We start from the raw sequence: 230,686 nt of genomic DNA on the forward strand, positions 1-230,686 counted from the left end.
CGAGTAGATTTCACTTTGCGCGATAGCGACCAAGCAATAGTCTTAACTGAAGTAAATGCCTTGCCTGGCTTTACCAATATTAGTATGTATCCTAAATTATTTGAAGAAGCGGGAATTTCTTATACTGACTTAATTACTAAATTAATTGAAGCTGGTCTAGAATATTACGACCACAAGCAGACTTTATTACATAAAATCGATTAGTCATTTTATGCTGGGGAGAACATGCAATGACAGATAATAAGCATAATTTTGAAGAGCTAACCGCACCGGCTGCTACGGCTAAGCAATTGCAAATCAGTGTCGCAACGCTACGTAAGTATTCACTGATTGTTGAGCGAATTACGGGTAAATCCGATTATTACGTTAGAAATAAGCAAAAGGCACGTTTATATAGTAAGCAAGATGTGCAAGACTTAGATGATTTTCATCAATTGGCCAAGAATAATGGGTTAACATTGGAAGAAGCAGCCCGGCAAATCTTTGCGGTAAGCGATGAACCTAAGACACCAGCGCGTAAGGCTGAAGCTGGTCAAGAAGATTTAGTTTCTTCTCCTGAAATAGTTAAGGTACTTGATACTCTGCAGCAAACAATTAGCCAGCAAAATGCTGCAATTAAAGACTTACAGACGCAGCTTAGTCGGATTGAAGAACAAAATCAGGATTTACTTGCTAAGCAGGAACAATTACCTGAGCCTGACCAAACAGTTGATGACTTTGCTGGATTACCTGATATTTCGGGAATAGTGACTGATGAAGAAGATGCCGTTCCAACGAAAACAGAAGAGCCAGAAGACCGTCCATTAACTATTGAAGAAAAACGGCAACAGGTTAAGCAAGATCAAACTAAGTCGAGTGCGCAATTGCACGAGGAGATCCTGGCTAAAGCCAAAGAAAATGCTGAAAAACAAGAGGCAAATTCCCATCGTACATTATCAGATATGCAATTGGAGCCAAAAAAAGAGCATTGGTGGCAACGATTTATTAATATATAAATGTAGAAACGACTTTTAGTTAAAAAGCCGTTTTTATCATAATTAGCCTCGAAAATAGATCATGATATGGTAAGCGAATATCAAGTTAGGATGAGCAAATTGAAAAAGACTAGGCGGCGCTATTTTTTAGCACTAATGGTGGCAGTAATTGGACTTATTTTAACTGTCTGTACTTATTTAGCCACTGATATTTACAATAAGGATGATGTAGCTGTTATTACCGATCACGCTATCAAGGATACTTTGGTAGAGAAAAGTACAGATGTTTACGGTAATAAAGATGAAACTCGCAAGCAAATTCTGCACCTAAAGGTTTTATCTGGTAAACACAAGGGTGAAAAGTTTACGACGACTAATCTCTATTATCCATCACAATTGGTAACGCAAAGGTATCGCGCGGGGCAGCGAATCTTTGTTAACATCAAGCACCATGATCCTGCTATCCAAAATCCAAAGCGTGATTGGGTCTTAGTCTTGGCTTTAACCGTGACAGTTGCCCTGATGGTAGTGGTAGCGGGTCGGCAGACAATTGGCCTAGTAGTTTCAATGGTACTGAGTTGGTTGATCTTCTATTTAGTCATTATTTTAGACGTGAAGCTGAATGGCACATACATTATTTTATTATTTAGTTTAGCCGATATTGTCTTCTCCTTCTTCAGCTTATTAATCGTGCAAGGATTAAATCGTAAAATGCTGGCAACGTGGTTGGCTACTTTATTAGGGACATTTGTTTCTTTTGCTTTGTGTTATTTAATAATGCAACTGACGGGTGAGTCTGAGATTAAATATGAAATGGGCGATTACGCGACGCAAGACCCACGAGGAATTTTTCTAGCACAAACACTATTAGGAATCTTGGGTGCAGTAATGGATGAAGCAACAGACATAGTTTCCAGTTTATCTGAATTGGTTGAAACCAAAAAAGATTTAACAGCTAGACAGTTGATTCGGAGTGGACGAACAATGGGACAAGAGATTATGGGACCGCTAATTAATGTTTTGGTTTTAATTTTTATGTCAGAAGCACTACCAATGACCATTATTTATTTACGGGATAACAATAGCTTAGGGTCAACTTTTGGCTTTACCTTATCACTGGGGGCGACACAAAGTGTAATTTCCGCAATTGGCATAGTTCTGACTGTTGTCTTTGCAACAGGCTGTAGTCTGCTGTTTTTAGAAGAAAAAAGACGCAAAGTGAGGGATGAAAATTGAGTACGTTAACTGCTTTAGTGATTGTTTTAGCAATTTTAATGACCATAGTTGGCGGAGAAACCGGTATTCGTAGCTTTTTTAGTGTCTTAATCAATACCATGTTACTAATCTTGGTAGCAATTATGATATCTTGGGGGATTAGCATTCCCCTCCTAATTTTGATTTTTGTACCATTAAAATTAGTTACGATTATCTTTTTGGGAACACATGATTATCAAGTTGCTAAGAACTCGTTTTATGTATCGCTAATTGTTTGTTTGCTAGTTAGCGTTGTAATTCTTGGCTGTGAGTGGCTAGCTCAAGCGGCAGGGCTGGGACCAGAAGCCGGTGAAATGTTGGTAGGCTTGTCACAGATGCCGGGATTGAGTTATCCGTTAATTTCCGTAGCCGTAGCAATGTTTTCAGCACTTGGAGCTGTAGCTGAGGCAGCTGTTTCTATAAGTTCAGGTCTATTAGAAATTAAGAAGCATAATCCTCAGATTAGTCAGGACGATTTGTTAGCTAGTGGGAGTAAAATTGGCAATGATGTGTTGGGAACAGCGATGAATACGATACTTTTTGGGATGTTTGGTAGCTTTCTTTCATTATTTCTATGGTACTTTCGGCTGCACTATACTTTTGGTGAAGTGGTAAATGATAAGATGTTCGTTAATGAGGCTTTGGTAGTATTGTATTCGCTGATTGGTGTGTTATTGACAGTTCCGCTATCATCAGCCTTATTGACTAAAACGATGGTAAAACAAGAGGTGAAAAAATGAAAATTGCAGATGTAACTTTGACTAATTTTAATGGACGTAAGTTTAAGATTCATACGTATACTTTGGCTAAAATCGGTGAGTTGCGAACACCTAAACATCCACTCGCAATTGTAATTCCTGGTGGTAGCTTTGATCATTTATCCAAGCGTGAAGGTGAGCCAATTGCCTTAGCTTTTAATAATTGCGGTTTTAATAGTGTCGTCATGGAGTATAACTTGGTGCAAGATGAAGGTGAGATTTATCCTGATGCGGCGCTCGATGTTTTGGCAACTGTGCAATATTATCGTGAACGTGCACAAGAATATCAAATTGATCCAGATAAGATTGTAACGATTGGTTTTTCTGCAGGTGGGCATGTTGCCAGTATTGCTAACTATTTAGCTACTTCGGTAAAATATCAAACGGAATATGATTTTGAGCAAGCTGAGGTTCTGCCAAATAAGACGATCTTAGGTTATCCCTTAATTGATATTGAAAAGATTGGTTTTAAGGTACCTGAAGATGAAGAATCGATGGTGCCAGAAGATCGGTATCTCAAAGATAGTTCGTTAGGAGTTACACGTGAAACACCTGCAACTTTTATCTTTCATGCTTGGGATGACCCGATGGTATTAGTTACCAATACACTAGAATATATTGCTGCGTTGCATGAACATCAAGTACCTTGTGAAGTCCATTTATTTAATCAAGGTGGTCATGGCTTTTCGCTAGCTCGCGGCGATATGGTAACTAGGGGACGCGAATGGCAAGAAAATCCTCATGCGGCACATTGGTTTGAGTTAGCACAAGAATGGCTAGCAAGTGAATGGGGACAATAAATGATGTTTGTTCCCAATTTATGGTTAAGTATTAGTTAAAAAACGATCTATGTGGGTCGTTTTTTTAATTAGCTGTTTGGCAAAAGCAGCTGTTATGGCGTCTAATGAGATAAAAATTAAAAAGCTTGAATTATTTTATGCAAAAGTATTGCATTTATTTTTTAGGGGTATATAATACAGACATTTATATCGAAAGAAGGGACATGATTTTATGAAGTTATTAAAGATTAGAATGTGGATGGCGATTAATGGCTTGTTGACTCTAAGTAGTCTGATCATGTTGTTCTTTGGGTTATGCAGACAAGTTGATAAGTCAGAAGACTTATTTGCACGTGAACAATCGATGACTATGAATAGTAATACCGATCTGGTTATTGCTGGATCGGTTATGTCATTAATTGTTTTTGGAGTAGCCTTTTTTGCTAGTTGGATTAAGACTCGGAAGGCGCAAGCACACGCCATGAGGCACCATGCACATCATGCTTAATTAGTATTTTTTAAATAAATCGCAGAAACACTCTTGGTTAGCCAAGGGTGTTTTTGTATGTTCTTAAGTTTAATTGTAACTATAAGATGTGCAAAAAAGCCCTTTACCTCAGCAACGAATATGATACTATGGTGATTATGTCTAGAAGGAGGATTTATGAAAAATCTAGCAAAAATAAACTATTCTAAATTTATTTTGCCATTAGTGGCAGGATTAGCAATTTGGTTTACCACGGCAATTCGCCCAGCGGGAGTGAGTGTTCAGGCCTGGCAAATGTTAGCCATTTTCGTGGCGACTATTTTAGGCTGTATCACGCAGCCACTACCAATTGCAGGGGTGACGCTGATCGGTTTCACCTTGACTATTTGTCTAGGACTGGTTCCTTTAGCTGATAAAGTAGTCGATGGTAAGGTAATTGCCAAGGGTGCAGTCGATGCTTTTAGTAATTCGTCTGTTTGGCTGATTGCCATGGCTTTTATGATCTCACGTGGGATTGTGAAGACGGGATTAGGCCGTAGAATTGCCTTGTATTTTATTAAGTGGTTTGGTAAAAAATCACTTGGTCTAGGTTATGCCATTGGGGCAATTGATTTGATTATTTCACCCGCTACACCATCAAATGGTGCACGGGCTGGTGGGGTGGTTTACCCATTAATTCAATCACTTGCAGATACGTTTGATTCTAAGCCTAACGATCCATCAAGAAAAAAGATGGGCGCATATTTAACCTTTACGGAATTTCAAGTTAATATTATTACTTCATCGTTATTTATGACGGCCTGTGCACCGAATCTAATTGCGGTAGCGATGGCTGGTAAAGCTGGCGTAACTTTGAGCTGGATGAATTGGCTTTTAGCCAGTATTGTGCCAGCGGCAATTTGTTTAGCAGTAATTCCATTTTTTGTTTATAAAATGTATCCGCCAGAAATTAAGGAAACGCCAAATGCCAAAGAGTGGGCTGATAGCCAATTAGCTGAGATGGGTAAATTTAGTTTGCCAGAAAAAATGATGAGTTTAATCTTCGCGATTACTTTGATTTTATGGATGCTATCGAGTACTTTAAATATTGATGCAACTTTGATTGCCTTTATTTCCGTTTCATTATTGTTATTTACTGGCATTTTGACGCCAAATGATTTGTTGCACGAAACAGGTGCTTGGAACATTTTGATCTGGATGTCTGTCTTAATCTTTATGGCGGAAAAGCTAACCCAATTTGGCTTTATCGGCTGGATTTCCAGCAGTATTTCGGCTGGTTTAAAGGGTGTAAATTGGCTCTTAGTGTTAATTATTTTAGCGTTAGTTCTCTTTTACACACACTATTTATTTGCTAGTGCAACTGCACACAACTCAGCAATGTATCTGCCACTATTAACTGTAGCAATTGCTGCAGGCGCTCCAAAGATGATGGCTGCTCAATTTTTAGCTTTCTTTTCTGCAATCATGGGGTCAACAACTCACTATTCGAGTCCGGCAGCTTCGGTCTTAGCGGCTTCGGGCTATGTTAAACAAAATGAATGGTGGAAGATGAGCTTTGTCTTCGGAATTTTCTATATTCTAGTCTACGGCGTAATTGGCTTAGGCTGGATGAAGATTATTGGTATGTGGTAAATTGTTATAGGGGAAGTTTTAGTTAGTTACTTTAATAAAAAGTGTTAGACACTTAAAAATCCGTTAGAACCGTAATTTTTAACGGATTTTTTGATGCAATTAGTAAATTAGCCTTTGAAAAGTCTCCAATTCAAGAATTAGACTTATTAAAAAAAGCAGATCGTGAGGAATTTATGCGATGAGTGATAGTGTTTGTGAGAACAGTATTATGATTGCTGATCTGGCTTATGACGAAAGACGTGGGCTAGGTTCTAAAATTAGACCAGTATTTGTAGTTAGGTATGGTAATCAAAAAATCACTTATTACAAAATAACAAGTCAATTTTCTCATAAACCCGAATATCTTAAGAGCATGTATTTTGAAATTAAAGATTGGTTATCTGCGGGACTAAGGCAACCGTCATGGATAGATACGGTTGCTTTACGTAGAGTGGAGGAACAGTGCGTATTTGTAAAATTTGTTGGTTATTTGTCAGCTAGAGATGAAGCCAGATTCGTAAAGTTTTTATCTAATCAAAAATCATAAGTACGTTTGGAAATTATATCCAACTAAAAAACAACCTAGCAGATTTGCTAAGTTGTTTTTTTGTATATCTAGGAATGAAAAGTTTAATACCAATGATGTGATTGCCAAAACTTCTTGGCATTTACCCATGAACCATAACGATTCTTGACATATCTGTCTGCCGTTTTGTTCTGATTCTTTTTAGAATAGTCGCCATGAAGGTAACCAATATTTAATTGAAACTTGCCATAACAAGCACCATTACGTGCGTGATAGTTACCACCAGATTCGCGTTGGGCAATCCAGTTCTTGGCGTTGCGTTCACGCTTAGATAACTTAGCAGCTTGAACTGTTTGGGTACTTGGATTATGGTTGGTTACTTCACAGACAGCGATTAAGCTGCAGGCTAACATCAATGCTGAAACAATTTTTAAAATTAGACTTTTACTTTTCCGCAATTTCTTCATTCCTTAAAAACTAGATTTATTACTATTGAATATAGTACGCTTAAAATATTTCATTGTTGTTACAGAAATAACACGCCTGCCTTACATTCAACTTTTCTGCAATTTAGCCGTATTTTTGGTAAAATTTATAATGAATATTAATTTAGGAGGAAATTATGGCTGCCAAACATTTTTATGAAACTTTTCAGCCTGATCATTATGATTTATTCATTGATATAGATCGGGAAAAGAAGACAATTACGGGAACATCAACCATTACTGGTGAAGCGGTTGAAGAAACGATTTTTATTAATCAAAAATTCATGAACATCATTTCAGTTAAGGAGGACGACCGTGAGCTGCCGTTTACTGTTGATGATGATAAAGAGGCGATTGTGATTGATCTTGGCCATAGTGGTCAAGTGACGGTTGCAGTTGCTTATAGCGCCCCACTAACTGATACTATGATGGGGATTTATCCATCTTATTACATGCTTGATGGTGTGAAGAAACAGATTATTGGAACTCAATTTGAAACTACGTCTGCAAGACAAGCTTTTCCTTGTGTTGACGAGCCTGAAGCAAAAGCTACTTTTACTTTGGCGTTGAAATATGATGAGCACCCTGGTGAAGTAACGATCGCCAACATGCCAGAAGCTAAGGTTGAAGATGGCGTACACTACTTTGCAAAGTCAGTTAGAATGTCAACTTATCTAGTTGCCTTTGCCTTTGGTGAATTACAATCTAAGCTAACAGAAACTAAAGATGGTGTGCAAGTTGGCGTTTTTGCGACTAAAGCCCATCAGCCTAAGGAATTAGACTTTGCTTTAGATATTGCTAAACGTTCAATTGAATTTTACGAGGAATTTTACCAAACTAAATATCCATTACCACACTCATGGCAATTAGCTCTGCCAGATTTTTCTGCTGGAGCTATGGAAAATTGGGGTCTAGTTACTTATCGTGAAGCAGCTATTTTACTTGATCCAGATAACGCAACAGTTGCGCAAAAAGGCTACGTTGCTACCGTAATTGCCCATGAATTAGCACATCAATGGTTTGGTGACTTGGTAACGATGAAGTGGTGGGATGATCTGTGGCTTAATGAAAGTTTTGCCAATATGATGATGTACTTATCAATCGATGCTATCGAACCTGATTGGCACGTCTGGGATAATATGTATCAGACGGGTGAGGTTCCAATGGCTTTAAATCGGGATGCAACTGATGGCGTCCAGTCTGTCCATGTTGAAGTTGAACACCCAGCAGATATTGATTCACTGTTTGACAGTGCGATTGTCTATGCCAAAGGTTCTAGGATGCTGGTAATGGTACGCAAACTCTTGGGCGATGATGCACTGCGTGCGGGATTGAAATATTACTTTGAACAACATCAATATGGCAATGCTACTGGCGATGATCTGTGGAATGCATTATCAACAGCGACTGATTTAGATATTGGCGAGATTATGCATACCTGGTTAGATCAACCAGGTTATCCGGTTGTCATTGCTAAGGTGGCTGATAATGGACACTTAATTTTAGAGCAGCAACAATTTTTTGCTGGTGAAGGTGAAGACAAAGGTCGTCTTTGGGCAATCCCGCTAAATGCTAACTTTGAAGCACCAAAGATTATGACTAAAGCAGAAGTTGATTTGGGTAATTATCAAAAATTGCGTGAAAATGCAGGTCATGCATTACGCTTGAATGTTGGTAATAGCTCACACTTTATCGTTAACTATGATGAAACTTTGATGTCAGATATTATGACTGAACTGAATGAGTTAACAGCAGTTGATCAATTGCAACTATTGCAAGATTTAGGGCTGTTAGCAGAAGGCAAGCAGGTTTCTTATGCCGAAATTGTACCGTTATTGCCTAAGTTTGCTAATTCTAAATCAAATATTGTGATTAATTCCTTATTCGATTTAGCTAGAAAATTGCGTAAGTTTGTTACTCCTGCTTCGATTGAAGAAAAGAACTTAAAACAATTCTTTAATCAATTGTCGCACGCGCAAGTTGCACGGTTAGGCTGGGAGGCACAAGCTAATGATTCTATGGAAGATTTGCAAATGCGTCCACTAGAACTTTCGGCAGCTCTTTATGCTGAAAATCAAGCGGTTATTGCAACGGGTCATCAAATCTTCAACGATTACCAGTCTAAGTTAGCTAGTTTAGATGCTGCAATTCGTCCATATGTCTTGATGAATGAAGTTAAGAATTATGCTAGAACAGGCTTAGTTGAGCAGCTAATTAAGGAATATCAGGCAGCAGTTGATCCATATTATAAGGAAGACTTGTTATCAGCAATTACCAGTACCAAGGATGAGCAGGAAATTGATCGAATTATTGCTGATTTTGGAGATGCTGATGTAATTAAGCCGCAAGACTTACGCTCTTGGTATTATAATGTTTTAGCTGAGCCAAAAGGGCAGCAGGCTGCGTGGGATTGGTTACGAGATAAATGGTCTTGGCTAGAACAGACAGTTGGTGGCGATATGTCATTTACTTCGTATATTACAGTCACCGCCAGAGTTTTCCATACACCAGAACGTTTAGCTGAATTCAAGGCCTTCTTTGAACCTAAGATTAATCAACCAGGTTTAGGTCGTGAAATTCAGATGGATACTAGATCAATTGCTACCAAAGTTGATTTAATTGAACATGAAAAAACTGCTGTTAATGAAGCTATTAAAACAAATTTGGCAATCGAAGATTAATTAGTTTAAATTTAAACATATAAAAACACCTCGCTGACTAAACGAGGTGTTTTTGTACTGCTATTAATCGTAAACAATTACAGCTTCATGCTTGATTACATTATGCCAAACAGATTTGATTTCACTAGGTTTGATATTGATGCAGCCGTGTGAGCCACCGCGCAGATATGCTTTCTTGCTCCAGTCAGTGCGCCAACTAGCATCGTGAAGACCACAGCCACTGAGTGTAAACGGCATCCAATATTGCACTTTGGATGAATATTTTGAACCATCATCATTATTACCGCGTAAGGTAGCTGGAGACTGTTTATATTGAATGTACCAGACACCTACAGGCGTGCGGTTTCCTTTGCCGCCATTCTTGGTGCCTGTGACGACATCAGTTAAGTGAACAGCTAGTTTACCCTTGCGGATAATCCATAGTTCTTGTTTTTTAAGTGAAATCACGACGTAATTGTCGCCAATGCCATGATTACTTTTGCCATATCCTAGTCCATAGGTGCTGTATCCTAAACCGTAAATATAGTTTTTACCATCAAGTGTCTTAGTACCGTCTAAAAAAGCTTGTTCGATTGCCGATTGGGCTTTTTTGGTATAAATCCCCCAACCATAGCTTTGATTTTTCACAGTGATTTTGTTGCCATTAACTTTTTTATGGACGGGAACCGTGAATTTATAGCTTTGATGTAAGGTAGAAACACTATTATTCATTTGGTTAAGCTTAGCCGTTAAGTTTTCAACATTAGTAAAGCTGTACTTACCATTTTTAAAGGTCGCTTGATTAATTAACTTTTGTGCTTTTAGTTTAAAAGTTTTACCAGCTATCTGATAATCAATTTCGGCATGACTAACATTCTTGAATTTTTGCTTAGCCTTAGCGAGTGCTTGGAAACGGTAGTTGTAATTACGTTTGTCAGGCATAGCAGTGTGTTGTTTTTTGAAGTATTGCGCGACTGTTTGCTTATCAATTGTATTAATACTTGGATCGCGTTCGATTGAAACTTTACCTTGTTCTAATAAAACTAAGTTATTAGCATGGGCATTGATTTTTTTAGTAGCCTTATTGATAGTTAAATTGCCAACTTTAACCCCATAAATGCTAACATTAGGATTAAAGTGATTAGTAGCAAATTCTCTAGCTTGTTTTTGAGATTCGACATGTTGGTTATATAGCACAACGCCGAAGACAATTAATAAGCTTAAAATAATGCCAGCAGTGATTAAATAGAGATTATTGCGATTATTGTGTTTTTTTAAATCTTTTCTTGATTGCATAATTCACCCACTATAATTAAAGCTTTTTGAAATTATTTGCTGTTTAAGTTTATCATCTATTGTAAGGTTAGTAAAACACCAGTTTTTATTTGGGAGGTTATTATGGAAATGAAGCCATTAGTTTTTGAATTGGCAGTTGCTAAAAATAAGCCACATTCATATCGGAAAACTAAAAACAAGGCAATTTGTCCCTTTTGCCAAGTTGCAGATTTAACAGATATTTATCAGCAAACTGGGGACATGATTTGGTTGCATAATAAATTTCCAACCTTGCGTGATACGGTGCAGACAGTCTTGATTGAAGCGAGTGATCATCATGGGGATATTGTTAATTATTCGGTTGCTTATAATCGCCGATTACTTAGCTTTGCTTTAGATTGCTTTAACAAAATGCAGCAAAGCAAGTTGTTTAAATCAGTTCTTTGGTATAAAAATTACGGGCCACATTCAGGTGGTTCGTTAGTTCATCCCCATATGCAATTAGTCGGTCTTAATAATATTGATGGCTATAGTTATATTAATGAAAAGAACTTTTCTGGGATAACGTTATTCAATGAGGAGGATGTCGAAGTAAATGTTGCAACTCAGCCAGTTCAAGGCTATGAAGAGCTGAATATTAACTTGCTCAATATTGCTGGAGTAAACTTATGGGCTGATTGGATTCAAATAGGAGTTAAATATCTACTGAGCGTTATGAATCAGGGACGAGCTGACTCATATAATCTATTTTTTTATCCACGGGAAATGGGAGGAATTTGTGCTAAGTTAGTTCCTCGCTTTGCGGCGCCACCATATTTTGTAGGTTATAAGTTGTCACAGGTTAATGATGAGGTAACTTTAGCAAATGAAGCAAAGAAACTTAGGGCTTTTTATGAGCAGCAACAGGAGGTAAATAATGAAGAAGACTAACGTAATTTTGACCACTAGTTTACTAGCATGGGCAGGATTACGTGCCAAGACGGGAACTAGCGTTACCAGCACTCTAATTGAGCAAGGATTGCGAGTTATCAAGCCGTTTCCTGCACTGACACCTACAACCTATCAAGCAGCTTTACACAAGTCTAATGAACCATATCATTTGCCAACTTATGCCCAAAAGATGGGTTTTAAACCTTGGAACGAGCGCGGAGATGTTTTTTGTATCACTAAATATGCCAGTAGTAAAAAGATTGTGTTCTTTTTACATGGAGGAGCGTATTGGGAGCAGCCACTATATTTTCATTTTGCCACGCTCAAAAAATTAGCTTGTAAATTGCACGCCCAAGTTGTTCTGCCCATTTACCCTAAAGCACCAAATGCTGACGCAATTGTTGCCAACCAAATGGTGTTAGAGGTTTATCAAGAATTATTTAGAACAGTTGCACCTAGAAATATTTTTGTAATGGGTGATTCTGCAGGTGGAGGATTAGCATTGGCAATGCTTGAGCAGGTCACAAAATTGCAGTTACCACAACCTAAGTTAGCAATTTTATTTTCACCTTGGTTAGACGTTGCAACATCTGATCCGCGAATTTCCGAAATTCAACCAAACGATCATCTTTTGCAGGCAACAGACTTACGATTGCGTGGGCAAATTTATGCAGGTAAGTTGGCTAAAACCAATCCTTTGGTTAGTCCACTTTATGGCAAACTAACCGGCCTAGTGCCTATCTATGTTTTTACAGGAACACACGATATTTTATACTTTGATGCTTTACGACTGGCGCAATTAGCTAAGGTGCAAAAATTGTCGGTAAAAACACTTATTTATCCTAAAATGGATCATGATTTTATTTTGTACCCGATTCCTGAAGCACGCCAGGCTTTAAACCGAGTAGTAAAAATAGTTAATAGCTAGTTGTTTATTAAAATAATATATACGATTTGCTTATTAGACAGTTTAGTCATATAATGACAAATAATTTTAAAGTAAATACCTTGAGGAGATTTAAATGCAGAGAAAGCAAACTAGGAATTTGGCGATTACCGCTATGTTTGTTGCAATATTTTTGTTGCAGACCTTTGTTCCCAATATTGGCTATATTCGAATTTTGCCGACTTTACCTGCCATTACAACCGTGCCACTAACTGTGGCTGTTTATGGTTTATTGATGGGCCCTAAAGCTGGAACACTGTTTGGTCTATTTTGGGGATTATTACGACTGTTTCAGGCTTACACACAACCAGGTGATATTGTCAGTTTAATGCTGTTCCAAAATGTATTTATTTCATTGACTCCAAGTATCTTAGCAGGATTATTTGCTGGCTTAATTGGTAAATTGCTGCATAACAAGAAGCAAGTTGCTCAAGGTTGGGGTTATTTACTTGCTGGGGCAGTTACGTCTTTGACCAATACGGTTGTGGTAATTGTTTTAACGAGTGTGATTTTTATGGGAAATTCAGGTAAACTAGTAGCTAATCTAGGGCAGATGGCTCCCAACACACCACTAATTGTAATTTTAATTGGCGCACTAGGCCTTAATGGCTTAATTGAAGCTGCGTTTACGGCAATTGTAACGCCAATTATTGTGACACCATTACGCCAAGTTATGAAACGGTTGCGCTAGTGAGTTAAGTCATTTTTTAGGAAGGAAAAAACCATGAAATTTAAGAAACCACTATTGATAACTCTAGTCTTCGGTTTATTGCTACTGGTAGGACTATCTCTACCAGTTAAAACGCAAGCCAAAAATACTGATAATCCAACGGTTGCTACGCAATTGCGAACTAGTTGGGATAATTGTTGGGGTCGTAATGATCGTCAACGTGCAGTGCCACGCAATAATGAAAGAAGAATTTATCGGCGTGGTTGCGGCAATCGACAGACAGTTAATTGTGCTGTACAAGATGATGAATAGAACTAATTTATAGTATGTTAAGAGTGGGAAAAATCCGCTCTTTTTTAATGCACTAAATTATATTAAACTAAAGATGACAATAAAAGGGAGTAGTTAACCTAAATTTAGGAGGAAAATGAATGAAAAAGTGTCCTAATTGTGCGACGATAATGCAAGATGATGTTAACTTTTGTACTAATTGTGGGGCTGACTTACGTAATGTTGCCAAAACGGCAGTTAATCGTAAAACTTTCCAGGCAGATGTTAATCAAAGTCAAGCAGATTTTGAAGATGAAAGTGACCAAGAGCCAATTGATCAAATGCAGGGTTATTGGCAGTGGCTGGTGAAGTCTTGGCAACATCCGTTTACCAGACTGCCAAGCGCTAGCTGGTATGGAGCAGTCACTTTGTTAATTGAAGATTTGTTATTGGTATTAGGCTTCTACATTGGTTTAAATAGTTATGGTAGCCAGCAAGCGTTTTTTGTTAACATTCCATTTATTACAGTCTTTGAGGTATTATTTTTTGTAATTTTATTAGAAGCAGCTTTTACTGGGGTGAATTACTTGGTTGATCGCTTTATTTATGGACCCAAAAATAGTTTCCTGACCTTTTTTAATCATGCAGTGCAGTGCTCGAATTTAAATTTGATTTTGATTGCTGCTGTCTTTATCTTTATGATGATGGGAGCAGGTGGTCAGATTTTTGCAGTCATTCTAAGTTTGATTAGTCTTAATCTATTTGTGCTTGCCGTACAAGTAGTATTACTAGGTGATTCTGATCCGATTCGTGACAAGATGTATGGCATAATGCTGGCTTTATTTGCAAGCTTTATGGTTGAAATAGTTTGGCTGATGTTGGCGTATAATACAGTTGTTTTACAATTCATTACTTATTTTAGTCACATGTAGTAACAAGCGAGGTGTAGAAGATGGGGAAAAAGTTTTGTCCGCAATGTGGCAATCAGGTAAATGCTGATGTTAAGTTTTGTCCGCATTGCGGGGCTGATTTAACTAATGTAGCTAGCAAGTCGGCAACTGCTGGTGAGACGAAAAAGGCTGCTTCGCCTAAGCGTCAAGCAGTAGCAAGTAAGCCGCAACCAGTTAAAAAGAAAACTAAATTTATTTTGATTGCAGCGGTTGTCGTATTTGTTTTGTTTGGCGTTTTTTATGCTTGGGGTAGTAATCATTACAGTCGCAGTAATCAAATTGATCAAATCATGGTTAGTTTGAAGAATCCGCAAATGCCATTAGCAAAATACGTAACTACTGATGATTATGCCATGAAGGTAACAGATGAGTCGCTAAAGCCAACCCAAAAATATTATCAAGCACATCAATCTACTGCTAATAATTTGGCGATCGCTCTCAAGTCAGGTACTAGTTTGGATCAAGTAAGTCTTAAACAATCGGGGCGCTATTTGTTGTTTTTCCCGAAATATACGCTGCATCTAAATACTTATACGCCGCAAGTCAAAACAAATCATGCTAATTCAACGGTATTGATTAATGGCCAAGCAGTTGGTCAAGCTAAAGGTGACGGCGAATATTATCAAAAGCTAAAACCACTGTTTCCTGGTAAATATCAATTTGAAGTTAAGTCAAGTGTTGCCAAACGCACTCTAAAGGCGAATGCTAATGTTAATATTTGGTCCAACAAGACAGTGAACTTGAATATTAAAACCGCGACTTTTACTATTAAGAGTCTACCTGGTGCCAAGGTTTATCTCAACGATCATCAGGTTGGTAAATTAGCTAATGGTAGTAAGACCTTTAAGGATTATCCGATAACCAATAATATGGAGGTTTATGTTACTACTAATGTTGGCAACGAGGTTTTGCGCTCAAAGGTGATTACTGATTTGCCTTCGGCAGTTGCTGCGCAAGACGATGATGATTTTAGTGATGATATTGACTTTGATGACGGTAGAATCATCTTGTATCCGCAATGGAAAGGTTTGATTGATAAAGATGAAGCCGAAGACACATTAGAAGCAGCTTTCAATGGTCCCGATAGTAGCAATTTTATTGGTGGATCTGATAATAGTAGTTATCAGGAATTACACAAAATGTTGCGTGGATTCGATCACAATGATTCAACTGATTATTATGATATTGACTGTGATGTGGTGGCAATCAATCCAGCGCCAAATAACTCTAGCAGTGTAACTTATAAAGTTACCTATGATTTTGAAAAGAGCAATGGTGATGAGCATACGCAAGTTATGCTCTATAAGAATGGGCTTTTTCAACTTGATGGCAATGAGCAGAAGATTAAGTCAATCGGTGGTGGAACAATTATCCGAGATACTACGGATGATTCCAATGAATATGACGACGATGATGATTAAATAGTTTTAAAAGATAAATCTTTCTAAAGAAATTGAAGGATTTATCTTTTTTTGTGCAAATATTTGACAAAATTAATACTAGATATTAGTGTGTTAGTAAGTTAATACGCAAATACTTTGAGGAGGATGTATAATGACTGAAATTTTACGAGTAGATCATGCTACTAAAACTTACGGTAAACGTGGGGAAAAACAATATCAAGCTCTAAAGGGCATTAATTTTACCGTTGAACCGGGTGAATTTGTGGCAATTATGGGAGCCTCAGGCTCTGGTAAGACGACCTTGCTTAATATTCTTTCAACTCTTGATAAGCCAACTACGGGACATGTTTTTATTAATCATGAGGATATTAGCACACTGAATGCTAATCAAATGGCAGATTTTAGAAGTAAGCAAATTGGCTTTATTTTTCAAGATTTTAACTTGTTGGAAAACTTGACTAACCGTGAAAATATCGCACTGCCGCTAACATTGCGCGGGCTTTCAGTTAGACGAGTAAATCCATTAGTTGATAAGATTGCACAGCGTTTAGGGATTAAAGAAATTTTGGCTAAATATCCTAGCGAACTGTCAGGCGGACAAAAGCAAAGAGTGGCTTCAGCCAGAGCATTAGTGCATGAACCAACCATTTTACTGGCTGACGAACCAACAGGGGCGTTGGATTCAAAAAGTGCCAGAGAATTATTGGATACAATGGATAATTTAAATCGGAACGATAATGTGACTACTTTAATGGTAACGCATGATCCATTTTCGGCTAGTTTTGCTAATCGAATTCTATTCATTAAGGATGGCAAGATTGGAGAGCAAATGCTTAAAGGGCAGCAGTCACGGCAAGAGTTTTATCACTTGCTGATCGATCACTTAGGTACGGAAGAATAAGGAGCAAAATATGATTTGGAAATTATCTTTAACAGGTATTAAAAGCCGGTTTAGAGACTATGCCGTATTGTTTTCCGGGTTAGTTGTTGCTAGTACCATTTTTTATATGTTTTTAACATTAGCGACTAATCCGTCATTTATGACACATGATGTTAATGCGCCATCGAATTATTTAACTTTTATCTTTGGCTTCGGAATCGTGTTGCTAGTAGTAATTACATTGGTCTATCTCACCTACGCGAATTCATTTTTGCTTAGTATGCGTAAACATGATTATGGGATGTTTATGATGCTAGGGGCTAAGAATTCACGTATTGGTTTATTGATATTTTGTGAAACCCTAGTTACAGGTATTTTAGCCGCACTTTTAGGAATTGGGATCGGCTTTGGGCTGACAGCATTAGTTTCAAAATTGCTGATTAATAATTTAGGATTACAAATTTCTCACTTCCAAGCAATTTTGCCTAGTGCAATTCTTTGGACCTTAGTTTTCTTCATTGTTATTTTCTTTTTTGGGGCATTACATAATAGTCGCAAGTTAACTCACACTAAAGTTATTGACTTGCTACATGAAGATCAACAACCTGTTAAACTAACTAAACGTTCATTCTTACACTCGATTGAGGCAGTGTTAGGAATAGCTTTGCTTGCAGCTGGATATCATATTATGAATATGCCTGCTACGGCAATCTTCTTCATTGTGCCGGCAGCATTAGTCACGATTGTTTTAGGCTCATATTTTACCTTTAACTCATTCTTTGGAGCGGTAGTTGGCTTTTTAATCAATCGTAAAAGCTTTTCATACCATGGCATTAGAATGTTTACCTTGGGACAATTGAAGTTTCGCTTGCGTGATTATACGCGGATCTTAACGGTAATTTCGCTACTCTTTGCTTTAGCATTGGGAGCAATTACGGTTGGCTTGAAGTTTGATTCTTTAAAAGACTTGGCACAGAATAATACTTATTATGATGCAACTATTGTTAGTGATTCTCCTGCAATCAAGCGTGATGTGGCTAAATTAGATATTAAAGATGAGCAGACGTATCATTATAAGGAAACTAGCAAGGAGCTATATTTTAATCGAGCTGAATTTGAAAAACAGCCGCTAAAGCATATGAAGTTTACCTATAAGAACCATGAAGAATCATGGCATCAGGTAACTTTGCCAACCAGTCAATTAGATAAACCAAGAACGGATGCTAATAATACTTTTGGCGGCATGGTTCCTAATGGCTTACCAAAGATCATCCATTTGGTTTCACCACAAAAATTGCAGGAAATTAACGGGCAGAATAAATTCGTTTCATATCTACGAGTTACAGATTTTGGTAAAGATTATCCAACTATTCTGAGTATTGAAAAACGAGAGGCAAAGGAGAATGCGGCTTTCAAAGATATCTTCCAAACTAGTAAGGCAAATAATTATCAAATGATGATTGGTTTAGCCAGTGGTTTTGAATTTATGGGTTTCTTTTTAGGGCTGGCCTTTTTAACCATGCTAGCTTCGACTTTAATGTTTAAAGTTTTGAGTGGTGCAGCAAGTGACAAGGTTCGCTACAAGATGCTTTACAAGATTGGTGCCAGACAACAAGTATTGCGGCGATCAATTAAACAAGAGATTGGGACTTTGTTCCTATTACCTGGAGTTTTGGGGATAATTGATGTGCTATTTGGACTCAGATTATTCAGAACACTTCTGCCCGATCCGTATAGTAATATTTGGGTACCATTTGTGATTTTTATTGTACTGTATTTAGGTTATTATTTAGTAACGGTTAAGCTTTACGAAAATATAGTTTTAAAGCAAGAATAACTTATTAAGCTTTATCAAGATTGATTTCTATTTAGGTAGAATCAGTCTTTTTTTGTTAGTCAAGTTGTGTATTAATTCCCTTTATAGCTTAGTAAGTTTATAATTAATAGGGATAATGAGTTTATTTGTAGTTATCTAATTTAGTTTTAATGTAAGGAGCAAAAATTATGCATAACCGATTGCGTAGAAGCATGTTAAGTGTGATTTTCTTAGGAATAATGGCAGTGCTGATTGGTAGTTTCACTGATCAAGCACAGGCTAAGACTTATGAAATCGGCACAGATGTTACTTATCCACCATTTGAATTTGCTAACGATAATAATCGATATGTTGGCATTGATATTGATATTATTAATGCGGTTGCTAAAGAAGAGGGCTTTAAGGTTAAGACCAAGCAGGTTGGCTTTAATGGTGCAGTTCAATCTGTCCAGTCTGGTCAGTTAGACGGTATTATTGCTGGGATGACAATCACCAAAGAACGGCAAGCAAAGTTTGACTTTGGGACACCATATTTTAAGACTGGTGTGGTGATGGCTGTTGGTAACAATAGCAAGATTCGCGGCTTTAAGGATTTAAAGGGCAAGCGCGTGGCACTCAAGACTGGAACCGCTGCTGCTCAATATGCTAATAGTTTAAAGAAAAAATATGGTTTTAAAACAGTTACGTTTGATGACTCCGATAATATGTATCAGGATGTTGTTACTGGTAATTCTGTGGCCTGTTTTGAAGATCAGCCTGTGATGCAGTATGCCATTAATCAGGGCATGAAATTAAAGATTGTCACTAAAGCTGCAAATACTGGTTGGTATGGTTTTGCAGTTAAAAAGGGTACGAATCAAGAATTGATCCGTAAGTTTAACGCGGGTTTTGCAAAGATCAAAGCCAATGGTACTTATAACAAAATTGTGGGTAAATATCTTGGTACTAAGGTTAATGCAGATGTAAAAGGCAAAACTTTTGTTATTGGAACAGACGTGACTTTTCCACCGTTTGAGTTTGCTAACAGTGATAATAAATACGTCGGTATTGACATTGATATCTTGAAGAATATTGCCCAAGAACAAGGATTTAAGGTTAAGATTAAGCCGTTAGGTTTTAATGGTTCAGTCCAAGCATTAGAGTCGGGACAGATTGATGGCATGATTGCTGGGATGTCGATCACTAAAGAGCGTCGGCAAAAAATTGACTTTTCTAAGCCTTACTTTATGTCTGGTGTGGTCATGGCAACTGCTAATAATGGCAAGATTACTAAGCTGTCTCAACTAAAAGGCAAAAAAGTTGCCATTAAAACAGGGACTGCTGGTGCTCAATATGCAAATAGCATCAAGAAAAAGTATGGCTTTAAGACGACCACTTTTGATGACTCAAACAATATGTATCAAGATGTACTGACTGGCAATTCAGTTGCTTGTTTCGAAGATCAACCAGTGATGCAATATGCTATTAAGAAAGGCACTAAGTTGCAGATTGTCACTAAACCTGCGTTAAGAGCGCCATATGCTTTTGGTGTTAAGAAGGGAACGAACAGCGCATTGTTAGCAGCTTTCAATGCTGGACTTAAAGATTTGAAAGCAAGTGGTACTTATGATGATATTAAGGCTAAATATTTAGGTACTAAGCAGCAAAAAACTACCGGTGGCAATCAAGATACTGAGGATCGCAGCTTTGTTGGTCTGTTGAAGCAGAATAAGTCTGCCTTGGTATCAGGTTTTGGTGAAACAATGTGGCTTACTGTAGTAGCGATTATTTTTGCCACAATTTTTGGTGTACTAGTCGGCTTATTGGGTGTTGTACCAAATAAATTCTGTAATGGGCTTTCGAGCACACTAATCTATATGTTCCGCGGGATGCCATTATTAGTTTTGGCGCTGTTCATCTATACAGGAATTCCAAGTTTAACTGGCCAAAAGATTCCGGCATTTGTAGCAGGTGTCGTCACATTGACGCTTAACGAAGGTGCGTATATTGCTGCCTTTGTTAAAGGTGGAATTGAGGCAGTGGACTCTGGGCAAATGGAAGCTGCACGTTCACTAGGTTTGCCATTTGGTAAGGCCATGCGTAAAGTGATTTTGCCGCAAGGAATTAAAATTATGGTGCCATCCTTTATTAATCAGTTTATTATTACGCTCAAGGATACCTCAATCTTATCAGTAATTGGTATTTTGGAACTAACGCAAACAGGTAAAATTATTATTGCCCGCAATTTGGAAGGCTTCAAGGTTTGGACGATTGTTGCGGTAATTTATCTAGTTGTTATTACGCTACTGACTTGGTTATCAAATTGGGTAGAGAAGAGGACAAAAATATGAGTGCTAAAATAGAAGTAAAGAATTTAGTCAAAAACTTCGGTAGTAATCATGTGTTAAAGAAGATTGATTTAACTGTTGAAGACAACGAAGTTGTAGTAGTCATTGGGCCATCTGGTTCTGGTAAGAGTACATTGTTGCGTGCTTTAAACAAACTGGAAGAACCGACTGCTGGTTCAATAGTAATTGATGGCGTTAACGTGGCTGATCCCAAAGTTGATATTAATCAGGTGCGTGAAAATATTGGGATGGTTTTTCAGCATTTTAATTTATTTAATAACTTATCTGTTGGTGAAAATATTATGTTGGCGCCAGTTGAACTACACAAGTTAGATAAAGCAGCAGCTCGCACGCAGGCCGAAAAATTATTGGCGACAGTTGGTCTGTCTGATAAGATTGATGCCCAAGTTCAATCGTTATCTGGTGGACAGCAACAGCGTGTAGCAATTGCACGAGCCTTGGCGATGAATCCCGATGTGATGTTGTTTGATGAACCAACTTCTGCGCTTGATCCAGAGATGGTTGGCGATGTTTTAGAAGTTATGAAACAACTGGCAAAACAAGGAATGACCATGGTAGTCGTTACTCATGAGATGGGCTTTGCTAAAGAAGTTGCTGATCGAGTAGTGTTTGTGGCAGATGGCAAAATTATGGAGCAGGGAACACCTTCAGAGATCTTTGACCACCCACAAAGTCCGCGGTTGCAGGACTTCTTGAATAAGGTTTTGAATGTGTAATTAAAAATAATTATTAATAATCACAAAGACGAGCTTCAATGTTAGAAGCTCGTCTTTGTTTTGCTTAAAAGTCTAAAAAAGTCTAAAATAAAATATAAAGTCTAAAAAAGTATAAAAGGAGCAGTTATGATAAACCCATTTAATCCTACTTTTGGTGATGTACCGAATATTTTTCTTGATAAAAACAAGCAAGTTAGAGAGTTGGTAAGTTTGATTAAGCAGAGTCAATTTGCTCGTTCGTTTTTTATTACTGGTGTGCGAGGATCTGGTAAAACTGCTTTTTTGACTCAACTGGCAAAAAAATTTCAGCAAGATGATCAATGTTATTATATTGATTTACTTAATCGTGATGGAATTTTAACTAGTTTAGCCCACAAGTTGGATCATCAAGTACATTCACAAACTAATAGGGCATTTAGAAATATTAATAGCTTCTCATTTGGCAGTGTATCTATTAGTCGTGAAGTGGAAATACCAGAAGTTGATGAAATACTAGATGATCTGCTAAAAACAGTTACGCAGCAAGGTAAGTATGTTGTCGTCACTATTGATGAAGTTACTAACTCAAAGGCGATTCAAAACTTTGCCCAAGTTTTTAGCTCGTTAAAAAGAGCAGGTTATCCATTATATGTAATAATGACGGGGTTGCCAGATATAGTCTTAGATATTCAAAATGAATCTAAGTTAACTTTTTTATTAAGATCAGAAAAGTTGGTGATGTCTGAATTAAGAGTAACGGAGATGATTACTACTTACCAAAAGGAGTTAACTTGTTCGCTTGCAGTTGCAGAAAAGATGGCGCAAATAACTAAGGGATATTCTTATGCCTTTCAGTTACTAGGCTGGCTATGCTTTGAGAAGCATAACTCGAATTTTACGGCAGCTGAATTGCGATTGATTATTCCACAATATCAATTACAGTTGTTTGAAAATGCATATCAAAAAATATTTATGGGTTTGTCAGAAAATGATCGCCAGTATTTACTAAGTGTAAACGATCATCAAAAATTTAATGATGTTGTTGCTAAAATGCACAAAAGCAAGGGCTATGTTTCACAATATCGCAGACGTGCATTAGAGCGACAGCTAATTACAGTAGCTGGTCATGGCTATGTTGATTATACTTTACCTTACTTTGGTGAATATTTAAAACAGACACAGAATCCAGATTCTGTTTTCTATTTAGGCTATGATATCGAGTAGAAATGTTCCATGGTAATATTTTATTTCCAGAATTTAGTGTCAATAATAAGGGGAAATTAGACTTTGTTGCCTTTAGTTACTATGTGTTCAAATACTACAAAAGCTGTCATGCAAAGTTAATTTATCTTAAATTCTGGGTTCGTATCAATTTTCAGGCTTACAAAAGCTTAGTCTATTTGTAAGCCTGAAAAGCTAGTTTCTTCCTGGATGCTTTTATGGTCAAAAATCTTTTCACAAACTATATCAATTGAAAAAAGCTCAGGAAAACCTGAGCTTTTAACAGCTGAACTACTTACGCAGTTTGTCAATGATATCTTTGATATCGTCGAGCACATCTTGAGCTTTTGTAAACACAAGATACAGCACAATCAGAGTAGAGTAATTAAATCCTGCACGCTTTTCACCTCCTCACTGGAAGCTGGTCAACTTCCTAAGATGTGCACATTGCGTGCATATTCATTTTACCAAATTTAGTAATCGTGTTATATTTAATCTAAATCAGAGTGATGTGTTCTGCATGTTCACATTACGTGCAAGACAAGTTTGGTCACTTGTTAAGCGTGGGCGGTCTCAGTTGGCCGCTTTTTTATTGCATTTAATTGCGATTGATTCCCAAACTTATTCATAACCTTTGCTTTACTAATTACTGTACTGAAACTTGAAAGCAGTAAAACTAGCCAGATTCCTTATTGAGTCTGGCTTTTTTGGTTCTTAATTATATTTTAGACGCTTCTCTGCAGCTGCTTTTGAATAAATCCTGGCAGTAATTTAATAAAATTATTTATTATCCGCTCGACTTCTGTGGTTATTTCTTCTTTAACTGCTTTTAGGGCACTTAGCAGGTAGACCAATGCTTCTTCAAACGCCAAATCCGGCAACGCATCATTCATCAAATAGAATAAATCCCCAATTGTTCGCTCATCAACTGCTTGTCTCTCTTGCCAAGCCAGCAAGTCATAAGTTAAGGCGGTAATTGCAAAATATCCGCACTGACCATCGTAACTTTGAATTTGTGATTTATCTAAAGCTAGGTATTGCTTAGCTGCTTTAAAGTAGGTTTCTATCTGCCATCTACGACCATAAAGCTGAATGACTTCTTTAGGTTGCAGCTGATATCTGGTGGTAGCCAAGACCAAGTACTTTCCCTTATTACCACGTTTAGTAACATATACTAGTCTGATAGGAAAACTATGTCCTTGATACTCTGCCTCGACTACACAACTATAAAGATAGTCATCTTTGGCTTTCAGCTTTGAGCCAGCTAAGCGTTCATACAAACTTTTTACATCATAAAGGCGACCACGATAGCGGTAGTATACCTTCTTGCTCAACTTAAGCATCGAGACACTGTCTAATCCTAACTGCTTTAACTGCCAGAACATTTTGGGCGAGGCAAACCAGCTGTCAAACAGTACATAGTCTGCTGGTACACCTTCATTGATAGCTTGCTTAAGCAATTCAACCGTGACATCATTCATTTGCCTTTGGGCTTGGTTTCTTCTTCTGCCTGCAATAGAACGATTATCGGTTGTAGTGGCTTTACTGCCAAGCAGATTTTGTTTTTTCTTGGTGGACATCAAAGCAAAATTAACTGGCAAAAAAGTATTGCCGTCACTCCAACCAACGGTCAAGCCACGATAACCATTAATATATTTATGCTCATTATGATCGTAAACTTTGGCAAGTAATTCCGCTTTCTTAGAATAGGAACGTGCTAGCAAAGTATCATCTACAATCAAAGCTAGTCTTCTACGCTTGTCAATTACCGGTTTAAGTACCTTAATTAGTTTGGCAGCAGCTAAGCAAAGCAGTTTTTGCCAATTGATGCGGCCATCATTAAGGATATTTCTGCCAGTCTTAGAGGTAAATTCAGCTGGTTGGTCAAAACGATACAGTGATTTACGGGCAAAACGTGATTGGATTAGCCATTTAACTACCATCAGCAGGCTAACTAAAGAATGACGTCTAAAATTAACCTGTTTACTTAAGTCAGCTAGACCAATTAATTTTGTAAAAGATGAAATTAAGGAAGAAGTGTCCTTTTCTTGATTGAATTGCGGTATACTGTTCATAACGTAAGAACTCCTGTAACTTTAGTTTTGGTTATTTAAAGTATAACGCAGAGAGGGCTTGCGTTTTTATTTTTTAGGCAAAAAAAGCTAGAAATCACGCTCTTTTGAGGTGATTTCTAGCTTTCAAGTTTCAGTTACTGTACTTATTGGTAAGCAATAGGCTTGTTAATATTGTTAGTTGGATAGCTGAATTGCCACTGTTTTCCATAATTCAGTTGACAGACTAAAACTATCTGGTTATAATCTTAAATATTAAATAGTTTTGAGGAGGATATTTTAATGAAAACTAATTATTTTAATAAATCAGTAAACATTATGATAGCTAATATTCAAAACTTGCTAGCCTTGTTGTTGCAATGGAGGACTTGACTTAAGTAATTACTCTTCAGTAATTTTACTAGTTAAGCCCTTGTTTGCGTCTTAATGATTGGGGCTTAACTAAGTGACAAATTAAACCTCATTCATTAAGTTGGATGAGGTTTTTTGATTGGTTTTTGGTAAGTGTCATTTTAATAATAAAGGGGTAAAAATTGTGAAGAAGCTAACTAAAAAAGTGATGAGTGCGGCAGTTGTTACTGCTGCAGCTCTGATGATGACTGCATGTAGTACTAATAAGAATAGCAGCAAAGGTACTCATCAAGATGATAAAACTGTTAAAATCGGAGTCAACATGGAGCTGTCTGGTGGCGCGGCTGGTTATGGAAATGCGCAAAAGCAAGGAATTCAATTAGCTGCCTCTGAGATTAATAAATCAGGTGGAATTAACGTTAATGGCAAGAAGAAAAAGATTAAATTAATCGTTCGTGACAATAAAACCGCGATCTCAACTTCTGCTTCTGTTGCGGCACAGCTAGTAAACAAGGATAAGGTAGCAGCGATTGTTGGGCCAGCTACAACTAATGCTGGTACTGCTGAAATTCCTAATATTACTAAAGCCGCTGTCCCAAGCGTTAGTCCATCAGCAACGGATCCAGATTATACTAAACAGAAGAATGGCAAAGTTCAGCCTTATGTTTTTCGGGCATGTTATCAGAATAACTTCCAAGGTCAAATAGCAGCGAAATTCGCTGAAAACACTTTAAAGGCTAAAAACGTAGCAGTTTTTGCAGATAATTCCAGTGATTACGGTACAGGATTAGCTAAAGCCTTTAAGAAAGAATTTAAGGGTAAGATTGCTGATAGCCAAACGTATTCTGAAGGTGACAAGGACTTTAACGCGGTTCTAACTTCATTTAAATCAAAAAAGGTTGATGCAATTTATGTACCTGGCTATTACACGGAAGTTGGGTTAATTATTAAGCAAGCTCGTCAAAATGGTATTAAAGCACCAATTATTGGTAGTGACGGTATGGCTGATCCAAAATTAGCTGAAATAGCTGGTGCTAAAAATGCCAGCAGCATTTATTACACCACACCATTCTCAATTAAAGTAGCAGAAAAGAATCCAACCGCAGTTAAGTTTATGAATGCATATAAAAAGCGTTACAACGAACAAGCTCCAACCTTTTCAGCCTTAGCTTATGATTCAGTTTATATGATTAAACAAGCAATCGAAGATCAAAAATCAGATGATTCAGTTAAGGTTGCTACAGGATTAAAGCACATTAAGGACTTTGATGGTGTTACTGGTAAGATTACAGTTAACAACTCTCATGACCCAGAAAAGCCGATTGCAATTGAACAAATGACCAATGGTAAAGTGAATAAATACTATAATATTAAATAATTTTAGTAACAAATTTATCGAGGAAAGGGCGATTTAATTTGCAAACAGTTTTTCAACAAGTCATTAATGCATTATCACTAGGATCAATTTATGCTTTGTTAGCGTTAGGCTATAGTATGGTCTATAGCATTATTAACTTAATTAATTTTGCTCATGGTGATGTTTATATGCTTGGCGCCTTTTGCGCATATTATGTGATTAGTTTATGGCATTTTAATTTTATTACAGCACTGCTTTCCGCAATGATTGTTGGAGCTATCGCTGGAGTTTTAATTGAGCATTTTGCTTACAAGCCTCTGCGCAAATCTCCACGGATTGCCGTGTTAATCACCGCGATTGGTGTATCGTTTTTACTCGAAAATGGGATGTCTTATCTAGTTGGCTCTAATGCCCGTAGTTTTCCACAGGTGATCGAACAAGTTAATTACAATGTTTTTGGGGTGTTAATTTCCAATATTCAAATTTTGATTTTGGTAACTGCCGTAATCCTCATGGTTTTATTACAGTTGATTATTCAAAAAACTAAAATGGGTCGTGCGATGCGGGCTGTCTCAGTTGATCAAGAAGCTGCAGAATTAGTTGGGGTTAACGTTAATCACACGATTTCCTTTACCTTTGCATTGGGTTCGGCCTTAGCTGGTGCCGCTGGAATTTTGATTGGCATGTATTACAATTCAATTGATCCATTAATGGGGATGACGCCTGGGATTAAAGCATTTGTCGCTGCGGTTTTAGGCGGAATTGGGTCTGTGCCTGGAGCCTCAATTGGTGGATTCCTAATCGGGATTTTGGAGACGTTCTTCCAATCTATCGGACTTTCAGCTTATAAAGATGCAGTGGTTTATCTGGTATTAATCGTGATTTTGCTCTTTTTACCAGCTGGTATTTTTGGCAAGAATGCTAAGGAAAAGGTTTAGGTGGCAACATGAAAAAGAATTGGAAATATATCTTATCGTGGTTGCTAATTATGGCTGTCGGTTTTGTCTTGATCGATTTATTAATTATGGTTGGAGTAATTGATGCGTTTATTGAGAATATGCTGGTTACAATTGGTATCAATATTATTTTGGCAACTGGACTTAACCTAATTATTGGCTTTAGTGGACAGTTTTCTTTAGGACATGCTGGTTTTATGGCACTTGGTGCCTATGCTACGGCAATTATTACTCAATATGTTAGTACGGAAATGGGCTTCATTGTTTCAGTATTAGTCGGAATTATTATTGCTATAATTGTTGCGGCAATTATTGGAACGGCTACGTTTTTACGCTTAAAAGGAGACTACCTAGCAATCGCCACTCTAGGTGCCGCTGAAATTATTCGTAATGTGATTAATAATCTGAAAATTACAGGTGGTTCAAGTGGGATGTTTAATATTCCACAATTATGTTCATGGCCAACGGTCTACGTGCTGGTTTGTGTAACTACGATTATTCTTATGAATTTCATTAATTCACGTGGTGGTCGCGCAATTAAGGCTGTTCGTGAAGATGAGATTGCAGCAGAAGCAATGGGTATTAACACTACTAAGTGGAAGTTAGCGGCCTTTGTGATTGGTGCAGCAACTGCAGCGATTGCTGGTAGTTTGCATGCTTCTTATTTACAGACAATTGCACCGGGTGATTTTGGAATTATGGAATCAATTTCTATTTTAGTAATTGTAGTTTTAGGTGGAGTCGGCAGCATGACCGGGACCTTTTTAGCAGCCACAGTTCTGGGCGTCTTAGATACTGTCTTGCAGAATTTTGGTGCATTAAGAATGGTGATCTATGCAATTGTCTTAATTTTAATTATGATTTTCAAACCATCAGGCTTGCTAGGAAATTGGGAACTTTCATTAAAGAACTTGCGGCAACATTTTGTTAGAAAAGAAAGGGGCTAAAGGATGAGTCACTTACTACAAGTTGACCATGTCGTGCGAAAATTCGGTGGTTTAATTGCCGTTAACGATGTGTCAATGCACCTTGACCAGTCTGAATTGATTGCATTAATTGGTCCCAATGGAGCTGGTAAGACTACGCTGTTTAACTTACTAACTGGGATGATTCCTGTTTCTAGCGGTCAAATTACGTTATCTAGTGATCAAAAGTATGATTTAACTAAAAAGAATGCAACTCAGATTGCAGATTTAGGATTGTCGCGAACTTTTCAAAATATTCGCTTATTCAAAGATTTGACGGTCATGGACAATGTCTTGACTGCAATGACCAACAAGTATCACGAAGGCTTTTTGACGTCAATTTTGCGGTTGCCTAAGTTTTATCAAACAGAACATGAGATGAAAGTTGCTGCACAAAAATTATTGGCGTTATTTGATTTGACTAAAGATGAACAGACGCTAGCAAAGAATTTGCCTTATGGTACGCAGCGGCGATTAGAAATTGTCCGTGCTTTAGCTACACAACCGAAAATTTTGTTCTTAGATGAGCCAGCAGCAGGGATGAATCCAGAGGAGACAGCAGATTTAACTAATTTGATTAAGGAAGTGCAGAAACAATTCCAAATTACCGTTGTGCTAATTGAACATGACATGTCGCTAGTTATGAACTTGGCGCAGCGCATTTATGTGCTAGATCAAGGACAAATCTTGGCGAGTGGCTCACCTGAAGTCGTCAAAAATGATCCTGCAGTAATTAAGGCATACTTGGGAGAAGGTGACGATTAATGGCGATGTTAGAAGTAAATGATCTTGCGGTTAATTATGGTGTGATTCAAGCCGTTAAAGGTGTTAGTTTTAAGATTAATGAAGGCGAAATTGTTACATTGATTGGCGCCAATGGAGCTGGCAAATCAACCATTGTCAAGACGATCTCGGGTTTGCTAAAGCCTAAGTCTGGTCAAATTATTTATCAAGGTCAGGCAATGCAAAAAAAGACGGCTCCGCAGATTGTGTCAGCAGGCATCTCTCAAGTAGCAGAAGGACGCCATATTTTCGCTGGGATGACTGTCTTGGAGAATTTGCAAATGGGTGCTTTCTTGCGAAGTCGTCATGACGATGTTAGTCAGAGCTATAATGAAATTTTTGAACGATTTCCGATTTTAAAGCAGCGGCAACATCAAGACGCTGCCACCTTATCTGGTGGTGAGCAACAAATGTTAGCAATGGGACGGGCACTCATGGCGCAACCTAAGTTACTGCTGCTTGATGAACCATCAATGGGTTTATCTCCTCTATTTATTCAAGAAATCTTCACTATTATTAAGGAATTAAATCAAAGAGGGACAACCATTTTGCTAATTGAGCAAAATGCTAAACAAGCACTCTCTATCGCTGATCGTGGTTATGTCTTGGCTACCGGACAAGTTCAATTAACTGGGACGGGAACAGAGCTGTTAGCTAATCCTGAAGTCCAACAAGTGTATTTTGGTGGATAGAATAAAAAGTCTGGCAATTAATTATGTTAATTGTCAGACTTTTTGATTGGGGTATTGGATTGTTGCCCGTAGTTAAGCAAGGTGCTACAATAAGATCTGTAAATAAAAAGAAGCCCTATTACCGTAGGACTTCTTGAATAAGCAACCTCGCTTTTAAGAGCGGTGGCTATATTTATAAGATTGCTGAATAGCTATCCCATAACTCTGCCAAAAGTTATATGTGGGGCAGCTATTTTTTTGGTCGTTTTATTATCAACCAAACTGTTAAGACCATATCGCCAATGACTAAGAAAGAGACAAATGAATCGCTTGGATTCAGCTGTACAATTACTATTAGCCAATTGTTGAGTAGTTTTAGCAGTGTCAGTAAAAGATCGAAATCTTTGTTTGACATTTTTATTTAGCAGAAACTGAGTAAGTTTCTGGGCTGTTCCTTCCATTAGACTTCGTGCCATCATAAGCACCGTCCCCTTTCCAAGAAACCAGCCACGCCCTTATAAAACTCCGTTGCTTATCTAAGTGATAATTATAGCATATTGTCCTGCTAGAATTGCTACTGGCTGAGTAAGGTGCTATAATAAAATCTATAAATAAAAGGAAGTCCTACTTGTAATAGGACTTCCTTTGAACAAACAGCACCCGCTTCAAAAGCGGTGGCTGGATTATATAATTGCTAAAAAGCTGCTACATAACTAGCCAAAGTTGATATAGGCGGCTTTTTGAATGCAATTATTTTTGGTGATTGTCGAGATAATCGAGCAAAGCCAAAATAAACATGCCAAAGGCTAACATCAAAGTTAGCGCATCGGTGACATTCAAGACTGTAAGACCCTTCTGAAAACTTTTCGTGCATATGGCACCGTCTCCTTTCCAAGATACAGCCACCGCCCTCAAAACTATTGTTGACTGAGAGTTCTAAATAATTGTACCATAATTCTTATTTGGAATCGTTATTAGTTTGGTTGGTGTAAACCTTGCCCGTATTTAAGTAAGGTGCTACAATAAAATTTATAAATAAAAAGAAGTCCTACTGTAAATAGGACTTCTTGAATAAGCAACCTCGCTTTTAAGAGCGGTGGCTGGAATTATAAGATGTCTAAATAGCTATCCCATAACTCGGTCAAAAGTTATATGTGGGGCGGCTATTTTTTTGGTCTTTTTATCATTAACCAAACTGTTAAGACTATGTCGCCAATGACTAAGAAAGAGACATTTGAATCGTTTGGATTCATTTGTACAATTAATATTAGCCAATTGTTGAGAAGTTCTAGCAGTGTCAGTAAAAGATCGAAATCTTTGTTTGACATTTTTATTTAGCAGAAACTGAGTAAGTTTCTGGGCTGTTCCTTTCATTAGACTTCGTGCCATAAGCACCGTCTCCTTTCCAAGAAACCAGCCACGCCCTTATAAAACTCCGTTGCTTATTCAAATATAATTATAGCATACTAGTTTACTTAAAGTTGATGGCAGTTTAGCGTGACTGCTAGATAGCCATCCATGATTTATGATATACATGGCTTATTGATTGCTAAAGTAGTTTTAATGCAGAATAGAACAGTTTTAATGCAGAATAGAACATTAATAAGGAAAGAAAAGTTATCGAGTGTTCGAGAAGCTACTTGTCAATTTAGTTAATTTTGTTATTATTTTGTAAAATTTATTTTCTAAATAGAATAATAGATGTTATTGTAAGCTAATGAAAGGGCAATTGGTTCTTATTATATAAGGATTAAGCACTATTAATAAAAATTTTCTTGTAATAAGTAAGTGTAAGCGTTTGTTACAAAAGTGTGTAAAATAGTGGTCTACCTTGCAATTTTGCCCAAACCTTAGTACAATATGAAGCGTGGTAAGTAATAGCTATGCTTCAGGCACTTAACCTGTACGCATGCGCATGTTTCAGTTGAGAAAGCTACCTCATAAGAGTTATAAACTTATGATTTCGATTTGAAAGATGTTGTAACAATGTAGGCTCAAAGAGACTGGACCTATAGTCTATTACGATTTTGTATATACACAAGGAGGAAGACCACATGAAGAAAAATTTAAGAATTGTTAGCGCAACTGCAGCTGCTTTATTAGCTGTTGCTCCTGTTGCTGCTTCAACTGTATCTAGCGTTTTTGCTGCTGATAGCACTACACAAGCTCCATCAACACCAACTAATGCTCCAGCTGATTCAGGTATCCCTGTTACTAATGGTACCGTTGGTCAAAATGCTAAAGCTCAAGAAGTTAATGTTAGTGTTAATGTAACTAATGCTTCAAGCCTTAAAGATGGTGATGCTGCTGCATCTGTTCAAGCTAGTTTAAATACTGAACTTGGTACAGGTGTTACAGGTGTTACTGCTAGTGTTGCCGGTGTTGTAAACCCTACAACTAATACTGTAGACAAAGCTTACGTTTACGAAAGTGATGCTAATGGTAAGGTAGCAGCTGATGCTAAGCCAGTTCGTGTTCTTGCTGCAGGTAAGACATATGTTGCAGTTGCTCAACGGGTAACTCTTAGTGGCTTGAATGCAACTACAAAGTACATTTTCAACGGTCAAAAGGGTGACGCTGAAGGTAAGCCATCTGCTACTGGTACTGATGGTGTTTATGGTCAATACGTAGCTCCTCAAAATGTAGCTAGTGCTCCATTTACTGTTCCAGATGCTACTAAGCAAGGAAATCCTTACTTCTACGGTGTTAACGAAAAGAAGGCAGTTTCTGTTGGTGCAGTTAGCTTAAAGACTGATAAGACTGTTATTAATACTGTTTCAGACTTGTCAACTGCGATCAAGAGTGCTTATGATGCAAGAATTGATGCATCTGGTGATAATGCTGCAACTGTTAATTACAAATCAGTTGATGATGCAGTTAAAGATGCTTTGAAGAAGGCTAATGTCACTGTAGATTCTAAAGGTAAGTTTGCAGCTCCTGCAAATGATTTCACTGTTACTGTAACTGCTGTTGCATCTAATGGTAAGACTGCTACTTTGCCAGTACTTGTACGTACTGTTGCTGCTACTACCACAAGCTACCCACAAATTGGTTTAGTTGGTGATACTGATGCTAGTTTAGTTAGTGCTGCTAATACTAATGGTCAAGTATACAAGTCAGGTAATGAAACTGTTGAAGTAACTAGTTCTGACTTTGACTTTAACGCAACTACTGGTAAAGGTTTCAATTATTTACCAGTAAACACTCCAGTTACTGATGCTATTGTTAAGAACATTAAGGATGCATTTGTAACTAAGATTAATGGTAATACAGGTGTTTCAATTGACACTACTGTTGATACCAGCAAGGTAAATACTAAGGTAGCTGGTAAATATCCAGTTGTTGTTAGTGCTACTAACCCTGCAGGTTTAACCACTAAGGTTACTTTCATGTTAACTGTTGGTGCTAAGGATGCTAAATATGCTACTGTTCAATACGAAAAGGGCTTAAGCATTCCTGTATACACTATTAATGGTAACAATGTAACTGCTGAAAATGGTGTAACTATTGCTGATGGTACTCAAGTAGCTTACTATGGTGCTCCTGTAACTGTTGGTGGTAAGAGCTATACTCGTATCAACAAGAAGGATGGTAATGAATTCATCGAAACTCAATACATCGATGGTTCATACAAGCCTCAAGCTCAATCAACTAAGACTGTTATGCACGCATCATTCGTTTATGACAAGAACCATAAACGTGTTGATTCTAAGCGGATCGCAACTTACAAGGACGTAACTGTTTACGGCGAAAAGACTAAGTTGAATGACGGTACTGAAGCTTACATGATCGGCACCAACGAATACATCGATGCTGATAATGTTGATGGTCACAACGTAACTTTGAATCACAATTCATATGTTTACAAGACTAGCAAGAAACGTGCTAACAAGAACAAGCTGATGAAGGGTGAAACTGTATTAGTTTACGGTTCTCCTGTAACTCTTAAGAGTGGTCAGAAGTTCTACAGAATTGGTAACAAGAAGTTCATCAAGGCTGTAAACGCTGATGATCCTAAGAACGCTAAATAGTTAGCTTCTAGCATATATTTCGAAAAAGCGAAGGATTTTCCTTCGCTTTTTTTTGTATATATTTTTGTTGTCCTATGATCAATCGATTTAATTAAGCAAAGGAAAATTTCCTTTGCTTTTTATGTTTTAAATCGCATTTTGGGATCTTTCATTAAATGATAACATATGTTATATTGTTCATAAGATTATAAAACATATGTTATTAAATTCTAAATGGAGGATTTGCATTGAACTTTTATCAAAAACAAAAATTACAAAAAGAATTTACAAAAGGATTTAAAAGTGGCAAATTACGCCGAGCAGCTAAGAGTTTATTAATTAGCGCCTTAGTTGTAGGAAGCTTAGGTACTGCTTTTGCTTCAAACACTCAGTTTGTTCAAGCAGGGACTGAGGCTCCAACTAATGAGCCCAATCAAACACAGGCACAAAAAGCTGATATTAGAGCACGTAAAACAATTGAAGTTACTCAAGGCGAAGAGTTTAATATCAGTGCTAAAGATGCAGTAACATATCCAATTGACGCAGTATCAGCTAAATGGGTTGATACCCCGAAAACTATAGATCTTGGACCGCAATTGGCTTATGTCAAAGTAACTTTTGAAGATGGGTCATCTGTTGTTGTCACTGTTTTGGTTAATGTTGTTAAAAAATCCGAGACGTCAGGAGTAACAGAGGCAGAGCAGTATAATCCAACAGCTAAGTCCACAATTGAAGTTGAACAAGGCAAAGAAATCACTGTTTCAGCTAAAGATGCAATTGAAGAATTTCCGGCAGATGCAACAGCAAAATGGACGCATGACGTCAAGACTGATAAGGCCGGTTATCAGATAGCCAATGTTGAAGTTACTTATAAAGATGGTTCGTCGGATCAAGTACCAGTTTTAGTCAATGTAAAGGAAAAGGCAACTACTCCAGACACTAGTGCACCAACAACGCCTGCAGAGCCAACTACTCCTACAGAAACTCCTGATCCAGTAGATCCTGTGTCAACAGTAATTAAGCCTCAAGGTGTTATTACAGTTAAGCAAGGGCAACCATTTACGGTTAAGGCTGAAGATGCGGTAACCAAGCTTCCTGAAGGAGCAACAGCTAAATGGGTCAATGAAATTAAGACAGACAATGCAGGTCCACAATTAGGTTATGTCGAAGTTACTTTTGCGGATGGCAAGAAGCAGCAAGTACCAGTCATAATTGTAGTTAATGCAGTCAATGATTCCACAGAGTCAACTGTTAAGGGCAAAGATGTTGTCTTGGTTGACCAAAGACAACCATTTGATGTTAAGGCTGAAGATGCAGTTGTTGGTATGCCAAAAGATGCAAGTGCTGAATGGGTTAATGAGATTAAGACGGATGATCCAGGTGCCCAATTAGGCTTGGTCAAAGTAACTTTTGCAGATAAGTCTACAGCAGTAGTACCAGTTTTGATTATTGTTAAAGATGTCAAAATACCACAAAAAGATCAATATCAAATTAAAGCTAAGGGAACGATTGTACTTGAACAAGGGGCTAAATTCAATGTAGCTGCTGGAGATGCAATTACTGCATCTCCTAAGTTGCCAAGTTCTGCAAGAGTAGTTTGGGATGAGGATGATCAGATTGATACTAACTTTGTTGGTGAACAAACTGCACATGTCCAAGTGATCTTCTTAGATGATTCGATTGCAAGTGTCCCAGTTACGGTTGAAGTTAAGGCTAAGCAGGATAAACCAGCCACACCGCCAACAGCCAATAAACCAGCGACTCCAGCACCAACTACCCCTCCTGACAATTCGACTAATAATGTGCCATCAGCTCCTGTTCAAACACCAGCTAATGAAGTGCCGAGTCAACCTGACAAATCAGCTACGGATACTAATCAAAATGTAACCACCAAAACTTTGAAACACAATGCTGCTGTTTATGATGAAAATGGTAATCCGACCGGTGTTCAATCAATTAAGAGGGGTACAACGGTCAAGGTTATCGGCACAAAAACAATTGCTGGCAAGAAATATTACCAACTTGATAATGATCAATATGTTAAAGCAAGCAACTTCAAGGGTACTGAAACCAAGCTAAAGCGCAAATCCTATATTTACAATAAGCATGGTAAACATATTGGTAAAAAGACACTTAAAAAGGGCAAGAAAGTTAAGACTTTTGGTAATAAAAAAATCAAAGGTAAGCTTTACGCCTCGCTTGGCAAAGGTCAATACGTTAAGGTAGCTAATTTGAAATAAAGAAAAATTATCGCATATAAAGTAACACGTTATTAAATTTATTTTTTATTTAATTACTATTACTATTGAAATTACTAATAAGTTATAGCTAAAAAATAACAAAATTTATTTAAATGCTTTCATTAATCAGCAACGTATGTTATATTAATATGCAGGAATACTATAACTAGTGTTATTAATTTATGGTTTAATTACCAAATATAGGTCGGAGGATATAAATGAACTTTTATAGTAAAAGAAAATTAGAAAAAGACGTTGCCAAGGGTCTTAAAACTGGTAAAGTGCGTAAATCAGTACGTAGCTTACTAGTTGGAACTGTTGCAGTTGGTAGTTTGCTAGGTGGTTTGGGCTTAAGCAATGCAGCTAGTGTTGTTAATGCTGCTGAAATCAAGACTTCTGAAGGCAATGAGCTAACTGGTTTTGCAAAGCAAAAACAAGATATAATTGATGTTTTAACAAATTATGCAAAAGATCAAAAAGGCGTCATTAAAGATTCACAGTTAACTGATGCTCAGAAAACTGAAGCAAATAAAGTTATTGATGATGCTGTTACAGAAGGAACGGAGTCTATTAATAAGGTAAAAGAGCTGAAAACTCCCGAAGATGTAGCCGCAGCTAATTTGAATTTACCTGAGGACACAACTGTAGAAGAGGCAAATATTGTGCAATTGGCTAAAGCTGAAACCCCTGCACAAGAAAAAATTGATGCAGTTGTTAATGGTGAAGATTCAGAGTATGTTAAGGCTGAAATTACTAACGCTAAGGCAGCATTAGTTGACGGATTGAATAATTCTCAAAAAGAAAAGTATAAAACTCTAATTGAAAATTTAAATAAAAGTATTGATGATTCGGTTAAGGAGAATCAGCAAGCAGGTGAAAGCGCCTTGCCAACTGATATGCAGGCAGTAATGGTTGCTTATACTATGGCTTTAAATGATTTAAATGTGGCTCTTGACGCTGATCCAGAATCTAGCGTTGGCGATATTAATGTTAAGTATTTAACCTTAGATGGTAAGCCAGCTACTATCAATGGCCAACCTGTTGAAAGTACCCTTTCAGGTAAAGGTCACAAGGATGGTGACAAGATTGGTAACAGCTTTGCTACTAACTATGTTGAGGAACAAGTTGGTAGTAAGTACCGTTTAGCTAAACCAGACGAACTTAATGCTGCTCAAGAACAAGGCTTATTTAATGCTACATTTTCTGCTAAAGATCAAACAGTAGCAGTTTATGTTACTGAAAAAGCCCCGGCTGGTAATATTAAAGTAAACTTTGTTACTCCGGATGGTAAACCAGTAACAGTTGATGGTGCAGCTGTTACCGGTACAATTCCTGCTGCAGATAAGCTTGAGGGCGATAAAGTTGACGATAAATTAATTGACAACTTCATTGATAGTCAAGTTGGTAACAGATATCGTTTAGCTAAAGCTGATGAACTAAAACCAGGTCAAAAGCAAGGTTTAGACAATGCTAAGTATACTGATAAGGAACAAGAAGTAACTGTTTATGTTGTTGAGTCTCCAGCTGCTGATATTAACGTTACTTTCAAGACAACAGATGGCAAGCAACTAGCTATTAATGGAACAGATATCAAGGGTGCCATCAGTGGTAAAGACCATGCTGCAGGTGACAAGATTAATGATTCTGTAGTAACCGCTTTTGTTAACTCACAAACAAATGGACAATATCGTTTAGCAACAGCTGAAGAATTAGGCAAGGATCAAAAGCAAGGTTTGACTGATGCTCAATACACTGATGAAGAGCAAAACGTTACTGTTTATGTAGTTAAGAAGGAATCAACAGATAAGCCAGTAGAAGCAAAACCAGCTGCTAACATTAACGTTACTTTCAAGACAACAGACGGCAAGCAACTAACTATTAATGGAACAGATATCAAGGGTGCCATCAGTGGTAAAGACCATGTTGCAGGTGACAAGATTAATGATTCTGTAGTAACCGCTTTTGTTAACTCACAAACAAATGGACAATATCGTTTAGCAACAGCTGAAGAATTAGGCAAGGATCAAAAACAAGGTTTGACTAATGCTCAATACACTGATGAAGAGCAGAACGTTACTGTTTATGTAGTTAAGAAGGAATCAGCTAATAAGCCTGGTGATACTAATAAACCTAGTGACAACAATAAGCCAACTGATAACAATGGTTCTCAAACCCCAGCTACTCCTGCACCAAGTGCTCCAGCTGCTCCTGCTCAAACCCCAGCAAATAACACACCAGCTAAGCCAGATCAACCAGCAAATAATACTGATGCAAATACTGAAGTTAAGACTCTGAAACATAATGCTGCACTGTATGATGAAAATGGTAACCGCATTGGTAGTGATACTCTAAAGAGAGGTACTGACGTACAAATTACTGGTACTAAGCAAATTGCTGGTAAGAAGTACTACGTAACTGCTGATGGTCAATACGTTAAGGCAAGTAACTTCAAGGGTACTGAAACTAAATTAAAGCACAATGCTTATGTTTACAACAAGAAGGGTAAGCGTGCTAATAAGAAGGTTCTGAAGAAGGGTAAGAAGATTAAGACTTTTGGTAACAAGACTATCAAGGGCAAGAAGTTTGCTTCAATTGGTAATGGTCATTACGTAAAGGTAGCTAACTTAAAATAATTAATCTCTAGTTTAAAAACAACGTTCAGTTTTGGACGTTGTTTTTTTTATGCTTTAATAGCATGTTAAAGGTACAAATATAAAATTTGTTATTATTTTTTAATTTTGTTATAAAACTTAAGCTTTACCGTTTTCATTTTCATAAAAGTCAAGCTATTACATGATTCTTTGTGCTAAAAATTCATTATAAAGGAATATATTTTTAAAATAAGCGTTATGTAATGAAATCATGTTTTAAAAGCTTGTGCTATACTACGCTTAATTAATTTACTATAAGATTTATCAGTTTGATAGTAAATAAATTGATTTTGTGTGTTTTTAGTAATTTAAGATTTTAATGAAGGAAGTATAGAAAGAATGAACTTTAATCGAAAACGGAAGTTGCAAAAAGATGTTGCTAAAGGTATTAAGGGAGGCAGACTGCATAAGTTGGCTAAAAACTTGTTAGTTGGCACTGTTGCAGTCGGCATGTTAGGCAGTAGCACGGTATTCTCAAGTAACATAGTAGCAGCGGCAACAACTAAATCTGCTCAAAAGGCAGCAAAAGCTGATAAAACTGATGAATCTAGCAAACTTTCAAATGAACTTGCTGATGTTTTATCTCAAATGCATGAAGGAGTTAAGCAGGTCTACCAAGGGACAAGTAACTTGCAAGGTAAACTTACTTCTGAGCAATATCAACAAGTAAAGCCTAAGATTGATGATATTCTTGCTAAGGTTCAAGACTTACCAGAGCAATGGGATACTTTTGATGTGATTATGCATTTGGAAGATATTACTGACATTTATAACGATGCAGTAGCTATTTCTAACACTTTTAAAGGTACAGGTGTTAAGACCGAATTAGTCAATATTTTGCATGGTGCTGAAACGATTGATCAAAGTTTGGGTTCCAAGCAAATTACTGAACTAAAAGATATCTACACGGCAATTGAAGGCTTACACGGCTCTGATGCGGAAAATGCTGCTGGCGATCTTGCTCAGAAGTTCCATCCATCGATCGCTGAAATGTACCATGGGCTAAATGACTTGAAGCGAGATTTGACAAGTACCGAGTATCAAACTGTTAAAGATAATATTAAGAATATTTTAGCTAAGTTAAAGAAGTTAGAAGATATAGGAAATGATCCGTCTAAATTATTAAATGAAAATGTTCTTGGTATTTACAATGATGCAGTCGAGCTTGCCGATAAATTAGAAGGAACTGGCGTTAAGACTGACTTAGTAGCTATTTTGCATGGTGCTGAAGATCTCAATGCTAAGATTGGTAATACTGAAATTGGGGAGCTAAAGACTGTTTATGAAGCATTAGAAGCGTTAACTAGTGATTCTGATGCTACTAAGCAGAAGATTGGTAAGCTTGCTCAAAAATTGCGTCCAGGTATGACTGATGTCTACCATGGTTTAGCACAATTAAGAAAAGATTTACCAGCTGATCATGCTATTAAGGATCAAATCAAAGGTATTTTAGCTGATATTAAGGATTTGCCAAAAATTGACAATTGGGATGATATTTCTGATAATGACAAAGCCGCAATTAAAGATATATATAATAAAACCTTAACTGTAACAACTACCTTAGCAGGTACCGGTGTCAAGACTGATCTGGAAACTGTGATGTCTGGTTTAGATAAGATGAATCAGGTTATTACAACTGAAGAAGCTGAAGATCTGAAAGATATTTATCATGCTCTAGAAAAGCCAGTGACTGACAATCCAAGTGACAACAATACCGGTTCAGACACTTCATCTGCACCAAGTCAAACGCCTCAAGCACCAGCTAATACTGAAAAGCCAACAGACAACAATACTGGTGAAGCCGCTCCAGCTGAAACTACCAAGACTTTGAAGCATAATGCCTATGTTTACGACAAGAATGGCAAGCGTGCTAACAAGAAGGTATTGAAGAAGAGTACTGATGTCAAAGTTACTGGCACTAAGACCATCAAAGGCAAGAAATACTATGTAATTGCCGATGGTCAATACGTCAAGGCTGCTAACTTTACAGGCACTGAAACTAAATTAAGGCATAATGCTTATGTTTACAACAAGAATGGTAAACGTGCTAACAAGAAAGTCTTGAAGAAAGGTAAGAAGATTAAGACCTTCAGTACTAAGACGATTAAGGGTAAGAAGTTTGCTTCAATTGGCAAGGGTCATTATGTCAAAGTAGCTAACTTGAAGTAATTAGTTTCCTAATTAAAAACAACGTTCAATTTCGAACGTTGTTTTTTTGTTGTAATTATACAATCCTTCGATTTTCTAACTTTGTTTATGGTACTGCATTTTTCACTATTATGTAGTTACAATGTGTTGCTAAAAGCATGAAATATTGCTAAAATTTGTGTGAGGTGAAAATGATGAATAAAACTTTGCAAGCACGTATGGATAGCCAATTAATGGATAAAGCAGAAGGAATTTTAAAGGACTTGGGTCTTAATCGATCTACAGCCTTAAAGATGTTTTATCAGCAAATTGTATTGAATGATGGGCTTCCATTTGAAGTTAAAAAACCAGACAAGCCTAATAATGCAACCTTACAAGCAATGCATGAGGATTTATCTAAGACTAAAGCCTATAACGATTCTAAAGAGTTATGGGATGAATTAGGAATTTAATTCATGTTTCAGATTAAAGCAACTGGTAAGTTCAAGCGAGATGTCAAAAGATGTAATAAGCAAGGGTTAGAAATGGATTTGCTTAAAAAAGTTGTCCATGAGCTTGAATTAGGACATGAGCTTGACCGTCAATATAAAAACCATGGTTTATCGGGAAACTATGATAATTTTCTTGAATGTCATATAAAACCTGATTGGTTATTAATTTATAGAGTTGAACAAGATACTTTGATACTAATTAGAACAGGTAGCCATGCAGATTTATTTTAAAAGCACTAAAAGACATCCTTGAGGGGGGTGTCTTTTGATTACTGGTTTTTAGAACCTAATTGAGAACAGCTGACATGGAGCATTATTAAGTCTTGAGCAAAATTATTAGCTTTATGAGTAGTTGCTAAAATTTTATTTATCAAATAATAAAATAATTATACGTTAAAGCCTATGCAAGCGATAACATATAAAGTATAATGGGATTTATAAAACTTATTAAAGGAGGACACACAGTTGCCCCAAACTAAACAGACCAGTTGGAATTTACCACAAGATCCTAAATATCATGATTGGTCGAAGGCGCTATTGCAGGCGCAGATCGGGCAAGATCCGCAATTAGATCCTTATCTGGTATGTAACGCTGATTATTTAATTAACTTGGATACTATTGCTATATATGAGTTTCAAAAAGAACCATTACTTGGTAAGTATAAAAGTGTAATCTTGGACGCCAAACAGGGGATTGTCCTTAGCAAACGCAGTACTTGTGCGTTATTTACTGCATATGGTCGGCAATGTTTACTTGGCGGAATTGAATTCCAAAGAGAATTGGCTAGCAAATTGCAGTTGCAATCGCAATGCGTGATTGCGACAGGCAAAGTAGCCTTTTTCTCAATGCATGCCTATACTGCTGGCAATAATGATTGGATTGCCTTGCAGCAGATGCGTGACTTTGACTTAGATGGTCGACTGAGAATTATTTTCAAATCTTTAAAATATAATCAAATTGCTTATACATTTAGCTTTAGCAACTGTAGTCGCTATATTGGCACCAAAGTGTGTGATGGTTTGTACTATAACCACGTTATTTTTGAGCTGGGTAAACGATATTTGGAAGAATTATCTGGGTGGCAGGTTAAAACTGCCGCAAGTGACTCAATGATTGATCAGCAGGCATTCTTTATGCCACATCCTACTTTTGAACATTTGTCATTGCAACAGCTCTCTTCGGATTTGCTCAATAAGCAACATTTGCGTTATGGTCAGCAATTAGCGGCATATTACGAATTAACCTTTGTGATTAAAGATCATCAAACAATTTATGGTTTGAGTAAAAGACGTGATACCTTTTTTTGAGATTTTGTGGAATAAACTTCGTGAATTAATTTTGCGAAGTCTTTTTTTGCACTTTTTTCATCCAGTAAGTAGGCCCCATTAAGCTAGGTGGCACTAAATTTTGTTAGTTTAAATAGTCAGCATGATTCCTCTTATTCATATGATACCGCTTACTAAAAGCTGGTTTTGGATATTTAATGTGACTTGCTAATCTATATTTGCACAAGCGCTTGTGACAAAACTTGAAAATGAGGAAATGTCACACAATGAAGATTAGTAAAGCAGCATTTATCACTGCATGGGAAAACCAAAAATTAGTTAGGGGTGCATTAAAAGCAGTCAATGTCAGATTGGACTATACTAACTATGACGACCTATTGCAAGAAGGAATTTTAGTTTATGCCCAGATGTTAAGTACAAGTTCAAAATCGCGTCAAGAAATTGACCGACTCAGTTTCCGCAAAATCATGTGGCACACGTTGGACTTATTGCGTAAAGATCAATGCATTAGTGAACATCAGGAAGAATTGGTGAGTCAAGAAAATGTGCAGCTAACAAATTGGGATAATCAATTGATATTAGCTGGAGAAGTAGTGTGTATGTCGCAATTAGAACAACTAATATTTTTTGATAACTTATTAGGAACACAAACGGTTACTAGCTTAGCTAAGCAGACTGGTAGAACACGCGTCCAGGTAAGCCGTGTTAAACGAAAATTATTGAATCGACTGCGTCAAGTGCTTACCAAATAAATTACTTTTTGTAATAAAAATCAAAGCAATATTACTTTTTGACTACAATTAATTGGTAGCTATTGTCTAGAGGCGCAATGCTCGATACAATAAAGTTGTCACATAAGGAGGAAATATAATTCATGAAACGAAAACTTATCACTGGGTTAGCAGCAGCTGCATTGGTAGGCACTGTTGTCCCGGTTACCAACAACTTAATCGCTGGAGTTTCTGTTACCGAAAAGGTAGCAGCAGCTAGTGCTAGCGAACAGAATAGTTTTTTAAAGACTGCTGCTAAGCAGGCACAAAAGGTATCAAAAAAGTACGGCTTGTATCCATCAGTAATGATTGCGCAAGCAATTGTTGAATCTGATTGGGGTCAATCAGGTCTGGCTGTTAAGGCTAACAACTTATTTGGGATGAAGGCTGATGACAGTTGGACTGGTGGCGTTTATGCCAGCAAGACTCGTGAAGAGGATAAGAATGGCAAGAGCTATTACGTTACTGCCAATTTTAGAAAATATCCTAATTATCAGGCTTCTTTTGACGATAATGGTAAAAAGCTGCGTAAAGGTGTTTCTTGGCAACCAACGCGTTATAAGGGTGCGTGGTTAGAGAATGCTTCATCTTATAAAGCAGCTACTAAGGCTCTGACTGGAACTTATGCCACGGCTAATAATTACAATACGATTTTAAATAATCGGATCACTACTTCTAACTTAACGCAATATGATCCACAGATTTCTAATGCTAAGAAATCTTATACGGTTAAAAAATCGGGAGCTACTTATGCTTGGCCAACTGATCATTCAGTTTCTACAAAAACTGATTCCGTTAATAAAGGTGATAGTGTTAACGTTACTAAGACCATTACCTTTTATAACGGCAAAAAGCGGATGTACATTTCTGGTAAAGGCTGGGTAAATGATTCGATCCTAAATACTGGTAGTGCCTTGCCACCAGCTTCGCAAGCGCCAAAAGGTGAGAAGAAGGTTAACAAGACTTTGATGCATAATGCCTATGTTTATAATGAACAGGGCGAACGTGTTAAGGGGATGAAGGCACTAAAATCTGGTACGGAAGGTAAAACCGTTGGTACTTATGGTACTAAGATGATTAATGGCAAGAAGTATTACCGCATCGGCGATGACCAATACATTGCCAGTGGTAATATCGATGGCACGATGCGTATTTTGAAGCACAATGCTTATATTTATAACGATTACGGTAATCAGGATAATGCACGAAAAGAGAAGAAGGGTAAGTCAATTGCCACTTATGGTTCAGCAGTTAACATCTATGGCAAAAAGTATTACCGAGTTGGGATTCACCAATACATTAAAAAAGGTAATTTTTAACGAGCAGGTAATTTAGATAAGGAACGAAAATTTAGATGAAGATAAAGAAACTAATAACTACTATTGCTATCGGAGTAGGTTTAGTTGCGCCTATTTTTAATGTAAGTCAAAACGTGCAAGCTGCATCCATCAATTCGATTGCCAAGCAGAATAGCTATGTTGGGGTTGACTACTTATATAAGATACTGAAAACTGAGAACATTAAATACAATAAATTTTATGCTGGCGGCAACAAAATTAAGTATCGTAAGGGTAAGCCAGAAGGAATCGTTATTCATGAAACTGCGACTCCTGGAGCTTCAGCCTATAACGAGGCGATTTATTTTAATCGTGAGTGGAAGAATATGTATGCTTATGTGCACGCTTTTGTTGATCACAAGCAAGTTATCCAAATGATGACTCCTAAGTATGGTGTTTGGGGTGCTGGTGCTAATGCTAACAACCGTTTCTTCCAGATAGAGCTGTGTCAGGAATCAACGCGTAATAAATTTGCTAAAAGCGTCAATAACGATGCCATTTATGCTGCTAAAATCTTACATCGTTACAACTTGAAGCCTAACAATGCTTCTAGTGATGGTAAGGGAACTATCTGGTCGCACCATGCTGTTTCGCGCTTTTTAGGCGGAACAGATCACACTGATCCAGACGGCTACTTTGACAAATGGGGCTATTCAATGAGTAAGTTCTACTCATTGATTAAGTATTACTACAATTTACAAGCCACTGATACCAGCAAAGATGCCCCGGATACAACTGCAGACGATGCTAAGCCTGTAGATACTGATTCTGCGACTACTGCAGTGTCACAAGCTCCGACTGGTAAGCAAACCTTGATGCATGATGCTTATACTTATGATGCTGATGGCCAACGGACTACCGCGGAACTAAAGCCAGCTGGGACTGAGGTGACAGTTGGAGATTCTAAGACGATTAATGGTAAGAAATACCTTCAAATTGGTGACAACGAATATGTGGTCGCAAGTAATATTGTTGGAAAAGTGCGAACTTTAACTCATAATGCTTATGTTTATGATACTGTAGGTGTGCGTGCTGATAATTCTGTATTAAAGAATGGTGAGCAAGTACGGACTTACGGTGGTAAAGTTAACATTGCTGGTACTGATTACTATCCAATTAGTACAACGCATTTTGTTAAAGCAGATAATTTTAACTAATATAAAAAAACTAACTTTCACTGATTAGGTTGAAAGTTAGTTTTTTTGCTTGAATTGCAGTAAATAACGATTGCTTAATGTATCTACATAGGATATACTTCATGTAAAAGGTAGGAGACGAAAATGACTGCAATAATTGGAAAAACCCGGATTGCCCAATGGGGCAATTCCAAGGCTACTAGAATACCTAATAACATAGTTAAACAATTACATCTTAAAGAAAATCAATCACTAACAATTACCCTTAAAGATAATTCGATTGTGTTGACTCCAGAAGAAAAACAACCCAAAAATATTCATGAACTGTTTGCTAATTGGCAAGATGATGGGCAACGAGCAGAAGAATTAGATTGGGGCACATCATCAGGGCATGAACTAGAATGGTAAAACAAGGTGATATTTTTTATGTTGACTTTAAGCCTAGCAAGGGTCACGAGCAGATAAATCGGCGTCCAGCAATTGCTCTCAGTCATGACTTGGTGCAAGCCACTAGTAATATGACAATCGTTGCGCCAATTAGTAGTACGCAACGTAATTTTCCAATGTATCATACTCTAACTAGTTCGCAGAATGTGTATGGTAAAGTATTGTTAGATCAGACTATTGCACTTGATTTGCAAGCGCGTAGCATTACGCAAAATTCGATAGTCGATCGGGTTTCAAAAGCAGAATTAATTGAAATCATCGAGCTGTACAAGTTACTATTTACTGTCGATGAATAAAAAAACTAACTTTCACTGATTAAGGTGGTAAGTTAGTTTTTTTGCTTGAACTTGTCATAAATATTCAATATTAGGCAAATGATAAAGTAGATTACTAAAATGATAAACGTCACGAAAATGGTCTTCATGAACAATGCTAAATCAGTAATAAGTGTCATAATTAAAAAACTGACGTAAATAAAAAAAATAATAGACATTAAGCGATTGAGTTTACGTTCACGGTTGATGAAGTGTGCCCAATTATTATGATCTTTATGATTATTCTGCTTCATATCAGTAGTTACCTCCTAGCGAATGGTATTTATAAATTATATAATAGCGCTTGACATTAAGCAAAAATGAGATAGACTAAGAATAACTTAATTACAGAAAGGAAAAATATTATGATCAACTCATTTAACTTATTAAATGCATCTTGGCAAGGCCAGCATGATTGATCGTAATCGCGTTAGTGGCGGATACGATCTGGCAAACAGTTTGTATCCGTGCTGACTACTTTTTGAATTGACGAAGTTTGCTTGCATGGTAACAACATGCAGCAGGCTTTGATTCTCCCTTGGGCAGACCAGAGTAATTGCTGGTTTGCCTTTTTTGTTGAAAATTTTGCTCAAGATAAACAAGGAGAAACAAATGAAACGAATGATGGCATTGATTGCTGCAATTGTGGCTTTTTTAGGTTTTGACTTAGCCATTGCGCCAGCTCAAAATAATCAGCAAGAAGCAGCTAAGCCCAAAGTAGTACGAGTAGGAATCTTGCAAATGATTACCCACCCAGCGCTAAATTTAATTCATCAAGGAGTCATCGATGGTCTTAAGGAAGGTGGCTATACCCAAGGAAAGAATCTCAAGGTTGAATTCCTGAATGCACAGGGCGATCAAAGTAATCTGAAAACGATGTCGCAACAACTGGCTAATAAAAATGAAATGCTGGTAGGGATCGCTACTCCAGCAGCACAGTCACTAGCCAATAGCGCCAAAAAAGATACCCCCATTATTTTAGCTGGAATTTCTGATCCTGCTACTAGTGGTCTGGTTGAATCAGAACAGCATCCAGGTGCTAACATCACCGGTTCATCTGGTGATAATCCAGTAAATGAACAGTTAGCTTTGATGCGGCAGATTTTGCCACATGCTAAGAAGATTGGCATTATTTATACTTCGTCAGATCATGGTGGACAATCTAGTGCTAGACAATTTTACAAGGTAGTTAAAAAGGCTGGATTGACGCCTAAGATGTATACCATTGCCAATACTAATGATCTCCAGCAGGTTGCCAGCCAAATGGTGACGCAGGTCGATGCGGTTTATGCCGCTAACGATAACAATGTCGCTTCGGCGATGAAGACATTATCTGATGTGGCTAATAAGGCTAACATTCCGGTATTTCCGTGTGCTGAAACAATGATTGCAGATGGCGGAGTGGCTTCATATGCTATTAGTCAACGTGAGATGGGCCGCGTAGCAGGCAAGATGGCTGCAAAAATTTTACAAGGTAAAAATCCTGCTACTTATCCAGTTAGCAAAATTAAAAGGGGTCACTACATCATTAATGAAAAAGAAGTTCGCAAGTTGGGATTAACTGTTCCACATAAAATTATGGCCCAAGCTAAAGCGAAAGGGAGGATTATCAAATGAGTTTAATTACATCGAGTATTGGTCAGGGATTGTTATGGGCAATTCTAGGTCTAGCCTTATATCTAACTTTTCGAATTTTGAATTTTCCTGATATGACGGTTGAAGGAACCTTTCCGTTAGGAGCAGCAATTACAGTTACTGCGATTACTAAGGGATGTAGTCCAGCAGTTGCCACCTTGCTAGGTTTTTTAGGTGGAGCTTGTGGCGGTTTAGTCACTGGATTGCTTTATACCAAAGGTAAGATTCCGATTTTACTAGCCGGAATTTTGGTCATGACCGGTTGTTTATCAATTAACTTACACGTGATGGGGGGCTCGAATGTTTCTTTATTAGGACAAAAAACGCTCTTTTCAGCTAAGTTCTTCCAACAATTGCCGCGTTACTTTGATACCGTAGTTATTGGTGGCATTACAATTATTATTATCACTATCTTGGTTGCTTTATTTTTACATACTGACTTGGGACAGGCCTTCATCGTCACTGGTGATAATGAGGTAATGGCACGCTCGCTGGGCATTAATACGGATAACATGACTATTTTAGGATTGACCCTTTCTAATGGCTTAGTTGGTTTAAGCGGTGCGTTAATTGCTCAGAGTAATGGTTATGCTGATGCTAACATGGGAATTGGGATTATCGTGATTGCTTTGGCCTCAATTATTATTGGCGAAGTGGCTTTTGGCTATTTGACCCTTAATCAGCGCTTAATTGCGGTTACTTTAGGCAGTATTATTTACCGTTTTGTCTTATTAATTGTCTTACAACTAGGTTTTTCAACTAATGACTTGAACTTGATTTCAGCAATTATTTTAGCAATTTGCTTAATGTTACCGAATTTACGCCATTATTTGAAGCTAGATGGTATTTTGCACAGAGGGGTAAAACAAAATGGAAAATAAGGTTGTTCTAGAACTGGAAAATGTAACCACCGTAGTTAATCAACATACGCCAGCTGAAGCCAAGATTCTGCATGACTTTAACTTGAAGATTAATCAAGGTGACTTCATTACCGTAGTTGGTGCTAATGGTGCTGGTAAGTCAACACTATTCAACACGATTGCTGGGACAATTATCCCTAGCAGTGGTCAAATTCGTCATATTGGTCGCGAGATTAATCATGATTCGGTAGTGAAAAGAACTAAATTTATCAGTCGCGTCTTTCAAGATCCTAAGATGGGCACAGCTCCGAGAATGACGGTGGCAGAAAATATTTTATTAGCGTTAAAACGTGGGCAGCATCGCGGTTTGCACGCTCGCGGGTTAGCTGCTCACCAGTCACAATTAGAGCAATTGACTGCTACAGTTGGCAATTCGCTGACGGAGCATTTAAATACGCCAACGGAACATTTGTCGGGTGGGCAAAGGCAAACTTTGAGTTTCTTAATGGCAACGTTGAATCATCCAGACTTATTATTGCTTGATGAACATACAGCCGCCCTTGATCCCAAGACCAGTGTCAAGTTAATGGCTGAAACCAATCGGGTAATTACACAGCAGCATTTGACTTGTCTAATGATTACGCACCACTTAGAAGATGCCCTAAAGTATGGCAATCGGTTAGTAGTACTGCGCGATGGTCAAGTGGCAGAGAACATCAGTGGCTCGGCTAAGCGAACACTGACTAAAGCACAATTGCTGGATATGCTTGTGGTGTAAAGTGCTAACTATCAAAAAGCAGCAGGCATAAAAGTTTATTACCCATAAAAAGCGTGTTTCACATTGAAGTGCAACACGCTTTTTAAATTACTTAATTAATTTGGTATTTAACGATTCTATCAAGCTAAATCACTGTAAATTTAACAACATCTTATCTTTATTAATTATTTGTTTTGCCCATGGCACAGACTCATAACCATCGATAACGTCTATTTTGTTACCATCTCTCTTATAAATACGCTCAAATTTGTATGTATTATCATAAATTTCAACTGTATCAAAGTACGATATGATTTCAGATAGAGTTTTCAAGGACTTTGGATAACGTCTTTCGATTACTTTATCAGGTATACCATGACCACCTTTAACAACTCTAGCTTGTACTCTTTCCTTAGCCAATTGGGGACTACCAAGTCCTACATAGAGAAGATGGGTAATAAAGCCCTGATCTTTCGCTTTGTTAAGGATTTTTAAGTAAGAATTTTTTGAGGAAGCAAAAGTTGTTTCCATATTAAAGCTTTGATGATTTTCAATAAATGAGTAGATTCTATCTACTTCTAATCTCATTGCTTTAAAGTTTTTAGATTGATCATGCCAATCCCAATGATTATCTCTAGCTATTTCATCTGCATTAGCTCGTTTACTTTTTTTGATTTTACTTGTAGAAGCGCTATACAGCGAAGATTTGCCAGCTCCATTAATTCCGGCAAAGATATACAAGTCCAAAGTCATCTTATAAATTCTTTCGCATTAATTATTTTAGCCTGACGCAATTGAAGTGCACGATTATAAATTGTATTCCAAAACTTTTTATCTTCTGGATCGGTTGCCTCTGAGATACGCTCAGATAATTCATCATCATTTAGCTTTGCAATCCGTTTATCTAAATCTTCAGTTGCTTTAAAATTTATTTTACCCTTCGTATCCATTTTTACCCTCCGAATAAACTAATTGAATGTTGATGGGTTAATTTTATCACAAGACCAAATTCAGTTTAATCTTAAAGTTATCGAAATAATTTTAAATTCATAGATAATTCTATGAAAGTTAGATTTCTTTCTTGAAGTGTAAGATTTAGGAATAAAAATAGCTAATATTGAACAAAGTTGAGTAATTTGTGGTAGTTAATGATTATTATACACTCAAACATGATATAATAGTTAATATGCTTGGAATAGGAGATTTGAGAAAATGGTCGAAAGAGCAACAGGTAAAAAAAGATTGCAGATCCAAATGGATAGTAATCTAGTTAACGAAGTAGGACAAATTTTTGACGAATTAGGCTTATCTCCAACAACAGCAGTTACTATGTTTTATAAACGTGTAGCTGCTGAAGGAGGACTACCTTTTGATGCAAGACTAAGTCGGCATGAGAAAGCCTCTCTATCATTAGCTAATGCTGTTAAATTGCTTCCTGTACAAGAAGTGAAAACGGTAGATGAATATAATAAGTGGGTTGAAGATGACGACTAATTTCAATGTTAATGATATTGTGGACGCGTATGTCACTTATTTTGAAGGTGAGGGTGGGAAGAGAAGACCTGTCTTAGTAGTTGGAAGGGATAATGACACAGTCGATGTGCTTAAAATCACTTCTAAATATGAAGGCAAATCAAAGTCGGTAAAGGCACATCGTTATCCGTTAAAAGATTGGCAAATTGAAGGCTTAAGTAAGTCATCTTATGTGGATATTATGGCTATACAAAAATTATATATACCTGAACAGCGATATATGATTAAGCGTGGTACCATTACGGATGATGACTTGGAAGGACTAGCCAAGTTTATTACTAAGTATGCCTAAATGCATTAAGTAATTATTGTGGAGAATTCTTGAACCTATCTGTCCTTTTTAATCGGTCTAATTGAGGAATTTTAAAAACTACTAAGGCTAAAAAAAGATTACCCACAAAAAGTTGACACTAACAGTAGTTAAATTATCTAGCAAAAGTTGTAAGTCTTGTAGTAAACTAATCATATAGAAGAAAACCTCTCTGAATGTAATCTTGTTCAAACTACATTTTAACAGAAGGCAATCTTCTATTTTTTATTTTCCCCACAAATACTTTACGCTAACTAAAGGCATTTTACATGAATTGGTTGAAGCGATTAAGTTATTCAAGTAGGTGCAAATTTAGTCCAAGATTTTCTTGGCCTATTTTGTAAAAAACTTAATTGGGCTAATTGTTAAACCTGAAAAAACTAGCAAAGAAAAGGTACGCTAAGTGCTCTGGTCCCCGAAGCTAAAGCAACTAACTTAATGACATCAACTAGATTAGAACAAGTCAACTGGTATAAAGGTAGGCAATAAGGGCAAGCAAAATTTTGAAATAAAAAAAGCAGTCTTATGACTGCTCCAGGTACCTTACAAGTGACTGAACTTGCTTAGCACATCATGTGTTGCGTATTAAACACATTACCTTAGTAAAGTAAGTATATCATGATTATCAAATCTGGTAAAATAAATATGCACGTTATGTGCACCATCTTGGAAAGTTGACTGGCTTTCCGTAAAGGAGGTGAAAAAGCGTGTCAAACATATTTACCTTAGTATTGTTTTATTTGGTCTTAACTAAGACTGAGCGAATTCTTGATAAGCTTATTAAGCTTTTAGATAAGTTGCTCAAGTAAAACAGCAGAAACAGCTCGGAAAATCCGAGCTATTTTTGTAAAATAGCAAAGAAAAAGTCCGCTAAGTGCTCTGGCTCCCCGAAGCTAGAGCAACTAACTTAATAACATTGAGCGGCTAGATGGTACATTAACTAGATTAGAGCAGTTCAACTGGTATATTAATAAGTTTGTGGATGATTTTTCCAATCCTCATCAAAATCTGCTAGATTAACTACATAATTTTTAAAAGAGTTTCCTTGGATATTAAAACTCCCCCTGATAGCCCCCATTAAGTTCATTAAAATTATAAGATCGTCTTCTGTGTGTACGCGTATTTCAATAGAATTAGAACCTGTAGTTTTTTTAATAGTAGTAGTTGGAGCAACTGTTTTTAATATTGCAAAAATATCTTCTAATTCTGAATTTTTGTTGATATCCATTTTTGAGCAGCTGTGTAAATCCTTTCTAAGATATTGTTAAGCTGATGATAAGCTCATTTTATAGCTTATGCAATAAGGTTTGGAACCTTAATTCAAGCATATATCATGTAGTACAATATTATTGAGGTGAGATAAATGGCACAAACGGCAAGAATTGAAACAAGAATGGATTCGGCTATTAAGGCCAAAGCTGATGCTGAATTAAAGAAGCATGGTATGAGTATTTCTGAATTCGTTAGAATGAGTTTAACTGAGGTAGCTACTGCAGGCTTACCAGAATATTATGTTACTCCTAAGCTTAGCCCTACATTGTTGGCTTCAATTCATGAAGTAAAAGACGATATGGAAGGTAAAATTAAGTTACCAGAAGCTACTAACTATAAAGAGTTAATGGATATGTTAGATGACTAAAAGAATTCTTTGCGCAGAAAAATAATGTAAATTCTGCTTAATTTAATTTTGATGAAACTAGATAGTGTATAAAATTTGGTCTGGTCGTGTCTTTAAGGACACGATTTTCTTTTTAAAAAAATGAATTTTTACATAAAAAAAGCAGTCAATTAAGGCTGCTCCAGGTACCTACAAGTGGTCAAACTTGCATGCACGCTTTTACACTGAATAACGTGTAAACTTTTCCTGACTTAATTATATCATATTATGTTTTTCTTTTCATAGCGTAGCTTATTGAAAAGGTATAATTTTGTTTGGTAGAATAAATACGCACGCTTTTAAAGTGCGCAACTCTAGGAAAGTTTAGTCAACTTTCTTGAAAGGAGGTGAGCGCGATGAATGACGTTGTAAAACTTTTCCTAACAATTTTTTACTTAAACAAGCAACTAATCTGCTAAATGCTATAAATAGTATATTAGATAAGTTGATTAAACTACTTAAGTAATATTATTGGGAGACAGGTGGTTTTGTACCTGTCTTTTTATTATGACTAAAAGGATTCTTTGCGCAGGAAGCGAAGTAGAAAAACTAACATGATTTTTGCTTAATTCAATTTTGATAAAATTTTTTGTCTGATCGTGTCCTTGAGGACACGATTTTATTTTTTAAAAAGAAACAAAAAGTGATCCACTAGGGGATTGCTAAGCCAACACGCAAGTAAGCGACTTGCAGTGCACGTTTCTTGTGTGTCTGATGACGCACTTATATTTTCTAAGAATAGTGTATCACCTTTTTGTTAAGAGTGAAATCTTAAAGGTTTAAGTTAAATCAAGGCTAGTAAGTTACTACTGGTATAGGCTATACATATTTAGACAGATCCTTATCATAATCAGTTATCTCAATTTGATATTCAACTTTATGGGTATCGTCTGGCTGTTCTACTGTGCTAAATGTAAAATATGATCCTCAACTTCCACACCAGCCTAAAACAGTATGGAAATCTTGTAAAGAATATACGTAAATAATAACGTTATCTAAAATAGTTTCATATTTATAATCTAACGGGTTTTGAGTAATACTGTCTAAAAAACTTATTAAGTTTTTTTGTTTATCTTTGTTCATTCTTAATACCCAAATGCTGTAGTTGGCTTATTTACAGTTGGCTCCAAGGCTAGTCCTAACTTTTTATAAAAATAAGGGTAGTGATCCTTGTCAACGCAAACTCGCGTTAATTATTCAATAATTTGTTTTCTAGCGCTTCTGTCAGTAGTTGTGAAAAGTTGATTTTTTCTTTTTTCCCAAGATCAACCAGATATTCTGGAACTGAAACATTCTTTCGGATTTTCGGAGATTTGCTACGCAACCATTTTTCCATATCAACTGTAACATAAACCACTGATTCATTAGTCTCTAACTTCCAAGTACGTGGGTCTTGTGGCTTAGGATATTCTTCTCCCTCAAGCATAGTTGCAATTGCATCTTCAGCCCAATACACAGCATCTTCTAGTGTTTTTCCCTGGGTTACCATACCCTCAATATTGGGAGAACTAACGCCAAAGTAATGACCATCTTCATCATTTACTTCAGTAATAATAACTGGATAAATTAATTTTTTCATATTTTTAGATATGTCAAGGTTAAGATTATTCAAGCCCTGCTTGTTTGATCATATCTAGCCTCTTTTCTTGACTATTATAGTGTAATAGAGAAAGTAAAGCTCGACTATTTTAGCCGAGCTTTTTTAATGCTATTTAAATTTTGATGAATAATGCATGTCAGTAAACTTGTGGTGATCATATTTCTTTGTTAACTTTTTAGTTTTAAAAAGTTGATTTGTAACTTTAAAATTATTAGCTTGGGCTTTAAAAAGAACTTTATACTTTTTTCCACCTATACTTTCAGTTTTACAAGTTATTGCAAAATCATCTTTTTGAATTGGCTTTGCTAAAGGCCAGCCTAAAACTGCCCATTTCAAGCCGTTATGATGCCTCCAAGTCATTCTATATACATGAAGAAATAGTCTCTTTTTTTCACAACTTTTCTTTCAATTTTTTGACATTTGCCAAGGATATTTATGTGTTCCTTTTACATAACCATATACCGCAAAGCTACAATTTCCTGCACCACTTGTACCTAAGGGAACATTAATGGGAATACCTGAATTTCCAGCAGCTTCATGTCCTCCCCAATAGCCACTCCAACTTTTGGGGAAAAGCCAAGTTCCTTTAATCCATCCATACTTATTCCCTGTTTTAACATGATGCTTCTTAGTCTTTTTCTTCTTAGTTTTGGTTTTTGAAATAGTAGCTGTAGGAACCTTAACAGGTGCTTGTCCATTCTCAATTTCAGAAGTGTTAGCAACCGTGTTGATATTTGCTACTGATGGCTTATTACTAGTTGTAGCTGCTGAGTAAACCGGTTTAACTTCGCTAAGTGGAACATAAACTTTGTCAAAACCAATAAATTGTTGTCCGTTTATGGTCTTGATAGGTGATGAAGTAGGATAAAATTTGAACCCAGCTTTAACGGTAGCATTAGGTTGAATATTCCCATTAGCATCATATTGTGGAGAATCATGGTCTAGCAAGTAATATTATATTCAACGCTTTGTGCTGCTTGAATATTCTGTGGTGCTATTGCTATGGTTTCTATACTACTTGTGGCTAAAACTACTGACGCTAGTACTACTAATAACTTTTTCCTTTTCATCTTCTATGCGCTTTCTGTAATAATATAATAAAATCATTATACTACGCAGTTAAGTTATTTTGCTATACTTTTTATTTATTATTTTTCAATATCATAATTAAATTGCCGTGAAAAAGGCAATCAGTCCAAAGACCACACCAGCCATATTGGCCACAGCTAGTGGAATATCGCGTTCCTTTTTAAAAAGGGCATAAATCACCCATAAGAAAGTATTGATTGCGGTGGCCAGCGGTTGAATTGGATTACCTTTAGCCCCGTGCAAATTATCAATAATCTGGGGAATATAGGAAACGTACATCAAAATTCCCGTTACTGAAGCTACCCAACCTAAAATAGTAAAAAATTTATTTTCTTTCATTGTTACTTCTCCTTTGTTGCTTAATTGTATCAGGTTATATTTGTTATTAAAAAAGATTGAACTTTAAGTAGAATATATTATTTTAACCAAATTGGTGACATTTATCATCTGTTAGTTTTGTTACTTAATGTTTATAATCAAATTAATAAGAAAGCGTTTTAAAAATAGGAGGGAAATAATGACTAGTAATAAATATTATTTAGGCACGTCAATTGCAGCGGCAGTACTATTAACTTTAGGATTGACGAGTATGTCCAATGATGTTCAAGCAAGTGACATTCCGAGTGTACTTTTACAAGACAATCAACCGGGCAAGTCTGATCCACTGCTTGATGGTAAGTATGTGTCAAATGGCTATAGTGATGATGGGTTTACTTTTTTAAAGCCGACGGCAACTTCGCCTGAGCGAGAAGATTCTTATCATTTGAATGTTGATCGAGATTGGTCTAACGACTTACAGACGATTATTTACGATGAGGAAAATCAGGAATATGTCATTTATTATTTGCATACTGCAAATGTAACTAATAGTGATACGGGTAAACAACAAAATTGGGACCGTGTAACTACTAAAGATTTTATTCACTTTTCTAAACCGACTACGGCGCTAAGAGACTTAAATGGTGATATTGGCGATGCATGGAGTAGTGCATGGACAGGATCAATTATTACCAATCAAGGTCAGATTACTGGTGTGCCTAAAGGAGCTAAAGTTGCCTATTTCTCCGGTTTAAGCAATAAAGATAATCAACAAAATGTCTGGGCAGCCTGGTCCGATGACAATGGTAAAACATTTAGTTATCCATTGAACGATAAAAAGATTATTCTAGACCATTATTGGGATTGGACGTCCATTAATCGCTCTGATGAACGTGATCCAGCAGTCTTTTATTGGCAAGGTAAGCTCATGATGTACCTAGCAGAAGGTGACAATATTGGGGTCTATCAATCAAAGGATGGAATCAATTGGGCGAATGCTAAGGGAAGTCAAAAAGACAGTAAGATTCCTAGCAAGGATTTTCTTAAGGGCTTACCATTTGAAGCGCCAGTTGAATGTCCTGTAATTAGGAGTATGAAGACTACTGATGGGAAAGTAAAACAAGTTCTCTTTGTCGGATCCAAGGCTCCTGGAGCTAATCAAACGACTGGAACTTATTATACTGTTGGTCACGTAGATGATGATGGAATGTTCGTTCCAGAAACTGATGCTAAGCGGCTAGATCAGGGAACTGATTATTATGGTGCTAACTTTAGCGGTAGTGAAGATTTAGCTCATGCCGATTCTGACCTGATTACAATGGGTTGGGTTGGTAATTGGAATTATATTAACTCTGGGATTAAGGCCAATCAAAATGGTTATGCTCCTAACTCTAAGCGGCTAGGTGCCTACACTTTGGCGCGCAAGATTACCCTTAATAATGACCTAACGCTGAAAAGTGTCCCGATTACGACCGGGCTTGAAGCCGGTAAGGCTGAAAGTAAAGATGGCAAAGTAAGTGAGCAAGTAAAAGGTGAAAATGATTATTACGAGCTATTAAATTTGACTAGGCAACCCGCTAATAGTAAATATACGCTTCATTTTGCCACAAAAGATGATCAAGATTATCAAGGTGCAGTTCGGATTGAATTTACTCAAGGCAAGGATCACAATATTATCATTTTTGATCCGACTACTGGAAAGTATCGAATTGATGGTAAGAGCAGCGAATTATCAGGTGATGCAGCCAACTATTACCAGAATGGTTTGGAAAGCGGCTTAGGTTATATTAATGACTCTGGCCTAAAGAATACTAAAGACTTTGGTTTAACTGTCTATGCTGATAAGACTTCTATTGAACTGTTCTTTTCTAATGGACAAGCTGCCACAATGAGTCGCTTCTGTGTTAATAATGTTCAAGATGTAAAAATTTCAGCCCAAGATGAGCAAAAAAATAATCAGTTTGAGATTAGTTATCAGGAAGTTGGGCCTAAATTAGTAGGTTATGAAGCTAAGGTAGAACCTAATATTGAATCAAGCAGTACAACTAATGTACCTAAGCAACCCGCTAAAGAGAATGCTGTTTCTGAACCGGAGTCTCCTACAACGATTGCACAGCAAGAAACTGAAAAGACGGTGATGCATAATGCCTATGTCTATGATCAAGCTGGTAAGAAAACAGCCCAGAAAATTCCAGCAGGCAAAACGGTAAAAACTTATGGCACTAAATCAATTAACGGTAAAAAATACTATGTTTTAGCTGATGATCGGTATATAGCTGCGGGAAATATTTCTGGCACCAAGCGCAAATTAAAGCATAATGCGTATGTCTATAATCAACATGGCAAACGGACTAGAGGTAAACGTCTGAAGCGCAACAAACAGGTTAGGACTTATGGCAGTAGTGTCAAGCTTCATGGTAAAAGATATTATATAGTTGGCAAAGAGCAATATGTTAAGCAAGCTAACTTTTAAGTCTAAATTTAACTAACTGAAACTTGAAAGCTAGAAATCACCTCAAAAGAGCGTGATTTCTAGCTTTTTTGCCTAAAAAATAAAAACGCAAGCCCTCTCTGCGTTATACTTTAAATAACCAAAACTAAAGTTACAGGAGTTCTTACGTTATGAACAGTATACCGCAATTCAATCAAGAAAAGGACACTTCTTCCTTAATTTCATCTTTTACAAAATTAATTGGTCTAGCTGACTTAAGTAAACAAGTTAATTTTAAACGTCATTCTTTAGTTAGCCTGCTCATGGTAGTCAAATGGTTAATCCAATCACGTTTTGCCCGTAAATCACTGTATCGTTTTGACCAACCAGCTGAATTTACCTCTAAGACTGGCAGAAATATCCTTAATGATGGCCGCATCAATTGGCAAAAACTGCTTTGCTTAGCTGCTGCCAAACTAATTAAAGTACTTAAACCGGTAATTGACAAGCGTAGAAGACTAGCTTTGATTGTAGATGATACTTTGCTAGCACGTTCCTATTCTAAGAAAGCTGAATTACTTGCCAAAGTTTACGATCATAATGAGCATAAATATATTAATGGTTTTCGTGGCTTGACCGTTGGTTGGAGTGACGGCAATACTTTTTTTGCCAGTTAATTTTGCTTTGATGTCCACCAAGAAAAAACAAAATCTGCTTGGCAGTAAAGCCACTACAACCGATAATCGTTCTATTGCAGGCAGAAGAAGAACCCAAGCCCAAAGGCAAATGAATGATGTCACGGTTGAATTGCTTAAGCAAGCTATCAATGAAGGAGTACCAGCAGACTATGTACTGTTTGACAGCTGGTTTGCCTCGCCAAAAATGTTCTGGCAGTTAAAGCAGTTAGGATTAGACAGTGTCTCGATGCTTAAGTTGAGCAAGAAGGTATACTACCGCTATCGTGGTCGCCTTTATGATGTAAAAAGTTTGTATGAACGCTTAGCTGGCTCAAAGCTGAAAGCCAAAGATGACTATCTTTATAGTTGTGTAGTCGAGGCAGAGTATCAAGGACATAGTTTTCCTATCAGACTAGTATATGTTACTAAACGTGGTAATAAGGGAAAGTACTTGGTCTTGGCTACCACCAGATATCAGCTGCAACCTAAAGAAGTCATTCAGCTTTATGGTCGTAGATGGCAGATAGAAACCTACTTTAAAGCAGCTAAGCAATACCTAGCTTTAGATAAATCACAAATTCAAAGTTACGATGGTCAGTGCGGATATTTTGCAATTACCGCCTTAACTTATGACTTGCTGGCTTGGCAAGAGAGACAAGCAGTTGATGAGCGAACAATTGGGGATTTATTCTATTTGATGAATGATGCGTTGCCGGATTTGGCGTTTGAAGAAGCATTGGTCTACCTGCTAAGTGCCCTAAAAGCAGTTAAAGAAGAAATAACCACAGAAGTCGAGCGGATAATAAATAATTTTATTAAATTACTGCCAAGATTTATTCAAAAGCAGCTGCAGAGAAGCGTCTAAAATATAATTAAGAACCAAAAAAGCCAGACTCAATAAGGAATCTGGCTAGTTTTACTGCTTTCAAGTTTCAGTTAACTAATTAAAAAACCACTTACGATGTGTTGTAAGTGGTTTTTTAGCATTGCTGGAAATATTTGTTATTTAAAACTGCAAAAAAAGCTATTTTTAACGAAATATTTACATTTATCATCTGTAATTTTTGTTATTTAATGCTTATAATTAAATTAAAAGGTAAGCGCTTTTTATGGGAGGAAAATAGTGAATTATAATAAATATTGTTTAGGTACTTCAATTGCAGTAGCAACACTTTTAAGTTTGGGCATAGTTAGCCAGCCTAAAGCGGTTAATGCCAATGTATCAGCTAGTGTCCAGCAAAGTAAGTTAATTGCTAATGCAAATAAATCGGCAGTTTCTAATGGTTATACCGATGATGGCTTTACTTATCTAAATCCATCAGCAACGTCGCCAGAGCGTGAAAACTCTTATCATTTAAATACTGCTGATAATTGGTCAAACGACTTACAGACGATTATTTATGATCAGAAAAATCAAGAGTATGATATTTACTATCTTTATACCGGTAAGGTTATCTTAGGTAATACTGGATTTCGGCAAAATTGGCTACGAGTGACCACCAAAGATTTTGTTCATTTTAGTCAGCCAACAGTGGCAATTAAGGATTTGCATGGTGATATCGATGATACTTGGGGTAGTGCGTGGACAGGCACAATTATTACCAACAATGGTCAGATTACTGACGTGCCTAAGGGAGCTAAAGTAGCTTATTTTTCAGGATTGCGCAATAAGGATTATCAACAGAATATTTGGGCAGCTTGGTCCGATGATGATGGTAAGACCTTTAGTCATCCGCTAAATGATAAGAAACCTATTTTGGATCATAGTTGGCCTGGGGTTTCAATTGATCCGTTTGATGAACGTGACCCGGCCGTCTTTTATTGGCAAGATAAATTAATTATGTATACTGCTGAAGGCAGTAACATTGGAGTTTATCAATCAACTGATGGCCTTAAGTGGACGATGGCAAAGGCTAATCAAAAAGATAGTAAAATTCCTAGCAGCGACTTTCTCAAGGGGTTACCATTTGAAGCACCGATTGAATGTCCGGTCGTTAGAAGCATGAAAACTGCTGATGGACAAGTAAAACAAGTGCTCTTTGTTGGTGCTAAGGCTCCCAATGCTGGGCAAACAACTGGTACTTATTACACAGTGGGTCATTTGGATAAAGACGGTATTTTTGTTCCAGAAACTGATGCCAAACGATTAGATCAAGGAACTGATTATTATGGTGCTAACTTTAACGGAAGTGATGATTTGGCTCATGCCGATTCTGAACTAATTACGATGGGATGGGTTGGTAATTGGAGCTATACCAATTCAGGCATTAAAGCTAATCAAAACGGTAATAATCCTGATTCGACGCGGCTTGGCGCGTATACTCTAGCGCGTAAACTTACTCTTAATAATGACTTAACAATTGCTAACACGCCAATTACGGAGGGTCTTGAAACAGGTAATATTACAAAGAAAAGTGGCAAGGTTGGCCAACAAGCAGCTCTTCCCAATAAGTATTACGATTTGTTAAATTTGACTAAGCAGCCAGCTAATAGTAAATATAAGTTGCACTTTTCGACTAATAATGGTGCAAACTACCAAGGCAGTATCAAACTCGAATTTACTCAAGGTAAAGATCATAATGTCATCATTTTTGATCCAGCAACAGGTAAATATCGGATTGATGGCGAAAGTAGTGAGTTATCAGGTGAAGCAGCTAAATATTATCGTGATGGTTTAGCTGATGGTCGTGGCTATCTGAATGATTCTGGGTTAAAAGATACTAAGGACTTTACCTTAACGCTTTATACTGATAAAACTTCCATTGAGTTGTTTTTCTCTAACGGACAAGCAGCCACAATGGGCCGGTTTTGTGTTAATAATGTTCAAGACGTGAAGATTTCAGCTCAAGATGATCAGCAAACTAATCAGTTTGATGTCAGTTATCAAGAAGTAGGTCCCAAGTTAATTGGCTATGAGGGACAATCTAAGCCAACTTCAACAGTGCCAGATGAGCATCCCAATAATCCTGATAAACCAACTAATAATAAACCGACTTCAGTACCTGAACCAGTTTTGCCACCAATTGATCAACCAACAAGGCCTACTATAACTCAGCTGGAAACTGGTTCTAAACAGCCAATTAAAGAAGAACCTAAGCCTGATGATAAAGTAACGTCTACTAGTACTGAACCTAAGTCCAAAGCAACAAAAAAGACGGTGATGCATACCGCCTATGTCTATGATCAAGCTGGTAAGAAAACAGTACAGAAAGTCAAGGCAGGTAAAACTGTAAAAACATATGGTACTAAATCGATTAACGGTAAAAAATACTATGTTTTAGCTAATGATCAATTTTTAGCTGCAGGTAATATTGATGGCACCAAGCGCAAATTAAAGCATAATGCATATGTCTATAATCAACATGGCAAACGGATTAAAGGTAAACATCTAAAGCGCAACAAGCAGGTTAGAACTTATGGCAGCAGTGTCAAGTTGCATGGCAAACGTTACTATTTAGTTGGCAAAGAGCAATATGTTAAACGGGCTAACTTTAAGTAATAATTTATAATATGAATATGAGAATTACTTGCAGGTATTAATCAGCTTGCAAAAACTTCTTATTAAGGTCTTTGACGCTAGGGTCAAAGACCTTTTATTTACTATTTTTCCTCACTTTGATTAATTTGTGATTGAATATTAAATAATTGAGTTTCTAGATTTCCTGCTTTGAGCGCATTTTGGATTTTGTAATCGAGTTCTTCGCATTTATGGTTATAATCCTTAAATTTGGGATATACCGCACCATCACGCATAATAGAGTCTAATTTTTTAACAGTTAAGTTATGGTAATCAATGACTTTTTCGTCTAAAATTTTTTGAGCAGCTCGACTCTTAACGACACTAGGCAATACTGATGCCCCCATGTTAGTCTTCATTACCTCATATTGGACATCCTGATTGGTGCATAATAATTTCATGAAATCCCAAGCTGCCGCAGGATTCTTGGCTTTGCTAGAAATGGCAAACATCGAAGTTTCCATCGGAGTTGAATGTGCCGCTAGTTTACCAGGCATTTTGGTACATTCCCATAAAAAATTGTTGTTGCGTGTGATATGAAATGGATAGGAAGTATAAGTACGATATTGTGCTAAGCCTAGGGGCATAAAGGCGACACGCCCTTTATCAAAAAGCTGGGAAGTAACATTATAAGAAGAAACATCGTTGGTTAGGTTTTCGACCAAAGAGAAGGCCTTACGTGCTTTATCAGTTGCCAGTTGTACACTACCATCGGTTTTACTAAATAATTCGTTACCGTATGCCAGTTGTGCATCCTGCCAATTATAACTGCTGGTGACACCATAATATTGCTTCTTTTGATTAGATTGCACTATTTGATGACAAAGTTGATAGAATTGCTGTGGCGTCCAGTTCTCTTGCGGAGAGGATACCTGTAGTTTTTTTAGCAACGTTTTATTCATAACCATTAATGTAGGATTGGCTTCATATGGCAAAGCTAGCTGTTGACCATGATATTGACCGGCTTTTAGCGTACTAGGATAAAAAATTTGACTATTAAAGTTTTCTTGTTTCATCATCGGTGTCAAGTTTTTAAAGGCGCCTTCACTGGCTAAGGAATTAAAGTCTTGATTAGGTACGATTAATAAATCAGGGGTTTGATGTTCGATGATTTTTTCACTAAGCCAATTACGATATTCATCTTGTTGAATGCCACTTTCATATTTAATTTTAATATCGGGATGTTGTTGCTTAAACTTTTTAATTGCGTAATCAATCACGTGGTATTGGTGGCCATTGGGCACGTTCCAACTGCTACTAGTGTAAAGACCGATGGTTAGTGTTTTTTGCTGGGTACGTGTATGGTGATACCAAAAAGTTGCACCAGTGATTAAGCAAATAATGACAGTTAGGGAAATCAGTTTATTTTTTCGAGTCATCATCATCACCAATTGGCTCACTTGTAACACCAGTTTGGACAGCCCAAATCGCAAGTTGGGTACGATCGCGCAATTGTAATTTATCTAAAATTCGGGAAATGTAGTTACGTACTGTACCTTCAGACAAAAATAATTTAGCAGCAATTTCTTTGTTAGATAAGCCGAAGCCTACCTGCTGGATAACAGTCCATTCTTGTTTAGAAAAATTTTTAGTGTCTTTATCATTAACGCGAATTGCATAATTAGCTTGGGCCATCTTAGAAAACAACTTGAAAACTTTTTCTGCAATATTGGGATTGATCATTGCTCCACCATGATAGACCGTCTTGATGGCCTCGTATAATTCGTCAGTTGATGCCCCCTTGAGCAGATAACCTGATGCACCATACTTTAAGGCACTAAAGATAAAATCATCATCATCAAAAGTAGTCAGAATAATGACCTTGATTTGAGGATATTGTTCTTTCACGTATTTAGTGCAAACTGTGCCATCCATCTTCGGCATACGGACGTCCATGAGAATAATATCTGGTTGCCGCTTTTTTAAGCTGGTTAAAACTTCTTGACCATTATTAACAGTATCAATTACCGTAAAATCGGGATTAGCATTGAGAATAATCTTAAGTGAATCCTTAATCAGTTGTTGGTCATCTGCGATCACAATTTTAATCATTTATTTCTCCTTCCATTGGAATTTCAACTTTAGTCACGAATCCGTTACTACCATCAAAACTAATTTTACCGTTGATAATTGCGACTCGCTCTTTCATTTGGGTAATGCCATAACCAGGCTTGATTTTAGGGGTACCAGAACCATTATCTTTGATTAATAGCTGATAGCGATGTTGTTCTAAAATAGTACAGTTAATGGTGATTTCATCAGCGTGGCCATGTCTTAAGGAATTAGTAATTGACTCCTCAATAATCCGGAAAATCACGTTTTCAGTAGTTTTTTCAAAATCGGTTGTTCCCCAGTGATAGTTAAAATTAATTTTAATCTGTGACAGTTCGGCGTATTCTTGTAACATCTTGCGTAAGGATTCGGCTAACGTATAATTCTTAAGTGCTCCTGGGCGAATGCGATTGAGCGCCTTGCGGACATCTTTAATCCCTTGCTTAACTGCAACTTGGATTTTACCAAGTTGCTTTTTGGTTGCAGCGTGATCAATGTCGATTAATACTAAACTGGCATCAATTCCAGCATCAATCCCGGTTAGAACGTGACCGACCGAATCATGTAAATCACGTGCAATACGTTTACGTTCCCGATCTTGGGCAATGTGTTCGGAGAGTGCGGCATAATTTTTTAATTCATCATTGGCTTTGGAAGCTAACTTCAATTTATTTTGGATGTCATTTTCTTGATTTAATTGGAAAATAGCAAAATAAATCAAAATTAAGATGAAAAAAGTTAAGTTGAAAGTTGAAATAAAATTTTTCCAAAAGATGAGGGTAGAGCCAATTTGAGCAGGTAAAAAACTTAAATAAGTTGTTAGATCCGGCAAAGTTAACAGATGGCTAATAATTGAATAGTCAGTGACCAATAAGATCAGCAATAGGCTAATTGCAACCAGGATCCAGATCAGATAGTCGTGAAAGTTATACTGATTGCGGTTACTAATAATGAAGTCGACAAAAATTAATAAAAAGACACCATTATAAGTCATTCTCAGTGAGATAAAGACCACAATTGCAAGTAAAAGTTCTGCTAACAAAATCAAATTGTTCAGTTCAGAATTATGATTAAAGTGATGATTATGATGATGAATAAACATCAGACTTGCTAAAATGAGAAAGCTGATACTACTTTGCCAAAAAATGGCTTGTGGCGAATCCGGAATATGCTTTAAGGAAGTTAATAGTTGGTATGATTGACCAGTCTTGATAACATAATCTGTTGTATAGGTAAATAAAGTGGCATTGAATAAAATAGCGAAAAAATTTAGCCATAACATCATTCGGCGCAGAATGATTAAGTGCTTAAACTTGGGCATCATTGCCACCCCAGAGCATTGTAATTATTGATATTGTTGTTAGTGATTAGATAAACAGGCAAAATAATTTTATGTTTAACCTGTTTACCGGCAATTAATTTGTAAGCAGTCTTTACCGAGGCTTTACCTAAATTGATTGGCGATTGGGCCGAAGTAGCAATGGCATTCGGATTGACGCCAAGCAGTTTTTTCATATTTTCTGAGCCATCAACGCTGTAAACATTGATTTTTCGTTTAATTTTAGCTTCGTCAATTGCGGCAAGTGCGCCCACTGCTGCTTGGTCGTTTAGTGCCATAATTGTATCGAATTTTGGCTTTTGCTTAAGAGCTTTTTCAACTAATGGCAAAGTGATTTCTGATTGACCATAAGTGTTTATTTTTTTGACGATTTGGAACTTCTTCCGATTAGGTGCTTGCTTAATTGTATCTGTGAAGCCCTGAATCCGATTATTAGCAGAATAAGCGGAATAATGCTCAAGTAGTAAAATTTTAGCATGCTTTTTATGAGTTAGGAGATGCCTAGCGCACAATTGTCCAGCTTTATAATTGTCGGATAAAATAACGCAATCGGCATCCCGGTCTGATTTCATTTGCGAATCAACCATTACGATTTTAATTCCTTTATTTTTAGCACGATGTAAAGCGGCCAGAATTTTATCACTATTACCATCAACAGGATTAATAATAATGGCATTAACACCTTTGGCAATAAAAGAATCGATTTCTTCAACTTGTTTATCAACAATGAGCGCCGGATCGCGATTATATAATTTACCGTGATGATCTTCAACGTAATTAGCAATCTGTTCATTTAAAACCGGGAAAAAGTTGTTGTTCATCGTCATATAGGTTGAACCAATCTTAACTTGGGATTTTTGACTGGGATTAACGATAAATAATAGCCAAACTAATAAAATAAAAAAGACAGCTGCAAAAAGTTCGCCGCCAACGAGTAGAGGTACTCGTCTATGGGAATTATTTTTAGGCTGTTTTTTTGCATGCGTGAATTTCATTGTTCATACCCTACCAACTAAAATACTCACTAGTCTTTTCCTAATTATCGCCGAAACTAAGACGACATTCAACGACATTTTAGAAAGCACTTACAGATAATGACATTTGTCACTCATAGTTTAGTGACATTTAGCACTGGTAGCGTATCCAAAAATTATGATAATTTTAATTTATCTTAATTGAAGAGAGGAATAAAGGCAGTGAAATATTTAATTTTAGTTTCGCATGGTCAATTTGCAGAAGGTGTCAAAACCTCATTGGAAATGTTTGCTGGCGATGCTGTGAAGAAGACTTTTGCTTTGTGCCTGCATAATGGGGATTCTCAAGCAGACTTTAACCAACAAGTAGAGGCCTTTTTGCAGGAGCAACAGTTTGCAGCTGATGATGAGTTTATCGTCTTAGCAGATATTATTGGCGGCAGTCCGCTGACAACTTTTTTAGCGGCTTTTGCCAATCATAACTATCTGGAAAATGCAGTTGTTTTGGGTGGGATGAACTTCTCGATGGCACTTACAGCAGCAGTGTCACTAGATATTATGACTAAGGAAAAGATTGTTCAGACTGCCTTAAGTGAGGGTCAAGCTGCTATGAAGCAGTACGAACCTGAGGCGCAAGCAGCTGATGAAGCTGATGAAGATGATATTTAACTTTTAGGAGGAAGAAAAATGGTAGTTTCATTAATTAGAGTTGATGATCGGATTATTCACGGGTTGATTACGACTCGTTGGGCTAAGGAACGTCCATGTGACGGGATTATTGCTGTGAATGATAAGGCAGCGACTAATCAGATTTTGAAATCAGCCTATAAATCGGCTGGTGAAGATCAGGGTAAAAAGACCTTTGTTTGGACGATGGATCATTTTGAAAAAGTGCAAGATAAGGTGCTAAATTCTGCAACACGCTACTTTGTGATTACTAAGAATCCCTTGGATATGAAACATATTCTGGTTGATCTTAACTTTGTTCCGAGTGATCAAAAAGAATTGATCGTTGGACCAGGAAATGACCGCGATGGCGCAATTAAGCTAGGAAGCAATCAGTCCTTTACGCAAGAAGAAGGTGATGCCTTTGAAGCAATCAGTCAAAAAGGTTATAAAGTCCACTTTGCCTTGTTGCCAGACAAACAATTGGGGTATTGGGATAAGTTTAAAGGAAAATTTGGTTATTAAATAAAATTCTATAAAGAAGGAGAAGAAAATGACAATTAGTTGGTTTCAAGCAGCCATTTTAGGTTTTTTTGCATGTTTGTGTTCAAATTCCTGTATGGCTGGTCAAGCAGTAGGTAATTATACAATTGGTCGACCACTAGTGGGTGGACTAGTCTGTGGGATCGTCTTAGGAAACATTCCTTTAGGAATTGCTTGTGGGGTTGCCACGCAATTAGTTTATATTGCTCTAGTTACTCCAGGTGGTACGGTTGCAGCTGATGTCCGGGCGATTTCTTATATTGGGATTCCTTTAGCAATGGTGGCAATTTCATCACGTGGCTTAAATCCGATGGGAGCTAACGCTGCTAATATGGCTAAATCGTTGGCTACATTAGTAGGGACGTTAGGTTCAGTGCTGTTTTATGCAGTAGCATTTCTAAACTTGGTTTGGCAAGCCTTTGGCTGGAAAGATATTGAAAAAGGTAAGTTAAATAATCTTTACGGGGTCAACTTTGGTTGGCCATGGTTATCACACTTGGTATTTTCATTCTTACCAACAATGTTAATGACTCACTTCGGTGCTCAAGCAGTTACAGCGCTAAGAACGGCACTACCAATGGACGGGATTCCAATGAAGACCTTGTTCACGGTTGGAGCCATGTTACCATGTGTCGGAATCGCGATTTTATTACGGCAAATTATCAATAAGGCGTTAGACTTTATTCCATTTTTAGTTGGTTTTACGCTAGCAGCCTCACTTCACTTAAACTTGGTTGCAGTTACTGTTATATCATTACTGTTTGCAGTAATTATGTACGAAATTGAAATGGCTAAAGGTTCAGACAATTCGGGCTCCGGTGCGCAAACTGCCGCGGCCAATGATGTTCCAGTAGATGATGATGAAGAAGAGGAGGACATTTAATAATGGAAAATACTGATACAAAAAAGCTAAGTCACAAGACTTTAAGCAAATCTTTTAACTTGTGGTTCTGGGGTGCCTTAACTTGTTTTTCACAGGAGCATATGCAAACTTTTGGCTACCTGTGTTCAATGTTGCCGGTTATTAAAGAGTTATATCCTAATGATGCCAAAGCACAAAAAGATAATATTCAAGCATATACGGCTTTCTTTAATACTAACCCAATGCTTGGTTCAGTAATCGTTGGGACCACTGCCAGTCTGGAAGAAGCTCGTGCTAATGGTACAGGAATTGATGGTCAAACGATTAATGACATGCGCGCTGGTCTAATGGGTCCAATCGCTGGTATTGGTGACTCATTAATTGATGGTACCTTGATTCCAATTTTGTTAGGAATTGCGCTAGGGATGTCACGCAACGGCTCACCAGTCGGTGCAATCTTCTACATTGTCGTTTGGGACTTAATTGCTTATTTCGGACAACGGTTCTTGTATTTCCGTGGCTATAAGTTAGGTGACCAAGCAGTTAACTTCTTAGTTGGTAAACAAGGTAAAGCTGTTCGCCGCGCCATTGCCATTGTCGGTGGGATGGTTGTTGGTGGCGTGTTAGCTACTTGGGTTAACGTTACTACTTCTTTACAATTAAAGGATAGCACTGGCAAAGTTTTCTTGGATTTACAGAAGCAGCTTGATGGAATCTTTCCAGGATTATTAACAGTGATTGTGACGCTATTTTGTTGGTGGCTAATGGCTAAGAAGCATGTTTCAGCAATTTGGACGATGATTATCTTAATCGGAGTTGCCTTTGTTGGGGTAGTCTTAGGTGTATTTAACCCAGGTTTGAAATACTAATTTTATTAAGAAAGAAGCTAAGTTGATGACTGCTGCAGAACTGACAAAAGGTTATCAAGATGAAGTAAGTTTTCAAAAAAAGATGTTGCAGAATTTGCAATATTGGTTACAGTTTTTCTTGACGATTGGTGCCATTGGCTTTGTTCTTGGTTACTATTTTTATCAAAAAACCACTTGGCTATTTGTTATTGGGACGATTATGACAGGTATTGGTGCTATTGGAGCACTGATAATTGCCTATGGACGACATCGCGGTAAGCAAAATGTCAAGTTAATTATTGCAGATTACCAAAAGCAAATGGCAACTTTAGAAAAATAGATAAAAAGGCAAAATTCAATTTGAAATTTTGCCTTTTTTATATGAAAAAATAGTTTTAAGCTTTACTACGAATAACTGTTACTTTTTGCTGCAAGTCTTCTAATGTTTTTGCAGGAATATTATTATCGGTAATTAGCAAGTCGATGTTATTCCAAGTCGAATATTGGCTTAAAGATGTATAGACTGCTTTAGAACTGTCTGCTAAAACAATCTTCGTTTGACTATTTTGCATTATCTTTTGCTTGATTTCGCCATCGTTAAAGCTGTTACCGGTTGGACCCTGATGTTTGGCAAAGCCGGAAGTCCCTAAAAAGGCAGTGTCGATTTTAATGGTATTGAGAAATTCTAATGTTTGTGTGCCCATGACCGACATCGTAGCGGGATCAATAACTCCGCCCAGAATAATAATCCGATTTTTGCTAGCAGCAAGTTCATTGATAACAGGGATTGATGAAGTAAGAATAGTATAACCACTTTTGTTTTTTAAGGCTTTTGCAAGCCACAGTAGCGTACTGCCCGCATCAATGAAAATAACTGCTGATTTTGGCATATATTCTAGTGCTTTGTTGCAAATAGCCACTTTTTGACTTTGGTTGACAGTCATGCGTTGTTCAACAGCTGGAATATTAAAGTCATTAACTGGCATTACGGTGCCAAACCATTTAGTGATTTTCCCGTCTTTTTCAAGTTGCAGAATATCTCTTCTAATAGTTTCTCTAGAAACTGAGAATATTTTAGCTAAGGTACTAATTTTAACTGTGCCATTTTCCGAAATGTATTGTACTAACTTATTCCGCCGGTCTAGTGATTTGTTTGTCATCATGATTCTCCTCAAGCCCTACGCTACTAAGAATTATCTTAACTAATTGGAGGATAATATGCAATTTTTGTCCTAAAATGTGTATTTTTGCAAATAAAAGTTGCAAATATACATAAAAATGGTATTATTTTGTTGTAAGCGATTTAGAAAACCAAGGAGGATAACAGATGAAATTACAATTGGCACTTGATGACATTAGCTTAGCTGATGCATTGGCTTTGGGAGAAAAGGTCAGGGATTATGTGGATATCTTTGAAATTGGTTCTCCATTTATTATTGACGAAGGGATGCATGCCGTACGTGAATTTAGGAAAAGATTCCCAGAAAAGGAAATTTTAGCTGATACTAAGATTGCAGATGCAGGTGATTATGAAGCTCAACTAACCTTTGACGCGGGAGCAGATTATTGTACGGTTGTCTCAATTACCGATGATTTGACGATTAAGGCGTGTGCCCAAACTGCTGCCAAAAATAATAAAAAGGTTTTTGTTGATACAATTAATGCCCATGATTTAACTAGACGAGTAGCAGAATTAAAGCGTCTTGGTGTTGATAGCATTAGCGTGCATGTTGGTGTTGATGAACAAGCAGCTGGTGGAACTCCGCTAAATGCCCTTAAAGAAGTTAAGGCTGTCAGTGGTGATATGTTAATTTCGGTAGCTGGTGGCATTAAGCCAGCGACTGTTGATCAGTATGTTGCAGCTGGTGCTGACATTATCATTGTGGGTGGTGGCATTAACCATGCAGCTGATCCAGTGGCAGCAGCCAAAGAAATATCACAAAGGATTCATCAATAATATGAAAACAGCAAAATTACCAATTATTGTGGCAGAAATTAGTAAATATGGTAAGCAAATTGATACAGCTCAGATAGAGGCAACTGCTAAGTTGATCTATCAAGCTCAAAGAATTTTTATTGCAGGTGCAGGTCGCTCTGGTTTTGCGGCGCGAGGTTTTGCTAATCGGTTAATGCAATTGGGACTGATCGTTTATTTTGTAGGTGAAACTACTACGCCAGCAATTCAGTCGGGTGATTTGTTACTAATTGGTTCTGGTTCAGGAAGTACCAGCAGTTTAGTGATTGATGCCAAAAAAGCTAAGCAGATTGGTACCCAAGTGGCATTATTAACGATTTATCCAGACTCAGAAATTGGTCAACTTGCAAATTGCATGATTGAAATCCCCGGTGGTACCCCTAAGAATGAGTCGGCAGATACTGATACTGCTAATTCAGAGCAGCCAATGGGGACCCTGTTTGAGCAGCTTAGCTGGTTAACTTATGATGCATTAGTTATGGAGTTAATGGACTTAACAGGTGAAACTGATGAGACGATGTTTGCGCGGCATGCAAATTTAGAATAGTAAATTGTTGAAATTACTGATCTGGATAAATTATTTGAAGGATCAGTTTATTTTTAAGATTATTGGTAAGCGGTATCAAAGAGGAATAGAATTGAGATATTTAATTTTAGTATCACATGGGCGACTTGCTGAAGGAATGAAAACTGCTCTTGAAATGTTTTCAGGAGATGCTACAGATCAATCTTATGCATTATGTTTGCATAAGGAAATGACTGCAGCTGATTTAAAACATGCTACGGAAGAGTTTTTAAAGAAGCAGAACTTTGCTAAAAATGATCGATTTATAATATTAGCCGATATTATTGGTGGAAGTCCATTAACTACGGTTTTAGATGTTTTTTCCAACTACGGATTTCTACAACAGTCGACTGTTGTAGGTGGGATGAACTTTTCTATGGCATTAAACGTAATAATTAATTTGAATTTGAATATTTTAAGTGAAGAAGAATTGGTAAATAAAGTATTAAGTGAAGGTCAAGCAGCCATCAAGCAGTACGAACCTGAGGCAGAAACAGCTGACGAAGATGATATTTAACTTTTAGGAGGAAAAAATGGTAGTTTCATTAATTAGAGTTGATGATCGGATTATTCACGGGTTGATTACGACTCGTTGGGCTAAGGAACGTCCATGTGACGGGATTATTGCTGTGAATGATAAGGCAGCGACTAATCAAATTTTGAAATCAGCCTATAAATCGGCTGGTGAAGATCAGGGTAAAAAGACCTTTGTTTGGACAATGGATCATTTTGAAAAAGTGCAGGATAAGGTGTTAAATTCTGCAACACGCTACTTTGTGATTACTAAGAATCCCTTGGATATGAAACATATTCTGGTTGATCTTAATTTTGTTCCTAGTGATCAAAAAGAATTGATCGTTGGACCAGGAAATGACCGCGATGGCGCAATTAAGCTAGGCAGCAATCAGTCCTTTACGCAAGAAGAAGGTGATGCCTTTGAAGCAATCAGTCAAAAAGGGTATAAAGTCCACTTTGCCTTGTTGCCAGACAAGCAATTGGGGTATTGGGATAAGTTTAAAGGAAAATTTGGTTATTAAATAAAATTCTATAAAGAAGGAGAAGAAAATGACAATTAGTTGGTTTCAAGCAGCCATTTTAGGTTTTTTTGCATGTTTGTGTTCAAATTCCTGTATGGCTGGTCAAGCAGTAGGTAATTATACAATTGGTCGACCACTAGTGGGTGGACTAGTCTGTGGGATCGTCTTAGGAAACATTCCCTTAGGAATTGCTTGTGGGGTTGCCACGCAATTAGTTTATATTGCTTTAGTTACCCCAGGTGGTACGGTTGCCGCCGATGTGCGGGCAATTTCTTATATCGGGATTCCTTTGGCAATGGTGGCAATTTCGTCACGTGGCTTAAATCCGATGAGTACAGCAGCTGCGAACATGACAAAATCATTAGCTACATTAGTGGGGACAGTTGGTTCTGTTTTATTTTACGCTGTTTGTTTTTTAAATTTAGTTTGGCAAGCCTTTGGCTGGAAAGATATTGAAAAGGGCAAGTTAAATAACCTTTATGGGGTTAACTTTGGTTGGCCATGGTTATCACACTTAGTGTTCTCATTTTTACCAACGATGTTAATGACGCACTTTGGTGCTCAAGCAGTTACTGCCTTGAGAACGGCGCTACCAATGGACGGAATTCCGATGAAGACCTTGTTCACAGTTGGGGCTATGTTACCATGTGTCGGGATCGCCATTTTATTACGGCAAATTATCAATAAGGCACTTGACTTTATTCCATTTTTAGTTGGCTTTACGTTAGCAGCTTCACTTCATTTAAACTTAGTAGCCGTTACTGTTATATCATTACTGTTCGCGGTTATTATGTATGAAATTGATATGGCAAAAGGTAATGATAATCCAAAAATTAAAACCAGTGTAGCCTCAACAAATGGTGATATGCCAATGGATGATGAAGAAGAGGATATTTAATAATGGAAAATACTGATACGAAAAAATTAAGTCATAAAACACTTAGTAAATCCTTTAACTTGTGGTTCTGGGGTGCCTTAACCTGCTCTTCACAAGCTCAATTGCAAACTTTTGGCTACCTGTGTTCAATGTTGCCAGTTATTAAAGAGTTATATCCTAACAATATACAGCAGCAGAAAGATAATCTTCAAGCATATACAGCATTCTTTAATACTAACCCAATGCTGGGTTCGATCATTATAGGAACAACTGCCAGTCTAGAAGAAGCGCGGGCTAATGGTATGGAAATTGATGGCCAGACGATTAATGATATGCGGGTTGGACTAATGGGTCCAATCGCTGGTATTGGTGACTCATTAATTGATGGTACTTTGATTCCAATTTTGTTAAGTATTGCATTGGGAATGTCACGTAACGGCTCGCCAGTTGGGGCAATTTTCTACATTGTTGTTTGGGATTTAATTGCTTATTTCGGACAACGGTTCTTGTATTTCCGTGGGTATAAACTGGGTGACCAAGCGGTTGAATTTCTAGTTGGTAAACAAGGAAAGGCAATTCGCCGTGCCATTGCCATTGTCGGCGGCATGGTTGTTGGTGGCGTGTTAGCTACTTGGGTTAACGTTACTACTTCTTTACAATTAAAGGACAGTACTGGCAAGGTTTTCTTGGATTTACAGAAACAACTTGATAGTATTTTTCCAGGATTATTAACAGTCATTGTTACCCTATTTTGTTGGTGGTTAATGGCCAAGAAGCGTGTTTCATCAATTTGGACAATGGTTATTATAATTGGAATTGCTTTTGTCGGGGTAGTCTTAGGTGTATTCAATCCAGGATTACAATATTAATTAATAGGAGATAAAAGTGACGATTAAAGAAATAACTAAAGGTTATCAGGATGAGGTAAGTTTTCAAAAAAAGATGTTGCAGAACTTGCAATATTGGCTACAATTTTTCTTGACGATTGGTGCAATTGGCTTTGTTCTTGGCTATTATTTTTATCAAAAAACCACGTGGTTATTTATTATCGGGACAATTATGACTGGTATTGGAGTTATTGGAGCACTAATAATTGCCTATGGACGACATCGCGGTAAGCAAAATGTTAAGTTAATTATTGCGGATTACCAAAAGAAAATAGCGACTTTGAAAAATAAGTAAGTCTAATATGTAAAATCACATGCAGTGTCTGATGATATTTAGTTAAGTTAATGGATTTAACAGTTGAAACTGACAAGACAATGTTTGCGCGGTATGCAAATTTAGTAGTAAATTTATTCCTTAAACCGATTGCATAAAAAATAGAACAATGTTAAACTAACTTTGTTAAAAAATGGATTGTTACTCTTTGAGGCATTACCATTAGTTAATCTTTTTTGACTAATAGTAATGTTTCGAAGAGTTTTTTTGTTTTACGGAGGATATTTTAATTTGAAGTGTTTGGGTAGGTATCGAATAAAAAAACGCTAGTTTCTTGCAGGTGATATGTTGTATAGGTTATGGTGAGCAGGTAAAGTAAACTAGGTCAGGAGGACTTTTAATTATGAAGAAGATTGACGGACATTTCCATTTGGTGCGTTCACTGGCTGGATTCAATGGTAAAGGTGCGATGAATCCGTTAGGCAACGGGCAAGTTGTTTGGGATTATGATGGCTCAGTTATTAAGTTGCTTCCAGATGGTTGGGGTGAAGATAATTTTACAATTGAGTCAGCTTTAAGGGTAATGGATGACCATGATGTTGCTAAGGCGGTTTTACTGCAAGGGAGTTTGTATGGTTATCAAAATTACTATGCTTACCAAGCAGTTAGGGAGCATCCTGATCGTTTCATTGGAGCATTTTCAGTTGATCCGTTTAGTGAACATTATATGAAAATTGTTCAAAGATATGTTGAAGATCTGGGATTTCGTGCAATGAAATTTGAAGTAAGTCAGGGCGGCGGCATGCATGGTTATCATATGACTACACCATTTCGCCTGGATACTGATCCTCGCGTTGGCCGGATTTTTCATTTTGTTAATGATTATCCAGGATTTGTAATTACTGTAGATTATGGTGATGCGAGTCAATATAGTTACCAGCCTGAAGCAATTGCTAATTTAGCTAAAATGTATCCTAAACTTGATTTTGTAGTTTGTCATCTATCGTTTCCGAATGCTGATCATCTTGATCGTTTGCAAAATGCACTTGAGCAATGGCAACCATACAGTAATATCTATACAGATATTTCGGCAATTCAAGATATTGAGGGTGAAACTAACTTTCCATTTCCACGTTGTCAAAAAGATGTTGCATTAGCCAAAGAAATTTTAGGAGCTAAGCGGATTATTTGGGGAACAGACTCGCCTTGGTCAGCTACTTTTAATAGCTATGAAGAGTTGGCTACTTGGCTAGAACAGACTAATATTTTTACTCCTACTGAATTAGTTAATGTCTTGTATAATAATGCCGAAAAAGTTTACTTTAAAGATGCGGCGATTGCCGCTGTAAAGAATACTAATGATTCTGCTTTGAAAAATTAGTGCAAGAAAAAGATTGTTATTGTGGAAAGGATATTATGGCAAAATCAAAAGTTTTAGTGACCGGAATTATACCGGAACAAGGAATTAAAGAGCTGCAAGATGTATTCAAGGTCACATATTCACCCGCTAAACCATTTTCTCGTGAATATGTTTTAGCACATTTACACGAGTATGATGGCTTATTGCTAATGGGGCTAAAAGGTGACCAAGAGTTGATAGCTGCTGGATCTAATCTGAAAATTATTGCCACCAACGGTGTTGGCTTTGATCACGTTGACATTGAATATGCAAAGCAAAAAGGAATTGTAGTTGCTAATACTCCCCAGGCTGTTAGAGTCCCGACTGCGGAGATGACGTTAACTTTATTATTGGCGACAGTACGGCATTTACACGAATATGACAAGACTATTCGTTCGGGTAATTGGATTGATGTTAGTCAGCCGCGATATATGGGGATGGGTTTAGCTTCAAAAACTTTGGGAATTTATGGTATGGGTCGAATTGGCAAAACCGTAAGTAAATTTGCACAAGGTTTGGGAATGCAGGTAATTTACCACAATGTCCATCGGTTAGCACCTGAACTAGAACGAAAGCTAAAAGTTGAGTATGTTGATTTTGATACCTTGGTTAAAACGTCAGATGTTATTACTCTGCATGCACCAGCGACGCCAGCTACTAATGGTAAATTTGATAAAGCCGTTTTTGAACGAATGAAAGATACCGCATACATAATTAATGTGGCTCGTGGTTCTTTAATTAAGCAAACTGATTTAATTGCAGCTTTAAAGCAGCACAAGATTGCTGGTGCGGGACTTGATGTCTTTGAAACCGAACCAGAAGTTCCAGAAGAATTGCGTTTACTAGATAATGTTGTCTTGTCACCGCATGCAGGGACAGGTACTTTACAAGCGCGAATCGCAATTGCCAAGGAGGCTTCAGCAGATATAATTTCATTATTAAGAGATGACAAAGCTAAAAATATGGTCAATGATGTTACAAAATATATGAATTAGTAGTAGTCAAATTTATTAGCCAAGTATTTTGTTATTAAAGATTCATTCTGAGTGCATATTTTAGGCAAAAATAAGCAATCTACGGTAAAATTTATTTGTTTAAAATAGAGGTTTACTGTTATATATAGTAAAGTTTAATGAAGGAAATAAATCATGGATTTTCAAGCTTTAGCTAACAACATTTTAACGAATGTTGGTGGCAAGGATAATGTGGTAAGTCTAGATCATTGTTTTACTAGATTGCGTTTCGTTTTAAAAGATGATTCCAAGGCTAATGGTGATGAAATTGCACAATTAGAGGGTGTAATTCAAGTCATGCGGGCCAATGACCAATTCCAAGTGGTGCTTGGTAATAATGTTGGTAAAACATATGATGTATTAGCACCAATGTTAGATCAGAGTGACTCTGGTTCTACGCAACATTCAGATGATAAAACAGGTATTGGTAATAAAATAATTAATGCGATTGCGGCTATTTTTACGCCAACGATTCCGGCTCTAGCAGCGTCTGGAATGATCAAGGGTGTTTTGGCAATCGCGGTAATAATTGCAACCAATGTCTACCATACCGATATTACTAAGTTTGATACCTATATCATCTTTAATGCTGCATCTGATGCACTCTTTTATTTCATGCCAATAATTTTGGCGCGTACGTCTGCCAAGGTTTTTAAAACTAATGAGTATATTGCAATGGTAATTGCGGGTACGCTTTGTTACCCTTCAATTGTTGAGTTAATGACGGGTAAAGGTGCAGTTACGCTTTTTGGCTTACAATTAACCAAGGCTAGTTATACTTCATCAGTAATCCCAATTATTATTGCGGTCTTTATCTTGGCGTACTTAGAACGTTTTATTGACAAGATTATGCCAGAAGTACTAAAAATAATTATGGTTCCAACCTTATGTTTATTAATTATGGTTCCGGCAACTTTAATGATTTTTGGTCCGATTGGCATTTATATTGGTAACTTCATTAATTGGCTTTACTACTTGATTATGGACTTCAGTCCAATTTTATTAGGTGCCTTTATTGGGGGAATTTGGTGTGTATTAGTTATTTTTGGTGCGCATCGGGCAATTGTGCCAATTGGCATTAACGATGTTGCTAAGACTGGTCATCAAAATCTTTTGGCCTTTGCTGGTGCAGCCAATTTTTCGCAAGCTGGTGCAGCTTTAGGCGTATTTTTAAAAACTAAAAACAAAAATCTAAAGACAGTTTCTGCTTCGGCAACGATAACTGCGCTGTTCGGGATTACTGAGCCAGCTATTTATGGTGCTAACTTGCGATTAAAGAAGCCGATGATTTATGCAGTAATTAGCGGTGCTCTTGGTGGTGCCTTGATGGGTTGGGGCGGTGCTTCAGGTAATGCCTTTTCTAACCAAGGGGTTTTGACCGTTCCAGTATATGCTAGTGCAGGTGCTAAAGGCTTCGCCTGTTACGTAATTGGTTGTCTGATTGCCTTTTTCGGGGCTTGCTTGTTAACTGTGATTTTTGGCTTTGAAGATTTACCAGAAAAAACTGTTGCGGCTAATGGCGAAGCAGCGGCTGTTACAGATAGTTCGGCTAAAGTGGCAAGTCCGATAACGCTAGCAACTCCAGTTGCTGCTCCACTTAGTGGAGAGGTGGTTGCTTTAAGTCAAGTTGCTGATGAGGTTTTTGCCTCAGAGGCAATGGGCAAAGGTGTGGCAATCGTGCCAAGCAGCGATGAAATTGTTGCTCCAAGTGATTGTGAAGTAAAAGTATTATATCCAACTCTGCATGCAATTGGCTTGGAACTTACTAATGGACTTGAATTACTAATTCACATTGGTAAAGATACAGTTGAACTTAAGGGAAAATATTTCACTAGCCATACTGAAGTTGGCGCACATTTGCATAAGGGTGAGCCAATTGTCACCTTTAATAGTACTGAGATTAAAAAAGCTGGCTATGATTTGACTACTCCAGTAGTAATTACTAATGCTGATCCGGCTGCTCAAATTGAAGTTACGACTTCAGGTACTGTGGCAGCAACCGATAATTTAATGAATTTTAAAGGTAAGATAACTAATGAAGAAATTTAACAAGGACTTTTGGTGGGGGGCATCCTCATCAGCCTTTCAAATTGAGGGTGCTTGGGATGAAGCTGGTAAAGGCGAATCTGTTGCTGACTACAATTCCTTTAAGCATTCTGGGCAGCAGGCCGATACTAAAGTGGCTAGCGATTTTTATCATCATTATCGTGATGATATTAAGTTGATGAAGCAAATGGGGATGAAAGTTTATCGCTTTTCGATTGCTTGGACTAGAATTATTCCCGATGGCGATGGCGAGATTAACCAAGCCGGCATTGACTTTTATAATGATGTCATTAATGAGCTGCTCGCTAATGATATCCAACCTTTTGTAACCCTCTATCATTTTGATTTACCATTTGCTTTAGCTAAGAAATACAATGGCTGGGCTAGTCGTGACTGTGTGGCGGCTTTTCGTCGTTATGCGCAAATTTGTTATCGCGCTTTTGGTGACCGAGTTAAGTATTGGCAAGTCATTAACGAACAGAATCTGATGATTCGTGTTAACGAACGGATGAATATGGATAATGTTCCAGCTGCTGAAGCCGAAAAGGTGCGAGCACAAATGGATTATCACATGTTTTTAGCTTGTGCATATGCAATGGCAGATTGTCATGAAATGGTTGATCATGGCAAAGTTGGCCCAGCAGTTTCATCAACAATGACCTATCCAGTTAGTGACCGTCCACAAGATGTTTGGGCTGCGCGGATGAATGATAATTTTAAGACGAATTATGCGCTGGAAATGTATTGCTTTGGCAAATATCCGGGCTATTATGTCGATTACTTGCAAAAGATGCGGATATATCCTGAAACTCAGTCCAGTGATGAAGCAGTTTTGCGTGCTGCAAAACCTGACTTTATCGCGGTTAATTATTATCGCACGCTGGCTGCTGAGTATTTGTCGGTAGATGAGCAGCACGTTTGGGGACAGCGTCAAGGTGATGTTGACTTTAATTTAAATGGTTATTTTAAAATTCAGCCCAATGAGCATTTGCAAGCAACTGAATATGGCGCTCAGATTGATCCGACTGGCTTTCGTTTAGTTTTAAATGACTATTATGAAAAATATCGGTTGCCAATGATTATTACCGAAAATGGCTTAGGGACTGCTGATGAGTTAACCAGTGATGGTCAAATTCATGACCAATATCGAATTGATTATCTTAAAGCGCACATCGAAGCCTGCTATGATGCAATTCAAGATGGTGTTGAATTGTTCGGTTATTGTCCGTGGTCGGTGATGGATATCTTGAGTTCACATCAAGGCTTTAAGAAACGTTATGGCTTTATTTATGTCGATCGGACTGACTTTGATCTGAAAGAATTGCGCCGAATTCCCAAAGATAGCTTTTATTGGTATCAACAAGTAATCAAGAATAATGGAATTGCTGACTAAATAATTTTGATTTTAAAAAAACGATCCGTGATGGGTCGTTTTTCTATTCAATTCAATTAAAATTTAGTTTCCAGAATATCATCTTCTGGACGATGTTCTTGAATGCGCAAAACTTGCCAAGGAAAACTAGTGGCAGGTTTAGTCAAATTGATGGTTAATTGCTTGTCTTGGTAGGTGAAGTTAAGATCAATTCTTTGCTCTATCCATTCAACGCGATTGGGTTCCTGGTCGATACCTGAAACGATAATTTGCTCAGGCAGTGGCTCACTAACAAAGGCATATTTTTGATAAGCTGCATGGCGATTTGGTAATACGCAGCTATCATTGCTGGCGCTAATACTGCTAGGTTGTCCTTCATTCAACGCATGACCAAAAACATGCATCCAGTCGTTAAGCACGGCTAACATTTGCTTGTCTGCGCTAGTTAAATCGCCATCTTCAGTAGTGGTAAGATTAATAATAGTTGGCCTGGCATTGAAGCGACTTTTGACTACGGTGTCGATGACATCATTGGCGGTTAGGTCACTACCATTTTGATTTTTTACCAAGGCAATAGTGTATTTATCACAAGCTGGTTGAAAGTCAACTGCTTGGTTATCACTACTGATGGCTCGAGCGCCAACATTTCGTGCGGTTTTAACTAAGAAGTCGGTATCAACCTTTTTAGCATTTTTTAGTTTAAAATTTAAGATAATTGCAAAATCAGAATTCATTAATTCTCTCCTTAAGATATATTATTAATAAGTTTAACCCAAAAGGTGGAAAAGACGAAAGATGAAAATTATTATTTCTCCAGCAATGAAGATGGAACAAAATCTAGAGGTTTTTTTGGTAAAATCCCAGCCACAGTTTTTGTCGCAGACGCAGGAGCTAATTGAGTATTTGCAGAGTTGCAGTTTTGAACAACTAAAAGCAATCTGGGGCTCTAGTGACCGAATGACCAAAGTTGGTCAAAGCCAAATTGCTGCTTTTAGTTTAACGCAGGCAAAAACGCCAGCAATTGTGTCATATTCCGGTATCCAATACCAATATATGGCACCAGATTTGTTGACTGAACCGGCGTTGAATTATCTGCAAGCTAACGTGCGGATTTTGTCAGGACTTTACGGTATATTGCGCCCTTTAGATGGGGTGTGTCCATATCGGTTGGAAATGAAGAATAAGGTCTACGGATTTAGCCAGCCAAACTTATACCAATTTTGGAGGAGTATGCTGGCGGATAACTTATTTAGTGAAGATAACGTAGTTATTAACCTTGCCTCTAAAGAATATTCTAAAAATATTGCTCCATATGTAAGGTCAAAAAGACAAATGATTTCAATTGAATTTCAAGAAAAGAAAAATGGCAATTGGAAGACAGTTGGCGTACATGCGAAAATGGCACGCGGCGAAATGATCAGGTTTATTGCCGAAAATCAATTAACTAGACCGGAGCAGCTACAGAACTTTCATGATTTTGGCTTTCAATTTACTGAGCAAGAGAGCTCAGCTGATACCTATGTCTTCAGAACTAATTTTGACTTCAAAAGGCGTTAAATGAACTAGCAAGATTACCTATTAAATAGTAAAATGTGAGTTATTATAAGTGGGGTAAATCTATGGAAATAGTTTTTGTACGGCATGGACAAACTGATTTGAATAAAACGGGGCGGATGCAGGGTTCTTTGTTCGATCAAAGTTTGTCAATGTCTGGTCGAAAGTTTGCAGAAAAAGTAGCAGCCAATTTTGATCCAAGTTCATTTGAGTTAGTTTTTGCTAGTCCAATGAAACGGGCGGTAGAAACAGCAGAGCTTTTTACTAAAAATACTAAAAAACTTAATTTGGATAAGCGATTAATCGAATTTAATTTTGGTGAGTGGGATGGTCAGTTGCTAACTGTTCTAGGTCAAAAATATCCGGATGCAGTTGATCCTTGGGGAAAGGCAGCGAAAAATTATGTAAAGTATGCACCTAGTGGTGAAACTTTTGCTGCTTTGGAATCGCGTTGTGAGCAATTTTTGACTGAAATGGTAACAAAGCATAAGAATCAAAAGTTATTGGTAGTTTGTCATGGAACGCTGATTAGAATGATGTTTGCGCATTGTTTTGCTAGTGGCGATATGAATTGCTTTGATACAATAGATAATTGTGCTCTGGCTAAGATTTCGTATCGTGCTGGAGTTTGGCGGTTAAATTACTATAATCGTCGTTTAGTAGTTTAATTTTAAATTTAGAAACGACACTTTAGGGGAGTAAGAATGTTTTTAGCAATTAAAGAAATCAAACGTGAAAAATTGCGGTATGGCTTAATCGTCTTGATGATTTTTCTCATTAGTTATTTGATTTTTATCTTATCATCGCTGGCAACGGGACTTGCTAGCGAAAATACACAAGCATTGGAATCTTGGAATGCTCAGCAAGTAGTTTTGAATAAAAATGCGAATGTTAGTATGAATCAGTCACTATTAAGCAAGGCAGACCTTGAGCAAGCTCATATAGGTAAAGATGAAGCTTTAGTAGGTCAAACTGCTGTTGTTGTTAAAAGTAAGAATAGAAAGCAGGTTTCCGCTCAATTTATTGGCTTAAAAAAGCAGCAATTTATTTATCATGAACAAGAACTGGTTTCAGGTAGAAAAGCCCACAATAAGAATGAAATTACAGTAGATGACGCTTTTAAAAATAAAGGGTATCGATTAGGTGATAAATTAAAGTTAAATGGTTCCAAAAAACAATATAAAATTGTCGGTTTTGTAACTAATGCCAAGATTAATATTGCACCAATTATTTATGGCGAGCTTAGTACTTGGAAGTCTTTGCGTCAAACAATGCCTGATACCCAAGCTTCAGCCATTATTTCCCGTAATGCTGATTATCATTATAATCATGACAATACTAAGACTTACCCAGTTAAACAATTTATTAACAAGTTACCGGGGTACACTGCTCAGAATATGACTTTTGAGTTGATGATTGGCTTTTTATTTGTTATTTCATTAATTATTATCGCTGTTTTTCTATATATTTTGACCATGCAAAAAATGCAGAATTTTGCTGTAATGCGTGCACAAGGTATTCCTAGCAGTGTCTTGGTAAAGGCAACTATTGGTCAGGCGTTTGTTTTGGTGGTTGCTGGAGTAGTTTTCGGATTACTAGCTATGACGCTGACGGCGCAAGTATTGCCAGCAGCAGTACCAATGAGTTTTACTCCAGAAATTATTCTTAGTGGCTCGTTAGGATTATTATTGATGGGTCTAATTGGTAGTCTAATTCCAGTAAGGTCAATTTTGAAAGTAGATCCAATTAAGGCGATAGGGTAAAAGAATATGACAGTTATTGAATTAAAAAACGTCCAAAAGGTTTATGGTCAAGGTCTTGCCAAAGTCGAGGCGCTTAAAAATATTAGTTTTACGGCTAATCAGGGTGAAGTAGTGCTAGTCATGGGACCGTCAGGTGCTGGTAAGAGTACTTTTTTAACAATTGCAGGCTCATTGCAAAAACCAACTAGTGGTCAAGTTTTGATTAATGGTCAAGATATTGCTCAAATTTCAGCTAAAGCAAGTGAAAAACTGCGTCTTAATCAGATTGGTTTCATCTTGCAAGCCTATAATTTAGTGCCATTTTTGACAGTTAAAGAGCAATTTGAATTGGTCAACAAGGTTAAAAAACAGGACAATATCACATCTGAGCAGCTGCAAAAATTATTGCAGCAATTGAGCATTGCTGATTTGATCAATAAGTATCCGCAAGAATTATCAGGCGGTCAGCAGCAACGTGCGGCAATTGCACGTGCCCTGTATGCTAATCCAGAAATTTTACTAGCAGATGAACCAACGGCCTCACTTGATAGTCAAAATGTTACAGAAGTGGGAAAGTTGTTTAAGCATTTAGCTAAAGACTATCAAAAAGCAATTTTGCTGGTAACGCATGATTCACGATTAGAAAAATATGCTGATCAAATTTATGAAATGATTGATGGTGAGTTAACACAGAAAAAATAAAAAACAGCCGCTATTAAATTAATATTTAGGTAAAATGACTGCTTGTAGACTGCAAACTAATAGGTAAATGATGAAACAGTTGGGTTTTAGTTTAATATTGTTGGACTTATCAGAAAGTGACTTTTGATAGAGGTAAAATTGCGGGTTATTAGTGGTAGTTTTGAACTTTAAATTACCATTTATATAATAAAACTGTTATTGGTACAGTTTTTAAGAAAGCGTTTAATCCTTGACAAAACAACATTAAGTTTACTATTCTAAAGGTTAGGTAATTAAATATTATTTATAGAATTAATTGAAATCGGCTAAAACAAAAAATATTATTATTAAGTTATTTTTGGTATAGATAATTTAAATTACCAGTAAAAATTTTATTTTTACTAGCTATTGAATTGCTATAAATAATTAATACTATTCAAGTTTGTGTGCTTTGAATTTTTGTCTATAAGATCATAACTTATATATTTTAGATTTTCAGTCAGTTTAATTGAAAGTTGAGGTAAAGAATGAGTGAAATTCCAGATGATAAATCAATTGAAGTATCAATGAATTATCAAGATCATAGTATTAATATGAGATTTTCAGAAAATCTATCGGATGACCGTGAACGGGGCTATATTTTATCTGCTGCGTTCTTTTCGTTTTGTGCCGCTCAAGGATTAAGCAAGCAAGAGATAAGTGACATGGTTTCATCTCAATACGACCAATTTCTAGCGAATAGAGATTAACAATTTTTGCAAATACCGCGTGTGTGTTAAAAAGCGGTATTTTGTGTTATTACTACTTTTACAATAAATGTGTGCTAGTTGTAAAAGTGTAGCTATTAAAGTTAGTTAGGAAAACCAAAATGGCGAGAAAAAAAGAAATAGGAAGAAATAAGATATTAAATATTGCCTATAAGATGGTTGTCAAAGATGGGATTGAGAGTCTTACCGCGCGTAACATCGCTAAGGTAGGGCACTTTTCGACTCAGCCTTTGTACCTCGAATTTAGCAGTATGGATGAACTTCGTAAGGAAGTTTTAGGAAAAATTGCGGATAATTTAAAAAACAAAATTTTGCAAAAAGAATATACCAAGAAACCACTGATTGATATGGACTTGTCGTATATTGATTTTGCTAAAGAACATGAGAACCTTTTTAGAGCGATGTTCGTTGATGGAAAGTTTGGTAGTAAGGTAATCGCAGATACTTTGATTGATTTGGGTACTGAGAAATTTAATGAGCAATATCCTGAAACGGAGTATAGCGACAAAAAAATAAAAAATATCGTTGTGGCCAATTGGATTACCACTGTTGGGATTGCTTCATTAATAGTGAACGAAATTGCGACTTTTTCTCAAACACAAATAGTGAATGTTTTGACAGCGCAAATTAATGATGCGATTTTAAACGATTGGTTGAGTAAGACTAATACAGTGCCGTTATTTAATGTTGATGATAAAGACAAAAGCTAGAAAATTCGGCATATTTTAGCAACAGGTTGTGTTATTAAAAGCACTGAAATAATTTAAAAGCAAGTTTCGTTCAAATTAAACCAAAGTAAGCTATAATTAAATTAGAAATTAGTTTTTTGAAAGGTGGTTTTTATGAAAATCCTTGCATTTTCAGGCTCAAATGCCAACAACTCATTTAATGAAGCATTGCTTAAGTTTATTTCTAAGCATTTTGCTGATAAATATGATTTTGAATTAGTAACCGTTAAAGGGTTGCCAATGTTTAAAGAAGGTGACGATGCACCTGAATCAGTTCAAACTTTGAGTGATAAGATTGAAGCTGCTGATATGGTCTTAATCGGTTCACCTGAGCAACAACACTCGGTGACTAGTGCTTTAAGTAGTGCTTTGGAATGGTTATCAACTGCAACTCATCCATTTAAGAATAAGCCAGTTGTAATCGTCTCTACTTCACCAATGCCTCAAGGAGCTGCTCGTTCACAAAGCCGTTTGAAGAGTTTATTGACTGCACCTGGCTTTGGTGCAAAAGTCTTTAATGGTGACGAATTCATGATGGGTACTGCGCCAAAGGCTTTTGATGATGAAGGCAACTTAGCTGATGAAGGCACTGTCAAATTCCTAGATCAATTCTTTGGTGAAGTTGATCAATGGTACGCACAGGTTACTAAATAGGAGGTTAAGTATGAAATTATTAGCAATTGTTGGTACAAATGCCCCGTTTTCATATAATCGATTTTTGGCACAATTTATTGCCAAACATTATAGTGATCAGGCTGATATTGAAGTTAAAGAAATTGATGAATTGACGCCATTTTGTCGGACACAAATGGCTGATGACTCAATCAAAGCTTGGATTGATGACATTAAAGCTGCTGATGGAATTATAATAACTACTCCAGAATATAACCACACAGTTCCTGCTGCTCTTAAGAGTAGTCTTGAGTGGTTAGGCTCACATGCTGGTCCTAACGTAATGAAAATGAAGCCAGTTGCCGTACTGGGTGCTTCTTATGGTACTCAAGGCAGTAGTCGTGCTCAAGAAGATATGCGTGAAATTTTACTTTCACCTGATATGAGTGCTAATGTGTTGCCTGGTAACGAAGTTTTAATTGGTCAAGCTGCAGATAAATTCGATAAAGAATCTGGTGAATTGACTGATGAAGCTACTGTTAAACAAATTGATGGTTTGATGGATAACTTCTTCAAGTTTGTTGAACAAGCAAATAAATAAAACTTTGCGTGAATAACTCGTAGAGAGTAAAATAACCGAATGGGAAGCCGTTCGGTTATTTTTTGTTTGAGGAGATTGTGTATGACTACACCTGTTGTTTTACCTGTAAAATCAATCCGAAATCCGCGTGATTTAGGTGGTTATTGTGGCCTGAATGGCCGCAAGGTTAAACGGCACCGATTATTGCGGACTGGTAGTATCAGTGCGATGACTAGCGCAGATGAACAAGTTTTACTTGATTATGGATTAACCAAAGTCATTGATTTGAGATCATCAGCAGAACGTCGCGTTAGTCCAGATCGTAAAATTGCAGGTGTAGAATATTTTGCTTTACCATTATCTGATAAAGCTAATAGTGGTGAAAAAAATCAGCAAGATATGGCAGAATATCGGGTAGATCAATATGCAGGTTTTAGGTTAATGTGTGATCGTTATCGTAATCACATTTTAACAAGTCAAGCTAAACAGAGTTTTCGCCAAATATTGCAACTAATTGCGGATACAGATCGTGGTGCAATCTTATATCATTGTTCTGAAGGTAAAGATCGTACAGGATTAGTCACTGTCTTGATTCTTGAGATTTTGGGTGTTGATCTAGAGACGATTAGGCAAGATTATCTGTTTTCTAATTACATGTTAAATGATTATCGGGCCAAGCGTGAAAAGCAGTTTGTCCGTGCAGGTGAGAATGATAAGTTTCGAGCTAATATGCGTATCTTAGGGACTGTTTCAGATGCTTTTTTAGATAGTGCACTAATTACCATAAATGAGAATTATGGCAGCATTAAGCAATATATTGAGCAAGAGCTGGGGATATCATCGTCTTTGCAAAGTAAGATTAGAAATTTATATTTAGAAAAGTAGGTATGAAAATGATTAAAGAATTAGCACTTGAACAATCTGTTGGACAGCATCATGCTTTAGGAACGTCAATTACTTTGCAGATTTTTGGTAGTCAGGATAATGAACTAATTGACCAATCATTTGCATTAATTGATCATTATGAGGACATTTTAACAGTAAATCGTGATCAGTCAGAGGTAATGGCGGTTAATCATGCTGCTGGAAAAAATCCGGTTCAAGTTTCAAGTGGGACATATAGCTTGATCAAGTTAGCGGTGAAAGAGAGTTTAGCTAATTTTGGTTTTAATGCCTTAATTGGTCCTGTGGTTAAGTTATGGTCAATTGGTTTTAAAGCGGCTCACGTTCCAACTGATACACAAATCAAGGAAAAATTACAGTTGATTGATCCTCATAATGTTGAGCTTAACGATCTTGACCAATCAGTCTTTTTGACTAGAACAGGAATGGAACTGGATTTAGGTGGGATTGCCAAAGGTTGGATTGCTGACAGAATTCGTGATTTATGGCGTGCTAATGGTGTTAATGCTGGTATTATTAATTTAGGCGGAAATATTCTGTTAGTTGGTGATTCTCCTAAACGAGCTAATGGCCAATGGTCAGTGGGTGTTCAAGATCCTAAGTTGGCTAGGGGGCAAAATGTTACCTCGGTGATGGTTCCACAATGTTCTGCTGTTACCAGTGGGACGTATGAACGCTATCTAGAAGTTGATGGCCACAAATACCACCACTTAATTGATCCTAGGACAGGGTATCCGGTTGAAACAGATTTAGCAGGGGTGACTACTTTTACTAAAGATTCAGTTGAAGCTGAAATTGAATGCAAACGATTGTTTTTTGCAGGCCATCCACTAAAAGATTGGCATAATGATCCTGATCGAATAGGTGCAATTTTTGTTTATAATGATGATCATGTAGAATATGATAATTTAAATAATTAAGTATACGGCAGTTGCGATGGCAACTGCTTTTTTTATAGCACAATTACTAAAAAAGCAAGTACTTACTTTCAAAAAGTAAGCAAAATGTTTGTCAAAAAAATAAAAATGCCTAAAATGTTAATTACTACATGTAGCTTTTAAAAAATATCAAGTGTGTTTGAATAATATAAAAAGAGGTATATTTATGAAAAAAAGAGCAATTATGACAGTAGCAATGACTTTATTAACTACATTGGGTGTTTCCACTAATATTGTGAGTGCAGCAGATACTACCGGTAAAGACAGTGATGCTTCAGTAGCAGTAGCAGCTGGTGATTTATCGATTGAACAAGTACCTAATATTGCTTTTAGTAGTAGTGTAGCTGATATTGCTAATGGTGCAACTACAGCTGGACTAGCTAGCGGAGGTGATATTAAAACTGCTGATAATCGCGGTTTGGGCGCGCAGACGGAATGGACTCTGACTGCCAAACCGACTGCTTTAACTGACGGAGCTGGACATCACCTAAATATTACCAGCCTAACTATCAATGGTAATCAAGTTGCAACAATTGATGGCAATACTGAGACTACTATTGCCAGTGGTCATAACGAAGGTTCTACTGTAACTGCTCTTGATTCTAAGAATACGTCGATTGCTTTAGGAAAAGACTCACAAGTTTATGCTGGGAATTACACTGGTAAGATTACTTGGACATTAACGGGCAAGTCAGCTGCAACTGAGCAACCAGCAGAATAATTATGATGATTGCTGCAAAGAAATGGTTTAGTAGTTTAGGGTTAATGACGCTAATAAGCTTGTTATTTTTGATAAATAGCGGTCAAAAAGTAGCTGCAGCTGAAGGATTTTCAGTTAAGGTGGCAGGCCAGGATACTTCTTATGTTGAACGTAAAGTTAAGCCTAAAGACACAGTCAAAGTTAATTTAATTTTTAGTAACAATAGTACACGCAAACAGAAATTAGCAGTAGCGGTCAATACGGCAGTAACTGGTGATGGCGGAGTAGTGCAGTATAATTTAGCTAAACCAGGTAAGCGATACTTCGGTAAACATGATTTTGCTAAGATGACTACGGGTCCGAAAACAATTGAGTTAGCACCTCACGGACAAATTAGTAAGACTTATCAAATTAAGACTCCTAAGGCAGCTTTTAAAGGAGTAGCAGTAGGTGGATTTTATATTCAGCAGGCTGGTGCTAAAACTCCGAAGAAACCCAAGACTGGTTCTAAGGCTGCGATTGGATACAGCAACGTTTATGCTTATGCTATACCTATTATTTTGCGGCAGTCGAATAGTCCAGTTCATACGAAATTAGCGCTGACTGGTGCAACTGCCAAGGTTATTAATAATCAATCAGTTTTATTGGCTCGAATTGTTAATCAGACCCCAACAATCTTCGGTCAATTAACAATTAAGTCAAAGATTATTGAACAGGGTACGAAACGAGCGGTGTTTACTAATACCAAGAATAAATTGTCAATGGCGCCATTAAGCTACTTTGACTATCATATTCCGTTAAAGCAAAAGTTGCGATCTGGTAATTATCAGTTACAAGTTAGAGCTCAATCAGGCAAAAGACATTGGAAATTTAATCAGAATTTTAAAATAAATCAAAAAGTGGCTCAAGCGTCTAGTTCCAAGACTAACTCTGATAAGGGGAATATTTGGCGCTGGTTAGCAATTGGTGTTGGAGGTGTAGTAATGATTGCATTACTCATTGGTATGTATTATTTAGGAAAACTTCATAGTAAAAAATAAACCGTAGCAATCCAAGTGAAATCTGGATTGCTTTTTTTATGCCTAATATTTTTTGAAAGCGGTTGAAAAATATGAAAATAAATGTTAGCCTTTACTTGAGTAAAGAATGTGAAATATGTTCAATTAAGCAACTGAGTAATATTTTTTTGCTCATCTGATTAAAGCGCTTATTCAGGAAACTAGGTAATATGAATTTTGAGAAAGAAGAATTCGATTATGCAAATTAAAGCAGCCGTATTAAATGGTGCTCATCAAAAGTTGGTAGTTACCAATGTAGAACTTGATGATCCTAAAGAAAATGAAGTAATGGTTAAAGTAGTTGCTAGTGGTGTCTGCCATTCGGATACCGGTCCAATTAATACTGAACGACCAGGTTTATATCCAACTATTTTAGGCCATGAAGGTGCGGGGATTGTTGAAAAAGTTGGTCCTAATGTGACTGACTTTGAAGTTGGCGATCATGTTGTTGTTGCCTTTGCTTCTTGTGGTAAATGTAAGTTTTGTCGTGCGGGACTTCCAGGCTCTTGTCTGAATTGGGGCAAGTTGAATTCTGGCCCAATGTATGATGGGACTTACCGTCTGCATACTGAAGATGGTCAAAATATTGCAGCTACTTTTGGTCAATCATCTTTAGCTAATCACTTAGTTACTAATGTTAGAAATTTAGTTAAAGTTGATAAGAAATTTGACTTACGCTATTTAAGCCCAATGGGTTGTGGCTACATGACTGGTGCCGGTACAGTTCTGCATTCTTTAAAGCCAGAAATTAATTCGACGATTGCGATTATTGGTGTTGGCGGAGTTGGCATGGCTGCTTTAATGGCTGCTAAATTATTGCATTGTCAACATATTATTGCAGTTGATATTAAATCTCATCGTCTTGATTTAGCTAAAGAACTGGGAGCAACTGAAGTAATTGATGCCAATTCTGAAGATGTTCAGGCTAAATATCGCGAGATTACCAATGGCATGGGGCTTGATTATGCCATTGATACTTCTGGCGATACACCGGCAATTGAAATGGCACTGCACTCATTGGCGATTAAAGGAACACTGGTTACGCTAGCTGCCGCCAATGATGCCATTTCCGTTCGTCCAGCTGCTGATTTAATGGGACCTTCGCATACTATTACAGGTATTATTGAAGGCGACTCTGTACCGCAAGTCTTTATTCCAGAAATGATTCAATTGTTTGAACGTAATGAATTTCCAATTGATAAATTGTGTAAATTCTATACTTTGGATCAGGTTAATGAAGCATTTGCTGATTCCGCATCAGGAAAGACAATTAAGCCAATTATTATTATGGATTCAGATTATCACGCGTAATTTTAAAAAATATTATTAGGAGATTGTAAATGATCGTAAATAAAAATACTGTTTTTGATACTAGTTATGACGTTGTCGTGTTAGGTTTCGGTGGTGCTGGTGCTACTGCTGCTAGATTTGCAGCGGATAATGGTGCTAAAGTCTTGATTGTCGATTCTGCACCTGAAGGTCATGAAGGTGGCAATACTAGATATTCTGGTCAAATGGTTGGTTATAGTACAGATGAAGCTGCCTATCGTCAGTATTTCCATGGGCTAGCTCAAAAGTTCAATTTGGATGAAGATCTTTCTGAAGTCTTTATTAAGGGCGTTGCTGGCATGAAAGATTACTTTGAAAAGTATCTGGATGTTGACCACGTTTATAGCTTGAAGCAGGACATTATGGGTAAAGCCGAAGATGATATCATGGCTGATTATCCAGAATTTCCAGGTGCCAAAAACTACGATATGATTATGGTTCATAAGGGTATCGTTGATGGTGCTTTATGGAATACTTTGCGGCAAAAGGTGTTAGATCGTTCCGATAAAATTGATGTTTGGTATTCTTCCCCAGTTGAGCATTTAATTCAAACAGCTAACCAAACAGTAGTTGGTGCACAAGTTAAACGCGACGACACTTTAATTAATGTTTATGCTAAAAATGGTGTTGTTTTAGCAACTGGTGGTTTTGAAAACAACCAACAAATGATTCAAGATTATATTGGTGACTATCAATTAGTTCCAGGAGCTAGCCTTTATAACAAGGGTAGAGGTGTTGATCTGGCAACTGAAGCTGGTGCTAAATTGTGGCATATGACTAAGTTTTCCGGTGGTGGGATGCAGCAAATCTTTTCACTCTGGGAGCCGAATCAAAAACGTGCTAAGACATTCCGCAATATTCCAGAGTTTTGCCAAGGCAGTATTTTTACTGTAGGTGATGATGGTGCGCGCTACTTCAACGAAGAATTAGCTAGTCATGAAGGCTACGTCAAGATGGCGGGATCTTACTACACGCCAGTTAATCCGACACATCCATATCTCGTATTTGATGAAAAGCAAAAGCAAAAAATTGCAGCTTTAAAAGATGAGCCATATAATAAGGCTCTAGATCATGTTGTTGAAGCAGATTCGCTCAGTGAATTGGCAGACAAGATGGGAGCATCAGCTAAGGTTTTAGAGGATACAGTTGCTGACTTTAACTTCTTTGCTAAAGAAGGAATGGATTATGCTTATCATCGTGATGGTAAGACAATTACTGCTTTTGCTGAAAATGGACCGTATTATGCAATTCCGCTAGTTCAAGTTATTGGTTGGACGCAAGGTGGTCCTAAGAGAAATAGTAATTGTGAGATTGTTTCAGCAATTGATGATCAACCAATTCCGCATCTATATGGTGCAGGTGAATTGGGCAGTGTTATTACTAATCTATATCAAGGTGGTTCCAATTTAGCCAATTGTTTGATTTTTGGTAAAATTGCTGGTGAAAATGCTGCTCGTCCTAAAGCTGATGTTGCTGACACAACTAGTGTGGAGGCTGCTAAGTTAACAATTAAATCTGCTAAACTTGGTTCTGACTTGCAAGAAGACGAATATCCAACAGGCAAAGACCAGTATATCGGTCGTTCAAGTCAAGGTATGGGGAATGAAATTGTTGTTCGGGTGACTGCCGATCATGATAATATTAAACAGGTCGAAGTTTTGAAACAAACTGAATCTGATGATTATGGCTTACAAGCAATTAAAGAATTACCAGCTAAAATGGTTGAAAATAATAGTTATGAAGTTGATGCTATTTCGGGTGCTTCAAGTACTAGTCGCGGCTTGAAGGATGCGGTAAAAGATGCATTATCCAAACTAAACTAGGTTGCATTTATCTAGCTAAAAAACGCATGGGTTTATTCCCATGCGTTTTTAGTGTTTAAACTTGAATATCATTTTTAGCAGTACGTTGTTCTAATGGAACGTCAAACATGACTTCAAGTGATGCAATTAGATTAGTCCGAGTGTCGAAGCCACCATCTTTAATTGCCCAATAAGTAGTATAACCGTTAGCTAAAATTTGAGCGGCTGTATATAACTGGTCAGGGTTACTTTGATTACGAACTTGTTGCAATTCTTGTGCTTTTTGAATGTAGGAAACACACATCTTTTTATAGCTGTCAATTACGTTTAGGTAACCACGGTCTGCCATCAGGTTAGCAATTAAAAAGTGTGAGATTAAATCTACTCCCATGTCAGTATTAATTTGCATCATTCTAGTAATACAATGCACGAACTGTTGCCAATAGTTAGTAACAGATTGGGGTTTAGCCGCAAGTAAGCTATTTATTTCATCATTATAACATTCAACTAGGATATCGGCTTTGGCTGTGAAATGATAATAAAAAGCCTGCTTGGATAGATTGCAAGCGGCACAAATATCTTTGACACTAACATCCGTGTATGATTTTTGTTTAAATAATTTAAGTGCAGTAGTAATGATTAATTCTTTGGTATTAAGCTGATTAGATGGCTTCATAAAGGTACTTCCTAGATATAATAGTTTTAAGCGGTGGTGCGGCTAATGCTGAAGATACTGTTGAAAATTCCGTTTGAAAGACCCGGAGTATTATAGATAATGAACCTTAAGAATGAAGAATCTAAAGTTTGTTGGATAAACCATGGATTTTGCAGTGAATTGAGCATTGATAAGATAATGTAAACAAAAAAGTAACTAGCAAAAAAGGCCGCCGCAGCTCCTAAAGTACCGTCTAAAATGCTACCAAAACTCTTATTATGAGGGTTTCTTGCTGGTATCCAGCCTTTAAAAATTTTGGTAATCATTTTGCCAACAAATAAAATAATGAAGAAGGCAATAAACCGAAACAGCATTAAGTTGGTACCAGGCGTAAGAGTGGTCTGAATATTTTTACCAGTAATTTCACTATACAGCCAATTGCCAAAAGGATTTTGCATCAGAATTGCTACAATAAAGACAATTGCAGCAAAAACTAAATTGATAACTAATTTAGAAAAGCCGGTTTGATAACCCTGATACGTTTTCCATGCTAAATAGACTAAAACAATTAACGTTATGATCATATTTTTCTCCTTTATTACTATTATAGCTTATTTTTGAACATTTAGACTTTGACGATTACCAAAAAATACTTCATAATTAAAGAGATATAGTAGCTTTACATTAAGCTCTTTTGGCGTTAAATTTATAGAGTGTGAAACAAGGTTTCACGGGTGAGAAATGAATCCTGAACAATTTGTCCGAGAATTAGCAAAGCATAATTTTACATTAACTGAAGTACAAATCAAGCAATTTAAACGATACTTTACCAGTTTGATTGCAGCTAATCAGCATGTCAACTTGACGCGCATTACTGATGAAGATGATGTCTATTTAAAACATTTTTTTGATAGCCTGACACCTTTACTGGTTTTTGGGGACATTATTAAGACAGATAGTACTGTTTGTGATGTTGGTGCTGGTGCTGGTTTTCCGTCGATTCCTTTAAAGATCTTGCGACCTGATTTGAAGCTAACGATTGTTGACTCGCTAGGTAAGAGATTGAACTTTTTACAAGATTTAATTAAGGACTTACAACTAACAGAGGTTGAGTTAGTCCATGGTCGAGCTGAAGATGTTGGTCAAAATAAACTTTATCGCGCTCACTTTGACTTAGTAACTGCTCGAGCAGTTGCTAATATGGCAGTTTTAAGCGAGTATTGTTTACCATTAGTTAAGTCTCACGGCTATTTTATCGCTCTCAAAGGTCCTAAGGCCAAGAGTGAGCTAAATGATGGTCAAAAAGCAATTACTACCTTGGGTGGCAAGGTAATTGCTGACCAGGAGTTGCAATTGCCGTTAAGTGATGAAGAACGAACTTTAATTTTAGTTCAGAAGGTTCAGACTACACCCAAGAAGTATCCTAGACAAGCGGGGACACCGCATCGTAAACCAATTCAATAAGCAGGAGGAGTCTATATGTCAATCTTTTCTTCTTTACGGCATCATGATGAAATTCCTAAAGATAAACAAATTCAAGACATCGAACTAACCAAAATACAACCTAATTCTTATCAGCCTCGTAGGCAATTTTCTGATGAATCAATTAGAGAGCTAGCCTCAACTCTTGATAAAGAAGGATTATTACAGCCAATTGTGGTTCGCGAAAAAGCAGAAAATTATGAGATTATTGCTGGTGAACGTCGGTTTAAGGCTGCTAAGCAATTGGCTTGGGAAACTATCCCAGCTATTGTTAATAATATGGATGACAGTCAGGCTGCGTCTTTGGCACTAATTGAAAATTTGCAGCGTGAGAATCTCAATCCAATTGATGAGGCTCAGGCTTATAACAATTTGATGAAATTAAATAATTTAACCCAAACAACTCTGGCTAAGAATATTGGTAAATCACAATCTTACGTTGCTAATAAGCTGCGGTTATTAAAGCTTTCACCAAAGGTTCAAAGTTATTTAGTTAGTGGTGAAATTTCTCCACGTCATGGCCGTTGTCTAGTAAATCTGAGTGAAAAAGACCAAAGTCGAGTGGTAGATGAGGTTTTAGCTAATAATTTAAACGTGAGCGATACTGAAAAGATTGTTAAGGATGTCGACGGCTATTTTGTTAATAAGGAAAAGCTGCTTAAAGATAAAGAAAAAGCCCAACAAACTAAGCGGGCAGTAAGCCGCATTCCTAAAGATCTTAAGGTTCAAATTAATACGATCAAACGAGCAGTTAAATTAGCTAAAGATTCGGGGATTAAAGTTAAAGTTAAAGAAAATAACGATCCTAATGATTATATGATTACAATAGAGTTAAAAAGAAAGTAGGAAGGCATGGAAGATATGGTAAAGGTAATATCAGTCGCTAACCAAAAGGGTGGTGTTGGCAAAACAACCACAACAATTAACTTGTCGGCAGCGATTGCTGAACGCGGCTATCGTGTTTTGATTATCGATACTGATCCACAAGGAAATTTAACTTCTGGATTGGGCATAGAAAAATCAGCTATTAAAGACGATGTTTATAGTGTGTTAATTAATGATGTTCCACTGAAAGATACTATCTTCCATACTTCGAATAGTAAACTAGATTTAGTTCCAGCAACCATTAATTTGTCTGGTGCTGAAACTGAACTGATTAGTATGATGGCGCGCGAAACACGGTTAAAATCCGCAATCGATGTGATCAGCAATGAGTATGACTTTATCTTTATTGACTGTCCACCGTCTCTAGGACAATTATCAATCAATGCTTTTACAGCATCTAATTCAATTTTAATTCCTGTTCAAAGCGAATATTATGCAATGGAAGGATTAAGCCAATTACTTAATACAATTCGGTTGGTACAAAAGCATTTCAATAAGGATTTGGGTGTTGAAGGCGTGTTATTGACAATGCTTGACTCGCGGACTAATTTAGGAGCAGAAGTGGTTAAGGAAGTACAGTCTTATTTTACTAAAAAAGTTTATAAGACAATTATTCCCCGGATTACTAAACTCGCTGAAGCACCAAGTTATGGTCAATCGATTGCAGAGTATGCTCCTAGCTCTCGCGGAGCAAAGGTTTATGATGATTTAGCTAAAGAGGTGTTAAAGAATAATGGTAAAAAACTCAAAAAGTAAAGAGCCAAAAAGAAAAGGTGGCCTCGGACGTGGTATTGAGGCTTTGTTTGAAGACGAACCACAGGCTCCTGAAACCGAAGAAGAAATTCAAGAACTTAATCTGAGTGAAATCAGACCCAATCCTTATCAACCTCGTAAAAACTTTGACGATAAAACGTTAAAAGAACTAGCAGATTCAATTAAGGAGAATGGGGTTTTTCAGCCAATCATTGTGCGTAAATCAGTCAATGGTTATGAGATTATCGCAGGTGAGCGCCGCTATCGGGCATCAAGATTGGCTAAAAAGACTACTATTCCAGCAATTGTTCGTGACTTTGACGAGAGTCAAATGATGGAAGTTGCTGTTTTAGAAAATTTACAGCGTGAAGATTTAACTCCATTAGAAGAAGCCCAAGCCTACGAAATGCTACAAAAAAATCTGGGCTTAACTCAAGAAGAAGTATCTAAACGCATGGGTAAATCAAGACCCTATATTGCTAATTATTTGCGGCTGTTAACTTTGCCAAATAAGACCAAACATATGCTGCAATATGGTGACTTGTCAATGGGACAAGCTCGTACACTACTAGGCCTTAAGAATAAAGATAAGATTGATGAGGTTGCTAAGCAGGTTGTTAAAGAAGGTATGCCTGTGCGCAAGGTTGAGGCATTGGTTGCCAAAATCAATAGTGAAAAAACTCGCAAAAAGACCACTCAAAAATCAGCTTTCATTCGTGCTAGTGAACACCAACTAGCGGATAAATTTGGTTCGAGTGTTAATATTGCAGAAACTAAAAAGGGTAGTGGTCATTTGTCAATCAAGTTTACTTCAACAGATGAGTTAAATCGGATTTTGGATGTTTTAGGTGTTGATCTTGATGAATAAAAATATTGCTTATGATTTAGCGGATACTGTGCAAATGAAAAAACCGCATGCTTGTCAAACTAATAATTGGGAGATTTTGCGGATTGGTGCCGATATTCGTCTAAAATGTATGGGATGTGGTCGTGTCTTAATGATGCCAAGGATGAAATTTAATCATAACTTGAAAAAAATATTACATCAGGCAAGCGATCCGGTTAATGTTAAACAAGAATTTTATATACCAAAAGCTGAGATTGCTCGTCCTAATTTTGATGAATAATAAAGATAATAAATAAACATAAAAGAAGAGGATAAAGATGTCATTAACTGCTGGGATTGTCGGGTTACCTAATGTTGGTAAGTCAACCTTATTTAATGCAATTACTAAAGCTGGAGCCGAAATGGCCAATTACCCATTTGCGACGATCGAGCCTAATGTCGGAATGGTTGAAGTACCAGATAAGCGTTTAGCAAGAATTCAAGAATTAATTCCTGCTAAAAAAATTGTGCATACCACTTTTGAATTTACAGATATTGCTGGTTTAGTTAAGGGAGCTTCTAAAGGTGAAGGCTTAGGAAATAAGTTTTTGGATAATATTCGGCAAACTGATGCGATTGTGCATGTAGTTAGAGCCTTTGAAGATGATAATATTACTTCTGTTACTGGTAAAGTTGATCCAGAAGAAGATATTAATACTATTAATCTAGAACTAGCCATTTCTGACCTGGATACAGTTAATCGAAGAATTAACAAGGTGAAAAAGATTGCACAGCAACAGGATAAAGATGCTAAGGCTGAATATAGTGTTTTGGAGAAAATCAAACCAGTTTTAGAAGAAGGTAAAGCCGTCCGCACAATTAACTTTACGGATGATGAGCAAAAGATTGTCAAAGGTCTATTTCTATTAACTGATAAGCCAATTATTTATGTTGCTAACATCGCAGAAAGTGCTATGGCTGATCCTGAAAGTGATCCATATTACCAGATTGTTAAGCAACATGCGCTAAGTGAAGGTGCTGAGTGTTTAGGAATTTCTGCAGCAACTGAAGAAGAAATTGCAGGTCTGGATGATGATGAAAAGGCAGAATTTTTAGAAGCTGAAGGTGTTAGTGAGTCTGGGCTTGATCGATTGATTAGAGCTGCTTACCATATTTTGGGGCTTAGAACTTTCTTTACTGCTGGTGGACCTGAAACTCGTGCTTGGACTTTTCATGAGGGCATGCTTGCCCCGCAAGTTGCTGGAGTAATCCATTCAGATTTTGAACGTGGCTTTATTCGGGCAGAAGTAGTTTCATTTGCTAATTTAGATAAATATGAAACTATGCAAAAGGTTAAAGAAGCTGGTAAGTTGGGTCTTGAAGGTAAGGATTATGAAGTTCAAGATGGTGACATTATTGAGTTTAGATTTAATGTTTAGGGAAAAATAATGGCAGAAAAAGAAACGCAGCAAACTAAAATAGATGTTAATAAACAGGAAAAGTTAAAAGAGCAAGTTACTACGCAAAACAGAGATGATAAATTGCAGCAAGCTGAGCCAACAGAACTGCGTAAGCAGCTGAGTAACAAAAATTCTGATTATGTCTTTCGCTTACAAAAAGAACTTGAAGAGCAAGGAAAATTAGGTAGTGCTGATGCGAGTAAACGTGTTGATGAGCTATTGGCTGATTTAGTAGTTGCCCAACACCACGGTAAGCCAGCAAGTACTTTTTATGGTATGTCGCCTAAGATTAAGGCGGCTGACATGCTGAAGCCAAAAAAGAAAACGGCAGCAGACATTCCGTTTTGGCAATATGCAGTTGACAGTGCCTTGCTATATATCGCAATTTTTGTTGGACTGTTTGGAGTAATTGCCCTATTTACAACGAATCAAAAAGAAAATTCGCAAATGGGAATTTTGACTCTAGTCAGTGTCGGAGCAGCGATGGGTGTATTCATGACTAAATATAATGATTGGGTCATGCCAGCTGGTAAACAGCAAAAAATTCCGTGGGGTAAATTGATTTTAGGCTTTGCTGGGTTATTGTTAGGCTTGTTTGTCTGGATTTGGTTAGTTTCGCTGCCAGTCCTGCAACCGATCAATCCTGTCTTACCAGCAATGGGCAACATAATCATCGCGGTCTTGGCTTATGGAATTCGCTGGTTCTTTAGACGTCATTTTCAAATTGTGGGGTCAGTCTTTACTCCTAAACCAAAAGACAAATAAGGTGCTTTTTGGTTGCAAAAGGACTATAATGGATGATCAGATGTTAAAAGGGTAAGTAGGACTGTTAGTCTATTTATCCTTTTTTAGAGCTTTAATAAGTGTAAAAGCTTATCACTAATTAACTTAATAGAAAGAGGTATTTAATGGTTAACACACTGCGTAAATCAATTCGGCAGTACAAAAAACTGTCACTGCTGTCGCCATTATTTGTTACTGGTGAAGTTATCATTGAAATGTTAATACCATATTTAGTTGGTATGTTGATTGATAATGGAATTATGAAAGGTAACATGTCCTACATTATTAAATGGGGGCTAATTTTACTGGTTTTAACTGTGTTGTCACTGGTTTTGGGTGCCAGTGCCAGTTATGCTTCAGCACATGCTTCAGCTGGCTTTGCTGCTAACTTGCGTGAAGATATGTTCTACCACGTTCAAGATTATTCTTTTAAAAATATTGATCGGTTTTCTAGTTCAAGTTTAGTTACTAGAATGACAACCGATGTTAATAATATTCAAATGGCCTACCAGCTAATTATTCGGATGGCGGTTAGAGCGCCGATGATGCTAGTGGTATCGGTAGTTATGTCACTAATCATTAGCCCACGTTTGTCGCTAATCTTTGTAGTGATTGCACCAGTTTTTGCAATTTTGCTAGGCTTAATTATTAAAGCTACATATCCTTATTTTCCAAAAATCTTTCGTGGATACGATCGGATGAATCAAACTGTTCGTGAAAATATTCGTGGGATTCGTGAAGTAAAAACTTATGTACAAGAAGATTCTCAAGTAAAGAAATTTAAGAAGTCATCCAGCTTTATCTATAAACTATTTGCTACAGCACAAAAAATTATGTCGCTGAATTCATTAGTAGTTGCTGCTATTTTGAACATTTCTACCTTAGCAATTTGCTGGTTTGGTGCTAAAGAAATTGTGGGTGGTGGCTTGCAAACTGGTCAGTTAATTTCGATGTTTTCATATTCAAATTCAGTTTTAAATAGTTTGAATATTTTAGCAATGGTCTTTACGCAACTAGTTATTTCAGGTGCCAGTGGTCGCAGAATTGCTGATGTGATTAATGAAAAGCCATCAATTACCAATCCACATAAGCCGTTAGAACATGTTAATAATGGTGAAATTATCTTTGATCATGTTAACTTTAAATATAATTCTGCTGATAAAGCAATGGCTTTGAATGATATTAATTTGAATATTAAGTCTGGTGAAACGATAGGGATTATTGGTAAGACGGGGTCGTCTAAGTCCACGCTGGTTTCGATGATTCCGCGCTTATACGATGCAGTTTCAGGTGCAGTTCGGGTAGCTGGTCATAACGTAAAATCCTATGACTTAAAGGCTTTGCGTGATAATGTTGCGATGGTTTTACAAAATAATGTACTCTTTTCAGGTACGATTAAAGATAATTTGAAGTGGGGTAATGAGAACGCGACTGATGAGCAAGTCCTTGCTGCTGCCAAAGTTGCCCATGCTGATGATTTTATCCAAGAAATGCCCAATAAATATGACACGATGGTTGAGCAAGGCGGTACCAATGTTTCTGGTGGACAGAAGCAGAGGATTACGATTGCTCGAGCATTGCTGAAGAATCCTAAGATTTTAATTTTGGATGATTCTACTTCTGCCGTTGATACTCAAACTGAACGAGCAATTCGTGAGTCATTGGCTAAAGATATGCCAGATACTACCAAAATCATTATTTCGCAAAGAATTGTTTCCATCAAAGATGCTGAAAGAATTATTGTTATGGATGAAGGTAAAATCCAAGATGTTGGAACTCATGATGAATTGATGAAGCGTAATGAGCTATATAGTTCAATCGCTAAGTTCCAAGAAGAACAAAAGAAGTAGGTGAGTGATTTGGACAAAGCAATAGAAAATAAAAAGGTACAAGGCAAGGGTAAAAAAAGTGCTACTTTATTGCGCTTACTTAAGCTAACAGCCAGCACTAGTCCATGGATGCTAATTATTTCGGTCATTGCGATTGTTTTAGCTGCAGGTGCTAATGTTAAAGGGTCGCTATTTATTGAGCAATTAATCAATAATTACATTACGCCTTTGACCAAACAAGCACGACCTGATTTTGGGCCATTACTACATGCAATTATAGTAATGTTTGGTATTTATGCTATTGGCTTCATTTCTAATTATTTATTTTCAATGTTAATGTCAGTACTGGCACAAAAGGTTCAATACCGGGTGCGTAATGAAATGTTTACGCATATGGAAGAACTGCCAATTTCTTATTTCGATGAGAATGATTACGGCGATATCATGAGTCGGTATACGAATGATATTGATACATTGATGCAGATGATTTCGCAGTCAATTCCCCAATTTGTTAATTCAGGGTTAAATATTGTCTTTGTTTTGGCTGCGATGATCAGCTTAAGTTGGCAGTTGACGATTTTCACTTTAATTATTTTCATTCTTTCAATTGGCATCGTTCGTTTTCTAACGAAGCGTTCATCACACTTCTTTCAATTACAGCAAAAAGAATTGGGACAACTTAACGGTTATAATGAAGAAATGCTAAATGGACTGAAAGTAATTAAAGTTTTTAGCCATGAAAAAGAGGCAGAAGCTGAGTTTGATCAATATAATCAGGCATTAAAGCAGGCTTCTGGTCAAGCAAATACATACTCGACAATTTTGTTCCCAATTATGGGTAACATGGGTAACTTACTTTATGTCTTAATTGCCATCTTGGGTGGAGCAGTGGCAATCAATAAGATTGCACCGTTATCACTTGGTGTTATTGGTGCCTTTTTGCAATTATCCAAGCAGTTTGCAATGCCGATTGCTCAAATTTCACAACAATTGAACTCAATTGTGATGGCCTTAGCTGGTGCAGAACGGATTTTTGACTTAGAAGATCAACCAATTGAAGTTAATAATGGTGATGTCACTATTACTAAGGATGCCAATGTTAAGGGAAGCTGGCACTGGAACGTGCCACAAGCAGATGGTAGTGTTAAGCAAGTTACGGTTAAAGGACATATTGTCTTTGATGATGTAAACTTTAGTTATTCACCAGACAAGCAGATTTTATATAATATTTCGCTTAATGCTAAACCGGGGATGAAAGTTGCCTTAGTTGGCGAAACTGGTGCTGGTAAAACCACTATTTCCAATATGTTAAATCGATTTTATGAAATTGATTCGGGAACGATTACCTATGATGGCATTCCGATTAATCGCATTAAAAAGGACGATTTGCGACAATCATTATCAATTGTCTTACAGGATACTCACATGTTTACTGGTACGATTATGGAAAATATTCGTTTTGGCAATCCTGAAGCTAGCGATGATGATGTTTACCAAGCAGCACGGTTATCACATGCTGATGAATTCATTCATCATTTAGATGAGGGTTATCAAACAGTGATTGATGGTAGTGGTGGCGATTTGTCTCAAGGGCAAATGCAACTTTTGAGTATTGCTCGGGCAATGATTGCTGATGAACCAGTGATGATTTTGGACGAAGCAACTTCGAGTATTGATACCCAAACTGAAAAGTTGGTTCAAGCTGGGATGGATAATCTACTTGCCGGTCGGACAAGTTTTGTAATTGCTCACCGGCTATCAACCATTGTCAATTCCGATTTAATCTTGGTTCTTGACCATGGTCACATTATTGAAGCTGGTAATCATGATGAACTCTTAAAGCAAAAGGGTTATTATTATGAGTTATATACTGGCAAAAAAGAAATTGAATAATTAAGTAAGAGTTGAGGTAGTTCTCAGCTCTTTTTTAATAAAAGCTAAAATTACACCTTATTGTTAGCTGTTTGTAATAAAAATGATTAGAATAATATCCAGAAGTTCTGCTAGAATATTTTTAGCAGGGAAGTTGATTCGCAAATGAAGGGGAGGATTAACCCGATGAAAATCTTAGTTGTTGATGATGATAAAGAAATTGTTGAACTATTAAGTATCTATTTAAAAAATGAAGGTTACACACCGGTTGTGGCATACAGCGGTAAAGAAGCAATTACTAAATTGACTACTACTTCCGATATTGCACTGATGATCTTGGATGTGATGATGCCTAATATGAGCGGCATTGACGTAATTAAAGAAGTTCGACGTGATTCTGATATTCCGATTATTATTGTTTCGGCCAAGACTGACGATATGGATAAAATTCAAGGTTTGATTACTGGCGCAGATGATTATGTTTCTAAGCCATTTAATCCTTTAGAAGTTATGGCAAGAGTGCGGTCTTTATTGCGTCGTAGTCAAAAGCAGGTCAAGGATGAAGCACCCGATGTTTTGGAAATTGGGCCTTTAGCAATTAATCGTGATTCACACGAAGTTAAGACTATTGAAGGCAATGATATTCAATTAACTGCTTTAGAATTTGGAATCTTGTATTTGCTTGCTAGTCACCCTAACCGTGTATTTTCTGCAGATGAAATTTTTGAACGAGTTTGGCAGCAAGAATCAATTGTTTCTGCAAAAACGGTTATGGTCCATGTTTCGCATTTGCGTGATAAGATTCAAAAGGCAACTGGCGGTGAAGACGTCATCCAGACCGTTTGGGGTGTTGGCTATAAAATTGAGGCCTAACTAAATGAAAAAAGAGCGAGTCAAATTAACTGCGGCAGAAAAAAGTGAATTGCTTGCTGAAGCAGTGATTACGATTGTCTTGTTGTTGCTACTTAATTTATCAGTAATCATTTTAATTAATTTGACTATTTTACAAAATAAAAATTTAATTAATGGGATCTATTTCTTGAAAAAAACCATTACTTTTGGCGGACATCATTTATGGTCTTGGCAAAATATTTCAATAGTAGTTATGGGCATAGGCGATTTTATCGTTTTGTATTGGCGCCTAATTCGGCGATATCACCAAATGCAGTTGCGCCATGTGATTTCTGAATTACACTATATTGCTAAAGGGCATTTTGACCATTATATTTCTTTTAAAGTTAAAACCGATTTACAAAAAGTGATTGATTCGATTAATTCGTTGGTTAAAAGTACAGTTAATGCCATTAATGAAGAAAAAGCTATTGAAAAATCTAAAGATGAGCTAATTAGCAATGTGTCACATGACCTGCGGACGCCGTTGACGTCAATTATTGGCTATCTTGGTCTATTAAAAAATGGAGTTGCTGATCCTGCCGATCAGCAAAAGTATTTAAATATTGCGTATATGAAGGCTGAGCAAATGAAGTCTTTGGCGCATGATCTATTAGAATACACAACTCTGAAATCTGACAATATTAAGCTTAATTTATCATCACTGCATATTTTTTCGATGCTAGAACAAGTTGAGGCTGGTTTTGAATTGGAGGCACAGGAAAAGGGAATTAAGTTTAATATTGAAGCACGGCCGCTGGATTTAACTATCAAGGCTGATCCGGAAAAGCTGGTACGCATTTATAATAATTTAATTACCAATGCACTAAAATACGGAACGGGTGCGACACAGATTAATTTAATTGCTAATTTAGTTAATAGTGATGAAGTTGAATTGCGAGTAGAAAATAACGGTGCCCAGATACCTAAGGACTCATTGAAAAAAATCTTTGAACGTTTTTATCGGGTAGAGTCATCGCGCAATATGGCAACTGGTGGTACAGGACTAGGTTTATCAATTACAAAAAGTGTGGTGGATTTACACGGAGGTACAATCAGGTGTGAGTCAGATAAGCAATGGACTAGATTTATTATTCGCTTACCCTTAGATCCGAAGAAAGCCCGCATTGCTGACTAGCTGTGGTATAATTTGATAAGACAAAAAACAGAGAGGCATAGAATGAGTATTTCCCTAAATACCTGTATTTTAATTTTAAAAGAACATCATTTGTTAAAATCAAGTGCTGTTCAAGACACGGTTGCCACGAAGATGGAATATGTTTCATACGATTCACGTGACATTAAGACGAATACCTTGTTTTTCTGCAAGGGGGCAGGTTTTCGTCCGACTTATTTATCAATGGCTAAAGATAATGGTGCTAATTGTTATGTAGCACAGCAGCCTTATCCTGAAGGTAAAGGAATGCATGCATTGATTGTGCGTGACGTTTCTAAAGCAATGGCACTTTTGTCAGCAGCATTTTTTCAATTTCCACAAGATGATTTGTTTGTGGTGGGAATTACAGGCACTAAAGGTAAAACCACGACAGCTTACTTTTTAAAAGGAATGCTAGATCAGGTTAATGGCGGTAAAACTGCACTAATTTCTTCAGTCAATGATGTAGTAGGACAGCGCCCAGAGGATACTTTTAAGTCTAGCTTAACGACACCAGAGTCACTTGATTTATTCCGTGATATGCGTAATGCTGTTGATAATGGCATGACACATTTAGTGATGGAAGTGTCCAGCCAAGCTTATAAGAAAAATCGAGTCTTTGGTTTGACCTATGATCTTGGGTTATTTTTAAATATTACACCTGATCACATTGGTCCAAATGAGCATCCAGACTTTGCAGATTATTTGCATTGTAAATTGCAATTGTTAGTTAATGCACGTAAGTGTATTATTAACGCGCAAAGTGATCATTTTGCTGAAATCTATGCGGCAGCAACAACGACAACGGATCCTGATAGTATTTACCTATTTGCTAATGAAAAGTTTACTGGTTCGTCTTTAAAGCAACCGATTGATTTTAGGTATGCCTCTCAAGAAAGTGATCTGGCACAGACGCGGTTTGTAGTAACTGCTGGTAGTGAAAAGGCGAAGAATATTTCTACTACTGGTAACTATCAGTTGCAGATGTTAGGCGACTTTAACGAGTCAAATGGTACTGCAGCAATTATGGCTGCAGGGTTAGCAGGTGTTGATTATGAATCAGCGGCTAAAGGAATTCGTAATGTAACGGTTCCCGGCAGAATGCAAACGCAAACCACTAAGCATCATGGCACGATTGTAGTTGACTATGCACATAACAAGGCTTCGATGATGGCCCTAATGGGTTTCATGCAGCGTGAGTTTAATAATCCTAAAATTATCGTGGTAGTTGGAGCACCTGGCAACAAAGGAGTTTCTAGAAGACCAGGCTTTAGTGAAAGTATTAACGCTTATGCTAGTCAAGCATTTTTAACTGCTGACGATCCAGGATTTGAGGATCCGTTAGCGATTGCTCAAGAGATTGATGCTGGAATTGACCATGAAAAAGTGGCAGTAACGATTGAGCTTGACCGTACTAAAGCAATTAATGAAGCTATTAAGAGTGCCGGGCCAACTGATGTGGTTTTAATCTGCGGTAAAGGTGCTGATGGTTTTCAGAAAATTCGCGGTGTTGATACACCTTATCCATCAGATATTACAGTGGCACAAGAAGCAATTACAAAACTAGAAGGTTAATAAAAGTAAGTAAAATGAAGCATTTCTTTAGTATTATTGGTGGAATGGGCTCGATTGCAACGGAAAGTTTTGTTCACGAACTTAATAGGCGTGTCCGAATTAGTAAGGATCAGGATTATTTAAATTATAGCTTAGTTAATGATGCTCAAATTCCTGATCGAACCGCTTATATTAAGGATCATACGCAGCCCAATCCGCTGGTTGATTTGCGCAGTGATGTCTTAGCACAAGCAAAATTAAAGCCTGATTTTTTTGTGATGCCATGTAATACAGCGCATTACTTTTATGATAATTTGGCGAGCTTAACTGAAATTCCATTCTTACACATGATGCGGATTGCTGTGCATAAATTTGTGGAAAAGTATCCTCAAGAAACTAAAATTGGTCTGATTGCTACAGAAGGTTCAATTTATGATCATTTGTATGCTGATGAATTACAGAAAGTTGGTCGCAAAGCAGAGTTAGGCGGTTCTGAAATCCAACCTTTAGTGACTGAGTTGATTTATACTAATATTAAAGAACAAGGACAAGTTGATGCTGAACTGTTCCATCATATTTTGCAGTTAATGCATGATAAATATGGTTGTAATGTCATCTTACTCGGCTGTACTGAGCTGTCGTTAGCACAAGCTAAGGCTCCAGATCATCCTTATGAGGTAATCGATCCTCAGGCAATTATGGCTGATGTGGCGATTGAGTTATCATTGAAAATTCGCAAGGGGCTTGATCCGAAAACTGTAATTCAAAAATATTTGTATTAAGTAGTCTTAGTTGACTGCTTTTTTTATTTATCTTTTTTAAAACTGGTAAATAGTATCTTATAAATAAAGGCTATTGAACCACTTTTGTGCCATAATTGATTAAGAGCGATTATTTAATGTGGGTATGAGTTTATGTTTAATTTATTTGTGTTATTGACAGAACGATTGGGTATTATAATGTTATTGGCCTTTATCCTGGTCAATATGCATTTTTTTCGTAATTTACTTGAAAAAAGGACGTTAAAATCACAAGTTTGGTTAACTATTATTTTCAGTTTGTTCGTTATTATGGCTAACCTGACGGGGGTAGAAATTTCTAGTTCAAAAGAAGTAGTTACGCCACTAATTATTACAGGGTTGCCGCAATCTGATTCGATAGCTAATACTAGAATTTTGGTGATTACTACAGCTGGGATAACTGGTGGACCATACGTTGGGATGCTTGTTGGTTTAGTTGGTGGACTGCACCGGGTGGTCTTTGGCGGTTTTTCAGATTACTTTTATATTATTAGCTCAGTATTAATTGGCTATTTTGTTGGCGCCTGCGGTGATAAAGTTAAGGGCAGTAAATTGTATCCATCAACTATTTGGGTAGCTATTTTAGCATTTGTGGCTGAACTAATTCAGATGGCTTTCATTTTTGCCTTTCATGGCTTAGGACTAATTAAGCTGATCTTTATGCCTATGGTTTTGCTAAATACGATTGGCTCGACATTATTCATAGAGATTTTAAAGACATACCTGTCTAATGAACGACAGTTAAAGGCAGTTCAGACCAAAGATGTGCTTGAATTAACTAATAAGACACTGCCATATTTTCGTAATGGTCTAGATGTGAACTCTGCTACCCATGTTTGTCAGATTATTAAGAAGTATACCAATTTTGATGCAGTGGGATTAACTGATCGCGTAAATGTGTTAGCACATGTTGGTGCTGGCGAGGATCACCATATTAGTGGCGAACCAGTATTAACTGATTTGTCTAAAACGGTGATTGCTACAGGTAAGGAAAAACTGGCTTATTCTAAGGCAGAAATTGGTTGTCCTAAAGTTGATTGTCCGTTAGAATCTGCAGTTGTTTTTCCTTTGCGAGTTAATAATGAAACGATTGGCGCTTTGAAACTTTATTTTTGTGCTGGTAGGCACATGACGGTGGTTGAAGAAAACTTAGTACGTGGTCTGGCGATGATTTTTTCAGGTCAAATGGCAATTGGAATTGCTCAAGAACAGACTAGTTTACTTAATGAAGCAGAAATTAAGGCTTTGCAAGTGCAAATTAATCCGCATTTTTTCTTTAATGCAATTAATACCATTGGGGCACTGATGCGAGTTGATGTTGAAAAGGCACATCAAGCTCTAATGCAATTGAGTGTTTTCTTCAGGTCAAGCTTACAAAGCGGCCAAGAAAAAGAGGTAACTTTGGCTCAAGAAAAGCGTCATGTTAATGCTTATATGAGTATTGAAAAAATCCGTTTCCCTGATAAATTTACTCTTGATTATCGGGTTAGCGTTCCCGAAAATACTCTGTTACCATCATTTTGTTTACAAATTTTTGTTGAAAATGCAGTCCGTCATGCCTTCAAGGGACGTAAAACAGATAATTGGATTACAGTTGAACTTAAGCAGCTTAATGATAACCAATTATCCATTAGGGTTAGTGATAATGGTAACGGAATTGATCCAGCAATTTTAAAAAAACTTGGTAAAAAACCAGTCACTGAGTCTAAAGGCAGCGGTACTGCGTTGTATAATTTGAATAAGCGATTGCAGGGCCTCTATGGGACTAGCAGTCAATTGCAAATTAGCACTAGTCCAGCAGGAACAACTTTCAAAACGGTTATTCCTATTAAATATGAAGTCCACAAGCAGTCTTAGTGTTAGACAAAGCTAACTGAGAAATTTACGAAAGGGGTTTTTACAATGAATATTTTATTGGTCGATGATGAGCCATTAGCCAGAACTGAGCTAAAATATTTAATTGAAAAAAGTGCTGTTTTAGCAACTGAATCATTGGCTATATATCAAGCAGAGGATTTAAAAGAAGCTCAGAGTCAGCTTTTGAAAAATAAAATTGATTTAATCTTCTTAGATATTTCTCTTAATGAAGAAAACGGCTTTGAATTAACGAACGAACTTAAGCAATTAAATTATTCACCAATTATTATCTTTTCTACTGCTTATGACGAATATGCGGTCAAAGCCTTTGATGTAGGCGCATTGGACTATGTTTTAAAACCGTTTGAACAAGAGCGAATTGACCAAGCTCTGACTAAGGTAAAGAAAGTTTTATCGCAAGAAGTACCTGCTGCAAGTTCAATTAATGATTTATTAACGATTGAACTAGATGATCGTAATGTCGTGATCAAGTTGTCTGATATCGTGTCAGCAACTATCAGTGATGGTGTTTTGACAGTTTCGACTGCCAAAAAGCAGTACCAAACTCGTAAAACTTTGTCTTGGCTAAAACAGCGGTTGCCTAAGCCTAAATTTATGCAAGTTCACCGAAATACGTTGGTAAATCTTGAGGAAGTAAAAGAAGTACAGCCTTGGTTTAATCATACGTTGTTGCTAGTTATGGATAATGGTGAAAAAGTTCAGGTGGGTCGTTCTTATCGTGCCGATCTAAGTAAGCAACTTGGAATGGGATAGAAATTCGGCATTGCTATTGGGTAGTTAAGCCATTAAATTTTGCATTTAAACAAAAAATCGCTTTCAGATTCTTACTTTAGGTATATCTTAATCATTGAAATAAAGATAAGTTAGAGAAAGGAAATGAGTGTAATGAAAGAGAAAAAGCCAGAAACTAAATCAGCGCCAATTCTGTTTCAAATGTTGGTTTATGCCACAATTTTATTTGTATCACAGTTGATATCAGAAATGATGCCCAAGTCATTCCCAGTACCAACACCTGTAATTGGATTAGTTTTGCTTTATGTATTGTTGACAACACATGTAGTTAAAATTGAATGGGTTGATTCCTTTGGTAGTGCCTTAATCTCGTTGATTAGTTTTATGTTTGTTCCTTCGGGAATCTCTTTGGCTGCTAACTTGGATATCATGAAATCGCAAGGTGTTCAGTTAGTCTTGGTAGTGTTGCTAGCAACCATTATTTTATTGGTGGTAACTGCCTACACAACTCGAATCTTGGTTTGGCTTAAAAAGAGAATCACATCTGGACATCATTCGGTAGCTCATAATGTTAAGACTGGAGGCAGTAAATGATGGCTTATTTAAGTAATCCTTTATTTGGTGTATTCCTATCATTATTTATCTTTTTGATTGGTCAGTGGCTTTTCAAAAAGTCACATGGTTTTTTCTTATTCCAACCTCTGTTTGTTGCTATGGTCTTAGGAATTGCCATTTTGGTAGTTTTAGGCAAAGTATTTGATGTTTCAACAACTCAGGTCTACACTCAAGCCTACAAACCAGGTGGAGATATCATCTTCTGGTTTATTACACCAGCAACAATTGCGTTTGCTGTTCCTTTATACAAGCGTAATGATGTTATCAAGAAAAATTGGGGGATCATTTTAACTAGCTTGGTAATCAGTACTTTTGTTTCCTTAATCTTGATTACCTTTATTTCTAAGGCAGCAGGATTAAATGAAGTTGGTGTTAGATCGATGCTTAGTCAATCGGCAACAACTGCGATTGCCATGCCACTGACAACAGCAATTGGCGGTAACGCATCAATTACTGCAATGGCATGTATTCTAAATGCCGTAATGATTTATGCACTAGGCAAGCAGATGGTTAAGTGGTTTAAACTTGATACAGATCCGATGGGAACTGGATTAGGTTTAGGAGCTGCAGGACATACTGTTGGTTCAGCTTTCGCCCTAGAGATGGGTTCTGTACAAGGTGCGATGGCTGCAGTAGCAGTAGTTGCAACTGGATTGGTTGATAACTTATTAGTTCCAGCTTTTGCCCATTTGCTTGGTTTGTAGAATCAAATTTGGTAAAAATTATTATTTAAATTTATAGCTATGTTTACTTACAATAAAACGTGTGTAGCCCTGTGACTCACACGTTTTTATTTTGGATAAAATTAGTTTTAATTAATGAATTTAACTAGCTTTCTATTGACGTAGGGGTATCTGTATATTATGCTTAAGATAATTAAAGAATTTCTTCGGGGTAAGGTGTAATTCCATACCGACGGTAACAATTAATGCTTAATTGAAGTCCGTGACCCACTATCATGGTGGTGGAACTAGTGCAAGTCTGGTACCGACAGTTAAAGTCTGGATGGGAGAAGAAAATAAAAACTAGTATTTAACTTGCAATTCAAGAATAAGCTTGGTTAAGAGCTAATGATAGTTGATTATGAAGACCTCGTTGATTAAGATCAGCGAGGCTTTTTGTTGAGGAAGTGAAATTAATGCAGGATAAGGATTATCTGCAACTTGCAGCCCAAGAAGCATTAAAGGCGCGGGCAATGACTTGGACGAATCCTTTAGTGGGAGCAGTTATTGTTAAAGATGGTCAAGTCTTAGCTACTGGGTATCATCATCAGTATGGGCAAGTTCACGCTGAAGTTAACGCATTGGCTCACTTGGCTAAACCCGAATTAGCTGATGGTGCTACACTTTATGTTACTTTGGAACCTTGTAGTCATTATGGTAAGCAGCCACCTTGTTGTGAAAAAGTGGCTGAAGCAGGAATCAAACGCGTAGTTATTGGACAACTTGATCCACATAAAATAGTTGCTGGTAAAGGGATAAAGTTTCTACAAGAGCATGGCATCACAACTGAAGTCATTGGTGGTACGGAGTATTTGAATGAGGCCTATAACTTCTTTTATCAACAACAAAGGCCACTAGTTACCCTCAAATATGCGATGTCTCTTGATGGTAAGCTTAATGCAGCGGGTAATAAGCGAACCTTGTTAACTGGCGATGCTGCCCAACTCGATGTCCAAAAATTACGTTGTCAGAATCAAGCTATTTTAATAGGTGCTAATACTTTAAGAATTGATGACCCACAACTAACAGTGAGAATTAAGTGTTTGTCAATCCCACCTATTAGAATAATCTTGACTAAAGATGCTAATCGGATAGACTTCACTCAGGAATTATTTAATCAGCCAGGTGAAATTTGGCTGTTAAGTGAACAAGAATTGCAGAAAGAACTGCCAGTTGCAGTTAAAATTTTTACGCAAGCTAAATGGACTCCAACTAAAATTGTTAAATTACTTGCAAAATATGAGATTCAATCCCTGTTAGTTGAAGGTGGTAGTCAGGTTCAAGCAGAGTTTATAGCAGCAGATTTAGTCGATCAAATAATAGCTTATATAGCACCTAAGGTCTTAGGCGGGACTGCTTTGCCAGTCGCAGTAGGACAAGAGTTGGGAGCGACTTCATCACAATATGAACTAATTGATGTAAAGACCTTAGAGCAAGATGTGCGCATTAGCGCAAGGAGAAAACAATGTTTACCGGAATAATTCAAGCAACGGGTAAGATCACTCGTTTGGAAATAACTGAAAAGCATGCTAAGTTAGCAATTGCTGCTCCTAAATTAGCCCAAGAAAATTTGCCGCTTGGTGCCAGCATTGCAGTTAATGGAATTTGTTTAACCGTAACTGATTGGACTAATGATGAGTTTACTGTTGATGTGATGCCAGAAACGATGAAGCGAACTAACCTGGGCAATTTGCAAGTAGCTAGTGTGGTTAACTTAGAGCCATCACTGGCTTTAGGAGCAACCTTAGATGGTCATATTGTGGCAGGTCATGTTGATACCACGGCAGAATTAACTGCTAGAGTTGAAACAGAAAATTCGATTGAATTACGATTTAAAGTACCACAACAATATGATTCATATATTGTAGAAAAAGGCTCAATCGCGATTGATGGTATAAGCTTAACGGTCACCATGGCACAAAATGCCGAATTTGGTGTGAGCCTGATTCCATTTACCATTGCTAATACGACTTTAGCTGGTTACAAATTAGGTGACCATGTCAATATTGAAACGGATATGATTGGCCGTTATGTGGTAAAACAGTGTCAAGCTTGGAACAAATAAGTTATAGTGAGGAAATAAAATGACAGATCAATTAAATGAAAAAATGCGTAAAATCCTTGATCACATGAGAAATGGTGGTTTAGTAATTGTGGCTGATTCACCACAACGTGAATCTGAAGGCGATATGATTGGCCTAGCTGAAAAAGCAACACCTGAGATGGTTAATACCATGATTACCAAAGCTCGTGGTTTGTTATGTGTCCCAATGAGTAAGGAATATGCCGATCGCCAGCATATTAGCCCAATTGAAACTGGATCAAATGATGAATTTGGGACAGCTTTTACGTTAAGTGTTGATGCTACAACGACCACTACTGGTATTTCTGCATACGATCGTGCTAAGACAATTAAAAAATTAGCTGATCCCAACAGTACTTGGGATGATTTTTATCATCCTGGCCATGTTTTTCCATTAGTTGCTAAAGAAGGCGGCGTATTGGAACGAACTGGTCACACCGAGGCAGCACTGGATTTGGCTCGCCTTGCAGGAGTAGCACCAGTTGGATTTATTTGTGAATGTATCAAAAAAGACGGTACAATGGCTCGGCGCAAAGACTTAAAGGCTTTAGCAGAAGGTATGGGATTACCGTACTTGACTATTGAAGAATTAATTGAATATCGCAAGCGTCAAGAAGATGAAGACTTAAAGGTTGAATCAATTACCAAAGTTGATTTTCCAACTAAGCATGGTCATTTTGAACTTGAGGGTTTTGAAAATGAGAAACAACCTGAAAAAGAACCAACTTTATTAATCAGTAAGGGTGATATTAAACCAGATGAACCATTATTATTGCGGCTGCATAGTGAGTGTTTGACTGGGGATGTCTTTGGGTCTAAACGGTGTGATTGTGGTGCTCAATTAGCAGAATCGCTAGATAAGATTGAAGCTAATGGTTCAGGTGCTGTTTTGTATTTGCGCCAAGAGGGGCGCGGTATTGGCTTAGCTAATAAATTGCGTGCTTACAAATTACAAGATGAGGGTGCAAATACTGTTGAGGCTAATCAAAAGCTTGGTTTTCCGGTTGATGCTCGTCGCTATAACTTAGCTGCCAAAATTTTGCGCCAAAAAGGAATTTCTGAAGTCCGGCTCATGACTAATAATCCTGATAAGGTTGCTCAGCTAGAGGCCTATGGCATTAAAGTGGTCGAGCGGGTACCGATGGAAGTTGGTTTAACTAAAGAAAATGAAAAATATTTAGCAACTAAAAAACATCAAATGAATCATATTTTGAATGAGGTAGATTAACATGAAAGAAATTACAGGTAATATTGCGGCAGGACAAGATAAGAGAATTGGTATAGTCGTTGCACAGTTTAATAGTGTTGTAACGGATCGCTTGCTTAGCGGAGCTGTTGGACAATTAAAAAAGTCAGGAGTATCAGATGACAATCTTACAGTGATTCATGTTCCTGGCGCTTTTGAATTGGCCAGAACGGTTAATTGCTTGGCCAAAAGCGGTAAGGTCGATGGGATAATTGCTTTAGGTGCAGTTATTCGCGGTGAAACCTCGCACTTTGATTATGTCTGCCAAGGCACTACCAGTCAGCTAGCAGCTGCTTCAGCAACCGGTCCAGTACCAGTGATGTTTGGCTTGTTAACTACAGATACTGTCGCTCAAGCAACGGATCGTGCAGGTGGCAAGGGTGGCAACAAAGGTGCTGATTGTGCCACAGATATTTTAGAAGTTTTAAATATCGAAGATCAAATCGACGAATTATAAATTTGGCATTCAAAAAGGCTCAATTCTTTGTAAGAAGGATTGAGCCTTTTTTGTGTAAAAGATATGAATCTTTTTTAAAAAGTTCTTTACTTTATAATTAAAGCGCTTTATTATAATAGATGTATTAACACGTTTTGTTTTAATAGGAGAAATATATGAAAATTCAAGAAGAAGTTAAGCAAACTGTTAAAGCAGCTATTGCAAAAGTTAATTCAAAAGGAACATTAAAACAAGTTTTATGGGTAGGTGCTGGAGGCTCATTTGGTGGCTTCTACGGTGCTAATTATTTTATGCAGCAGGAATCCCAAGCTGTTTTTTCAAGTATGTTCACGAGTGGTGAATTTATTTATGCAGCACCTAAAAATCTTGATCAGAATACTTTAGTGGTTTTGTGTTCAATGCGTGGAACGTATGAAACAGTCGAAGCAGCTAAAGTGGCTCGTGACCATGGCGCAACTACAATTGCTTTGTATGTTGATAAATCGGAGTTGGTAGAAGTTGCAGATTTTAAGATCAAGTATGAAAGTTTGGCACTTGATGAAAGTAGATTAGAACGCGTAAATGCAAGTATTGGATTAGATATAGCAATGAACTTGGTTAACGAAGTCGAAGGTTATCAAGATTATGCTGATGCAATGCAAGCCTTTGATGTTCTAGATCCGATGTATCGTAAAGCTGTTGACTATACAACTCCTCTTGCTAAAGAATGGGCTGATTTAAATAAAACTGAAAAAACTATCTATGTAATCGCTAGTGGCCCCACAATGGGTGCTGCTTATGTCTTTTCGATTTGTAACCTAGAAGAAATGTTGCAATTGAATTCACCGACCATTCATAGTTATGAATATTTCAACGGGCCGTTTGAAGTTACTGATAAGAATAAATCAATTTTTCAATTATTAGCGACTGGAAAAACTAGACCAGAGGATGAGCGAGCTCTTAAATTTGAGCAAAGATTTGGTGGTAAAAAATTATATGTTTTAGATGGTAAAGAAATTGGTTTAGATGATTTGAAAGAAAGCATTTCGCCGTATTTTAATCACTCGCTTTTCTCTTCGATTCTTAACAATGTTTATATGCGCCAATTATCTTATGCAACTAATGAAAGCTTTGAAACACGTAGATATATGTGGAAAGAAACCTATAGATAATAAAGATATTTTTAATAAAGCTTCGCTAAAATTAATTAATATCACAGAAAGTGTTTACAAATTATATATTTTGTAATAATATGATGGTATACGTGTTAATACGTCATAAAAAGTAAAGATTTTATTGGGGTATCTTTAACGGGTATCGAATAATGATTCCAAAAATAAAAGCTTGATAAAAGGCTTATCTAGTACTTTTATTGGTGAGAAAGGAGTCTTTATTAGTCAAAAGTAAATTCTAAAATTCAAGATGAGGTGAATATATTATGATAAAGCTGATTAGGGTCGATCATCGATTACTTCATGGACAGGTAATCTTTTCATGGTCAAAGTTTGCTAGCATAGAACGAATTATTGTGATTGATACAGCAACCGCAAATGATGATTTTAAGAAGATGTCTTTAAAACTGGCTAAACCAGAAGATATCAAATTGAATGTTTTCAGTGTTGATGCAGCAATAGCTAAAATGGAACAAATTAAGGCACTTAAAGATAACGTTATGCTTATCTTTGCACAAGTTTCGGAGCTAGCTAAATTTATTGAGTCTTATGGATATGTAGATGAAATCAATTATGGTGGTATACCAGATCGTCCCAATGCGAAACGTTACAGTAATGCCGTGTTCTTAACACCAGAAGAAGTTGATCTAACTAAAAAAATGTGTGATCAAGGCATCGATATCGTAATGCAGCAAGTTCCATCATCTGGAAAGGAATTTTTAAATAAAATTCTCTAAAAGGAGGGATTTGTTATGTTCTGGAAAGCATTTGTTGTCGCCTTGATAGGTGTATTTGCAATGTTTGATTCAAGGCTACTTGGACGTGAAAATTTTGAGCAGCCATTAGTTGTTAGTACTTTAGTTGGATTAGCATTAGGAGACGTATCTAAAGGTTTATTAGTTGGAGCCACTTTGCAGCTGGTAACGATGGGGGTAGTTCAAGTTGGTGCTGCAGTTCCTCCAGATTGGGTTTTAGGTTCTGTAGTTGCTTCAGCATTTGCAATTTTGTCACATACGAGAGCTCAAGTGGCACTAACAGTGGCATTACCTGTTGCAGTTTTAGGTCAATTAGTAGCTATTGTAGTTAGAATGTTGTTTTCTTCATTTAATGGTTTGGTGAATAGAGCGATTGATCAGGGGAAATTTCGCAAAGCTAGGAATTACCATATTGTCTATGGTCCAATTATTTATGGATTGTTATACTTTATTCCCGTATTCTTTGCTATTTATCTGGGAACTGACATAGTTACTAGCCTTGTCCATATGATTCCAGCTTGGTTAACAGATGGGTTGACCTTAGCAAGTAAGATTTTGCCAGCATATGGGTTTGCATTACTGATGTCAACGATGATTACTAAGAAAAATGCAGTTTACTTATTTATAGGATTCTTTATTGCAGCCTATGGTAACTTATCTGTCATTGGTGTTGCTATCTTTGCAGTTTTATTAGCAATCGTTCTTAACAAATTTATGGGTAATGATAATTCGGCAAATCCAGAAGCTGCTACGGCTGAAAAAGCCGATGATCTAGATGATTTAGAAGAATTATAGGAGGAAATTATGACTGAAGAAAAACAAACTAATAAAAAATTGCGTCATAAGTTTTGGCAATTCTTCTGGCGGTCATGGGCAATTCAAACTTCTTGGAATTATGAAGCACAAATGAATATGGGATTCATGTACGGAATGGCACCAACGATTGATGAAATCTATGGTAAAGAGCCAGCAACTCCTGAAAAATTGGACAAGAAAAAAGAAGCATATCATCGCCACATGGCTTTCTTTAACTGTACCCCGCAGTTAACGTCATTTGTTTTGGGATTATCTTCTGCGATGGAAGAAGAATATGCCGCAAATCCAGATACATTTGATCCGGATTCAATTAATGGTGTTAAAACTTCATTAATGGGACCTTTGTCTGGTATTGGTGACTCACTTTTCCAAGGAACGATTAAGATTGTTGCCTTTGGATTGGGTATCGATATGGCTCACCAAGGTAATATTTTTGGTCCGATCCTAGCTATGTTGATTTCAATTGTTCCGTCAGCCCTTGTTACTTATTGGGGTGGCAAGTGGGGCTACCTTGAAGGAAAAAAGAATATTCAAAAGTTAATTAGTAACGGTACAATTAATCGGATCATGTCGTTAATGAATGTCATTGGATTAATGGTCATTGGGGCAATGATTGCTACCATGATTGGGATTACAACGCCTGTTAAATTTGGCAAATCTTTTGTATTGCAAAAGACATTAGATTCGATTTTTCCACAGATGTTGCCATTAGCATTTACGATGGTAATGTTTTACCTAATTAAAAAGAAGGTAAATACTGGTTGGATTATGGCGATTTGTATTTTAGGTGGTATTTTATTAAGTGTTTTAGGTATCTTTAAATAGTTTATTACTAAGTATTTATAGGAGATTTTAAATTATGGATTTTGAAAAAGTTAGAACAATTGTTAAGGATATAGAGAAGAATCAACCCAAAATTGATCGGGTTCTCTTTGTAGGTTGTGGTGCCTCAATGGCGGATCTTTATCCAGGTTATTATTTTATCTCTCATGAAAGTGAAAACTTGTTGACATCAATTCATACGGCAAATGAATTTAATTATGATACACCTAAAGGTATTGGTGAACATACTGTAGTTATTACTGCATCATTGGGTGGTACAACCCCTGAATCAGTAGCCGCAACTAAGAAGGCCAGAGAATTAGGTGCACATGTAGTATCACTTTCTAATAGTGAAGAATCACCAATTATTAAGGAAACTCAATATAAGATTATTCATGGATTCCACAAGAATTATGCCGAAAAAGTAGAAAAGATGTCATATTGTTTAGCTTTGGCAATTGAAATTGTTAAAGAATTTGAAGGATATGATTATTACGATGAAGCAGTTAAAGCCTTTGATGGTATGCCAGATTTGATTGAAAATGCAGTTAAATCTGTTGGTCCTGCAGCTAAAGAATTTGCTGAAAAATATAAGGATGAAAAAACTATTTACGTTTTAAGTAGTGGTGCTACCTTTGGTGCAGCCTATTCAACTGCCTCATTCCTATTTATGGAAATGCAATGGATTGCTGCTCCTACAATTAATACTGGTGAATATTTCCATGGTCCATTTGAACTAACAGAAACTGATGCACCATACTTACTATTTATGAACGATGGCAGTACACGTCACCTTGACGCTAGAGCATTGACTTTCATGCAAAGATTTGACGCTAAAATTACTAATATCGATGCTAAAGACTATGGTCTAAACGAGATTGCTAGTGAAAATGTCATTGACTACTTCAATCCAATGATTTTGACAGGTGTAATGCGGGTATATGCTGAGGAATTAGCCATTGCAAGAAAGCACCCATTGACTAAGCGTCGCTACATGTGGAAGTTAACTTATTAATTTAGTAGGTTCAAATATAACTAAGTAAAAGAGAACTCTGTTGCTTTTAGAGTTCTCTTTTATTATATTTAATAATATAATTGAATTTGACTACTTTAGTTTGTCCTAAAAGGCACTAAAATTGTATTTTTGAGTGATAGGTGAGAATAAATTGACAAAAACAGGATCTTTATATTCACAAGTAATGGAAAAAATCAGACAGAAAATTATTTCTGGAGAATATCCGATTGATAGTAAATTGCCAAATGAATTTGCATTGTGTGAACAATTTGGTGTTAGCCGAGTCACTCTGAGAAAAGCAATTAAGGGACTAGTCAAAGATGGTCTAGTCGAAAAAGTACAAGGAGTAGGAACTTTTGTTCGTAAACCGCAAACAGTTAGAAGAATTGTTAAGTCTTCTAGAGTTGAAAGCTTCTCTAAAACGGCAAAAAAGGAAGGCTTTAATCCAAGTGCGAAAACAATTGAGATTAAAGAGGTAATCACTCCTGATGATTTAAAGGATGTTTTAGAAACAGAGCGTTCATTAATGATTGAACGTGTACACTTGATTGAAGACGATCCGGTAATGCTTGAGTGCAATTATTTTCCGTTACCGAAATTTGGAGAACTTAGAAATGAAGATCTTACTTTATCGCTTTATCAAGTATTGCATAATAAATATGGGATAAAGAAGTTATCTTCAAGTGATGTGGTCATTTCAATTGCTTTAGCTAATTATAATGAGGCGAAGTATTTGGAAAAATCACTTGGCTTTCCATTGTTAATGTTAAAGGCAACAGTAGTTGATGAAAAAGGCAATATTGTTCATGTAGGAAGACAGTATATTGATTCTAATCGGTATGAATTCCATATTTAGAAATTTTAATTAGGATTATCAGATTAAGAAACTTCAAAAGATTTAATTTGAACATGTAAAGTTCAAGCTAAATCTTTTTTTGTGTAAATATATATTACAAAAAATAAGCCGTTATATATTTTTTAATACAAATTAATAATATTTTCTGTATTTATTGATATTACAGTGATAAATTGCGAATGTAAATTGCTTAAAGTTGTTTACTTAATGTGATTTTAAGGTTATAATTTTATATAAATTAGATAAAAATAAGATTATTAATAGTAGGAGAATAAAATTATGAAAAATAAATTTTATAAAAAATTATTAATTGTAATGGTAACTCTAGGAATGGCATTAGTTATGCTTTCAGGTTGCAGCAAAAAGAATAATGAAACATCAGTCAGTTCAATTAAGGATAAAGGAACGTTAACGATTGGAATGATTAACTCAAATCCACCGTACGAATTTCAAAATTCTGATAATGTAGTGCAGGGAGCTGATATTCCGTTAATAAAAAAGGTTGCCAAAGAATTAGGGGTTAAATATAAGATAAAGACGATGGACTTTGATGGATTATTACCAGCTTTACAGGGTAATAAAGTTGATATGTTGATTACGGCAATGAGTCCTACGCCAGAACGGAAACAAGGAGCTAAGTTTAGCAAGGTATATTACCGTAGTACGAATACTTTGCTTGTTCGTAAGTCTGAAGCTAAAAAGTATGAGAATACAAAGAATTTTGCCAATGCCACGATTGCTGTTGTAAATAATTCAACTCAAGAGGAAATGCTTAAAAAGCTTTATCCTAAAGCAAAGTATAAGAAGCTCAGCAAAGTAACTGATCTGGCTTTAGCAGTTAATAATGGTAAGGCAGATGCTTGTTCGATCGATGTGCCAACAGCAACGATTTTAGCAAGAAAGAATCCTAAATTACAGATAACTTCATTTAGACATAAAGATTCAAGCCTTGGTGCTGCAATTGCAATGCCAAAGAATGCCAGTCCAGATCTTGTAAAGACAGTTAATAAGGTGGTTACTGAAAATAAGGCAGAATATGCCCAATGGGTAATTGATTATGCCAAAAAAGTTAAGTAAGAAATAGATATGTGGATGTGAAAATATGTTACAAAGTTTTTCATTTTTAAGTAAGTATTGGGTGCTATTCCTTACTGGGGTAAAGGTTACTATCGAACTGGCGGTAATTTCAATTATTTTGGGTTTAATCTTGGGAATCATTGTTGCATTGATGAAACGTTCCCAAATAAAACTGGTTTCTGTAATTGCTAAGATGTATATCGGATTTATTCGTGATACGCCTTTACTAGTTCAAATTTATATTGTTTATATTGGATTACCCATGGTTTTAGGAATCAACATTCCAGATTTTATGACGGGAGTTATCAGCTTAACTCTTTATTCAGCAGCTTATATTGCGGAAATTATTCGCTCGGGGATTGAGTCTTTGCCACAAGGACAAACAGAGGCTGCACTGAGCTTAGGAATGTCCAAGTCACGGGTTATGACTGATATAATCTTGCCACAAGCGTTTAAGAATATTTTACCCGCACTAGGCAATCAACTTATTGGCAATATTAAAGATTCGTCTTTGGTATCTGTATTGGGAATTTCTGATTTAATGTTTAGTGCGCAAACCGTGAGAGGTTCAACTGCTTTAGGACTACAACCAATGATTATCGCCTCGTTGCTATATTTACTAATGACATGGATTTTGAATGTTGGTTTGTCATTTATTGAAAGGAAACTGAAAGTTAATGATCGAGTTGCGTAATGTTGTTAAGAAATATGGTGATAATATAATCTTAAAAGGAGTTAACTTGACAGTTAATGATGGTGAGGTTGTAGTTATTATCGGGCCGTCTGGATCTGGCAAGAGTACCATGCTTAGACAGATGAACTTACTTGAACAGCCTACTAGTGGAAAAATTTTAGTTGATGGCGAGGTTGTGTCAGGAAAGGTAAAAGCTGAAGTAACCAGGCAAACACATGAAAAAATTGGTATGGTATTTCAACAATTTAATCTGTTTCCTCATTATACTGTTATGGAAAATATTATCCATGCCCCAAAAACTGTTAAACATGAAGATAATGAAACTGCTACTAAGGAAGCTATTGAATTGTTGAATCAGGTAGGACTTGTTGATAAAAAAGATAGTTATCCAACCTCATTAAGTGGTGGTCAGCAACAACGGATTGCAATTGTCCGTGCACTTGCAATGCATCCGAAAGCTTTACTATTCGACGAACCAACTTCAGCTTTGGATCCGGAAATGGTTGAAGAGGTTCTAAAGGTTATGAAGGGATTGGCTAAAGCAGGTATGACAATGGTTGTAGTTACTCACGAAATGGGTTTTGCCAAGCAAGTAGCTGATCGAGTTTTATTTGTTGATGAAGGCCAGGTATTAGAAGAAAATACTCCTAAAGAAATTTTTGAAAATGCCCAGCATGAGAGAACTAAGGATTTTATTTCTAAAATTTTATATGCATAAAAAATTAATAGCTATAAAAAGGTCACTATATTCTAGTGGCCTTTTTAAATTATCTAACTGGTACATCAACGGACGTACGGATTTTCATTTTTGGCTGATGAACGATTGAATTAAACTTTTGTCCTTGAATCAATTTCAAAATTCCACGGCCAGCTTCTTTCCCAACGGTAGTGCGTTCGTAATTCATGGTAGTTATGCTTGGCGTTAAATAAGCCGCAGAATCAAAATCGTCGAAACCGACTAATGAGACATTATGAGGAACATTAATTTTTCTTTTTCTTAGCATATCAAGTACTTGAACGGCCAAGCTATCGTTATAACAGGCAATAGCGGTTGGTAAAGAATCAGTACTTTTCAGATACAAATCAATTTTCTTGCTAATAGTTTGAAAGGAGTCATGTGAACTATACATGATAATATTACTATTAGATAAATTAACATTACTTTCTTGATATGCTTGAGCAAAACCCTCCATACGATGAACTCCTTGGAGATCATCAACTTGAAAAATACCCAAAATATACCGATGGCCTAAATCAAGCAGATATTTAATTAGTTTCTTTTCAGCAGAGCGATCATCATTAGTAATTGATGGAAATTTCAAGCCGGAATATTCAGCGTTAATAAAAAGTAATGGAATTTTGCTTTTGGCGATTCGCTGATAGATATCAAGATTGGGACTAGGTTTTGCGCTTTCGCTAGGCTCGATAATTAGACCAGCAACTTGTGAATCAAGCAATTTAATTAAGCTTTCACGTTCTTTTTCAGGATGATTATGAGTATTGGCTAACAAGAGTGAGTATTCTTGTTCACCAATCTCTGCATCGATTTGAGAAATGATTTTTGGAAAAATATAATCAGCAATGTGTGTGCAGATAAACCCAATAGTTTTGCTTTCTGGGTTAACCTGCCATTTTTTATTCCAATCTTGAATAAACATCCCGCTACCCTGAACTTTGTAAATTAAATGTTCGTTTTGTAGTTCAGTTAGAGCCTTGCGAACCGCATAGCGTGACATGTCAAAGCGTGACATTAATTCATTTTCTGTTGGGAGCTTTTGATTAACTTTGAAGTTGCCAAAAGTTATTTCTTTTTTTATTTTTTCTTTGATTATGAGATAGTCGCTTTTCATTTAGTTTTCTTTCAAAATTTATTCGATTATATTTTTATGAATAACTTGATTAGGTTTGAATCTTTTGTTTTGTCGCTTTTAATAGATTAAATAACCTATATTACCAATAATTATAGCACATATGTGATTGAAAAATTGGTTAAGTAAATACTCTAAAAAAATAAATAAAATTTTTAAGTTTAATAAAATACAGGTTTTAAAAGAATTTAAAATATTTATTTTTGCAAAAATCATTCGAATGAATTTTTGCTGCTATTGTAAATCATGATGAATAAATGTACTATGAAATCGATTACAAAAAAACAAAACTTTGTAGTAGGAGGATAGTTTTGGTCGAACAAAAAAATAAGAAAATATCTAGTAACTATGTTTACTTTTTTGGCTCTTTTGGTGGGATTTTATTTGGTTATGATATAGGAGTGATGACTGGTGCATTGCCTTTCTTACAAAATGATTGGAATCTGACTAATGCCACAACCGTTGGTTGGATTACGTCTGCAGTTATGTTTGGTGCAATTTTTGGTGGATCTGTAGCTGGTCAATTGTCTGATAAATTGGGTAGAAGAAAAATGATTTTAATTTCAGCAGTTATCTTTGCCTTATTCTCTATTATGTCGATGTTATCACCAAATAATGGTTCAACTTATTTAATAATTATCAGAGTTTTATTAGGTTTAGCAGTAGGTGCAGCATCAGCACTAGTTCCAGCTTATATGTCAGAGATGGCCCCTGCTAATGCTCGTGGAAGTTTGTCTGGTTTGAATCAAACGATGATAACTTCTGGAATGCTTTTGTCATATATTATGGATTTTTTATTAAAGGGATTGCCGGAACCTTGGAATTGGCGTTTGATGTTGGGTCTGGCTGCAGTTCCAGCAGTTATCTTATTTTTAGGAGTTCTGCGTTTACCAGAGTCACCACGATTTTTAATTAAACATGGTAAGGAGGCACAAGCTCGTCAAGTTCTGTCATATATCAGAAAAAATGATGAAGAAATTTCAACAGAAATAAATGAAATCAAGCTAGCAGCTGAGCAAGAAAATTCAGCATCTGAAAAAACCACTTGGGGTTCGTTATTTAGTAGCAAGTATCGTTACTTAGTGATAGCTGGTGTCGGTGTAGCAGCTTTCCAACAATTCCAAGGCGCTAATGCGATATTTTACTATATTCCATTAATTGTTGAAAAGGCTACTGGTAGTAAGGCGAGTTCTGCTTTAATGTGGCCGATTATTCAAGGAATAATTCTAGTGACTGGCTCTCTAGTTTACATTGCTATTGCTGAAAAGTTTAATCGGCGTACGCTATTAATCTTAGGTGGCACAGTAATGGGACTTTCCTTCTTATTGCCATCTGTAATTAATATTATTAATCCACATGCTAACCCAATAATGATCGTAGTCTTTTTATGTATCTATGTTGCATTCTATTCGTTTACATGGGCGCCATTAACTTGGGTATTAGTTGGAGAAATATTCCCGTTAGCGATCCGTGGACGTGCTTCTGGTCTAGCATCATCACTTAACTGGGTTGGTTCTTGGGCAGTAGGATTATTGTTTCCAATGATGACAGCTTCTATGTCACAAGAAATGGTTTTTGGCATTTTTGGCGTTATCTGTATTTTAGGAGTTTTGTTTGTTAAATTCTTCGTGCCAGAAACTAAGGGTCATACTTTAGAAGAAATTGAAGAAGCAGGAACAAATCACAATAAGTGAGTTTTGAGTTATAGAGGTGGTCTAGTGAATATCACAGAAACGGCTGAATTAATTCAGTCAGGTAAAACGGCTTTAGGAATTGAATTTGGGTCGACTCAGATTAAAGCTGTATTAATTGATGATAGCTTTAAGCCAATTGCAACGGGAACATTTCAATGGGAAAACAGTTTAAAGGATGGTATATGGAGCTATACCGATGATGAGATTTGGACTGGATTAAGGCAAAGTTATGCGCAACTAGCTGCAGATGTTAATGGTAAGTACCATGTTAAGCTGAAAAAGATTGGCGCAATAGGAATTAGTGCAATGATGCATGGTTATCTTGTCTTTGATCAAGATGATCAGCTACTTGTTCCATTTAGAACGTGGCGTAATACGACTACGGCCGATGCAGCAGCTGAACTAACCGAACTATTTAATTTCAACATACCACTTCGTTGGAGTGTAGCACATTTATATCACGCAATCTTACAAGATGAAGAGCATGTCAAAGATATCGCATATATGACGACATTAGCGGGGTATGTTCATTGGCAACTATCTGGTGAAAAAAATATTGGAGTTGGTGATGCCTCTGGAATGTTTCCAGTGGATGCAAGTGCTCATTTCGATAGTGAGAAAATTGAGCAATTTAACCTTTTGCCAGCAGTTAAAAAATATTCGTGGCAAATTGAAGACATCTTACCAGAAGTGTTAACTGCAGGTCAGGTAGCTGGGCACTTAACAGCTAAAGGTGCAAAATTATTGGATCCTACTGGGACTCTTGAGCCAGGTAGTATCATGGCACCTCCTGAAGGTGATGCTGGTACGGGGATGATTAGTACCAATAGTGTTCGAGTTAGAACTGGGAATATCTCTGTGGGCACGTCAGAATTTTCAATGGTTGTTTTGGATCAAGCCTTGCAAAAAGTTCATCAAGATATTGATGTAGTAGCTACACCAGCCGGGTTACCTGTGGCAATGGTTCATGTTAATAATTGTTCGTCTGATATTAATGCCTGGTCAGATATTTTTAAGGAATTTGCTGAGCGACTGGGCAAAAATCTCAGTCCAGAAGAACTCTACAGTACGTTATTTTTGGCAACGACTAAGTCGGATCCAGACGCTGGCAAGATCGTTAATTATGGCTATTTTTCTGGGGAACCGGTAACTAAAACTGCTGAGGGTCGACCAATGCTAGTCAGAACGCCTAACAGCCATTTTAATTTAGGCAATTTCATGCTAGCCCAACTTTATTCGGCCTATGCGCCATTAAAGATAGGAATGGACGTTCTAACTAAAGAAGAAAATGTTAAAACTGATGTCATGATTGCTCAAGGAGGATTATTTAAGACACCTGTTGTCGGTCAACAAACTTTAGCTAATGTTTTAGATTTGCCGATTTCTGTCATGGTCAATGCCAGTGTAGGTGGACCGTGGGGAATGGCAGTTTTAGCTCAATATAGTGAGTCTACTACGACTAAAAATTTAGCAGATTTTCTTGATAGTGAAGTATTTATTAATTCGGAAACAATGACTTTGAGTCCAGAAGCAGACGGAGTTAAAGGTGCTAACAGCTATCTTGAACGCTATCAAAAGGCATTAAAGCTTGAGAATCAAGCAGATATTTTAGAAGACGAGGTAAATTAGTATGTTGGAAAAGTTAAAAGAGGAAGTTTACCAAGCTAATATGCAATTGCCAAAACTAGATTTAGTGACTTTTACTTGGGGAAATGTGTCGGGAATTGATCGTGCCAGTGGCTTGTTTGTGATTAAACCATCAGGTGTTGCATACGAAGAGCTGAAGCCGGCCGACTTGGTAGTGGTGAACTTAAAAGGTGAGGTTGTTGAAGGTGAACTTAATCCTTCCAGTGATACACCAACGCACACGGTTTTATATAACGAATTTCCCAAAATTGGTGGGATAGTTCACACGCATTCACCTTGGGCTGTCTCGTTTGCGGCTGCCAAAATGGATATTCCAGCGATGAACACGACTCATGCCGATACCTTTTATAATGCTATTCCAGCAGCGGATGCTTTAACCGAGGCAGAGATTACAGAAGATTATGAAGTTAATACTGGGAAGGCAATTGTTAGAACTTTTCAAGAGCGTGGTCTTAATTATGCAGCAACACCAGGAGCACTAGTTAGTCAACATGGGCCGTTTTGTTGGGGAGAAGATCCAGCAAAAGCAGTTTATAATGCTAAGGTTTTAGAAGTTGTAGCCCAAGAAGATTATCACACTTTGCAATTAACTAGGGCAGATAGTCAATTGCCCCAATATTTATTAGATAAGCATTATTATCGCAAGCATGGTCAGAATGCTTATTATGGGCAAAATAGTGCAGCATCAAAAACTCATGCTAAAAAGACTAGGAAGTGATGTCTCAATTAGATACCATAGCTAAACTGTAAAATTATTATTTATGTAAATTTTTAAATAAGGAGAAACACTAATGTTATCAATACCTAAATATGAGTTCTGGTTTGTTTCAGGAAGTCAACACCTATATGGTGAAGAAACTTTAAAAGAAGTGGCAGAAAATTCTAAGAAAATTGTTGCTGGTTTAAATGAAAAGGGCAATTTGCCGTATAAAATTGTCTTCAAAGAAGTCTTAACTACTGCGGATGAAATCACTAAGTTCATGAAGGAAGCTAATTATAATGATAATGTAGCTGGTGTGATTACTTGGATGCATACTTTTTCACCAGCTAAAAACTGGATTCGTGGCACACAATTATTACAGAAACCATTGTTGCACTTTGCTACGCAATATTTAGATTATATTCCGTATGATACCATGGATTTTGACTATATGAACTTGAATCAAAGTGCGCACGGTGATCGAGAATATGGTTATATCAATGCACGTTTGCAGAAGCATAATAAAGTTATTTATGGACACTGGCAAGATTCTGAAGTGCAGAGACAAATTGCTGATTGGGAAGACGTTGCGGTTGCATACGACGAATCATTTAAGACTAAAATTTGCCGCTTCGGTGATAATATGCGTAGTGTGGCTGTTACCGAAGGTGACAAAATTCAAGCACAAATTCAATTGGGGTGGACAGTTGACTACTATGGTATCGGTGATTTAGTTGCTGAAATGAACAAGGTAAAAGAGTCAGAGATTGACGACCAATATGTTGACTTAGAGTCAAAATATATTATGGTTCAAGGTAATCAAAGTAAGGAAGAATTTCAAGCAACTGTTCGCTATCAACTGAAACAGTATATTGCTATGAAGAAGTTCCTTGAGCGTGGCGGATATACTGCTTTTACGTCAAACTTTGAAGATTTACATGGTATGGAACAATTACAAGGTTTATCTGCACAATTGCTAATGCGTGATGGTTATGGCTTTGCTGGTGAAGGTGATTGGAAGACTGCTGGTTTATTACGGATTTTTAAGATCATGACCCATAATACTAAGACAGCTTTTATGGAAGACTATACTTTGGATTTGCGTCCAGGCCACGAAGCGATTCTTGGTTCCCACATGCTGGAAGTTGATCCTTCAATTGCCTCTGAAAAGCCACGTGTTGAAGTTCATCCACTTGATATTGGTGGCAAAGCAGATCCTGCACGGCTTGTTTTTTCAGGTGATGAAGGGGATGCAATTGATGTTACTCTCGCAGATTTTCGCGATAACTTTAAGTTGGTAACCTATCCTGTTGATGCTCATAAAGCAGAAAAGGATACACCTAATTTACCTGTTGCTAAACAGATGTGGACTCCAAAACCAGGACTCAAGAATGGAGCGACTAAGTGGATTGAGGCTGGTGGTGGTCACCATACAGTTATGTCGTTTGCAGCAACTGAAGAACAAGTTCGTGATTTAGCAACACTTTATGGTGTTGAACTGTGTGATATTAATTAAACAGGTTTACAATAAGACACTTGCTCTAAATAAAGCCTCGAATTAAAATTCGAGGTTTTATTATGCAATTATAAAGATAAAATTTTGTTGGTAAAATCTTTCTTAATAATGTTACTCGCATAAGTAATTTCTTTTCCCAGTTTTCTATTTCGACTTATTGATAAAGAGAAGTTAATGCACACTTTATCTATAGGCAATTTGATATAGTTTATATTTTTACAATTTGAACTTTTAATGGCCTCGATGCTAGTGGTCATGTTACCTAAACCTAAGGCTGCTAGTTTGAATGCAGTTGTTGAATCTCGTACGTGGATACTGGGATAAAACTGAATGCCAATGTCATTAAAATAGTTATTGATAATATTTTGATAACGGATTTCACTATCAACAACAATGAACTTTTCATGATTTAGTTTTTGAAAAATAGTTGGTTTAAAAAGTATCTCTGTCCTATCAGCGCGATATAGATGTGAACTCTTATCTAACACTAAAATTTGTTGGTCTGAATGCAATGGATAATTTTCTACATGGGGCAGTTGTACTGTGTTACCAACAAATAGATCTAGTTGACCATCTTTAAAAGCCTTTTCCGCGTTAGTGGTACTAAATTCAACGGTATTTGTTCTTAAATTAGGAAATTTATTGAATAGTTGTGGTAAAACAGTTAAGTTAAAATTTTCTCCTAAGGGTGGAGTAATGCCCATGCGCAACGTTGGAAAAGTATTTTGTTCGTATTCTTCCATCTCACTTTCAAGCTGATTCTGTAATTGAAAATCTTTGCGTAAGTAATTAATTAGGAGATGTCCAGCAGGAGTCAATTCAATTGGGCGTGTGCTCCTTTTGACAAGGATAACATTGTATTTGTTCTCATATTTTTTAATTAAGCGGCTGATATAGGGTTGACTCAAGTATAATTTTTGAGCTGCTGCTGAAATAGAGTCACTATTTTCAAGAGTTTCTAAGATAATTAGTAATTGACGATTCATAACTATACCTATTTTGTAATAGTAATTTTAATAATTAAGTATTTCACATACTGATAATTATAGTGTTTAATGAAACCGTAAACAATAGTTTTTTAGTAGGAGGTTAAGTTATGACTAATGACCAAAAATTTCAATGGGATGCAGTCTATGATGTTGCAGTCTTAGGATTTGGTGGAGCTGGTGCCACTGCTGCGAGATTTGCGGCAGATAGTGGAGCTAAAGTTCTGTTGGTAGACAGTGCACCAGAAGGCCATGAGGGTGGTAATACGCGGTATTCAGGTCAAATGGTTGGTGCAGGAACAGACTATGAGGGTTTGAAAAATTATCACGAACATTTGGCAGCTCCATTAAAGCCGGATAAGGCTACCTTTGATACTTTTGTTGAAGGCATGGCCAATATGGGCGATTACTTTAAAAAATATCTGGATGTTGAGCCGGTAAGTATGAAAAAGCTGCTGGCTGGAACACCATCAACTGCTTATGTAACTGAATACCCAGAAATGCCAGATGCCGATTCATATGATGCTTATTTAGTCCATGAAGGTGTCGATGATGCAGCATTATGGAAGATTTTACGACAAAAAGTCTTGGATCGTAGTGATCAAATTGACGTTTGGTATGCTTCTCCAGCAAAACACTTAATTCAAGATAGTGCTACTAAGACCGTAATTGGTGTGCAAATTGAGCGTGACCACGTTTTGCGTAACATTAAGGTGCAAAATGGGGTAGTCCTTGCTGTTGGCGGTTTTGAAAATAATAAAGAAATGATTCAGAGTTTCTTACAATCACCATATTTATCACCAATTGGTACTTTATATAATAAAGGTGATGGCATTAAGATGCTAGAAGAAGTGAATGCACAGTTATGGAATATGCGTTCATTTGAATCTCTAGGTCAATTCCATGGTTTATCTGTTCGTCAAGCTGAAGGGAAACGCTCAACTTATGCTCTCAATGTCTTTTGGCAAGAAAGCTCTAGCGGTAGTGTGGTCGTAGTTGGTGATGATGGTACGCGGTATTTTAATGAAGCAGAAATGAATCGACATGGCCATATCTATAATCACGGAAACTGGGTTGTACCTTTAAACCAAGAGCGACCATACATGATTTTTGATCAGCAAAAATACGATGAACTTAAGAATGAGCCAGATGATGGCTTAAAAGTTCCAGGTTTCTTAGATCACGCTATCAAGGCTGAAACAATCACCGAGTTGGCTCAGAAGATCAATAAAGATCCCGCAACAATTAAAAATACGATCACTGAATTTAATTTTATGGCACAACAAGGTAAGGATTATGCCTTTCATCGTGATCCAGCAACTTTACGTGAATTTAGTGCCGATGGTCCATATTATGCAATTGCGCTAAGACAAAATATGCTTAATACTCAAGGTGGGGGTCGCCGCGATGAACATTCACAAGTTCTTGATCCAGACGGTGAGCCAATTCCGCATTTATATGAAGCTGGTGAGTTAGGTGCGCCATTTGTCAATAAGTATACAACTGGTGGTAATGTTGCCGATTGTTTGATCTCTGGTAAAATTGCCGGTGAAAATGCGGCAGCAGCTAAACAAGCCTTGCCTGTCTCTGGTGGTCAAGATTTAAACGAAGCAACGATCAATGATAACTTTGACGCTAAAAGTGATGAAGCTGGCGATCAATATCCAACAGCTGATAATCAATATCTTGGTTACAGTAATCAGGGTATGGGAGACGGCGTTGTTGTTAGAACCACTGTTAAAGATGACGGTAAGATTGAAAATATTGAAATTCTTAAGCAAACTGAAAGTGACGATTATGGTCTTAAAGCCGTTAAGGAATTACCACAGAAAATGATCGCTGCTAATACCTATGACATTGATGCAGTCTCAGGTGCTTCACAAACTAGCAAAGCTATTAAAGAAGCTGTTAAAGATTCATTAGATAAGATAAAATAATTTATACTAAAAAGTCCTAATCGGCTATTAAGCAATGATTAGGACTTTTGCATTTTTAAGACTGCTAATTAGCTGACAAATAATTCCTTTACGGCATCTTCAATTGGAGTTAATGGATGACCTAAATACTTGATCATGTCATCAGGCTCGATTGCTAAACTACCACTTTTAACAATTTCTTGTGATGAGGCTGAAAATTCAGCTGCATTTTTTGGCAAGTCAGCATTATCTTCCAAAAACTTAGCAGATGCTTGTGCATCAGTAGCATTAATTGCTAACTTCTTGTCAGTTACGTTAGCCAGTGCATCAGCTAATTGTTGGTATGTAAGTAGTGGACCGCCAACTTCTAAAATACTAGGGAAGTTAAACTTGCCAGAAACTGCACGGGCTCCGATTTCTGCAAATTCACGTTTCAAACCCCAACCAGCTTTACCATCGCCACCAGCATGAACGAATTTTTCGGTCTTCAAAGCTGCAGCAACTAAACTAGCTTCATTTTCTAGATACCAGTTATTACGAAGAAAAGTGTGTTCAATGCCACTGGCAAGAATTAATTTTTCAGTATAAGCATGATCTACTGCTAGTGGGCTAGTTGAAGTGTCAGCTTCACCGAAACTAGTATAGGCAATATAAGATATACCATTCTTTTGTGCAGCAGCAATAATATTCTGATGTTGTGCCTGGCGCTTGTCAATTTCACTACTAGAAACAAAGAGCAGTCGGGTAACCCCTTGAAAAGCAGTATTCAATGTTTGTGGATCATCATAATTGGCAATTCTAACTGCAACTCCTTGGTCTTCCAGTTTTTGCGCTTTTTCTTGATTTCTAGCCAATGCGATAATCTCGTTTTTGGGAACTAATTGCAATAATTTTTTCAAAGTGTAGTTACCATATCCACCGGTTGCACCTGTAATTAAAATTTTCATCGTCATTTTTCTCCTGCTCACTGATAATGTTAAAACCTGTATATTTTAAAAATACAGGTTTAGAATAATCCTTTGAGTTATAATAGTCAAGAAGCTTTAGTTATAAAATTATCAAAGTTAAGGAGCAGATCAGCTATGAGTAATTCTATCCAGTTGAGTGATACAATTCATATCATTTCCTACATAGCTATTTACCAAGATACTGACTGGGTATCCAGTGTTAAAATTGCAGAAAGCGTTCAAACCAATCCTTCTAACGTACGCAAGATTATGGGAAATTTAAGAAGAGCCGGATTAATTACGACTAGTAATGGTCGTTCAAGCCCGGAATTGACACGATTAGCTACTAAAATTACGCTTTATGATATTTATCAAGCAACCGATCATCAATACTTATTTCAGATCGATGCCAAAACTGAACCTAAGTGTGTTGTTGGTGGTAATATTCAAACAATTCTAACCACAGAATATCAAAAATTACAGATAGCAGTTGAGACCGAAATGAAAAAAATCACGTTGGCAGATATTTTGGATAAACTTGCCCAAAGTGAATTAAAGCTAGACCGCGGCAACCAAGAGATTGTAGAACGTTTTTGTAAATAATTAAAATTCGAAAGCCAGAAGTTATGCTGAAAAGCATGACTTCTGGCTTTTTTAACGAAAAAATAAAAGTAGCGATTGTGATAGGACTACTCAACTGGTTTATTCTTAGGCTTATATTTTTAAAAAATAATTAAAACTAAATGTGCTATTATTTATTAATACGGAGGATGAAAACGGTATGGAAAATCAAGCGATAAATATCCTGCAATTAATAAAAGAACAAACAACCAAATTTATGAAGGACTATGACCTTGAGCAAGCACCAACGACATCTTTGATTGCTAAGAAAGTTGGTCAAGATCGATCAGTGATTAGTAAAAGGTTGAATGAATTATACAGAAGCAATGAATTAATCAAGATTAATACTAGACCGGTAATTTATCTAAGGTTAGTTAGTATGACGAATACCAATCATACCTATTCTAGCATTGCCGAGTTTAGGCATGAGCATCAGAATCTAATTTGGGAGCAAGTTATTGGATGGAATGGTAGTTTAAAAGAAGTGATTGAGCAATTAAAAGCAGCACTAATTTATCCTCCTGCTGGTTTACCAGCAATCATTTTTGGGGAATCGGGTACGGGAAAGACTTTTTTAGTTAAAAAGCTTTTTAACTATGGACAAGATCAAAAAATTTTAAAAGATGAAGCTAGGTTGGTGGTAATTAATTGTGCCCAATATGCAGATAATCCGGAATTATTATCTAGTGTGCTGTTTGGTTATGTTAAAGATGCTTTTACTGGTGCTAATGAGGATAAGGCAGGAGCTTTGCAGGCTGCTAATAATGGTATTTTATTTTTAGATGAAGTTCATCGCTTAAGTGTTGAGGGCCAAGAAAAGTTATTTAAATACTTAGATACAGGTACATTTTCTCCAATTGGTGATGATTCAAAAGAGATTCAGAGTAAAACGCGTCTCTTCTTTGCCACGACTGAAAAAGAAGATCGTTTTTTAAAGACTTTCTTACGCAGAATTCCGATTAAAATCAAACTGCCGACCTTGCAGCAACGGGGTGCGTATGAGCAGCGGATGTTGACTTACGCCTTAATTATTGAGCAAGCCAAAAGAATAAATTGTGAGATTGCGATTTCAAAACAGTGCTTAAGCTTAATTTATCATGGTCACTTTCAAGAAAATGTCGGTCAACTAAAAAATTGTTTACAAAATATTGTTGCTAAAAAATATAGCAAAGCTTTAGGTAACGATAAATTAGAAATTAAGCTAGGAGATTTACCTAAAGACTTGTTAAAACAGGTCCAAGTACAACATTATTCAATTGCTCAAGGTAAAGAAAAGTTGGTTTTTCATCCAAACGATACACTTAAGACCTTAATCAATTCAGATAATAATGAATTTACTTCTAAGATTAAATTTGCTTGGCAAAACTTGTTAAATTTAGAAGGAAAGCAAGTAAAAGATAAAAAGCGTTACTATCAAGTTGTTCAAAATGCGACGCATAATATTTTATATGCTACTTATAACTTGGAGCGCCCCTTAATTTCTGACTACGCAGAAGTAATAGTTAATATTTTTGAAGTGGCACAAATTGACTCAGTAAGCTTTAAGAATTCGTCAATTTATGACATAGCTGTCTATCTTTATTGCTTGATGCGAGATGAATTTGAGACTGATTTTAGTCAACTTGATAATTTTAGTGGTCTTGAGCAATTGTTTGCGACAGAATTGCAATTAATTGACCAAATTGCCAAGCTATTAGAAATGCGCTTTGAAATTAATTTAACTGCCAGTGATAAATTGTGGTTAGCTATTTTAGCTGCTAATGATAATTTAGCCATCTCACCTAAGACTCCGGCAATTATTGTAGCTCATGGTTATGCGACTGCTAGTAGTATAGCGGATACTTGTAATCATTTTTTGCAAAGTAGTGTGTTTACTGCAATTGACCTAAAACCAGATATTTCTCGCTCTGAAATGATTGATAATCTGAAGAAATTGGTTGAAAAAATCAATCCACAGTCAGGGCTGATTATTTTAATGGATATGGGGTCATTAGAATCAATTATTGATCCTCTTAAAGCGCAATGTGAATGTGACTTGTTAGTAATTAACAATTTTAGTATGGGCTTAGCCTTAGAGATTGGTAATCAGCTGGTTTTACAAAAAGATTTACGAACAATTCAAGGAAAAATTTCGCAAACTACCGTTCAAAGCAGATTGTGTGTTGCACAGACTAAAGTAGTTCCTACAATTATTACAACCTGTATGTCTGGCCTAGGTAGTGCTCAACGAATTAAAAAGATTTTAGATCAAAGTTTTTATGACTTGATTGAAGTTCAAATAGAAGCACTTGAATTTAAAGAATTAATCAACTATCAAGAACTAGATTTATTTACTAATCGTAATGTGATTGCAATTGTGGGGATAGATAACCCAGATGTGCCAGAAATACCATATTTTGGTCTGGAAGAGATTATTACTGGAGAAAAAATTCAACCGTTAAAAAATATCTTGCAGCCATTTTCTAATGATAAAAATCTGGATCTGTGGGAGAAACGACTTGTTGAGAACTTTTCGTTAGACAGAATTTTAGATTCACTAACAATTATTTCGCCTGATAAGGTGATGACCATGATTAGTAAGTATCTCAAAGGTGTGCAAACTGACCTGAATGAGCGAATTAGTAATCGTGTCCAAATTTCTTTATATGTACATATTGCCAATATGATCGAAAGAATTATTCGTGGAAATGAGATTGAAAAGTATGATGGTGATAACAGTAAAATTGAGCGAGATCATTACTTTAGTGTTTTAAAAAAATATAATAGTGTGCTGGAGAACGCCTTTTCAATTAATATTAACGATCCTGAAACCGCTTATATTAGAGACATTATTGTCCATGGCTAGCAAAATTCACAGTAGTTGGCACGATATTTGCTAATAAGCTAGTGTAAATAGATTTTGTAAAGGAGGTCATTGTGTGAAAGATATTGTGCTGGCTACTCATGGCAACTTAAGTAGTGAATTTAAGAAAACTGCTGAATTGATCGTGGGTAAGGTACCTAATGTTCATTGTTTTGGTATGACCAAGGAAAAATCAACTGTTCAGGCCAAAGCGGAGCTTGAAGCCATAATAGGTCAGTTTGATGAGAGTAACTTGCTAGTTTTGACCGATTTGTTTGGTGGAAGTGCCAATAATATCTGTACCGAATTATTATTGCAAGGACACAAGTTTACGTTATTAACTGGTCTGAATTTACCAATGTTGCTAACTTTGTTAACTAGTGATTCTGATAATATTACAACTGCAGAATTGGTGCGGCAAATAGTTGCCGCTGCTCAATCAGGAGTGGTTGATGTTAGCAACAGAATAATAGAGGAGAGTGAAAAGTAATGCTCAAGTTAATTAGAGTTGATGAACGCTTGTTACATGGTCAAGTGGCAATTGGTTGGACTTCAAATTCTGGGGCCAATACAATTTTGGTAGTAAATGATGAAGCTCAACAGGATAAGGTTAAAGCTATGGCTTTAGATTTGGCCAAACCAACCGGGGTTAAATTATACATTCGCAGTGTTGAGGAATCAGGACCGATTGTTCAAAAATTCGCGGACGCCAAAAAAGCTCAAGTTTTAGTTTTGGTTAGAACTATTGCTGACGCCTTAAAGTTAATTAAAGGCTCAAATGGTGCCATTAAAAACCTTAATGTCGGCGGAGTTAAATTTGAAGAAGGCAAGAAAAAATTAAATGATTATGTTGCTGTAACTGATCAGGATATTGAAGACTTAAAAGAGATTGAATCAATGGGAGTTGAGCTAGATTTTAGAATGCTGCCTAGAGATAAAAAATTAAGTCTTTCAGATTTACTGAAGGAGTGATGAGATGATACAGGCGTTATTAGTCGGCTTAATTGCCGGTATCGGTATTTTAGATGAACGAGTGTTAGGTGCTACCTTATTTGGTAGACCGATTGTTTTAAGTGTGTTTGTTGGTCTGGCACTTGGGGATGTTAAAAAAGGAATTATCATTGGTGCTCAATTGGAACTTATCTGGATGGGAATTGCAGGGATCGGTGCTGCTACTCCACCAGATTATGTTACAGGTGGAGTAATCGGAACTGCTTTAGCAATTATTTCTCATAAGGGAATCGGTGTTGCGTTAACAATAGCAGTTCCTGTAGCAGTACTTGCTTCGTATTTAGGTACTTTGGTTAGAGTTGTTAATTTGTGGTTTTCGCATAAGGCAGATAGGTATGCAGAAACGGCTAACTTTAAAGGCATCAACTTGATGCTGTTATTACCAACTATCTTATTTTTCTTTAGTGCTTTTATTCCAACATTTTTAGCAATGCTTTTGGGAGCATCAAAGATTAATCTAATTATCAATGCGATTCCTAAGATTATTTTAGATGGCTTAACGGTCGCCGGAAATCTTTTACCAGCAGTAGGTTTTGGGCTATTGCTCGATATGTTATTTTCCAAGAAGCTGTTTGTTTTCTTCTTTTTAGGTTTCTTCCTATGTGCATATTTGAAATTAGACATTACGGGTATAGCTTTATTAGCTATTTGTATAGCGATAGTTATTGTCTTATTTGGTGGAAACAAGGGCGGCAATGACAGTTCGCCAGAAACTAAATCAGATAACTCTAAAGATAATTTGACTGAGGGGGAAATTGATTTTGAATAAGAAAAAATTAACCAAAAAAGATTTACGTTCTGTATTTTGGCGCAGTTTTGCATTGCAAGGTGGTTTTAATTATGAGAAGATGCAAAATATTGGCTATGCATATGCCATGGAGCCAGTTATTAAACGCCTGTATTCTGACAAAGATGATCAGGCGTATGCTTTAAAGCGACATTTATCTTTATTTAACTGTACTCCAGCAATGACGCCAATGATTATGGGAATTTCATCAGCAATGGAAGAGCAACATGCTAACAATCCAGAAGCTGTAGACCCAGATTCGATTAACTCGGTTAAGGCAGCTTTGATGGCACCAATGTCAGGGATTGGGGATTCAATTCTTTTTGGTACCTTCAGAGTTATTGCGGCTGGTATTGGGGTATCTTTTGCAAAACAAGGTAATATTTTAGGACCGATTTTATTTTTTGTTCTTTACAATACACCTGCTTTTTTGTTGAGATTCTTTGGATTAAAGTACGGTTATAAATGGGGCATCGAGTCTCTTGATGAAGTGCAAAAAAATGGCGCTATGGATCAGATCATGCAGATTGTTGGAATAATCGGCATGATGGTAGTTGGTGGCATGGTGGCAACTATGTTACCAGTGACAATCCCATTGAAGTTTGCGATGAGTGGTGCAACAGTAAAGGTACAATCGATTTTTAATCAAATTATGCCTAAGATGCTGCCACTATTAATAACATTATTGGTATTTTGGTTAATCAGAAAAAAGGTAAGTACATCTAAGCTGACTGTTGGTATTTTAGTTTTAGGTATTTTATTACATGTAATTGGGATTTTATAAAGGAGTTACTAAAAAATGAACTTGATTCAACAATATATTTCACAAACACCTGCACAATTGCAAAAAATTGTATCAGGTAGTAAAGAGCTGTTTGCAAGTGTTGCTAACAGGGATATTAAAAGGGTGATCATTACTGGTTCTGGAACTAGTTATCACTCAGGTTTGCAGATGCAGAGTCTAATGCGCAAGCGTGCAGGAATTGAAGTATTGGCATTTTATCCGTTTATGTTAACACCAGACTTTTTTATCGGTGATAATTCCCATACTTTAGTAATTGGGATCTCTCAAGGTGGTAGCAGTTTTAGTACCTTCGACGCGATGAAGAACGCCAAGGCAGCTGGTTGTATTATTGGAACCATGGCTGGTGAAAAAGATGCATACATTGATTCCATTGCTGATGAAATAATGACAGTTAATATTGGTGAAGAAAAAGCTGGTGCCAAGACCAAAGGCTATTACGCAACTAAATTGAATTTATTACTTTTAGCTGATTATCTTGGTTTAGCTAATGGTAATTTGCAACAAGCAGATTTTAACCAAGATCTTGAAGACCTCAATAATACAATGAAGCAGTTCCCGCATGCTTATCAACGTGCCTTAGATTGGGTTGAAGAACACAAGGAAAAACTAGCTAAGACTGATAATTTACGTGTGGTTGGCCCAGCTATGTTATACGGAGATGTACTTGAGGGCTCGTTAAAGGTCTTAGAAACTTGCCGCTTGCCAATTACTGGGTATGATTTTGATGAATTTATCCATGGAATTTACAATGCAATGAATGAAAAAGCCAGCGTGTTAATCTTGGACAATGGTACTGAGCCTAGATGTAACAAAATGATTGAAGTTTTAGGTGATTGGACAAATAATCTATATTTAGTTGATACTTCAGATGCATACAATGGTAATCATTTCGGCTATGATGTAACTGTGCCAAAAGATTTTGAAACTTTTATTTATCCACTAATTTTACAAGTTATGGCTTCTATCGTTTCACCAGAAATGGGCTTTGATCCTAACTCTCCAAAGGATCCTAATTTCCACATGAAGTTAGGTAGTAAGAAATTTAATGGTTAAACTAACTAATTAAACTTAAACTCCCAAATTAATTCATACATAATAAAACTTGTTCCTTTTTAATTAAAAAGATAAATTTTCTTACTAATTTGCTATAATAGTAATAAAAGTAAGGAAGTGAAAAAGCCGATGTCGCAGATGCAAAAGATGGTCTTGAAACCTAAAGAGCAGTTAGTGACGCGGCTTTTTTTATCGCCAAAATTAAAGCAAAACTTGGCGGTTCTTTCATATAGTACTTATGACTTGGTTAATGTAATAAAGGATTTGGCGGCTAGCGATCCGTTTGTTTCATTACGTGAACCTCAGACTGAAAGTCAAGGGTTAGAATGGGTGGCCGATCCACAGGCAGAGAGCTTAACTGATCATTTGCTAATGCAGGTCCGTTTAAGTAATTGGACAAGTAAAAACAAAGCGGCGGTTAAGCAATTAATTTATAATTTGGCAGCAGATGGTTATTTGCGAACTGGAACTAGTGAGCTGCTTGACCGGACTGGGCTTTCTTTTGTTGAGTTAAGGCATGCTAAAGAAAGCCTGCAAAGTTTAGATCCTTGTGGAATTGGTGCCCAAGATCTCAATGAATGTTTATTAATTCAGGCACGGCAAATAACAAATTTCGATCAAGTTGCTTTACGAATCCTGATCGATCAACAGCTAGAATTATTGGCTGACCCAGCAAGTTGGCCGCAGCTGAATTATTCTAGACAAGAATTAACCGCCGCTTTAGCTAGTATTCAAACACTTAATCCTTTGCCAGCTAGTGAATATGTTGCAGCTGATAGTACTCAGTATTTAGTACCCGATTTGATTTATAAAATCGTAGATCAGCGTATAACTGTGGAAAGTTTTCAACAGCAAATACCCGAATTGATTTTTGATGAAGCAACCTATACTAAGTTAAAAGCGCAAACGGATCAGCAGCAATACTTTTCTACGCAACGTGAGCGTTATTTAGAATTAAAAAATGCAATTAACCAACGTCACCAGACGATGATGCGGCTAGGAAAATATGTTGGGCACTATCAACGTGATTTTTTACTCAGCCTAAAAAAAGAAGAGCTTAAGCCACTTGGCTTAAAAGAAGTAGCGCAAGCACTGGATTTAGCTCCAAGTACAATTAGCCGCGCGATTAAAGATAAATATATCCAATGTCAGAATAAAATCTTTAGTCTAAAGATTTTATTTCCACGTCAAGTGACGGATAATATTTCGCAAACTAAAATTGAACATGAATTATTAACGTTAATTCAAACTGAAAATCCTGCTCGGCCGCTGACTGATCAGCAGATAGTTGCTCTTTTAGCTGACCAAGGCATTCATTTAAGCAGAAGAGTGATCGCTAAGTATCGTGCTAAATTGCGGATTCCTAATAGCTATGCGCGTAAAAAATAAAGCAACTTGAAATTAGTCAAGTTGCTTTATTTAAGTTAGTTAAGTGTAATTTAAGGTAAATTATTACCCGCAGCTAAATAAACATCATACCATTCTTGTGCAGACAATGTGACGTCTGCTCCTTTGGCACTATCAACAATGTGGTCTGGATTCATCGTACCAATAATGACTTGCAGATTTGCTGGATAACGCAAAATCCAAGCAGCAGCAACCGCATTCTTTGATACACCTTTTTCATCAGCAAGCTTTTGTAAGGCTTGGTTAACTTCAGGAAAATCTGGATTGCCAATAAAGTTACCTTCAATTTGCCCATATTGAAATGGTGACCACGCCTGAATAGTCATATCGTGCAAGCGGGCATAATCAAAAATGCCACGATCATGGTCAATGCTGCGCTCATCGGTCATATTAGTATGAATACCAAAATCAATCGCACCAGTATGCATTACGCTGAATTGCAGTTGGTTAATCAACAATTTTTGGTTAATTCCTTTTTGAAGCAAAGCTGTTTGCATTGGGTTGAAGTTAGATACACCAAAATGGCGAACCTTGCCAGCTGATTGTAGTTCGTCGAAAGCTGCGCTAATTTCTGCAGGATCCATCAGTGCATCTGGGCGATGCAACAATAGACTATCTAAATAGTCAATTTGCATTCGTTCTAATATGCCATCAACTGCTGCTATGATATGCTTTTTAGAAAAGTCATATCTAGTTGTCTTGTAATTTAAGTTAGGATCTTCAACAATTCCAGTCTTTGATTGAATGTAAAAATCGTCTCGCTTTAATGAGGACTTTTTAAAAGCTTCACCAAATACCGTTTCGGCTTGACCATGACCATATATATCAGCTGAATCAATGTAATTAATGCCGACTTCTTGGGCCGTTTCTAAGGCTTTAACTGCTTCAGCAGTTGTTAATTTATTCATGCGCATAATGCCAAGGGCAATTGCTGAACCTTTAAAATTTGAATTACCAATTTTAACTTGTTTCATTTAGAGTACCTCCTAGAATTTAGTATACGGCTTTTACGTTAATAAAGCATAGTGGCTGTTTTTGTTAATTTAACTGTAAAACTGTCTTTATTTTTTGAGAAATTACATGGAACATAATTGCACACGCAAAAGATAGCAGCCAAGTTAAGATTGTTAAAATAAGAATATTAAGTAATGGATTAAGCTTAGAAAATATTTTCTCTAAATTTAACCATAAAAGTTCTAACCAAAAAATATGTCCTAAAAATGCGCGATAGGCATAGGTTGCTAAGAAATGGATTAGTCTAAGCCAAGGACGGCTGTGGCTAATCTGATTGAAGGCCAGTAATGCAATTAGGCAAATCGTTGCGAGATCATAAAGGGTCGTTGATACTTGATAATATGTCGCGTGTTCAAGTTTGATAGGCATGCCATATTGCAGTAATTGGTGATTGATCCACCAATATGCGATGATCCAAACTAGGATTATGACTGGACTAAACCGTTTTATTAGCTGAGAGAACTGTTGCCTAAAATGGCCTGCTAAACTACCCAAAATTCCATAAATCAAGAAGCTGATTCCTAACCGATCAAGCCAATACCACGAACTTACAGTATTACCTTGAAAAACTAGTTGCCTATAGATTACTAACCATAAAAGCTGACCAATAATTGCTAGACTAATAACTAAACTGCATTTTTTGCTTGAGTGGTTGACCCAAGTTATCAGTTTTAAGAATAATGGATAAAAAATTATAAATTGAAGCATCATACAGCTGTACCATAAATGTGGAGCAGCATTACCACTGAAAAATTGCTTCAGCCAAGTTTGCCAGTTAGTAAACTGGCCATGTTGCTGCAATTGCGGCATTACGAGTAGATACCAGCATGTCCACAAGATAGTTGGGATAAACAGGTTATGCAATTGCTGGCTAAGGTATGAGTGGTAATTAAATTGTAATTGCTTTTGGCTAGTTCTAATTGACGTATAAAGAATGCCAAAAATAAATGCAGGAGCAGTGAATTTAACTAGGTTAAAGATTAGGCCAATGGTAATTTGAGTACTTTTAGTTAAATTACTGTTTAAAATAAATGATAAAATTGATTGTAACATCACAGCAGTGCAAGCGAATACCTTTAAGTAGTCGCCAACATCAGCTTCACTCTGAGTTTCCATATTTCCTTCTTTATAATATTTTTTTAAAATTAAATTTATTTTTAGTAAAATTTAGTTTATAATGAAACTTATATTAATAATTATACTGTTATTGTAGTTGAAATTTAACTGTTAAATTTAGGAGGAGAATAATCATGACTCATAAAATTGGCGTTATTGGTGATGGACATGTTGGTGCGACAGTTGCTCATCAGTTAATTGTTGCTGGCTTAGTTGATGATTTAGTTTTAATTGATGAAAAAGAAGACAAGGCTAACGCTGATGCGTTGGACTTTGAAGACGCCATGGCTAATTTGCATCATCATGCTAATATAACTGTCAATGATTATTCAGCGCTTAAAGATGCGGAAATTATTGTCAGTGCAGTTGGTGATGTGTCTTTGTCTGCTAAAGATCGCTTTGGTGAACTTAAATATAATAAGGAACATGTCAGTGATGCGGCAGCTAAGATTAAAGCAAGCGGCTTTGACGGCATCATTATTTGTATTTCTAATCCGGTTGACGTAATTACTAGTCTATATCAAGAAGTAACGGGACTACCAAAAGATCATGTTTTTGGTACAGGAACCTTGCTTGATACCGCAAGAATGAAACGAGCAGTTGGTAAGCGGATGAATGTTGATCCACGCTCTGTTCAAGGCTTTACTTTGGGTGAACATGGTAATTCACAGTTCACGGCTTGGTCAACGGTTAAGGTATTAGAGCAGTCAATGACAGAAATCGCCCAAGCGAAGAATTGGCAATTGTCTGATATTAATGAAGAGATCAAGCAGGGTGGTTATACTGTTTATGCTGGTAAGCAATACACTAATTTTGGGATTGCAGCAGCTGCTGTTCATTTGGTTGAAGTAGTAGAAAGTGATTCAAGAACTGAATTGCCAGTTTCTAATTACTTAGAAAAGTATGACACTTATATGTCTTATCCTGCAGTTGTTGGTCGAGATGGAATTGTTGAAAAAGTTACATTGCCATTGACTACTGATGAAGAACAACAATTGCAACACTCAGCTGACACCATCAAGGAGAAAGCTGCTAAGGAATTTTAAATAAGTTCTTTAGTTAATTTGCTAAATCCACTTAATAAAAAAACTAATTCGCGGTACTTTAAGCAATCCTGCTTAAAGTGCTGCTTTTTTATAATCAAAATATCCTGCCGTAAAGTGTACCAACGGTATCTTTTGTAGCAGGATAAAGATTCTATTATTTTTTGGGCTTACGTAAATATCGCAGAGCGCCATTTTTAACGTAGCGTTGGAATTGTTGGTAGAGTGGGTCAAAGATTTGTGGTTCATCACTATTAGATAACATAGTTTTAGGAAAAAAGAAACGCTCATCACCCTGTAAAGTACCATTAAGTGCTCGAACTAGTGGACTTAATTGGGATAATTCGATTAACTGACCGTCCTGTAGCATGATCTCAATTTGGCTATTAGCATTTTTACCCGTGGGTTTGTATGCATCATAAGGTTCGTCAAAAGCAGAATTGGTTGCCGTATAGTAATTGGGATCAAAGCCAACTTGTTTAATTAAATCCTTTAGTTTCGGTAATAAGTTTTTAGTTTCCTGATTAATACACACACTAGACAATGGTTTACGGAACAAATAGCGATTGGCTAAATCTGCTAAAATTGGATCTGTAGATTCTGTCCATAATGAAAAATTAGTTTCCATAACGCCGTCATCTAGTTTGAGATAATCATCCAGTGTCCAATTACCAGCTAAAAAGTGTCCTAAACTAGGCGTTACTGCCAGACCACCATGCTTATAAATAATTTTGGCGCGCTCAAGTAAGTGTTGTAAGATAACTTCCATCGAGCGACCTACCCGATGAAAGTAAACTTGTTGATACATTTGGTAACGTGAGGCAATGTAGTCTTCGACTGCATGCATCCCACTTTTGGTAAAACAAATTCCGTTGTTATATGGTCGGATTTCTTGTAAAATTCGCGATAAATCAAACTCACCGTAACTAACGCCTGTATAATAAGCATCCCGTTCAAGGTAATCCATGCGATCCGCGTCGGCTTGGCTAGAAATCATTTTGACTACTTGGGCATTAGGATAGGTCTTGGCAATCACACTGGCAACTAGTTCGGGAAAGTTGGGGGCAACTCGTTTAAGAACTTGATTAATTTCAGTAGTTGGATCAGTAATGATCTTTTGACCGATTTTTTCATGGTCAGTGCCGAATAGGTGCTCAAAAGTATGTGAATAAGGACCATGTCCAATATCGTGCAACATTCCTGCGCATTCAACTAGTAAGCGATTATTATCGTCCCAAAGACCATCTCCACTAGTACGAGTCGGATATTTTTTGGCGAAAATATCACAAATCCGTCTAACTAATTCATATACGCCCAAATTATGTTCAAAACGAGTATGAGTTGCCCCAGGAAAAACAAAGCTGATCGGCCCTAATTGCTTAATTCGCCGCATCCGTTGGAATTCTTTGGTTTTGAGTAAATCAAGGATGACTTGATCTTCGATATGAATATAGCCGTAAACTGGATCACGTAATACAACTTCTTTGTCTAATTTTTTGCTGCTAAATCTTGCCATTAGAAATTCCTCGAACTTGCCCATTAATTTTTAAGTAGATATCGGTTAAAATAGTCTTATCTAACTAAAATTATAACAAATAATTAGCTAAATGTTTAAGATGAATGGGGTTTTAGCGCAAATGAGTGACATTAAGGTAACTTTTACAAGTACAATTAGGCAGGCAGAAGAAACAGAAACTTTTACTCATCAAGCAAATGGTCAATTGACGCAGCAAAATGGGATTACTAGGGTAACTTATCAAGAAGATGCGACAACCGTTGTTAAGCTAGTTATTAAAGCAGATGATGTCATCATTAAGCGTAGTCAAGATGAGCAAAACTATTCATTGCTGCATTTCAATAGCTATGAGACGAAAGCTTGTAAAATGATTGCTGCTGGGTATCAGACGGATTTAACTAGTAAGACCAAATTACTTAAATTTTTCACTAAAAATGCTGCTACTAAAGAACTTCAGATTGAATATGACCTCTTTAGTGGACTATACTTAATAGGTAACTATACTGTCACGTTGCTTTTTAGCTAAACGCCTAGTAAAATAAGAATGATTGTTAAAAGAGAGGAATGCAACTGTGGGATTAAACGACTTTAAAGATAAAAATCGTAACGAATTATCGATGATCGAAGTTGCTCGCGCGATTTTAGAAGATAATAACAAAAGAATGGCCTTTGCCGATATTGTTAATGCGGTACAGAACTTCTTAGGTGAAAGTGACGAAGAGATTCGTGAACGTCTGCCACAATTTTATACAGATATGAACACCAATGGTGAATTCATCTCAATGGGGGAGAATATCTGGGCTTTGCGGTCATGGTTTCCATATGAATCTGTTGATGAAGAGGTTAACCACCCAGAAGATGAAGATCAAGAAGATACCAGAACTCACCATCAAAAGGTTAATGCTTTCTTAGCCGATGCTACTGGCAGTGATGATATTATCGACTATGATAACGATGATCCAGAAGATGAAGATCTGGATGCTGTTGCTAGTGATGATGCTGATGACTTTGATGCTGAAGCCGATATCGATGATGAACCTGATGAAGAAGAATTGCCGGATGGAATTGAAGGTCAATTATCTGAATTAGATGATGATGAAGATGACGACGGCGAAGAAGAATAATTAGCTTGACATTGGTGTTAAAAATCGCTAGTATTTTACTTGGGCACCTTATGTGCAACTATGCTCCCTTTAAGGGAGCTTTTTTTATTTTTGATTATTTTTCTGTATTTTCTTAAAAAGGAGTTTGGCTAATGACAAAATATATCTTCGTTACTGGTGGCGTGGTATCGTCTCTTGGTAAGGGAATTACAGGGTCAAGTTTAGGTCGTCTACTAAAAAATCGCGGACTAAAAGTAACAATGCAAAAGTTTGATCCGTATATTAATATCGATCCAGGTACCATGAATCCCTATCAACATGGTGAGGTTTTTGTAACCGATGACGGTACAGAAGCTGATCTTGATTTAGGACATTACGAACGAATTGTCGATGTGCGCACTAGTAAGTATTCTAATGTAACGACTGGTAAGATTTATAAAGAAGTTTTGGAAAAAGAACGCCGTGGTGATTATCACGGTGCTACGGTTCAGGTCATCCCGCATATTACGGATATGATTAAACAAAAGATCATGCGTGCTGGTCTGACTACTGATTCAGATGTAGTTATTTCTGAAATTGGCGGGACAGTTGGCGATATTGAATCGACACCATTTATGGAAGCAATTAGACAAATGCGGCGTGAGGTTGGAGAAGAGAATGTAATGTACATTCACTGTACGTTAGTCCCATATTTACATGCTGCTAAAGAAATGAAAACTAAGCCAACTCAGCACTCTGTAGCTGAACTACGCAGTATTGGAATTCAACCTAACATGCTAGTGTTGCGTGCTGAGAAGCCAGTTGCGCAAGAATTGAAAGACAAGATTTCAACTTTTACTGATGTACCAGTTGACCGAATCATTGAATCAATTGACGCACCATCGCTATTTGATTTGCCACTTTCATTTCAAGATCAAGGCATGGATCAAAAGGTATGTGACTTTTTACATATTACTAGTCCTAAGCAAACAGCTGATATGCGTGAATGGACGAAGCTCGATGAACGTGCTAAGAACTTACATCATACTACTAAGATAACGTTAGTTGGTAAATATGTTGAACTAGAAGATGCTTATATTTCAGTAACTGATGCCTTGCAACATGCGGGTTATCTATATGATAGTAAAATTGAGGTTAATAAAGTCCAAGCAGAGGATATTACTGAAGATAACATTGCTGATTATCTAAAGGATTCTGCTGGCTTAATTGTACCTGGTGGTTTTGGTTCACGTGGTTTAGAGGGCATGGTTATCGCAATTAAGTATGCTCGTGAACATGACTTGCCATACTTAGGTATCTGTTTAGGGATGCAAATGGCAACCGTTGAATTTGCTCGCAATGTTTTAGGCTTGCAAGATGCTAACACAACCGAAGTTGATCCGAATACTAAGCATAATGTAATTGATATTATGGCTGATAAGCGTGATGAGGAAAACCTTGGCGGTACTTTGCGTTTGGGACTTTATCCAGCAGCACTGAAAAAGGGCACTAAGACCGCGGCAGCTTATGATAACCAAGAGGTTATTCAAGAGCGTCATCGTCACCGTTACGAATTTAATAATGAATATCGTGATGCTTTTGAAAAAGCTGGCATGATCTTTTCTGGTGTTTCGCCTGATAATCATTTGGTTGAAATCATTGAAATTCCGCAAAATAAATTCTTTGTGGCTGCTCAATATCACCCAGAGTTTTTAAGTAGACCACAAAAGGCAGAGGGTTTGTTCCGCTCCTTCATTGGCGCAGCTAGTGATTTACCAGTTAAGAAGTTTTAATAAAAATTAACATAGTAATAAATTTTAATTTTTTAATAGGGACAATAGTGGTCTTCTCTTGTCTTTTCTGTAAAATTCCTTTAACATTATTATGATTAATCGAAATTAGAAAAGGATTTTTTCGCCAATGAAGCAAATGATAATTCATGGTGGAAAGCCCCTGCAAGGAGATGTCTGGATTGGTGGCGCGAAGAATTCAACTGTGGCGCTAATTCCAGCATCAATTTTGTCACGGACAAAGGTAACTTTGGAAGGTGTTCCAAGGATTGCTGATGTCGACAACTTAATGGATTTGTTGAGTGAAATGGATGTCGTTTGTGAATTCAACGGGACGACTTTGTGCATTGATCCAGAAAACATTAAGATGAGTCCACTACCAAGTGGTAAGATCAAGAGTTTACGTGCCTCATATTATTTTATGGGGGCACTTCTTGGTCGTTTTGGCAAGGCTGTTGTGGGCTTTCCTGGTGGGGATGATATTGGACCTCGCCCCATCGACCAGCATGTTAAGGGCTTTGAAGCTCTAGGTGCATGTGTAAAGAATGAAAATGATCAAATAATACTTACTGCCCCTAAAGATGGACTACATGGAGCAACTATTCATCTGAAAATGCCTTCTGTAGGCGCAACAATGAATATTATCATGGCTAGTGTAACTGCCCATGGGCAAACTGTGATTGATAATGCAGCTAAAGAACCAGAAATAATTGATTTAGCAACCTTTTTGAATAATATGGGTGCTCAAATCCGTGGTGCTGGCACTGACTCCATTCGCATTGAGGGTGTGGACCAGCTTAAGGCGCAAACTCCCCATACTATTATTCCTGACCGCATTGAAGCAGGTACTTATATTGCTTTAGCAGGGTGTATCGGTAATGGTGTGCGAATTCATAATATCATTGAAGAACACCTTGACTCTTATCTTGCAAAAGTCGAGGAAATGGGTGTAGTGTTGGATGCAGATGAGGATTCTGTTTATGTTTATCCGGCAGGGGATCTTAGAATGATTCAGATCAAGACTGACTCTTATCCTGGCTTTGCGACAGATTTACAGCAACCCGTAACTCCGTTGTTGTTGTCTGCTAAAGCTGGTGAAGGAGTCATTATTGATCAGGTTTATCCTAAGCGAACTGGTCATATAGAGCAGTTATGTAGGATGGGCGCCGATATCAAAGCTGAGGATGGCATTATTTTAGTTCATCCATCGCGCCAATTACATGGAGCGACAGTTACAGCTGGTGAAATTCGGGCTGGTGCCTGTTTGATGATTGCTGGATTAATGGCGGATGGTACAACCGTGATCAACAACGCAGATAATATTTTACGTGGCTATGATCGGGTTGAGACCAAGATGCAGCAGCTTGGTGCGGACGTAACCATTCAAGATGTAATAGAAAAATAATTAATACAAAAAAATGCTTGAAGCTAAGGTGCTTCAAGCTTTTTTAGATTTTAGGTTAACTGCATAGAGTAATTTTGCCATATGATAGCAAGCATGCTATCATATGTCTATGAAGAAAATTGAATTTGATTACTATGATTGGCAAGAATTCAAATCATTTTTAGACGGTTTGCCAGCTAAAGAAGCGGCTAAGTTGTATGTAATGATTAATAATATTGAATTTTATGGGTTACAATAGCTAGCCGTCAAAAATGGGTTAAGAAATTAGAAAGTAATTTGTTTGAAATTCGTAGCCAATATTCCTCGAACATTCAAAGAGCAATTTATTTTCATTTTGAAAATAATCATTATGTTATAACGCATGGCTTTACTAAAAAGGATCAAAAAACATCTACTAAGGAAATAAGTAAGGCTAAGAATAGAAGAAATGATTTTGGAAGAGGTAAAAATAATGAGTAAAATTGATGAGTATGCGTGTGAACGAAGTATGCGCGATTCTGAATTTGCCAAAGAAGCAGTTCAGGATAATATGAACCTTGAAGTTGCTGTACAAGTAAGAGATTTGCGAAACAGTCTTGGCTTAAGTCAAAGAGAATTTGCAAAGTTAGTGGGTAAACCACAATCTACAATTGCGCGAATTGAGAGTGGTTCTATGAATGCTTCCACGAAGTTGTTGAGTGAGATTGCCCAAGCGACTAATCAAAAAGTAAAGATAGAATTTATGTCAATTTAATATTTGATAAGTCTAATTACACAAAGTGTCTATGAAAAGTAAAAAACTAACTTTTATCAGCAGGGTTAGACAAAGAGCCGGTAAAATGCACAGTCTTAATTTGAAGGTTAAGCAAAGGATAAAAATGATTATTGATACTCAAAAACTACAAAAAAGAGTTTTACAAAACAAAAGAGCACATGGTTTCAACACAACTGATGTAAAATTTGAGTTGTTACTCTTGTATGGCGAAGTAAATGAACTTTTTCAAGGATGGCAAAAGGATGATAAAGAAAATATTGACGAAGAGTTAGCAGATGTTGCAATTTTTTTGCTTGGTATTGCTGAAATGTTAAAAAGTGATCTTGGAGATGATATTATCAAAAAAATGAAAATAAATGAGAAACGAATTTATAAAGATGGAAATAAATATTTAAAACGATCTTAGTAACGAGCTTTTTTAGTTATAATGAAGTCGTTAACGATAATACATCTAAAAAGTTATTTTTCGCATTAAAAAAGTCACTCAGAAATTAATCTGAGCGGCTTTATTTTTATCATTAATTAATCGAGTAAATCGTATTTCAGTGTCATTAAGCCGTGACCTTCGTCAACCATATTGCCGAGTAGCTCGACAGTATTATTGTAGACTTGGTTGGCCATTTGCTCGTTAGCTGCAGTTAATGCAGCTTGCAATTCTTTACCAGTTAACGTAGCTGCCTTCTCATCAGTCTGATGTTGCACCATATGGCATTGTGCCTGTGATTTTTGTTCAAAATCATTTTCTAATTCGCCATAGACCTTAAAGTTGGTATCACCAAGTTGGGCAGTCAATTTATTCAGCCAAAAGATTTGTTTTAAGTCAAACTTAGGGCCAGTTTGGAAACAAGCTGGGGTAGTTTCTACATTAGTGTAAAATGGCACCATACAATTGAATGTATTTGGACCAAAGGCTAACCACTGTACGCCTGCAACTTCACTAGGAACGTTATTTCTGACTTGCAAAATATGGGTTTCAAAATTACGGTTTAAACCGATTGGACGAAAGGCCTTCTTCTGGGCTTCAGTCCCTTCTGAACCATATACATCATAAGGAGTGTCTTGGTAGTGTGAACTCTCAATCCATTCAATATCTTCGATACTAATTTTACGATTAGCATGGCAAATAAATGGTTGTTCTTGGTCACTTGGCTCACTACCAAAGTTTGGATCAAAATAATTGTGAACAAACCAAGCACGCGGGTTGTTATAGTGAGCGTCCTTAATGGTTGAACTCCCAAAAATATGACGCATGTTGTAACCTTCACGGTCAGGATTTAGTTGATATTTGGCAATTAAACCTTCTAAGCCGCTGTCTGCTTCGTAACCGTCTTGACCAAAGTGAAATTCGTCGATATTTAAACGGTTGGGTGCAACAACATAAGCATCATCTGGAATGCGGCGAGCAATCCAATGATGTCCGCCAATAGTTTCAAGGTACCAGACTTCGTCGTTGTCAGCAAAAGCCATGCCGTTCATTTCATAGGTGCCGTATTTTTCTAATAAATAACCAACGCGTTTAACACCATCGTGGGCACAGTGCAGGTATGGTAAGGTCAAGGTAACGAAGTCTTCTTCGCCAAGACCGCCTTCAGTAGTTAGTGGATCAATGCCTTGAATGCGGGAATTAGTAGTGATGGTTTCAGTAGCGGTCATAGCAACATTGTCAGAATTAATCCCAGCTGCTGCCCAGATTCCGCTCTCTCCAGAAACGTCTGGCGCACTAGTGTAACGCAGTGGATTAGCTAAAAGATCTTCGTCATCGATCTTTTGGTGGCTAATCACACTTTCATAATGCTTGGGTTGCTTTTCAGGTGTTACTACTTCAAAGCTCTCTGGAATAATTGTTCGACCGCCATCTTCGCTTCTGGCAATCATGGTTGAACCGTCAATTGAAGCATTTTTACCAACTAAAATTGTGGTACATTCTGTTTGTTTCATAAATTTTACCTCTCTTTTTGCTTTATCTACTATTGTATTAAAAAAAGGCACTAACTAGCAAACTAAAATTGCCAAGTATTGAAAAAAAGCAACTTCGGTTTGAAGTTGCTTTGTGATTAATTTGAAGTTGTCTGATGATTGAGCAAAACATTTAGAATTGTAGCCGACAGACTAGTAATCACAATCCCGTTAGACAGAAAAAGTTGCACTGTATCAGGTAAGTTTTGGAAAAGCTGTGGATAAATGGTTACTCCTAAGCCAAGTCCAATCGAAATGGCAATAATTAATACGTTGTTATTATTACTCAAGTCAACTTTAGTTAAGGTCTTCATTCCTTGTACAGCAATCATAGTAAACATTACAATCATTGCGCCACCTAAAACTGCAGTCGGGATAATCGTAACTAGCGCACCGATTTTAGGTAAGAGGCCCATTGTCATCAGTAGACCTGCAGCCCAATAAATTGGACGTTTGGTTTTAATTCCAGACAGTTGCAGCAGACCAACATTTTGTGAAAAGGTGGTGTAAGGAAAGGCATTAAATAAGCCGCCAAAGATTTGGGCAAGGCCTTCTGCGCGGTAACCCTTTTTGAGATCAGTTTCGGTTAGATTATGGTGTATTAAATCTCCAGTAGCAAAGAAAACACCAGTTGATTCAACCATAGAAACTAGCGCAATAATAATCATGGTTATACTTGATGACCACTCGAATTTGGGCACGCCAAAGTAGAACAATTGCGGTAAGTGAAACCATGAAGCATCAAAGACAGGTTCAAAAGATACTAAGCCCATGCAGGCGGCAATGATGGTACCGGCGATCAGACCGATTAGGACGGAGATTGATTGCAAAAAGCCTTTAGCCCAGATTTCAAATGCTAGAATAATAATCATAGTCACAAAGGCTAATAGCAAATTTTGGCCACTCCCGAAGTCTTTAGCACTAGCGTTGCCGCCACCCATATTCTCGATCGCAACTGGAATTAGCGTTAAGCCAATAGTAGTAATTAGCGTTCCGGTTACCACAGGTGGAAAGAAGCGTTTGATTTTAGCAAAAATTCCCGCGATTAGCACTACGAAAATCCCCGCCACAATAATTGCGCCATACATGTCATTGATGGAGAACTTTTGACCAATCATCTGCAAGGGGGCTACAGCTTGGATCGCACAGCCCAAGATTACCGGAAAACCAATGCCAAAGAACTTGTTAGTCAGTAACTGCAAAAGTGTCGCCAAGCCACACATGAAAATATCGATCGAAACTAGATAAGTCATTTGGCTGGCAGAGAACTTGAGGGCAGTACCGATTAATAAAGGAACAGCCACGGCTCCAGAATACATGGCCAATAGGTGTTGTAATCCTAAAACGGCGGCTTTTTGGTGGCTGACTTCTGTTTGCGCCATTATGCTTCACCCGCAAATACTACTTTGCCGTCTGTAAAGTTAGTAATGTTAGCGAGGGCTTCCAGCCGATAACCATGGTCTTTGACCCAGTCGCTGCCACCTTGGAAATTTTTCGCAACTACAACGCCTACTCCGGCAACATTGGTATGAGCCTGCTCGGCTACACTAATTAGCCCTTTGACAGCTTCACCATGAGCTAAAAAGTCGTCAACAATTAGCAGATTGTCATCTTTATTGAGGAATTTTTGTTCAACACAAATCTTGTTAGTTACTTTTTTGGTATAGGAGAAAACATCTGCCCAGTAGACAGCGTCATTGAGAGTGGACGGCTTCTTTTTGCGGGCAAAGACCATGGGCACGCGGAGTTCAAAAGCGGCCATTATGCCGGGAGCAATCCCAGATGCTTCGCAAGTTAAGACTTTGGTAATGCCGCTATCTTGAAAAAGGCGGGCGAATTCTTGTCCGACTGCCATCATTAGTTCGGGATCAACCTGATGATTTAAAAATGAATTGATTTTTAGGACATTACCGGGTAAAACTTCACCATCACGCCGAATGCGCTCTTCTAATAACTTCACAATTTCCTCCTTGAAAAAAATAAGGGCTTCTTTCACCTAAAAACGGTCAAAGAAGCCCTTAAAGCAGTTAGCTCAACTGCCCAAATTGCTGCTTGACCCATAGTTCAGAATTTACGGTTCTGAGTAGAAACTGCCGCCCTGATTACGACAATATACAGATCAATATTTACTTGATGAACGCATTCTAACAAAGCAGATGAACTTGTGCAAGAATAAAATTTTCAAAAAAAACGAATTATTGGGACAACTTATAAGATATAATTCGTCAAAATCTGTTGTTGAATTAAAAAAAGGTTGACCGCTAGCTTAATTCTTAGTACAGTTGAATTAATTTAGATAATGTTGTTTAAAAAGTGAAAAAGGTGTGTAGCGTGAAAAAAGCAATGGCAGATTTTGATGAAATAATCGTGCTGGACTTTGGCAGTCAATATAATCAACTAATTACGCGCCGTTTGCGCGATTTTGGTATTTATTCTGAACTTTTACCGCATGATATTAGCATGGAAAAGATCAAACAAATTAATCCTAAAGGGATTATTTTTTCTGGTGGTCCTAACAGTATCTATGATAAAGGTGCTCTTAATGTCGATCCAACAATCTTTAAATTAGGAATTCCTATTTTAGGAATTTGTTACGGAATGCAACTAATGTCGCATTATTTGGATGGCAAGGTTGAAAAAGCAGCTAATTCCGAATATGGTCGTGCGGATATTCAGGTGGAAGACCCTAATTCGATTTTGTTTGATAATCTGCCTGCCAAGGAATTTGTCTGGATGAGTCATGGCGACTTGGTAACCGAAGCACCAGTGGGCTTTAAGACGGTGGCTTCGAGCAAAAACTGCCCAATTGCTGCTATTGCTAATGATGCTGAGCAATTTTACGGAATTCAATTTCACGCTGAAGTGCGCAACACGCAGTATGGCTTAGATATTCTGCGCAACTTTGCGTTTAAAGTTTGTCAGGCTAAGGCCAACTGGACAATGGACGATTTTATCGAAATGCAAGTTGAACAGATTAGATCCGAAGTTGGGGATAAAAAAGTCATCTTAGGTTTGTCGGGCGGAGTTGATTCGAGTGTGACTGCAACGCTGCTCCACAAAGCGATTGGCGACCAACTAACTGCTATTTTTGTTGATCACGGAATGCTGCGCAAAAATGAAGGCGACGAAGTCATGGCGGCTTTGAACCAAGATTTAGGAGTGAACATTATCCGTGTGAATGCTCAAGAACGTTTTTTGACTAAGTTAAAAGGGGTAACTGATCCTGAACAAAAGCGGAAAATTATCGGTAATGAATTTATTGAAGTCTTTAACCAAGAAGCACAAAAAATGCAGGAAGTTGACTTCTTAGCACAAGGCACGCTGTATACTGATGTGATTGAAAGCGGGACTAACACTGCACAGACGATTAAATCCCATCATAATGTGGGTGGTTTGCCAGAAGACATGCATTTTAAATTGATCGAGCCATTGCGCAAGTTATTTAAAGATGAGGTTCGTGAATTAGGTGAAAAGTTGGGTATACCGCATGATTTAGTTTGGCGGCAGCCATTTCCAGGACCAGGCCTAGGAATTCGTGTCTTGGGCGAGGTTACGGAGGATAAATTAAAAATTGTCCGCGATAGTGATGCGGTTTTGCGAGATGAAATTAAAAAGGCGGGCTTGGAGCAAGAAGTCTGGCAATACTTCACAGTGCTGCCAGGCATTAAGTCAGTTGGCGTCATGGGTGATGGTCGAACATACGATTATACGATTGGGATTCGTGCAGTTACTTCGGTTGATGGAATGACCGCGGATTTTGCGCATTTACCTTGGGATGTTTTGCAAAAAATCTCAACGCGCATAGTCGATGAAGTTCCGAACATCAACCGCGTAGTTTACGATGTGACGAGTAAGCCGCCATCAACGATTGAATGGGAATAAAAAGTAGCGAATGAAAAATAATTTTTTATTTCTTTAGTGAATCGTGATAAAACAAAAATGGAGAGATATGCTCTAACATAACTTTCTTTTAAGAAGCCATCAAAGATGGTGGCTACCTTATAATTATTTAGAGAAATAAACCATCGCCTGTCAAAGCAAGATGGTTATTTCTTTGCAATTAATTTCTTAATTACTTCAATCAGTTTAGCAATTTGTCCGCTGATGTTATAAATTCAGTCATTGAATTTATGATCGCAGTTAATAAATAAAAGCCAAAAATTTTTAAGTTTAATTTGTCATGAAAAATGTGTTATCATGTAAATGAAAAGAGAGTTATGTTGTCGCATAACTCTCTTCTAAGAAGCCATCAAAGATGGTGACTGACAACAATTTTATTTAAGAAATAAAACCATCGCCTTCCAAAGCAAGATGGTTATTTCTTTGCAATTAATTTCTTAATTACTTCAATCAGTTCAGCAATTGCTCTTAGCAATTTGTCCGCTGTTATTACTAATTCGGTCATTGAATTGGTAATCTCAGTCAACAAATAAAAGCCAAAAATAATTGCCGCACCAATTGCGAAAAAAGTATTTATTAGAATACTTACTGTTCCTTTCATGAAGATTTAGGTACATAGGCACCACGACCTTTCTGATTAAAACAGCCACCATCTTAGCAACTTCTATTGTTAGTTTACCGAAAGTAAAATTAAAATTCAAAGTTATTTTGATCAACGTTAGTGTCAACTTTTTGTGGGTAATAAACTTTTAGCCTTTACCTGCTGCTTTTCGTAGTTTTTGCTTTTTTAAATTATTTGTTCTGGCAGCTCAATTAATTGTCCACCATTGATAATTCCCTGATTCCAGTAATGGGCTTTGGCCGTTTCCCCAAATTCTACTTGAAATTCATCATAATAAGTCTCTGCTTTGGCTTTAAACCGCTGATCTACTTGCATAATTCTTTGCGCTTTAGCTGTTTCTTTTTGCTTTTTAAGCAAATAATGAGTAATATCGCCACCATTTAACTGGAAGATAATACTCCTAGCTACACCTTCAGCGCCCTTTTTACTCCAGCCCATTGGTCTTGAGCTTAGGCGTTCTGACAAATAATGACTAATATGTCCTTCAGCCGTGCAGCGCTGATAGGCTGGAGCTTGGGTATTTAAGATTGCCTGCCAATTACCTAATAGATAGGTCTTTGCCTGCTTTAGCGCCTCTATTTGTGTTCTGGTTAATTCTGGATCACTAAAACGGGTTTTAAAGTATAACGCTACTTTATCCTGCTGACCTGTTAAAGCCCAATGATATAACCGATAAGCTGCACTGGCTTTAGTATTAACGGTTGCTTTGTGACAATACTTTAACAAGTGAAAGCGATCCAAGACAAATTTGCAGTTAGGTAAATATTTAGCTCCAGCTTTAATCCATGGTGCGCCATCGCCAGCCAGATAAACTTGTTTAGCCTGTGGATAATTAGCTTCTAAATAACATAGGACTTCGTCCCAGAGTTGTTCATTGGCTACTCCAGGATAAGTACCGGTAAAATACTTCGGATTGATTAAATGATGCCGCTTCTGCCTTTCATCATAACCTTCATGGACATAAACCAGCTTCATAAAATGATTACTGCCATCTTGAAAGGCCACGTGGTCTTCATCAGCTTCTAAATAAACAATTTGCTTATCGCGCGGTTGGACCTGATCTGGCTGATTAGGCAATAGCTGTCCCTCACGATGCACAATATTCATGACTGTGGTTTTAGAATGAATTTCACTGTACTTAAGCATGTCAATGGCTGCTTGATAATGATACTTAGCCACATTTTCTAAGACAGCTGCCTTAAAGCCTAGAGTCATGCGGCCATATTTTTCAAAGGATAATGCCCGATCTAACCAAAAGAAATATTGCTTAGACTTCTTATCTTGGTAATAAGTACGCTTAAAGCTAAGCTGACCATACAGAGTTTGCTTAATACAAGTTCGCGTAGCTTTAACGATATATTTCTGTTTACGACTGGGTAACTGCTTATAATTATCATCGAGCTGCTCAAGATAAGTCCCAATTAGGTTTAAGCCCCAATGGCGTAATTCTTGCATAAAAGCTTCTAACAAATCATCAAAAGTAAGCTGGTTACCAAGCAGCTTATTAGTATTAGCAGTCAAATTATCTAACAAAAGTTGTAAGTCTTGTAGTAAACTAATCATATAGAAGAAAACCTCTCTGAATGTAATCTTGTTCAAACTACATTTTAGCAGAAGGTAATCTTCTATTTTTTATTTTCCCCACAAATACTTTACGCTAACTTGATCAACTATTTATTGAGTGAAAAGCTACTCAAAAAGTTAATAATCCAGTTCTGCTGCTTTTTTAGTGTAGTATAATGGAATGAAAAACCAAAATTTCTTAAGGAGACAAATATGGCTGAGCAAAAAACTTTTTATGTAACAACCCCAATTTATTATCCGTCTGGCCGATTGACAATTGGTAATGCTTATACAACAATTGCTGCTGATGTAATTGCTCGTTATAAACGGAGTCAGGGCTACGATACCTTCTTTTTGACTGGGACAGATGAACATGGTCTCAAGATTGAACAAAAGGCTGAAAAGCAAGGTGTTAAGCCGCAAGAATTTGTGGATAACATGGTTAAAACCTATAAGACATTGTGGGAAAGTCTGGATATTTCTTATGATAAGTTTATCCGGACGACTGATGAAGAACATGTCAAAGGTGTCCAAAAAATCTTTGAGCGTTTACTAAAGCAAGGCGATATTTATTTAGGTGAATATACTGGTTGGTACTCAGTAGAAGACGAAGAATATTTTACTGAATCACAACTAGCAGAAGTTTATAAAGATGATGCTGGCAATGTAATTGGTGGCAAGGCCCCGTCAGGTCATGAGGTGCAATTAGTTAAGGAACCGTCATATTTCTTCAAGATGAGCAAGTATGCCGATCGTCTTTACCAATATTACCAAGATCATCCCGAATTTATTTTGCCGCATTCTCGTGAAAAAGAAATGGTCAATAACTTTATTAAACCTGGACTTGAGGATCTATCAGTTACCAGGACTACTGTGTCTTGGGGAATTCCTGTACCAAGCGATCCTAAGCATGTGGTTTATGTCTGGATTGATGCTTTATCTAACTATATTACTGCCCTAGGATATGGCTCAGATGATGACTCATTATTCAAAAAATATTGGCCAGCTGATGTTCATTTAGTTGGTAAAGAAATTGTACGTTTTCACACAATTTATTGGCCAATTATGTTAATGGCACTTGATTTGCCATTGCCAAAACACGTGATTGGTCATGGCTGGGTCTTGATGAAAGACGGCAAAATGTCGAAATCAAAAGGTAATGCGGTTTATCCGGAATCAATTACCAGTCGTTATGGTGTTGATGCCTTGCGGTACTATTTAATGCGGGCTTTGCCATTTGGTTCGGATGGGGTCTTTACTCCAGAAGACTTCGTTGAGCGGGTCAACTTTGACTTGGCTAATGACCTAGGCAACTTACTTAATCGAACAGTTTCAATGATTAATCAGTATGAAGCAGGACATGTCGCTCCAATTGCCCAAGAACAAGACAAATTGGGACAAGCACTAGCTGATGCCGCTGGCGAAACGATTGCTGAATACCAAAAGAATATGGATAAACTCTACTTTACGCAAGCAATTGATGTTATCTGGAAGTTTATTGGTCGGGCTAACAAGTACATTGATGAAACGATGCCGTGGTCGCTAAATAAAGCTGGCAAGACGCAAGAGTTGTCACGAGTAATGTCCAACTTAGCCGAGAGTTTACGGTTAGTTGCACTATTAATTGCGCCGATTATGACGAGAACACCAGTTGAGATGTTCAAGCAATTAGGCTTAGATTGGAATAATGCTGAACAAAAAGTGTTAGCTTTTGGCAATTTTGCTTGGAATGTCCAGGTAACAGACAAGCCAACACCGATTTATCCACGATTAAAACCTGAAGAAGAAGTTAAGTATATTAAGGCTGAAATGACTAAGGCTAAGCCGAAAAAGCAAAGTCGCAGTCAAAAACAAAGTCATGATCCGGAAATTACGATTGATGATTTTGATAAAGTGAAGATTAGAGTGGGGAAGATTTTGGCAGTTGAACCAGTTAAAGGTTCAAATAAGTTACTGCAATTCCAACTCGATTTTGGTGATGGCGAGGAACGACAAATCTTAAGTGGCATTCGCAAATATTATCCTGATGCCAGTGAACTACTGAACCGTAAAGTGTTAGCTGTTACTAATTTGAAGCCGCGTAAGATGCTTGGTCACATTAGCCAAGGTATGCTCTTATCAAGTGAAAAAGACGGTCAAGTTAAGCTAGCACTAGTTGGCGATGAACATGAAGTTGGGGCCGAGTTAGCTTAATGGAACTGATTGATAATCATACACATTTGCAGGATGAACCGTTTCGCGGTCAAGAAGAATTTTATCTTGAACGGGCACAAAAATTGGGTGTTACTCGGCTAATCTGTGTTGGTCAGGATCCAGATTTTAATCGACGAGCAATTGATTTAAGTCAGCGATTTGATAACGTTTATGCAATGGTCGGTTACTGTCCAGATGTTGCTAAAGACTACGATCAACAGGCAGAAGATCAGCTGATTGAACAGCTGCAAATTCCTGGTGTAGTAGCTTTAGGCGAGATTGGTTTAGATTATTATTGGGATGAAAGTCCCCGCGAGCAACAAAGAAAAGTCTTTGCAAGGCAGGTTGAACTTGCACATGAGTTAAAATTACCGGTAGATATTCATACGCGTGATGCTTTTAACGATTGTTATGAGATTTTACGTCGCAGCAATCTTGAATATGGAGCAGTTTTACATAGCTTCAATGGCAATGTAGAGTGGCTGAATAAGTTCTTAGATTTAAATGTTTATTTTTCTTATTCAGGTGTGGCTTCCTTTACAAAAGCTGTGGAAGTTCATGAAGCGGTAAAACAGACGCCGCTTGATCGACTATTGGTAGAAACAGATGCACCATATTTAACGCCCAAGCCATATCGCGGCAAGCAAAATGAACCAGCCAACGTTTACTATGTGGCACGCGCGATTGCTGAAATAAAGGATTTACCTTTAGCGGAAGTTGCTCAGGCAACTTATATGAATACAGAGAGAGTTTATGGGCTTAATTAAAAAACATTTTAATGCAGTGGTGGTTGTTGAAGGCAAGGATGACACGATTAGGTTGAAGCAATTTTTTCCGGGAATTGAAACGATTGAGACCAATGGCTCTGATGTACCTGAGGAAGTCTTAACGGAATTAAAGGCGTTAGCGCCAAAACGTGAAATCATCGTCTTTACTGATCCCGATTTAAATGGTGAACGAATTCGCCGAATTGTTACTCAAGCAGTGCCTTCTGCTAAGCAAGCCTTTATTACTCGCAAAGAAGGAGTACCACAAAAGCGGGGAAATTCTTTGGGAGTTGAGCATGCGTCTAAAGAAGTTCTAACTAAAGCACTGAGGGATTTGCATGAAGCTAAAGTTACTCCTAGTGATCTAACTCGCGAAGATTATGCTCGGCTAGGTTTGGCTAGTGGTGCCAACTCACGTAAGCTGCGTGAACAAGTGGGGGTTAAATTGCGAATTGGTTATGGTAATGCCAAACAATTCTACAAACGTTTGCAAACCTTTGGGATTACTTTGGCAGAACTCAAGCAGGCAATTGAGGAGATTAAAAATGAGTAATGAAATACCAATTGGTTCGCCAGTGAGAACGCAGGCAATTATTAACCGTTATTTTATGCGGGCTAAGAAAAGTCTAGGACAAAATTTCTTGGTCGATTTAACTGCAATCAAGGGAATTGTTGAAGCGGCAGACATTCAGCCTGATGACCAAGTAATTGAGATTGGACCAGGCATTGGGTCGTTAACAGAGCAACTACTGATGGCTGGTGCCAAAGTTTTTGCTTATGAGGTCGATGATAACTTACCTGAAATCTTGCAAAATGAATTGCCCAAAGAGGTTAATGGTCAGCCAATTGCTGAGCGCTTTGAATTAATGATGAAGGATATCTTGCAAGCTGATTTTGCAGCAGACTTGGGAGATTTCTTCGATTTAACAAAACCAATTAAAGTAGTTGCAAATCTACCATATTACATTACTACACCAATTATTTTCTTTTTGAATAAAGCTAAGCTAAAGTTTGTTAGTTTAACCTTAATGATGCAAAAAGAAGTGGCAGAACGCTTGTGTGCTAAGCCAGGTACTAAGGCCTATGGGCCATTAACGATTGCGGTTCAAACACAGATGCAGGTTGAAATTGCCTTATCAGTCAAAAGTAGCTCCTTTATTCCCAGACCGCAAGTTGACTCAAGTGTGGTGGTTTTAACACCGCTTGTGGATAAACCAGCTATTGGGGATGCAGAGCATTTTAATTGGGTGGTTAAAATGTGTTTTGCCCAAAGGCGTAAAACCTTGAATAATAATCTAAAGCCGTTACTTCCAGTAGCTACTGAGCGCGCACAGGTATTTGCCGAATTAGGCCTAGAACCCAAGGTGCGACCAGAGCAATTGTCGATTCAACAATTTGCTCAGTTGGCGCAGCGAATCCCAGTGCGTAAGTCCTAAGGATAATTGCTTTAAAAATTCATTTAGAAATTAAATAGTCGTCCATACCTTGATACGGACGGCTATTTTCTTACTTAAAAAATTATTTTAATTAAAGTGATACACTTTGCCAGTTCAATTCGTTAGTAATAGTGTAAGACAACTGAGCGCGCCAGCCGATTACAAAAAGCAAACAATTCTTACTAAGAAAGGTAAATTACAATGAATTTTGAATTATTAGATCAATCAATCCAATACACTTTTTTAAATGAGAGATACGGCCAAGAAGGTACTAAGTCACGCATCTTTAAGAACGTTAAACCCGGTGTTAGTGCAGCTGGATTAGCAACAGTTGGTCAAGCATTGTCTGAATTGCAGGAAGACGAGCTCGGCTCAGCAACATTAATCCAAAAACATTCTGTCCCATTATCCGCCACAGCAGTTTAATTTAAGATTTATGATAGGAGTAAAAATCATGACTACAACTAGCAAAACACTACAATTGGTATTCTTGAACAGTAATAACAAAAAGGTTAACTTGTCCTTACCTAATGCGGCCAGCAATTTAGCACCAGAAGCGGTCAGGGCAGCGATGAATAAGATCGCTGAGGCCGATGCTTTCCAAAAGAATGGAGTTGACCTGTATCAGCACCCACAATCTGCTGCGTATATTGAACGGACTGTTAACAGTGTGTTTGATAATGCTGAAACTGCTCCAGAGCAGCCAGCTGATTTTGTACAACTTGGGTAAAATAATTAAGCTAATTAAACAAATGTTTTAACTCAAAAGCTGCACGTTCCTGAATGGAAGTGTGGCTTTTTTGCTATAAGCCTCATATAACATAAAAATCACGGTTCAAATATAGTATCCCGGTAGCTTAGCAAACAAATAGATTGCGATTTTGTATACTTATGCTAAAATTAATTATATTAAGATGTTTTGCATAAAAGGCGGTGGCATGATCACGTTAAACAAAAAAGTTGTTGTATAACTAGCTGAATTATAGAATGACTTTTTGTTGATAATGGCGATACCGTAACCAATGCTTAAAGTAAACGTACTGAATGTAAATATTAGCGTTAATGCGTTTAAGTTACTCACTAGCTGTTAGATCTTTCAATAGTTTGTTCTATGTTCTTCATAAACAAACATCTCCTTGGAATAAAAGAGCCGCCGTTTTTAGCTTATTCATCTTTTTCAAAAAACAACTGCCGCTTTAATAGCGGTAGTTAAATATGTTTTGGCTAAATAACCGTCCTATAACTGTCCAAAGTTATTGGACGGTTATTTTTCCTATGATTAGTCAAGTTGCAAGTCAGGAATCGAGTAAAGAAAACCATAAAAAAGTGCAAAACAAATAAATTGTGTTAGAATATTGATATAAAGAAAAAAGAGGTAAGTTGTATTGTAGCTTACCTCTAAAAAGATGTCCCGCTTAAAAGGCGGTGGCAACTTACATTTTGACTAAAAAGTCGTCGTGTAACTCGCTAAAGTATCGGACGGCTTTTTTAGTACAATTATTTTCGGTGGTGCTGATCGATATACGACAACAGCGCCAAAATAAACATACCGAATGTGAACATCAGCATTAACGCATCTGCCACACTCATAGGCTGCTAATCCTTTCAAGAGTTTGTTCCATGTTTCCATAGGCAATCATCTCCTCGGAATAAAACAGCCACCGCCCCTTAGCTTTATTCATCTTTTATTTAATTATAGCAAAAATATTTGTTTAAAAGTGCAAAATGAATAAATTGTGTTAGAATGTTGATATAAAGAAAAAGAGGTAAGCTGTAACTTACCTCTAAAAAGATGTCCCGCGTAAAAGGCGGTGGCAACTTACATTTTGACTAAAAAGTCGTCGTGTAACTCGCTAAAGTATCGGACGGCTTTTTAAGTACAATTATTTGTGGTGATGCTGATCGATATACGACAACAGTGCCAAAATAAACATACCGAATGTGAACATTAGCGTTAACGCATCTGCCACACTCATAGGCTGCTAATCCTTTCAAGAATTTGTTCCATGTTTCCATAGGCAATCATCTCCTCGGAGTAAAACAGCCACCGCCCTTTAGCTTTATTCATCTTTTGTTTAATTATAGCAAAAAAGTTTGTTTAAAAGTGCAAAACAATTAAATTGTGGTAGAATAATGATAACGAAAAAAGCCATGCGCTAACATGGCTCTTTCGGAAAAACAACTGCCGCTTTAAGAGCGGTGGTCAAATTATAGGTTGACTAAATAGCTATCCCATAACTCGATCAAAGTTATTGATGGGACGGCTATTTTTTTGGCTGATGTAAAGTCAGCCAAATTGCTAGACAAGTGTCGAGCAAGGATAAAGCAGTGACAAACGGATCGTTTGGATTCATTTGCCAGGCTAATTTTACCCAAGCATCGGCTTGGCCATGCAATGCCTTTAAAAGTTCGAAAACTTTGTCGGACATTAAATAGCAGACAGTCTCCTTTCCTTAAGAATAATGTCATAGACACCACTTCCTTTACAGAAAAACGACCACGCCCTCAAAACTCTTGGTTGTATTCGTCAATTATTATAACAAAGAAAACCAGAAAAAAGTGTAAAACGAATAAATTGTGGTAGAATATTGATATAAAGAAAAAAGAGGTAAGTTGGAGCTTACCTCTAAAAAGATGTCCCGCGTAAAAGGCGGTGGCGTAATTACGTTAAACTAAGAAAGTCGTCGCATAACTCGCTAAAGTGTAGGACGGCTTTTTTAGTACAATTATTTTCGGTGGTGCTGATCGATATACGATAACAGCGCCAGAATAAACATACCGAATGTGAACATCAGCGTTAACGCATCTGCCACACTCATAGGCTGCTAATCCTTTCAAGAATTTGTTCCATGTTTCCATAGGCAATCATCTCCTCGGAGTAAAACAGCCACCGCCCTTTAGCTTTATTCATCTTTTGTTTAATTATAGCAAAAAAGTTTGTTTAAAAGTGCAAAACAATTAAATTGTGGTAGAATAATGGTAACGAAAAAAGACATGCGCTAACATGGCTCTTTCGGAAAAACAACTGCCGCTTTAAGAGCGGTGGTCAGATGATAGGTTAACTAAATAGTCGTCCTATAACTCGCCAAAGTTATAAAGTAGGACGGCTATTTTTTTGGCTGATGTAAAGTCAGCCAAATTGCTAGACAAGTGTCGAGCAAGAATAAAATAGCGACAAACGGATCGTTTGGATTCATTTGCCAGGCTAATTTTACCCAAGCATCGGCTTGGCCATGCAATGCCTTTAAAAGTTTGAAAACTTTGTCGGACATTAAATAGCAGACGGTCTCCTTTCCTTAAGAATAATGTCATAGACATCACTTCCTTTACAGAAAAACGACCAACGCCCTCAAAACTCTTGGTTGTATTCGTCAATTATTATAGCAAAGAAAATCAGAAAAAAATGCAAAACGAATAAAATGTGTTAGAATAGTGATAACGAAAAAAGCCATGCGCTAACATGGCTTTTTCGGAAAAACAACTGCCGCTTTAAGAGCGGTGGTCAAATTATATTTTGGCTAAATAGCCGTCCTATAACTCACCAAAGTTATTAGTAGGACGGCTATTTTTTTGGCTGATGTAAAGTTAGCCAAATTGCTAGGCTGGTGTCGAGCAAGGATAAAGCAGCAACAAATGGATCGTGAGGATTCATTTGCCAGGCTAATTTTACCCAAGCATCGGCTTGGCCATGCAATGCCTTTAAAAGTTCGAAAACTTTGTCGGACATTAAATAGCAGACGGTCTCCTTTCCTCAAGAATAATGTCATAGACACCACTTCCTTTACAGAAAAACGACCAACGCCCTCAAAACTCTTGGTTGTATTCGTTAATCATTATAGCAAAGAAACAGGCGAATTCACTATTTTTGGTAAAAAGTTGTTAGCACCATAAAAATAAAAAATATTTCCAGTCTTTTTATAAGCTAAAGATTGTTAATATAACAGCTACAGATAAAGCATTTACCCATAATGTGCAAGTCATCACGTAAAGCAATAGCCAAGCCCTAGCAAGTCGCGGAGAGCAACAAGCCGAGCTAGTAATTAAATTTAAGGATGAATCAACACAAACCATGACAGTTAACTTACAAGTAACGGCACTTAATGCCCAAGTTGACCAGCAAAAGACCTTTGATTTAAGCCAAACTACGATTGACCATACGCAAAATGATCCAACTGCAGCTGCTTATCTTGACTTAATTGCAGAAGATCAACAAAATATTACTGGCTATACTTGGTCAGGCAATGCGCAAGGCACTAGCGATCTCGAACTTGCTGGAGCTGGCAGTCAGTTGGCCTATCTGATCGTGCATTATCAAGACGGAACAGCTCAAGCTGTCGCCGTGCCAGTCATCGTTAAGCCGCAGAGTCTGCAATGGCAATTCCAGCAAACGCAGACAGTCAGTGTGCCACTGAATTCCACGACAGAACCAGCAGCATTCGCCGATCCAAGCAGCTTCCTAGCTAATACCGAGACAATTGCCAAGATTAACTGGGCAACTGCTCCTGACACCAGCGTGCCTGGCGATACGACCGCCGCTGTCCAGCTGACCTTTAAGGACGGCTCAACCCTAATCCACTTAATCAGGATTAACGTTGCCTAGTTATCCGATGGATAAGTATAAAAAGCTCCGATTTATTTCGGGGCTTTTTTGTTTTGCCAAGCTAAAGTGCTGTTATGTGCAAAACTTATCGAAAAGATTCAGGCATACTAAACTTTTTTATAGTTCAACCTTTAAGGTATTATCCAATGACAATAAGCATTGGATAAGGAAAAAACTACTGTAGTATATAGCGATAATTGGTCTAGCTTATCCGGAAGTTTTGCAGTTATTGTATATCTTTATTTTGAGAAGAATATATTTTTTCAAAAAAATTTATAATTAGTAAAAAATAGAATTAATTATTTAATTATTAAATTTATCCAAAATGTTATTGTTATTTATAATGCCATAACGCTTAAATATAAGCTATAATTTTATAATTATGGTTATTTTATTGTGAAACAAATCATACTATTTCATGTAATAGTTATTAAAATAAGGGGAATTAATTTCTTAATTTATATTTACATTTGTGCGTATAGGTCTTAAAATACTGTTAGTAAACATTATTTTGGGGAGAAAAATATGCTAGGAAAAAACAATTTTAGTGAAAGGTTACGCAAGATGGAGATGCAGTCCAAACAAGAACGCTTCTCTATTCGTAAATTAAGTATAGGTGCAGCTTCTGTACTTCTTGGATTCACTTTCTTGGGCGTGAATTCACAAACTATCAAAGCTGATACGGTGGAGCCAACTGCACAAAATAGTGCAACTGTTAGCAAAGCTGACCAAGGTCAAGCACCAGAGCAGGAAGCCACGCCAAAAAAGGACACAGCTAAGCCTGACCTATCTACATATAAAGGATTAGCTAAATTCCTGCGCGGTGGCGATGAACAGGTGGCTAATGAGGACAACCAGACTGCTGCCAAGCCAGACCAATCAGCTAACTCTGATCAAACCGCAGAGCCGCAGCCTGATACAAAACCAAATAATGCGCCAAGTAATCAGCCAGAAAGCCCAGCAAATTCTGCCGCTGATGGAAGCGCTGAGAATCAACCGGAAATAACTAAGCCAGAGCAAAAGCCAAATGAAACTGATGCGGATATAGCTAAGCCAGAAAAAGCATCACAGCAAATTACTTCTAGGGAAGATTGGAAACAGCCTAGCACGGGAGACCAAGTGAGAAAAGACAGCGATATTACTACAACTACAGCTAGTGAAGTTGATGTGTTCGACTACTTGGATTTAACTGATGCATTGTGGAATGAACATATTACGACTATTAATATAGCGGCTGATATTACGTTTCCTTGGGGTGCAGCAGGTAATATGGTTAGGCTGAATTATAAGCCACGCAAGTTGTTAATTAAGGCTAAGGATTCAGTTCCAAATGATCCAAATAGTAATCGGAAAAAGATCGATTTTCAAAGTCGGGAGCTTATCCAATATGATGATCAAGTCCACCCGATGGATATAACTTATCAGAATCTAGATTTGTATGGTCGTACTTGGTTTGGCGTTGCTAACTCAAATTATACTCCATCAGCAAATATTTCGTTCTATAACGTTAATTATACTGGCTCGCAAATGTTGTATGTTGGTAAAAATACGGTAGCCCATTTTTATGGTAAGAATAATGTTAAAACAGTTTTAAACTATCAAGCACTGAACACAAAAACTGGAAACATTGAGGCTGCCGATACTCAAGACACTGGTAAACAACAATTATTTGAATTTAACAAGGAGGGTGGTCAGTTAATCTTCGAAAAAGGCTGTGATTTCACCGGTTCGACTTATATTGGTAATGTGATTGAGATGTATGGTGGGACTGATGCTAATCCTAACCAGGTTATTGTTAAGTCTGGAGCCAACGTTACATTGAATCCAAGAAGTGATCTTCAAGAGCCTGGGACTGCACTTGGTGCTCAAAATACTAGTGTTGGTCATGGTCTAATTATCTATGGTACTGCAAAAGTAAATGTTCAGGGAACACTTAATATCAATACTGGTGGACACTTTGATACTAATGGTAATTATGTAATGGATGATTATAATTCTAAGGCTGCTCTTGATAATCACCGTACTAAAGCTATTGTATTGGATGATTCCACTGCAGATTTTCGTATAACTAATGGTGGTGTTGTCAATGTTAATACTAATGGCAATGTTTCCGATTCCATTAGTAAAAGTTCACCAGCTAATAACTTAATCTACGACGGTGGTAATCTCTTTGTAGGACGTAACTCTGAATTCAATGTTACTGGTAACAACATGGGTAGTTACAAGGGAACTATGCTGCTGATTGGTAATACTGCGAACCTTGATGGTGGTAGCCTGAATCTTACCGTTAATGATGGTAATGGTGCTTTAACCCTAGTTGATGTTAAGAGTAAGAATGCTTTAACAGTTAACAACCCGAAGAGCCTAATTTTAAACGCACATAGTAATACAAAAGCAAATATCATTGGTAGTAATGAAATTGACATTACCAACGTTCGGCAAATGCTTGAATTTGGTAAACAATCGGTTGCTCTACCACCATTCCACACCTTGAAAGTTCAAAAGAATAAGAGTACGAAAAATATTGAAGTTCTGCAGATGGAGCTTCTGAATGGTAAGACACCGCTGTCAACAGACATGCTAAACGTTTTGGCTGACTCTGAAAATGCGGAATTGAAAAATGTTCTAATGGCTGTGCTTAACTTTACTGATCAAGATCAGTTGATAGATTACTTTAAAAACAAGCTTGGTACTACATTTGACACTATCTTTCCATCGATTATCGAGGGTGCCTTATCTAACGTGAATAATCCGGGATATAACAATATTCACTTTATCCCAGCTAATCCGAGTGGTTTCTTGGATATTGGCAATACTAAAGTAACGACTAATGCAGATGGCTCTAGAACGGTCACTGGTGAAGTACTCAATTATGATCAAGCAACAGATGGACCTGAAAGTGATGGTCCCTTCAAAAGCATCTTACCTGGTGGGACTGCCGCCTATGTCACCGCTAAGTTTGTTAGTGCTGGTTCTAGTCTTGATGGGCAAACATTAATTGATGCTGGTGTTCCTAACCCTTATGGTCAAACCAATACTGTGGAAGGTCCAGATTGGACCAATACTGTCGCTGATGATTTACCAACAACATTTACAGCGCAGGTTAAGGAAGTTAACGGCAAGTATACATTTACATTCAATATTCCAAAAGAAAAAGTAAACCAACTTAACCCAGGTGCGCAAGTTGAGTTAACCCCACATGCGAACTTCGTTGATTACGATCCAGCAACTTTGAATTTACCTGCTGACGATCCTGATAAGCGACCGGTACTGGTTGACTTGCAGAAGAAGAATTTTGGTGATGCGCAAAAAGATGCTGAGGGCTTACTGCACGATGCTTATGTTGCAGCCATCAGTATGGTCAAGGGTTCAAAATTGTCAGATGCTGACCAAGCCAGCTATCTAGCAGCAATTGACAATGCCTACAATGCAGCTACTGCTCAATCAGGAGCTCCCAATTATGATCCAGCTACTTCAATTTATGGTATTGATGGCACTAACGGCGATGATGCTATCACAGAATTGAATAATCGCACTAACAAGACGATTGATCAGATGTTCCATAGTAGTAATAAGTCTCTCTTAGATGGTTTCACGATTACTAACCACTACAAGGATAATGCTGACTTAGCTGACACTATTGCCGCTGCTAACGCTGCAATTGACAATGCATCTGGTAAAGAAGCGATCGGTGCTGCAGAAAAAGCCGGTGAAAGTGCCATTACTTTGGCTGCCAATAAAGCTGCTGCCAAGCAAACAATTGAAGCCGCTGTCGCTGAAGCTTTCAAAAATATCGACGAAACTGAAAAAGGTAGCTATGTCAGTGGTATTAATTCTGCTAAAAACACGGCACTAACTAACATTGACAATGCGGCTGATGCTGCTGCGATTGAAACGGCACTTAATAATGGCTTGCAAAAGATAGTCTATCAAGAAAAAGCTGCAGCCGAGAAAAAGCTAAAAGACAAGGTTGACGCAATTGATACCAATGCTGACTTAACTGCTGCCGAAAAGGCCGCTGCTAAGAAGGCTGCTAATACTGCAGTCTCAACGGCAAAAAAAATCATTGATAATATCGACAGCCAGGGAACTACTGCAGCCACCGTTAAAGGTAAGCAAAAAACTATCGAAGATGCTTATCACACTGCCTTTGATGCAATCGATCAAGCTATCAAAGATGCCAAACTAGGTACTGCTAAGGATCATGCATGTGATGTTATCAACACAGCTAGTGATAAAGCCCGCAACGACTTAGGTCTGGATGATGCAGCGGCTACCGCAATTACTAGTGCGCAAAACACTGCATTAGCTAACATTGATAAGGTAACTGATATCGATAAGCTTACTGGTGTGCTAAATACCGGATTAAATGATCTTATTAGCCAAGAAAAAGCTACTGCAACCAGCTTATTAAGTGACAGTGCCGCTGGCCAAAAGGCTAAGAAAGACATTGCCAATGTTGATGCAGCAGATGCTACAGAAGATAACGTCACAGGTAAGCAAGATACCATTAAGTTAGCCTTCGATAAGGGACAGGCTAAAGACGAAGTTACTGACAAGGGTGACGAAGTCACAGGACACGTTGATCAAGCACTAGCTAACGCTACCCATGAAGATGGCACACCGTACACGGATACCGAAAAGCAAGCAATCAAGGATCACATTAAAGATATTGTTACTACTGCCAACAACAAGATTGATGGCGATACGACTTCAGCTGATGTTGAAAAAGACAAGAACGATGCCCTTAATGAACTTGAGGCTTTGGATACAGCCTTAACTAATAATGATCACAGTGTAATTGATCCAATCCTTGACAATGATTCTAAAGTAATTGCAGAGCGCAAACAGAATGCCAAGGACGTCGTTACGGCGGCGGCTGACAAAGCCCGTGAGGATTTAGGTGTAACTAAAGGTAGTAAAAAATCAAAGCAAATTGATGATGCCGAAAAGACGGCATTGGGTGCAATTGACTCGGCAACTAACACCGTTGGAATTAATACAGCACTTGATACTGGCTTAGGCGAAGTTGTTACCGCTGAAAAAGCTACCGCAACCAGCTTATTAAGTGACAGTGCCGCTGGCCAAAAGGCTAAGAAAGACATTGCCAATGTTGATGCAGCAGATGCTACAGAAGATAACGTCACAGGTAAGCAAGATACCATTAAGTTAGCTTTCGATAAGGGACAGGCTAAAGACGAAGTTACTGACAAGGGTGACGAAGTCACAGGACACGTTGATCAAGCACTAGCTAACGCTACCCATGAAGATGGCACACCGTACACGGATACCGAAAAGCAAGCAATCAAGGATCACATTAAAGATATTGTTACTACTGCCAACAACAAGATTGATGGCGATACGACTTCAGCTGATGTTGAAAAAGACAAGAACGATGCCCTTAATGAACTTGAGGCTTTGGATACAGCCTTAACTAATAATGATCACAGTGTAATTGATCCAATCCTTGACAATGATTCTAAAGTAATTGCAGAGCGTAAACAGAATGCCAAGGACATTATCACGGCAGCCGCTGATAAGGCTCGCGGAGACTTAAGTCTAGATAAAGGCAGTGATGCTGCCAAGACGATTGATGATGCTGAGACAGCTGCGCTAAACGATATTGACTCGGCAACTAACACCAGCGGAATTGATACAGCACTTACCAATGGCTTAGACACTATTATTGATACCGAAGCAACGAAAGCCAAGGAATTATTGGGCACTATTGCAGGTAACGCCAATACTACAATCGATAACAATCCAAATCTAAGTCCTGATGATAAAAGTAAGGCACACGATGAAGTCAATGGTACGGTATCAACAGCCAATGCCACGATTGACAATGTCAATGGTCAAGATACTACTAAAGATAATGCACAAGATCAGCAAGATGCAATTAAGAATGCCTATAATGATGGCCTTAATGATATCCAATCGGCACTTGATGGAGCCAATGACTTAGGCAGTGTTAAGACGAAACTTAAGCAGAAATTGCAGACGGCACTTGAAAGTGCTAAGAAGCGAGTAAGAGCATCAGGCTTAACGGTAGCTGACCAAACAGAATATCTTGATCGCATTGATGCCGTAGCAGAGGATGCTAATGCCACGATTGATAATGCTGTCTTAGTTGATGTGATGAACGCTGCTAAATCTCAAGCGATTGATAAGTTCAACCATGAGGGTGCTAAGGCAGAACTACAAGCTTATGCCAATACTTGCAAACAGACTGTCCCAGACAGCGAGCTTGACGAAGCAACCCGTGCGCAGATTAACCAGTTGCTTGTTGATGGTAAGGCGATAATTGATACAGATTATGACCGCGGTCAACTTGATAGTAAAGATGATAATAGTTATATCAATCAGGATCGTAATAGCTATGAACAAAAGCTGCTAGAAGCCTATCAAACATATTTGAACCAACAACTACATGCTGCGGCTACTGATTGGCTGGATAACGATCAAAGTGATCCTAAGTATCAAGCCACTCATCAGAGTGAATTAAATAGTATTGTGGGTAAATATCAATACCAAATGGCTATGGCAACTGATATTAAAAAGGTAAAACAGGCTTATGATACTGGCATTAAGGCAATCGCAGCTTATAGCCCAGCTGATCCAGTTGAAATGACTACCACTAAGCCAGCAGCTATCCAAACTATTAATGTAGAGTGGCAAAAAGATTATATGAAGCTGAGTACTGCTTATCCTAACTTAACAGTTAGTCAAAGAGGAGACTTGCTTCAGAGATTGTTTTCTGCTTTGTCTGATGCTACTAATCAAATCAATAATAATCCAGGAGAGATTTCACAATCAATGATTGATGAAATTATTCAGACTTTTGACGATGTAATGGCAATGGCAGAATCGGAACAAGGCTAAAGATAACTGGCAAGAAGAAGGGATTCAACTTAGGTTGGGTCTGCTCTTTTTGCATTTAATGACGATCAACACGATAGTGACATAATTACAGGTGAAAGCAAATGAAGAGTTCAAATAGTGGAACTGAAACGCAAACTGGGCAAAAGGAAGAACAAAACGAAAAAGCCAAGGCGTTCAGACGTAATCTTATGGCAGCTGGGACTGCCGGAATAGGTGGGCTATTAGGCGGCTTGCTTAGCGCACCGCAAACCGCGCGGGCAGCAACTAATGTTCCCAAAGTTAAATTAACCCAAAACAAGCATTTATTAGTTAATGCTGAGTCAGCCGCAATTCCAGCTTCTGAGACTGCTAAGTCACTAACGACCTCGCAGACTACTAGTAAGCCGGGAAGTGTGTCAGCTGCAACGGCAGCTGGTCTAAGTCAGAAGAAAACCTTGAATGCTAGTGGACAGTCAGTTAAAGCAGCTTTGATGTCACTAGCTGATGATAATCAATGGACAGACGAATCTGCTTCTAAGACTAAGCCACAGGTTAAGTCAGAAGTTTCAGCGACTTCTAAGCAAAGTTTAAAAGCCAAGTCAGATTCTAAGGTTAATTATGTTTCAACTGGTAATTCACTAGCGAGTGACTATACTAACGCTAGCGCGAATGATTCAAAGCTCAATGAGAATGTTTCTAATTCGTTAGCTGCCAGCTTGGCTAATAACCACGATTCCAGTAAGTACTTGTCTGATTCCACTAGCTTAGCTGAGTGGGCTGCTAGTGTGTCTAATATTAATGCAGCAACCAGTCAAAGTTTATTTTTTAGTCAAATGCTTAACTCGATACATAATGGACAAGCTAATACAATTGGCTCGAGCTTAAGTCAAACGATTGCAGATAATGATAGTGATTCTCGTTCTAATTCGGATGCTTTAATTACAGTTGCTAGTGATAGTGCATCTAATGAGGTCTCTAAGAGTGCTAGTACCTCTGCTTCTACCAGTCTCTCTGGTAACTCACATCTTAATAGTCAACATTCCGCAAATGTAGCACAGAATGAATCATATAGTAACTCGGTTAGCAATGCTGTTAGTGAGGCGGTTGCTGCTAGTTATAGCGATGTGGATCAGAGTACTTCGGTTTCTACACAGGTGAGTCTGCACGATAGTCAGAGTCTTAAGAGTCAGGAGTCGCAAGCCAAAAGTTCCAGCAAACTTTCGGCTGCCAAGAGTACCGTAGTTTCATTTGAAAGTAAGCTTGAGGCTGATGCTTCATCTGCTTCTAGTGCCGCAATTGTTGACCATAGCAAGAGTGTTGCAGCTGCGAGCATGTTGCAGGATTGGCTAGATTCCTCTAGCAAACAAGCAGAGGACGATGCTGCACAATCAGCTAGTGCTGTATCCGCAGCCTTGGCGAGTGTTGAGGCAGATATGTCGAGCATTAGCAAGTCGCTATCAACGAGTAATTCGCTCAAGGATTCGCTTTTACTTAGTCTGTCTGGTGCCAGTCTTTCGGCATCATTTATTACTAGTAACGAATATCAATCGGCTTCATCGCAATATAACGAACTGAGTAACAGTAACTCTGATATGCATGCCGATGCGTCGAGTGCCAATAATAGTTATCTGGATGCGGCTGATAGTGCTAATAAAGATTCGCTGTCTGATAGCATGAATGATTCACAATCGGCGCTTGAGTCAACCCTTAAGCCAGTCAAGGACAGCCAACAGGCTAGTTCACAGGCTGCAGCTGAAGAGAACAGTTTTTCAGAGAGTGCCAGACTGAGTGCTAGTCAATCGTTTGCTGAAGATCAAGGCTCTAACCGCCTGAGTGCTTCGACTTCGAATTCGCTGGCAGCTTCTAAGAGCTGGGCACAAGTTGATTCGCAGCGCAGTAGTGCATCTTATGAGCAGGTTAAGTCGGCAATTGTCAGCTTGATCAAGGATAACTCATTGATGTCACAATCGCAGGTTGATCAGTCGAATGCTTCGAAGTCGACGAGCTTTAGTAAGTCGGTTGCAGATTCGAATGAATCACGTTCTAAGAGTACAAGTACCTCGATTGTCGAATCGAATGCGCACCTGACTTCAGATCAAGCAAATTCTAAGAGTTTGAGTGAATCGGCAAGTACATCGATTAGTACGATACTTTCCCGTTCAGTAAGTGGTAGTACGTCAATCATTTCTGCATCAACGAGTGCAAGTGAAGAAATTGCCAACTCAAATGCCGAGAATGAATCGAGATCCAAGAGTTTTAGTACATCAGTAGCAGAGTCAGATACATCGAGATCAGAAAGTGAAAGCAGGTCAATCATCTCCGCATCAACGAGTGCGAGTGAAGAGATCGCTAACTCAAATGCCGAGAATGAATCAAGATCCAAGAGTTATAGCACCTCGATTGTGGACTCAGATACATCGAGATCAGAAAGTGAAAGCAGGTCGATCATTTCCGCATCAACGAGTGCGAGTGAAGAGATCGCTAACTCAAATGCCGAGAATGAGTCAAGATCCAAGAGCTTTAGTACGTCAATTGTGGATTCTGACGAAGCCCGTTCTAAGAGTACAAGTACCTCGATTGTCGAATCGAATGCGCACCTGACTTCAGATCAAGCAAATTCCAAGAGTTTGAGTGAATCGGCAAGTACATCGATTAGTACGATACTTTCCCGTTCAGTAAGTGGTAGTACGTCAATTATCTCCGCATCAACGAGTGCAAGTGAAGAAATTGCCAACTCAAATGCAGAGAATGAATCAAGATCCAAGAGTTATAGCACCTCGATTGTGGACTCAGATACATCGAGATCAGAGAGCGAAAGTACGTCAATCATTTCTGCATCAACGAGTGCGAGTGAAGAGATCGCTAACTCAAATGTCGAGAACGAATCAAGATCCAAGAGCTATAGCACCTCGATTGTGGACTCAGATACATCGAGATCAGAAAGTGAAAGCAGGTCGATCATTTCCGCATCAACGAGTGCGAGTGAAGAGATCGCTAACTCAAATGCCGAGAATGAGTCAAGATCCAAGAGCTTTAGTACGTCAATTGTGGATTCTGACGAAGCCCGTTCTAAGAGTACAAGTACCTCGATTGTCGAATCGAATGCGCACCTGACTTCAGATCAAGCAAATTCTAAGAGTTTGAGTGAATCGGCAAGTACATCGATTAGTACGATACTTTCCCGTTCAGTAAGTGGTAGTACGTCAATCATTTCTGCATCAACGAGTGCAAGTGAAGAAATCGCTAACTCAAATGCCGAGAATGAGTCAAGATCCAAGAGCTTTAGTACATCAGTAGCAGAGTCAGATACATCGAGATCAGAAAGTGAAAGCAGGTCAATCATCTCCGCATCAACGAGTGCGAGTGAAGAGATCGCTAACTCAAATGCCGAGAATGAATCAAGATCCAAGAGTTATAGCACCTCGATTGTGGACTCAGATACATCGAGATCAGAAAGTGAAAGCAGGTCAATCATCTCCGCATCAACGAGTGCAAGTGAAGAGATCGCTAACTCGAATGCCGAGAATGAGTCAAGATCCAAGAGCTTTAGTACATCAGTAGCAGAGTCAGATACATCGAGATCAGAAAGTGAAAGCAGGTCAATCATCTCCGCATCAACGAGTGCGAGTGAAGAGATCGCTAACTCAAATGCCGAGAATGAATCAAGATCCAAGAGTTATAGCACCTCGATTGTGGACTCAGATACATCGAGATCAGAAAGTGAAAGCAGGTCAATCATCTCCGCATCAACGAGTGCAAGTGAAGAGATCGCTAACTCGAATGCCGAGAATGAATCGAGATCCAAGAGCTACAGTACTTCGATTGTGGACTCAAACAGTTTGAATGAATCGAGATCTAAGAGCTTTAGTACGTCAATTGTGGATTCTGACGAAGCACGTTCTAAGAGTACAAGTACCTCGATTGTCGAATCGAATGCGCACCTGACTTCAGATCAAGCAAATTCCAAGAGTTTGAGTGAATCGGCAAGTACATCGATTAGTACGATACTTTCCCGTTCAGTAAGTGGTAGTACTTCGGTTGTTGAGAATGAATCAAGATCCAAGAGCTACAGTACTTCGATTGTGGACTCAGATACATCGAGATCAGAGAGTGAAAGTACGTCAATCATCTCCGCATCAACGAGTGCGAGTGAAGAGATCGCTAACTCAAATGCCGAGAACGAATCGAGATCCAAGAGTTACAGTACTTCGATTGCGGACTCAGATACATCGAGATCAGAAAGCGAAAGTAGGTCAATCATTTCCGCATCAACGAGTGCGAGTGAAGAGATCGCTAACTCAAATGCCGAGAACGAATCGAGATCCAAGAGCTACAGTACTTCGATTGTGGACTCAGATACATCGAGATCAGAGAGCGAAAGTAGGTCAATTATCTCCGCCTCAACGAGTACGAGTGAAGAGATCGCCAACTCAAATGCAGAGAATGAATCGAGATCCAAGAGTTACAGTACTTCGATTGCGGACTCAAACAGTTTGAATGAATCGAGATCTAAGAGCTTTAGTACGTCAATTGTGGATTCTGACGAAGCACGTTCTAAGAGTACAAGTACCTCGATTGTCGAATCGAATGCGCACCTGACTTCAGATCAAGCAAATTCCAAGAGTTTGAGTGAATCGGCAAGTACATCGATTAGTACGATACTTTCCCGTTCAGTAAGTGGTAGTACTTCGGTTGTTGAGAATGAATCAAGATCCAAGAGCTACAGTACTTCGATTGTGGACTCAGATACATCGAGATCAGAGAGTGAAAGTACGTCAATCATCTCCGCATCAACGAGTGCGAGTGAAGAGATCGCTAACTCAAATGCCGAGAACGAATCGAGATCCAAGAGTTACAGTACTTCGATTGCGGACTCAGATACATCGAGATCAGAAAGCGAAAGTAGGTCAATCATTTCCGCATCAACGAGTGCGAGTGAAGAGATCGCTAACTCAAATGCCGAGAATGAATCGAGATCCAAGAGTTATAGCACCTCGATTGTGGACTCAGATACATCGAGATCAGAAAGTGAAAGTACGTCAATCATTTCTGCCTCAACAAGTGCAAGTGAAGAGATCGCTAATTCAAATGCCGAGAACGAATCAAGATCCAAGAGTTACAGTACTTCGATTGTGGACTCAGATACATCGAGATCAGAAAGCGAAAGTAGGTCAATCATTTCCGCCTCAATGAGTACAAGTGAAGAGATCGCTAACTCAAATGCCGAGAATGAATCGAGATCCAAGAGTTATAGCACCTCGATTGTGGACTCAGATACATCGAGATCAGAAAGTGAAAGTAGGTCAATTATCTCCGCATCAACGAGTGCGAGTGAAGAGATCGCTAACTCAAATGCCGAGAATGAATCAAGATCCAAGAGTTACAGTACTTCGATTGTGGACTCAGATACATCGAGATCAGAAAGTGAAAGCACCTCAATCATTTCCGCCTCAATGAGTACAAGTGAAGAGCTTGCCAACTCAAATGCAGAGAACGAATCGAGATCTAAGAGTTACAGTACATCGATTGCAGACTCAAACAGCTTGAATGAATCAAGATCTAAGAGCTTTAGTACATCAGTAGCAGAGTCAGATACATCGAGATCAGAAAGTGAAAGCACCTCAATCATTTCCGCATCAACGAGTGCGAGTGAAGAGATCGCTAACTCAAATGCCGAGAATGAATCGAGATCCAAGAGTTATAGCACCTCGATTGTGGACTCAGATACATCGAGATCAGAAAGTGAAAGTAGGTCAATTATCTCCGCATCAACGAGTGCGAGTGAAGAGATCGCTAACTCAAATGCCGAGAATGAATCAAGATCCAAGAGTTACAGTACTTCGATTGTGGACTCAGATACATCGAGATCAGAAAGCGAAAGTAGGTCAATCATTTCCGCCTCAATGAGTACAAGTGAAGAGATCGCTAACTCAAATGCCGAGAATGAATCGAGATCCAAGAGTTATAGCACCTCGATTGTGGACTCAGATACATCGAGATCAGAAAGTGAAAGTAGGTCAATTATCTCCGCATCAACGAGTGCGAGTGAAGAGATCGCTAACTCAAATGCCGAGAATGAATCAAGATCCAAGAGTTACAGTACTTCGATTGTGGACTCAGATACATCGAGATCAGAAAGTGAAAGCACCTCAATCATTTCCGCCTCAATGAGTACAAGTGAAGAGCTTGCCAACTCAAATGCAGAGAACGAATCGAGATCTAAGAGTTACAGTACATCGATTGCAGACTCAAACAGCTTGAATGAATCAAGATCTAAGAGCTTTAGTACATCAGTAGCAGATTCAGATACATCGAGATCAGAAAGTGAAAGCACCTCAATAATCACTGCTTCAACTTCAACAAGTGCAAGTAAGGCTGCTTCCGAATCAGCTTCAGCAGTAGTGTCGAAATCGGTAAGTTATAGTAGATCACTGTCAGACTCGGACAAGGTGACAGAGTCTAAGTCAATCAGCTTTAGTACCTCGATTTCTGATTCAAACGCAGATAATTCAAAGAGTGCCAGCACGTCAATCATTCTTGCATCATTCTCAGCAAGTGTAAGTGAAGAGCTTGCCAACTCGAATGCAGAGAACGAATCGAGATCGAAGAGTTACAGCACCTCGGTTGCAGACTCGAACAGCTTGAATGAAGCTAACTCAAAGAGTTATAGTACGTCAATTATCTCCGCCTCAATGAGTACAAGTGAAGAGCTTGCCAACTCGAATGCAGAGAACGAATCGAGATCCAAGAGTTACAGTACTTCGATTGTGGACTCAAACAGTCTGAATGAATCGAGATCCAAGAGCTTTAGTACATCAGTAGCAGACTCAGATACATCAAGATCAGAAAGCGAAAGTACGTCAATTATCTCCGCCTCAATGAGTACGAGTGAAGAGCTCGCTAACTCGAATGCAGAGAACGAATCGAGATCTAAGAGTTACAGCACCTCGATTGTGGACTCGAACAGCTTGAATGAATCAAGATCCAAGAGCTTTAGTACGTCAGTATCAGACTCGGATACATCGAGATCAGAAAGTGAAAGCACCTCAATCATTTCCGCCTCAATGAGTACGAGTGAAGAGCTCGCTAACTCGAATGCAGAGAACGAATCGAGATCTAAGAGTTACAGCACCTCGATTGTGGACTCGAACAGCTTGAATGAATCAAGATCCAAGAGCTTTAGTACGTCAGTATCAGACTCGGATACATCGAGATCAGAAAGTGAAAGCACCTCAATCATTTCCGCATCAACGAGTGTGAGTGAAGAGATCGCTAACTCAAATGCCGAGAATGAATCGAGATCCAAGAGCTTTAGTACGTCAGTAGCAGAGTCAGATACATCGAGATCAGAAAGTGAAAGCACCTCAATCATTTCCGCATCAACGAGTGCGAGTGAAGAGATCGCTAACTCAAATGCCGAGAATGAATCGAGATCCAAGAGTTATAGCACCTCGATTGTGGACTCAGATACATCGAGATCAGAAAGTGAAAGTAGGTCAATTATCTCCGCATCAACGAGTGCGAGTGAAGAGATCGCTAACTCAAATGCCGAGAATGAATCAAGATCCAAGAGTTACAGTACTTCGATTGTGGACTCAGATACATCGAGATCAGAAAGCGAAAGTAGGTCAATCATTTCCGCCTCAATGAGTACAAGTGAAGAGATCGCTAACTCAAATGCCGAGAATGAATCGAGATCCAAGAGTTATAGCACCTCGATTGTGGACTCAGATACATCGAGATCAGAAAGTGAAAGTAGGTCAATTATCTCCGCATCAACGAGTGCGAGTGAAGAGATCGCTAACTCAAATGCCGAGAATGAATCAAGATCCAAGAGTTACAGTACTTCGATTGTGGACTCAGATACATCGAGATCAGAAAGTGAAAGCACCTCAATCATTTCCGCCTCAATGAGTACAAGTGAAGAGCTTGCCAACTCAAATGCAGAGAACGAATCGAGATCTAAGAGTTACAGTACATCGATTGCAGACTCAAACAGCTTGAATGAATCAAGATCTAAGAGCTTTAGTACATCAGTAGCAGATTCAGATACATCGAGATCAGAAAGTGAAAGCACCTCAATAATCACTGCTTCAACTTCAACAAGTGCAAGTAAGGCTGCTTCCGAATCAGCTTCAGCAGTAGTGTCGAAATCGGTAAGTTATAGTAGATCACTGTCAGACTCGGACAAGGTGACAGAGTCTAAGTCAATCAGCTTTAGTACCTCGATTTCTGATTCAAACGCAGATAATTCAAAGAGTGCCAGCACGTCAATCATTCTTGCATCATTCTCAGCAAGTGTAAGTGAAGAGCTTGCCAACTCAAATGCAGAGAACGAATCGAGATCCAAGAGTTACAGCACCTCGGTTGCAGACTCGAACAGCTTGAATGAAGCTAACTCAAAGAGTTATAGTACGTCAATTATCTCCGCCTCAATGAGTACAAGTGAAGAGCTTGCCAACTCGAATGCAGAGAACGAATCGAGATCCAAGAGTTACAGTACTTCGATTGTGGACTCAAACAGTCTGAATGAATCGAGATCCAAGAGCTTTAGTACATCAGTAGCAGACTCAGATACATCAAGATCAGAAAGCGAAAGTACGTCAATTATCTCCGCCTCAATGAGTACGAGTGAAGAGCTCGCTAACTCGAATGCAGAGAACGAATCGAGATCTAAGAGTTACAGCACCTCGATTGTGGACTCGAACAGCTTGAATGAATCAAGATCCAAGAGCTTTAGTACGTCAGTATCAGACTCGGATACATCGAGATCAGAAAGTGAAAGCACCTCAATCATTTCCGCCTCAATGAGTACAAGTGAAGAGCTTGCCAACTCAAATGCAGAGAACGAATCGAGATCTAAGAGCTTTAGTACGTCAGTAGCAGAGTCAGATACATCGAGATCAGAAAGCGAAAGTACATCGATAATCACTGCTTCAACTTCAACAAGTGCAAGTAAGGCTGCTTCCGAATCAGCTTCAGCAGTAGTGTCGAAATCGGTAAGTTATAGTAGATCACTGTCAGACTCGGACAAGGTGACAGAGTCTAAGTCAATCAGCTTTAGTACCTCGATTTCTGATTCAAACGCAGATAATTCAAAGAGTGCCAGCACGTCAATCATTCTTGCATCATTCTCAGCAAGTGTAAGTGAAGAGCTTGCCAACTCAAATGCAGAGAACGAATCGAGATCCAAGAGTTACAGTACTTCGATTGTGGACTCGAACAGTTTGAATGAATCAAGATCCAAGAGCTTTAGTACCTCAGTAGCAGACTCAGATACATCGAGATCAGAAAGCGAAAGTACGTCAATTATCTCCGCCTCAATGAGTACGAGTGAAGAGCTCGCTAACTCAAATGCAGAGAACGAATCGAGATCCAAGAGCTTTAGTACATCAGTAGCAGAGTCAGATACATCGAGATCAGAAAGTGAAAGCACCTCAATCATTTCCGCCTCAATGAGTACAAGTGAAGAGCTTGCTAACTCAAATGCAGAGAACGAATCGAGATCCAAGAGCTTTAGTACCTCAGTAGCAGACTCAGATACATCAAGATCAGAAAGCGAAAGTACGTCAATTATCTCCGCCTCAACGAGTGCAAGTGAAGAAATTGCTAACTCAAATGCCGAGAATGAATCAAGATCCAAGAGTTACAGTACTTCGATTGTGGACTCGAACAGCTTGAATGAATCGAGATCTAAGAGCTTTAGTACATCAGTAGCAGAGTCAGATACATCGAGATCAGAGAGTGAAAGTAGGTCAATCATTTCTGCATCAACGAGTGCAAGTGAAGAGCTCGCCAACTCAAATGCCGAGAACGAATCGAGATCCAAGAGTTACAGTACTTCGATTGTGGATTCGAACAGTTTGAATGAATCGAGATCCAAGAGCTTTAGTACGTCAGTAGCAGACTCAGATACATCGAGATCAGAAAGTGAAAGTACTTCGATTATCACTGCTTCAACTTCAACAAGTGCAAGTAAGGCTGCTTCCGAATCAGCTTCAGCAGTAGTGTCGAAATCGGTAAGTTACAGTAGATCACTGTCAGACTCGGACAAGGTGACAGAGTCTAAGTCAATCAGCTTTAGTACCTCGATTTCTGATTCAAACGCAGATAATTCAAAGAGTGCCAGCACGTCAATCATTCTTGCATCATTCTCAGCGAGTGTAAGTGAAGAGCTTGCCAACTCGAATGCAGAGAACGAGTCAAGATCCAAGAGCTTTAGTACGTCAGTAGCAGATTCAGATACATCAAGATCAGAAAGCGAAAGTACGTCAATTATCTCTGCCTCAATGAGTACGAGTGAAGAGCTTGCCAACTCAAATGCCGAGAACGAATCGAGATCTAAGAGCTTTAGTACGTCAGTAGCAGAGTCAGATACATCGAGATCAGAAAGTGAAAGTACTTCGATTATCACTGCTTCAACTTCAACAAGTGCAAGTAAGGCTGCTTCTGAATCAGCTTCAGCAGTAGTGTCGAAGTCGGTAAGTTACAGTAGGTCACTGTCAGACTCGGATAAGGTGACAGAGTCTAAGTCAATCAGCTTTAGTACCTCGATTTCTGATTCAAACGCAGAAAATTCAAAGAGTGCCAGCACATCAATTATTCTTGCATCATTCTCAGCGAGTGTAAGTGAGGAGCTTGCCAACTCGAACAGTTTGAATGAGTCAAGATCCAAGAGCTTTAGTACATCAGTAGCAGACTCAGATACATCGAGATCAGAAAGCGAAAGTACCTCAATCATCTCCGCATCAACGAGTGCAAGTGAAGAAATTGCTAACTCAAATGCAGAGAACGAATCGAGATCCAAGAGTTACAGCACCTCGATTGTGGACTCAGATACATCGAGATCAGAGAGTGAAAGTAGGTCAATCATCTCCGCATCAACGAGTGCGAGTGAAGAAATTGCTAACTCAAATGCAGAGAACGAATCAAGGTCCAAGAGTTACAGTACTTCGATTGTGGACTCAGATACATCGAGATCAGAGAGCGAAAGTACGTCAATCATTTCTGCATCAACGAGTGCGAGTGAAGAGATCGCTAACTCAAATGCCGAGAATGAGTCAAGATCCAAGAGCTACAGTACTTCGATTGCGGACTCAAACAGTCTGAATGAGTCAAGATCTAAGAGCTTTAGTACATCAGTAACAGAGTCAGATACATCGAGATCAGAAAGCGAAAGTACGTCAATAATCACTGCTTCAACTTCGACAAGTGCAAGTAAGGCTGCTTCCGAATCAGCTTCAGCAGTAGTGTCGAAGTCGGTAAGTTACAGTAGATCACTGGTAGACTCGGACAAGGTAACTGAGTCTAAGTCAATCAGCTTTAGTACGTCAGTTTCTGATTCAGATGCAGAGAATTCAAAGAGTACCAGCACATCAATTATTCTTGCATCATTCTCAGCGAGTGTAAGTGAGGAGCTTGCCAACTCAAATGCCGAGAACGAATCAAGATCCAAGAGCTACAGTACTTCGATTGCGGACTCGAACAGTCTGAATGAGTCAAGATCTGCAAGTTACAGTACGTCAATCATTTCTGCATCAACGAGTGCAAGTGAAGAGATCGCTAACTCGAATGCCGAGAACGAATCAAGATCCAAGAGTTACAGTACTTCGATTGTGGACTCAAACAGTTTGAATGAATCGAGATCTAAGAGCTTTAGTACATCAGTAGCGGACTCAGATACATCGAGATCAGAGAGCGAAAGTACGTCAATCATCTCCGCATCAACGAGTGCGAGTGAAGAGATCGCTAACTCAAATGCCGAGAATGAATCGAGATCCAAGAGTTACAGTACTTCGATTGTGGACTCGAACAGTTTGAATGAATCGAGATCTAAGAGCTTTAGTACATCAGTAGTAGACTCAGATACATCGAGATCAGAAAGTGAAAGTACTTCGATTATCACTGCTTCAACTTCAACAAGTGCAAGTAAGGCTGCTTCTGAATCAGCTTCAGCAGTAGTGTCGAAGTCGGTAAGTTACAGTAGGTCACTGTCAGACTCGGATAAGGTGACAGAGTCTAAGTCAATCAGCTTTAGTACCTCGATTTCTGATTCAGATGCAGAAAATTCGAAGAGTGCCAGCACGTCAATTATCCTTGCATCATTCTCAGCAAGTGTAAGTGAAGAGCTTGCCAACTCGAACAGTTTGAATGAATCAAGATCCAAGAGCTACAGTACTTCGATTGTGGACTCGAACAGTTTGAATGAATCGAGATCTAAGAGCTTTAGTACATCAGTAACAGAGTCAGATACATCGAGATCAGAAAGCGAAAGTACGTCAATAATCACTGCTTCAACTTCGACAAGTGCAAGTAAGGCTGCTTCCGAATCAGCTTCAGCAGTAGTGTCGAAGTCGGTAAGTTACAGTAGATCACTGGTAGACTCGGACAAGGTAACTGAGTCTAAGTCAATCAGCTTTAGTACGTCAGTTTCTGATTCAGATGCAGAGAATTCAAAGAGTGCCAGCACGTCAATTATTCTTGCATCATTCTCAGCGAGTGTAAGTGAGGAGCTTGCGAACTCGAATGCAGAGAATGAATCAAGATCCAAGAGCTACAGTACTTCGATTGTGGACTCGAACAGTTTGAATGAATCGAGATCTAAGAGCTTTAGTACATCAGTAACAGAGTCAGATACATCGAGATCAGAAAGCGAAAGTACGTCAATAATCACTGCTTCAACTTCGACAAGTGCAAGTAAGGCTGCTTCCGAATCAGCTTCAGCAGTAGTGTCGAAGTCGGTAAGTTACAGTACATCATTGGTAGACTCGGACAAGGTAACTGAGTCTAAGTCAATCAGCTTTAGTACCTCAGTTTCTGATTCAGACGCAGAAAATTCAAAGAGTGCTAGCACGTCAATCATTCTTGCATCATTCTCAGCGAGTGTAAGTGAGGAGCTTGCCAACTCAAATGCCGAGAATGAATCAAGATCCAAGAGTTACAGCACCTCGATTGTGGACTCAGATACATCGAGATCAGAAAGTGAAAGTACGTCAATTACTTCCGCATCAGCGAGTGTAAGTGAGGAGCTTGCTAGCTCAAATGCAGAGAATGAATCGAGATCCAAGAGCTTTAGTACATCAGTAGCAGACTCAGATACATCAAGATCAGAGAGCGAAAGTACGTCGATCATCACTGCTTCAACTTCAACAAGTGCAAGTAAGGCTGCTTCTGAATCAGCTTCAGCAGTAGTGTCGAAGTCGGTAAGTTACAGTACATCATTGGTAGACTCGGACAAGGTAACTGAGTCTAAGTCAATCAGCTTTAGTACCTCAGTTTCTGATTCAGACGCAGAAAATTCAAAGAGTGCTAGCACGTCAATCATTCTTGCATCATTCTCAGCGAGTGTAAGTGAGGAGCTTGCCAACTCAAATGCCGAGAATGAATCAAGATCCAAGAGTTACAGCACCTCGATTGTGGACTCAGATACATCGAGATCAGAAAGTGAAAGTACGTCAATTACTTCCGCATCAGCGAGTGTAAGTGAGGAGCTTGCTAGCTCAAATGCAGAGAATGAATCGAGATCCAAGAGCTTTAGTACATCAGTAGCAGACTCAGATACATCAAGATCAGAGAGCGAAAGTACGTCGATCATCACTGCTTCAACTTCAACAAGTGCAAGTAAGGCTGCTTCTGAATCAGCTTCAGCAGTAGTGTCGAAGTCGGTAAGTTACAGTACATCATTGGTAGACTCGGACAAGGTAACTGAGTCTAAGTCAATCAGCTTTAGTACCTCAGTTTCTGATTCAGACGCAGAAAATTCAAAGAGTGCTAGCACGTCAATCATTCTTGCATCATTCTCAGCGAGTGTAAGTGAGGAGCTTGCCAACTCAAATGCCGAGAATGAATCAAGATCCAAGAGTTACAGCACCTCGATTGTGGACTCAGATACATCGAGATCAGAAAGTGAAAGTACGTCAATTACTTCCGCATCAGCGAGTGTAAGTGAGGAGCTTGCTAGCTCAAATGCAGAGAATGAATCGAGATCCAAGAGCTTTAGTACATCAGTAGCAGACTCAGATACATCAAGATCAGAGAGCGAAAGTACGTCGATCATCACTGCTTCAACTTCAACAAGTGCAAGTAAGGCTGCTTCTGAATCAGCTTCAGCAGTAGTGTCGAAGTCGGTAAGTTACAGTAGATCACTGTCAGACTCGGACAAGGTAACTGAGTCTAAGTCAATCAGCTTTAGTACGTCAGTTTCTGATTCAGATGCAGAAAATTCAAAGAGTACCAGCACGTCAGTGATTCTTGCATCATTCTCAGCGAGTGTAAGTAAAGAAATTTCAGATTCAGCTTCGACAGCAGTGTCGAAGTCAACAAGTTATAGTACATCAGTTGCAAACTCAGACACATTAAGATCTGAAAGCGAAAGTACGTCAATCATTTCTGCTTCGACAGCAGTATCGAAGTCGGCAAGTTATAGTACATCACTAGCAGACTCGAACAAGGTGAATGAATCTAAATCAACAAGCTTTAGTACATCGATTGCAAATTCAGACAATGCTCGTTCAGAAAGCGAAAGCACATCAATCATCTTTGCATCATTCTCAGCGAGTGTAAGTAAAGAAGCTGCAGATTCAGCTTCGACAGAAGTATCAAGATCTGCAAGTTACAGTACCTCGATTGAAAACTCGAACAGTGATCGCTCTGAAAGTGAAAGTACGTCGATTATCTCAGCTTCAACGAGCACTAGTACCTCAATTATCTCGGCTTCAACAAGTACAAGTACTTCGATTAGTGATTCAGAAGAGTCAAGATCGCAAAGCACGAGTACTTCGATTATCGATTCAGAAGAATTAGTTTCTACAAGTACTAGTACTTCGGTGGTTGATGCTGCCAACTCGCAAACTTCTGCTAGTGAAAGTACTTCAACTGAGATATCACAAAGTGGCAGTACTAGTTTGTCAACTGCTGAATCAAATATTGCGGCCACTGGTAGTACCGGAGTACCGGCTAGTGACAATAGTAATTCGAATAGTGATTCTAATTCTGACGGAACACCAACAGAACCAAGTACCGGTACAGATACTGGTGCAATAACTGGCGGTGATTATGTACCAACAATTCCTGCTTCGAATACTAATGAGTCTGTCAACGACCGTGATACTGATGACACTGATGAAGACATTGATCCTAAGTCAGCTGTTTCTAGAAAACTGGTTCACAACGCTTATGTTTACAACAAGAGTGGTAAACGTGCTAACAGCTTAGTTTTGAAACGGACTTCAATTGTTAAGACTTATGGTGATAAGAAGTTGATTAATGGTCGCTACTTCTACAGTATTGGTAACAAGCACTACGTAGCAGCAGGTAACTTCATTGGTCTTGAAGGTAAGTTGCATCACAATGCTTATGTCTATGATAAGAACGGCAAGCGGATCGGTAACAAGGTATTGAAGAAGGGCAAGAAGGTTAAGGCATATGAGACTATTTATGTAGATGGTCGCAAGTTCTACAATCTTCGTCATGGCAAGTACCTAGCAGCCGGTAATGTTATTGGTAAGGAACCTAAGCTCAAGCACAATGCTTATATCTATGATAAGCACGGCAAGAGAATCGGTACCAAGGTGTTAAAGAAAGGCACGAAAGTTAAGACTTATAGTACCAAGAAGATTAATGGTAAGACGTATTACCATATTCGTAACGGACAATACGTTTTAGCTAAAAATTTCAAGAAAAGATAAGCTGATTTAGTGGTAAAATAAGAGTGTGCTTATTTAGACTAATGAATCTTAAAAAAGCATTCCGAATATTTAATTAGGAATGCTTTTTATATGAATGTGAAGAATGGGGTCGTAATGACTGATAATGAACTGGTAACGGTATATCTCCTGTTTAGGCCACAGAATATGGGCTATATCTATATGTATGGTGCAAAGTTGCATTTTGAAGATGAGGATTTAATCTATGAAAACGCAATAGTTTCACCGGGTAAAGCGCTAATTTTATGGAAAGAAATGAAAATTGTCGATGGAGATTTTATTCCTGATATTATCATGCCGAGGTTAGCAAAAGATGTGGATTATCAATTTCAGATTGTAAGTCAAGAGCAGCCAGAGCATTCACTGTCGCTAGCAATGACTACTTTTGATAAAGATAATCAACAACTCAATTATCAGATTTTTTCTGGAAAAGCAGGTACCTTTAGTTTAACTGCTAAAGAAGCCAGTTATTGGCTTGAATTAGTTAGTTTAGGTAATCAACAGCTGCGCTTCAAAATGGTATTACTAGCTGCTGCGCCGCTGCTTTCAGAATATACCATTACCACGAAGATGGTTGGCGGCATTCGCACTGTCCTAATTGAACCTCAAGAACCTCAAGAACGTAGCCGATTGCACATTCATGTGCGTAACTATACTGCCACGATCCAAGCGTTGACTTTTGAACCGGGACAGGAGCATCTCTTCATCTTGATGCCTGTCCAAAGTTCAGGCATTGGCGACTTTACGACTTCGCAAATGGAGGAACTTGTCAAATATCTCAATAGATTCAGACAAAGTAATTATGTTTTACAGATCGACAACAATCATGCCACAGGCAAATTAGTCAAGATATTACGTGCTTATATTAGTAATAATAACTAGGAGGAAAAATGGACTTTTTTATTAACCAAGCAATGGGGATGGGAAATTCTGGAATTGAGCATTCCGAATTTTATCGTGCCAAACGATTTGAAGAAGCTAAGATACCTTATCGCTTCGTCTTTTTAGCAGAAGTACCAGAATTGCATAAAGCCATGGTTAAGTGGCGTTTGAAAGAACAAAATGTCATTAATATGTGGGAATACTTTGTCTTAGGTGACGATTACCTAAAAGGTGGTCTAACAGAAACCTTCCCTGAAAAGAAGATTAGGACATTGAGTGACAGCACTAATACGATGCGGCTTAATGAACTGTATACTGACTCTGGGATGCATATTGTGCATCACTTTGTTAAACAACAGAATAAGCAAGATCCTAATAGTAAAATATTATTGGTTAGAGCTTACCAAACGCAGATTTTCAATACCAAGACTGGTGAATTGAAGGTGTCATACGAAACCCTGGATAATGCTCATGAAGAAAATCGTATGCAAAATATCCACCTCTATTCTCAAAATGGTGAACATCTCTTCTTTGCCAATGTAGTAAGGTTATATCACCACTTTTTCAGTGAACTTGACCGTTTCTTTGGCGGCAAAAGCAACTTCTATATTGACCGTGGCGATTGGGCTGACGAAGCCTTAATGAATGAACCAATTCCTGATGCAAAGCTTATTTATCTAATTCATGCTGATCATTTGGCAGATCGCAAAGATCCAGCCAAGCCGTTCTGGAATAATTATTATGAATACTTGCTAGATCACTTGAACAAGGTTGACCAGGTAGTTGTCTCAACAGAGCAGCAAAGGCAAGACTTGCTAATCGATTTTCCTCAAGAAGCACAAAAGATTTTGGCAATCCCAGTTGGTGGCATTAGCGATCGACCAAAGGATATTAAGGATCGCAATCGCAAGGGCTTGAAGCTAATTACGGCTTCGCGTCTGGCTAAAGAAAAGCACGTTGACATTGCGGTTAAGGCAGTTGCCGAATTGCATGATGAGGGGGAGAATATTTCCTTTGATATTTATGGTGCTGGTGAAGAAAAGCAACATTTAGAAGATCTTGTTAAAGAAAAGCATGCTGAAAAATATATTCACGTACGCGGCTTATCGCAACACTTAGAGTTGGTTTATCCAAGGCATGATGCCTTTATTTCTACTTCATTTTCAGAAGGTTTCGGGTTAACTTATATCGAAGCGCTGAATGCAGCATTACCAGTGGTGACCTTCAACGCGCGCTTCGGTGCCACACAGCTAATTCGTGATGGTGAAAATGGCTTTGTCCAGGAACTAAAGCGTGATGATGATGATTTTAATGTCGCACAAATTAAAGAGGGGATTACCCGTCTGCTCAAGGCAGATTACGTAAAATTACGTCGTAATACGCAAGTTGGAATTGATAAATATCGCAATAGTGCAATCGCAAAACAATGGAAGGAACTAGTTGATGGATTACGAACTAATTAATCAGGTTAATAACTTGGGCGGCAACATCTTAACCGCTATCAAAAAACGAGCACAAAAAAATAACAGTCAATTACTTTGTTTAACCTCAATGCCGAATATGCGTAACTTTTTGCAAGAGAATGGCTTAAGTGGGACAACGCTAATCGATCACATTACTAAGAGGACTTATGATCCTAAGAGCTATCGTTATTTTAATGAGGTTAATATTCCATCTAAGGATTATGTGCAAATGCAGAAAGATGGCAGTATTTTCGTTGACGATCAAGGAGTCTTTATTGCTCAAGAATATTTATTTCCTAATACTCGGCGCGCAACACAAGATATCCGTTATTTAAATCCTGATGGTAGCTACGATTTTATTGAAGAGTATGCTTCGGACGGCAGTGTTTATAGTCACTTGTATTATGCTAACGGTCAATTACAAGAAATTGAATTCGTTGACATGCAAGGCCAACCAATAATTCGTTACTTTTATTATGAGGGAATGCTCAATTTTATTACTGTTGAGGATCCTAAGGAACATGAAGTAATTGCTAAATATGATAATCTTTTGGACTTTTATATTGATCAGTTGGGGCAGATGATGACCGAGGACGATACGGTTAATATCAACTTCTTAGGAATTGAACTTGATTCATTACGAGCTACCAAGTCACATAATCATTTTTACTTAAATGAAGATCCGGTAGACGAGAATGGTCAAGTGCGTGGCAACTTATCGGGGATTTTAGAGAATAATATTCCGTATATTGAGTCAGTTAAGATGAATAATAAGGCTTATAAGAAGTTGAAAAAAGAAAAGGCTACGCTCAAGAAAATTGATGTCTTGCTTTAACTTGTAGAGGGTTTAACCAATGAAAGATCCATTGACTGACAAAATTCAGCAGGATTTTGCCCATGAAAAGACGCAATTGCCAGTAATGAAGGACAGAAAAAAGACTAAATCAGAATGGCTAGTTATCATGATGAATCTTCTGGTTGGCGCTGGAATTCTGATTGGCATAATCTATCCTCTGTTTAATTTGAAATAATAAAGTAAAAATGCATTTAAAAAATCATCGTTATTGGTGCAAAACCAACAAAATCCTTAAATTAATTTCTAAATATCAATCACTAAGTGATGACGATTTGCAAGCTAAAACTAGCGAATTTCGCAAGCGACTAGCACAAGGTGCTAAGCTTGATGCCTTGATGGTTGAGGCTTATGCCACCATTTGTGTCGCTGATGAGCGGGTACTTGGTCTGACACCTTATCCAGTCCAAATATTTGGTGCAGTGGCAATGCAGGATCATAATGTTATTGAAATGCGGACTGGTGAGGGTAAGACGCTAACCGCGACTATGCCGATGTATTTGCATGGGCTGACTGGCAATGGCAACTTTCTAATTACCGCCAACGATTATTTAGCTAAGCGTGATGCTACCGAAATGGGTCGTGTCTATAACTGGCTAGGTCTAAGCGTGGGCTATAACATGACTGCTTCTGAAGATGACGAAGCTCAAGATAGCGAGTTTTCACAGAAAAAGGCGATTTATGCCAATGACATTGTCTATACAGATGGCGGTACGTTTGGCTTTGACTATCTGACTAATAACTTAGTTAGTGTGACTAAGCAGCAATATTTACCAAAATTTAAGTTTGCCTTAATTGATGAAGTTGATGCAATTTTGCTTGATTTAGCTACTACGCCGCTAGTAATTTCTGGGCAACCAAAAGGGAAATCTAATTATCCTAAGTTAGCCGATAAGTTTGTCAAGATTTGTCAGGAGCATGTCGACTATGAATTGAGTCTAGATCGTAAAAAAGTCTGGTTTCTGGAACGTGGCCTAAGACATGCTAACGAATTCTTTGAGCTTGAAGATATTTTAGCTGAAGAATACGCCGATTTATACTGTCACTTAGTATTTGCCTTGCAAGCCAATACTATCGAGATGCGTGATCGAGATTACATTGTCGAAGATAGTAAGATTGTTCTGCTTGACAAAAATAGTGGTCGTAAAATGACCGGTATGCAAATGCAGAACGGGCTACACCAAGCAATTGAAACTAAGGAAGGTTTAGAGACTAGTGAGAAAACACAGGCAATTGCTTCCATTACTTATCAGAACTTGTTCCGCTTATTTGCTCAATTGGCTGGGATGTCGGGAACTGCTAAAGATGATAAGAAGGAATTGATGCAGGTTTACCGCTTGAATGTTATTGAGGTACCAACTAACCAGGCGAGTATTCGGCGTGACTTACCTGATCGTGTTTTTTACACAGCAGAGGCCAAGCTATTGGCATCACTTGATTTAGTTAAAAAGAGCTATCGAGAAAAAAGACCGGTTTTAGTAGAAACTGGGTCATTATCACTTTCAGATTTGTACTCCGAATTACTATTGCAGGCTCATATTCCGCATAGTTTGCTTAACGCGCGTTCAACAGCACAAGAAGCAGAAATGATTAAGATTGCGGGTCAATCAGGGATGGTGACTGTTTCAACTTCACTAGCTGGACGCGGAACTGATATTATTTTATCGCCTGAAGCCAAAAAAGCTGGTGGCTTATTAGTTGTTGGTACAGAAAAAATGCCACTCAGTAGAATCGACAGTCAATTGCGAGGCAGATCCGGTCGGCAAGGTCAGCCAGGAACAACTGTCTTTTATACATCGTTGCAAGACCAACTGCTCAGTCGTTTTCCGTCAAAGCGGATTAAGCGCAAAGTTGCTAAGCATGAGCAGGATAGTAATCAGGAAGTAGAACGTAGTCGACATTATCGTAAATTATTTAAACGGCTGCAAGACAGTGTGAAGTATGAAGATCAGTCGTCGAGATTTATGGTACTGGAGTATGGTGAGATTTCGCGGTTGCAACGTGAGGCGGTTTATCAGACACGTCGAGAAGTTATGCAGATGAATCAGGAATTGGATCAAGTAGTAATCCATTGTATTCGTGAAGCCATTACTGACTTTGCCCAAAAGTCCGACATCACTCTAGCCCAATTTAGTGATTTTATCTGTGAGAACATTACCACCAAGCACTATGATGTGCAGCAGGTAAATTTAGCTTCGACCAAAGAAAAGAAGCAGTTTTTAAATAAATTGGCGATGCAGGCTTTCAGAGAGAAAAAGCGTTATTTTAAAAATGAAGAAGCTTGGCAATATTATGAGCGCTTAACAATCGTTAAGGCAATCGATGATGCGTGGGTTGATGAAGTTGATAATCTAGAGGACTTGCGTAATGTTGTCGTTCAACGGGCTACCGGACAGGATAATCCGTTATCGGAGTATCAAAAAGAAGCCTTGGCTAGTTTTAAGCAGATGAAGCAAGCAATTTTGAATGCAGCAATGCAGAATGTCCTCTGTTCAGAGGTTAGCGGCAATGAAGTCAAGGGAATGCAGATTTATTTTGCTTAGTAATGAAGAAAGAATTTAAACTATGATGAAAACGCGGGTCGTACAAAAACGGATACTGTGGACAATTTTATTAGTGACGGTTTACTTTTTGGGGCAATTTATTATAATTCCGTTTATTAAACCGCATGTCGCTGCTAAGTATCTGCAAGCTAATACGTTAATCGAGGTTCTAGGAATGTATACCGGTGCTCAGACTAGCAGACCAGCGTTATTGATGCTTGGCATCGGACCATATATGACAACTAATATTATTTTACAAGCAATTAATTCGTTAGATTTGAAAAGTTTGCGGCAAATTCCCCAACATACTATAGATATTTTTACTAACTTTGTTAGCTTAATTGTCGGTATTTTGCAAGCTTTTCTCTATGTAGTTAATTTTAAACAAGCACTAATGCCAGTTTATTTTCTGGGAACGGATATTAGTTTTGCATTAACGATCTTATTGTTAGTAACTGGCGGAATGATTTCGATTTTTCTAGCGAATGTTATTACTGAGCGAGGGATTGGTAGTTCCGCGGTGTTATTAGTACCACAGCTGGTTTTATCATTGCCATCATTAATAACTAAAGGGTGGGGTACAACAAAATTTCACTTCACTGTTATTAATACAATGGTAGTAATTTTGATTGCCTTGGTAATTGTTGTGGTTGGGGTGATTTTAATACATGCAGAAGAGCGGATTCCGTTATCTGATCCCCAACTCAGTAGTCGATTCGCCCAGTCGTATTTCCCAATTAAATTATTAACTGCCGGGTCAATGCCATTTATGTTTTCAACGTCAGTGTTTATGTTATTACCAATGCTAGTTAAGCATAGTTCATTTGAACTTAAGGATACGATTTATCAATTGATTTCGATTAACCGACCGTCTGGGATTATCTTTTACGCGTTAGTTATTGTTATTTTAAACTTTGTCTTTGGAATGATTACGTTGCAACCAAGTATTAAAGCACGTAAATTGAAGGAAAATGGCAATTATTTTTATCATGTTATTCCTGGAACCAAAACAGAGCAGTTTATTATGCAGAAATTCAAACGGTTGACTTGGGTCAGCAGTTTAATAATTGTGGCGATTAGTGTTTGGCCACTAGTATTGGGGCTTTGGTGGCCAAGCTGGGCTAACCTGACGCCGTTTATTGGTAATTTGTTTATTTTATTGACAATTATTTATATGATTGAGCAGGAATATCAAACTCTTGATAGTGAACACCTGTATGTGATTGATTTGAAATAAGCTTAGATTTTGACTGAAGTTGATGAATAAAATGTTGACACTAATTCCTGATTTGCACATAACTAATAATTTTTATCAAAAGAATACGCTGTTAGATTTAGCCCAAAATTTTCAAGCAATGGGTTATGACAGTCAAATCTTGTTGCTAGCTGAAGATGCTGATCGCTATGTTGATGAATTAATTGAAGTTCAATCAGAGGTTATTTATCTCTTTGATGAGATTCAAGGTATTAGCCAAGTTGGTGCCCCGTTAACCCTGAATGATTTGCAGCTACCAGAGGAGTACAAACTGAACGTTAGGTTATTTTTAGATGGTAATATTACCAGTGTCTATGATGGTGATAAACATATTATGAATATTGACCAAGACATTAAGGGCTACCTGAAGACGATCACTTATTATAAAGAAGCCGGTCATGAGGTTGAGCGATTTGACTTACGGGGCTTTTGTAGTAGTCGGCAATTCTTCGATAATAATGATGTGTTAATCAAGAAGCAATGGTTTAGCGCTACTGGTGACTTGGTAATGACTCAGACCCAAGATGGTACGATTACGATTCCGCCAAGACAACATTCTAGATTCAAAAAGCAAGCGTATCGTGATTTGGCAGCTGTTGAAAATGAATTTTTACAAAAGCATATCGTTGGTCAGCAGCTGATTGTTGAGCCAAGTATTGATAGCATTAACTTACGGCCATATTTACTACAAGCAAAAGTTTATTATTATTTTACTGATGAACAGCAATTAATAAATAATAATTTTAGTGGCATTATCCAGCAAGATAGCTATTTGTTTCAAAATGAGACTTTTAAAAAGATCTTTTTAGGAATTGTTAAACAAGCAGGCGTTGCTTTTATGCCTAATTGCCAGCTGATTCCGTTATATTTTGCCAATTTTGCTTTAGGTACCAGTATGGAAGCAGAGAGTAAGACAATCTATTGGCACGTGGGTGAATTAACTAACGAGCGCTTTTTGGCTATTTATGATCAGCTACTCAAACTACTAAAAGAACATGAAAATTTAAAAGTTGTCATTGATGCTAATGTTGAGCAGATTAAGTTATTTAAGCAGACAACTAAAGATTTTGTTACCAAGTTTAAGGCAAAGATTGCCGAATTAGATGATCAGGTTGCCTTAACAGATTTGGCTCCTAATGAATTAGCTGAAGTACAGCAACTCGCTGCCATCAATCGTTTTTCTTGTCCAGAAAGACTGCAATACACAGACAAGGTAAACTTGCTTAGAAAAGCGTATTTGTTTTTGGATACAGATGTGATGACTGATTATCAATTGCAGCTGGAAGCTGTTAAATCCGGCATTCCCCAAGTAGTTCGCCAGGCTAATGGTTTAGTTAAGAATGATCGAAATGGCTTTATTATCCAGCAAGATCAATTAATTACGCAGGCATTAGCTGTTTTTATCACTGATCTGGCTAAATGGAATCGGGCAGTAGTCGAAGATGTTGGATTGATTAAGCAATCTTCGCTTAATCTGATACTGAAGAAGTGGAAGCAGGTATTAGAAAATGAGTAAAAGCAAAGGCCGCACAACCTTTTTGTTTCATAGTGGTAGTCAGCCATTAGAGGATTTGGCTGATGCATTGACAGACTGCACTTATCTTTGGGCTGATCCGCAAAATATGCAGCAACATGCGCAATCACCGGTTTTTAAGCGAGAAATTTTTAATTCTAAATATTTGTTCTCTTACTTTTATCTTGATAGTACTTCTCCTTGGCTCAGTAAATTGGAGCTTTTGAATCAATTACCGGCTTATCGGGTATTCTATAGTCAAGATGCGGTGCTAAGCGAACAAGCACAAGCTATTTTGGATTTTCGTGGAGCCTTTAAAATATCCCCTGAAGATGTAGCGGCAGACATTAATCATTATCTTTTTGATACCGAAGTTGGTTATCGAGCAACGATTGATAAGATTACCATATCACCTGATATGCAGAATCAAGTAAGTTATTATGGGAATACTTGTTTGCAGATTGATTGTAATTTTGTTGATAAATGGCGTTATGTTGGTCGTTTGGCTTACAGTGTCAATGTTCCTGGGCGTTATGCAACGGAGTTGAAGTTTGATTTAAGAACGACTGGTTCTGCGCAAATCAAAATTGAAGTTCAATGCTTTACGGTTGATGGTGATAAATTATTAAATAAGTTTGTTAAGAGTGGTGCAGATTTAATTCAAGATCATGGCAAAATTATCATTGATGGTATCGATGGTGATTTTTATTATAGCGTTTATTATTATGTCTGCGGGCAAGGTAGTGTCTTACTCGGGTCAATGCATCAACGGCGATCGCGAGGACGGTATGGCTTACTTGAGTTAGGTGGAACAGCGGTCTTTGATCAAAACTCACTTGATGGTGAAATTGAATATTTGTTTAATCCAGGGAACTTGAAGCCACCATTGACGGTCTATTTTGGTGGGTATCATAGCGCTGAGGTCTTTGAGGGGCGGGGGATGCTACACTCTAAAGGCGTACCCTACTTATTGTTAAATGATAATCGCGGCGCAGGTGGGACTTTCTTTATTGGTGATCAAAGTTTAGTAAGTAAGATAAGAACCATTATCACTGATTGTTTAGACCAGTTGCATTTTACAATTAAGGATTTGGTCTTAACTGGGATGTCAATGGGAACATTTGCAGCAATGTATTATGGTGCACAACTTAATCCGGGTGGTATTGTACTTGGTAAGCCACTATTAAATTTAGGGACGATTGCAGAGAATTTACGAATTAATCGACCGGATGATTTCCAATGTGCAGCTGATATGGTGTTGATGCTTGAAGGTAGTGATAGTCACGAGGCTTGTCAAAAGGTTGACAAGCTTATGTGGCAACAGCTACGTAGCGGAACCTTCACCAACACGGATTTTATTATTAGCTATATGAAGAATGATGATTATGATCTCTTGGCGTATAACCAATTAAGAGAATTTTTGCAAAAGAATTATCCTACTTCCTATGTATTAGCTAAGGCATATGATGGTCGCCATAACGATGCCACTGACGTGATGTCTAATTGGTTTGAACGGCATATTTATCAACTTTTGCAAAGTAAATACGGACAGAAATTTTAATGGAGGCAACGGAATGGGGAAAAATATGGTAATTACCCAGTTTTTTGTTAATATGCGAGATACTCAGCCTGATCATCAAGTAGTAAATCATGACGTTGTTGAATTGATTAAACCTTTGTATAAGTCAGTTGCTCGCTATGATACTGAACTGACTATCTTGGGAAATTTTGTGAAGCTAGCGGAGAAGTGGCCATTGCTTAACGTGGTTCAGGTTGATCCTCACAATTATTTGAGTGATAATATGTATTTTTTACGCTGGGAGGTAACCTATGAATATCTGTTACACCACCCAGAGATTGATCAAGCGGCGCTAGTTGATGCTGGAGATGTTGAGCTACTTAATTATCCATTTACTAATCTTCAGGACGATATCTTATATATTGGTGATGAGTATAATTACCTTGATGATCCCATTGTTAAGAATGATTTAAAGCCAAGTTATTTAAATGATTTTGTTGAAAGAAATCAGTATTTGCAATTACTAAACCCAGGTGTGATTGTTGGTAGTAGAAAAATATTACTAGAATTTTTGGAAATTGTTATCAAATTGCTAACTGATGATCTGGTAGCTAGTAAGTTTACAGCTAATCAGGAACATTTAGGTAGTTTTGATATGGGGTTGATTAATTTTGTTACTTACAACTATTTTAATGAGCGGCTTTGTCATGGTAGGAAGGTAACTACTCGGTTTAGAAACGAAGAGCATGCGGTTAAATCCTGGTTTAGACATAAGTAAAGTAGGTAATAATGAAAATGAATGAAAGTGAACTGCTTAATAAAGAATTTTTTTGTCAATATAAAGTTGATGCAGGGAACTGGGCTTATATTACTATGGGAAAAGTTGAGTATTTAATTATTGTGTTTCGATCTGATCATACGTTAGACTTTGTAACTAACATTCCCTTTTATCCTGAAGAACGAGCCTGGGAATTTGATCAAGAACAGCAACATCTAATTTTTAAGGATGAGTCGAGAACTAAGATCGTTACAACTTATGCTGTATCGCTTGATGATAATTATCTTATCTTGAATAACGTTGCTGATGAACGGCAAAGATATATCTGTCGTAATAACTTTAATTTTAATAAAGCAGTACAACCGCAGAGTATTCTAAGCCGGCAACGGCGGTTATTTGTTAATACGTCCCAGTCTGTAACTGAAAAAGACTTAATTAGTGACTTTGCTACCAAGATTGGCTATGAAGTCAGTTTTCTTAATTGTAATAATGACTGGCAATTCATCGATCAAGTATGGTCAGAGATTGTTCAGCATCATGATCTGAAGGTGGCGTATATCATCTTTTCGGGAGGTAATAATCTAGATGGTAAAGCTTTTTCTCAAGACGATACCAAGAGCTTGCGATCTGCAACTGAAAATAGAGCAGAAGTCCTGTCAGCCTTATCGCAATTGCTAATCATGCATAATCAGCAGTTGTTGAATGGAGCAGAGCCAGCAACGCCAACAGAATTACTGAAAAAGGTAATTATGAATTGAGTAAATTAGCGATTTTTAACTAAAAAATATCCTAGCAAATAACTTTTAGGTCATTTGCTAGGATATTTGTTTACTATGAATTATTCAGTCACTATTGTCGGTAATAGTGCTAATGGAGTTGACAGGGAACCTTCGGCTAGTTGTTCATGATAGTGCTTAACTAGCAATTGAGCTAAAACAACAATCACTTGATCTCTTTGTCCAGAAATCCAGGTGGCTTGCTCAGGTTGATTTTGAATAGTTAACTGGTCGCTTAGAAGTTCGTGTTTAAAATCAGGTTGACCAGCAAGGACTAAGCACACCGCTTTAAGATTCGTGTCATTAGTAATGGCTGACCAAGCCGTCTCAATTAATGACCATGGATCAGAGTCTGGAGGAGTTAATTGTTTAGCCTCGCAGCAATACTTGATGGTATATTCTTGAAGCAATTTCTGTTCTTCATCAGAGCTAGCCTGTTCTGGTAATAAAATTAACCGTTGACTAGCTAAAACGTCTGGCTGGGAGTTGACTTCCTGGTCAAAGTCAATCGTTTCATAACAAATATAGCGATTTTTCGGATTGTTTACTTTAGTAAGAATAAATTGATGCCCCTCAACTGTTTGTGGTAATTGATACTGGCTGAGAATTTTAGTATTGTCGATATCTTTTAAAATGATTTGTTGATTTGCCTCATCAAATTCCCAACACCGTTCTGCTGGATAGAAGCCAACATGTGATGGGAATTTTAGGGTGTGATCATTAGCAAAAATAATTGCTAAATCTCCTCTAGGTGCTAATTGAACCGACATCCAATTACCAACATCTGCTTTAACTTGATAAGAAAAGATTTTATTCTTGAAGCGATTCAAAAATTCTTGTTCGTTCATTATTAACTCCTTTTATTTATGCTTAAACCAGGAAGTAGTATTACGTTCACTGTACTTGTAACGAGTGTTGACCTTGCGACCATGACAGATACGTCCTGGAAAGAATTTGTATAAAACATAGCAGGTAATAGCCATTTCATAATTACCTAAATGTTCTTGATCTGGATAGAATTTTTCATTTCTAGCATCTTCAACGATTAACTTGATTAGAATTGCCAAGAACTCTAACAGAGTTTTCCTGGTGCCGACCATGACGCCAGTATTTAATAATTGTAAGTGTCGATTTTTCCTAACAAAATCCGCTAGATATTTAGGTTTATTATCGCCAGTAATGATACCACCAGTAAGGTCAATATATTCATCGCCAACATAGATGATCCCTTCTTTAACATCATTAAAGGGATAGTTCATCATTTCCACATCGCCGGCATCAACAAGCGCTGCCTTATCAATTTCAGGATGCTTTAATAGATAATCGAAGGTAACTTCCCAGCGTAAAAAATATAATTTGTTATTTAAATAATGTTTGAATGGCTCGATAGTTATTAATTTTTCCAGTGGTGGAGGAGTGGTCGGATTTTCAAAGTTGATAATCGTATGTAATTCTGTATCAAATCTAGCCACAGATTCATATAAATCTTTAGTTATGTCAGTGATGTCGATATTTTGCAAAGTTTGCCCGCGCTGTTCGTCATACATGTTGGCAAAAAATTGCGCTATTACCACATTTTTAGTCATTGTTAAGCTCCTTAGTTAAATCTTATTTAATTATAGCGCTTTAAAATAGCAATTAGCAATACTGTATTAGCATTTTAAATATAATATTTTCCTAAATAATAATTTTGGTCTTTTGAGTTTGAATTAGTTAATTATGAAGGTTAAAGTTAATGATTTTCTTTGATGGTATGAGATAGAATCCTTATAGATAAGGTATTTAACTGATACTTAAACCAGAAAGATTTCAGATGGTACAAGAAACTTTAAAATTAATATATAAATAACGACTGTTCTTTAAATTGCTTGTATTATAATTATTTTTCCAATCAAGAAATCGCTTTTATAAATAATGTAAAACACTTCATAAATAAAAATGAATCAACTAAATTAGTATTAGTGATTCATTTTTTAGGAGATAGTGTATAAAAGTTAGTTGTTATTTGTGTCTGAACCAGGAAGTAGTATTATGCTCATCATATCTATAGTGAGTATTAACTTTACGACCATGGCAGATACGTTCTGGAAAAAATTTGTATAAAACATAGCAGGTAATAGCCATTTCAAAATTACCTAAATGATCTTGATCTGGATAAAATTTTTCGTCTCTAGCGTCTTCAACGATTAACTTAATTAGAATTGCCAAGAACTCTAACAGAGTTTTTCTGGTACCGACCATGACGCCAGTATTTAATAATTGTAAGTGTCGATTTTTCTTAACAAAATCTACTAAATATTTAGGTTTATTATCGTCAGTAACGATGCCACCAGTGAGATCAATATATTCATCGCCAACGTAGATGATCCCTTCTTTAACATCATCAAAAGGATAGTTCATCATTTCCACATCGCCGGCATCAACAAGCGCTGCCTTGTCAATTTCAGGATGCTTTAATAGATAATCGAAGGTAACTTCCCAGCGTAAAAAATATAATTTGTTATTTAAATAATGTTTGAATGGCTCGATAGTTATTAATTTTTCCAGTGGTGGAGGGGTGGTCGGATTTTCAAAATTAATGATCACATGTAATTCTGTATTGAACCCAGTGACAGATTCATATAAATCTTTAGTTATGTCAGTGATGTCAATATTTTGTAATGTTTGACCACGCTGACCATCATACATGTTGGTAAAGAATTGTGCTATTACCACATTTTTAGTCATTGTTAAGCTCCTTAGTTAAATCTTATTCAATTATAGCGCTTTAAAATGACAATTAAAAATACTTTTATTATAATCTTTTGGTATTGACTTAATAAAGTTTAAAGTGCTATCTAATATTTGTTTGTAGTCCGATAAATTATATCTTTTTTGTACAAGGTATTAAGCTATTATTTAATCGTATGAAAACTTTAAATAGTATAAGTGACTTTAGATTTAATATAAAATATTTCATAATATATAAATAACATATGTTTTTAAAATAATTTGTATTATAATTACTTTATACTAATTAGAAACCGGTTTCATTAAAAACGGCATAATAATTAAAAGGAGAAATTATGTTAAATAAAAAGCAAAGAGAGCAAATGAATTCTCTTCAAATACGGGCTGAAAAGCAACGCTTTTCAATTCGAAAGCTATCAATTGGAGCAGCTTCAGTACTATTAGGGTTAACCTTCCTGGGTGTTAATAGTCAGACAGCTAGTGCAGCTACCAATAATGATGTACAAGCAGCAGATGATACTAATCAAACAACGGACCTAGATACCTATTCAGGATTGAAAAAGTTTTTGAAGTCTGATTCAGAGACTAATACTCCAGCTGAAACAACTCAGGTGAATACTGCCGCAGATGATGACACAGCAACTAAACCTCAGATGCCAGAAGATTCTGTAGAGACATCGGAATCGACAACTAATGTTTCTGAAGCTACTACACCTACTAGCAATGATGTAACAACATTAACTGCTAATGATGATCAAGCTACTGCTCCAGCACAATTGGAAAATCTTGGTAAGAATGGTGATTGTGATATTCTTTGGGACGCTAGTTCTAAGACCTTGCATGTCAAAGCTAGTACAGATGGTAATCAGCTTGCTAACAAATTAGTAACAGGCTTAAATAGCGATATATATAATAAAATTACTCATATTATGATTGACGATCCAGTTGCTTTTCCAGAAGATAGTAGTTTTATGTTTTCTAATTATTATAGTGGCTTAGATCAATTAGAAGATATTAGTGGATTAAATAAAGTAGATACTAGTCATGTGACTAATATGTCATGTATGTTTTACTATGATAAAAGTTTAATTAGTTTAGACTTAAGCAGCTTCGATACCGGTAAAGTAATTAGTTTTGATCAAATGTTTAATGGGTGTATAAGATTGAAGAAACTAGATATATCGAACTTTGATACACATCAAGTAGTTAATATGTCGAGTATGTTTTCTTATTGTACCAATTTAGTAGATTTGAATTTAGGAAGATTTGATACAAGTAGTGCGATTTATATTTCTGGAATGTTTGGCAGTTGTTGGAGCTTAGCTTCTTTGGACTTAAGTAATTTTGATACTAGTATGGCACAATATTTTAGCTATATGTTTTCTGGACTCGGTTCTAAATATAAATTTGTATTTACGTTACCAGCACACCATTTTGATAAGAATGCTTATTTTGATTACAATGGAATTAATATTCAAGCCGTCGATGCTGCTCATGGCGGTACCATTGATCATCCAGTTGGGACAAAATATACTACAGACGAATTAGCTGATTTATACGCTTCTGCTAATCCACCTGCTGAAACTTATGTCATGGTAGGCGCACATGATAACGAGCGTTACCTTGCTAGTGCTAAGCCTGGCACCTTAGTGGCAACTGCTGGACAGGATTTGGTTGCTACTAGTGATCAATATCTGCAATTTACTGATCAAGCAGACAATTCTATTAAAACGGTATCAGATTTAAAACAGACTTATGACCTAATCAATAACGACCACAATGCTGTGATCGATGTCGCTTGGAGTGGTAACGGTATTGATGAGACAGGACATTTAACTGCCACTACTGGTACCGTTAATGCGACTGCAACGGTTACTTTTGGCGACGGTACTATGGCGCAAGTCCCAGTAGCTTTATCAGTTAGTCAAGCAATTGATCCGAATGCCAATTACCAAGTAACTGCTGCGACAGATGGTGTATTGCAATTGCACGCCACTGATGTTGGCGATGTGACGGTTGCTAAGCAGCCGGAATTTTATGATCCCGACGTGATTAATCAATTGGTATCCGTGACGGCTGATGGCACCAGCGTTAATGCCAGCTCCGTCATCGATCACTTGGAGTGGGTCAATAACGGGGAGCCGTCAACCGACTATCTCTCTGTCAGTAACCATAATCCCGACTTGTACGACCAAGGTACTGTCCGTGCAGTCTTTAAGAATGGGAAAAAGTCGCGTGCCTTCAAGATTAAGGTTAATGTAGTTGGCGTCACACTCAAAGATGACGTCAATGTAGCCTTTAACTCCAGCCTCACACCGATTTCAGCGACTGACCACGTTGCTAATGGGGCAAACTACCTTGATCTTAGTCAAATTGACCAATATCCTGTAGCCTATTACACTTGGTCTGATGAATCCGATCAAGATACTTCTGTTGAGGTCAACTATGGTAAGACTGGCGCTACTAAAACGGTCTACTTGATGGTGCATTACCAAGACGGCACTGAGCAAGCAGTGCCAATAACGGTAACCATTAAGAGTCAGGCAACTATTAATCAATATACACAGACAGCGCCGTTAACCGCTCATGTGGTCAATGTCAATAACGGTGCCACCGCGAGTTTGTCGCAAGTAACTGACCAAAATCAGTGGAGTAATTTCCTAGCTGGCGATTTAAGTGCAATTGCCAGTCTAACTTGGGCTGATCCAGCGGCCTTTAGCCAAGCCCTGGCAAGTCGCGGAGAGCAACAAGCCGAGCTAGTAATTAAATTTAAGGATGAATCAACACAAACTATGACAGTTAACTTACAAGTAACGGCACTTAATGCCCAAGTTGACCAACAAAAGACCTTTGATTTAAGCCAAACTACGATTGACCATACGCAAAATGATCCAACTGCAGCTGCTTATCTTGACTTAAGTGCAGAAGATCAGCAAAACATCATTGGCTATACTTGGTCAGGCGATGCGCAAGGCACTAGCGATCTCGAACTTGCTGGAGCTGGCAGCCAGTTGGCCTACCTGATCGTACATTATCAAGACGGAACAGCCCAAGCTGTCGCAATGCCAGTCATGGTTAAGCCGCAGAGTCTGCAATGGCAATTCCAGCAAACGCAGACAGTTAGTGTGCCGCTGAACTCCACGACAGCACCAGCAGCATTTGCCGATCCAAGCAGCTTCCTGACTAATACCGAGACAATTGCCAAGATTAACTGGGTGACTGCTCCTGACACCAGCGTGTCTGGCGATATGACTGCCGCTATTCAGCTGACCTTTAAGGACGGCTCAACCTTAATCCATTTAATCAAGATTAACGTTGCCTAGTTATCCGATGGATAAGTATAAAAAGCTCCGATTTATTTCGGAGCTTTTTGCTTGGCTAAGACTTATTTAGGATAAAGTTTGATTACTATTTATGCTTGAACCAGGCTTGACTATCGCGGTCATCATATTTAAATTTATTGGTAATTTTACGACCGTGTTGGATCCGATCTGGGAAGAAGCGGTATAGCACGTAGTTAATAAGCGACATTTCAAGGTTACCTAAATGATCTTGATCTGGATAAAATTTTTTATTTCTAGCATCTTCAACGATTAACTTAATTAGAATCGCCAAGAACTCTAACAGAGTTTTTCTGGTACCGATCAGAACTCCAGCATTTAATAATTGTAAGTGACGATTTTTCTGGATGAAATTGTTTAAATAAGGAGGCTTAATATCGTTTATAACGATGCTATCAGTAAGATCACTATATTCATCGCCGACATAAATGATTTCTTCGTTAATATCATCAAAGGGATAACTCATCATTTCTACATCGCCAGCATCGACTAACGCTGCTTTATTAATTTCAGGATGCTTTAATAAATAATCGAAGGTAACTTCCCAGCGTAAAAAATATAATTTGTTATTTAAGTAATGCTTGAATGGTTCAACAGTTATTAATTTTTCCAGTGGTGGCGGAGTTGTCGGATTTTTAAAGTTGATAATCGTATGTAATTCTGTATCGAACCTAGCCACAGATTCATATAAATCTTTAGTTATGTCAGTAGCGTCAACATTTTGTAATATTTGCCCACGCTGAGTGTCATACATGTTAGTGAGGAATTGCGCTATTACCACATTTTTAGTCATTATTAAGCTCCTTAGTTAAATCTTATTTAATTATAGCGCTTTAAAATCACAGTTAGCAACAAGTTATAGGCTTTTTATAATAGGGCTTAGACTCTATTTGGAATAAGAAATATTGTAGTTGTGGTGCTGGTGTATTTTACCCTGAAACAAAATGTGCTATAATAGCAAAAAGAAAAAGGGCTCTATTGCAAGTAGAACTCCTTACAGAAACCACATAAAGCGGTAGATAAAACTTAATTACGATTTGATAAATCGCTAGCTGTACTAGAGCTAAGGCGATTTATTTTTTTGACTGATTTTTAATCAGTTCAACAATTAATGCGATCAAGGCAACAATAAAAGTGCCAAAAGAAAGCATCAATTGAATAGCGTCTGCAACAGACACTATGGCTACCTCCTTTCAATAGAATTTGTGTTAGGTGTTTAACCACCATAAGCACCACTTCCTTTAAAGGAAAATAGCTACCGCCTTAGCTGTTTCTGTAATAACTATTATAACGAAAGATGAATAAGTTAAAAAGGTTATTTTTGGAAGAATAGTAATTTAAATCATTGAAATAATGTGCTACAATAATAAAAGAAAAGGAGTTCTACTGGAAATAGAACTCCTTACAGAAACCACTGCTAGAGTGGTGGCAAAGTAATAAGACTACGAAGTAATCATTAACTCAGCCCGAGCCAAAATGATTACTTTTTGTGGCTCTTTGTCAAATCCTGTTGATGAAGATAAATAATGAATTAGATGCACTTTAAGCAATCATGCTTAAATTGTTTTCTTTTAGTATGGCATTTTTTGCTTCTAACCTAATTCTAGCAGTCATGTTGGAAAAGTTACGATAGCCATAAGCCGTGCGTTGAATTTGCTTAATCTTGCGGTTAGTTCCTTCGACGCAGCCATTGGAATACTTGGAAGTAGCCGCATTAAGTACAGCTTTGCGATTATGCTTAAAGGTCTTAAGCGTTATTTTCATCTGCTCACCGAGAGCAACATCTTCATCACATAACTGACTCATTTGCTTAGGGTTATGGTTAGCTAAAGCTTGTCTGAAGTCCTGCATCAAATCATAAGTAGCACGCAATTTAGGACTAACAGCCAAGCCTTCTTCTACAATTTGTTCCTGGGTTAAGCGGTCTTTTAAGTGCTGGTAATACTTAACTTGTTTAACTTCCAACTGGTTATATGGCTTTAGATAGGACTTCCAGTAATATTTGAGCAAGCTATAACGGCGATCAGAATGCTTAAACTGCTTCATCGTTTGGACGCGAAGTTGGTTAAAGGAGCGGTTAAGCATTTGCACAATGTGAAACCGATCAATGATGATTTGTGCGTTAGGAAAAAGTTCCTGAGCCAAGTCTTGATAATAAGCATTGAGATCCATAGTAATAGTTTTGACTCGGCTTCTAACGATCAGAGGAAATTTTTTAAAGCAAGCCATAATCTCCTTTTTTAAACGAGTGGGCAGAATTTTAATAATTTCATGAGTATCATCGTCTACACAGATAAAATGTAATTGGCGGCCAACCCCGCGAAATTCATCGACACCAAGATGTTCCGGCAGGTAGTTATAATCAGTATCTTGTGGCAGGTGTTTAAACTTAGTAAAAGTGCGTAAAACCGTGTTGGCAGAAACATGGTTAGACTGAGCAATGTCAGTCATTGCCCGATCAGTAGTTAAGTCTTGAATGATTTTTTGCTTGACTGGATTAGCAATCGAGCAATGCTTGTCAATTAGAGGACTATTGGCCATAAAAGAATGGTGACAAGACTGGCAGTATAAACGTTGTTTATGCAGTTCAATTTGAAGCGGCTTAGAGGCATTAGCTGACAAATAACGAACATGGGAAACGTAATGGCCATTATGAACTAAGGGGTAACGACAGTTAGGGCAAGTAGACCAAGGAAGTTTAAGTTCGGCAACCAGGATTTTGGTGACCTGATCGTCAGCTAGATAAAAATTGGAAAAAGTCAGATTATTATCTTTAATATCAAGCAAAAGTTTAGTAGAATAGTTATCAATAGAGGACATAGTAAAACTCCCATCTTTCTTGAGTGGTATTAGGAAATATAAGTGAGGCGCTATGGCCTCTTTTTTGCAAAAAAAATATCCTGTTAATAAGATACCACAAGGTATTCATCAACAGGATAAAGTGTACAGCCCTTTTTGTTTCTCGTAAAAAATTGCTTTAATACGGAAACCAGTCTTGCAATAGCAGCTGTCCAAGTAGTTAAGGCATTGGTCAACTTTGTAAAAGAATTGACCAAGATATAACTAGCCCAGACAATTGCAGCTAGTTGCAAGAGCAGAGTAACAATATCCATAGGATATTGGGCTATCCTCCTTTCATTGAGAATTTGTGTTTGGTGTAAATACACACCATAAGCACCACCTTTTTTTAAGAAGAAAAAACCACCACTTTAGCTGTTCTGTTAATAATTATTATAATGAAAAATGAATGAGTTAAAAAGGTTATTTTTGGAAGAATCGATAATTTAAATCATTGAAATAATGTGCTATAATGATAAAAGAAAAGGAGTTCTACTGGAAATAGAACTCCTTACAGAGACCACTGCTAAAGTGGTGACAAATATAATAATTACTTAGTAATCACTGCTCTGTCAAGCTAAAGTGATTACTTTTTGTTTCTCGTAAAAAATTGCTTAATTACGGAAACCAGTCTTGCAATAGCAGCTGTCCAAGTAGTTAAGGCATTGGTCAGTTCTGTAAAAGAATTGACCAAAACATAACCAGCCCAGCTAGTTGCAAGAGTAAAGTAACAATATCCATAGGATATTGGGCTATCCTCCTTTCATTCAGAATTTGTGTTTGGTGTAAATACACACCATAAGCACCACCTCTTTTTAAGAAGAAAAAGCCACCACTTAGCTGTTCTGTTAATAATTATTATAATGAAAAATGAATGAGTTAAAAAGGTTATTTTCCGAAGAATCAGTAATTTAAATCACAGAGATAATGTGCTATAATGACAAAAGAAAAGGAGTTCTATTGCAAGTAGAACTCCTTACAGAAACCGCATAAGGCGGTAGCTTGTTAGTTTAATTATAAAGACTATAAATCGCTAGCTTCACTAGAGCTAAGGCGATTTATTTTTTTGACTGATTTTTAATCAGTTCAACAATTAATGCGATCAAAGCAACAATAAAAGTGCCAAAAGAAAGCATTAATTGAATAGCATCTGCAACAGACACTATAGCTACCTCCTTTCAATAGAATTTGTGTTAGGTGTATAACCACCATAAGCACCACTTCCTTTAAAGGAAAATAGCTACCGCCTTAGCTGTTCTGTTAATAATTATTATAACGAAAAATGAATGAGTTAAAAAGGTTATTTTTGGAAGAATCGATAATTTAAAAAAATGAAATAATGTGCTATAATAACAAAAGAAAAGGAGTTCTACTGGACATAGAACTCCTTACAGAAACCACTGCTAAAGTGGTGACAAACTAATGTGTAAACGAAGTAATCACTAGCTCACCCAAGCCAAAGTGATTACTTTTTGTTTCTCGTAAAAAATTGCTTAATTACGGAAACCAGTCTTGCAATTGCTGCTGTCCAAGTAGTTAAGGCGTTAGTCAGTTCTGTAAAAGAATTGACCAAAACATAACCAGCCCAGACAGTTGCCGCTAGTTGCAAGAGCAGAGTAACAATATCCATAGGATATTGGGCTATCCTCCTTTCATTGAGAATTTGTGTTTGGTGTAAATACACACCATAAGCACCACCTCTTTTTAAGAAGAAAAGCCACCACTTAGCTGTTCTGTAATAACTATTATAACGAAATATTAATGGATAAGAAAGAACTAAATTTGCTATCAAGTGTTTATATAACTATATTGCTGAGAAACATTGCTACCATAATATTTAAAGTTTATAATTAATTGAAGGCGCTTAGAAATAGAGGTAGAAGATGTTAGCTAAGAATAGTGAATATGATGTAGTAATTGTTGGTGGTGGTCTGTCAGGAATGTCTGCGGCGGCTCAAGCAGCTGATCAAGGTTTGAAAGCCTTAGTGATTGAAAAAGGGCGTTCGACTGGTGGTAGCGGCAACTATGTTGAAGGTGTCTTTGCAGTAGATTCAAAAATGCAACGAGAGCAAGGAATTGAGATCAACCAAGCCGAACTTTTACATGATGAACAAGAATATTCTCATTACAAGGCCAATACCAAAATTTGGCGCGAATATATTAAGCAGAGTGCCGCTAATATTGATTGGTTGAAGGCTAAAGGAGTCCAGTTTGACAATGTTGCAACGTTAGGTTCAGGAATTGATACTTGGCACTTATTTTCCGGTTTGGGTAATAAGGCCATACATGCAGGTTTAGAACCATTTGCACGTGAACATGGAGTTGAAATTATTAAATCAGCAACTGTCACTGATTTAGTAATTGGCAAAGATAAGCAAGTTACTGGGGTTAAGGTTCAGGATTTTGAAAGTAATACGGTGGCGACCATTATGGCTAAAGCTGTAATTATTGCTACGGGCGGTTATTTAAATAATCAAAAAATGCTTGCTAAGTACTTTAATGAAAATGCTAATCGCATCGTGCCAGTAAATTCTGGTAAAAATACAGGTGATGGTTTAACAATGGCCTGGAAAGCTGGAGCCAAACAGTTTGGTTTAGGCATGGCAATGATGTTTGGTGGGCAGATTAAAGAATCCGCTGTGCCATCTTATCAATATTGGAAGTCAGATTTAGGCATTGCTTCGGCTGAGCAGGCGCCACTCTGGGTTAATGAAATTGGTGAACGCTTTGTTAAAGAAAATGTCTTTGATAATTGGGCACATGCAGGCAATGCAATTATTCGCCAAGAACGAGTTTATGCAATTTTAGATCAGGGCATTATTGATAAGTTTACTAATGGCAGTTTACCACGCAGCTTAAAGCCATTATCGACAAAGACTAAATTGGCTAATTTGCCAAAAATGTTAACTGAAGCAGTCGATAAAAAGCGGTCATTTATTACTAAGGCTGATTCAGTTGCCGAATTAGCGAATCAGATAGACTTACCTGAATTGGCAACTACGGTTAAAGCTTATAACCATGCTTGTGAGCAGGGGCAAGACCTTGACTTTGAAAAGCCAGTCCAATATTTAACTTCTGTAAGTCAAGCACCGTTTTATGCAATTGAATTAGGTGTTGGTGCGTATTGCACAATGGGTGGTTTGCGAGTCAATGAACGAAATGAGGTGCTTGATGCTAACGGTCGTAAACTTGCTGGTTTATATGCCGTGGGTAATGATGCAGCGGCAGTGTTAGTTGGCAATACTTATGGTGTTAATGTGCCAGGATCAGAAGCAGGTTATTGCGTCTATTCTGGTCGAGTAGCAGTGCAAATGGCAGAAAAATATCTGTCATAATACTAAATAAAAAAACTCCTCTCATGTTGATACGAACCCCCGAAATTAGCTTGTCTTAATTTTAGGGTTCAGATCAATACATGGAGGAGTTTTTAATTAGTAAATTATAGTTCTAAATGAGTACGAGGATCTTGCCCAGAAACACGAGCATCAGGTTGGTCTAAATCAGTAATTGCATCCATCTCGGCGGCTGTCAATTGGAAGTCAAATAGATCAAGGTTAGCCTGTTGATGGTTGCTACTCTTGGCACGTGGCAAAGGAATAACTCCAAGCTGATATTCCCAACGCAACATAATTTGCCCACCATCTTTATGATATTTGTGAGCCAATTGATTAATTAATGGTAGATCGCGAATCGGCTGACTTAACTTTTTGCCAGCTCCACCAAGCGGACTCCAAGCTTCAGTAACAATTTCGTGGTCACGATCGTATTGTCGTTGTTTGGCTTGGCTAAACAGTGGATGAATTTCCACTTGGTTTACTTCTGGTAATTCGCCCGTTTCTTCTTCAAGTCGATCAAGGTGTTCTGGTAGAAAGTTTGATACGCCAGCTGCCCGAATTAATCCGCGTTTCTTAGCTTCTAGCAAAGCTTGCCAAGCCTCGACGTAGTGATCTTTCATTGGATTAGGCCAGTGGATTAAGTACAGATCAAAATAATCTAGATCTGCACGATAAAGAGATTCTTCAATAGCATCAAGAGCTGCTTGATATTCATGGTAGCGTCCGGGTAATTTGGACGAGATGATTAGCTGGTCACGGCTAACATTGGCTATCTTAATTGCCTGTCCAACCGTGCCCTCATTTTCATAATTATAAGCAGTGTCGATTAAGCGATAGCCGTTATTAATAGCGTTTTTGATTTCAGTAGCGCCAGATTTAGCGCGTAATTGATAAGTACCAAAGCCAACAGCAGGTAATTCAATACCACCTCGTAAAGTAATAGTAGGAATTGACATATTTACTCCATTTCTATCCAACATGGATAATATAGCATAGCATTTTTTGAAAACGATTTAAGTTAATTGTAGAAACTAGAACGTACGATGTCAATTGAGATACTAAGTGGCAATTGATTCTAGTAATATTTTTTAAAATTCCGCTTGACATTTTAAAGTTAGTTTTATAACATTAAAGACAAGTTAATTTTGGGAGGATAATTCTAATGAAAATCAATAATTTTAATAAACAAATAAAGATTAGAATAACCACTGCTCAAGATTTATTAGCCTTGTTGTTGCAACGAAGGACTTGACTTAAGTAATTGCTTTTTAGTAATTTTATAAGTTAAGCCCTTGTTTGCGTTTTAATGATTGGGGCTTAACTAAGAAGGATTTATGCCTCATTCATTAAATTGAATGGGGCTTTTTTATTTTGAAAATTTGGGAATTGAGGAAGAAAAAATGAAATCTAGTATCAAGAAAAGTATTATGTCCACCACTTTATTAGCTTCGGCTGCTCTGACTTTAGTTGCTTGTGGAAAACCTGCTAGCAAAAAAGTCGAAGAAAAGTTTCCATATAAGACTCCAGTAAAAGCCATTAAGCATGGTGGTACACTCAAGGTCGCTGAAGAAACGGATACGCCGTTTACCGGGATTTTTGCTAATGAATTATCCAATACGGCTATTGACCAAAACATTGCTAGTCCTGGTAACGAAAACCTGTTTGATACCGATGACAATTATAAGATTACTGATAAGGGTCCAGCTACCCAAAGGATTGATAAGAAAAATAACACGATTACGATTACTGTTAAAAAGGGTGTTAAGTGGTCAGATGGTAAGCAAGTTGTTGCTAAGGATTTAGAATATCCATACGAAATTCTGGCAAATAAACAAACCAAATCTCAAAATTATTCTAATTTATTTGAAAATATTGAGGGGATGAAAGCATATCACGAAGGCCAAGCTAAGACGATTTCTGGGATCGAAATGCCAGACGGCGAGAATGGCCGTAAGTTAGTGCTGCATGTTAAGGAATTAAAGCCGGGGATGGAATATTCTGGTAATAATTATATCTGGGAAAAGGCAGAGCCATATCATTACCTTAAAGATGTTCCGTTTACAAAGCTGGAATCATCAGACAAGATTAGAAAGAATCCAATGTATTTTGGTGCTTTTAAGATGAAGAAACTGGTACGTGGTGAATCAATTACTTGGGTACCTAATAAGTACTATTGGCGTGGTAAACCAAAGTTAGATAAGATTGTGGTTTCAGTGCTGGCAACCAATTCAGCCTCACAGGCAATTAAGAGCAAGAGTTTTGATGTTACTCAGGTAATTAATTCGCAATGGGAGCAGGTTAAAAAGACTAAAGGGGTAAACTTTGTAGCCCAAATTCCACTATATTACAATTTTATTGGGTTTAAGGTAGGCAAATGGGATGCTAAAAAGGATCGCAATGTCATGGATCCCAATGCTAAGATGAATAATAAGGCACTGCGACAGGCAATTGGCTATGCAATGAATGTTGATAAAGTTTACGATCGCTATACACATGGCTTAAGTTTTCGGGTACCGACTTTGATTCCTAAGGAATATGGTGATTACTTTAATAAGGATGCCAAGCATTATTCTTATAACTTAAAGAAGGCTAATGATTTATTAGATAAGGCAGGCTATAAGAAGAAAGGCAAGTGGCGGGTTCAGCCTAATGGTAAGCCATTAACAATTCGTTATATGGCGCGGGTGACTGATGATAGTGCGCAAAGCACTATTCAGCAAAACTACCTGCAACAATGGCACAAGATTGGTCTAAATGTTAAGTTAATTGGCAATCGCCTGACTGAATTTAATACGTACGTTAATAATCTTGAAGGAGATAGCCATGACTTTGATATGTGTCAGATTGGTTGGCATTTAGATAGCGAACCATCGCCAAGCAGTCTATATTCTGAAGATTCACCGAAGAATTATACGCGATTTGTAACCAAGAAAAACAACCAGCTGCTTAAGCAAATGGACTCCAAGAAGGCTTTTGACCATAAATATCGTGTTGACAAGTTCCATGAGTGGCAAGAATATATGAATGAAGAGGCTTACGCGATTCCAGAATCGGGTTCATACACGGTTTATGCGGTTAATAATAAGGTTTCGGGATATACGCTGAAGCCGTCCGAGACGAACAATGGTCGTCAATTATGGTATAAGGTTGGTTTTGTCAAATAATTAATAAAGTCATGGCACGTGATCATGGCTTTTTTGTTACATCAAAAATGACCGACGGTCATTTACTTTTAAACTTGAAAGAGTTATTATCTAAAGCAAAGGAGGATAAAATGGGTAAAAGAGCAGATAATACCAAGCAAACCTACCAAAATTTACTGGCAGCGGCTGAAAGATTGATCGTTAAGGATGGCTATGAAAATGTCTCGGTAGACAAGATTGTTAAAGAAAGTGGCATTGCAAAGGGGACTTTTTATAATTATTTTAAGCGTAAGGAAGATTTGATTTTTGAATTGAGTAAGCAACGGTTTGCTCATGTAAAAACCGTGGTTACTCCGGATAGTGATCCACTTGCTAGCATTACGACGTACTTAGTTGATTTTGTGAAAGTGATTGAAGCAGCTAAAGTTCAGCTGGCACGCCAGTGGGTGCGCTATATTTCGGCTAATGATAATAACAGTAACAAATTGCTGTTTGATATTAAGTCACTAGTTGAGTTACTTGAAGATTTAGTTAGCTTGGGTAAGTTGGCTGAATCAACGCCAATACAGCAACTGGCTCAGTCATTAATTATTCAAATATATGGGGTTGTTTTAAGTTGGTGTATTATGCCAGAGAAGATTAAGCCGGTAGCTTTAGTACAATCTTTTTGTGAGCTAGAATTAGAGGACATCTTTGCAAAATATTTAGTTTAAGTGAAACGCTTCTGAAAAGGGCGCTTAATTTTTGAATTTAAAATGACTGCTGGTCATGTTTTTTGAAGAAGGTAAATTTATGCAATATCAATATGGTCGAGGAGCAATTTCTGATGGTTGTGATACTAATGCGTTAGTAGCGCCAACTAGAAAATTAAGTTCCAATGCGACTACAATAATTATTTATTTTTCAAGGAGTGGTAATACTGAAAGGCAAGCTCAAGTCGCAGCTGAATATTTAGCCGCGGATCTTTATGAACTGGTTGCATGTGAGCCTTATCCAGCTAACTATCGCGCTTCAGTTGATCGGGCGACACGTGAACGTGAGGCTCAGGCGTGGCCAGCTCTTAAGTCAGCTGACATTCCCAACTTGATGCAATATCAGACGGTCTTGTTGGCACATCCTGTTTGGGCGATGACGCTGGCTAATCCAATGCGGAGCTTTCTAGAGCAATTTGGTAAGCAGTTAGCTGGCAAAACAATTGCAGACTTTTCAACTAATGCTGGGTATGGTGCTGGGGAAACGCAAACTGTTATTACCAAGTTAATTCCTCATTTGCGACTATTGCCAAACTATACGATTGAAGATCGAAAAGCAGTTGCCAATCGAATAGAATTTGAGGATTGGCTTAAACAAATTCAGGAGGAAAGTTAGATGAATTCGAAAAAACCTTCATTAATGAAAGTGTCTATTTTGCTAGTATCAATTATTACTGCTTCTGCTCCAGCAATTAATGGAAATATTCCGGTCTTGGCTAAAGCTTTTCCTAATGTCCCATTGACAGCAATTGAGTTTTTAACAACTGTTCCTTCATTATTTTTAATAGTTGGTATTTTGATCAGTAATCCATTAGCTAATAAAATCGGCTTAAAATCAACGGTTATAATTGGGGTATCACTAACAGCTATTGCGGGTTTAGCGCCAGTCGCGGTTAATAATTTTACTGTTTTGTTGTTAACTCGTGCTTTGTTTGGCTTGGGTGTAGGTCTATTTAATTCATTACTAGTAACAATTATTAGTTATTTTTATACTGGCAATGAGCGCAGTACGACCTTAGGATGGCAAAGCACCTTTGAGGGCTTAGGAGGAGTTTTAGTAACTTTTATTGCTGGACAATTAGTTAAGATTAACTGGCACATGTCATTTTTGGCGTATGCAATTACGCTTCCAGCTCTAATTTTATTTACTTTATATGTACCGAGAATTCCGCGAATAACCGAGCCAAAAGTAGTACACTCAACGTCTAAGACTAATTTTGGGACTTTAATACCGTATTTGTTACTAACATTCATCGTTATTTCTCTTTATATGATTATGAGAATTAAGGTATCGTCATTGATTGTTACTGCTGGGTATGGTAGCGCAACTGATGCGAGTTATGTAATTTTGGCTTTGAGTTTAGGTGCAATGCTTGGTGGTGGAATTTTTGGACGGGTTTTTGCCAAGATAAACAATTGGATTGTTCCGTTAGCAATGGCAATCATGGCTTTGGCTATGGGAATGATTGCAGTGGCTCAAACAACTATTCTAACTATTATGGGTGGTTTTTTGACTGGCTTTGGCGTAAGGCTGTTCTTTCCTTGGATTTTAAATGAAGTCAATCGTAGTCAAAGTGGGAATACTTTGACTACCTCAATTATCCTGATTTCTTATAATTTAGCAGGGACTTTGGCACCGTATTCAGCTTTGCTAATTCAAAAGTTAGTAGGGTTCAAAAGTTTAACAGGATTTTTTTATTTCAATTTAGTTTGTTATCTTATCTTAGCTGTCTGCTTAGCAATTGCGTTTGCTAGGCAAAATAAAATCGGTCAACAATAACAATGAATGTCTTTTTTATTGATAATTCTGTAAATCACGATATGAAACTACTTTGATGAAATTAACAATATCCTGGCGAGAGTACTCTTGTGGATGATAACTCCAGAATTCGATACTGCCTAAGATTGCAGAACTCCGATAGTTAATTAATAGCTCGAATTCTTTTTGAGAAAGTGGTCCATTAGGATCTAGCAGGTGCTTTAAGAAACGATGATTAGCGGCTGCTAGCAATTCTTTAAATTTGACATAAAAATGTGAATTATCGACTTTTTTGAATAAAACGTATAGTAAATCAAGATTTTGTTCGACAATTGTCAAAACTTTTTCTAAATAATTTTGGGCTAATTTACGATTACTATCTGTATTTTCTTGGGTGAAAACATGATGATAAATACCTGCAATTTTGCTAATAATGGTGTTTTCACAATCTTCAATCAGTGCTGTTTTATTTTCAAAATAACGATAAAACGTACTGCGATTAATATGGGCAGCTTGAGCAATATCGTTAACTGTGCAAGGCTTTTCCTGTTTAGTAAGCAAAACAAAGGCATCAATAATTGCTTTTTTGGTCGTATTGATTTTAGTTTGATTATTCATATAAATTTCCTATCTTGCAACAATTTTGGGCAAAATGTTGCGTAAATTATATACCAAAAAGCGTAAAATGGCTAACATTGATGTTTTTTAGAAGAGGTAGGATAGTATGTGGAAAGTTGTTAAAAGTAAATTCTTTTGGGTGTGTATGGTAATCATCTGTGCTTTTGTCGGATTATTGTCAATAGCACAAGTTGGCGCACGCAATTCTGCTAAAGTAAAAGAAATGCCTGTGGCAATTGTCAATGAATCACACAGCAAGGTCAGCAAAAAGCTAGTTAAAAGTCTAAAGGACAAGTTTTCTGACTCTGATGCCACTTTAAAGATTATTGATGTCAATAAGGAAAGTAAATTAAAGCAGGGTTTTGCTGATAAAAAATATTATGGTGCCTTAGTTATCGATAAGGATTTTGATGATACTTTGACGACGCAGCAAAATTACCTAAAGGGTCTAATTATGCAGGCTAAGCTAGCTAAGTTGCCAGCGCAGCAAAAAACTAGTCCACAAGTTAAAGCTCAACTTGCTGAAGCGAAGAAGTTAGTAGCTCAAAAACCAGCTCAAGCCAAGATTCGCGTTTTGATTAGTCAAGGCTCTAACATGCAGGCGTCATCGCTTTTGTCAACAGCTTTACCTCAAATTGGTGAGGGTTTGGGTCAAGGTTTAGCTAAGCAAATGCAAGCCACTTTGGACAAAAATAAGGTAACATTGTCTTCTGCGCAATGGCAAACGATTAATCAACCGATTAAAGTTACGACTAAAGTAAAGAATAAAATCCCGGACAAGAGTATTAGTGGAATGGCACCAATGATTTTTGTCATGTTAGCTTGGATTTCATCATTTATGCCGTCAATGTTTTTAAGAAAATCACACCATGAACTGGATGAAGATAGCAAGATTGGTCTAAAGACTGTTAACAATCAGATGGGGAGTGGTATCTTACTTACGGTAATTGCGACCTTAGCAATTTTTGTAATTGTACACCTTATGTTTGGAGTACCAATTAAAAATACTGGGAGCTTCTTGTTAACATTAGCTTTGACAGTTGCAGTTCTTTATCTATTACAAACCTGTCTGCTGAATTGGTTTGGTATGGGTGGTCAGCCAATCTTGATGGTAATATGGTTATTATCAATGGCAGTGGCAACTTATCCTAAAGAAATGTTGAGCCCAATTTTTAGAAATGGGGTTTACAGCTGGACACCAGTTCGCTTTGCGATGGATCTATTTACTAATAATCTGTATATTAGTGGTAGTTCAGCTACTACGCAAACAGATATTATCGTTTTAGTAAGCATTGGTCTAGTAGCACTGTTTGCAGTTTATATGTCGGGATTATTTAAAAAATCGGCAGCTAAAAAATAATTTGAATTGATTAATTAACTCCAAGGAATAGCAGTAGCTATGCTTGGAGTTTTTATTTGGCCATATTGAAACGATAAATAAAATTAAAGATACTAATCTAGATTATAATAATTTAGATTAGTATTTTTTAGCTTAAGATTATTTGTTGTTTAATTATACTAATTTAGATTATAATAATCTAAATTAGTATAACTTACAGGAGTAAAAAATGTTTGTTGGACGTAAAAAAGAATTGGCTGCTTTAGAAGAAATGTATGAGCAGAATAAATTTCAAATGGCTATTGTTTACGGCAGGAGAAGAATTGGCAAGACTGCGTTATTGAACGAGTTTATTAAGGATAAGAATTCCTTATTTTTTCCAGCTGAAGAGGTAAATGACTCACTTAATTTACAAAAATTTTCTCAGATCTTAGGGGAAAAGCTGGATATTCAAAATTTCCCAGCGGTAAGAGATTGGTCAGCATTATTTGCAATAATTGCTGAGAAGTTTTCTCAAGCACATTTAGTTTTAGTAATTGATGAGTATCCTTATGCGGCAACAGCGAATAAGTCATTAAATTCAATATTGCAACATGTTATTGATTATCAGTTTAAGCAGAGTAATATTTTTTTGATTTTGTGTGGGTCATCAATGAGTTTTATGGAAAATCAAGTTTTGGGTAAAAAAAGTCCACTATTTGGTAGGAGAACTGGGCAATTAAAAGTTAATCCACTAGATTATTATGATGCTGCTAAATTCTATCCAACTGCTAGTAATGAGGAAAAAGTTAAATACTATGCGTGTGTAGGCGGAACGCCATATTATCTATCATTGATTAATCCCAAACTGAATTTTCAAAAGAATTTGGAAAATTTATATTTTAAGATGACTGGCTATTTATTTAATGAAGGAACTTTATTAATGAAGCAAGAGTTTCGAGAACCTGCTAATTATAATGCTGTTTTGCAAGCTATTGCTAGTGGTGCCAATACTCTTAATGAAATTGTTGGGTTTACACAGTTGGAAAGCAGTGTAGTTTCAAGATATTTGGTAACCTTACGTGAACTTAATTATGTTGAACGCGTTGTCCCGTTTGGTGCCAATCCACTTAAGAAAAAAACTAGCCAATACCAAATAACTGAAAATTTTTTAGCTTTTTGGTATCGCTATGTTTTTGGTGTGCGTGGTGAAATTGAACAAGGAAATGGCACAATTTATTGCTTGGCAGCAATACAAGACTTGAGTGATTTTATTGGGCCAATTTTTGAAGAGATTACTAGGCAATACTTACGAAGAATGAATGCAGTGAATAAATTACCTTTTATTGGTAAGACTTTTGGTAAATGGTGGGGTAAAGATAAGCAGGGCAATGTCCAAGAAATTGATGTGGTTGTAGAATCATTGGATAGCAAGCAGTTATTAATCGGTGAATGTAAATGGCGCGATCAATTTAAAATTAAGCAGACAGTCCAGCATGTAAATGAACGCGCGGATCTCTTTACCAAGTATACTTGCTACAAATACTTATTTACTAAATTGCCAATTAAGCTGCAAGATGAAGAAGTAGTCAATGTGAGTGTGGAAGATTATTTTGCGCGGGGATTAGAACCAGTAAATTGATAAAGTATTCAACTTAGAATTGCAATTTTTCAAAAAAAGAATATTATTAAATTAATATGATAATTTTAATTTGCGGAGCTAATTTATAAGGAGATGCTAGTCATGAAAAGTAATGTTCAATTTAGAGAAATTCAAAAACAGGATGATGCAGCTATTTGTACAATCATTAAGAAAGCTCTAGAAGAATACCACGATAATTTACCAGGAACTGCATACTATGATCCAGAATTAGCTCATTTGTCGCAGTTTTATTTAGCTAATCCCAAGAGAACCTACTTGGTTGTTACTAATAATGGAACAGTTATTGGTGGCTGCGGCATTGGAGAAACCAGTGTTCAAGGTGTTGCCGAAGTACAAAAGTTGTATTTGAGTGCTGAAACACGCGGCAAAGGCATTGGCAAGAAGCTGCTTCAATTGTGTGAAGAAAGAGCTAAGAACTTGGGATATCATAAACTATATATTGAAACACTTTCTAATATGACCTCTGCTTTAGGGCTGTATCATCATGTAGGCTTTAAGCAACTTGAAAAGCCGTTGATCAATTCACAGCATACAACTTGTGATATTTGGCTAAGTAAAACAATTTAAGACACTAAAAAACACTCGGTTATGATTTAGTGATAAATTAAGTTAACGCTAACTTGGATTTCTATAAGAATAAGTGTTATATTATAGCAGTTAATTTAGAAATTAGAGGAGTAAAACTATGGATTTATCGCTAGTGATTGTTTCGTTGGCAGCCTTTTTGACACCAACTTTATTAGCTCGTTTTAAGGTAACCTTGATTCCTAGTACGGTTGCAGAAATTATTGTTGGGGTTTTATTGGGAAAAAGTTGCTTGAACTTGGTTCATATCAACTCAGTTTTAGATACCTTGTCGACTCTTGGAACAATTATGCTGTTATTTTTAAGCGGAATGGAAATTGATTTTTCTTTATTTAAACATCATCAGCCAACTACCATGTTAGCAGCTAAAAAGGCGAAAACCGCGCCGCAAAAGAGTCCTCTTAAGATAGCAAGTTTGGCTTATGCTTTGACTTTAGTAGTGTCAATCGCTCTGGGCGTGATTTTTGCGGTTACTGGTTTGTTTTCAGATCTATTTTTCTCTTCCATAATTTTTGCGACAGTTTCACTAGGCGTGATGATCAGTATTCTGAAGGAAAATGAACTTTTAGGTCGGCCTTATGGTCAAGGTTTATTATTATTTGGCGTTTTTGGTGAAATTATTCCTTTGTTATGTCTAACTATTTATTCCGCACTAAAGAGTGGTAATGGTGCAACCCTTTGGCTATTGTCGTTAGTCTTTTTGGCAGCAGCTTATTTATTGATGCGTTTTCGTAATTTCTTTAATATTTTTGGCAAATTAACTAAAGAAACCACACAGCTTGATATGCGGTTTGCCTTTTTGATTATCATTATTTTAGTGGTACTGGCGGTCTCTGTTGGTGCAGAGAATATTTTAGGTGCCTTTTTGGCAGGAATAGTGGTTAAGCTACTTGAACCAGAAAAGGTTACTCAAGAAAAGTTGAACGCAATCGGTTATGGCTTTTTAATTCCATTTTTCTTTATTTTGACAGGGGTAAAGTTAGATTTAAGAGAATTACTGAGTTCTAAGTCAACCTTAATTTTAATTCCATTGTTATTATTAGCATTCTTAATAGCTAAGTTACCTGCTTATTTTTACTTCAAGCAGCTGGCAACTAAGCGCAACGCTCTTGCTGGTACTTTTTTAGTAGAAACGACAATGACTTTAGTTATTTCAGGGGTAGCAATTGCGCAAAACATTCATGTGGTGAACAGTCAGCAAGGAGGAGCCTTTATTTTAGCAGCTGTAATTACTTGTTTATTAGGGCCACTGCTGTTCAAAAAGTTATATCAACCAGCTGCTGACAAGGTTGCTAAAACGCAAGTGCACATTATTGGAACTGCGATGGCATCAGTTGAAACTGCTAAACAACTGCCAAGTGACTGGTATGAAGTACAATTGTATACAGCTCGTCAGCAAGTATATGATAGCTTTAAACATACTGCCCCGATCAACCTACTTGATTCTTTGGCTGTAAAAGAATTAATCGAGCAAGGGATTTTTGATACAGATATCTTAGTTATTGCCGATTTAAATGCTAAACAAAATTACCAATTGGCAATTGCGGCTAAGAAATACGGCGTTGAACGTGTCATAGTGCGGCTTAGTGATCCCGATCCTGATGAGACCGGTGAGATGGAACAAAAATTAGCTACACTTGATATTGAATATTTCAATACTTTTAACACCAGTGTTAGTGTCTTTAAGGCCGCGATTATTGCTCCGGAAATTCTTGATTTGATTACCTCAACTAATTCTGATTTATTTGAAATTAAAGTGACTAATGCTGCATATGATGAGACGTTGATTACAGATTTACCAGAAGCAGACGATATTGTTATTAGCCGGATTATACGGCAAGGTAAACTTGTATTGCCACAAGATGATGTACGATTGGAAACTGACGATCGCTTAATCTTAACTGGTCCTAGAAAGGCTGTTTCGCGTCTGCGCCAGAGACTTGATAATCAAAATGAATAATTTAAATTGTGGTAATAACCCGAGTTAGTAAACCGTTAAAGGTTTGCAAAGTTTGCTTTTGTTTGGTAAGTGATGGTAACACAGCTTGATCTTTAAAATAATCCACATAGCTTAAGATAACGTTAGTTAGCAGATGCGATGCAATTGCTAAATCATTACTATTACCAATATATTTAAGCTGTTGGTTGCTGATATAGCTAGTAATTTCATATTCAACTAATTCAAAGAGGGATTGAGTAAAACTCCGTTGTCCAACTTTTATTTGGCTGAGTTTACGACTCTTTTGGAGGCTTGTTAAAACTTGTTGTTGCAAACCAGAGATATCCAATTGTTCATTAAATTGCATTTTTTCAACTCTTTTGGCTAATAAACTTTTAAAATTGGCTAATTCTGCAGCCTGCATTTTTTCGACTAAATCATATTTATCTTGATAGTGGTGATAAAAAGTACCACGACTGATATTTGCGTTCTTAATAATTTTATCGATGGTAATTTGTTCAAATTGGTTTTTATTTAATAATTGTAAAAAGCTATACTGGATTTTTTGTTCAGCCTTAGTGTAGCGTGGATCGCGTGACATGGTAATTCCTCCGTATTTACTTATTAGACATTTTGTACGAGTTTGCTTATTTCATTTTACTATG

203 protein-coding genes, 5 pseudogenes and 2 riboswitches (1 of these 210 only partly in view) are annotated in these 230,686 nt (G+C 37.5%); of the genes and pseudogenes, 158 read left to right on the top strand and 50 right to left on the bottom strand.

Annotated elements, in window-relative coordinates; all coding sequences use genetic code 11:
- From OZX59_RS06875 to OZX59_RS06910, 8 genes are all read left to right on the top strand, one after another.
- Window positions 1–204, top strand: partial view of a D-alanine--D-alanine ligase family protein gene (locus OZX59_RS06875; RefSeq protein WP_277125537.1) — the final stretch only. Its footprint begins 882 nt before the window's first position; 204 of the gene's 1,086 nt are visible here — the last part of the coding sequence; the start codon falls outside the window, past its left edge; it ends in the stop codon at window positions 202–204.
- A 26-nt stretch (window positions 205–230) separates the two neighbouring features.
- Complete coding sequence (locus OZX59_RS06880) at window positions 231–995, top strand: transcriptional regulator (protein ID WP_277125539.1); 765 nt, start codon at window positions 231–233, stop codon at window positions 993–995.
- Between the two features lie 99 nt (window positions 996–1,094).
- On the top strand, window positions 1,095–2,210 hold the full coding sequence (locus OZX59_RS06885; RefSeq protein WP_277125541.1) for a YibE/F family protein: 1,116 nt from the start codon (window positions 1,095–1,097) through the stop codon (window positions 2,208–2,210).
- Complete coding sequence (locus OZX59_RS06890; protein ID WP_277125543.1) at window positions 2,207–2,968, top strand: YibE/F family protein; 762 nt, start codon at window positions 2,207–2,209, stop codon at window positions 2,966–2,968. Before OZX59_RS06885 ends, OZX59_RS06890 begins: the two co-directional genes overlap by 4 nt.
- Window positions 2,965–3,786 carry an alpha/beta hydrolase gene (locus tag OZX59_RS06895; RefSeq protein ID WP_277125545.1) on the top strand — a complete coding sequence of 274 codons (822 nt, stop codon included), beginning with the start codon at window positions 2,965–2,967 and terminating at the stop codon, window positions 3,784–3,786. Before OZX59_RS06890 ends, OZX59_RS06895 begins: the two co-directional genes overlap by 4 nt.
- Window positions 3,787–3,997: 211 nt before the next feature.
- A complete protein-coding gene (locus OZX59_RS06900; RefSeq protein ID WP_277125546.1) occupies window positions 3,998–4,273 on the top strand; it encodes a hypothetical protein in 276 nt (91 codons plus the stop codon).
- Window positions 4,274–4,429: 156 nt separating this feature from the next.
- Window positions 4,430–5,884 carry a DASS family sodium-coupled anion symporter gene (locus OZX59_RS06905; protein ID WP_277125547.1) on the top strand — a complete coding sequence of 485 codons (1,455 nt, stop codon included), beginning with the start codon at window positions 4,430–4,432 and terminating at the stop codon, window positions 5,882–5,884.
- A gap of 178 nt (window positions 5,885–6,062) precedes the next feature.
- The gene (locus OZX59_RS06910; RefSeq protein WP_277125549.1) at window positions 6,063–6,410 is read left to right on the top strand and encodes a hypothetical protein; all 348 of its coding nucleotides are present in this window, start codon (window positions 6,063–6,065) and stop codon (window positions 6,408–6,410) included.
- Window positions 6,411–6,493: 83 nt separating this feature from the next.
- Here the strand turns inward: OZX59_RS06910 and OZX59_RS06915 are convergent, their stop codons facing one another.
- Entirely contained in the window at window positions 6,494–6,856 is a 363-nt protein-coding gene (locus OZX59_RS06915; RefSeq protein WP_277125551.1) for an aggregation promoting factor surface protein, read from the bottom strand.
- 155 nt (window positions 6,857–7,011) lie between these two features.
- On the opposite strand from OZX59_RS06915, the gene OZX59_RS06920 reads away from it, so the two are divergent.
- Complete coding sequence (locus OZX59_RS06920; protein WP_277125553.1) at window positions 7,012–9,555, top strand: M1 family metallopeptidase; 2,544 nt, start codon at window positions 7,012–7,014, stop codon at window positions 9,553–9,555.
- A gap of 63 nt (window positions 9,556–9,618) precedes the next feature.
- Here the strand turns inward: OZX59_RS06920 and OZX59_RS06925 are convergent, their stop codons facing one another.
- Window positions 9,619–10,830, bottom strand: coding sequence for a L,D-transpeptidase family protein (locus OZX59_RS06925; RefSeq protein ID WP_277125555.1), 1,212 nt, complete (start codon window positions 10,828–10,830; stop codon window positions 9,619–9,621).
- Window positions 10,831–10,932: 102 nt separating this feature from the next.
- Here OZX59_RS06925 and OZX59_RS06930 point away from each other — a divergent pair, with 102 nt between their 5' ends.
- The 12 genes and pseudogenes from OZX59_RS06930 to OZX59_RS06985 all read left to right on the top strand — a co-directional run bounded on the left by OZX59_RS06930 (window position 10,933) and on the right by OZX59_RS06985 (window position 22,941).
- A complete protein-coding gene (locus OZX59_RS06930) occupies window positions 10,933–11,739 on the top strand; it encodes a DUF4931 domain-containing protein (RefSeq protein WP_277125557.1) in 807 nt (268 codons plus the stop codon).
- Window positions 11,726–12,667, top strand: coding sequence for an alpha/beta hydrolase (locus OZX59_RS06935; protein ID WP_277125559.1), 942 nt, complete (start codon window positions 11,726–11,728; stop codon window positions 12,665–12,667). Before OZX59_RS06930 ends, OZX59_RS06935 begins: the two co-directional genes overlap by 14 nt.
- A gap of 94 nt (window positions 12,668–12,761) precedes the next feature.
- A complete protein-coding gene (locus OZX59_RS06940) occupies window positions 12,762–13,376 on the top strand; it encodes an ECF transporter S component (RefSeq protein ID WP_277125561.1) in 615 nt (204 codons plus the stop codon).
- A 33-nt stretch (window positions 13,377–13,409) separates the two neighbouring features.
- A complete protein-coding gene (locus tag OZX59_RS06945; RefSeq protein WP_277125562.1) occupies window positions 13,410–13,667 on the top strand; it encodes a hypothetical protein in 258 nt (85 codons plus the stop codon).
- Window positions 13,668–13,786: 119 nt separating this feature from the next.
- A complete protein-coding gene (locus tag OZX59_RS06950; RefSeq protein WP_277125564.1) occupies window positions 13,787–14,557 on the top strand; it encodes a zinc ribbon domain-containing protein in 771 nt (256 codons plus the stop codon).
- A gap of 20 nt (window positions 14,558–14,577) precedes the next feature.
- Entirely contained in the window at window positions 14,578–15,996 is a 1,419-nt protein-coding gene (locus tag OZX59_RS06955) for a zinc-ribbon domain-containing protein (protein WP_277125566.1), read from the top strand.
- 133 nt (window positions 15,997–16,129) lie between these two features.
- Window positions 16,130–16,879: an ABC transporter ATP-binding protein gene (locus OZX59_RS06960; protein WP_277125568.1), complete on the top strand. Its 750-nt coding sequence runs from the start codon at window positions 16,130–16,132 to the stop codon at window positions 16,877–16,879.
- Between the two features lie 10 nt (window positions 16,880–16,889).
- Complete coding sequence (locus OZX59_RS06965; protein WP_277125570.1) at window positions 16,890–18,695, top strand: ABC transporter permease; 1,806 nt, start codon at window positions 16,890–16,892, stop codon at window positions 18,693–18,695.
- A 218-nt stretch (window positions 18,696–18,913) separates the two neighbouring features.
- Window positions 18,914–19,606: pseudogene (locus OZX59_RS06970) on the top strand (transporter substrate-binding domain-containing protein); the annotation flags it as partial.
- Between the two features lie 39 nt (window positions 19,607–19,645).
- Window positions 19,646–21,004 (top strand): annotated as a pseudogene (locus OZX59_RS06975) (amino acid ABC transporter substrate-binding protein/permease); the annotation flags it as partial.
- Entirely contained in the window at window positions 21,001–21,738 is a 738-nt protein-coding gene (locus OZX59_RS06980) for an amino acid ABC transporter ATP-binding protein (RefSeq protein ID WP_277125572.1), read from the top strand. The pseudogene OZX59_RS06975 and the gene OZX59_RS06980, both read left to right, overlap by 4 nt.
- A gap of 126 nt (window positions 21,739–21,864) precedes the next feature.
- Window positions 21,865–22,941 carry an ATP-binding protein gene (locus OZX59_RS06985; protein ID WP_277125575.1) on the top strand — a complete coding sequence of 359 codons (1,077 nt, stop codon included), beginning with the start codon at window positions 21,865–21,867 and terminating at the stop codon, window positions 22,939–22,941.
- 722 nt (window positions 22,942–23,663) lie between these two features.
- Here the strand turns inward: OZX59_RS06985 and OZX59_RS06990 are convergent.
- Window positions 23,664–25,013, bottom strand: coding sequence for a transposase (locus OZX59_RS06990; RefSeq protein ID WP_277125577.1), 1,350 nt, complete (start codon window positions 25,011–25,013; stop codon window positions 23,664–23,666).
- Between the two features lie 529 nt (window positions 25,014–25,542).
- Between OZX59_RS06990 and OZX59_RS06995 the strand changes: the two genes are divergently transcribed.
- From OZX59_RS06995 to OZX59_RS07015, 5 genes are read left to right on the top strand one after another with little or no spacing between them, the layout of a single operon-like run.
- Entirely contained in the window at window positions 25,543–26,739 is a 1,197-nt protein-coding gene (locus tag OZX59_RS06995; protein WP_277127003.1) for an ABC transporter substrate-binding protein, read from the top strand.
- A gap of 38 nt (window positions 26,740–26,777) precedes the next feature.
- Entirely contained in the window at window positions 26,778–27,656 is an 879-nt protein-coding gene (locus OZX59_RS07000) for a branched-chain amino acid ABC transporter permease (protein ID WP_277125579.1), read from the top strand.
- An 8-nt stretch (window positions 27,657–27,664) separates the two neighbouring features.
- Window positions 27,665–28,621, top strand: coding sequence for a branched-chain amino acid ABC transporter permease (locus tag OZX59_RS07005; RefSeq protein WP_277125582.1), 957 nt, complete (start codon window positions 27,665–27,667; stop codon window positions 28,619–28,621).
- Window positions 28,622–28,624: 3 nt separating this feature from the next.
- Window positions 28,625–29,404: an ABC transporter ATP-binding protein gene (locus OZX59_RS07010; RefSeq protein WP_277125584.1), complete on the top strand. Its 780-nt coding sequence runs from the start codon at window positions 28,625–28,627 to the stop codon at window positions 29,402–29,404.
- A gap of 5 nt (window positions 29,405–29,409) precedes the next feature.
- Complete coding sequence (locus tag OZX59_RS07015; protein WP_277127004.1) at window positions 29,410–30,114, top strand: ABC transporter ATP-binding protein; 705 nt, start codon at window positions 29,410–29,412, stop codon at window positions 30,112–30,114.
- 191 nt (window positions 30,115–30,305) lie between these two features.
- Here the strand turns inward: OZX59_RS07015 and OZX59_RS07020 are convergent, their stop codons facing one another.
- Both OZX59_RS07020 and OZX59_RS07030 read right to left on the bottom strand, forming a co-directional pair.
- The gene (locus OZX59_RS07020; RefSeq protein ID WP_277125586.1) at window positions 30,306–30,572 is read right to left on the bottom strand and encodes a hypothetical protein; all 267 of its coding nucleotides are present in this window, start codon (window positions 30,570–30,572) and stop codon (window positions 30,306–30,308) included.
- A gap of 646 nt (window positions 30,573–31,218) precedes the next feature.
- Window positions 31,219–31,482 carry a hypothetical protein gene (locus tag OZX59_RS07030; protein WP_277125590.1) on the bottom strand — a complete coding sequence of 88 codons (264 nt, stop codon included), beginning with the start codon at window positions 31,480–31,482 and terminating at the stop codon, window positions 31,219–31,221.
- A gap of 665 nt (window positions 31,483–32,147) precedes the next feature.
- Between OZX59_RS07030 and OZX59_RS07035 the strand changes: the two genes are divergently transcribed.
- The 12 genes from OZX59_RS07035 to OZX59_RS07090 all read left to right on the top strand — a co-directional run bounded on the left by OZX59_RS07035 (window position 32,148) and on the right by OZX59_RS07090 (window position 46,906).
- Window positions 32,148–34,124, top strand: a complete 1,977-nt coding sequence (locus OZX59_RS07035) for an SLAP domain-containing protein (protein WP_277125593.1) — start codon at window positions 32,148–32,150, stop codon at window positions 34,122–34,124.
- 227 nt (window positions 34,125–34,351) lie between these two features.
- A complete protein-coding gene (locus OZX59_RS07040; protein ID WP_277125595.1) occupies window positions 34,352–36,343 on the top strand; it encodes a Rib/alpha-like domain-containing protein in 1,992 nt (663 codons plus the stop codon).
- A gap of 218 nt (window positions 36,344–36,561) precedes the next feature.
- Window positions 36,562–38,976 (top strand): SLAP domain-containing protein, encoded by a 2,415-nt coding sequence (locus OZX59_RS07045; RefSeq protein ID WP_277125597.1) that lies wholly within the window; start codon window positions 36,562–36,564, stop codon window positions 38,974–38,976.
- A 357-nt stretch (window positions 38,977–39,333) separates the two neighbouring features.
- Window positions 39,334–41,163: an SLAP domain-containing protein gene (locus OZX59_RS07050; RefSeq protein WP_277125599.1), complete on the top strand. Its 1,830-nt coding sequence runs from the start codon at window positions 39,334–39,336 to the stop codon at window positions 41,161–41,163.
- 170 nt (window positions 41,164–41,333) lie between these two features.
- Window positions 41,334–41,594 carry a type II toxin-antitoxin system RelB/DinJ family antitoxin gene (locus OZX59_RS07055; RefSeq protein ID WP_277125601.1) on the top strand — a complete coding sequence of 87 codons (261 nt, stop codon included), beginning with the start codon at window positions 41,334–41,336 and terminating at the stop codon, window positions 41,592–41,594.
- 3 nt (window positions 41,595–41,597) lie between these two features.
- Window positions 41,598–41,864, top strand: a complete 267-nt coding sequence (locus tag OZX59_RS07060; RefSeq protein ID WP_277125603.1) for a type II toxin-antitoxin system YafQ family toxin — start codon at window positions 41,598–41,600, stop codon at window positions 41,862–41,864.
- Between the two features lie 234 nt (window positions 41,865–42,098).
- The gene (locus OZX59_RS07065) at window positions 42,099–42,941 is read left to right on the top strand and encodes a hypothetical protein (RefSeq protein ID WP_277125605.1); all 843 of its coding nucleotides are present in this window, start codon (window positions 42,099–42,101) and stop codon (window positions 42,939–42,941) included.
- Window positions 42,942–43,186: 245 nt separating this feature from the next.
- Window positions 43,187–43,672, top strand: coding sequence for a sigma-70 family RNA polymerase sigma factor (locus OZX59_RS07070; protein WP_277125606.1), 486 nt, complete (start codon window positions 43,187–43,189; stop codon window positions 43,670–43,672).
- 122 nt (window positions 43,673–43,794) lie between these two features.
- Complete coding sequence (locus OZX59_RS07075) at window positions 43,795–45,009, top strand: glucosaminidase domain-containing protein (RefSeq protein ID WP_277125608.1); 1,215 nt, start codon at window positions 43,795–43,797, stop codon at window positions 45,007–45,009.
- A gap of 35 nt (window positions 45,010–45,044) precedes the next feature.
- On the top strand, window positions 45,045–46,184 hold the full coding sequence (locus tag OZX59_RS07080; RefSeq protein ID WP_277125611.1) for an SLAP domain-containing protein: 1,140 nt from the start codon (window positions 45,045–45,047) through the stop codon (window positions 46,182–46,184).
- Between the two features lie 123 nt (window positions 46,185–46,307).
- Window positions 46,308–46,571, top strand: a complete 264-nt coding sequence (locus OZX59_RS07085; RefSeq protein WP_277125612.1) for an AbrB/MazE/SpoVT family DNA-binding domain-containing protein — start codon at window positions 46,308–46,310, stop codon at window positions 46,569–46,571.
- Entirely contained in the window at window positions 46,565–46,906 is a 342-nt protein-coding gene (locus tag OZX59_RS07090) for a type II toxin-antitoxin system PemK/MazF family toxin (RefSeq protein ID WP_277125613.1), read from the top strand. Before OZX59_RS07085 ends, OZX59_RS07090 begins: the two co-directional genes overlap by 7 nt.
- A 32-nt stretch (window positions 46,907–46,938) precedes the next feature.
- On the opposite strand, the gene OZX59_RS07095 is transcribed toward OZX59_RS07090, so the two are convergent.
- Complete coding sequence (locus tag OZX59_RS07095) at window positions 46,939–47,178, bottom strand: hypothetical protein (RefSeq protein ID WP_277125615.1); 240 nt, start codon at window positions 47,176–47,178, stop codon at window positions 46,939–46,941.
- Window positions 47,179–47,536: 358 nt separating this feature from the next.
- Here OZX59_RS07095 and trpX point away from each other — a divergent pair, with 358 nt between their 5' ends.
- The 3 genes from trpX to OZX59_RS07110 are packed head-to-tail and all read left to right on the top strand — an operon-like array spanning window position 47,537 to window position 50,197.
- The gene (gene trpX / locus OZX59_RS07100) at window positions 47,537–48,541 is read left to right on the top strand and encodes a tryptophan ABC transporter substrate-binding protein (protein WP_277125617.1); all 1,005 of its coding nucleotides are present in this window, start codon (window positions 47,537–47,539) and stop codon (window positions 48,539–48,541) included.
- Window positions 48,538–49,440 (top strand): ABC transporter permease, encoded by a 903-nt coding sequence (locus tag OZX59_RS07105; RefSeq protein WP_277125619.1) that lies wholly within the window; start codon window positions 48,538–48,540, stop codon window positions 49,438–49,440. Before trpX ends, OZX59_RS07105 begins: the two co-directional genes overlap by 4 nt.
- The gene (locus OZX59_RS07110; protein ID WP_277125621.1) at window positions 49,430–50,197 is read left to right on the top strand and encodes an ATP-binding cassette domain-containing protein; all 768 of its coding nucleotides are present in this window, start codon (window positions 49,430–49,432) and stop codon (window positions 50,195–50,197) included. Before OZX59_RS07105 ends, OZX59_RS07110 begins: the two co-directional genes overlap by 11 nt.
- A 129-nt stretch (window positions 50,198–50,326) precedes the next feature.
- Here OZX59_RS07110 and OZX59_RS07115 read toward each other — a convergent pair whose 3' ends face one another.
- Entirely contained in the window at window positions 50,327–50,929 is a 603-nt protein-coding gene (locus OZX59_RS07115) for a zeta toxin family protein (protein ID WP_277125623.1), read from the bottom strand.
- Complete coding sequence (locus tag OZX59_RS07120) at window positions 50,926–51,126, bottom strand: hypothetical protein (protein WP_277125625.1); 201 nt, start codon at window positions 51,124–51,126, stop codon at window positions 50,926–50,928. The genes OZX59_RS07115 and OZX59_RS07120 overlap by 4 nt, the downstream gene beginning before the upstream one ends.
- 262 nt (window positions 51,127–51,388) lie before the next feature.
- On the opposite strand from OZX59_RS07120, the gene OZX59_RS07125 reads away from it, so the two are divergent.
- Window positions 51,389–51,670, top strand: coding sequence for a type II toxin-antitoxin system RelB/DinJ family antitoxin (locus tag OZX59_RS07125; RefSeq protein ID WP_277125628.1), 282 nt, complete (start codon window positions 51,389–51,391; stop codon window positions 51,668–51,670).
- A complete protein-coding gene (locus tag OZX59_RS07130) occupies window positions 51,660–52,001 on the top strand; it encodes a type II toxin-antitoxin system PemK/MazF family toxin (RefSeq protein WP_277125630.1) in 342 nt (113 codons plus the stop codon). The genes OZX59_RS07125 and OZX59_RS07130 overlap by 11 nt, the downstream gene beginning before the upstream one ends.
- A gap of 985 nt (window positions 52,002–52,986) precedes the next feature.
- Here the strand turns inward: OZX59_RS07130 and OZX59_RS07135 are convergent.
- The gene (locus tag OZX59_RS07135; RefSeq protein WP_277125632.1) at window positions 52,987–53,247 is read right to left on the bottom strand and encodes a hypothetical protein; all 261 of its coding nucleotides are present in this window, start codon (window positions 53,245–53,247) and stop codon (window positions 52,987–52,989) included.
- Window positions 53,248–53,382: 135 nt separating this feature from the next.
- Here OZX59_RS07135 and OZX59_RS07140 point away from each other — a divergent pair, with 135 nt between their 5' ends.
- On the top strand, window positions 53,383–53,658 hold the full coding sequence (locus OZX59_RS07140) for a type II toxin-antitoxin system RelB/DinJ family antitoxin (RefSeq protein ID WP_277125634.1): 276 nt from the start codon (window positions 53,383–53,385) through the stop codon (window positions 53,656–53,658).
- A gap of 1,207 nt (window positions 53,659–54,865) precedes the next feature.
- Here OZX59_RS07140 and OZX59_RS07145 read toward each other — a convergent pair.
- The 4 genes from OZX59_RS07145 to OZX59_RS07160 all read right to left on the bottom strand — a co-directional run bounded on the left by OZX59_RS07145 (window position 54,866) and on the right by OZX59_RS07160 (window position 56,704).
- Window positions 54,866–55,255, bottom strand: coding sequence for a type II toxin-antitoxin system HicB family antitoxin (locus OZX59_RS07145; protein WP_277125636.1), 390 nt, complete (start codon window positions 55,253–55,255; stop codon window positions 54,866–54,868).
- Window positions 55,256–55,384: 129 nt separating this feature from the next.
- Window positions 55,385–55,612 carry a hypothetical protein gene (locus tag OZX59_RS07150; protein ID WP_277125638.1) on the bottom strand — a complete coding sequence of 76 codons (228 nt, stop codon included), beginning with the start codon at window positions 55,610–55,612 and terminating at the stop codon, window positions 55,385–55,387.
- 69 nt (window positions 55,613–55,681) lie between these two features.
- Entirely contained in the window at window positions 55,682–56,224 is a 543-nt protein-coding gene (locus OZX59_RS07155; protein WP_277125640.1) for a hypothetical protein, read from the bottom strand.
- Between the two features lie 219 nt (window positions 56,225–56,443).
- Window positions 56,444–56,704 carry a SemiSWEET family transporter gene (locus OZX59_RS07160; RefSeq protein WP_277125642.1) on the bottom strand — a complete coding sequence of 87 codons (261 nt, stop codon included), beginning with the start codon at window positions 56,702–56,704 and terminating at the stop codon, window positions 56,444–56,446.
- Window positions 56,705–56,882: 178 nt separating this feature from the next.
- Here OZX59_RS07160 and OZX59_RS07165 point away from each other — a divergent pair, with 178 nt between their 5' ends.
- The 3 genes and pseudogenes from OZX59_RS07165 (at window position 56,883) to OZX59_RS07175 (ending at window position 63,290) form a co-directional block, all read left to right on the top strand.
- On the top strand, window positions 56,883–59,156 hold the full coding sequence (locus OZX59_RS07165) for an SLAP domain-containing protein (protein ID WP_277125644.1): 2,274 nt from the start codon (window positions 56,883–56,885) through the stop codon (window positions 59,154–59,156).
- 149 nt (window positions 59,157–59,305) lie between these two features.
- A pseudogene (locus OZX59_RS07170) lies at window positions 59,306–60,656 on the top strand (transposase).
- A gap of 258 nt (window positions 60,657–60,914) precedes the next feature.
- The gene (locus OZX59_RS07175; protein WP_277125646.1) at window positions 60,915–63,290 is read left to right on the top strand and encodes an SLAP domain-containing protein; all 2,376 of its coding nucleotides are present in this window, start codon (window positions 60,915–60,917) and stop codon (window positions 63,288–63,290) included.
- A gap of 101 nt (window positions 63,291–63,391) precedes the next feature.
- Here OZX59_RS07175 and OZX59_RS07180 read toward each other — a convergent pair whose 3' ends face one another.
- The 4 genes from OZX59_RS07180 to OZX59_RS07195 are packed head-to-tail and all read right to left on the bottom strand — an operon-like array spanning window position 63,392 to window position 67,694.
- Complete coding sequence (locus OZX59_RS07180) at window positions 63,392–64,687, bottom strand: extracellular solute-binding protein (protein ID WP_277125648.1); 1,296 nt, start codon at window positions 64,685–64,687, stop codon at window positions 63,392–63,394.
- Window positions 64,671–65,360 carry a response regulator transcription factor gene (locus OZX59_RS07185; protein WP_277125649.1) on the bottom strand — a complete coding sequence of 230 codons (690 nt, stop codon included), beginning with the start codon at window positions 65,358–65,360 and terminating at the stop codon, window positions 64,671–64,673. The genes OZX59_RS07180 and OZX59_RS07185 overlap by 17 nt, the downstream gene beginning before the upstream one ends.
- Window positions 65,353–66,681, bottom strand: coding sequence for a sensor histidine kinase (locus tag OZX59_RS07190; RefSeq protein WP_348636456.1), 1,329 nt, complete (start codon window positions 66,679–66,681; stop codon window positions 65,353–65,355). Before OZX59_RS07190 ends, OZX59_RS07185 begins: the two co-directional genes overlap by 8 nt.
- On the bottom strand, window positions 66,681–67,694 hold the full coding sequence (locus OZX59_RS07195; RefSeq protein ID WP_277125653.1) for a substrate-binding domain-containing protein: 1,014 nt from the start codon (window positions 67,692–67,694) through the stop codon (window positions 66,681–66,683). Before OZX59_RS07195 ends, OZX59_RS07190 begins: the two co-directional genes overlap by 1 nt.
- A 201-nt stretch (window positions 67,695–67,895) precedes the next feature.
- On the opposite strand from OZX59_RS07195, the gene OZX59_RS07200 reads away from it, so the two are divergent.
- From OZX59_RS07200 to OZX59_RS07220, 5 genes are read left to right on the top strand one after another with little or no spacing between them, the layout of a single operon-like run.
- Complete coding sequence (locus OZX59_RS07200; RefSeq protein ID WP_277125656.1) at window positions 67,896–68,342, top strand: PTS sugar transporter subunit IIA; 447 nt, start codon at window positions 67,896–67,898, stop codon at window positions 68,340–68,342.
- 18 nt (window positions 68,343–68,360) lie between these two features.
- Complete coding sequence (locus OZX59_RS07205) at window positions 68,361–68,864, top strand: PTS sugar transporter subunit IIB (RefSeq protein ID WP_277125658.1); 504 nt, start codon at window positions 68,361–68,363, stop codon at window positions 68,862–68,864.
- Window positions 68,865–68,892: 28 nt separating this feature from the next.
- Entirely contained in the window at window positions 68,893–69,765 is an 873-nt protein-coding gene (locus OZX59_RS07210) for a PTS sugar transporter subunit IIC (protein ID WP_277125661.1), read from the top strand.
- Window positions 69,766–69,767: 2 nt separating this feature from the next.
- Window positions 69,768–70,613 (top strand): PTS system mannose/fructose/sorbose family transporter subunit IID, encoded by an 846-nt coding sequence (locus OZX59_RS07215; RefSeq protein WP_277125663.1) that lies wholly within the window; start codon window positions 69,768–69,770, stop codon window positions 70,611–70,613.
- Window positions 70,614–70,638: 25 nt separating this feature from the next.
- A complete protein-coding gene (locus tag OZX59_RS07220; protein ID WP_277125665.1) occupies window positions 70,639–70,932 on the top strand; it encodes a DUF202 domain-containing protein in 294 nt (97 codons plus the stop codon).
- A 55-nt stretch (window positions 70,933–70,987) separates the two neighbouring features.
- Here OZX59_RS07220 and OZX59_RS07225 read toward each other — a convergent pair whose 3' ends face one another.
- Complete coding sequence (locus OZX59_RS07225; RefSeq protein WP_277125667.1) at window positions 70,988–71,752, bottom strand: DeoR/GlpR family DNA-binding transcription regulator; 765 nt, start codon at window positions 71,750–71,752, stop codon at window positions 70,988–70,990.
- Between the two features lie 167 nt (window positions 71,753–71,919).
- Between OZX59_RS07225 and hxlA the strand changes: the two genes are divergently transcribed.
- From hxlA to OZX59_RS07280, 11 genes are all read left to right on the top strand, one after another.
- Complete coding sequence (gene hxlA / locus OZX59_RS07230; RefSeq protein WP_277125670.1) at window positions 71,920–72,549, top strand: 3-hexulose-6-phosphate synthase; 630 nt, start codon at window positions 71,920–71,922, stop codon at window positions 72,547–72,549.
- 1 nt (window position 72,550) lies between these two features.
- On the top strand, window positions 72,551–73,114 hold the full coding sequence (gene hxlB / locus OZX59_RS07235) for a 6-phospho-3-hexuloisomerase (RefSeq protein ID WP_277125672.1): 564 nt from the start codon (window positions 72,551–72,553) through the stop codon (window positions 73,112–73,114).
- Window positions 73,115–73,205: 91 nt separating this feature from the next.
- Window positions 73,206–73,649, top strand: a complete 444-nt coding sequence (locus tag OZX59_RS07240; protein WP_277125674.1) for a PTS sugar transporter subunit IIA — start codon at window positions 73,206–73,208, stop codon at window positions 73,647–73,649.
- 16 nt (window positions 73,650–73,665) lie between these two features.
- Window positions 73,666–74,169, top strand: a complete 504-nt coding sequence (locus OZX59_RS07245; RefSeq protein ID WP_277125658.1) for a PTS sugar transporter subunit IIB — start codon at window positions 73,666–73,668, stop codon at window positions 74,167–74,169.
- A gap of 28 nt (window positions 74,170–74,197) precedes the next feature.
- On the top strand, window positions 74,198–75,067 hold the full coding sequence (locus tag OZX59_RS07250; RefSeq protein ID WP_277125676.1) for a PTS sugar transporter subunit IIC: 870 nt from the start codon (window positions 74,198–74,200) through the stop codon (window positions 75,065–75,067).
- Window positions 75,068–75,069: 2 nt separating this feature from the next.
- The gene (locus OZX59_RS07255; RefSeq protein WP_277125678.1) at window positions 75,070–75,915 is read left to right on the top strand and encodes a PTS system mannose/fructose/sorbose family transporter subunit IID; all 846 of its coding nucleotides are present in this window, start codon (window positions 75,070–75,072) and stop codon (window positions 75,913–75,915) included.
- 16 nt (window positions 75,916–75,931) lie between these two features.
- A complete protein-coding gene (locus tag OZX59_RS07260; protein WP_277125679.1) occupies window positions 75,932–76,228 on the top strand; it encodes a DUF202 domain-containing protein in 297 nt (98 codons plus the stop codon).
- 382 nt (window positions 76,229–76,610) lie between these two features.
- A complete protein-coding gene (locus tag OZX59_RS07265; RefSeq protein ID WP_277125681.1) occupies window positions 76,611–77,588 on the top strand; it encodes an amidohydrolase family protein in 978 nt (325 codons plus the stop codon).
- A 35-nt stretch (window positions 77,589–77,623) separates the two neighbouring features.
- The gene (locus OZX59_RS07270) at window positions 77,624–78,601 is read left to right on the top strand and encodes an NAD(P)-dependent oxidoreductase (RefSeq protein WP_277125683.1); all 978 of its coding nucleotides are present in this window, start codon (window positions 77,624–77,626) and stop codon (window positions 78,599–78,601) included.
- Between the two features lie 153 nt (window positions 78,602–78,754).
- Entirely contained in the window at window positions 78,755–80,668 is a 1,914-nt protein-coding gene (locus tag OZX59_RS07275) for a beta-glucoside-specific PTS transporter subunit IIABC (RefSeq protein ID WP_277125685.1), read from the top strand.
- Window positions 80,655–82,058, top strand: a complete 1,404-nt coding sequence (locus OZX59_RS07280) for a glycoside hydrolase family 1 protein (RefSeq protein ID WP_277125687.1) — start codon at window positions 80,655–80,657, stop codon at window positions 82,056–82,058. Before OZX59_RS07275 ends, OZX59_RS07280 begins: the two co-directional genes overlap by 14 nt.
- 56 nt (window positions 82,059–82,114) lie before the next feature.
- Here OZX59_RS07280 and OZX59_RS07285 read toward each other — a convergent pair whose 3' ends face one another.
- Window positions 82,115–82,771, bottom strand: coding sequence for a hypothetical protein (locus OZX59_RS07285; protein WP_277125689.1), 657 nt, complete (start codon window positions 82,769–82,771; stop codon window positions 82,115–82,117).
- Window positions 82,772–82,832: 61 nt separating this feature from the next.
- Between OZX59_RS07285 and yaaA the strand changes: the two genes are divergently transcribed.
- The 14 genes from yaaA to OZX59_RS07355 all read left to right on the top strand — a co-directional run bounded on the left by yaaA (window position 82,833) and on the right by OZX59_RS07355 (window position 95,452).
- The gene (gene yaaA, locus OZX59_RS07290) at window positions 82,833–83,594 is read left to right on the top strand and encodes a peroxide stress protein YaaA (protein WP_277125690.1); all 762 of its coding nucleotides are present in this window, start codon (window positions 82,833–82,835) and stop codon (window positions 83,592–83,594) included.
- Window positions 83,595–83,656: 62 nt separating this feature from the next.
- Window positions 83,657–84,259 (top strand): histidine phosphatase family protein, encoded by a 603-nt coding sequence (locus tag OZX59_RS07295; protein WP_277125693.1) that lies wholly within the window; start codon window positions 83,657–83,659, stop codon window positions 84,257–84,259.
- 36 nt (window positions 84,260–84,295) lie between these two features.
- Window positions 84,296–85,354, top strand: coding sequence for an ABC transporter permease (locus OZX59_RS07300; protein WP_277125696.1), 1,059 nt, complete (start codon window positions 84,296–84,298; stop codon window positions 85,352–85,354).
- A 6-nt stretch (window positions 85,355–85,360) separates the two neighbouring features.
- A complete protein-coding gene (locus tag OZX59_RS07305) occupies window positions 85,361–86,035 on the top strand; it encodes an ABC transporter ATP-binding protein (protein WP_277125698.1) in 675 nt (224 codons plus the stop codon).
- Window positions 86,036–86,541: 506 nt separating this feature from the next.
- Window positions 86,542–86,763: a hypothetical protein gene (locus OZX59_RS07310; RefSeq protein WP_277125699.1), complete on the top strand. Its 222-nt coding sequence runs from the start codon at window positions 86,542–86,544 to the stop codon at window positions 86,761–86,763.
- A 119-nt stretch (window positions 86,764–86,882) separates the two neighbouring features.
- Window positions 86,883–87,491, top strand: a complete 609-nt coding sequence (locus tag OZX59_RS07315) for a TetR/AcrR family transcriptional regulator (RefSeq protein WP_277125700.1) — start codon at window positions 86,883–86,885, stop codon at window positions 87,489–87,491.
- 132 nt (window positions 87,492–87,623) lie between these two features.
- The gene (locus tag OZX59_RS07320; protein WP_277125701.1) at window positions 87,624–88,163 is read left to right on the top strand and encodes an NAD(P)H-dependent oxidoreductase; all 540 of its coding nucleotides are present in this window, start codon (window positions 87,624–87,626) and stop codon (window positions 88,161–88,163) included.
- Window positions 88,164–88,173: 10 nt separating this feature from the next.
- Complete coding sequence (locus tag OZX59_RS07325; RefSeq protein ID WP_277125702.1) at window positions 88,174–88,722, top strand: NADPH-dependent FMN reductase; 549 nt, start codon at window positions 88,174–88,176, stop codon at window positions 88,720–88,722.
- Window positions 88,723–88,803: 81 nt separating this feature from the next.
- A complete protein-coding gene (locus OZX59_RS07330; RefSeq protein WP_277125703.1) occupies window positions 88,804–89,586 on the top strand; it encodes a tyrosine-protein phosphatase in 783 nt (260 codons plus the stop codon).
- A gap of 8 nt (window positions 89,587–89,594) precedes the next feature.
- Window positions 89,595–90,524: an FAD:protein FMN transferase gene (locus OZX59_RS07335; RefSeq protein WP_277125705.1), complete on the top strand. Its 930-nt coding sequence runs from the start codon at window positions 89,595–89,597 to the stop codon at window positions 90,522–90,524.
- 184 nt (window positions 90,525–90,708) lie between these two features.
- On the top strand, window positions 90,709–91,263 hold the full coding sequence (locus OZX59_RS07340; protein ID WP_277125706.1) for a WxL domain-containing protein: 555 nt from the start codon (window positions 90,709–90,711) through the stop codon (window positions 91,261–91,263).
- 2 nt (window positions 91,264–91,265) lie between these two features.
- A complete protein-coding gene (locus OZX59_RS07345; RefSeq protein ID WP_277125707.1) occupies window positions 91,266–92,282 on the top strand; it encodes a DUF3324 domain-containing protein in 1,017 nt (338 codons plus the stop codon).
- 216 nt (window positions 92,283–92,498) lie between these two features.
- Window positions 92,499–93,611 (top strand): NAD(P)-dependent alcohol dehydrogenase, encoded by a 1,113-nt coding sequence (locus OZX59_RS07350; protein WP_277125708.1) that lies wholly within the window; start codon window positions 92,499–92,501, stop codon window positions 93,609–93,611.
- A 29-nt stretch (window positions 93,612–93,640) separates the two neighbouring features.
- A complete protein-coding gene (locus tag OZX59_RS07355; protein WP_277125710.1) occupies window positions 93,641–95,452 on the top strand; it encodes an FAD-binding protein in 1,812 nt (603 codons plus the stop codon).
- A 55-nt stretch (window positions 95,453–95,507) separates the two neighbouring features.
- Here OZX59_RS07355 and OZX59_RS07360 read toward each other — a convergent pair whose 3' ends face one another.
- Together OZX59_RS07360 and OZX59_RS07365 are read right to left on the bottom strand one after the other, a co-directional pair.
- Window positions 95,508–96,107, bottom strand: coding sequence for a TetR/AcrR family transcriptional regulator (locus OZX59_RS07360; protein ID WP_277125711.1), 600 nt, complete (start codon window positions 96,105–96,107; stop codon window positions 95,508–95,510).
- Between the two features lie 26 nt (window positions 96,108–96,133).
- Window positions 96,134–96,670 (bottom strand): CvpA family protein, encoded by a 537-nt coding sequence (locus OZX59_RS07365; RefSeq protein WP_277125712.1) that lies wholly within the window; start codon window positions 96,668–96,670, stop codon window positions 96,134–96,136.
- A 157-nt stretch (window positions 96,671–96,827) separates the two neighbouring features.
- Here OZX59_RS07365 and rsmG point away from each other — a divergent pair, with 157 nt between their 5' ends.
- From rsmG to OZX59_RS07515, 30 genes are all read left to right on the top strand, one after another.
- On the top strand, window positions 96,828–97,550 hold the full coding sequence (gene rsmG, locus OZX59_RS07370) for a 16S rRNA (guanine(527)-N(7))-methyltransferase RsmG (RefSeq protein WP_277125713.1): 723 nt from the start codon (window positions 96,828–96,830) through the stop codon (window positions 97,548–97,550).
- Between the two features lie 15 nt (window positions 97,551–97,565).
- A complete protein-coding gene (gene noc, locus OZX59_RS07375; RefSeq protein WP_277125714.1) occupies window positions 97,566–98,414 on the top strand; it encodes a nucleoid occlusion protein in 849 nt (282 codons plus the stop codon).
- Window positions 98,415–98,429: 15 nt separating this feature from the next.
- Window positions 98,430–99,209, top strand: a complete 780-nt coding sequence (locus OZX59_RS07380) for an AAA family ATPase (protein ID WP_277127005.1) — start codon at window positions 98,430–98,432, stop codon at window positions 99,207–99,209.
- Window positions 99,187–100,074 carry a ParB/RepB/Spo0J family partition protein gene (locus OZX59_RS07385; RefSeq protein ID WP_277125716.1) on the top strand — a complete coding sequence of 296 codons (888 nt, stop codon included), beginning with the start codon at window positions 99,187–99,189 and terminating at the stop codon, window positions 100,072–100,074. Before OZX59_RS07380 ends, OZX59_RS07385 begins: the two co-directional genes overlap by 23 nt.
- Complete coding sequence (locus tag OZX59_RS07390) at window positions 100,067–100,333, top strand: DUF951 domain-containing protein (protein ID WP_277125717.1); 267 nt, start codon at window positions 100,067–100,069, stop codon at window positions 100,331–100,333. The genes OZX59_RS07385 and OZX59_RS07390 overlap by 8 nt, the downstream gene beginning before the upstream one ends.
- Before the next feature lie 37 nt (window positions 100,334–100,370).
- Window positions 100,371–101,471: a redox-regulated ATPase YchF gene (gene ychF, locus OZX59_RS07395; RefSeq protein ID WP_277125718.1), complete on the top strand. Its 1,101-nt coding sequence runs from the start codon at window positions 100,371–100,373 to the stop codon at window positions 101,469–101,471.
- 9 nt (window positions 101,472–101,480) lie between these two features.
- Window positions 101,481–102,257, top strand: a complete 777-nt coding sequence (locus tag OZX59_RS07400) for a DUF1129 family protein (RefSeq protein WP_277125719.1) — start codon at window positions 101,481–101,483, stop codon at window positions 102,255–102,257.
- A gap of 143 nt (window positions 102,258–102,400) precedes the next feature.
- The gene (locus tag OZX59_RS07405; protein ID WP_277125720.1) at window positions 102,401–104,125 is read left to right on the top strand and encodes an ABC transporter ATP-binding protein; all 1,725 of its coding nucleotides are present in this window, start codon (window positions 102,401–102,403) and stop codon (window positions 104,123–104,125) included.
- 9 nt (window positions 104,126–104,134) lie between these two features.
- A complete protein-coding gene (locus OZX59_RS07410) occupies window positions 104,135–105,997 on the top strand; it encodes an ABC transporter ATP-binding protein (RefSeq protein ID WP_277125721.1) in 1,863 nt (620 codons plus the stop codon).
- Between the two features lie 165 nt (window positions 105,998–106,162).
- Entirely contained in the window at window positions 106,163–106,849 is a 687-nt protein-coding gene (locus OZX59_RS07415) for a response regulator transcription factor (protein ID WP_277125722.1), read from the top strand.
- Between the two features lie 4 nt (window positions 106,850–106,853).
- Complete coding sequence (locus tag OZX59_RS07420) at window positions 106,854–108,005, top strand: HAMP domain-containing sensor histidine kinase (protein ID WP_277125723.1); 1,152 nt, start codon at window positions 106,854–106,856, stop codon at window positions 108,003–108,005.
- Window positions 108,006–108,047: 42 nt separating this feature from the next.
- Entirely contained in the window at window positions 108,048–109,598 is a 1,551-nt protein-coding gene (locus OZX59_RS07425) for a UDP-N-acetylmuramoyl-L-alanyl-D-glutamate--2,6-diaminopimelate ligase (RefSeq protein WP_277125724.1), read from the top strand.
- A 14-nt stretch (window positions 109,599–109,612) separates the two neighbouring features.
- A complete protein-coding gene (locus tag OZX59_RS07430) occupies window positions 109,613–110,359 on the top strand; it encodes an amino acid racemase (RefSeq protein ID WP_277125725.1) in 747 nt (248 codons plus the stop codon).
- Between the two features lie 132 nt (window positions 110,360–110,491).
- Window positions 110,492–112,234 carry a LytS/YhcK type 5TM receptor domain-containing protein gene (locus OZX59_RS07435; RefSeq protein WP_277125727.1) on the top strand — a complete coding sequence of 581 codons (1,743 nt, stop codon included), beginning with the start codon at window positions 110,492–110,494 and terminating at the stop codon, window positions 112,232–112,234.
- Window positions 112,235–112,279: 45 nt separating this feature from the next.
- Window positions 112,280–113,008 (top strand): LytTR family transcriptional regulator DNA-binding domain-containing protein, encoded by a 729-nt coding sequence (locus OZX59_RS07440; protein ID WP_277125729.1) that lies wholly within the window; start codon window positions 112,280–112,282, stop codon window positions 113,006–113,008.
- A 132-nt stretch (window positions 113,009–113,140) separates the two neighbouring features.
- A complete protein-coding gene (locus tag OZX59_RS07445) occupies window positions 113,141–113,581 on the top strand; it encodes a CidA/LrgA family protein (RefSeq protein ID WP_277125731.1) in 441 nt (146 codons plus the stop codon).
- The gene (locus OZX59_RS07450; protein ID WP_277127006.1) at window positions 113,581–114,306 is read left to right on the top strand and encodes an LrgB family protein; all 726 of its coding nucleotides are present in this window, start codon (window positions 113,581–113,583) and stop codon (window positions 114,304–114,306) included. Before OZX59_RS07445 ends, OZX59_RS07450 begins: the two co-directional genes overlap by 1 nt.
- 177 nt (window positions 114,307–114,483) lie before the next feature.
- A riboswitch (FMN riboswitch) is annotated at window positions 114,484–114,623 on the top strand.
- A 117-nt stretch (window positions 114,624–114,740) separates the two neighbouring features.
- Window positions 114,741–115,805 (top strand): bifunctional diaminohydroxyphosphoribosylaminopyrimidine deaminase/5-amino-6-(5-phosphoribosylamino)uracil reductase RibD, encoded by a 1,065-nt coding sequence (ribD, locus tag OZX59_RS07455; protein WP_277125732.1) that lies wholly within the window; start codon window positions 114,741–114,743, stop codon window positions 115,803–115,805.
- Window positions 115,790–116,389 carry a riboflavin synthase gene (locus tag OZX59_RS07460; protein ID WP_277125734.1) on the top strand — a complete coding sequence of 200 codons (600 nt, stop codon included), beginning with the start codon at window positions 115,790–115,792 and terminating at the stop codon, window positions 116,387–116,389. Before ribD ends, OZX59_RS07460 begins: the two co-directional genes overlap by 16 nt.
- 19 nt (window positions 116,390–116,408) lie before the next feature.
- Complete coding sequence (ribA, locus tag OZX59_RS07465) at window positions 116,409–117,635, top strand: GTP cyclohydrolase II (protein WP_277125735.1); 1,227 nt, start codon at window positions 116,409–116,411, stop codon at window positions 117,633–117,635.
- A 1-nt stretch (window position 117,636) separates the two neighbouring features.
- Entirely contained in the window at window positions 117,637–118,110 is a 474-nt protein-coding gene (gene ribH / locus OZX59_RS07470; protein WP_277125737.1) for a 6,7-dimethyl-8-ribityllumazine synthase, read from the top strand.
- A 155-nt stretch (window positions 118,111–118,265) separates the two neighbouring features.
- Window positions 118,266–119,261 carry a sugar isomerase gene (locus OZX59_RS07475; protein ID WP_277125738.1) on the top strand — a complete coding sequence of 332 codons (996 nt, stop codon included), beginning with the start codon at window positions 118,266–118,268 and terminating at the stop codon, window positions 119,259–119,261.
- Between the two features lie 266 nt (window positions 119,262–119,527).
- Window positions 119,528–119,998, top strand: coding sequence for a PTS sugar transporter subunit IIB (locus tag OZX59_RS07480; RefSeq protein ID WP_277125739.1), 471 nt, complete (start codon window positions 119,528–119,530; stop codon window positions 119,996–119,998).
- Window positions 119,999–120,013: 15 nt separating this feature from the next.
- Window positions 120,014–120,811, top strand: a complete 798-nt coding sequence (locus OZX59_RS07485; protein ID WP_277125740.1) for a PTS sugar transporter subunit IIC — start codon at window positions 120,014–120,016, stop codon at window positions 120,809–120,811.
- 9 nt (window positions 120,812–120,820) lie between these two features.
- A complete protein-coding gene (locus OZX59_RS07490; RefSeq protein ID WP_277125741.1) occupies window positions 120,821–121,657 on the top strand; it encodes a PTS system mannose/fructose/sorbose family transporter subunit IID in 837 nt (278 codons plus the stop codon).
- A gap of 34 nt (window positions 121,658–121,691) precedes the next feature.
- Complete coding sequence (locus OZX59_RS07495) at window positions 121,692–122,669, top strand: SIS domain-containing protein (RefSeq protein ID WP_277125742.1); 978 nt, start codon at window positions 121,692–121,694, stop codon at window positions 122,667–122,669.
- 151 nt (window positions 122,670–122,820) lie between these two features.
- Window positions 122,821–123,525: a GntR family transcriptional regulator gene (locus OZX59_RS07500; RefSeq protein ID WP_277125743.1), complete on the top strand. Its 705-nt coding sequence runs from the start codon at window positions 122,821–122,823 to the stop codon at window positions 123,523–123,525.
- A gap of 279 nt (window positions 123,526–123,804) precedes the next feature.
- Window positions 123,805–124,602 carry a transporter substrate-binding domain-containing protein gene (locus tag OZX59_RS07505; RefSeq protein WP_277125744.1) on the top strand — a complete coding sequence of 266 codons (798 nt, stop codon included), beginning with the start codon at window positions 123,805–123,807 and terminating at the stop codon, window positions 124,600–124,602.
- Between the two features lie 25 nt (window positions 124,603–124,627).
- On the top strand, window positions 124,628–125,296 hold the full coding sequence (locus tag OZX59_RS07510; RefSeq protein ID WP_277125746.1) for an amino acid ABC transporter permease: 669 nt from the start codon (window positions 124,628–124,630) through the stop codon (window positions 125,294–125,296).
- The gene (locus OZX59_RS07515; protein WP_277125747.1) at window positions 125,280–126,014 is read left to right on the top strand and encodes an amino acid ABC transporter ATP-binding protein; all 735 of its coding nucleotides are present in this window, start codon (window positions 125,280–125,282) and stop codon (window positions 126,012–126,014) included. Before OZX59_RS07510 ends, OZX59_RS07515 begins: the two co-directional genes overlap by 17 nt.
- 49 nt (window positions 126,015–126,063) lie before the next feature.
- On the opposite strand, the gene OZX59_RS07520 is transcribed toward OZX59_RS07515, so the two are convergent.
- The gene (locus tag OZX59_RS07520) at window positions 126,064–127,146 is read right to left on the bottom strand and encodes a GntR family transcriptional regulator (protein ID WP_277125748.1); all 1,083 of its coding nucleotides are present in this window, start codon (window positions 127,144–127,146) and stop codon (window positions 126,064–126,066) included.
- Window positions 127,147–127,469: 323 nt separating this feature from the next.
- On the opposite strand from OZX59_RS07520, the gene OZX59_RS07525 reads away from it, so the two are divergent.
- From OZX59_RS07525 to araA, 4 genes are all read left to right on the top strand, one after another.
- On the top strand, window positions 127,470–128,858 hold the full coding sequence (locus OZX59_RS07525; protein ID WP_277127007.1) for a sugar porter family MFS transporter: 1,389 nt from the start codon (window positions 127,470–127,472) through the stop codon (window positions 128,856–128,858).
- Between the two features lie 24 nt (window positions 128,859–128,882).
- A complete protein-coding gene (locus OZX59_RS07530; RefSeq protein WP_277125749.1) occupies window positions 128,883–130,487 on the top strand; it encodes an FGGY-family carbohydrate kinase in 1,605 nt (534 codons plus the stop codon).
- Window position 130,488: 1 nt separating this feature from the next.
- Window positions 130,489–131,223 carry an L-ribulose-5-phosphate 4-epimerase gene (locus OZX59_RS07535; protein WP_277125750.1) on the top strand — a complete coding sequence of 245 codons (735 nt, stop codon included), beginning with the start codon at window positions 130,489–130,491 and terminating at the stop codon, window positions 131,221–131,223.
- Between the two features lie 73 nt (window positions 131,224–131,296).
- Window positions 131,297–132,721, top strand: coding sequence for an L-arabinose isomerase (gene araA, locus OZX59_RS07540; protein WP_277125752.1), 1,425 nt, complete (start codon window positions 131,297–131,299; stop codon window positions 132,719–132,721).
- 68 nt (window positions 132,722–132,789) lie between these two features.
- On the opposite strand, the gene OZX59_RS07545 is transcribed toward araA, so the two are convergent.
- Entirely contained in the window at window positions 132,790–133,707 is a 918-nt protein-coding gene (locus OZX59_RS07545) for a LysR family transcriptional regulator (protein ID WP_277125753.1), read from the bottom strand.
- A gap of 110 nt (window positions 133,708–133,817) precedes the next feature.
- Between OZX59_RS07545 and OZX59_RS07550 the strand changes: the two genes are divergently transcribed.
- Entirely contained in the window at window positions 133,818–135,644 is a 1,827-nt protein-coding gene (locus tag OZX59_RS07550; protein WP_277125754.1) for an FAD-binding protein, read from the top strand.
- Between the two features lie 68 nt (window positions 135,645–135,712).
- Here the strand turns inward: OZX59_RS07550 and OZX59_RS07555 are convergent, their stop codons facing one another.
- Window positions 135,713–136,570, bottom strand: coding sequence for an NAD(P)H-binding protein (locus OZX59_RS07555; RefSeq protein WP_277125755.1), 858 nt, complete (start codon window positions 136,568–136,570; stop codon window positions 135,713–135,715).
- 135 nt (window positions 136,571–136,705) lie between these two features.
- Here OZX59_RS07555 and OZX59_RS07560 point away from each other — a divergent pair, with 135 nt between their 5' ends.
- The 8 genes from OZX59_RS07560 to rpoN all read left to right on the top strand — a co-directional run bounded on the left by OZX59_RS07560 (window position 136,706) and on the right by rpoN (window position 145,078).
- On the top strand, window positions 136,706–137,173 hold the full coding sequence (locus tag OZX59_RS07560; protein WP_277125756.1) for an Rrf2 family transcriptional regulator: 468 nt from the start codon (window positions 136,706–136,708) through the stop codon (window positions 137,171–137,173).
- Between the two features lie 178 nt (window positions 137,174–137,351).
- The gene (locus OZX59_RS07565) at window positions 137,352–140,036 is read left to right on the top strand and encodes a sigma 54-interacting transcriptional regulator (RefSeq protein WP_277125758.1); all 2,685 of its coding nucleotides are present in this window, start codon (window positions 137,352–137,354) and stop codon (window positions 140,034–140,036) included.
- A gap of 73 nt (window positions 140,037–140,109) precedes the next feature.
- Window positions 140,110–140,523, top strand: a complete 414-nt coding sequence (locus tag OZX59_RS07570) for a PTS mannose transporter subunit IIA (protein WP_277125760.1) — start codon at window positions 140,110–140,112, stop codon at window positions 140,521–140,523.
- Window positions 140,523–141,005 (top strand): PTS sugar transporter subunit IIB, encoded by a 483-nt coding sequence (locus tag OZX59_RS07575; protein ID WP_277125761.1) that lies wholly within the window; start codon window positions 140,523–140,525, stop codon window positions 141,003–141,005. Before OZX59_RS07570 ends, OZX59_RS07575 begins: the two co-directional genes overlap by 1 nt.
- Before the next feature lie 4 nt (window positions 141,006–141,009).
- Window positions 141,010–141,813 (top strand): PTS sugar transporter subunit IIC, encoded by an 804-nt coding sequence (locus tag OZX59_RS07580; RefSeq protein WP_277125762.1) that lies wholly within the window; start codon window positions 141,010–141,012, stop codon window positions 141,811–141,813.
- Complete coding sequence (locus OZX59_RS07585) at window positions 141,806–142,615, top strand: PTS system mannose/fructose/sorbose family transporter subunit IID (protein ID WP_277125763.1); 810 nt, start codon at window positions 141,806–141,808, stop codon at window positions 142,613–142,615. Before OZX59_RS07580 ends, OZX59_RS07585 begins: the two co-directional genes overlap by 8 nt.
- A 15-nt stretch (window positions 142,616–142,630) precedes the next feature.
- Window positions 142,631–143,689 carry an SIS domain-containing protein gene (locus OZX59_RS07590; RefSeq protein ID WP_277125764.1) on the top strand — a complete coding sequence of 353 codons (1,059 nt, stop codon included), beginning with the start codon at window positions 142,631–142,633 and terminating at the stop codon, window positions 143,687–143,689.
- 129 nt (window positions 143,690–143,818) lie between these two features.
- A complete protein-coding gene (gene rpoN / locus OZX59_RS07595; RefSeq protein WP_277125765.1) occupies window positions 143,819–145,078 on the top strand; it encodes an RNA polymerase factor sigma-54 in 1,260 nt (419 codons plus the stop codon).
- Between the two features lie 50 nt (window positions 145,079–145,128).
- Here the strand turns inward: rpoN and OZX59_RS07600 are convergent, their stop codons facing one another.
- Both OZX59_RS07600 and OZX59_RS07605 read right to left on the bottom strand, forming a co-directional pair.
- On the bottom strand, window positions 145,129–146,070 hold the full coding sequence (locus OZX59_RS07600; RefSeq protein WP_277125766.1) for an aldo/keto reductase: 942 nt from the start codon (window positions 146,068–146,070) through the stop codon (window positions 145,129–145,131).
- Window positions 146,071–146,134: 64 nt separating this feature from the next.
- Window positions 146,135–147,226, bottom strand: coding sequence for an acyltransferase family protein (locus tag OZX59_RS07605; RefSeq protein ID WP_277125767.1), 1,092 nt, complete (start codon window positions 147,224–147,226; stop codon window positions 146,135–146,137).
- A 134-nt stretch (window positions 147,227–147,360) separates the two neighbouring features.
- Here OZX59_RS07605 and OZX59_RS07610 point away from each other — a divergent pair, with 134 nt between their 5' ends.
- Window positions 147,361–148,272, top strand: coding sequence for an L-lactate dehydrogenase (locus OZX59_RS07610; protein WP_277125768.1), 912 nt, complete (start codon window positions 147,361–147,363; stop codon window positions 148,270–148,272).
- 154 nt (window positions 148,273–148,426) lie between these two features.
- Here OZX59_RS07610 and OZX59_RS07615 read toward each other — a convergent pair whose 3' ends face one another.
- Window positions 148,427–149,785 (bottom strand): HD domain-containing protein, encoded by a 1,359-nt coding sequence (locus OZX59_RS07615; RefSeq protein WP_277125769.1) that lies wholly within the window; start codon window positions 149,783–149,785, stop codon window positions 148,427–148,429.
- A gap of 121 nt (window positions 149,786–149,906) precedes the next feature.
- On the opposite strand from OZX59_RS07615, the gene OZX59_RS07620 reads away from it, so the two are divergent.
- The 7 genes and pseudogenes from OZX59_RS07620 to OZX59_RS07650 all read left to right on the top strand — a co-directional run bounded on the left by OZX59_RS07620 (window position 149,907) and on the right by OZX59_RS07650 (window position 155,222).
- Complete coding sequence (locus OZX59_RS07620) at window positions 149,907–150,311, top strand: DUF1934 domain-containing protein (RefSeq protein WP_277125771.1); 405 nt, start codon at window positions 149,907–149,909, stop codon at window positions 150,309–150,311.
- Between the two features lie 46 nt (window positions 150,312–150,357).
- Window positions 150,358–150,909, top strand: a complete 552-nt coding sequence (gene rpoE, locus OZX59_RS07625) for a DNA-directed RNA polymerase subunit delta (protein WP_277125773.1) — start codon at window positions 150,358–150,360, stop codon at window positions 150,907–150,909.
- Between the two features lie 131 nt (window positions 150,910–151,040).
- Window positions 151,041–152,660 (top strand): CTP synthase, encoded by a 1,620-nt coding sequence (locus OZX59_RS07630; RefSeq protein WP_277125774.1) that lies wholly within the window; start codon window positions 151,041–151,043, stop codon window positions 152,658–152,660.
- A 127-nt stretch (window positions 152,661–152,787) separates the two neighbouring features.
- Entirely contained in the window at window positions 152,788–154,062 is a 1,275-nt protein-coding gene (locus tag OZX59_RS07635; RefSeq protein ID WP_277125775.1) for a UDP-N-acetylglucosamine 1-carboxyvinyltransferase, read from the top strand.
- Between the two features lie 109 nt (window positions 154,063–154,171).
- A pseudogene (locus OZX59_RS07640) lies at window positions 154,172–154,521 on the top strand (type II toxin-antitoxin system RelE/ParE family toxin).
- Window positions 154,514–154,795 (top strand): helix-turn-helix transcriptional regulator, encoded by a 282-nt coding sequence (locus OZX59_RS07645; RefSeq protein WP_277125776.1) that lies wholly within the window; start codon window positions 154,514–154,516, stop codon window positions 154,793–154,795. Before OZX59_RS07640 ends, OZX59_RS07645 begins: the two are co-directional and overlap by 8 nt.
- A 124-nt stretch (window positions 154,796–154,919) precedes the next feature.
- On the top strand, window positions 154,920–155,222 hold the full coding sequence (locus OZX59_RS07650) for a MazG nucleotide pyrophosphohydrolase domain-containing protein (protein ID WP_277127008.1): 303 nt from the start codon (window positions 154,920–154,922) through the stop codon (window positions 155,220–155,222).
- 116 nt (window positions 155,223–155,338) lie between these two features.
- On the opposite strand, the gene OZX59_RS07655 is transcribed toward OZX59_RS07650, so the two are convergent.
- The 3 genes from OZX59_RS07655 to OZX59_RS07665 all read right to left on the bottom strand — a co-directional run bounded on the left by OZX59_RS07655 (window position 155,339) and on the right by OZX59_RS07665 (window position 158,732).
- On the bottom strand, window positions 155,339–156,754 hold the full coding sequence (locus tag OZX59_RS07655; protein WP_277125777.1) for a C69 family dipeptidase: 1,416 nt from the start codon (window positions 156,752–156,754) through the stop codon (window positions 155,339–155,341).
- Window positions 156,755–156,870: 116 nt separating this feature from the next.
- Window positions 156,871–158,154, bottom strand: a complete 1,284-nt coding sequence (locus tag OZX59_RS07660; protein ID WP_277125778.1) for a nucleobase:cation symporter-2 family protein — start codon at window positions 158,152–158,154, stop codon at window positions 156,871–156,873.
- Window positions 158,154–158,732 carry a xanthine phosphoribosyltransferase gene (locus tag OZX59_RS07665; protein WP_277125780.1) on the bottom strand — a complete coding sequence of 193 codons (579 nt, stop codon included), beginning with the start codon at window positions 158,730–158,732 and terminating at the stop codon, window positions 158,154–158,156. The genes OZX59_RS07660 and OZX59_RS07665 overlap by 1 nt, the downstream gene beginning before the upstream one ends.
- Before the next feature lie 80 nt (window positions 158,733–158,812).
- A riboswitch (purine riboswitch) is annotated at window positions 158,813–158,910 on the bottom strand.
- A gap of 205 nt (window positions 158,911–159,115) precedes the next feature.
- Here OZX59_RS07665 and guaA point away from each other — a divergent pair.
- Window positions 159,116–160,654: a glutamine-hydrolyzing GMP synthase gene (guaA, locus tag OZX59_RS07670; RefSeq protein WP_277127009.1), complete on the top strand. Its 1,539-nt coding sequence runs from the start codon at window positions 159,116–159,118 to the stop codon at window positions 160,652–160,654.
- 433 nt (window positions 160,655–161,087) lie between these two features.
- Here guaA and OZX59_RS07675 read toward each other — a convergent pair whose 3' ends face one another.
- Both OZX59_RS07675 and OZX59_RS07680 read right to left on the bottom strand, forming a co-directional pair.
- Window positions 161,088–161,273 carry a hypothetical protein gene (locus tag OZX59_RS07675; RefSeq protein WP_277125781.1) on the bottom strand — a complete coding sequence of 62 codons (186 nt, stop codon included), beginning with the start codon at window positions 161,271–161,273 and terminating at the stop codon, window positions 161,088–161,090.
- 186 nt (window positions 161,274–161,459) lie between these two features.
- Window positions 161,460–162,857, bottom strand: a complete 1,398-nt coding sequence (locus OZX59_RS07680; protein WP_277125782.1) for an ISLre2 family transposase — start codon at window positions 162,855–162,857, stop codon at window positions 161,460–161,462.
- Between the two features lie 189 nt (window positions 162,858–163,046).
- On the opposite strand from OZX59_RS07680, the pseudogene metG reads away from it, so the two are divergent.
- From metG to OZX59_RS07710, 6 genes and pseudogenes are all read left to right on the top strand, one after another.
- Window positions 163,047–165,050 (top strand): annotated as a pseudogene (gene metG, locus OZX59_RS07685) (methionine--tRNA ligase); the annotation flags it as partial.
- Window positions 165,050–165,817 (top strand): TatD family hydrolase, encoded by a 768-nt coding sequence (locus OZX59_RS07690; protein ID WP_277125785.1) that lies wholly within the window; start codon window positions 165,050–165,052, stop codon window positions 165,815–165,817. The pseudogene metG and the gene OZX59_RS07690, both read left to right, overlap by 1 nt.
- Window positions 165,804–166,370, top strand: coding sequence for a ribonuclease M5 (gene rnmV, locus OZX59_RS07695; protein ID WP_277125786.1), 567 nt, complete (start codon window positions 165,804–165,806; stop codon window positions 166,368–166,370). The genes OZX59_RS07690 and rnmV overlap by 14 nt, the downstream gene beginning before the upstream one ends.
- Window positions 166,363–167,253, top strand: a complete 891-nt coding sequence (rsmA, locus tag OZX59_RS07700) for a 16S rRNA (adenine(1518)-N(6)/adenine(1519)-N(6))-dimethyltransferase RsmA (protein WP_277125787.1) — start codon at window positions 166,363–166,365, stop codon at window positions 167,251–167,253. Before rnmV ends, rsmA begins: the two co-directional genes overlap by 8 nt.
- Window positions 167,254–167,454: 201 nt before the next feature.
- Window positions 167,455–167,679 (top strand): DUF1659 domain-containing protein, encoded by a 225-nt coding sequence (locus OZX59_RS07705; RefSeq protein ID WP_277125788.1) that lies wholly within the window; start codon window positions 167,455–167,457, stop codon window positions 167,677–167,679.
- Window positions 167,680–167,707: 28 nt separating this feature from the next.
- The gene (locus tag OZX59_RS07710; protein WP_277125789.1) at window positions 167,708–167,983 is read left to right on the top strand and encodes a DUF2922 domain-containing protein; all 276 of its coding nucleotides are present in this window, start codon (window positions 167,708–167,710) and stop codon (window positions 167,981–167,983) included.
- A 767-nt stretch (window positions 167,984–168,750) separates the two neighbouring features.
- Here OZX59_RS07710 and OZX59_RS07715 read toward each other — a convergent pair.
- From OZX59_RS07715 to OZX59_RS07740, 6 genes are all read right to left on the bottom strand, one after another.
- Window positions 168,751–168,843 carry a putative holin-like toxin gene (locus OZX59_RS07715; protein ID WP_348636457.1) on the bottom strand — a complete coding sequence of 31 codons (93 nt, stop codon included), beginning with the start codon at window positions 168,841–168,843 and terminating at the stop codon, window positions 168,751–168,753.
- A gap of 240 nt (window positions 168,844–169,083) precedes the next feature.
- Window positions 169,084–169,269 (bottom strand): hypothetical protein, encoded by a 186-nt coding sequence (locus OZX59_RS07720; RefSeq protein ID WP_277125790.1) that lies wholly within the window; start codon window positions 169,267–169,269, stop codon window positions 169,084–169,086.
- Between the two features lie 248 nt (window positions 169,270–169,517).
- The gene (locus OZX59_RS07725) at window positions 169,518–169,682 is read right to left on the bottom strand and encodes a hypothetical protein (RefSeq protein WP_277125791.1); all 165 of its coding nucleotides are present in this window, start codon (window positions 169,680–169,682) and stop codon (window positions 169,518–169,520) included.
- A gap of 238 nt (window positions 169,683–169,920) precedes the next feature.
- Window positions 169,921–170,112, bottom strand: a complete 192-nt coding sequence (locus OZX59_RS07730) for a hypothetical protein (protein WP_277125792.1) — start codon at window positions 170,110–170,112, stop codon at window positions 169,921–169,923.
- A 248-nt stretch (window positions 170,113–170,360) separates the two neighbouring features.
- The gene (locus tag OZX59_RS07735; RefSeq protein ID WP_277125793.1) at window positions 170,361–170,525 is read right to left on the bottom strand and encodes a hypothetical protein; all 165 of its coding nucleotides are present in this window, start codon (window positions 170,523–170,525) and stop codon (window positions 170,361–170,363) included.
- A gap of 290 nt (window positions 170,526–170,815) precedes the next feature.
- Window positions 170,816–170,980, bottom strand: coding sequence for a hypothetical protein (locus OZX59_RS07740; RefSeq protein ID WP_277125794.1), 165 nt, complete (start codon window positions 170,978–170,980; stop codon window positions 170,816–170,818).
- 342 nt (window positions 170,981–171,322) lie between these two features.
- On the opposite strand from OZX59_RS07740, the gene OZX59_RS07745 reads away from it, so the two are divergent.
- The 13 genes from OZX59_RS07745 (at window position 171,323) to OZX59_RS07805 (ending at window position 205,982) form a co-directional block, all read left to right on the top strand.
- Window positions 171,323–171,853 carry a Rib/alpha-like domain-containing protein gene (locus OZX59_RS07745; protein ID WP_277125795.1) on the top strand — a complete coding sequence of 177 codons (531 nt, stop codon included), beginning with the start codon at window positions 171,323–171,325 and terminating at the stop codon, window positions 171,851–171,853.
- Between the two features lie 525 nt (window positions 171,854–172,378).
- Window positions 172,379–178,735 carry a YSIRK-type signal peptide-containing protein gene (locus OZX59_RS07750; protein WP_277125796.1) on the top strand — a complete coding sequence of 2,119 codons (6,357 nt, stop codon included), beginning with the start codon at window positions 172,379–172,381 and terminating at the stop codon, window positions 178,733–178,735.
- A 101-nt stretch (window positions 178,736–178,836) separates the two neighbouring features.
- Window positions 178,837–194,400 carry an SLAP domain-containing protein gene (locus OZX59_RS07755; protein WP_277125797.1) on the top strand — a complete coding sequence of 5,188 codons (15,564 nt, stop codon included), beginning with the start codon at window positions 178,837–178,839 and terminating at the stop codon, window positions 194,398–194,400.
- Between the two features lie 114 nt (window positions 194,401–194,514).
- A complete protein-coding gene (locus tag OZX59_RS07760; RefSeq protein ID WP_277125798.1) occupies window positions 194,515–195,300 on the top strand; it encodes an accessory Sec system protein Asp3 in 786 nt (261 codons plus the stop codon).
- An 8-nt stretch (window positions 195,301–195,308) separates the two neighbouring features.
- Window positions 195,309–196,763: a glycosyltransferase gene (locus OZX59_RS07765; RefSeq protein ID WP_277125799.1), complete on the top strand. Its 1,455-nt coding sequence runs from the start codon at window positions 195,309–195,311 to the stop codon at window positions 196,761–196,763.
- On the top strand, window positions 196,744–197,598 hold the full coding sequence (locus tag OZX59_RS07770) for a hypothetical protein (RefSeq protein WP_277125800.1): 855 nt from the start codon (window positions 196,744–196,746) through the stop codon (window positions 197,596–197,598). Before OZX59_RS07765 ends, OZX59_RS07770 begins: the two co-directional genes overlap by 20 nt.
- A gap of 19 nt (window positions 197,599–197,617) precedes the next feature.
- Window positions 197,618–197,794 carry a hypothetical protein gene (locus OZX59_RS07775; RefSeq protein WP_277125801.1) on the top strand — a complete coding sequence of 59 codons (177 nt, stop codon included), beginning with the start codon at window positions 197,618–197,620 and terminating at the stop codon, window positions 197,792–197,794.
- Window positions 197,795–197,804: 10 nt separating this feature from the next.
- Entirely contained in the window at window positions 197,805–200,159 is a 2,355-nt protein-coding gene (gene secA, locus OZX59_RS07780; RefSeq protein WP_277125802.1) for a preprotein translocase subunit SecA, read from the top strand.
- Between the two features lie 22 nt (window positions 200,160–200,181).
- Entirely contained in the window at window positions 200,182–201,396 is a 1,215-nt protein-coding gene (locus OZX59_RS07785) for a hypothetical protein (protein WP_277125803.1), read from the top strand.
- 31 nt (window positions 201,397–201,427) lie between these two features.
- Window positions 201,428–202,930 (top strand): accessory Sec system protein Asp1, encoded by a 1,503-nt coding sequence (gene asp1 / locus OZX59_RS07790; protein ID WP_277125804.1) that lies wholly within the window; start codon window positions 201,428–201,430, stop codon window positions 202,928–202,930.
- The gene (gene asp2 / locus OZX59_RS07795) at window positions 202,923–204,488 is read left to right on the top strand and encodes an accessory Sec system protein Asp2 (protein ID WP_277125805.1); all 1,566 of its coding nucleotides are present in this window, start codon (window positions 202,923–202,925) and stop codon (window positions 204,486–204,488) included. The genes asp1 and asp2 overlap by 8 nt, the downstream gene beginning before the upstream one ends.
- A gap of 13 nt (window positions 204,489–204,501) precedes the next feature.
- Window positions 204,502–205,224, top strand: a complete 723-nt coding sequence (locus tag OZX59_RS07800; protein WP_277125806.1) for a hypothetical protein — start codon at window positions 204,502–204,504, stop codon at window positions 205,222–205,224.
- A gap of 11 nt (window positions 205,225–205,235) precedes the next feature.
- A complete protein-coding gene (locus OZX59_RS07805; protein WP_277125807.1) occupies window positions 205,236–205,982 on the top strand; it encodes a hypothetical protein in 747 nt (248 codons plus the stop codon).
- An 80-nt stretch (window positions 205,983–206,062) separates the two neighbouring features.
- On the opposite strand, the gene OZX59_RS07810 is transcribed toward OZX59_RS07805, so the two are convergent.
- From OZX59_RS07810 to OZX59_RS07820, 3 genes are all read right to left on the bottom strand, one after another.
- Window positions 206,063–206,848, bottom strand: coding sequence for a hypothetical protein (locus OZX59_RS07810; protein WP_277125808.1), 786 nt, complete (start codon window positions 206,846–206,848; stop codon window positions 206,063–206,065).
- 12 nt (window positions 206,849–206,860) lie between these two features.
- Complete coding sequence (locus OZX59_RS07815; RefSeq protein ID WP_277125809.1) at window positions 206,861–207,586, bottom strand: hypothetical protein; 726 nt, start codon at window positions 207,584–207,586, stop codon at window positions 206,861–206,863.
- A gap of 415 nt (window positions 207,587–208,001) precedes the next feature.
- The gene (locus tag OZX59_RS07820) at window positions 208,002–208,727 is read right to left on the bottom strand and encodes a hypothetical protein (protein ID WP_277125810.1); all 726 of its coding nucleotides are present in this window, start codon (window positions 208,725–208,727) and stop codon (window positions 208,002–208,004) included.
- Window positions 208,728–209,065: 338 nt separating this feature from the next.
- On the opposite strand from OZX59_RS07820, the gene OZX59_RS07825 reads away from it, so the two are divergent.
- On the top strand, window positions 209,066–212,053 hold the full coding sequence (locus tag OZX59_RS07825) for a BspA family leucine-rich repeat surface protein (protein ID WP_277125811.1): 2,988 nt from the start codon (window positions 209,066–209,068) through the stop codon (window positions 212,051–212,053).
- An 85-nt stretch (window positions 212,054–212,138) separates the two neighbouring features.
- On the opposite strand, the gene OZX59_RS07830 is transcribed toward OZX59_RS07825, so the two are convergent.
- The 6 genes from OZX59_RS07830 to OZX59_RS07855 all read right to left on the bottom strand — a co-directional run bounded on the left by OZX59_RS07830 (window position 212,139) and on the right by OZX59_RS07855 (window position 216,593).
- Window positions 212,139–212,864, bottom strand: a complete 726-nt coding sequence (locus OZX59_RS07830) for a hypothetical protein (protein ID WP_277125812.1) — start codon at window positions 212,862–212,864, stop codon at window positions 212,139–212,141.
- A 280-nt stretch (window positions 212,865–213,144) separates the two neighbouring features.
- The gene (locus OZX59_RS07835) at window positions 213,145–213,249 is read right to left on the bottom strand and encodes a putative holin-like toxin (RefSeq protein ID WP_348635956.1); all 105 of its coding nucleotides are present in this window, start codon (window positions 213,247–213,249) and stop codon (window positions 213,145–213,147) included.
- 364 nt (window positions 213,250–213,613) lie between these two features.
- Complete coding sequence (locus tag OZX59_RS07840; protein WP_277125813.1) at window positions 213,614–214,891, bottom strand: ISL3 family transposase; 1,278 nt, start codon at window positions 214,889–214,891, stop codon at window positions 213,614–213,616.
- Between the two features lie 83 nt (window positions 214,892–214,974).
- A complete protein-coding gene (locus OZX59_RS07845) occupies window positions 214,975–215,238 on the bottom strand; it encodes a hypothetical protein (RefSeq protein ID WP_277125814.1) in 264 nt (87 codons plus the stop codon).
- 729 nt (window positions 215,239–215,967) lie between these two features.
- Window positions 215,968–216,072 (bottom strand): putative holin-like toxin, encoded by a 105-nt coding sequence (locus OZX59_RS07850; RefSeq protein WP_348635956.1) that lies wholly within the window; start codon window positions 216,070–216,072, stop codon window positions 215,968–215,970.
- A gap of 302 nt (window positions 216,073–216,374) precedes the next feature.
- Window positions 216,375–216,593 (bottom strand): hypothetical protein, encoded by a 219-nt coding sequence (locus OZX59_RS07855; RefSeq protein ID WP_277125815.1) that lies wholly within the window; start codon window positions 216,591–216,593, stop codon window positions 216,375–216,377.
- A gap of 199 nt (window positions 216,594–216,792) precedes the next feature.
- Between OZX59_RS07855 and OZX59_RS07860 the strand changes: the two genes are divergently transcribed.
- Window positions 216,793–218,244, top strand: a complete 1,452-nt coding sequence (locus tag OZX59_RS07860; RefSeq protein ID WP_277125816.1) for an FAD-dependent oxidoreductase — start codon at window positions 216,793–216,795, stop codon at window positions 218,242–218,244.
- Between the two features lie 104 nt (window positions 218,245–218,348).
- Here the strand turns inward: OZX59_RS07860 and OZX59_RS07865 are convergent, their stop codons facing one another.
- Window positions 218,349–219,200 carry an aldo/keto reductase gene (locus OZX59_RS07865; RefSeq protein ID WP_277125817.1) on the bottom strand — a complete coding sequence of 284 codons (852 nt, stop codon included), beginning with the start codon at window positions 219,198–219,200 and terminating at the stop codon, window positions 218,349–218,351.
- 444 nt (window positions 219,201–219,644) lie between these two features.
- Here OZX59_RS07865 and OZX59_RS07870 point away from each other — a divergent pair, with 444 nt between their 5' ends.
- The 4 genes from OZX59_RS07870 (at window position 219,645) to OZX59_RS07885 (ending at window position 223,919) form a co-directional block, all read left to right on the top strand.
- Window positions 219,645–221,408, top strand: a complete 1,764-nt coding sequence (locus OZX59_RS07870) for an oligopeptide ABC transporter substrate-binding protein (RefSeq protein WP_277125818.1) — start codon at window positions 219,645–219,647, stop codon at window positions 221,406–221,408.
- Window positions 221,409–221,518: 110 nt separating this feature from the next.
- A complete protein-coding gene (locus OZX59_RS07875) occupies window positions 221,519–222,100 on the top strand; it encodes a TetR/AcrR family transcriptional regulator (RefSeq protein ID WP_277125819.1) in 582 nt (193 codons plus the stop codon).
- A gap of 79 nt (window positions 222,101–222,179) precedes the next feature.
- Complete coding sequence (locus OZX59_RS07880) at window positions 222,180–222,755, top strand: flavodoxin (protein WP_277125820.1); 576 nt, start codon at window positions 222,180–222,182, stop codon at window positions 222,753–222,755.
- Window positions 222,756–223,919: an MFS transporter gene (locus OZX59_RS07885; protein WP_277125821.1), complete on the top strand. Its 1,164-nt coding sequence runs from the start codon at window positions 222,756–222,758 to the stop codon at window positions 223,917–223,919.
- A gap of 15 nt (window positions 223,920–223,934) precedes the next feature.
- Here OZX59_RS07885 and OZX59_RS07890 read toward each other — a convergent pair whose 3' ends face one another.
- Window positions 223,935–224,516 (bottom strand): TetR/AcrR family transcriptional regulator, encoded by a 582-nt coding sequence (locus tag OZX59_RS07890; RefSeq protein ID WP_277125822.1) that lies wholly within the window; start codon window positions 224,514–224,516, stop codon window positions 223,935–223,937.
- 106 nt (window positions 224,517–224,622) lie between these two features.
- Between OZX59_RS07890 and OZX59_RS07895 the strand changes: the two genes are divergently transcribed.
- From OZX59_RS07895 to OZX59_RS07910, 4 genes are all read left to right on the top strand, one after another.
- The gene (locus OZX59_RS07895) at window positions 224,623–225,876 is read left to right on the top strand and encodes an ABC transporter permease (protein WP_277125823.1); all 1,254 of its coding nucleotides are present in this window, start codon (window positions 224,623–224,625) and stop codon (window positions 225,874–225,876) included.
- 208 nt (window positions 225,877–226,084) lie between these two features.
- A complete protein-coding gene (locus OZX59_RS07900; RefSeq protein WP_277125824.1) occupies window positions 226,085–227,476 on the top strand; it encodes an ATP-binding protein in 1,392 nt (463 codons plus the stop codon).
- A 102-nt stretch (window positions 227,477–227,578) separates the two neighbouring features.
- Window positions 227,579–228,064 (top strand): GNAT family N-acetyltransferase, encoded by a 486-nt coding sequence (locus OZX59_RS07905; RefSeq protein ID WP_277125826.1) that lies wholly within the window; start codon window positions 227,579–227,581, stop codon window positions 228,062–228,064.
- A 118-nt stretch (window positions 228,065–228,182) separates the two neighbouring features.
- Entirely contained in the window at window positions 228,183–230,042 is a 1,860-nt protein-coding gene (locus OZX59_RS07910) for a cation:proton antiporter family protein (RefSeq protein WP_277125827.1), read from the top strand.
- Between the two features lies 1 nt (window position 230,043).
- On the opposite strand, the gene OZX59_RS07915 is transcribed toward OZX59_RS07910, so the two are convergent.
- Window positions 230,044–230,622, bottom strand: a complete 579-nt coding sequence (locus OZX59_RS07915) for a TetR/AcrR family transcriptional regulator (RefSeq protein WP_277125828.1) — start codon at window positions 230,620–230,622, stop codon at window positions 230,044–230,046.
- Window positions 230,623–230,686: the final 64 nt, after the last annotated feature.

It is taken from the genome of Lactobacillus sp. ESL0681, assembly GCF_029392835.1.
In the GTDB taxonomy this organism is placed as follows: domain Bacteria; phylum Bacillota; class Bacilli; order Lactobacillales; family Lactobacillaceae; genus Lactobacillus.

Bases quoted from the DNA above. Each gene is read 5' to 3' on its own strand.
- OZX59_RS06880 (WP_277125539.1), top strand. From the start codon at position 231: ATGACAGATAATAAGCATAATTTTGAAGAGCTAACCGCACCGGCTGCT.
- OZX59_RS06895 (WP_277125545.1), top strand. From the start codon at position 2,965: ATGAAAATTGCAGATGTAACTTTGACTAATTTTAATGGACGTAAGTTT.
- OZX59_RS06900 (WP_277125546.1), top strand. From the start codon at position 3,998: ATGAAGTTATTAAAGATTAGAATGTGGATGGCGATTAATGGCTTGTTG.
- OZX59_RS06905 (WP_277125547.1), top strand. From the start codon at position 4,430: ATGAAAAATCTAGCAAAAATAAACTATTCTAAATTTATTTTGCCATTA.
- OZX59_RS06910 (WP_277125549.1), top strand. From the start codon at position 6,063: ATGAGTGATAGTGTTTGTGAGAACAGTATTATGATTGCTGATCTGGCT.
- OZX59_RS06915 (WP_277125551.1), bottom strand. From the start codon at position 6,856: ATGAAGAAATTGCGGAAAAGTAAAAGTCTAATTTTAAAAATTGTTTCA.
- OZX59_RS06920 (WP_277125553.1), top strand. From the start codon at position 7,012: ATGGCTGCCAAACATTTTTATGAAACTTTTCAGCCTGATCATTATGAT.
- OZX59_RS06925 (WP_277125555.1), bottom strand. From the start codon at position 10,830: ATGCAATCAAGAAAAGATTTAAAAAAACACAATAATCGCAATAATCTC.
- OZX59_RS06930 (WP_277125557.1), top strand. From the start codon at position 10,933: ATGGAAATGAAGCCATTAGTTTTTGAATTGGCAGTTGCTAAAAATAAG.
- OZX59_RS06935 (WP_277125559.1), top strand. From the start codon at position 11,726: ATGAAGAAGACTAACGTAATTTTGACCACTAGTTTACTAGCATGGGCA.
- OZX59_RS06940 (WP_277125561.1), top strand. From the start codon at position 12,762: ATGCAGAGAAAGCAAACTAGGAATTTGGCGATTACCGCTATGTTTGTT.
- OZX59_RS06945 (WP_277125562.1), top strand. From the start codon at position 13,410: ATGAAATTTAAGAAACCACTATTGATAACTCTAGTCTTCGGTTTATTG.
- OZX59_RS06950 (WP_277125564.1), top strand. From the start codon at position 13,787: ATGAAAAAGTGTCCTAATTGTGCGACGATAATGCAAGATGATGTTAAC.
- OZX59_RS06955 (WP_277125566.1), top strand. From the start codon at position 14,578: ATGGGGAAAAAGTTTTGTCCGCAATGTGGCAATCAGGTAAATGCTGAT.
- OZX59_RS06960 (WP_277125568.1), top strand. From the start codon at position 16,130: ATGACTGAAATTTTACGAGTAGATCATGCTACTAAAACTTACGGTAAA.
- OZX59_RS06965 (WP_277125570.1), top strand. From the start codon at position 16,890: ATGATTTGGAAATTATCTTTAACAGGTATTAAAAGCCGGTTTAGAGAC.
- OZX59_RS06980 (WP_277125572.1), top strand. From the start codon at position 21,001: ATGAGTGCTAAAATAGAAGTAAAGAATTTAGTCAAAAACTTCGGTAGT.
- OZX59_RS06985 (WP_277125575.1), top strand. From the start codon at position 21,865: ATGATAAACCCATTTAATCCTACTTTTGGTGATGTACCGAATATTTTT.
- OZX59_RS06990 (WP_277125577.1), bottom strand. From the start codon at position 25,013: ATGAACAGTATACCGCAATTCAATCAAGAAAAGGACACTTCTTCCTTA.
- OZX59_RS07005 (WP_277125582.1), top strand. From the start codon at position 27,665: ATGAAAAAGAATTGGAAATATATCTTATCGTGGTTGCTAATTATGGCT.
- OZX59_RS07010 (WP_277125584.1), top strand. From the start codon at position 28,625: ATGAGTCACTTACTACAAGTTGACCATGTCGTGCGAAAATTCGGTGGT.
- OZX59_RS07015 (WP_277127004.1), top strand. From the start codon at position 29,410: ATGTTAGAAGTAAATGATCTTGCGGTTAATTATGGTGTGATTCAAGCC.
- OZX59_RS07020 (WP_277125586.1), bottom strand. From the start codon at position 30,572: ATGATGGCACGAAGTCTAATGGAAGGAACAGCCCAGAAACTTACTCAG.
- OZX59_RS07030 (WP_277125590.1), bottom strand. From the start codon at position 31,482: ATGGCACGAAGTCTAATGAAAGGAACAGCCCAGAAACTTACTCAGTTT.
- OZX59_RS07035 (WP_277125593.1), top strand. From the start codon at position 32,148: ATGAAGAAAAATTTAAGAATTGTTAGCGCAACTGCAGCTGCTTTATTA.
- OZX59_RS07045 (WP_277125597.1), top strand. From the start codon at position 36,562: ATGAACTTTTATAGTAAAAGAAAATTAGAAAAAGACGTTGCCAAGGGT.
- OZX59_RS07050 (WP_277125599.1), top strand. From the start codon at position 39,334: ATGAACTTTAATCGAAAACGGAAGTTGCAAAAAGATGTTGCTAAAGGT.
- OZX59_RS07055 (WP_277125601.1), top strand. From the start codon at position 41,334: ATGATGAATAAAACTTTGCAAGCACGTATGGATAGCCAATTAATGGAT.
- OZX59_RS07060 (WP_277125603.1), top strand. From the start codon at position 41,598: ATGTTTCAGATTAAAGCAACTGGTAAGTTCAAGCGAGATGTCAAAAGA.
- OZX59_RS07070 (WP_277125606.1), top strand. From the start codon at position 43,187: ATGAAGATTAGTAAAGCAGCATTTATCACTGCATGGGAAAACCAAAAA.
- OZX59_RS07075 (WP_277125608.1), top strand. From the start codon at position 43,795: ATGAAACGAAAACTTATCACTGGGTTAGCAGCAGCTGCATTGGTAGGC.
- OZX59_RS07080 (WP_277125611.1), top strand. From the start codon at position 45,045: ATGAAGATAAAGAAACTAATAACTACTATTGCTATCGGAGTAGGTTTA.
- OZX59_RS07085 (WP_277125612.1), top strand. From the start codon at position 46,308: ATGACTGCAATAATTGGAAAAACCCGGATTGCCCAATGGGGCAATTCC.
- OZX59_RS07090 (WP_277125613.1), top strand. From the start codon at position 46,565: ATGGTAAAACAAGGTGATATTTTTTATGTTGACTTTAAGCCTAGCAAG.
- OZX59_RS07095 (WP_277125615.1), bottom strand. From the start codon at position 47,178: ATGAAGCAGAATAATCATAAAGATCATAATAATTGGGCACACTTCATC.
- trpX (WP_277125617.1), top strand. From the start codon at position 47,537: ATGAAACGAATGATGGCATTGATTGCTGCAATTGTGGCTTTTTTAGGT.
- OZX59_RS07105 (WP_277125619.1), top strand. From the start codon at position 48,538: ATGAGTTTAATTACATCGAGTATTGGTCAGGGATTGTTATGGGCAATT.
- OZX59_RS07110 (WP_277125621.1), top strand. From the start codon at position 49,430: ATGGAAAATAAGGTTGTTCTAGAACTGGAAAATGTAACCACCGTAGTT.
- OZX59_RS07115 (WP_277125623.1), bottom strand. From the start codon at position 50,929: ATGACTTTGGACTTGTATATCTTTGCCGGAATTAATGGAGCTGGCAAA.
- OZX59_RS07120 (WP_277125625.1), bottom strand. From the start codon at position 51,126: ATGGATACGAAGGGTAAAATAAATTTTAAAGCAACTGAAGATTTAGAT.
- OZX59_RS07125 (WP_277125628.1), top strand. From the start codon at position 51,389: ATGGTCGAAAGAGCAACAGGTAAAAAAAGATTGCAGATCCAAATGGAT.
- OZX59_RS07130 (WP_277125630.1), top strand. From the start codon at position 51,660: ATGACGACTAATTTCAATGTTAATGATATTGTGGACGCGTATGTCACT.
- OZX59_RS07135 (WP_277125632.1), bottom strand. From the start codon at position 53,247: ATGGATATCAACAAAAATTCAGAATTAGAAGATATTTTTGCAATATTA.
- OZX59_RS07140 (WP_277125634.1), top strand. From the start codon at position 53,383: ATGGCACAAACGGCAAGAATTGAAACAAGAATGGATTCGGCTATTAAG.
- OZX59_RS07145 (WP_277125636.1), bottom strand. From the start codon at position 55,255: ATGAAAAAATTAATTTATCCAGTTATTATTACTGAAGTAAATGATGAA.
- OZX59_RS07160 (WP_277125642.1), bottom strand. From the start codon at position 56,704: ATGAAAGAAAATAAATTTTTTACTATTTTAGGTTGGGTAGCTTCAGTA.
- OZX59_RS07165 (WP_277125644.1), top strand. From the start codon at position 56,883: ATGACTAGTAATAAATATTATTTAGGCACGTCAATTGCAGCGGCAGTA.
- OZX59_RS07180 (WP_277125648.1), bottom strand. From the start codon at position 64,687: ATGACTCGAAAAAATAAACTGATTTCCCTAACTGTCATTATTTGCTTA.
- OZX59_RS07185 (WP_277125649.1), bottom strand. From the start codon at position 65,360: ATGATTAAAATTGTGATCGCAGATGACCAACAACTGATTAAGGATTCA.
- OZX59_RS07190 (WP_348636456.1), bottom strand. From the start codon at position 66,681: ATGCCCAAGTTTAAGCACTTAATCATTCTGCGCCGAATGATGTTATGG.
- OZX59_RS07195 (WP_277125653.1), bottom strand. From the start codon at position 67,694: ATGAAATTCACGCATGCAAAAAAACAGCCTAAAAATAATTCCCATAGA.
- OZX59_RS07205 (WP_277125658.1), top strand. From the start codon at position 68,361: ATGGTAGTTTCATTAATTAGAGTTGATGATCGGATTATTCACGGGTTG.
- OZX59_RS07210 (WP_277125661.1), top strand. From the start codon at position 68,893: ATGACAATTAGTTGGTTTCAAGCAGCCATTTTAGGTTTTTTTGCATGT.
- OZX59_RS07215 (WP_277125663.1), top strand. From the start codon at position 69,768: ATGGAAAATACTGATACAAAAAAGCTAAGTCACAAGACTTTAAGCAAA.
- OZX59_RS07220 (WP_277125665.1), top strand. From the start codon at position 70,639: ATGACTGCTGCAGAACTGACAAAAGGTTATCAAGATGAAGTAAGTTTT.
- OZX59_RS07225 (WP_277125667.1), bottom strand. From the start codon at position 71,752: ATGACAAACAAATCACTAGACCGGCGGAATAAGTTAGTACAATACATT.
- hxlA (WP_277125670.1), top strand. From the start codon at position 71,920: ATGAAATTACAATTGGCACTTGATGACATTAGCTTAGCTGATGCATTG.
- hxlB (WP_277125672.1), top strand. From the start codon at position 72,551: ATGAAAACAGCAAAATTACCAATTATTGTGGCAGAAATTAGTAAATAT.
- OZX59_RS07245 (WP_277125658.1), top strand. From the start codon at position 73,666: ATGGTAGTTTCATTAATTAGAGTTGATGATCGGATTATTCACGGGTTG.
- OZX59_RS07250 (WP_277125676.1), top strand. From the start codon at position 74,198: ATGACAATTAGTTGGTTTCAAGCAGCCATTTTAGGTTTTTTTGCATGT.
- OZX59_RS07255 (WP_277125678.1), top strand. From the start codon at position 75,070: ATGGAAAATACTGATACGAAAAAATTAAGTCATAAAACACTTAGTAAA.
- OZX59_RS07265 (WP_277125681.1), top strand. From the start codon at position 76,611: ATGAAGAAGATTGACGGACATTTCCATTTGGTGCGTTCACTGGCTGGA.
- OZX59_RS07270 (WP_277125683.1), top strand. From the start codon at position 77,624: ATGGCAAAATCAAAAGTTTTAGTGACCGGAATTATACCGGAACAAGGA.
- OZX59_RS07275 (WP_277125685.1), top strand. From the start codon at position 78,755: ATGGATTTTCAAGCTTTAGCTAACAACATTTTAACGAATGTTGGTGGC.
- OZX59_RS07280 (WP_277125687.1), top strand. From the start codon at position 80,655: ATGAAGAAATTTAACAAGGACTTTTGGTGGGGGGCATCCTCATCAGCC.
- OZX59_RS07285 (WP_277125689.1), bottom strand. From the start codon at position 82,771: ATGAATTCTGATTTTGCAATTATCTTAAATTTTAAACTAAAAAATGCT.
- yaaA (WP_277125690.1), top strand. From the start codon at position 82,833: ATGAAAATTATTATTTCTCCAGCAATGAAGATGGAACAAAATCTAGAG.
- OZX59_RS07295 (WP_277125693.1), top strand. From the start codon at position 83,657: ATGGAAATAGTTTTTGTACGGCATGGACAAACTGATTTGAATAAAACG.
- OZX59_RS07300 (WP_277125696.1), top strand. From the start codon at position 84,296: ATGTTTTTAGCAATTAAAGAAATCAAACGTGAAAAATTGCGGTATGGC.
- OZX59_RS07305 (WP_277125698.1), top strand. From the start codon at position 85,361: ATGACAGTTATTGAATTAAAAAACGTCCAAAAGGTTTATGGTCAAGGT.
- OZX59_RS07310 (WP_277125699.1), top strand. From the start codon at position 86,542: ATGAGTGAAATTCCAGATGATAAATCAATTGAAGTATCAATGAATTAT.
- OZX59_RS07315 (WP_277125700.1), top strand. From the start codon at position 86,883: ATGGCGAGAAAAAAAGAAATAGGAAGAAATAAGATATTAAATATTGCC.
- OZX59_RS07320 (WP_277125701.1), top strand. From the start codon at position 87,624: ATGAAAATCCTTGCATTTTCAGGCTCAAATGCCAACAACTCATTTAAT.
- OZX59_RS07325 (WP_277125702.1), top strand. From the start codon at position 88,174: ATGAAATTATTAGCAATTGTTGGTACAAATGCCCCGTTTTCATATAAT.
- OZX59_RS07330 (WP_277125703.1), top strand. From the start codon at position 88,804: ATGACTACACCTGTTGTTTTACCTGTAAAATCAATCCGAAATCCGCGT.
- OZX59_RS07335 (WP_277125705.1), top strand. From the start codon at position 89,595: ATGATTAAAGAATTAGCACTTGAACAATCTGTTGGACAGCATCATGCT.
- OZX59_RS07340 (WP_277125706.1), top strand. From the start codon at position 90,709: ATGAAAAAAAGAGCAATTATGACAGTAGCAATGACTTTATTAACTACA.
- OZX59_RS07345 (WP_277125707.1), top strand. From the start codon at position 91,266: ATGATGATTGCTGCAAAGAAATGGTTTAGTAGTTTAGGGTTAATGACG.
- OZX59_RS07350 (WP_277125708.1), top strand. From the start codon at position 92,499: ATGCAAATTAAAGCAGCCGTATTAAATGGTGCTCATCAAAAGTTGGTA.
- OZX59_RS07355 (WP_277125710.1), top strand. From the start codon at position 93,641: ATGATCGTAAATAAAAATACTGTTTTTGATACTAGTTATGACGTTGTC.
- OZX59_RS07360 (WP_277125711.1), bottom strand. From the start codon at position 96,107: ATGAAGCCATCTAATCAGCTTAATACCAAAGAATTAATCATTACTACT.
- OZX59_RS07365 (WP_277125712.1), bottom strand. From the start codon at position 96,670: ATGATCATAACGTTAATTGTTTTAGTCTATTTAGCATGGAAAACGTAT.
- rsmG (WP_277125713.1), top strand. From the start codon at position 96,828: ATGAATCCTGAACAATTTGTCCGAGAATTAGCAAAGCATAATTTTACA.
- noc (WP_277125714.1), top strand. From the start codon at position 97,566: ATGTCAATCTTTTCTTCTTTACGGCATCATGATGAAATTCCTAAAGAT.
- OZX59_RS07380 (WP_277127005.1), top strand. From the start codon at position 98,430: ATGGTAAAGGTAATATCAGTCGCTAACCAAAAGGGTGGTGTTGGCAAA.
- OZX59_RS07385 (WP_277125716.1), top strand. From the start codon at position 99,187: ATGGTAAAAAACTCAAAAAGTAAAGAGCCAAAAAGAAAAGGTGGCCTC.
- OZX59_RS07390 (WP_277125717.1), top strand. From the start codon at position 100,067: ATGAATAAAAATATTGCTTATGATTTAGCGGATACTGTGCAAATGAAA.
- ychF (WP_277125718.1), top strand. From the start codon at position 100,371: ATGTCATTAACTGCTGGGATTGTCGGGTTACCTAATGTTGGTAAGTCA.
- OZX59_RS07400 (WP_277125719.1), top strand. From the start codon at position 101,481: ATGGCAGAAAAAGAAACGCAGCAAACTAAAATAGATGTTAATAAACAG.
- OZX59_RS07405 (WP_277125720.1), top strand. From the start codon at position 102,401: ATGGTTAACACACTGCGTAAATCAATTCGGCAGTACAAAAAACTGTCA.
- OZX59_RS07415 (WP_277125722.1), top strand. From the start codon at position 106,163: ATGAAAATCTTAGTTGTTGATGATGATAAAGAAATTGTTGAACTATTA.
- OZX59_RS07420 (WP_277125723.1), top strand. From the start codon at position 106,854: ATGAAAAAAGAGCGAGTCAAATTAACTGCGGCAGAAAAAAGTGAATTG.
- OZX59_RS07425 (WP_277125724.1), top strand. From the start codon at position 108,048: ATGAGTATTTCCCTAAATACCTGTATTTTAATTTTAAAAGAACATCAT.
- OZX59_RS07430 (WP_277125725.1), top strand. From the start codon at position 109,613: ATGAAGCATTTCTTTAGTATTATTGGTGGAATGGGCTCGATTGCAACG.
- OZX59_RS07435 (WP_277125727.1), top strand. From the start codon at position 110,492: ATGTTTAATTTATTTGTGTTATTGACAGAACGATTGGGTATTATAATG.
- OZX59_RS07440 (WP_277125729.1), top strand. From the start codon at position 112,280: ATGAATATTTTATTGGTCGATGATGAGCCATTAGCCAGAACTGAGCTA.
- OZX59_RS07445 (WP_277125731.1), top strand. From the start codon at position 113,141: ATGAAAGAGAAAAAGCCAGAAACTAAATCAGCGCCAATTCTGTTTCAA.
- OZX59_RS07450 (WP_277127006.1), top strand. From the start codon at position 113,581: ATGGCTTATTTAAGTAATCCTTTATTTGGTGTATTCCTATCATTATTT.
- ribD (WP_277125732.1), top strand. From the start codon at position 114,741: ATGCAGGATAAGGATTATCTGCAACTTGCAGCCCAAGAAGCATTAAAG.
- OZX59_RS07460 (WP_277125734.1), top strand. From the start codon at position 115,790: ATGTTTACCGGAATAATTCAAGCAACGGGTAAGATCACTCGTTTGGAA.
- ribA (WP_277125735.1), top strand. From the start codon at position 116,409: ATGACAGATCAATTAAATGAAAAAATGCGTAAAATCCTTGATCACATG.
- ribH (WP_277125737.1), top strand. From the start codon at position 117,637: ATGAAAGAAATTACAGGTAATATTGCGGCAGGACAAGATAAGAGAATT.
- OZX59_RS07475 (WP_277125738.1), top strand. From the start codon at position 118,266: ATGAAAATTCAAGAAGAAGTTAAGCAAACTGTTAAAGCAGCTATTGCA.
- OZX59_RS07480 (WP_277125739.1), top strand. From the start codon at position 119,528: ATGATAAAGCTGATTAGGGTCGATCATCGATTACTTCATGGACAGGTA.
- OZX59_RS07485 (WP_277125740.1), top strand. From the start codon at position 120,014: ATGTTCTGGAAAGCATTTGTTGTCGCCTTGATAGGTGTATTTGCAATG.
- OZX59_RS07490 (WP_277125741.1), top strand. From the start codon at position 120,821: ATGACTGAAGAAAAACAAACTAATAAAAAATTGCGTCATAAGTTTTGG.
- OZX59_RS07495 (WP_277125742.1), top strand. From the start codon at position 121,692: ATGGATTTTGAAAAAGTTAGAACAATTGTTAAGGATATAGAGAAGAAT.
- OZX59_RS07505 (WP_277125744.1), top strand. From the start codon at position 123,805: ATGAAAAATAAATTTTATAAAAAATTATTAATTGTAATGGTAACTCTA.
- OZX59_RS07510 (WP_277125746.1), top strand. From the start codon at position 124,628: ATGTTACAAAGTTTTTCATTTTTAAGTAAGTATTGGGTGCTATTCCTT.
- OZX59_RS07515 (WP_277125747.1), top strand. From the start codon at position 125,280: ATGATCGAGTTGCGTAATGTTGTTAAGAAATATGGTGATAATATAATC.
- OZX59_RS07520 (WP_277125748.1), bottom strand. From the start codon at position 127,146: ATGAAAAGCGACTATCTCATAATCAAAGAAAAAATAAAAAAAGAAATA.
- OZX59_RS07535 (WP_277125750.1), top strand. From the start codon at position 130,489: ATGTTGGAAAAGTTAAAAGAGGAAGTTTACCAAGCTAATATGCAATTG.
- araA (WP_277125752.1), top strand. From the start codon at position 131,297: ATGTTATCAATACCTAAATATGAGTTCTGGTTTGTTTCAGGAAGTCAA.
- OZX59_RS07545 (WP_277125753.1), bottom strand. From the start codon at position 133,707: ATGAATCGTCAATTACTAATTATCTTAGAAACTCTTGAAAATAGTGAC.
- OZX59_RS07550 (WP_277125754.1), top strand. From the start codon at position 133,818: ATGACTAATGACCAAAAATTTCAATGGGATGCAGTCTATGATGTTGCA.
- OZX59_RS07555 (WP_277125755.1), bottom strand. From the start codon at position 136,570: ATGAAAATTTTAATTACAGGTGCAACCGGTGGATATGGTAACTACACT.
- OZX59_RS07560 (WP_277125756.1), top strand. From the start codon at position 136,706: ATGAGTAATTCTATCCAGTTGAGTGATACAATTCATATCATTTCCTAC.
- OZX59_RS07565 (WP_277125758.1), top strand. From the start codon at position 137,352: ATGGAAAATCAAGCGATAAATATCCTGCAATTAATAAAAGAACAAACA.
- OZX59_RS07575 (WP_277125761.1), top strand. From the start codon at position 140,523: ATGCTCAAGTTAATTAGAGTTGATGAACGCTTGTTACATGGTCAAGTG.
- OZX59_RS07580 (WP_277125762.1), top strand. From the start codon at position 141,010: ATGATACAGGCGTTATTAGTCGGCTTAATTGCCGGTATCGGTATTTTA.
- OZX59_RS07590 (WP_277125764.1), top strand. From the start codon at position 142,631: ATGAACTTGATTCAACAATATATTTCACAAACACCTGCACAATTGCAA.
- rpoN (WP_277125765.1), top strand. From the start codon at position 143,819: ATGTCGCAGATGCAAAAGATGGTCTTGAAACCTAAAGAGCAGTTAGTG.
- OZX59_RS07600 (WP_277125766.1), bottom strand. From the start codon at position 146,070: ATGAAACAAGTTAAAATTGGTAATTCAAATTTTAAAGGTTCAGCAATT.
- OZX59_RS07605 (WP_277125767.1), bottom strand. From the start codon at position 147,226: ATGGAAACTCAGAGTGAAGCTGATGTTGGCGACTACTTAAAGGTATTC.
- OZX59_RS07610 (WP_277125768.1), top strand. From the start codon at position 147,361: ATGACTCATAAAATTGGCGTTATTGGTGATGGACATGTTGGTGCGACA.
- OZX59_RS07615 (WP_277125769.1), bottom strand. From the start codon at position 149,785: ATGGCAAGATTTAGCAGCAAAAAATTAGACAAAGAAGTTGTATTACGT.
- OZX59_RS07620 (WP_277125771.1), top strand. From the start codon at position 149,907: ATGAGTGACATTAAGGTAACTTTTACAAGTACAATTAGGCAGGCAGAA.
- OZX59_RS07630 (WP_277125774.1), top strand. From the start codon at position 151,041: ATGACAAAATATATCTTCGTTACTGGTGGCGTGGTATCGTCTCTTGGT.
- OZX59_RS07635 (WP_277125775.1), top strand. From the start codon at position 152,788: ATGAAGCAAATGATAATTCATGGTGGAAAGCCCCTGCAAGGAGATGTC.
- OZX59_RS07645 (WP_277125776.1), top strand. From the start codon at position 154,514: ATGAGTAAAATTGATGAGTATGCGTGTGAACGAAGTATGCGCGATTCT.
- OZX59_RS07650 (WP_277127008.1), top strand. From the start codon at position 154,920: ATGATTATTGATACTCAAAAACTACAAAAAAGAGTTTTACAAAACAAA.
- OZX59_RS07655 (WP_277125777.1), bottom strand. From the start codon at position 156,754: ATGAAACAAACAGAATGTACCACAATTTTAGTTGGTAAAAATGCTTCA.
- OZX59_RS07660 (WP_277125778.1), bottom strand. From the start codon at position 158,154: ATGGCGCAAACAGAAGTCAGCCACCAAAAAGCCGCCGTTTTAGGATTA.
- guaA (WP_277127009.1), top strand. From the start codon at position 159,116: ATGGCAGATTTTGATGAAATAATCGTGCTGGACTTTGGCAGTCAATAT.
- OZX59_RS07675 (WP_277125781.1), bottom strand. From the start codon at position 161,273: ATGAAAGGAACAGTAAGTATTCTAATAAATACTTTTTTCGCAATTGGT.
- OZX59_RS07680 (WP_277125782.1), bottom strand. From the start codon at position 162,857: ATGATTAGTTTACTACAAGACTTACAACTTTTGTTAGATAATTTGACT.
- OZX59_RS07690 (WP_277125785.1), top strand. From the start codon at position 165,050: ATGGAACTGATTGATAATCATACACATTTGCAGGATGAACCGTTTCGC.
- rnmV (WP_277125786.1), top strand. From the start codon at position 165,804: ATGGGCTTAATTAAAAAACATTTTAATGCAGTGGTGGTTGTTGAAGGC.
- rsmA (WP_277125787.1), top strand. From the start codon at position 166,363: ATGAGTAATGAAATACCAATTGGTTCGCCAGTGAGAACGCAGGCAATT.
- OZX59_RS07705 (WP_277125788.1), top strand. From the start codon at position 167,455: ATGAATTTTGAATTATTAGATCAATCAATCCAATACACTTTTTTAAAT.
- OZX59_RS07710 (WP_277125789.1), top strand. From the start codon at position 167,708: ATGACTACAACTAGCAAAACACTACAATTGGTATTCTTGAACAGTAAT.
- OZX59_RS07715 (WP_348636457.1), bottom strand. From the start codon at position 168,843: ATGAGTGTGGCAGATGCGTTAATGCTGATGTTCACATTCGGTATGTTT.
- OZX59_RS07720 (WP_277125790.1), bottom strand. From the start codon at position 169,269: ATGGAAACATGGAACAAATTCTTGAAAGGATTAGCAGCCTATGAGTGT.
- OZX59_RS07725 (WP_277125791.1), bottom strand. From the start codon at position 169,682: ATGTCCGACAAAGTTTTCGAACTTTTAAAGGCATTGCATGGCCAAGCC.
- OZX59_RS07730 (WP_277125792.1), bottom strand. From the start codon at position 170,112: ATGGAAACATGGAACAAATTCTTGAAAGGATTAGCAGCCTATGAGTGT.
- OZX59_RS07735 (WP_277125793.1), bottom strand. From the start codon at position 170,525: ATGTCCGACAAAGTTTTCAAACTTTTAAAGGCATTGCATGGCCAAGCC.
- OZX59_RS07740 (WP_277125794.1), bottom strand. From the start codon at position 170,980: ATGTCCGACAAAGTTTTCGAACTTTTAAAGGCATTGCATGGCCAAGCC.
- OZX59_RS07745 (WP_277125795.1), top strand. From the start codon at position 171,323: ATGACAGTTAACTTACAAGTAACGGCACTTAATGCCCAAGTTGACCAG.
- OZX59_RS07750 (WP_277125796.1), top strand. From the start codon at position 172,379: ATGCTAGGAAAAAACAATTTTAGTGAAAGGTTACGCAAGATGGAGATG.
- OZX59_RS07755 (WP_277125797.1), top strand. From the start codon at position 178,837: ATGAAGAGTTCAAATAGTGGAACTGAAACGCAAACTGGGCAAAAGGAA.
- OZX59_RS07760 (WP_277125798.1), top strand. From the start codon at position 194,515: ATGACTGATAATGAACTGGTAACGGTATATCTCCTGTTTAGGCCACAG.
- OZX59_RS07765 (WP_277125799.1), top strand. From the start codon at position 195,309: ATGGACTTTTTTATTAACCAAGCAATGGGGATGGGAAATTCTGGAATT.
- OZX59_RS07770 (WP_277125800.1), top strand. From the start codon at position 196,744: ATGGATTACGAACTAATTAATCAGGTTAATAACTTGGGCGGCAACATC.
- OZX59_RS07775 (WP_277125801.1), top strand. From the start codon at position 197,618: ATGAAAGATCCATTGACTGACAAAATTCAGCAGGATTTTGCCCATGAA.
- secA (WP_277125802.1), top strand. From the start codon at position 197,805: ATGCATTTAAAAAATCATCGTTATTGGTGCAAAACCAACAAAATCCTT.
- OZX59_RS07785 (WP_277125803.1), top strand. From the start codon at position 200,182: ATGATGAAAACGCGGGTCGTACAAAAACGGATACTGTGGACAATTTTA.
- asp1 (WP_277125804.1), top strand. From the start codon at position 201,428: ATGTTGACACTAATTCCTGATTTGCACATAACTAATAATTTTTATCAA.
- asp2 (WP_277125805.1), top strand. From the start codon at position 202,923: ATGAGTAAAAGCAAAGGCCGCACAACCTTTTTGTTTCATAGTGGTAGT.
- OZX59_RS07800 (WP_277125806.1), top strand. From the start codon at position 204,502: ATGGGGAAAAATATGGTAATTACCCAGTTTTTTGTTAATATGCGAGAT.
- OZX59_RS07805 (WP_277125807.1), top strand. From the start codon at position 205,236: ATGAAAATGAATGAAAGTGAACTGCTTAATAAAGAATTTTTTTGTCAA.
- OZX59_RS07810 (WP_277125808.1), bottom strand. From the start codon at position 206,848: ATGAACGAACAAGAATTTTTGAATCGCTTCAAGAATAAAATCTTTTCT.
- OZX59_RS07815 (WP_277125809.1), bottom strand. From the start codon at position 207,586: ATGACTAAAAATGTGGTAATAGCGCAATTTTTTGCCAACATGTATGAC.
- OZX59_RS07820 (WP_277125810.1), bottom strand. From the start codon at position 208,727: ATGACTAAAAATGTGGTAATAGCACAATTCTTTACCAACATGTATGAT.
- OZX59_RS07825 (WP_277125811.1), top strand. From the start codon at position 209,066: ATGTTAAATAAAAAGCAAAGAGAGCAAATGAATTCTCTTCAAATACGG.
- OZX59_RS07830 (WP_277125812.1), bottom strand. From the start codon at position 212,864: ATGACTAAAAATGTGGTAATAGCGCAATTCCTCACTAACATGTATGAC.
- OZX59_RS07840 (WP_277125813.1), bottom strand. From the start codon at position 214,891: ATGTCCTCTATTGATAACTATTCTACTAAACTTTTGCTTGATATTAAA.
- OZX59_RS07860 (WP_277125816.1), top strand. From the start codon at position 216,793: ATGTTAGCTAAGAATAGTGAATATGATGTAGTAATTGTTGGTGGTGGT.
- OZX59_RS07865 (WP_277125817.1), bottom strand. From the start codon at position 219,200: ATGTCAATTCCTACTATTACTTTACGAGGTGGTATTGAATTACCTGCT.
- OZX59_RS07870 (WP_277125818.1), top strand. From the start codon at position 219,645: ATGAAATCTAGTATCAAGAAAAGTATTATGTCCACCACTTTATTAGCT.
- OZX59_RS07875 (WP_277125819.1), top strand. From the start codon at position 221,519: ATGGGTAAAAGAGCAGATAATACCAAGCAAACCTACCAAAATTTACTG.
- OZX59_RS07880 (WP_277125820.1), top strand. From the start codon at position 222,180: ATGCAATATCAATATGGTCGAGGAGCAATTTCTGATGGTTGTGATACT.
- OZX59_RS07885 (WP_277125821.1), top strand. From the start codon at position 222,756: ATGAATTCGAAAAAACCTTCATTAATGAAAGTGTCTATTTTGCTAGTA.
- OZX59_RS07890 (WP_277125822.1), bottom strand. From the start codon at position 224,516: ATGAATAATCAAACTAAAATCAATACGACCAAAAAAGCAATTATTGAT.
- OZX59_RS07895 (WP_277125823.1), top strand. From the start codon at position 224,623: ATGTGGAAAGTTGTTAAAAGTAAATTCTTTTGGGTGTGTATGGTAATC.
- OZX59_RS07900 (WP_277125824.1), top strand. From the start codon at position 226,085: ATGTTTGTTGGACGTAAAAAAGAATTGGCTGCTTTAGAAGAAATGTAT.
- OZX59_RS07905 (WP_277125826.1), top strand. From the start codon at position 227,579: ATGAAAAGTAATGTTCAATTTAGAGAAATTCAAAAACAGGATGATGCA.
- OZX59_RS07910 (WP_277125827.1), top strand. From the start codon at position 228,183: ATGGATTTATCGCTAGTGATTGTTTCGTTGGCAGCCTTTTTGACACCA.
- OZX59_RS07915 (WP_277125828.1), bottom strand. From the start codon at position 230,622: ATGTCACGCGATCCACGCTACACTAAGGCTGAACAAAAAATCCAGTAT.